Consider the following 221,759-nt stretch of genomic DNA (forward strand, 5'->3'; position numbering starts at 1 on the left):
GGATCGTGCCGCACGCCCGCGCCACCGAACTCGAGCGCACAGTGGCGGGCTTTCGCCTGCGTACAGCGAAGGGCACGATCCGCGCCGGCAAGGTGATCCTTGCCACCAACGGCTACAGCGGCCCCCTCTCGTCGTGGCACCGGCGGCGCGTGATCCCGATCGGTTCCTACATGATCGCGACCGAGGTGCTGCCGCAGGGTCTCATGGACCGCCTGCTGCCGACCGACCGGATCCTGTCGGACACGCGAAGGCTGGTCACCTACTACCGCCCCTCGCCGGACCGGTCCTGCATCCTGTTCGGCGGGCGCGTATCGCTGTCCGAGACCGACCCGGACGTCACCGGCCCACGGCTGCTGGCCGACCTGCGCCGGCTCTTCCCGGAGCTCTCAGACACGCGCATCCGCCGCTCGTGGTGCGGCACCGTGGGCTACACTTTCGACACGCTGATGCACGCGGGCGAGGATCGCGGACTCTATCACGCGATGGGATACTGCGGCTCGGGGACCGGCATGGCCGGCTATCTGGGCATGAAGATCGGTCGCAAGGCGGCAGGGCTCGAAGGCGGCGACACCGCCTTCGACCGCATTCCCTGCCCGACCCGGCCGTTCTATTCCGGCAGCCCCTGGTTTCTGGCGCCTTCGGTTTTGGTCTACCGCATCCGCGACCGCTTCGGATGGTAGCTCAGCTATAACGCACGCCTTGGCGCGCCAGTTCGGTCTGCACCGCCACGATGTCGACCTCCGCCAGATCGCGGTTCGAGCGCACCGCCTGGGCGGCGGCGATCCCGGCCCCCTGCCCCATGACCGCACAGCAGGACATGTTGCGCGTCGCGGCATGTGCGATGCGGTCACCACCGCTGGACCGTCCCGCGACGACGAGGTTGCGGATCTTTTTGGGCAGCAGCGACCGGAACGGGATCTGCATGTAGCGTCCGGTAGTCGGCAGGATAAGGATGCCGTAGCCATCGATGAATTCGGGATAAATCCCGATCGAATCCTCGAACCGGCCCTCTTCGCGCACGTCAGTTTCGGTCATGTCGTAAAGCGCGTCGATCTTGCGCGTGTCCCGGATGCCGATGCTCATGCCGAAGTTGCGCAGCCGCGCGTTTCCGCAGCCCGGCATGTAGCGTTTCAGCGCCTCGATCGCGTGACCGACCTGGCGCCGCCCCTCGATTTCGCCGCGCGTCAGCGAGTCGGGATCGGTGCCGTCCACGCCGTCGAGCTGGATCAGGTTCATGTAGGTCAGCTCGCCGGTGTCATGCATCGCCCCCCAGGTTCCTGCGATGGTCGTCAGGTGCGCCGGGATCAGCCCGTCGCGGATCGCGGCGTCGAAGGGTTTCTTGATGAAGGGCGAGAACATCGCGTCTTCCTTGCCCGAGGTCTCGATCACCCATTCGCCGCCCCCGCCCCAGTCCTTGTAGGTCTGCGGATCGTTCTGGATCCCCGCCATGAAGGTGCGCTTGTCCACCCCGGCGAGGTGGAACATCACCGAGGCCGCCATCATGCCCTCGGGCGGCGTCATCCGGGTCGGCGCGCCGGCGCGGTGCGCGACGTCGGCATCACCCGTGGCGTCGATCACCACCTTGCCGAGGATCGCCTCGCGTCCGGCCTTCGACTCGGTGATGATCCCCGTGATCGCGTCGCCGTCCATCACAGGCGCGACAAACTGCCGGTGCAGCATCGGCTGCACCCCGGCCTCCTCGACCAGCCGGTCGGCGACGATCTTGAATCCCTCGCTGTCGAGTTCGTAGCTGAGCGACTGGCTTTCGGGCACCGCCGCGCCCATGTCCTTGGCGCGATCCTCGAATTCGCGCCCAATGCCGCCGGCCTCGACGGTCTGTTCGTGCCGGTACCAGGCAAAGCCCTCCACGCCGACAACCGTGATGTTGCCGCCCATGCAGCCGAAGCGCTCGACGAGCACCACCTCGACCCCGGCCCGGGCGGCAGCAAGGGCGGCGGCAAGCCCGCCGGGACCCGAGCCCACGACGATCACGTCGGTTTCGCGGATCACGTCGATCTGGCGTTCCGGTTCGGTGATGCGGCGCATGGTGGTCCTTTCGGCTGCGAGTCAGAACGGGTCTGGCGGCCACACAATCCCATCGCACGGCCCGGGGAAAGCGCAAATTCCCCCCGTGACCGATGCGCGGCGCCCGCAAGACGGCCCCTTGCAAGCATCCCCGTGTCGCGCCACAACCCGCAGGAACGCATCTTCCGCGGAGGGACGACGATGACACGCAACGGAGGCCGGCTGCTGGTCGATTGCCTGCTCGGACTGGGCGCCACGAAAAGCTTCGGCGTTCCCGGCGAAAGCTACCTCGCCGTGCTCGACGCGCTGCACGACACCGCCGGACGGCTCGATTTCGTGCTCTGCCGGCAGGAAGGCGGCGCCGCCTTCATGGCCGCCGCCTGGGGCAAGCTGACCGGCAGCCCGGGGATCTGTTTCGTCACCCGCGGGCCGGGGGCCACCAACGCGTCGATCGGCATTCACACCGCGATGCAGGATTCGGCCCCGATGCTGGTTTTCGTGGGCCAGGTCGGCACCGACATGAAAGGCCGCGAGGCGTTTCAGGAACTCGACTATCGCGCGGTCTTCGGCACGATGGCGAAATGGGCGGTCGAGATCGACGACGTCGCGCGCATGCCGGAGATCATCGCGCGCGCCTGGAAGACCGCGACCGCCGGACGGCCGGGACCGGTGGTCATCGCCCTGCCCGAGGACATGCTGGTCGCACAGACAGATGCCGCGCCGGTGTCAGCCCCGTCCGAGGTGTTCGAAGCCGCCCCGTCGCCGGCCGCAATGGCCGGTGTCGCCGAGATGCTGCGCGTATCGGAGAGACCGCTGATCCTGCTCGGCGGCTGCAACTGGAACGAGCCCGGGCGCGCGGCGCTGCAGAGCTTTGCGGAAAGCTCGGGCATTCCCGTTCTCGCCGCCTTCCGCTACCAGGACCAGTTCGACAATGCTTCGCCGGTTTTCTGTGGCGAGGCCGGCGTCGGGATGCCTGCGCATGCCAAGCGCCTGCTGAGGGAGGCCGACACGATCCTCGCCGTCAACGTGCGCTTTGGCGAGATGACGACCGACGGCTACACGCTGCTCTCGGTGCCCGAGCCGCGCCAGAGGCTAATCCATGTCCATGCCTCGGAGGCGGAAATCGGCAAGATCTACCGGCCCGCGCTCGGTATCCAGTCCGGGCCCAACGCCTTTGCACAGGCGTTGCAGCCCGTCGAAGGCGGCTGGTCCGACTGGTGCGCGACGGGTCGACGCGACTTCGAGGCGAGTTTCGACGCTCCGGCCCAGCCCTCGCCCGTGGACATGGTCGCGGTCATGGCGCACCTGCGGGACACCCTGCCCGAGGACGTGATCCTGACCAACGGCGCAGGCAATTTCGCGGTCTGGCCCAACAAGTTCTTCCGCTTCGGGCCGCACAGCCGCCTGCTGGCCCCGCAATCCGGCGCGATGGGCTACGGGCTTCCCGCCGCCATCGCAGCCAAGGTCGCCCATCCCGACCGTACGGTCGTCTGCTTCGCCGGCGACGGGGATTTCCAGATGACCTGCCAGGAGCTTGCCACCGCGGCACAGGCCGGAGCGCAACCGGTCGTGCTCGTGCTCGACAACGGCATCTACGGCACCATCCGCGCGCATCAGGAACGCAGCTACCCCGAGCGCGTCTCTGGCACGACAATGACGCACAACCCGGATTTCGCGGCCCTGGCGCGAGTCTACGGCTTTCACGGCGAGCGCGTCGAGCGGACGGAGGATTTCGCTGCCGCCTTCGATCGCGCCCTGGCCTCGGAAACCGGGGCGGTCCTGTCGCTGGCGATTTCGCCCGAGGCGCTGACCCCGCGCGTGACGCTGTCGAAGATGCGCGCCGACGCGCTGGCCCGGACCGAGCCGGCCTGAGAGGATGGCGCAGGTTCTGGGTAGGCTCGAGGACCTCGACACTCTGCTGTTCGATCAGGTCGTCGACGTGCGCTCGCCATCGGAATTCGCCGAGGATCACGTGCCCGGTGCGATCAACCTGCCGGTCCTCTCGGACGCCGAGCGGGCCAAGGTCGGGACGATCTACGTGCGCCAGGACCGGTTTCTCGCCCGCAAGATCGGCGCCGCGCTGGTCTCGCGCAACGCCGCGACCCATCTCGAGGGACCGCTGGCCGACCGGGACGGCGGCTGGCGCCCGCTGGTCTACTGCTGGCGCGGCGGGCAGCGCTCGGGCTCTTTCACGACAATCCTGAAACAGGTGGGCTGGCGCGCCGACACCATCGAGGGCGGCTACAAGTCCTATCGCCGCTGCGTGGCCGAGTTGCTCTACGATCGGCGCGTGGCACCGCCGGTCGTGGTCATCGACGGCGGCACCGGGACAGCCAAGACGCGGCTCTTGCACCTGATCGCCGACGAGGGCGGCCAGATGCTGGACCTCGAGGCGATGGCCGAGCATCGCGGCTCGGTCTTTGGCCCGACAGGCGAGGCGCAGCCGAGCCAGAAGATGTTCGAAAGCCGTCTTGCGGAAAGCCTGCGCCGGCTTGATCCTGCGCGCACGGTCTTCGTCGAGGCCGAAAGCAGCAAGATCGGCCAGCGGGTGATCCCGCCTATGCTCTGGCAGGCGATGGGCTCGGCGCGACGGATCCGGATCAGCGCGCCGCTTGCAGCGCGCGCGAGGCATCTGGTCGAAAGCTACCCCGACATGGTGGCCGATTCCGACCGGCTCGACGCGGTGTTGGGCAAGCTGGTGACATATCACGGGCATTCGCAGGTTGCCGACTGGCGCAAGCTGGCGGCGCAGGGGGCATACCGGGATCTGGCCGCGACGCTGATCACCACGCATTACGATCCGCGCTACCAGCGCATGACCCCGTCGGACGGCATCGAGACGCTGGAGCTGCGGGATCTGTCCGAGCCGACCCTGCGCGACACCGCGCGACGCTTGCTGTCCACCTGAACCGATTTTTCGAGGACCGGACATCCATACCCGTTTTCTTGCAAGAAAACGGGCCGGAGTTTTGCAAAACTCCGGCGCTCAATCCGAACCGCTGCGGATCGATGGCGGGCCGGTTTCCAAGCGTCCCACGACCGCTGCCGCATGACCGGCGTTGCGCAAGCTGGCGACCAGCGGACGCGCCGCGTCGGGATCGACCGCCGCCAGCAGTCCGCCGCTGGTCTGCGGGTCGTGCAGCAGCGCGCCACGCGCGCCTTCGGCCCCTGCGACGGGGGCCGCCGCCCGGTTCGCCGCCCAGATCGTCGAGCGTATCCCCGCTTCCGCGAGGTCCAGCGCGCCGTCGTAGAGCGGCACGGCATCGAGGTTTATCTTCGCGGCCAGCTTCGAGGCGCGGCAGATCGCCATGAGATGCCCGGCCAGGCCGAAGCCGGTGACGTCCGTCATCGCATGCGCATCCGACAGGATCCGCGCGGCATCGTCCTGCGGCCGGGCCATTGCCGCCAGGACCCACGCCACGTCCCTGCCCCGGGCCTTGCCTTGCATCTCGCCCGCGAGCAGCGTGCCGGTGCCGATCGGGCGCGTCAGGATCAGCGCGTCGCCGGGCCGAGCGCCACCATGGGTGATCGCCGCGCCGTCGAGCAACCCGGTGATCGAGAATCCGATCGTCATCTCGGCGCCCATGGTCGAATGACCGCCGACGATCTCGGCACCCGCAGCTCCCAGAACCGCGCCGGCCGCCTGCATGATTTCGGACATGGTGCGCGCCTGCAGTGCCTCCGACATGCGCGGCAGGATCACCGAGACGAGCGCCGCCTGCGGGGCCGCGCCCATCGCCCAGATATCACCGAGCGCATGCACCGCCGTGATCCGCGCCATCAAGCCGGGGTCGTCGGTAAAGGCGCGCAGGTGGTCCGTCGTCAGCACTTGCCGCACACCCCCCGTGTCGAGCACCGCCGCATCATCGCCCGGACCCGAGAGCACGTCGGCGCGGCCGGGCTGGTCCAATGCGTCCAGCACCGCGCCAAGCGCGCCGGGCGCCACTTTCGACCCGCAGCCGCCACACAGGGGGTCGGACCTCTCGCCCAGGGTTTCGATAACACTTGCCGCGACCTCCGCAGGCAGTGAAGATTGCCGCATTTCCGGAAAGGTCTGGAACTTTTCCATGAACGCCCGGTCGATCCGGTCCTTCCAGCGCCACAGCACGGGATGTGCGACGCTGCGACCCCACTTCTCGGCAATGGCGGATTTGTCCCCAAGAGAGATCAGCTTGAGGTAATGGCGCTGCGGGTGGAACGGACGCGTCTCGCGCCCAGACAGAACCGCGCGCAGGTTGTCGAGAAGCGGTTTCGCCGCCCGGACCGCGAAGACCCCGGCCTTGGGTCGCGGCGCGGCGTCGAGATGCGCGCAGTCGCCCACCGCGAAAAGCGAGTCCTGACCGACCACCCGCAAATCCGCGCCGGCCCGGACGAAGCCGTCCTCGGTGACCGGCAATCCGGTCTGCGCCAGCCACGGATGCGCATAAGCACCGGCCGCGCCCACGGTGAAGCGGCTCGGCACATGCCGGCCGTCCGCGAGGGTCACGCCATCTTGCCGCACACCCGCGACCTCCGCGCCGGTGATCGCCGTGACGCCCAGGCGCTCCATCGCCGCGGCGAGGCCACGCCGGGCCGACGGCGTTGCACTCAGGAGGTCTTGCCCGGCCTCGATCAGCGTGAGCTTCGGGGTCGCACGGGCCACTTCGCGCAGCGCAAAGGCCATCGCGAGTGACAATTCGGCCCCCGCGACCCCGCCGCCAATCACGGCGGCCTCAGCCGGGACATCGCCCGCGGCGACGCTCGCCAAGTACGTCCGCCAGCGATCCGCGAAGATATCGAGAGGCTTGGCGGCCACGGCGTGTTCGTCGAACCCCGCGATGCCCGGGATCCGCCCATGGATGCCGACGTCGATCGAGGCCACGTCCCAGGCAATCTGGCCGCGCCCCGCCACGCTGACCGTCCGCGCCTGCGGATCGATCGCCGTCGCCGCACCCAGGATGAGCCGCGCCCCGGCAAAGCGGGCAAGCCGCACGAGGTCGATGTCGAGTTCCTCGCGCCGGTAGTGGCCAGCGACATGGCCCGGCAACATCCCCGTGTAAGGCGCCGCCGGGTTCGGATCGATCAGCGTCACGCGCACGCCGGGCAGCGGGTTCATGCCCCACATGCGCAGCACCAGCGCATGCGCATGCCCTCCGCCGATCAGCACGAGGTCACGCGTCAGCGGTATCTGGATCTGCATACTGTCGACCTTCGGCTGACCTTTCCGCGCGATGGGCTCGGCGAATTCGCGCGCCTGCTCTTGAAGCTCAAGGCGGGTTCATCCCCGTGCCGGCAGGAGCTTGCCGGTGCATGCGCCGAAGCCCACGCGGTAGCCGTTCCCTTCCGCCGCGCCGCGCAAGGTCAGGGTGTCGCCATCCTCGATGAAGCTACGCGTCGTGCCGCCGTCGAGTTCGATGGGCTCCTTGCCGCCCCAGCTGAGTTCGAGCAGCGAGCCGCGGCTCTCCCTGTCGGGCCCCGAGATCGTGCCGGAGCCCAGCAAGTCGCCCACCCGCATCGGACAACCCGACGCGGTGTGATGACAAAGCTGTTGGGCGGCGGAATAGTACATCTCGCGGTAGTTGGTGCGCGACAGCACCTGTTCCGTGCCGCCCTCGGGCGTGATCGCCACCTCGAGCGCGATGTCATAAAGCGATGGGCCATCTTCCTTGAGATAGTCGAGCAGTTCGATCTCGCGCTCGGGCGTCGGCACGCGGAAAGGTTCCAGTGCGGCCGCGGTCACGATCCACGGACTGATAGAGGTCGCCGTCGCCTTCGACTGGAAGGGTCCGAGCGGCTGGTACTCCCAGGCTTGGATGTCGCGCGCCGACCAGTCGTTGAGCAGCACGTAGCCGAAGATATTGGCCGCGGCCTGGCGGATATCGATCGGCCCCTCAGAGGCGGTCCCGACGACGGCCCCCAATTCGAGTTCGATATCGAAGCGCTGCGAAGGGCCGAACCGGGGCGCATCGTCATCCGGTCCCTTCAGCTGCCCCGTCGGTCGGCGCACGTCCGTCCCGGACACCACGACCGAGGACGCGCGTCCGTTATAACCGATCGGAATGTGCAGCCAGTTCGGCGGCAATGCGTTCTCGGGCCCGCGGAACATCGAGCCGACGTTGAAGGCGTGGTTCCGGCTGGCGTAGAAATCTGTGTATTCCGACACCCGGAACGGCATTTGCATCCGGACCTGCGCCATCGGAACCAGCGCCGCCTCGACCTGCGCGCGGGTTTCCGTCGTCTCGGAAAGCAGCGCGGTCAGTTCGGACCGCAATGCGGACCAGGCTGCGGGGCCGAGCGCCATGAACGCGTTCCAAGTGCCGGTCGTCAGCGTTCGCTGGAACGACAACACGCCCGCCTCTTCCAAGGCCGCCACGTCGAGAATGCTGTCGCCGATGGCAACCCCGCAGCGTCCGGGCGCTCCGCCAAGGGAAAACACGCCGTAGGGAAGATTGTTGAGCGGGAAGTCGGTGTCGGGCGCATTCGCGCTTTCGAGCCAGCTTGTGATCAGGGACATCGGGACGGTCTCATCTTGCGGGTGTTCGAGGGGTGGGCGCGGCCCGGCGACAGGCCACGCCGCGTTTACTTGTCCTTGCGCCGCTGCAACCAGCGAATGCCGAGAAAGAGCGCGATCAGAAGGACGATCCAGAAAATCAGGTCGAATAGAGCTGTCATGCGCGCAGACTACCGGTTTCGGCGGGCGGCGTCGAAGTGTTTCCGCGCGATGTTCGTAGCCCGCGCCTGCACGCGTCGGCCGCGCCATTCGCCCAAGATGTCACCGGTCTCGCCAGCGTTGCGCCGTCGGCACCCGACCGTAGTCGAGGTAAAAATCGTCGAGCTGCGGCGGGGCGACGCCGGCATGCTGCAGCTGGACATGCGCCTGCCCGCGATGATGCACCTGGTGCTGGAAGAGATGCAGAAGCAGATCGTCCACACGTTCCCACCGTGCGCCCGCATCGCGCGGCGTTTCGCGGCTCTGCCCCAGCGTCGTCGCGTCAAGATCGCGGCATAGCGCGACGAACCGCGCATCCTCGACCGCCTGAGCCGCGGCAAGCGTCCCGGCGCCGCGCGTCTCGGGGGTCTCGATCTCGGCGTAGGGCGTCGGTGTCCCTTCGAGTGCGGCAAGGTAGTAGCGATCCACGGTCAGAATGTGGGCCATCGTGACCCGCAGCGAGGGAAAAAAGCCGGGACGCGGACCGCAGAACGCCGTCTCGGGGAGCCGTATCAGCGCATCGTACAGGGTTTCATTCGCCCAAGCGTTGTTGCGCGCCATCATCAGATAGGGATGCGCCGTATCCGTCATCTCGCGTTCACCGGTGTCGGCGGCCCGGCAAGGGCGGCCATCTCGACAGTTATCCGATGCGTCCGGCATGGCCGCAAGCGGGATTGCGACGCCACCACGTCGATAGGTATCGTCCGGAAACGAGCACGCCCGCCATATCCTGGGGAGGAAACGACGGGCGCTCAAGGCCGCGGCAGCGGCCTGGATTTCCGGGACGGCCACCGCACACCGGCGCCCGGACAGTCTATAAAAATTGATCGCCTCCTCCCCCGACGGTGGCCGGGACCCTTGGCGCTCTAGTCACTAGCTACTGAAAATGCATTGAGCTATGCGGCGTCTACTAATTACCGGTGACGATCTCTCGTCCTACTCGTTACCCCGGCCGGACCGCGAAACACGGTCCGACCGGATACCAAACTCAGGCCGTCCGGGTCTGGGCGACGCCGCAGATGTCGTTGACAAAGGTCATGATCCGCAGCTTCAGCCGATCGTCCTTGATCGCGGAAAGCGCGTCGAGGATCTGCGCGTCGGTGTCGCGCGCGGCCTGGGCGTCGTCTTCGGACTTCATCCCTTCGAAGAAATAGGAAGTGGGAACGTTCAGGACCTGTGCGAGATCGAACAGGCGGCTGGCCGCGATGCGGTTGGTTCCCATTTCATATTTCTGAACCTGCTGGAACGAAATGTTCAGCTGTTCGGCGACTTCGGTCTGCGACATCCGGCGATGGCGACGGATCTGCTTCAGCTTCTGGCCGACGTGTATATCTACGTAATGTTTCACTGACTAACTCCTCATTTGCATCTGAAATCGGTTTTCCCGGAATGCGTTGATTCCAGCAATTTGTTAGATTTGTATTTTTTTCGTTTGAAAATGTACTCGTCTTGCGTGAGAGATAACCCCTGAATGGATTATAAATCTACCATCCGCGTTGAAAGATAAGGACGATTCCTAACTTCACTACCTGGAAGCGCGCGAATACAACCGCTCCTTTACCGCAAAAAGGTGGATTCACCGGTCAACAACACTCGAAAAATCGCGCGATTTTTTCGATTTTGGCCACTAAACCGCAGGATGAAATCACCAGACACGGCGCGGAATCGGGAAACACGCTGGCGTTGCACGGCGCTCCGTTGCCGCGATGGTGACAATCACGACTCAGGATCGCGGGCCGTCCGACGCGGCCGGACAAGTGAGTCGCTTAAAGCTCCAGGAAATGACCGAAACGACCGCGTGGCATCTGCCCATCTGCCGCAACGGTCGCAGGCGCCCCGCCATTTGCCTAGGACGGCAGCCGGAGGTTAACGGAGGAAGACGTGCTGCGCTGAAACCGGCTGGCGACAAACTCGCTCCGGAGGCTTGGTGCGGGTGAAGGGACTTGAACCCCCACGCCTTGCGGCGCCAGAACCTAAATCTGGTGCGTCTACCAATTCCGCCACACCCGCACGCGCGCCGGGATCGCCGGCTGGCCGGTTCCTACCAAAGTGGTTTCACGCTGGCGAGGGCAAATCGACGCGACCGGGCATTGTCAGGCTTCGAGGTCGCGCAGAACCCGCGGCAGGATTTCCGGCAGGTCCTCGGCGATGAGACCCGGACCGAAGACGCGCGCGCACTCGACGTGAAGCCAGCTGGCGGTTTCGGCGGCGGACCGAACGTCCCGGCCGCGTGCCAGCAGGCCCGCGATGAACCCGGCCAGCACGTCGCCGGCCCCGGCGGTGGCAAGTCCGGGCGCGGCGCGGTCGTAGCTTGCGGCATGGATCGAGGCCGCCCCGTCCGGTAATGCGATCACCGTGTCAGGGCCTTTCAACAGCACCGGGCAGCCGACGTCGCGCGCCGCCTCGCGTGCCGCATCGAGGCGCGACATCGCCGGTCCCTTTGCCGGGGCGGCCGAAAGCCGCTCCGCGATGCCGGGAAACAGGCGCGTGAACTCGCCGTCATGCGGGGTCAGCAGGCAGTGAGCGTGCAGCGCCGCGCGCAGCGAAGGGGATCGCGACAGCAGTGTCAGCGCATCCGCGTCGAGCACGGTCGGACGCCGCGCGGCGAGGACCTCGGCCAGAAGCCCCTCCTGGATGCCCTCGAGCCCGAGACCCGGGCCAGCGCAGATTGCGGTGATACGCCGATCGTCGAGCAACGCGCGCAGCGCCGAGGCATCCTCGCAGCTACGTAGCATCACGGCAGTGACCTGTGCGGCAACCTCCTGCAAGGCGGCAGGCGGCACTGCCAGCGTCACGAGGCCGGCGCCGATGCGCAGGGCGCCGCGCGCCGCCAGTCGCGCCGCACCGGTTCGTGCCGGCCCACCGCTCAGCACCAGCGGATGCCCGTGACTGAACTTGTGGCCCGCGGCCTTGCGCAGGGTGCCGATGTCGATGGTGTGCCGGGTGACGAGACGAACAGGCATCAGCGCGTCCCACTGTCCGGCAGGCCGATGTCACAGACGGCCAGTGTGCCGCAATGGGCCGGCCCTTCGGACAGATAGTGCCCGAGTTTGGCGCGATGAAACGTCACTGTCAGGTCCGCCGTGACTGCGCTGCCCTCAGCCCCGCCGATTACCCGTCCGCTGTCTGCGCAAAGCCCGGACGGGATGTCGAGGGAAAGGACACGCGGAGCGTTTAAGAAGATGCGGTCCAACGGCAGCGTCACGGGACGGCTCAGCCCGGTGCCGAACAGAGCATCGACGGCCAGGTCCGCGCCCGCGGCCAGCGTCTCGTCGGACGCGGCAGCAAGATCGCCGACCGTTCCCGAATTGACCCAGATGTCGTGGTTTCGCGCCGCATCGGCGGGCAGCGCATCCGGATGGCCCAGCAGCCAGAGAGAGATCGACAAGCCGCGAAGCGCCAGCAGCCGCGCCACGACGAAACCGTCCCCGCCGTTGTTTCCCGGCCCGCAGAAGATGGCGGCATGTCCGCCTGCCGCCAGCGCCGGCCAGTGCTGCAACGCCGTCGCCACGGCGCCTGCCCCGGCGCGCTCCATGAGCTCGAGCCCGGTCACGGCCCCGGACCCGATCGCCCGGTCCTCGGCATTGCGCATCTCGGCGGCGCTCAGCAGGTGCACGTTCATTCCCCTTCGACGGTCACCCTGCCGCAACCCCGAGGTGAGGTCGAGAGGCGGTTCGCACGGGCTGCGCGGGTCAGAGGTCGGCCGGGGCGGACACGCCCGACCGAGCGCCTTCGCCTGACATCGCGCAGAGTCGGAGCGCACGATTCAAAAACGCCCAAACATTAGTCGCTTCGCCCGAAAATTGGTCGCGGACGTGTCAAATCGCTTGCGCCGTCGAGATGCGACCGTGAGGCCGCATGGACCCTGCAGGGACGAGATGATCTGTCGGGCGAGAACGCGGTAGGAGGAATCCGATGAAGAAGATCGAAGCTGTCATCAAGCCGTTCAAGCTTGATGAGGTCAAGGAAGCCTTGCAGGACGTCGGCGTGCAGGGGCTTTCGGTGATCGAGGTTAAGGGCTTCGGTCGCCAGAAGGGACATACAGAGCTCTATCGTGGTGCCGAATACGTCGTCGACTTTTTGCCGAAGGTGAAGATCGAGATCGTCCTCGACGACGACATGGTCGACAGCGCCATCGATGCCATCATCGGCGCGGCCAAGACCGAGAAAATCGGCGACGGCAAGATCTTCGTATCGACCGTCGAACAGGCCATCCGCATCCGCACCGGCGAGACCGGTTCGGACGCGCTCTGACACATCATTCCAAAACGAAAAGGGACCAGCGAGAATGAGCAAAGAGCTTCTTAAGATGATGAAGGACGAGGAGGTCGCCTATGTCGACATCCGCTTCACCGACCCGCGCGGCAAGCTGCAGCACGTCACGGTAATGGCGGACCTCGTCGACGAGGATTTCCTCGAGGAAGGCTTCATGTTCGACGGCTCCTCCATCGCCGGCTGGAAGTCGATCGAAGCCTCAGACATGAAGCTGATGCCGGACCCGGACAGCGCCTACATCGACCCGTTCTACGCCGAGAAGACCGTCTGTCTGCACTGCTCGGTGGTCGAGCCCGACACCGGCGAGGCCTACGAGCGCGACCCGCGCGGCACGGCCGAGAAGGCCGAGGAATACCTCAAGTCGACCGGCATCGGCGACACCGCCTACATGGGGCCCGAGGCCGAGTTCTTCCTGTTCGATAACGTGCGGTATTCCAATACAATCAACAAGGTATCCTACGAAGTTGATGCATCGGACGCGTCCTGGAACACCGACACCGACTACGAGATGGGCAACATGGGCCACCGCCCGGGCATCAAGGGCGGCTACTTCCCGGTCAACCCCACCGACGAAAGCCAAGACCTGCGCTCGGAAATGCTGTCAACGATGAAGCGCATCGGAATGAAGGTCGACAAGCATCACCACGAAGTGGCCTCGTGCCAGCACGAGCTTGGTCTGATCTTCAACACGCTGACCAAGCAGGCCGACGAACTTCAGAAGTACAAGTACGTCATCCACAACGTGGCCCACGCCTACGGCAAGTCGGCGACCTTCATGCCCAAGCCGATCTACGGCGACAACGGCACCGGCATGCACGTCAACATGTCGATCTGGAAGGACGGCAAGCCGCTCTTTGCCGGCGACAAGTATGCAGACCTGAGCCAGGAGGCGCTCTACTACATCGGCGGGCTGCTCAAGCATGCCAAGGCGCTCAACGCCTTCACCAACCCGTCGACCAACTCCTACAAGCGTCTCATCCCGGGTTTCGAAGCTCCCGTGCTGCGCGCCTACTCGGCCCGCAACCGCTCGGGCTGCGTCCGGATTCCGTGGACCGAAAGCCCCAAGGCCAAGCGCGTCGAGGCCCGTTTCCCGGACCCGTCCGCGAACCCCTATCTCGCCTTCGCGGCGCTGATGATGGCCGGGCTCGACGGTATCCAGAACAAGATCGATCCCGGCGAGGCGATGGACAAGAACCTCTACGATCTGCCGGCCGAAGAACTGGCCGACATCCCCACGGTCTGCGGCAGCCTGCGCGAGGCCATCGAAGAGCTCCAGAAGGACATGGACTTCCTGCTCAAGGGCGATGTCTTTACCCGCGATCAGATCGAAGGGTACATTGAGCTCAAGATGGAAGAGATCGAGAAGTACGAGCATACGCCGCACCCGGTCGAGTTCGGCATGTACTACAGCTGCTAAACGCAGCACCTTCCGTCTGAAAACTCAAAGCGCCCCCCAAAATCGGGGGCGCTTTTTCCGTTTTGGCAACATTTCGCTCAGCACACGTGGATTCGCGTCGCTTAAGTGGAAGAATACTCCCGCCGTAGTAGAATTTAGACAGTGACAGCCGACGGTTTGTCGGACCCGTGTGTTTCGGGGGGTATCGGGTATGGTGAAGGTGACGCAGGACTCCGGCAAGACAGTGAAAGAACGGCAGACTCGCGAGGCGATCGTGGAGGACCTGCTAAACGAGACCAACTGGGAGCAGCGGCTCGAGGATGCCCGAGCGCGCCGTGAACGGTGTCTGGCCGACCGCGGGCCTGACCCTCAGACCGCTCGCAAGGCTACGACGGACTCGCCGCCGGCCCCGCCTTTGTCACCTTCGCGCCCCTCTCTGCTGCGAAGATTGACCCGCGACGTGATGACCGTCGTGGTCTGCAGCCTTTTTCTGGGCTTCGGCTTCGCACTCGGCCTGGGTGCGACCAGCGCCATCGGGATGCTCAGCGAAGAAGATGCGTCGGCCGGATCGGACGCGGACGCTGGTCTGTCGCTGTCTGAGGCAGCGCCGCGCGTCAGCGGCGGCGGCCAGACGCCCAGGAGTGCCGCATTGCCTCGACAGGACGCACCGGCCGTCATCGCGGATGCGCCGGTCGAACCGGACGTCGCGGAGGTGTCACGGAATGCCACCTCCGACTTGACAGCTATCGATATCGTCATTGCGCGTCCGCCTCCGCGGGCGGCTGACAACGACACCGCAACCGGAGCGGCGCAGGAAGATACCGGCGAACCCTCGGCTGCACCTGATGGCCAGGACGATGCGGACCCCGTGCTGTCGGCGGACTATGAAGCCGCGGGCGGCGATGTCGATGCCGTCGCCCTGCATCTCTATGCTCCGCGCAGCGTGCCAAAGGCGCGCATGATGGCGAACGTCGAGACCCTCGAACGGACCGGTTTCCCGGTTGCCAGCCCGCAGCGCGTCAACGTGCGGATCTCCGAACCGCACCTGCGCTTCTACGATTCGCGCGATGCCGGGCTTGCCCGGTCTATCGGCGCGGAGATGGGGATAGAAACCCGCGACTTCAGTGCCAGCGGCAATGGACGTCAGGGCCTGATCGAGGTCTGGCTCGACGGCAAGAACCAGCCGCGTCGCAATCGCGCCGTGAAGTCGCGCAACACGGTCGGCTCGGCGCGGGCAGAATTCATGACCGACCTGCGCGACCTGCGCCGGCATCTCGCGGAAAATCTCGGCCGCGCGCCCTAGGTCAGACTGTTCGCCATTCGGTCGTCAGCGCTCACGCGCGGCGCGAAATACCGCAACTTTGACATATTTCGGACGCATCGACTCCGCCTTTGCGCGCCAAATTCGCGGCAAGGCGGTAAACCGCGTGGACAATCGGGGTCGATACGATGAACCAGAACGGCGCATTTCTCGAAGCGGGACTTCTGATCGGAGCAACGGACCGGATCGACCTGGGGCTCGCGGCAGACCTCGTGGACAAGTATCTCTCGCGCTTCGGACACCCTACCGTCGAGCGCATGTCGGTGTCGCGCACCGAAAAGGAAATCATCACCCGGGACTTCGCCTTGCTGCTTTACGTGAAGCTGCCGGAACTGCGCGAGGAAACCGACGAGGACGGTCAGCTTGTCGAGATTGAACCCGACGCGCCCGAGGTTGTCGTAGTCATGGATGTCTTCGCCGCGGACGATAGCGAGGATGCTGAGCTCATCGACCCGGAGCCGCTGATGGCCGGGATCGTCGACGGGCTCGCGCGCCACGTCTCCGCGCACACCGTGCGCTGGCTCGATCCGGCCACTCTTCTGCCCACCGATGTCTTCTGCGCGGCGCTGGGGACTGATGCGGACAGCCAAGCAGAAGATGCGTTCGACTGGGCGGCGATGGGCGACGAGACGCTCGCATCGGTGGCGCGCACGCTCGATCCCACGGCGATGCCGAGCGCCGAGGCGCCGCCGATCCTGCTGCTCGACAAGCCGATCCGCGACGAGGCGGACCTTGCCTTGGGCCGCCCGCACCCCCGCGACCCGGCGGACGCCCATTTCGCCGCCGTACCCGCATTCATGGCCAAGGCCCGCTGGGCACGGGTCCGCTTTCCGCTGGCCCACGGCGCGGGACTGGCCGCAACGGCACTGGGGTTCTTCGCTCTGGTGAATGCACCGCGCATGGCCAGCGCGCTTGACGCGGCCACCGGTATCCTGCCCTGAGACCGCGGCGCGCAATGACAATCGCGTCAGGACGGTAAAAAGGCAGGACCTCGAACCGGCAAGCTGTTCACAAACCTGCCAGTTTGCGCCACGATAGCGGGAAGGCACAGCACGTCCACAGTCAGCGCAAGGGGCTTTCACATGCGATCGACCATTCGAAACGTCCTCGTCGCGGCCGGTTTCGCGGCCATGACCGGGCCGGCCCTCGCGGCGAGTTGCGGCAATACCTCCAGCGGTTTCGAAGGCTGGAAATCGGCTTTCGCAGCCGAAGCGCAGCGCGCAGGTGTCGGTCAGCGCGGATTGCAGGCGCTGGCCTCGGCACGCTACAGCCAGACTACGATCAACGCGGACCGCAATCAGAAGTCCTTCCGCTACTCGCTGCAGAAGTTCATGCAGGTGCGCGGCTCGGCCACGATCGTCGCACAGGGACGCAAGCGCAAGGCGAACAACGCGCGCTTGTTCCAGGTGCTCGAGCAGCAATACGGCGTGCCCTCGGGCGTGCTGATCGCGATCTGGGGTATGGAGACCGCCTTCGGTGGTTTCATGGGTGACACGCCGGTCGTTTCGGCGATCACTACGCTGGCCTACGATTGCCGGCGCTCGGACTTCTTCAAGCCCCATGCCCTAGGTGCGCTGACGCTGGTCGACCGCGGCGCGATCACCGGCGACACCCGCGGCGCCAAGCACGGCGAGCTCGGGCACACCCAGTTCCTGCCTGGCAACGCGCTGCGCTACGGGGTCGACGCCACCGGCGACGGGCGCGTGGATTTCTACAATTCGGTCGACGCGCTGGCCTCGACGGCGAATTTCCTGCGGTCGAAAGGCTGGCGTCCGGGACAGGGCTACCAGGAAGGTCAGCCCAACTTCGCGGTCATCAAGCAATGGAACGCGGCCACGGTCTACCAGCAGGCCATTGCGATCATGGCGGCCCAGATCGACGGCTAGGTCGTGCGCACGACGTAGCTGTGGATGGTGAAGACCACGGGCTGGGTGCGCGGCATACGCAGGATCGACTGGCGTTCCGAGCGGATATAGTTGCCCTGCCCCGTGGTCTTGCGCTCGGGCTGGTGCAGGTCCGGATCGACGTAGGCGAGCCGGTTGAAGCGCCAGAGCGGACGACCCGGCTGCACCCCGTCGAACAGGCGCTGAACGCGGCGCGCGATGCCTGCGTCGTATTCCGGAACCGGATCGTGGATCGCGGTCAGGGGGCGTCCGGCCTTCTCCGACAGTCGCCAGCTTGCCGGAAAGCACAGGCACGCACCGGTCAAAACGTGTTCGGCGCCGCGCTTTTCGAGCAGGCAGATATCCTCCTGCAACGTCCGACCTAGCACTTCGAGAGGCGGCAGATCGCGCGACACGCGCGCGCCGTCGGGACAGGTGATCGTACCGTCATCGATCCTGAACTCGCGTGCAGTCAAAAGCTTCAGTGCTTCGTCAAGGATTTCATCAGCGGCATTGCCGGCGTCCGCATCCTGCCAGAGCACATCCGTGCGGCGGGTGTCGAGCAGCTGGCGCCGGTAGGCCATCTGCGCGGTATAAGCATCGTCGACGCGCAGCCAGCCGTCCGGCGCCAGCGGAGCGACTCCGGGCAGCGGCCGCGGGCCGTCAAGATCGTCCGGAAGTGCGTCATGCAGGATCTCGGTCATGCCCCGCCTCTAGACCGGCTGCCCGGCAATGTCATGGGCCAAAAACGACGCCGGCGGGCGTCGGTTTCACGCGGGCCGCCCTGGCGGGACGCATCGCAGACTTGGCGTCAGTACCGGGAGCCGCGCGATGAACCTTCACTACCGCGATCACCGCAAGATCGATCCGCTGGGTGGCGACACTTTGCGCGACGGATCGCCCAACGACATGGACCGGATCGAGATCGGCCCGACCCAGCTGGCCCTTGCCGAATGGCGCGCCGCCGGGCTCGACCTGCCCGACCTGCCGGCGATGCGCGCCTACCGCCATGCCCGGCTCACCCGCGCGATCCAGGATCGCGGCTATGCCGGACTATTGATGTTCGACCCGCTCAACATCCGCTATGCCACCGACAGCACCAACATGCAGATCTGGAACACCCACAACCCGTTCCGGGCGGTTCTGCTCTGCGCCGACGGCTACATGGTGATCTGGGATTACAAGAACGGCATGTTCCTGTCGCGGTTCAACCCGTTGGTGCGCGAACAGCGCACCGGGGCGGATCTGTTCTACTTCGACCGCGGCGACAAGACGGATGTCGCCGCCGATGTCTTCGCCAACGAAGTGCGCGTCCTGCTTGCGGAACACGCGGGAAAAAACAAGCGCCTCGCCGTGGACAAGGTGATGCTGCACGGGCTGCGCGCGCTTGAGGCGCAGGGCTTTGACGTGCGCGACGGCGAGGAAGTGACCGAAAAGGCGCGCGCGGTGAAGGGCCCCGACGAGATCCGCGCCATGCGCTGCGCGGTCCATGCCTGCGAAGCCTCCGTGCGCGCGATGGAGGATTTCGCGCGGGCCCACATCGGCGACGGCACAACCTGCGAGGACGACGTCTGGGCGGTGCTGCATGCCGAGAACATCCGCCGCGGCGGCGAGTGGCTCGAAACCCGGCTGCTGACCTCAGGCCCGCGCACCAACCCGTGGTTTCAGGAATGCGGGCCGCGGGTCTGCCGGCGCAACGAGATCCTCGCCTTCGACACGGATCTCGTCGGCTGCTACGGTATCTGCGTCGACATCTCGCGCACCTGGTGGATCGGCGAGGCCAAGCCGCGCCCCGACATGATCTACGCCATGCTGCATGGGATCGAGCACATCCGGACCAACATGGAGATGCTGTACCCCGGCGTGGCGATTCCCGAGCTTTCGGCCAACACTCACGTGCTCGACCCGCAGTTCCAGAAGCAGAAATACGGCTGCCTGATGCACGGCGTGGGGCTTTGCGACGAGTGGCCGCTCGTGGCCTATCCCGACCGCGCCGTGGCGGGCGCCTACGACTATGCGCTCGAACCCGGCATGGTGCTTTGCGTCGAGGTGCTGGTCTCGCCCGAGGGTGGCGATTTCTCCATCAAGCTCGAGGATCAGGTGCTGATCACCGAGACGGGCTACGAGAACCTGATCACCTACCCGTTCGATCCCGCGCTTTGCGGCGTCTGAAACGGCAGTCACGTCCCCGGCATCGCGGCTTGTGTCCGGCGGGGCCCGGCGGCACTCTCTGAGCGAGAGGGAGACCTGCCATGCCGACCGAACGCCTGACCTTTGCCGGCCATGACGGCTCGGAGCTTGCCGCGCGGCTCGACCTGCCGGACGGACCGCACCTTGCCACGGCGCTTTTCGCGCACTGCTTCACTTGCGGCAAGGATATCCCGGCGGCGCGGCGGATATCCTCGCGCCTCGCGGCGATGGGAATCGCCGTGCTGCGCTTCGATTTCACCGGGCTGGGGCACTCGGGCGGCGAGTTCGGCAACACCGGCTTCACCTCGAACGTCGACGACCTGAAAGCAGCGGCGACGTTCTTGCGTGACCGCGGCATGGCGCCTGCTCTGCTGATCGGCCATTCGCTGGGCGGAGCGGCCGTACTGAAAGTCGCGCCGGAGATTTCCGGTGTACGCTCCGTGGCCACGATCGGGGCGCCGTTCGATCCCGGTCACGTCACGCATAATTTCGCCGAAGCCCTGCCGGAGATCGCCGATAAGGGCGATGCCGAAGTCAGCCTTGGCGGCCGCCCCTTCCGGATCACCCGCACCTTCGTCGAGGATGTCTCGCAGGCCTCGCTGAGCGACGCTGTCGGTCGGCTCAAGGCTGCGCTGATGGTTCTGCACGCGCCGCGCGATGCCGTCGTGGGGATCGAGAACGCCTCGCAGATCTTTACGAGCGCCCGGCACCCGAAAAGCTTCGTGAGCCTCGACGACGCAGACCACCTCGTCACCCGCACCGAGGATGCCGAATACGCCGCCGAGATCATCGCCGCCTGGGCCGGGCGCTACATCGACCTCGAACCGCCCGCTCCGCCGCCGGGCGCGCCGGAAGGGGTCGTGCGGGTCTCCGAAGTCGACCGCGACGGCTTTCTGCAGGACGTCAACGCCGGTCCGACCCATCACACGCTGGCAGATGAGCCCGTCTCTTTCGGTGGCAGCAATCGCGGCATGACGCCTTACGGGTTCCTGTCGGCGGGACTTGGCGCGTGCACGTCGATGACAATAAGGATGTACGCGCGGCGCAAGGGTTGGCCGCTCGAGCATGTCTCGGTCGACGTCTGCCACGACAAGGTTCACGCCGAGGACGCGGACGCGGACGCGCCGGAAAAGGTCGATACCTGGCGGCGGCGCATCACGCTGACCGGCGATCTCGACCCCGAGCAACGCCAGAAGCTTCTGGAGATCGCCGACAAGTGCCCGGTGCACCGGACTCTGGAACGACGCTCGACCGTGATCACGGAACTTTTTGATTAGAAAAGAAAAAGGCGCGGTTCGAAGACCGCGCCTTTTTCCATTAGTTTTCCTGATCGGTCAGGTACGAGCGTCGCCCACCGCTTTCCAGATCGCAGGGAAGAGCAGCGCCGCCAGCGCCAGTTTCACCGCGTCAAAGGGCAGGAAGTTGACCATGCCCCACTGCATGACCCAGGCTGCGCCCTTGTCGGCGAGGAAAAGGTAGGCCATCCACGGCAGGCCGAAGGCGTAGACGATCGCGTTGCCGATCAGCATCGCGAGGGCCATGCGGCCGACCGAGCGGTCCCAGCCGCGGCGCGCCAAGGCGCCCATGACGCCGGCGGCGACGACGAAGCCCACGAGGTAGCCGCCGGTCGCGCCCAGCATGTAGCTCAGCCCGTAATTCTCGGCGCTCGACGATGTGAAGACGTTGAAGCCCAGGACGCCGATGAGAAGGTAGCCCAGCAGCGTGACCAGACCCAGCCGCATGCCGAAGGAGGCGCCGATGCTCAGCACCACGAAAGTCTGCAGCGTGGCCGGCACTGGCCAGAACGGCACCTTGATCTTGGCGGCGATGGCCAGCATCGCGATGCCCAGTACGACGAGGACCGCCTGCTTGACACGCAGGGCCGTGCCACTGCGGGGGCCGAGCGTTTCGGCCAGGACGGATCGGGAGGCGGTCATTTGCATCGCGTCAGAACTCCTTGACGATGGATTTCCATCTGAATGCCGCAGGTGCGAGCCTCGTTCAAGTCCCGATCACGTCCAGGGTTCGTAAACGCTGTGCATGCGGTAGTCCTTGCGCGGCCCGGTCACCGTCCAATCAACGCTGAAAACCGGCCAGTCGTCGAAGGCGTAGCGCACGGCGTAGCGGTCCGGGTCGCACCAGTGCTCGGTCTCGCCCCCGAAGACCGGGACCTTGTGGAAGAACCGGCCGTCGCTGAACCAGACGCTGAGATCCTGTTTCCATAGGTACTGGCGCTCGGCCCGCATCGGCTTTTGACCGGGAATGCGCAGCACGCCGGTTTCGACATAGGTGAAGTCCGCGCCATCCGGGATCCACACCGCCTCCCCCTCGAACAGGGCATCCGGCCCTTCGGCGTGAAAGATCTGCCGGTCGAGCCGCCAGTGTCCTTCGAATTCGTCCAGATGCCGAGCCGCGCGAAGCAGTGTGCTTTCCTTTCCGGAGAAATGCGTGTCTGAAAAAAACCGACTCATGGGGCCGGTTCAGCGAGAGTGAGCGCCCGAAAGCACCGGGTTGCTCCCGCCGCCTTGCCGGCCCCCGCACGACAGTCTAAGAGCCAGCCAACCCTCAGAACAATACCCAACCGCACGAGGTGCCGATGATCCCCCGCTATTCCCGCCCCGACATGGTCGCGATCTGGTCACCCGAGACCAAGTTCCGAATCTGGTACGAGATCGAGGCCCATGCCTGCGACGCGATGGCCGATCTGGGCGTGATCCCGCGCGAGAATGCCGAAGCCGTCTGGAAAGCGAAGGATGTAGAGTTCGACGTCGCGCGCATCGACGAGATCGAGGCGGTGACCAAGCATGACGTCATCGCCTTCCTGACCCATCTTGCAGAGCATGTCGGCAGCGACGAGGCGCGCTTCGTGCATCAGGGGATGACGTCGTCAGACGTGCTCGACACCTGCTTCAACGTCCAGCTCAGCCGCGCCGCCGACATCCTGATCGCGGACATGGAAGGCCTGCTCGCGGCGCTCAAGCGCCGGGCGCTCGAGCACAAGGACACCGTGCGCATCGGACGCAGCCACGGCATCCATGCCGAACCGACGACCATGGGCCTGACCTTCGCGCGGTTCTACGCCGAGATGGACCGGAACCTGCGCCGCCTGAAAACCGCGCGCGAGGAGATCGCAACCGGGGCCATTTCGGGCGCGGTCGGCACCTTCGCCAACATCGATCCCGCGGTCGAGGAGCATGTCTGCGAGAAGCTGGGGCTGCGGCCCGAGCCGATCTCGACCCAGGTGATCCCGCGCGACCGTCACGCGGCTTTCTTTGCGGCCCTGGGTGTGGTGGCGAGCAGCATCGAGAACATCGCCACCGAAATCCGGCACATGCAGCGCACCGAGGTGCTGGAAGCCGAGGAGTTCTTCTCGGCCGGCCAGAAGGGTTCGTCGGCGATGCCGCACAAGCGCAACCCGGTGCTGACCGAGAACCTGACCGGTCTCGCGCGGCTGGTGCGCATGGCCGTGGTGCCGGCACTGGAGAACGTGGCACTCTGGCACGAGCGCGACATCTCGCACTCGTCGGTCGAGCGCAACATCGGGCCCGACACCACGATCACGCTGGACTTTGCGCTGGCGCGGCTCACGACTGTCGTCGACAAGCTGGTGATCTATCCCGAGAACATGCTGGCCAACATGAACAAGTTCCGCGGCCTCGTGATGTCGCAGCGCGTGCTGCTGGCGCTCACCCAGGCCGGGGTCAGCCGCGAGGACGCCTATCGTCTCGTACAGCGCAACGCGATGAAGGTCTGGGAAGAGGGCAAGGACTTCAAGACCGAGCTTCTGGGCGACGCCGAGGTGACCGCGGCGCTCAGTGCGGAGGAAATCGAGGAAAAGTTCGATCTCGGCTATCACACCAAGCATGTCGACACGATCTTTGCCCGGGTCTTCGGCACCTGATCGCGCTCACGCCATGCGTCCGCGCGAAATCGACCACGGCAGTTGACGCAAGGTCATGCCCTGCTAGGCTTCAGGGTACGAGAACCATGAGAAGGAGACTTGCAATGACCATGAGGACACTCGCCGTGTCGCTTGCGCTCTCCCTGGCACCGCTGGTGGCCCAGGCGGAATGCTTCGGCCATGAACGGCAGGTCATGAACTGCGCGGACGGTACCGTGTACGACGCGAACACCGGAACCTGCGTCGACGTAAACACCTGAGCGCGGGCAATCGGGTCGGGTGAAACAGGCCCGACCCTGATGCCTGACCAAGAACGAGGCGCGCCGTCTGGCGCGCCTTTGTCGTTGCGAAGCTGTACCGTGCGAGAGGATTTGCAGGAAACGCTCGGCGGTCGAGACGGCGGAACGAGGGGGCTGTCTGCCCCCTCGCGCTCCCCCGAGGATATTTGAGAACCAGAGAAATGCAGGATACCGCGCGCATTCGTCGTTCTGTGCGAGAAGATGTTGTACGCGCACCAGCGTGTTGCGCCAATCTTTACCATTGCCTGCGAGAAGGTGCGGGTAGTTTTCGGAAGGTGGGCAAGATGACCGACATGGTCCCCATGGCACCGTTTCCGGCCTTGCCGGGTGCGGAAGAAACCGCTCCTCCCCCGGTCAGCCTCAGCCGCCGGGCCAAGGCGGCCATCGTCGTTCGGCTGCTGATCAACGAAGGCGCCGATATTCCACTCGAGGATCTCCCCGAAGAGCTGCAGGCAGAGCTGACCAAGCAGATGGGGGCGATGCGCCTCGTCGACCGCAACACGCTGGCCAGCGTCATCGGCGAATTTGCCGACGAACTCGAGGCGGTCGGATTGTCATTCCCGGGCGGCATCGCCGGCGCGCTCGATGCGCTCGATGGGCGCATCTCGCACCAGACCGCGGAGCGACTGCGCAAGGAGGCCGGCGTGCGCCGCTATGGCGATCCCTGGGCACGCTTGTGCGAACTTGGGGCGGACAAGCTGCTTCCGGTCCTCGAGACGGAAAGCGTGGAGGTCGCCGCAGTGCTGCTGTCGAAACTGTCCGTGCCCCGCGCCGCCGAGCTTCTGGGCAGGCTGCCCGGCCCGCGGGCACGCCGGATCACCTATGCCGTCAGCCTGACCAGTGCCGTCAGCCCCGATGCGGTGGACCGGATCGGTCTCGCGCTGGCGATGCAGCTTGATGCCGCCCCCAAGGCCGCCTTTGCCGATGGTCCCGTAAAGCGCCTCGGGGCAATCCTGAACTCGACGCGGTCGAATACTCGCGACGAGGTTCTCGAAGGGCTAGACGAAGCCGACCGGGGGTTTGCAGACGAGGTCCGCAAGGCGATCTTCACCTTCGCAAACATCCCGCAGCGCATCGCCGCCCGGGACATTCCGCGTATTGCCCGCGACATCGACCAGGCAGAGCTTGTCACCGCTCTGGCCGGAGCGCCTGCGGCCGGACTCGGCGCCGCCGCCGAGTTCATCCTCGAGAACATGGCCGGCCGGATGGCCGACCAGTTGCGCGAGGAGATTGAAGAGCGCGGCACGGTCAAGCCGTCCGAGTTCGAGGAAGCAACCACAGCCCTGGTCCAGCGGATCCGCGATCTCGAGGCCTCCGGTGACCTTCTGCTGATCGTCGAGGAGGAGGACGCTGACTGACCGGGGGTCGGTTCAAGGTGGCGCGGTGCGGGTCTGGCGATCCGGAGCGGGCCGAAAGTCCGGTGCTGTCGCAAAAAAAATGGCACAGTCACGAGTTATCCAGTTCCTCCTTTCCTGGGCGCGGGCCATGCCAGGCAGCCACCTGCTTTCGTCGCGAGACTGCGCGACCTGCAGGATGGCACCAATCCCGGGCTGACGCGGCCCGTGTTTTGTGTCGACTGCCTGCGCCGTCCGTCCTGTGCCGGTACCCGGCCGTTCCAGCCAGGCAGAACTGGCCGGGTGAGGAATGCAGCTGGTCTATGCAGGCGATCGGCTTGAAACCGCGCTTGTGCGCCGCAGACAATCGGGATTCGGTCGGCGTGAGAAACGATCCGGGCGTCGTCGGCCGGTGAGATAACAGCGCGACCCGAGGTCAGGTGCGCGTTCTAAGGAAATCCGGTCCAATACAACTGGGTAAAGCGGGGTTCGCGCCCTTCGCCGCAGATGGACACCGATTGCCCGCGCAGGAAGGCAGCATTTCGCGCCGAGACCGGTCCGACACCATAGGAGGCAGCTGCACGAAACCGGCCCGGAACCATTCGGCGCGCCGCGCCAGAGTGGCCGGACGACTTGCATGTGCCAATGACGACCTTGGCCGGTCTTGCCCGGCAGCGCCGTGGCCGCTAGGTCTTCGGGGGCGATCGGTGCGGTGCGCCGGGCCACAGTCGCGCGAGGACCAGTCAGCAATCGGGGCGGCCGTGCCGAAAACAGACGAGACCACAGGCAGACGCGCGGGCCATTACCTCAGCAACCTCGTCGTCGTCGGCGTGATCCGGCTGGCACTCGCCCTGCCCTACGCAACCCGGGTCGCCTTCGTCGGGCGCGTCATGCGCCACGTCATCGGGCCGCTGGCCGGGTATCGGCGCCGCGCCCTGATGAATCTCAAGCTGATCTGGCCCGAGAGGCCCGACGCCGAACGCCGGGCCATCGCCGAAAACTGCCTCGACAACATGGGGCGCAGCTTCATCGAGAACTATTCCAGCGCGGAATTTCCGGTCCGCATGGCTGACCTGCCGCTGGAAGGCCCGGGGGTCGCAGCGCTCGAGTCCGCGGCGCGCGAGAAGCGGCCGGTGATCCTGGTGACCGGGCATTACGGGAACTACGAGGCCGTGCGCGCGGCGCTGGTCGGGCGCGGCTTCGATGTGGGCGGGCTCTACCGCAACATGGCGAATCCCTACTTCAACGACCATTACGTCCAGACGATGCAGGCCTTCGGCGGTCCGGTCTTCCCGCAGGGCCGCAGCGGCACCGCGGGGTTCGTCCGGCACCTCAAGAGCGGCGGCCAGCTGGTGCTGCTTTTCGACCAGCATGTGTTTCGCGCGCCGCTGTTCGATTTTCTCGGCCAGCCGGCCAACACCGCCATGTCGGCAGCCGAACTCGCGCTGCGCTATGACGCGCGCCTGATCCCGTTCTACGGCATTCGCCAGCCCGACGGTCTGAGCTTTCGCGGGGTCCTTGAAGCACCGGTGCCGCACAGTGATCCGGTGACGATGACCCAGGCGATGACCGACAGTCTCGCGGCGCGTGTCCGCGCGGATCCCGCGCAATGGTTCTGGGTGCACAGGCGCTGGCGGCCCGCCGGAAAGAAACCGGGCTAGCGCGCCTCGGCCGCGGCCAGGATCGGGCCATTGCCCGCCACCTGGATCAGCACCACCACTGGCAGCTCTCCGGCGGCTTCTGCCTCCATTTCGAGCGGTGCGGCCCCGTCCCACTGCCCGAGCACCGTCCAGCCTTCGGTCACGTTGACGTATTCGATGGACTTGCCCGCGTTCTCGCCCCGCGTGATATGCGCCGCCCGTTTCGGGGCGTAGCGCACCAGATGAACATCCATCGCGTCGGAGAGGTCCGCGACAGGCGTGGCGAGGATCATGACTCGCGCGCCGTCGCGTTCGAGGTCGAGCGAGACCTTCGCCGGTTGCGCCATGTGTTTCTCGATGGCCTTTTCGAGTTTCGCCGCTCTTGCGCCGACGATATCCGTCTCGCCGTTGACGATCATCTGCGGCGTGTAGATCGAATGGCGCCCCGCGAGCATCGCGTATTGCTTCTGGCGCGTGGTATAGCGCGGATCGGCGAACTCGTCTTTCCAGCCGATGTAATCCCAGTAGTCGACATGCAGCGACAGCGCGATCACGTCATTGCGTTCTGCAAGCGCGCCGAGGATCGCATCCGCCGGCGGGCAGCTCGAACAGCCCTGCGAGGTGAAGAGTTCCACCACCACCGGCGCATTCTCTGCCGATACCGGCGCGGACAGCATGCAGAGCGCCGCGCAGGCCTGCAGTAAACGTTTCATTTGATTCCCCGAGACGTATGCAAAAATGCCCTCCTTGCATATTGGCGCGGTCATGAAATGACCAATCAAGGTTTCTTGAAACTGCCAACCGACAGCCTTCCAATATTCGGTACACAATAGTATACCGCGACACGACTCATCCCGGATTTGAGTTGATCCCGCCTGCCCCATCGGGCAATGAACAGGCAAGCGACCAACAGATCTCCAGCCAAAGGAGCCATGAGATGCCCATCACCGTCGGCCACGATTCCTCGAAGACCCGCAAGACCCTGACCGTTGGCGACCAGTCCGTCGCCTACTACTCGATCCCGGCTGCGCAGGAGGCGGGCCTGGGCGATTTCTCGGTGCTGCCGGCGGCACTCAAGGTGGTGCTCGAGAACATGCTGCGCTTCGAGGACGGCAAGACGGTCAGCGTCGACGACATCAAGGCCTTCGCGGAATGGGGCGCGAAGGGGGGCAAGAACCCGCGCGAGATCGCCTATCGCCCGGCCCGCGTCCTGATGCAGGACTTCACCGGCGTGCCGGCAGTAGTCGACCTGGCGGCGATGCGTGACGGTCTGGTGGCGCTCGGTGGCGATGCCGACAAGATCAACCCGCTGAACCCGGTGGACCTGGTGATCGACCACTCGGTGATGATCGACGAGTTCGGCAACCCGCGCGCCTTCCAGATGAACGTGGACCGCGAGTACGAACGCAACATGGAGCGTTACACCTTTCTCAAGTGGGGGCAGAAAGCGTTCAACAACTTCCGCGTGGTGCCGCCCGGTACCGGCATCTGCCACCAGGTGAACCTCGAATACCTCGCCCAGACCGTCTGGACCGACACCGACCAGAACGGCGACACGGTGGCCTATCCCGACACGCTGGTCGGCACCGACAGCCACACGACGATGGTCAACGGGGCCGCCGTGCTGGGCTGGGGCGTCGGCGGCATCGAGGCCGAGGCGGCGATGCTCGGCCAGCCGATCTCTATGCTGATCCCCGAGGTTGTGGGTTTCGAGCTCACCGGCAGCATGATGGAAGGCACCACCGGGACCGACCTCGTCCTCAAGGTCGTCGAGATGCTGCGTGAAAAGGGCGTGGTGGGCAAGTTCGTCGAATTCTACGGCGCCGGTCTCGACAACCTGCCGCTGGCGGACCGTGCGACCATCGCCAACATGGCCCCCGAATACGGCGCGACCTGCGGCTTCTTCCCGATCGACGCCGAGACTCTGCGCTATCTCGAGATGACCGGGCGCGACAAGGATCGCGTGGCGCTGGTCGAAGCCTATGCCAAGGAGAACGGCTTCTGGCGCGGCGACGACTATGCACCGGTCTACACAGACACGCTGCATCTCGACATGGGGACCATTGTGCCGGCAATCTCGGGCCCGAAACGCCCGCAGGACTATATCGCGCTCGACCGCGCCGCGACCGCGTTTCACGCCTACGTCAAGGGCCAACGCTCGGCCAAGGATGCCTCGGAAAAAGCCGAGGTGCGCTGGGAAGGCGAAGGCGGGCAGCCGGAACCCACTGAGATTCCGGGCGACGAGGGCAGCCATCAGCGCGGCTACGTGTCGACGGACGACGGGGCCTACCAGATGCATGACGGCTCGATCGTGATCGCCTCGATCACCTCCTGCACCAACACCTCGAACCCTTACGTGATGATCGGCGCCGGTCTTGTTGCGCGCAAGGCGCACGAGCGCGGCCTGACGCGCAAGCCTTGGGTCAAGACCTCGCTGGCGCCGGGCAGCCAGGTAGTCTCCGCCTATCTCGAGGCGGCGGATCTGCAAAAGGACCTCGACGCCATCGGCTTCAACCTCGTGGGATACGGCTGCACCACCTGCATCGGCAATTCCGGCCCGCTGGCGCCGGAAATCTCCAAGTGCATCAACGACAACGACCTGATCGGGGTCTCGGTGCTGTCGGGCAACCGCAACTTCGAAGGCCGGATCAGCCCGGACGTACGCGCCAACTACCTCGCCTCGCCGCCGCTTGTGGTCGCCTACGCGCTGGTTGGCGACATGAACTTCGACATCTCGAAGGAACCGCTGGGCCGGGACAAGGACGGCAAGGACGTCTACCTCAAGGACATCTGGCCGACCCAGCAGGAGATCGCCGATCTGGTGCAGAAGACCGTCACCCGGGACGCCTTCCTGACCAAGTATGCCGACGTCTTCAAGGGCGACGAGAAGTGGCAGGATGTCGAGACCACCGACAGCAAGACCTACGACTGGCCGGCGGCCTCGACCTACGTGCAGAATCCGCCCTATTTCCAGGGCATGGGCAAGGAGCCCGGCACGATCACCAACATCGAGGGCGCCAGGGTGCTCGCAATCCTCGGCGACATGATCACCACCGACCACATCTCGCCGGCGGGTTCGTTCAAGGACACGACCCCCGCAGGCAAGTACCTGGTCGAGCGCCAGGTCCCGGTCCGCGAATTCAACTCTTACGGCAGCCGGCGCGGCAACCACGAGGTGATGATGCGCGGCACCTTCGCCAACATCCGGATCAAGAACGAGATGCTCGACGGGGTCGAGGGCGGCTACACCAAGGGGCCGGACGGCACGCAGACCTCGATCTACGATGCCGCGATGGCCTATCAGGAGAACGGCACGCCGCTGGTGATCTTCGGTGGCGAACAGTACGGCGCCGGGTCGAGCCGCGACTGGGCGGCCAAGGGCACGGCGCTGCTGGGCGTCAAGGCGGTGATCGCCGAGAGTTTCGAGCGCATCCACCGTTCGAACCTGGTCGGCATGGGCGTCATCCCCTTCGAATTCACCGGCGGTGACACCCGCAAATCGCTGAACCTTCAGGGCGACGAGACGGTATCAATCTCGGGGCTCGACACGATCGAACCGCTTCAGGAAGTGCCCTGCACAATCACCTACGGCGACGGGTCGGTGAAGGAGATCACGATCAAGTGCCGGATCGATACGGCCATCGAGATCGAGTACATCGAACACGGCGGTGTGCTGCACTACGTGCTGCGCAACCTCGCCGCGGCCTGATCTTCCGGCCGTCGACGCACGAAGCCCCGGTGGAAACGCCGGGGCTTTATGCGTTCAGGTGCATCGGTGGATCGCGGAAAAGAGTTTCATGCCTCCGGCGGGGATATTTCCGAACCAGAGAGGTGGGGATCAGTTCCGGAGGGCGTCCTCGAGCGCGGGCAGGAAGCGCTGTTCGTAGTCCGAGCCCACAAGCGGGCCGGCGAAGCGGAAGAGCACGGTGCCCTCGGCGTCGAGAATGAAGGTCTCGGGCGGCGCGGTGACACCCCAGTCGATGGCGGTGCGGCCCCGCGGGTCGAAGGCCACGGCGGCGAAAGGATTGCCGTCGTCCGCGAGGTAGCTCGTCGCCGCGCCTTCCTGATCCTTGAAGTTGACGCCGATCAGCGGGATGCCCTCGGCCTGCATCTCGAGCAGCCTGGGATGTTCGGCGTGACAGGGCGGGCACCAGCTGGCCCAGAAGTTGACCAACGTGACTTCGCCGCGCCGCAAATCCTCCGGCGTAACCGCGGGATAGCCCGGAAGCGCGACCTCGGTCACCGGCGGCGCCGGTTGCCCGACCAGGGTCGAGGGCAGGCCCTCGGGGTCGTCGCGGAACATGCCGACGGCGGCCAGTGCCACGAAGCCCGCGAAGATGAGCGGCGGGGCGATCATCAGCGGCGAGACCTTAGCCATCCTGCCGCCCCCTGCCCTCGATCCGGTCGAGTTCTGCGCGCACCTTGCGCCCACGCCGCAGGGTCAGGCCCACGAGCAGAGCCAGCAGCACAAACGAGGCGCCGTAGGCCGACAGCACGGCAACGGCATATTTGCCGAGGTCGGGGATCATGCGCGGGCCTCGCGTGCGAGCAGCGCACGGGCGCGGCGGACCCGGATCTCGGTGCCGGTGCGGTAGAACACGAGCGCCACGAACAGCAGGACGAAACCCGCGATGCAGACCAGCAGCGGAAACCAGAACACGTCGGCCACGTGTTCTTCCTTGTCGAGCGAAAGCGAGGCGCCCTGGTGCAGGCCCTGGTTCCAGAAATTCACGGCATAGCGCGACAGCACCGCGAAGACCGAGCCCACGAGACAGAGGATCGCGGTGAGATCGGCGGCGGTGTCGGGATCCTCGACCGCCTCCCAGAGCGCGATGTAGCCGAGATAGAACAGGAACAGGATCAGGAACGACGTGAGGCGCGGATCCCAGGCCCACCAGGTGCCCCACATCGGCTGGCCCCAGATGGCCCCGGTGGCCAGAGCGATAAGCGTCATCACCACGCCGACCGGGGCCGCCGCGCGGGCGGCAAGCGCGCTGACATGGTGCCGGCGCACCAGCCAGACCAGCGAGGCGACAAGCATCATGAACCACGCGTTGATCGCCATCAGCGCAGAGGGCACGTGCAGGTAGATGATCTTGACCGTCGAGCCCTGGCGGTAGTCGTCGGGGGTGAAGAAGAAGCCCCAGACCAGCCCGGCGGCGAGACACATCGCCGAGAGCCACCAGAGCGCGGGCAGGATGCGCTCGCTCAGGCGCAGGAACTTCACGGGGTTGGCGTATTCCCAGAGAGACATGCAGCCTACCTAATCGCGGCGCGCGCGGCGCTCAATGGCCAAAGTGCCGCCCTCACCGCAAGTTCACCCGCAGGACGAGCGCGGCGGCGAAGGGCATCAAGGCGATGACGCCGCAGCTGATCCCGGCCAGCAGGGCCAGCGGGGTCGCGAGGTCGAGGCCCGCCGCGCCGCGTCGCGCCACCTCGGCCCCGAAGATCAGGGTCGGGACGTAGAGCGGCAGCACCAGCAGCGACATCAGAAGACCACCGCGCTTGATCCCGACGGTCAGGGCGGCGCCGAAAGTTCCGATCATCGAGAGCGCCGGCGTGCCGAGCAGCAGCGAGAGCACGAGCCAGGCGTAGCCCGGCAAGGGCAGGTTCAAAAGCACCCCGAGGACAGGGGCGGCCAGCACCAGCGGCAGGCCGGTGGTGATCCAGTGTGCCAGCGCCTTGACGCCCAGCACGCCTTCGAGCGGCAGCGGCGCGGTAGCCAGAAGGTCGAGCGATCCGTCATCCCAGTCGAGCGCAAGGATGCGGTCGAGCGACAACAGGCAGGCTAGCAATGCGCCGAGCCAGAGGATGCCGGGCGCGATGCGGCCCAGAAGTTGCGGCTCGGGCCCTACTCCGAAGGGCACCAGGACTGTGACGATGAGAAAGAAGGCCAGTCCCAGCCCGAAGCCGCCACCTGCGCGCAGGGCCAGCGCCAGGTCACGGCGCAGAAGCGCGATCACAGGAACGCCTCGTCGCTGGCGCCGGCGTGGGTTCCCGGCGCCGCGCGAAACCGAGAAAGATCGAGCGCCCGGGCTTCGAGCCCGAGATCGACATGGGTGGCGATCAGAGCGGAGCCACCCTGCCCCAGATGCGCGCGTATCGCCTCGGCGAAGAGCGCAACAGATCTCGCGTCGAGCGACACGGTCGGTTCGTCGAGCACCCAGAGCGGTCGCCCGGTCACCAAGAGCCGCGCGAGCCCGAGGCGGCGTTTCTGACCGGCGGAGAGCGTTCCGGCCAACCGGTCCCCGAGGCCGGCGAGATCGAATGCGGCGAGTGCCGCGTCGATCGTCCTTTGCCCGAAGACGCGGGCCCAGAACGCGAGGTTTTCCTCCACGGTGAGCATCGCCTTCAACCCGTCGGCATGGCCGGCGTAGGCAACCTGGTCTTCGGCGCCGGAAACGCGGCCCGAGAGCGGTGGCTGCAGCCCTGCGACGGTGCGCAGAAGGGTCGTCTTGCCGACACCATTGGGTCCGCGCAGGACCAGAGCCTCGCCTGCACCGAGACGGAAAGACACGCCGGTCAGGACCGGAAAGCCACCGCGCGCGACGCAGAGATCGGAGACGTCGAGGGTCATCTGGGGTTTGCAGTCACCTGAGCTTCGCGATCACACCGGGATCAGGGCCAGCGCCACGCGGCGGCCTTCGCTCAGCAGGATATTGTAGGTCCGGCAGGCGGCGGGCGAGGCCATCACCTCGATGCCGAGACCGGCGTCCTCGAGGCGCGCGCGCAGAGCGGTGGGGATATGTGCCGTCTCGCCGCCCGTACCGACGAAGATCACGTCCGCCGCGTCGGCGACCGCGAGCAGCGTCTCGGCGTCCTCATAGCCGCCCCAGGGGCAGGTCCCGGCCTGGCTGGTCAATACCGGGCCGTCGAAGACCTCGCCGCCGATGCGAAAAAACCCGGGGCCGTAGCCGTCGACGGGCCGCGCGTCGGTGAATGTGATCTCGTTCAGACGCATGGTGCAGTCTCCGTCAGTTCCAGATCGGCAGGCCGACAATAGCCGATGTGGCGATGATGATATAGGCCACCACGCGGTAGGCACGATCGAAATCCGGCCGGAAGATCGCGGCGCCGGCGAGATTGCCCAGAACATTCGGGACCGCAAGCAGAAGACCGATCCAGACCGCCTCGGCGTAGAGGGTTCCGTTCTCGGCGTAAACGCCCATCAGGACGATGTCGTAGAGAAACAGGAAGGCCATCGTGGTGCCGCGCACCACGTCCGCGGGCAGCCGGCTGGCGAGGTAAAGCAGGATGAGCGGCGGGCCTGGAAGACCCGCGACGCCGCCCAGCACGCCGCAAAGACCGCCCGTGACCAGCACCAGCGTCGGGGTCATGGCGCCGCGGTACCGCAGGCCCGAGATCAGCAGGCCCAGCATGACCAGCGCAAGAACGCTTACCGCAGAGCGGAAAAGGTCGGGATCGAGCGTGATCAGAATCGCAACGCCGATCGGAAGGCCGAGAACCATCGCGCCTGCGAGCCGCGCGAGATCCGGCAGATGCACCGTGCGCACGGCGCGGCGCAGGATCGGCAGAGGTCCGAAGAAATCCGCGATGGTCATCGCCGTGATCGCCGCGATCGGCGGCAAGAACACCGCGCTCACGGGAAGCAGAACCAGCCCCGAGCCGAAGCCCGCGAACCCGCGCACCGTGCCCGCTGCGAAAGAGGCAAGGGCCAGCCAGATCAGACCTTCCGTCGCAAGCGCGGCGGAAAGCGCGTCAGGCATCCACGTTCGAGAACTGCGTTCCGGCGTTGGCGTCTGGCTTGGACCAGTCGCGCTTGACCCCGAGGTAGAGCAGGATGGCCGAGGCCACGAAGATCGACGAGTAGGTGCCGACAATCACGCCCCAGATCATCGCGAAGACGAAGCCGCGGATGACGTCGCCGCCGAGCACGTAGAGCGATACCAGCGCCAAGAGCGTGGTCAGCGAGGTCATGATCGTGCGGCTCAGCGTCTCGTTTATCGACAGGTTCAGAACTTCTTTCAGCGGACGCTTCTTGTACTTTCGCAGGTTCTCGCGGACACGGTCGAAGACCACCACGGTATCGTTCAGCGAATAGCCGACGATGGTCAGCAGCGCCGCGATGATCGCGAGATCGAACCGGATCTGGATCTCCGAGAACACCCCGATGGTCAGCACTACGTCATGCACCAGTGCCAGCACGGCCCCGAGCGCGAACTGCCATTCGAAACGCAGCCAGATGTAGACCAGCACAGCCGCGATGGCGAGCGCCACGGCGATGACCGCGGTCTGGATCAACTCGCCCGATACCTTGGGACCGACGGATTCCACCGACACGAACTCGATATCCGGCCGGACCGTGCGCAGCGCCTCCTGGACGGCGGTGATCAATTCGGCCGAGACGGCCTCCTGGTCGTCCTGGGCCTGGATGCGGATCATCGCGACGTTCTCGTCCGGACCGAAGGTCGGGTCGAAGATCTCGGTGATGGTGATGTCGCCAAGCTCGAGCGGGTCGATCGCACCACGGTATTCCCCGATATCGACCGGGCGCGGGCTTTCGGTCCTGATCGTCGTCCCGCCGCGGAAGTCGATCCCGAAGTTCAATCCCTGCACCATGAAGGAGCCGAAGGCGACCACCATCATCACCGCGGAAATGCCGAGCCACAGCTTCCAGCGGCTGAAGAAATCGAAGGACGTTTCGTCTTTGACCAGTCTCAGGCGCATGTCAGACCTCGATCGTCTTGGGGCGGCGGCGTTCGAACCAGATGATCACCAGCAGGCGCGTCACGAAGATCGCGGTGAACACGGAAGTGATGATTCCCAGCCCGAGGGTGATCGCGAAGCCACGGACCGGCCCCGATCCCATCGCGAAGAGGATGATGGCGGTGATCAGCGTGGTGATGTTGGCGTCGACGATGGCCGACATCGCCCGCTCGTAGCCGAGGCTAATCGCGCGCGCAGGTCCCTTGGCAGTTCTCAATTCCTCGCGGATTCGCTCGAAGATCAGTACGTTGGCGTCGACCGCCATGCCGACGGTCAGCACGATCCCGGCGATGCCCGGCAGTGTCAGCGTGGCGCCGATCAGGCTGAGCAGACCGAAGATCAGGCCGATGTTCACGATCAAAGCGACGTTGGCGAAGAACCCGAACAATCCGTAGCTCAGCCCCATGAACACGAGCACCGCGGCAAAAGCGACCATCGTCGCAACCTTGCCGGCGTCGATGCTGTCCTGGCCCAGTTCCGGACCGATGGTGCGTTCCTCGAGGAAGTCGAGCCCCGCGGGCAGCGCGCCGGCGCGCAGCAGGATGGCGAGGTTCGTGGACTCTTCCACGCTGAAATTGCCTGTGATGATGCCCGAGCCGCCGGGGATATGGCTCTGGATCACCGGGGCGCTGATCACCTCGTCGTCGAGCACGATGGCGAAGGGCGCGCCGATATTCTCGGCGGTATAGTCGCCGAACTTGCGCGCGCCCGCGGTGTTGAAGCGGAAGTTGACCGCCGGACGGCTGCTCTGGTCGAAGGCGGGCTGCGCATCGACCAGCTCTTCGCCGGTGACCACAGGTGCGGATTCGATGACATAGAAGGTGCCGGGCTCGTCGAGCGAGGGCACGATCTTGTTGCCGATGCCGGGATTGACGTCGCCGTCGCTGCCCCGCGACACGACCGGGTTGAAGGTCAACTGCGCCGTGGTGCCGATGATTTCCTTGAGCTCGCCGGCAGAACCGATGCCAGGCACCTGTATCAGGATCCGGCTGGCGCCCTGCCGCTGGATCGTCGGCTCACGCGTTCCGACTTCGTCGATCCGCCGGCGAATGATCTCGAGGCTCTGCTGCACGGTCCGCTCGTCGGTGGCGAGCCGTTCGGCCTCGGTCAGGTTCACGATGATCGTGTCGCCCTCGGCACGCGCCTCGATGTCGGTGACTCCGACACCGGTCAGCGACGTGACCGGGTTCGCGAGGCCGCGCACGACCTCCAGCGCCCGGTCCATACCTTCGGGCTGCGAGATCTTGACGCGCAGCTCGTCTTCGGGGCCGGGCTGAAGGCGGATCGTGCCGACGGTGGACCGTTCCGGCCGAAGCGCGTCGCGGACGTCGGGCCAGAGCACTTCCATGCGGCTGGCATAGACGTCCTCGACCTGGACCTCGGCCAGAAGATGCGCGCCGCCGCGCAGGTCGAGACCGAGGTTGACGAGGCCGGAGGGCAGCCAGGATGGCCACTGGCCGGCCTGAGCTTCGAGTTCGGGCGACGACGACCCCAGCTCGATTGCCGCAACGGCGTCATTGTGCTGCTCGACGCGGGTATAAAAGGCATTGGGAAACGCCATCGCGAGACCACCGACGCACAAAAGCACGATCAGGACGCGTTTCCAGGTTTCAAGCTGAATCATAATGGCGCCTTTTCAGCGTCTTGGAGCGTGACGTTACTTTGCGGGCTCGGTCTTGGAGATCACCGTGGCGATGGTGTTCTGGATCACCCGGACCTTGACGCCCTCTGCGATCTCGAGCTCGAGTTCGCCGTCGTCCTTGACCTTCGAGACCTTGCCCACGATGCCGCCCTGGGTCACCACCTGGTCGCCCCGGCGCAACGCCTTCACCATGGCCTGATGTTCCTTCATCTTCTTCTGCTGCGGCCGGATGAGCAGGAAGTACATGATTGCGAAAATCAGGATGAGGGGAACGAACTGGGCGACACCTTCCATGGGGCGATCCTTCTTGTGGCTGGCTGGGGGCGGCTGCCCGAATTTCGGCAGAACCTATGGGCTGCGGCGGTGCAGCGCAAGGTGAAAGCAAGCCGCGTTTCGTCGGGTTTTTCGAGACCGTCGCACGGCGCATTTCGGATTCGGGCTTGGCCTCGTCCCGCCCGCGCGCCATCATGGCACCGTCGCGTGTCCGGCTAAGAAACACCGGTTCCGCGTAACCGCCCGCCCACCCTGTCATGCGGCCCCGGGACCCGATGAAACGTCATTGCCTCGCCTCCCTGCTGTCGCTTGTCTTCGCCCTGCCTCTCGCAGTCGGGGCCGGGGCGCAGGACGCGTCGACGGCGGCCGAGGCACAGGCACCCGTGCAAGTCCTCATGTTGCCGCTTCTCGAACCGGATGAGCGCGCGCGGTGGACGGCCATCGGAGCGGTCAACAGGGCCGGGTTGACGACACGGGCGGGATGCACCGGCACCTTGGTGGCGCCTGACCTCGTGCTGACGGCCGCGCACTGCGTGCCGAACCAATGGGGACCCGACGCGGCCGGCGGCCACAGGGTATTTGTCGCGGGCCTGGATGTCGGCGGGCACGTGACGCACCGGCGCTCGGACGAGATCACCCAGCACCCGGTCTATCTGGCCGCGCGCGGCACCATGCGGTTCGGCTTCGACATCGCCGTCTTCACGCTCGACACGCCGATCCCGAGCGATCTCGTTGCGCCGCTCGAGATCGCACCGCGTGAGGCCGAGCGCGCGGCCGACCGGTTCGGCATTGTCGGCTATGCGCGCAAACGCCCCTACGCGCTCTCCGGTCGTTTCGATTGCCTGCCCGTCCCGTCGCCCTACCCCGGCGCGATCGTCACAGACTGCCCCGTGGTCAGTGGCAACTCGGGCGCGCCGCTACTGGTCGAGGCGGACGGCAAATGGCGTGTCGCCGGGGTCCTCGTGGCGACATTGGGCAAGGTCGGACCGGGGCGGTCGATGGCCATTCCCCTGCCCGACTGGGTGCGCGACCGCATCGACGCCGCGCGCGAAGCGGCGGGCGGCTGACGCGCGGCACGCTGCGACACGATCCCGGTTACGGTCCGCCGCCAGATCGGTCATAAGGGCGCCGGAACGACTCAGACCGGGACCAGAGCAATGCACGACATCCGCGCGATCCGCGAAAACCCTGACGCCTTCGATGCCGCCCTCGCGCGGCGCGGGGATGCGCCGGTGTCGTCCGAGATCCTGGCGCTCGACGAAGCCCGCCGCGCCCGGATCACCGAGGCCGAACAGGCCAGGGCCGACCAGAACCGCGCCTCGAAGGAGGTCGGCGCCGCCAAGGCCAAGGGCGACGAGGCCGAATTCGAGCGACTGCGCGCGCTGGTGGCCGAGAAGAAAGCCGCCGTGGCGGCGCTCCAGGCCGAGGCGGGCGCGTTCGATGCGAAGCTAACGGACATGCTGGCACGTATCGCCAACCTCCCGGCCGAGGACGTGCCCGAGGGGGCCGACGAAGAAGACAACGTCGAGGTAAATCGCTGGGGCACGCCTGCCGAGTTCGACTTCACGCCGAAGGAACATTACGAAATCGCCGGTGTCGCCGCGTCGATGGATTTCGAGACCGCCGCCAAGACCTCCGGCGCGCGCTTCGTGATGCTGAAAGGTGCTGTGGCACGCATTCACCGGGCGCTGGCGCAGTTCATGCTCGACACCCACACTGGCGAGAACGGGCTGACCGAGATCAACGCACCCGTGCTCGTGCGCGACGAGGCGATGTACGGCACCGACAAGCTGCCGAAGTTCGGCGACGACAGCTACCAGACCACCAACGGCTGGTGGCTGGTGCCCACCTCGGAAGTGACGCTGACCTACTCGGTCGCGGGCGACGTGCTGGAGGCCGATGACCTGCCGGTCCGGTTGACGGCGCATACGCTGTGTTTCCGGTCCGAGGCGGGATCGGCGGGCCGCGACACCGCCGGCATGCTGCGCCAGCACCAGTTCGAGAAGGTCGAGATGGTCTCGATCACCCATCCCGACACCTCTGACGACGAACAGAAACGTATGCTGCGCTGCGCCGAGGACATCCTCGAACGGCTCGGCATCCCCTACCGCACGGTGATCCTTTGCACCGGCGACATGGGGTTCGGGGCGCGGCGCACCTTCGACATCGAGGCGTGGCTGCCTGGCCAGAACGCCTATCGCGAGATCTCGTCGGTCTCGACCACGGGCGACTTCCAGGCGCGGCGCATGAACGCCCGGTTCAAGCCCGCCGATGGCGGCAAGCCGCAATTCGTACACACGCTGAACGGCTCCGGGCTCGCCGTCGGGCGCGCCCTGATCGCGGTGCTGGAAAACGGCCAGCGCGAAGACGGCTCGGTTGTCCTGCCCGAGGCGCTGGCGCCTTATCTTGGCGGCAAGACCACGCTCGGCGCGGACGGGACGTTGTCCTAGCGCGCCGGCACCACCTCGTAGCCCGGTTCCTCGGGTTCGTCGTCGATCAGTTCATCAGGAAAACCGGGCGCGGTCACGCTGAGCCCGGTCGCCTCTTCCAGCCGCTCGATGATCCGGTCCGATTGTGCCCGTTCGCCATAACGGCGCTGCCCGTCCGCGATGATCTCGATCAGCAAGGGTGAGATTTCCAGCGGCACGCCGGCATCGTCGGCGAGTTTCTGAAAAAGGCCGATGTCCTTTTGTACGAGGTCCATGGTGAAATTCACGTCGCGGGCGCCCGACAGGATCAGCTTGCTTTCCGTCTCATGCACGAAGGACGTGCCAGAAGATATTGAAATCGCTTCGAAAGCGGTCCCCAGATCCACGCCAGAGGCTTTCATGACGGTCAGCGCCTCGCAGAGTGTCAGCAGGTTGGCCGTGGCAAGGTAGTTGGTCATCACCTTCAGCACCGAAGCCGATCCCAGCGGCCCGGTGTGCAGCACGCGCCGGCCCATCACCGTGAGCAGCGGCAGGATGCGCTCGAAGGTGTCGCGCTCGCACCCGGCGTAGATCGAGATGTTGCCGGTGTCCGCGCGGTGGCATCCGCCCGAGACCGGGCAGTCGACCGCGGCACCCCCGGCCGCGAGGACTTCTTGCCCGATGCGTCGCACCTCGTCGGCGTCGGTCGTGGACATCTCCATCCAGATCTTGCCCGGCCCGACCTCGGGCATCATCTCGCCCAGCACCGCGGCAGAGGCGGCGGGCGACGGCAGGCAGGTGATGACCGCGTCGCAGGCCGCCATCATCGCGGGGGGCTTACCGCCGTCGTGCGCACCCGCGGCGACCTTCGCCGCGACCAGCGCCGGGTCGAGATCGTGTACACGCACCTCCAGCCCGTTGCGGATCAGCGAGCCGCAAAGCTTGCCACCCACGTTGCCGAGCCCGATGAAACCGATCTTCATGTCAGCCGCTCCCCGCTTGCCTGTCTTGTAAGCGTCGGGGGTGGCCGGCGACGGGTCGCGCCTGTTTGCGACGCCGCGCGCTCAGACCTTCCGAAGCGCCAGGACCGCGTTCATGCCGCCGAAGGCAAAGGCGTTGGAGAGCGCCACCGTGACCTTTGCCTCGCGCGCCTCGTTGGGCACCACGTCGAGCGCGCACTCGGGGTCCGGTTCCTCGTAGCCGATCGTGGGCGCGATCACGCCCTCGCGCAGCGCCATGATGCAGGCCAGAAGCTCGACCGCCCCGGTGCCGCCGATCAGATGCCCGTGCATCGACTTGGTTGATGAGATCATCAGCCGGTCGGCGTGCGGCCCGAAAACATCGGCCACCGCGGCGCACTCGGTCTTGTCGTTGGCGGCCGTGCCGGTGCCGTGAGCGTTGATGTAGCCGACCTCGTCCCGGTCGATCTGCGCGTCCGCAAGTGCGCCTGCCATCGCCCGTGCAGCGCCGTTTTTGGATGGCATCACGATATCGGCGGCGTCCGAGGACATCGCGAAGCCCGCGACCTCGCAGAGAATGTCCGCGCCGCGTTTGCGCGCGTGTTCGTATTCCTCGAAGACGAAGATGCCCGCGCCCTCGCCCTGCACCATGCCGTTTCGGTTGGCCGAGAACGGTCGGCAGGCGTCCCGCGACATCACCCGAAGGCCTTCCCACGCCTTGACCCCGCCGAAGCAGAGCATCGACTCAGACCCGCCGGTCACCATCGTGGGCGCCATGCCCGAGCGGACCATGGCAAAGGCCTGCGCCATCGCGTGGTTGGACGAGGCGCATGCGGTCGAGACCGTAAAGGACGGGCCCTTGAGGTTGTGCTCCATCGACACGTGGCTGGCGGCAGCATTGTTCATCAGCTTCGGCACCACGAAGGGATGGACCCGGTTCTTGCCTTCCTCGTAGACCGCCCGGTAATTGTCGTCCCAGGTGCTGACGCCGCCGCCGGCAGTGCCCAGCACCACGCCCGACCGCGCCGAAAGCTCGCCGTGAAACTCCAGCCCCGACTGGCCGATCGCCTCCTGTGCCGCGGCCAGCGTGAATTGGGTGAACCTGTCGTAAAGCGAGATCTGCTGGCGATTGTAGCGCCCCTCGGCCTCGAAGCCGCGCACCTGCCCGCCGATCTGGATCTGCAGGCGTTCCACGTCGCGCATCGCCAACGCGCCGATGCCGCAGACGCCGTTCTTCATCGCCCGGAGCGTATCGGGAACGCTGTGGCCGAGCGCGTTGATGGTTCCCGCCCCGGTAATGACGACACGTTTCATGTAGCGTCAGCTCTGCTCGGCCTTCAGCCTTTCCACGCCGGCCACGATAGTGGCGACCGAAGAAATGTCGAAATCGCTTTCGGCAGGCGCGTTGGCGTTGAACGGCACCGAGATGTCGAACGCCTCCTCGATGGCGAAGATGCTCTCGACGATCCCGAGGCTGTCGATGCCAAGCTCTTCGAGCGTGGTCTCCATCGTCACGTCGGAGGGCTCGAGCACCGCCTGTTCGGCGATGATCTCGATGACGCGATCGCGAACGGAAATGTCTGCGACACTCATGGGGCTCTCCTGCGTTCCTTGGCGGTCGATCTAGTCATTGGACCCGGGTTTGAAAACCGCTTTCCGCAGTTCGGTGACATCCTGCAGCATCTTCGGCAACCGGCGCAGCGCCTTGTAGATCTCGAAATGCGTGTCCATCTTCGTTGCCGGATAACCCATCATCACGCGGCCGGCCGGGACGTTCGACACCACCTTCGATCCGCCGCCGGTGATCACCCGGTCGCCCACGAAGATGTTGTCGTTGATGCCGGTCATGCCGCCCAGCACGACGTTATTGCCAATGCGTGACGATCCCGCGACACCGGCCTGACCGCAGATCAGGCAGTCGTTCCCGACGATCACGTTGTGTCCGATCATCACGATGTTGTCGAGCTTGGTGCCGTTGCCGATCCGGGTGTCGCGAATCGTGCCATTGTCCACCGCCGAGTTCGCGCCGATCTCGACATCGTCGCCGATGCTGACAGCTCCGAGCGAATGGATGCGCGTCCAAGGCTGCGCGGCATTCTCCTGCTGGTCACCCAGCGTGTCGCGCGCCGCCTCGACACCCGAGGCTTCGGCCGTGACGAAGGAAAACCCGTCGCCGCCGATCCGGGCACCGGGATTGGCGATGAACCGCGCGCCGATGGTCGCGCGCGCGCCGATGCTGACCTGTTCGCGCAGAAACGCATCCTCGCCCAGGGTCGCGTTCCATCCGATGAAACACTGCGGTCCGATGACCGAGCGCGCGCCGATCCGGGCGCCGGCAGCGATCACCGTGAAAGCGCCGACGCTGACGTCTTCCCCGAGGTCCGCCTCCGGATCGATGACGGCCGTGGGATGGATGCCGGGGGCGAAACCCTGTCCGGGATCGAGCCGGCGCGACAGAGCGGCGAGCGCAAAGCGCGGGCGTTTCGGGATGATCGCCGCTTCGAGCCCAAGCGCCTGCCAGTCGGCCCCGGGCCAGAGCATCGCCGCGCGCGCCCGGCCTTGCCCCAGCGCCTCGGCGTACTTGGCGTCCGAGGCCATGGCGAGTTCGTCCGGGGCGGCCGATTGCGGCTCGGCCACGGCGCGGATGACGATGCTGCCGTCGCCGTGACAATCGGCGCCGATCCCGGCTGCGATCTCGCTGACGCTGTGGCTCATGTCACCCCCGATCTTCGGGGTGGATTTAACCCTGAACGCCGCGCAGCGCCACCCCCGCCTTCGACAGCGCTTCCCAGATCGCCGCGTCGCGCCCGTAGATGTCGCGCCGGAACTGCGTCTGGCCGCGTACCGTGGTGAAGGCGGTGCGATAGATCAGGTGAACGGGCAGCGGCTTTTCGAGGCTCACGCGCTGTTCGTTGCCCGTGCTCAGGCGTGCGTTGAAGTACCCTTCGGGATCGACCTCCTGCACTGAAAGCAGCGCATGTGCGAAATCCTGCGGATCGGCCAGCCGGATGCACCCGTGGCTGAAGGCGCGCACCTCGCGGTTGAACAGATCCTTCGACGGCGTGTCATGCAGGTAGATGTTGTAAGGGTTGGGGAACATGAACTTGACGAGCCCCAAGGCGTTGCGCTGCCCCGGCGGCTGGCGCATCGCGAAGGGGAAGTTGCGCGCGCTGTACTGGGCGAAATTCACCGCGTTGCGATTGACCACACGGCCGCGCCGGTCGGTCACGTAGATGTGGCCGACCGCGTGACGGTTGGCGCGCAGCTTGGGCAGATATTCCTTGGTCACGATCGAGCGTGGCACGTACCAGCTGGGGTTGATGACCATGAACTCCATGCTGTCGGAGAACTCGGGCGACTGGCGGTCGGGCTTTTCCGAGCCGATCACGGCGCGGGTGGAAAACACCTCGCGTTCGTTCTCGATGATCTTGGCGGTGAAATCGGTCAGGTTGACCAGGACATGCCGCGCGCCGCGGTCGCGGTTCAGCCAGCGCTCACGCTCCATCGCGACGATCACCGACTGCAGGCGCGCGGCCATGCCGACGTTGATCTCGGCCATCGTGTCGGCGCCGGCGACGCCGTCGGGTTCCAGCCCGTGGTCGCGCTGGAAGACCTCCACCGCTTCCCGCATCGCGGCGTCGTATCTGCTGCCGAGACTGCGCGGCAGGTATCCCATCGCTTCGAGCCGGTTGCGCAGTTCGATGACGCCGGGACCGCTGTCACCGGGTTCGAGCTTTCCAGCGGTGACCACCGGACCCCAGCCGCCGCGTTCCAGCTGGCGCTCCATCCCGAGCTTGGCCCGCATCAGGGCGACATATTCCGGGCTTGTCGGCACCAGCGCGCGAAACGCATCCCGGGCCGGCAGCCGCGCGACGTCCGCCAGGATCTCGGACCGCTCGCGGTAGGGCACCTCGCGCTTGACGGCCGAGACCACCCGAGAAGGCACAAGGACCCCGGTCTGCAGATCGCGTGCATAGGCAAGAAAGACCCGCGTCAGCTCGATCTCCAGCAGTCCGAGATCGCGCGGACTGCGCGCTGCCGCGATCCGGGCGGTCAGACCATCGACGTCGTACCGCGCGGCCGGAAGCCCGTGGTGATCGGCCGTGCTCAGCGCGCGCAGCAGCATCGCGCGCCGGTCGCGGTCGTCCTCCTCATCGGTCCAAAGCGCCGCATAATTGTTGTCGCGGTAAAAGGCTGCGACATCCGCATCGCGCACAGCCGCCTCGGCGACGGCCTGCTTGAAGGCGGTGACCTGCGCATGAACCGGCGCAGGGCGCACGACGAGCGATGCTGCAAGACAGACCACGGCGCAGGACACGAGCAAATTTCGACAACTGAAGTTCATGTTTTTCCTGTCAAATTTACGATGTCACGATTTTCTCTCGAGTTAGGCCCGCCACGCCATTCAAGTCCATTCACATTTGCGATGCCGTTAACTGCGGCCGAACTTCTGATGCAAAGGCGCATCTTTCGGGCGAAATGCCCCCGCCGAAAGCCGCCTGTCAGATGCAAAAATGCGCAATAATTTGCCTAAAATTGTTCCGAAACCAGCCCGCCATAATTCAGGGGTTGGTTAACGAATCATCGTATGTAATATCGGCGTTGCATCTGGGGACAAGATGACACTCCCGTGTAACATCACGGGCCGAGCAGGCTACGGGACGGACAGAAAATGAAATTCGACAGCTCTACGGGCATCAGTCGCCGTGCGATTCTTGGTGCCTTCGCGGCGACGGCGCTGGTCGCTGCCCCCAACTACTCCAAGGCAGCCGGTTTTCTGCGCGGCGGCGGTGACATCCGCCGGATCCGCATGTACTCGGGCCGAACCGGCGAACGCATCGACATGATCTACTGGATCGAGGGGCGGTACGTTCCCGACGCGGTCAAGGAGATCAACGCCTTCATGCGCGACTGGCGCAACAACAAGGTCCACAGCATCGACAACCGGACCATCGACATCATGGCGGCGGCCCACAACCTCATGGACGTGAACGAGCCCTACATGCTTCTGTCGGGTTACCGCAGCCCGGAGACCAACGCGATGCTCCGTCGTCGCAGCGGCGGCGTTGCGCGCAACTCGCTTCACCTGAAAGGCCAGGCAGCCGACCTGCGCCTGTCCTCGCGGTCGGTCAACCAGATGGCGCGGGCGGCGCAAGCTTGCCGGGCGGGCGGTGTCGGTAAATATCACGGCTCCAACTTCGTCCACATGGACTGCGGTGCAGTGCGCAGTTGGGGTGGCTGAGCACGCCGCGCGCGCCTTCGGAACCGTCGAAACCATCGAAACTCTTTTGTCACTACCCGGCTTTCTGCCGGGCTTCAGTCGTTCAACCCCTGCATCGATCTTAGAGTTCCCTTGATCTGAAAGTTTTTGTCGCGCCGCGCGGCTTTTGGACCGACGGACCGCGAATTGATCCTGAAACCTGGGTATCGCCTATCAGGAAACCGATGCGACTCGCGCTGCTTTGTGCTATCATCGATTGCAGAAGCCAGTCTGTCGCGCCTCCCTAACAGAGATGCTTTCGATGCAGAGCGCGCAAGTGAGATGCTTCTTGAAACCGCCGCCAAAGTGCGGCGGTTTTCATGTCGGATACCGCTGACCCTTCCGCATCATACCCCTTGCCTTCCGTGTATGCAGTGATATGCGTTGATCTGCGACTTTCTGCGGAGTTCTGCATGACACTGAATGCACCCGGCGGCCGGCAGCGCCACCTTGCGCGGCGCCTGCACGATGGCGACGACCTCTCGATTGCCGAGATCGCGGAGGAGTTCGGTGTTTCGCTCGACACCGCGCGGCGCGACCTCATCGCGCTCGAGGCGGCCGGCGTTGCACGGCGCGTACATGGCGGAGCGGTTCCGCGAAGGTCGCCGGACCGACCGATGCCTGAGAAGATCCGCGACGACCCGGGCACCCTGGCTCCGCTCGCCCGTGCTGCCGCCACCCATCTCGAACAGGCCGACACAATTCTCGTCGATGGCGGGCTGACCGCGTTGAGCGTCGCGCGCATGATCCCGGCCCGTCCCGGCCGGATGATCGCCACACCCTCGCCCTGGGTAGCCATCGCCAGCCTCGAAGCCGGTCATCCCACCCATCTTCTCGGCGGGCAACTCAATGCGTCGGGCGGCATCGCGACCGGCGCCGATTGCAGCGCCCAGCTTGCCGCCTTCGCAGCCGATGTCGCGGTACTCGGTGCCTGCGGCATCGACACGGAGTTCGGTCTCAGTTCGGACGATCTCGCCGAAGCCGCGACCAAGCGCGCGATGGCGGAATGCGCGGCACAGGTAATGGTCGTGACGTCGGCCGCGAAACTCGGCGCACGCGCGCGGTTCCGAACGCTTGCACTGTCCGAAATCGACCTGCTCGTCACCGATGCGACCCCCGAGATCACCGCCCGCTTCGAGAGCGCCGGACTGGAGGTTCACCATGCATAAGCTGCGCTCGCCCTGGGCCGCGGTCAGCGCCGCGTTCTTCTTCAACGGCGCACTTTTCGGCGTCTGGGCCTCGCGCATTCCCGCCTTCGTCGCGCGGCTCGAGCTCGAGCCGGACACGCTGGGTCTGCTCCTGCTGATGCTCGCGGGCGGTGCCATTGCCTCTTTCCCCTTCGCGGGCACCCTCACCGACCGGCTCGGTGCATGGCGCCTGACGCGCTGGCTCGCGGCATGGTATGCGCTGACCCTCGTCCTGCTGGCCTTCGCTCCGTCGGTCTGGGTGCTGGCGTTGCTGCTGTTTCTCTTCGGCATCGGCCACGGCGGCATGGACGTCGCCATGAACGCCTGGGCAGCCGAGGTCGAACGCGCGCTCGCGCGGCCCGTGATGTCGACGTTCCACGCCATGTTCAGCCTCGGGGCTGGGATCGGCGCGTTGAGCGGTTACCTCGCGGCGCTCGGTGACATGAGCGTCGCCATGCATTTCACGCTCGCTTCGGTGGGGCTGGCCGTCGTGACCGCGTGGATGACCGCACGCCCCTGGGCCGGGCGCGCCACGCCCCACTCCGGAGCCGTCTTTGCCCTGCCCCGGAAATCGCTCCTGATCGTCGGGCTCGTCGCCTTCGCCACCTGCGTCGGCGAGGGCGCGATGGCGGACTGGAGCGCGGTCTACCTCGACACCGTGCTCGAAACTACCAAGGCGCAGGCCGCCCTGGGATACGCGGTGTTCTCGGTGGCGATGGTCGCTGTCCGTCTTTCAGGCAGCTTTCTGATCGCTGCCATCGGTCCCGTCCTCGCCGCGCGCCTCTCCGGGGCTTGCGCGCTCGTCGGCGCTCTGGTCGTCGTGGCTGCTAGCGGTCTTGCCGTCGCGCTCGTCGGTTTCGCGCTGCTCGGCGTCGGCTATGCGGTCATCATGCCGCTCGCCTTCTCGCGCGCGGCCGCCGATCCCGAGGTTCCGCCCGGACAGGCAATTGCTAGCGTGGCGACGCTGAGCTATGGAGGCATGCTGCTCGGACCGCCGATGATCGGGTTCCTCGCGCATCTCACCGACCTTCCGACCGCCTTCCTGATGCTGTCTGCGCTGGCGCTGGTCACGATCGTCTTCGGCTCGGTGCTGAGCCTGCGCAACTGAAGGATGAACGGAAATCCGGTAAGGGGGATGGTGGGTCGTGAGAGGCTCGAACTCCCGACATCTTCGGTGTAAACGAAGCGCTCTACCAACTGAGCTAACGACCCGTGCAGCGGGTCTTAGCGCGAACCGGGCGCGGGCTTCAAGCCCCTATCGCAAGGCGTTCCTGGTGCCCGTTTTCGAGCCGGTAGACCACGCCCTGCCCGCCCGTCATCGTATCTATGTCCGAGATGCTGCGGCCTACCACGATCAGGCGCAACATGCGGCTGGTGACGCCGTGTGTGACAAGGATCGCGGGCCCGTCGAGCGCATCGAGAAAGCGCGTGCAGCGGTCATGCAGCGCCACGAAGCCCTCGCCGCCGGGAGCACGGTCGTAGTGCATCAGCGAGCCGTCGCTGTCGCCCAATGTCATGCCGCGGGCCTCGAGTTCGTCGAGGCCCGTGCCGGCCCAGTCGCCGACCCCGATCTCGCGCAGCCGCCCGTCGGTTCGGATCTCGGGCACGAGCCCGATCAGCGCCAGCGCCGCGGTCTGGAACGCCCGGCCCTGCGGGCTGCAGATCGCGCGGTAGCCGACGAGGTCGCATGCCGCAAGGATATCACGCTGTTGCAGCGCCTCGGCACGCCCGCGCTCGGTCAGCGGCGAGTCGAGATGCCCCTGCAGGCGCCGCGCCGCGTTCCACTCGGTCTGGCCGTGCCGCAGCACGTAGAGCGGCGGATAGAGGCTCACCGGTCGTCTCCGGGGCTTTCCGGCGCGTCGTAGTCGCGCGGTTTCACCTCCTCGGATGGAGCGGTTTGGTTAGCGTCCTGCGGCTTACGCGCAAAGTCGCCTTCCGCAGCCGCGATCCGCAGTGCCTGGCTGCTGCCGTCCTTCGCCTCGCCCAGCCAGATCGTGCGTTGCGGGAAGGGTATCTCGATGCCGCGTTCGTCGAAGACCTGTTTCAGCACCGCGTTGTAGGCGCGCCCGACCCCCCATTGCTTGCCCGGTATGGTCTTGATCCGCGCCCGCAGTACCACGGCGTTGTCGCCGAAGCTGTTGAGCCCGAACCATTCCAGCTCGTCGACGATGTCGCGGGCAATCTCGGGATCCTCGCGCAGCTTCGCAAAGGCCGCGTGCATCGCCTCTTTGGCCTCGTCCACGTCCTCGCGGTAGGCGATGCCCATGTCGCAGACGAAATAGCTGAACTCCTTCATGAAGTTCGACACCAGATCGACCGAGGAGAACGGCACGATGTGATAGACCCCATGCACGTCGCGCAGTGACACCGAGCGGATCGACAGGCGTTCGACCACGCCTGTCGTGCCGCTGGCGGTGACCACGTCGCCCACGTTGATCGCGTTCTCGAACTGGATGAAGACGCCGTTGATGATGTCCTGCACCAGTTTCTGCGATCCGAAGCCGATGGCAAGGCCCAGAACGCCGGCCGAAGCCAAGAGCGGCCCGATGTCGAGGCCGATCTCGCTGAGCACGAACATCAGGGTCAGGACCATCAGCGCGATCGTCGCGGCATTGCGCAACAGGGTAAGCAGCGTGGTTTCGCGCGCTGTCGGCACCGTGCCGTACTCGGGGTTGAGCTTGTAATCGACGAAGGAGGTCAGGGCCAGCCAGAGCGCGAAGGCGACCAGCAGGATCGCCGCGACCGTCATCAGCGTCGTGGTCACGCTCAGTCCCGCACCGCCCTTGAGCCAGGCGCCGATGTCCAGCACCCCGATCGTCGCAAGCGCGAAGACGACCACGAGAAAGGCCAGAACCAGCCTTAGCACGGCAAAGACCCGTGGCATCACCCGGTTGAGCCGGTCCTCGAGCAGCGGCAGCTTGTCGGTCATGTCGCCTGGCAGCGAAACACCCCGCGCGACGGCGCGCGCCAGCCAGCCCGACAGCAGGGCCGCGAAGACCACGGCGACGAGGATCTTCCCCGAGGCGATGAGGGCGGCGAAAGTCCGGTCGTCGGATTGCGTCATCACTACCACGAACATGCCGGCGAGATAGGCCAGCGCCGCCCAGTGCCAGTAGCGGCTGATCGCCGCCAGCGTGCGGGTGACCGGACCCGGCGACGGCGCTGGTCGGTCGTCCAGCGCCTCCTGCGCCTCGACGCTTTCCTCCTCGGCGGCGGCATGCAGCGCCCGCTCGGGATCGGCCGCCGCCTCGAGCCAGCGCGCCACCTCGCGGCGCCGGCGCAGGACCACGTAGACGAGATAGACCAGTACGATCACCGACAGGATGGCCGAAACCGCGGCGCCTGCCGCCGGGCTTGCCGAGCGGTTCACGATCGGCACGACCAGCAGGTGCCCGTAGCCGAGGATGCTGACCACGACGCTGGAATAGCGCGTCAGCGCCCCGGCGGCGCGGTCGCTGACCGGAACGATGCGAAACTCCGACACCGCGGGCGAGAGCACCGCACGCAACGCGACCTTGAGCAGTTCGACGAAGAGGAAGGCGTTGAGATAAAGCGCCTGGCGGAACCCGATCTGACCCGGCACGCCAAGCACGAAGAGCGCCACCACGTACCCCAGCGCCCAAGCCAACAGTACGATCAGCACGTCGACAAGCACCGACCCGGCATAAAGGCCGACGCGATGCACGACATTGGTCCCGGCCGCCCGGACGCCCAGGGACCGGTAGAAGCCGCCCGCGAACCAGCGCAACAGAACGAACAGCGCCACGGTGGAGAGGATGATCAGGCCAAGGCCCGGCAGCGCCTCGACCAGAATGTTCAGGCTTTCGGGATCGAGCCCGTCGAAGACCGAGCGCCCGTCGGTGACGCTGTCACGCAGGCTGATCAGGGCGGCCGCGGTATCCTCGACGGCGGTCTGGGTCGCGGTCGCGATGCGGCTGCCGAACGACAGGATATCGGGTCCCGCGGCGGGTTCCTCGTCGGATCCGGCATCGGCGGTGGCCTGTTCGAGTTCGGCGATCAGCGTATCGCGCGCTTCCGGGTCCTTGAGCACCTTGAGCAGCGCATCGAGCGGCGCGCCCTGCTCTGCCGTGTCCCCGTCCTGCGACGCCGCCTCGGACAATCCGGCCTGCGCGACGGCCGAGCCGGGAAGCGCGAGGCAGGCCATGATCACCAGTAATGCCGCGCCAAACGCAACCAATCCCCTTGCCCCAAGCCGCATCATCACTCGCCTCGCATCCCCTGCCCGCAAGGCGGGCGTCTCTCACGTCGTTTTCGGGGTTATGAAGGCTCTGCAGTCGAATGAAAAGCCGTGCGGCCAACGCGGGAAACGCGACGAGTCATGCGGGTTTCCGGAAGGATCGCCATCCCGGCTCGCGACTACCGCACAGGAGGGAATGGTGGGTGATAAGAGATTTGAACTCCTGACATCTTCGATGTGAACGAAGCGCTCTACCACTGAGCTAATCACCCATGCGGCGGGGATTTAGCCAAAGCCGGCGCGTCGTGCAAGAGGCGCAGGCCAAAAACTTGCGGGCACCGTCTTCCAGGGTCGGATCGCGTAAACAAAAAACCCCGCGCCTTGCGGCGCGGGGTCGTAATCCTGGACCGTGCTTCGGATCAGTGCGCCGTGGCGCCGTCGCCCGATCCGCCCTTGGCCGCCAGAGCAGCCGCCGCCGCGGCATCCTCGGCCTCCTGGTCCCATTCGATCGGTTCGGGCGTGCGCACCAGCGCATGCTCGAGCACCTCGGAGACGTGGCTCACCGGAATGATCTCGAGCCCGCTTTTTACGTTGTCGGGGATCTCCGGCAGGTCCTTCTCGTTTTCCTGCGGAATCAGCACCGTCTTGATGCCGCCGCGCAGGGCCGCCAGCAGTTTCTCCTTCAATCCGCCGATGGCCGAGGCATTGCCGCGCAGCGTCACCTCGCCCGTCATCGCGATGTCCTTGCGGACCGGAATCTGGGTCAGCACCGACACGATGGCAGTGACCATCGCGAGACCGGCCGAGGGCCCGTCCTTGGGCGTCGCGCCGTCCGGCACGTGAACGTGGATGTCCAGCGTGTCGAACTTCGGCGGCTTGACCCCGATCTTCGGCGAAATCGAGCGCACGTAGCTCGACGCCGCGTCGATCGATTCCTTCATCACGTCGCCCAGCTTGCCGGTAGTCTTCATCCGGCCCTTGCCCGGCAGGCGCAGCGCCTCGATGCTCAGAAGCTCACCGCCGACCGAAGTGTAGGCCAGCCCGGTCACGACACCGATCTGGTCTTCTTTCTCGGCAAGGCCGTAGCGGTGCTTGGGCACTCCGAGGAAATCGTCGAGATTGTCCTCAGTGACGTTCACCACCTCGGCCTCTTTCTTGACGATCTTCGTCAGCGCCTTGCGCGCCACCTTGGCGATCTCGCGCTCGAGGTTCCGCACGCCCGCCTCGCGGGTGTAGACCCGCACCATCGCGGTCAGCGCGGTATCATCGACCGAGAACTCCTTGGCCTTCAGCCCGTGGTTCTTGATCTGCTTGGGCACCAGATGCTGCTTGGCGATCTCGCGCTTTTCGTCCTCGGTGTAGCCCGCAAGCGGAATGATCTCCATCCGGTCGAGCAACGGCCCCGGCATGTTGTAGCTGTTCGACGTGGTCAGGAACATCACGTTCGAAAGGTCGTATTCCACTTCGAGATAGTGGTCGACGAACGTGTTGTTCTGCTCCGGGTCGAGCACCTCGAGCATGGCCGAGGCCGGGTCTCCACGGAAATCCTGACCCATCTTGTCGATCTCGTCGAGCAGGATGAGCGGGTTCGTGGTCTTTGCCTTCTTCAGCGCCTGGATGATCTTGCCGGGCATCGAGCCGATGTAGGTCCTGCGGTGACCGCGGATTTCGGATTCGTCGCGCACGCCACCAAGGCTGATGCGGATGAACTCGCGTCCCGTGGCCTTGGCGACAGACTTGCCGAGCGAGGTCTTGCCCACGCCCGGGGGGCCGACGAGGCACATGATCGGCCCCTTCAGCTTGGCCGAGCGCTGCTGCACCGCGAGATACTCCACGATGCGCTCCTTGACCTTCTCGAGGCCATAGTGATCGTCGTCGAGCACCTTCTGTGCCCGGCCGAGATCCTTCTTGACCCGGCTTTTGACGCCCCACGGGATCGACAGCATCCAGTCGAGGTAGTTGCGCACCACTGTCGCCTCGGCGCTCATCGGGCTCATCGACTTGAGCTTCTTGAGCTCCGCTTCGGCTTTCTCGCGCGCTTCCTTCGACAGCTTGGTCTCGGCAATCTTGGCCTCGAGCTCGGCGACCTCGTTGCGGCCATCCTCGCCATCTCCCAGCTCCTGCTGGATCGCCTTCATCTGTTCGTTGAGGTAGTACTCGCGCTGCGTCCGCTCCATCTGGCTTTTGACGCGGGTCTTGATCTTCTTCTCGACCTTGAGCACGGACATCTCGCCCTGCATCAGGCCGTAGACCTTCTCGAGCCGCTCGCTGACGATCAGGGTTTCCAGCAGGTCCTGCTTTTGCTGAACATCGATGCCGAGGTGACCCGCCACCAGATCGGCCAGCCGCGCGGGTTCGGTGGTTTCACCGACGGCGGCCAGCGCTTCCTCGGGGATGTTCTTCTTGACTTTGGAATAGCGTTCGAACTCGTCGGCAACGGTACGCTGCAGCGCCTCGGTCGCAGCAAGGTCGCCCGGCATCTCGGTCAGGTACTCGGCCCGCGCCTCGAAGAAGCTGTCGTTGTCGAGATACTCGGTGATGCGCACGCGCGCCTGACCCTCGACCAGCACCTTGACCGTGCCGTCGGGCAGCTTCAGCAGTTGCAACACGTTGGCCAGCACGCCGGCCTTGTAGATGCCGCTGGAATCCGGGTCGTCCACGCTGGGATCGATCTGGCTGGCGAGCAGAATCTGCTTGTCGTCGGCCATGACCTCTTCGAGCGCCCGAACCGACTTGTCCCGGCCGACGAACAGCGGGACGATCATGTGCGGAAACACCACGATGTCGCGCAGCGGCAGAACCGGGTAGGAAGGGTTGAGCTGTCTGGTCATTCTGTTTCCTTTGTTAGCAAGAGAGCTCCAGCCCCGGTTTTCGGCAGCTCCGGCTCTCTCCGTCTCGGCCTCATAACGTGGGCCCTCGACACGGGGTTTTCAAGCGCATCGGTCCCTTCGGCCTTGAGTCAGTCTGCCGCCTGGCCGCAGGCACCACAAGTCCGATCCTGTGGTTTCGCTGCCTGTCGGCACAATATCCTGTTTCACAGCCCGTGCATCGCGGAAACGTGAGGCGAACCGCCCCGGCAAGGACGTCGGGACGGTCTCAACTGGAAACGCGCCAACCGAAGCGCCGGGCAATGCGACGGCTGCCGTTTTGCTCAGTCGACCACTCCAGCGTTAACATTCCCTTTAGATCCGGGGTGTAGAGCGCCGTTTTACAGAGGTTCGATGTCGCCGGCCGCGCGCGTCTCATGAAACTTCGCCTGCCAGGCCTCGAAGCTGCCGCTCGCGATCGCCTGCCGCATGCCGTCCATGATCTCCTGATAGTAATGCAGGTTGTGCCAGGTCAGCAGCATCGAAGAGATGATCTCCTGGCTGCGAAAGACGTGATGCAGGTAGGCGCGGCTGTAGTTCCGGCAGGCCGGACAGGAACAACCCTCGTCCAGCGGGCGCTGATCGTCCTGGTGGCGCGCGTTCTTGATGTTGACCACGCCGCGCCGGGTGAATGCCTGGCCCGTACGACCCGAGCGCGACGGCAGCACGCAGTCCATCATGTCGATGCCGCGCGCCACGGCCCCCACGATATCATCGGGCTTGCCGACGCCCATCAGGTAGCGCGGCTTGTCCTCCGGCAGCATGTCGGGCGCGAAATCGAGACAGCCGAACATCGCCTTCTGCCCTTCGCCCACGGCAAGACCGCCCACGGCATAGCCGTCGAAGCCGATGGCGGTCAGCGCCTCGGCGCTTTCTTCGCGGAAATCACGTTCCAGCCCGCCCTGCTGGATCCCGAAGAGGGCATGCCCGGGCCGGTCGCCGAACGCCTCGCGCGACCGCGCGGCCCACCGCATCGACAGGCGCATGCTTTCGGCGATCCGATCCCGGTCTGCGGGCAGCGCCGGACATTCGTCGAAGCACATCATGATGTCCGATCCCAGAAGGCGCTGGATTTCCATCGAGCGTTCCGGCGTGATTTCGTGCTTCGAGCCGTCGATATGGCTGCGGAACGTCACGCCGCGCTCGGTCAGCTTGCGCAGCTCGGCAAGGCTCATCACCTGGAAGCCGCCCGAGTCGGTCAGGATCGGCTTGTCCCAGTTCATGAACCGGTGCAGGCCGCCAAGCCGGTCGATACGTTCCGCCGTCGGCCGCAGCATCAGGTGATACGTGTTGCCGAGCAGGATGTCGGCGCCGGTGGCCGCGACGCTTTCCGGCATCATCGCCTTGACCGTCGCCGCCGTGCCCACGGGCATGAAGGCCGGCGTACGGATTGCGCCGCGCGGCGTCGAAATCCGGCCACAGCGCGCCTTGCCATCCCGGGCAGCGATGTCGAACTGGAACGTGCTCATTCCGCCCCTCTGCAGCAATTCGAGCGCGCGGCCAAGACCCTATTGCGCCGGTGCCGCCGAAGCTGACCACAGTTTTCAACTATTGATGGAATCAGCAAACGGAAGCTCAACATGCAAATGCAACGTGCAAGTTATTGCATGAACGGTTAACCTTTGCGGGAAGTCCCGTAGTCCCGGAGGTCAAAGAAATGCGCGAAGACAGGCACATTGACGGCGTGACACCGGCGCGGATGCGACAAGACGGAGCGTCATCCGGGGCAGTGGCGGGACTGCCAGGACAGCGTGCCGACTCCGCATGACAGTCGTGCAGGATTTCATCACGCTCGAGCTGCTGGCGAAACGCCTGCGCGACGAACTCGGCTCGATGGCTGTGGTCATCGCCGAACTTGACGGTGCGTCGTTCGACCTGCACGCAATGGTTGGCTTCAAGCTGCCCGAAAGATTTCCACGCGCGAACATCCCGATACCTTACGCGATCAGCACCCATGTCGTGGAGATGAACTATCCGCTGCAGATCGACGACGCGAACAGCCATCCGTTGATCCCCAACCATCCGGCGGTAAGGGAACTCGGGATCGGCGCCTATCTCGGTGCACCCATGCATCGGCCCGATGGAACGGCCTTCGGAACGGTCGCCGCGCTGCACCGGCACCGGCGCAGCTGGCAAAAGGAGGACCTGTTCCTCGTCGAGGGGACGGCACGCAAGGCCGAGGAGATCCTGAATCGGCAGGGTGCCTCGGCCGACGACTGAGCCGCAAGCTTGTCCGCGCGTCCCAGCGTCGCAAGGCGATCGACGGCGTGTCAGGTTACATTGCAGTCACCACTTGCATGCGATAGGGGTCGCAGCCCGACCGCAGCCCAGGAGCGCATCATGCCCGACCCCCTCAACTTCGGCTGGGAGGAGTGGATTTCCCTTCCCGATCTCGGCCTGCCCGCGCTGAAGGCGAAGGTGGACACCGGTGCGCGCACCTCGGCGCTGCACGCGAGCGAGATCGAGGTCTTCGGTCCCGCCGCGAAACCCAAGGTTCGGTTCCTCGTTCACCCTGTTCAGAACCGTGACGACCTGTCGATCGCCTGTTCGGCCCCGATCGTGGATCGGCGCGAGGTCACCTCGTCCAACGGCGAGGCCGAGACGCGCTACGTGATCTCGACCCGGCTCGAGGTCAGCGGCCAAAGCTGGCCGATCGAGGTCACGCTGACAAACCGTTCGGGCATGACCAGCCGCATGCTGCTGGGACGCCAGGCGCTCAACGATCACATCTCGATCTCGGCCACCGAGAAACGCCTGCAACCGGATCTCAGCTACGACGTCTACCACTCGGCCGCCGTGCGCCGCGAAGCGCCCAAGCGCGCCCTGCGCATTGCCGTGCTGAGCCGCGAGGATAACTATTCCACCCGACGGCTTGTCGAAGCCGGCGAAAAGCGCGGCCACGCGGTCGAGGTCATCGACACCGCGCGCTGTTACATGGCGATCAACGCGATGGCGCCCGAGGTGCATTACGACGGCAAGCGCCTGCCGCGCTACGATGCCGTCATCCCGCGCATCGGTGCCTCGGTCACGACCTATGGCTGCGCGGTGATCCGGCAATTCGAGACCATCGGCACCTACTGTGTGAACGGCTCTGCCGGTATCCTGTCGAGCCGGGACAAGCTGCACGCGCATCAGGTGCTGGCCTCGCAGCGCATCGGCATGCCGGTCACTGCCATCGCCGCCTCGCCCAAGGACACGTCAAACCTGATGCAGTTGGTGGGAACTGCGCCGGTGATCGTGAAACTGCTCGAATCGACGCAAGGCAAGGGCGTGGTGCTGGCCGAGACCCGCAAGGCCGCCGAATCCGTCGTCGACGCGTTCCGGGGCCTCAAGGCGAACTTCCTGGTGCAGCAATTCGTGCGCGAAGCCGCCGGAGAAGACATCCGCTGCCTCGTCATCGGCGGCAAGGTCGTGGCCTCGATGAAACGCACCGGGGCCGATGGCGATTTCCGGTCCAACCTGCACCGCGGCGGCACGGCGACAACGGTGCGGATCAGCAAGATCGAGCGCGAGACGGCAGTTCGCGCCGCCCGCGCCTTCGGTCTGGGTCTTGCCGGTGTCGATCTCTTGCGCGCCTCCGACGGGCCGAAGGTGCTCGAAGTCAACTCCTCGCCCGGGTTCGAGGGCATCGAAAAGGCAACGACGCGCGACATTGTCGGCAAGCTCTACGACGAGGTCGAGGCCCGTGCGAAACCGCGGCCGGCGCGGCGACGGCGCGTCGCCTGACGTTCGGCCGGCGGTACTGGACGCTGGTGCGGGTAAATCCTATATAAAAGCTAAGGTAAAAAGGTAGAGGTAAGCATGTCCCAGTCTCCCGAACCGCTCGAAGGCGCGCCGCTGATCGCGCCTTCAACGACGGATCACCCGCTTTACGACGGCGTGGTGGAGGCCTGCCGCACGGTCTACGACCCGGAAATCCCGGTCAATATCTACGAGCTCGGCCTGATCTATACCATCGACATCAGCGACCAGAACGAGGTCCGCGTGGCGATGTCGTTGACCGCGCCGGGCTGTCCGGTCGCCGGCGAAATGCCGGGCTGGGTTGCCGATGCGGTGCTGACCGTCCCGGGCGTCAAGGACGTCGACGTGCAACTCACCTGGGAGCCGCCCTGGGGCATGGAAATGATGTCCGACGAGGCCCGGCTCGAACTCGGGTTCATGTAGACGGAACGCGTCACACGTTAGAGATGTGCCCGTCACAGTAGCTTCATGTATCGCAGGTAGCGTCCGCGGCGCAGGACCAAGGCTTGTCGGCACTTCGTTCCCGGGTTCCGACACCCCCCGTTCTTGGCTTGCAAGGGTCCCGGGCGCTCCCCCAGGCTCCCGCCGCACACCGGACCAGACCTTTGGCCGCCTGCCGCCACCGCCGGCAGGCGGCCATTTTTCCACAGGGCCTTGAGCCGGAGCCGGCCACGACATACCTTCTTACGCAAAGGAGCTGTTCCATGTTTTCCATCCCCGGCAAGCAAGCCGTGACCCTGACCCCGAAGGCCGCCTCGCAGGTGGTCAAGCTGATGACATCTGGCGGCCACGCCGGGTTGCGCATCGGTGTCAAGAAAGGCGGCTGCGCGGGCATGGAGTACACGATGGAATACATTGACGCAGCCGACCCTATGGATGAGGTGGTCGAGCAGGACGGTGCGCGGGTGATGATCGCGCCCATGGCGCAGATGTTCCTCTTTGGAACCGAGATCGACTACGAGACCTCACTGCTCGAATCGGGCTTCAAGTTTCGCAATCCGAACGTCACCGAGGCCTGCGGGTGTGGTGAGTCGATCAAGTTCGACGAAAAGCTGTCGACCGGAACGTGACCGGTGGCGCTGACGCCGGAACAGATCGACCATGCGGTCGAACTCTTCGAAGGCGTCGGCACGATCACCACGCGCCGGATGTTCGGCGGCATGTGTCTTTACATCGACGGCACGGTCTTTGCCCTTCTGCGCAGCGACGGTACGGTCCTGTTGAAAGCGGTCAACACGTTCCGCGACCGCGTCGAGGCGGAGGGCTGGACCCGCTGGGAATACACCCGCGACAACGGAACCCGAAGCGCGATGCCCTACTGGGAACTGCCCGAGGCGGCGCTCGACGATCCCGACGAGGCGCGCGCTCTGGCCCGCGCGTCGCTGGCCGCGATGTAGCGACGCGGGGTTCCAGCCCGCTACATTGCCGCCTCGCGGACGGAATGCTACGACTTCGCACGAACACGCGCGGAGGACGGCATGAGACGCAAGCTGGCGGCAGGCAACTGGAAGATGAATGGCAGCCGGGAGGCGCTGGCCGAGTTGCGCGACCTCGGTGCAACGCATGCCGACACCGCGGTCGAGATCCTTGTCTGCCCGCCCTTCCCCTACCTGCTTGCGGCCCGCGATCTGACCGGTACCGGCCCGGTCGGCATCGGTGCGCAGGATTGTCATGTCGAACCGAAAGGGGCGCATACCGGTGACGTGTCAGCGGCGATGATCGCCGATTGCGGCGCAAGCCACGTGATCGTCGGCCATTCCGAGCGCCGCGAGGCGCATGGCGAAAGCGACGAGACGGTTCTAGCCAAGGCCGAGGCGGCACAGGCGGCGGGCCTCGTGGCCATCGTCTGTCTCGGCGAAAGCCTCGCCCAGCGGGAGGCCGGCGAAACGCTCGACGTGATCCGGACCCAGTTGGCGGGATCGGTTCCGGACGGCAGCACCGGCGAGACCCTGGTCGTTGCCTACGAGCCAATCTGGGCCATTGGAACGGGCAAGGTGCCGACGCTCGACCAGATCGCGGAGGTCCACGCCGACCTGCGTGGGCATCTCTGCGAACGTTTCGGCGACGAGGCCGGCAATAGGTTCCGCCTGCTCTACGGCGGCTCGGTCAAGCCCGGCAACGCCGCCGAGATTTTCGGCGTGGGCGATGTCGACGGCGCGCTGGTCGGCGGTGCCAGCCTCAAGGCGTCGGATTTCTCGCCCATCGTCGCGGCGCTTGAAAACGCCTGAACGCGCGGGTTGGCCCGCGCCCCAGAGCTATTTCACGATGATTTCCGGCCCCATCATAAGGGTCGGCAACCACGTGCTGAGCGTCGGGACGTAGGTCACCAGGATCAGGAAGACGAAGAGCACGGCGAGGAACGGCAGCGCCGCCTTGACCACCGCCATCATCGGCATCTTCGCGACACCCGAGGTGACGAAGAGGTTGAGGCCGACGGGCGGGGTGATCATCCCGATCTCCATGTTCACGACCATGATGATCCCGAGGTGAATGGGATCGATGCCCAGCTCGATGGCGATCGGAAAGACCAGCGGCGCCACGATCACGATCAGCCCCGAAGGCTCCATGAACTGCCCGCCGATCAGAAGGATCACGTTGACGATCACCAGGAACATGATCGGGCCCAGCCCCGCCGCCAGCATCGCGTTGGCGACGTGCTGCGGGATCTGCTCGTCGGTCAGCACGTGCTTGAGGATGAGCGCGTTGGCGATGATGAACATCAGCATCACCGTGAGCTTGCCGGCCTCGAAGAGCGTGTGCCGCGTGTCGCGATGCACGAAGGCGGTAACCAATGCGATCGGCTTGTCCAGAAGCGTCTTGTTGCGCTGGCCCTCGGGTGTGTGCAGCGGCCCCATGTCGCGGTAGATGAACGTCGCCACGAAGAAGGCGTAGACGGATGCCACGGCGGCCGCTTCGGTGGGGGTGAAGATGGCCCCGGTGACACCGGGGATGCCGTAGATGCCGACCATGATGATGACGATCAGCATCAGGCCCCAGAACGCGTCGCGGAAGCTGTCGAAGATCTCGCCCCAACCTTGCCATTCGCCCTTCGGCAGGTCGCGCACCCGTGCCATGATGTAGATCGTCACCATCAGCATAACGCCGGCCAGGATGCCGGGGATGACGCCCGCAAGGAACATCCGGCCTACGGAGACGTCCGTGGCCGAGGCATAGACCACCATGACGATGGAGGGCGGGATCAGAATGCCGAGCGTGCCGGCGTTGCAGATCACCCCGGCGGCGAAATCCTTTGAGTAACCGACCTTGACCATCGCCGCGATGACGATGGATCCGATGGCGACCACGGTTGCCGGCGACGAGCCTGAAAGGGCTGCGAAGATCATGCAGGCCAGAACGCCCGCGATGGCAAGGCCGCCGCGCAGATGCCCGACGCAGGCGATGGAAAAGCGGATGATCCGCGCGGCCACACCGCCCGTGGACATGAAGCTCGACGCGAGGATGAAGAACGGGATCGCGAGTAGCGTGTAATGTCCTGCCATCGCCTGGAAAAAGCTTGCGGCGATGGCCCCGAGCGAGGTGTTCGAGAAGGCCAGCAGGAAGACCATCGAGCTGAGGCCGAGCGAAACCGCGATCGGCACGCCGACGAACAGCAGGCCCACGATCATCACGAAAAGAAGGACGACTTCCATCTGTCAGCGCTCCGGGTGCGTGCCCGAGAGGGCTTCGATGTCTTCTTCGGCCTCGTGGCTCACGATCATGGTGTCCTGACGCCCGGCCAGGACGCGGATGAAGGCTTGCACGAAGCGCAGCAGTATGAGCGCGCAGCCCACGGGCAGCATTACATAGGGCACTACATCGGGCAGCTTGCTGTAGGCGTCGCCGTCATTGATCAGGTCCGGCAGGAAGCCCAGCAGCATTTCGGGGAACGGGATCTGATCGGTTTCCATGAAGGCGCGCGACCGTGTCTCGACAAAGCCGGTCGGGAACCACCGCCCCGAAGTCACATCGAGACCCGCGAACGGCGCCCAGTAGTCCCAGGCGCCTTTCATCAGCAAAAGCGCGTAGATGACGCAGATGCCCGCAGCCAGGATGGCCGCGATGCGGCGCGGACGGTCGGGGAGCACGTTGGTCAGAGCATCGACGCCGAGGTGGGTGGTCTTTTTCACGCCATAGCTGATCCCGAAGATCACGAGCCAGGCGAAAAGCGTCGCTACGACTTCGAGGCTCCAGATAATGCTCGAGTTGAAGACGTAACGCATGACCACGTTGACGAAGCTCAGCGTCACCATGATTCCCAACATGATCGCGATGAGGTTCTCTTCGAGCCGGTCAACGAATGTGCCGAAAAGCCCTGGTTCCTGTCCGTACTTGTCCTGCATGGTCTGCCCCTCCCCACGGCCCCTCCCCGTCGGAGCGGCAGAACACGGGCGGCGCGCCGCCCGTGTCCGGTGTGATCACGCGATCAGTTCTGCGCGTTGAATTCCTGCGCGGCAGCGATGTTCTCGGCGCCCACGTCGCCCTCGAACTGCTCCCAAACCGGCTTCATCGCCTCGACCCACGCGGTGCGTTGCTCTTCGGAAAGTTCACGCACCTCGCCGCCGGCGTCGATGATCGCCTGCTTGGCTTCCTGGTTCACCTTCTCGGATTCCGCATTGCGGGTCACCGTCACCTCTTCGAGGATCGTCAGGAACTGGTCGCGCACGCCCTCGTCGAGACCGTCGAGCCAGTCGACCGAGGCCACGACCATGTAGTCGATGATGCCGTGGTTGGTCTCAGTGATGCCGTCCTGCACTTCAAAGAACTTCTGGCCGTAGATGTTGGACCAGGTGTTCTCCTGCCCGTCGACAACGCCGGTCTGCAGCGCACCGTAGACTTCCGCGAAGGCCATCGGCTGCGGCGAGGCGCTGAGCGCTTCCATCTGCGCCACCAGCACGTCGGACGGCTGCACGCGGAACTTCAGGCCCGAGGCGTCCTCCGGCATCATCAGCGGCTTGTTGGCCGAGATCTGCTTCATGCCGTTGTGCCAGAACTGCAGACCCTGCAGGCCGCGCTTGGCCATCACGCCCTTCATCTGGTCGCCGATCTCGGAGTTCTGGAAGGCGTCGACGGCGGCGATGTTCTTGAACATGAAAGGCAGATCAAACAGGCGATACTGCTTGGTGAAGCTCTCGAACAGCGACAGCGACGGCGCGGCAAGCTGGATGTCGCCGGTCAGCAGCGCCTCGAGCGCCTGCTCGTCAGTGTAGAGCGTGGAGTTCGGAAAAACTTCCATGCAGGCCGAGCCGTTCATTTCCTCGTTCACCCGCTCCTGCAGCAGCGAGGCGGCGATGCCCTTGGGGTGTTTATCGGTATTGGTGACGTGGCTGAACTTGATGACGATCTCGCCGTCCTCGCAGGACGCGGCGACGGCGGTTGCGCTGACGCTGAGCGTCAGGGCCGCCAGGGCGGCTTTAACGATTTTCATGAGTTTCCTCCCAGAAACGTTGTTCGGTTTTGTCTTCCCGGCGCCCTGAACCGGACGCGCTGACAGCCATCAAACACGCATCCGGCGCGCAAAACAAGAAACTTGCCCGACCACCAGGCAAGGCAAAGAATTCATAATAAATACAGTGAAAAAAGAGCATTTTCTAAAGCAAAAATCGACGCCCGCGCCGCACCCCGGTGCGAGAATCCACACAGCCACGCCCCCGCCTGTGCGGAATCTCGCACAACTCAGGTTCGGTAGTCCTCGGCGCGCAGTCCGTGGCGCGACAGCTTGTCATAGAAGGTCTTGCGTGGAAGCTTGAGCGCCTTGGCGGCTGCCACGGCCTGTCCGGAGGCGCGGCGCAGCGCCTGTTCGAGCAGCGACCGCTCGACCTGCGCCATCTGCTCGGCAAGGCCCAGGGACGCATCGGCCCTGCTTTCGTCCCCGAGCCCCAACGCAAACCGCATGGCCTCGGACATCAGCGATCGCGCGTTGCCGGGCCAGTCACGTGCCATCAGACCGGCGATGACCTGCGGCGAGATGTCAGGCGCCTTCAGCCCGGCCTGCTCGCTGGCCTGCGCCACGTAGTGCTGGAACAGCACCGGAATGTCCTCGGGCCGTTCGGATAGTGACGGCACGCGCACCGGCATCACGTCGAGCCGGTAGTAGAGCTCGGCATTAAACTGCCCCGCCTCGACAGCGGCGCCCAGATCTCGGGTCGAGCCGGCGATCAGGCGCGTCGCGACGCCCACCTCAAGATCCTCGAGCAGAGCAAGCTGGGTCGCGGGCGGCAAATGCGCGATCTCGTCGATGAAGAGACTGCCGCCCTGCCCGACCTCAAGCGCCTCGGCAAGTGCCGCCTCGTCGAGCCCGGCGGCGGCGCGCTTGACGAAGGGCGCCTTGGAGCGCGCCGAGCTGAGATGCACCACCTCGGCCACCTTCGAGATGCCCGCCCCCGGCGCGCCGGTGATCAGCACCTCGGCCTCGGTGCGCGCCGCCCGTCGCACCCGGGCGCGCAACCCTTCTGCCAACTGCGAGGTGCCGAAGAGCATCCGCGCCGCCGGGTCTCCGGTCTCGACCATCGCGCGCAGGTGGCGGTTGTCGAGCACAAGCCGCCGGGTCTTGAGCGCGCGCTCCAGCACCGCCAGCAGGTCGTCCGGATCGCAGGGCTTCTCGAGGAAATCGAAGGCCCCTTGTCCCATCGCCTCGACGGCCATCGGGATATCGCCCTCGCCGGTCAGCAGGATCACCGGCAGATCGGGATCCTGTCCGCGCGCGTAGCCGAGCAGATGGAAGCCGTCGCGCCCGGGCATCCGCATATCCGACAGGATTACCCCGTCGAAGGCGGGCGTGATGTGATCCTTGGCCGCGACGAAAGATGCGGTGGCGACCGGCGCCAACCCGCCCAGTTCGAGGGTCTGGACCAGCGCTTCGCGCACCGCGGCATCGTCGTCCACCAAAAGCACGCGACGGCTCATGCCGCGACCTCCTGCGGTTCCATGCGTTCGAGCGTGACCGTGAACTGCGCGCCGCCTGCGACGTTCTCGCCGCGGATGTCGCCGCCGAAGCTTTGCACGATGCCGTAGCTGATCGACAGGCCCAGCCCCATACCGTCGCCGCTGCCGACGGTCTTGGTGGTATAGAACGGATCGAAGACCTTGTCGGGCACGTCGATCCCCGGCCCTGTATCGCGGAAGCTCACGGTGAGCGGATCACCGGTCGAGATCGCGATCGTCAGCACCCGCGTCGCGCGCCCGTCCATCGCGTCGGCGGCATTGGCGATGAGGTTGACGAAGACCTGGCCTAGTCGCACTTCTCCGCCGCGCGCCCAGACCGGCGTGTCGGGTGGGTCGTAGTGCAACGTCACGCCAACGCTCTCGCGTCGCGCCGCGGTCAGGTCCAGCGCCGACTCGAGCACCTTGGCGACGTCTATGCGCCCTTGCGGCACGCTTTCCTGTCGGGCGAAGGCACGCAGGTTGCGGATGATGCGGGCCATGCGGTGCGACAGGTCGGAGATGCGCGCTAGGTTCTCCGCCGCGCGGGCAGGCTCGTCACGTTCGAAGAACTTCACCGCGTTGTCCGCAAACGACCGGATCGCCATCAGCGGCTGGTTGAGCTCGTGGCTGATCCCGGCGCTCATCTGTCCCAGCGCGGAAAGCTTGCCGGCGCGGACTAGATCCTCCTGCGCCAGAGCCAGTGCCGCCTGCGCTGCCTCGCGCTCGCGCGCTTCCTCGATCAGCCGGGCGTTGGTCTCCGACAGCGCACGGGTACGGTCCGCCACGCGCGCCTCGAGCTGCGCGTTGGCGAGCGCGAGGGTGCGCCGGCGTTCTGTGGCGAGAAACAGCAGCGCGCCAAAGGCCAGACAAAGTGCTGCGACCGCCGCCGCCTGCAGCCGCGCAACCCGGGCGGCCGGGGTCACGTCGAGCAACAGCTCGCCGGTCAGCCCGATGATCGGAAGCGGCCGAACGAGATGCAATGCGCGTGCCGGCAGGTAGGGGCCCCAGTCCATCTCCCAGATCTCGTGGCCTCCGAGGACATGCACGTCGACTGGCGCCTCGCGCGCACCGGTTGGCACGATCCCCGACCCGCCTTCGTCGCGCTGCCACGAGGCGAGTTCGCTGCGGTTGCTGACGATGACCCGGCCCCGCGCATCGGTAAAGAACACCGCGCGGTTGTTGCCGCGCCAGCCGTCCTCGATGGCCTCGATGTCGGCAGCGACGACAATGACGCCGTCGACCTTGCCGTCACGGCCGAAGCTCGGGGCGGCATAGGCATAGGCGCGCGCGTCGAGCGGCATGTCGGCGCCATGTCCGCGCCCCAGCGCGCCGTGAAAGGCGCGCCGGATGATCGCGCTTGCGCTCAGATCGGCACCGGGCGCGCCGCGCGCCGCCACCGAGACGCGGCCGCTTCGGTCGACGAACATCACGTCGAGTGCTCCGGTCTTGTCCGCGCCCTCCTGGAACAGCTGCCGCGCGGCGTCCGCGCCCTGCCCGTCGACGAGATCTCGGATCACCGGGTGATCGGCCAATTGCACGGCCAGTACACGGTAGCGCTGCAACGGTCCCATCAGTCGGTCCGCAGCCAGCGCGAGGTCGGCCTCGCCCTGCGCGGCGAGCTGGTCCAGCCCCTGCCGGTAGCCATAGCGGAACACACCCGCGGCGACGAGCGCGACGAGGGCGAGAAAGCCGATGACGAGCATGGCACGGTGCGCAAAGCCGTTCATGGCGCGAACCTACAAAGCGTCCCTTGCCTTTTCCAGTGTGGCGGTGCTTGAAGGGCGCCATGAACAGGTTCCGCCAGTCCCCCCGCGACCCCGGTTTCGTCCAGAACCCGTACCCGCTCTACGCCCGCTTGCGCGCCCAGGCGCCCGTTCAGTTCTGGGAGGATTACGGGATGATGGCCGTTTTCGACGCGGCCACCGTGCAGGCCCTTCTGCGCGACCGAAGGCTGGGCCGTGCTGTGCCCGAGGCGCTGCGCAAACCCGTGCCGGACCATCTGCGGGATTTCTACGCCGTCGATCATTTCTCGATGCTGGACATGGAGCCACCGTCGCACACGCGTCTGCGCGGCCTAGTGCTGCGCGCCTTCACCTCGCGCCGGATCAAGGCGCTGGCCCCCGAGATCGAGGCGGTCTGCGCGGACCTGCTCGAGACCTTCCCCGATCACCCGTTCGACCTGATGCCAGCCTATTGCGCCGAGGTGCCGGTGCGCATCATCGCGCGCCTGCTGGGCGTGCCGGAAACCGCCACGCCCGACCTTCTGCGCTGGTCGAACGCGATGGTCGCGATGTACCAGGCCCGGCGTGGCCGCGCGGTCGAGGAGACGGCGAACGCCGCGGCACGGGATTTCACCGGCTTTCTGCGTGACCACATCGCGCAACGCCGGAAGGATCCGCGCGACGACCTGCTGTCCGAGTTGATCGCGGCCGAGGAAGCCGGAGACCGCCTGTCGCCGGAGGAGATGATCGGCACCTGCGTCCTGCTGCTCAACGCCGGCCACGAAGCCACCGTGCACACGCTCGGCAACGGGGTGAAGGCGCTGCTCGAGAACGCCACGCCGGCGGACGCCTTCGCCGACAACGCGATCGCCGGGACGGTCGAGGAGATCCTGCGCCATGACCCGCCACTGCACATCTTCACGCGCTATGCCTACGAGGACATCGAGGTCGGTGGGCATAGACTGGCAAAAAACGAGGAAGTCGCTCTGGTGCTCGGCGCGGCAGGACGCGACCCGGCGGCTGTCACCGAACCGGACCGCTTCGATCCGTTCCGGCCCGCAAAGCCGCATGCTGCCTTCGGGGGCGGGCTGCACTTCTGCGTCGGCGCACCGCTTGCGCGGCTGGAAATGCAGATCGCGCTTCAGGCGCTGTTCGCGCGCTACCCAGGCCTCGCCCTGACCGAGGCTCCGGAATATGGCGACCTCTATCATTTCCACGGCCTGAAACGCTTGATGGTGCAGGTCTGATCCGTGCTCAGAGCGGCAGCGCGGTCGTCGACTTGATCTCTTCCATGGACAAAAGCGCCGTGACGTTGAACACCCGCACCTCCGAGATCAGCGCCTGGTAAAAGGCGTCATAGGCGCGGGCGTTCTTGACCCGGACCTTCAGGATATAGTCGATGTCGCCGGCAAGGCGGTGCGCCTCCTGGACTTCCGGGCGCTCCTTCAGCGCCTTGAGAAAGGCGGCCTGCCACTCGGCCTCGTGCTCGGAGGTGCGGATCAGCACGAAGAAACAGGCCTCGAATCCCAGCGCATCAGCGTCGAGCACGACGGTCTGCTGGCCGACGATCCCCGCTTCGCGCATCTTGCGAATGCGATTCCACACCGGGGTCTTCGAACTGCCCACGCGAGCGGCGATATCGTCGAGCGACTGGCTGGCATCGCGCTGCAGCTCCGCGAGAATTTTCCGGTCGGTCTCGTCTATCCGGACACTCATTCGTCTTTCCTCGCGCCTTTGGACCGCTGGTCACGCATGTCGTTAAGTTTGGAACATATGTTCTTATTCACGGCGTGATCTGGCGCCTTGGCGGGAATATTTCCTATATTGCAGGTCAAGTCAAACGACACCGGGCCTTGGGACCATGGATCACTTTCCGATATTCATCCGCACGAAGGGAACGCGTGTCGTGCTGTCCGGAGGCGGCCCGGCGGCGCTGGCCAAGCTGCGGTTGCTGCTCAAGACAGAAGCGGCGATCACCGTTCACGCATTGGATCCCGCGCCGGAGATCCGCGGCTGGCACGAGTCGGGCGGTCTCGCGCTGGTCGAACGCCCGCTTGAGCCGGGTGACGTCCGCGGTGCGGCGCTGTTCTATGCCGCCGACGAGGACGAAGGCGAGGATGCGCGCACAGCGGCGATCGCCGAGGCCGAGGGCGCGCTGGTCAACATCGTGGACAACCTCCACGACAGCGCCTTCATCACCCCGGCCATCGTCGACCGCGATCCGGTCACCGTGGCCATAGGTACCGAAGGCGCGGCACCGGTTCTGGCGCGTGCGATCAAGGCCGACCTCGAGGAACGTCTGCCCGCAACGCTGGGCACGCTCGCGCGCATCGGCAAGGAATTTCGCAAGGTGGCCGAAGCCCTGCCCTTCGGCCGCGCGAGGCGCGACTTCTGGCGCGACTACTATTTCCGCGCCGGACCCGAGGCGATGCAGCGCGGAGAGGCGGCGGTCGAAACCGCACTCGACACCCTGCTTGGCGACCATCTGGAGCGCAAGGCGCGCCCCGGACATGTCGCCTTCGTCGGGGCGGGTCCGGGTGATCCGGAATTGCTGACCCTGAAGGCGCGCAAGGCACTGGACGAGGCCGACGTGGTGATCCACGACCGGCTGGTGCCCGGCGCGATCCTAGAACTCGCGCGCCGCGAAGCGGTGCTGATCGACGCCGGAAAGGAAGGCTTTGGCCTCTCGACGCCGCAGGAGCAGATCAACGACCTGATCGTCGAACATGGACGCGACGGCGCGCAGGTGGTCCGGCTCAAGGGCGGCGACGCCACGATCTTCGGGCGGCTTGACGAGGAGATCGATGCGGTCGATGCCGCCGGGATCGACTGGTCGATCGTGCCGGGCATCACCTCGGCCTCCGCCGCCGTGGCAGCTATCGGCCAGAGCCTGACACGGCGCGGGCGCAATTCTTCGGTTCGTTTCCTCACCGGGCACGACACGAAGGGTTTTGCCGATCACGACTGGAAGGCGCTGGCGCGACCCGGCGAGGTCGCCGCGATCTACATGGGCAAGAAGTCCGCGCGCTTCATCCAGGGCCGGCTGATCATGCACGGGGCCGATCGACAGACGCCGGTCACGCTGGTCGAGAATGCCTCGCGCCCTGAGCAGAGCGTGCTGGAAACCACCCTCGATGCCTTGCCGGCCGCGCTCGCCGCCGCCGAGATGAACGGGCCCGCGCTGACCTTCATCGGCCTTGCCCCGCGCGCGGCGCTGGCGTCGTCGAACCGTCACGCGACTGGCTTAGGCAGCGCGCATGACCCCGAATTTTCAGCCCAGGAGGCTTTGTGATGCCGAAACCCTTCACCCCCAAGGTCGTGACCGCCAACGCGCTCATCGAGGGCGACGTGATCTACCAGACCGCCGACGGCTGGACGCGCGATCTCGCGCAGGCCGAGGTGTTGACCGACGAGGCCGATGCCGACCTGCGCCTGATCGAGGCGAGCCAGCAGAAGGCGGATGTCGTCGGCGCCTACCTTGCCGACGTCAAGATCGAGGGCGGACGCCCCGTGCCAACCCATTTCCGCGAGGCGTTCCGGGCCAAGGGCCCGTCGAACTACGCCCACGGCAAACAGGAAGCGAAAGAGACGAGGACCAATGTATAACTACTCCGATTTCGACGCAGCCTTCGTCGCCGAACGCAATCGCCAGTTCCGCGCCCAGGTCGAACGCCGGGTGGACGGTTCGCTGACCGAGGACGAGTTCAAGCCGCTGCGGCTGATGAACGGGCTCTACCTGCAGCTGCACGCCTACATGCTGCGCGTGGCGATTCCCTACGGCACGCTCTCGAGCCGGCAGATGCACAAGCTCGCTGACATCGCCGATCGTTGGGACAAGGGCTACGGCCATTTCACCACGCGCCAGAACATCCAGTTCAACTGGCCCGAACTGCGCGACGTGCCCGACATGCTCGACGCGCTGGCCGAGGTGCAGATGCACGCGATCCAGACCTCGGGGAACACCATCCGCAACGTGACCGCGGACCATTTCGCCGGGGCTGCATCCGACGAGATCGCCGATCCGCGCCCGGTGGCCGAGCTGATCCGGCAGTGGTCGACCGATCACCCGGAATTCCAGTTCCTGCCGCGCAAGTTCAAGGTCGCCGTGACCGGCTCGCCCAACGACCGGGCCGTGACCAAGGCGCATGACATTGGGCTGCGCATGGTCGAGCGCGACGGCGAAGCCGGGTTCGAGGTGATCGTCGGCGGCGGGCTGGGCCGGACCCCGATGATCGGCAAGGTGCTGCGGGACTTCCTGCGGCGCGAGGACCTGCTGCCCTATCTCGAGGCCATCGTGTCGGTCTACAACGTGCTCGGACGGCGCGACAACAAGTACAAGGCGCGCATCAAGATCACCGTGCACGAAAACGGGCTCGACGACATCCGTGCGCGCGTCGAGGAGCGCTTCGCGCTGCTGAAACCGCAGTTCTCGGGCGTCGACCAGCAGATGCTGGCGGCCATCGAGGCGGATTTCGCGGCTCCCGAGTTCGTCGAGAAGTCTCTCGCCGGATTCGAGGCCGCCTACACCAACGATCCGGTGTTCCGCTCGTGGGTCGACACCAACGTGACCGAGCATCGCGCGCACGGCCATGCCATCGTGTCGATCAGCCTCAAGGCCCACGGCAAGACCCCGGGCGACGCGACCTCGGACCAGATGCGCGCAATGGCGGATCTGGCAAAGGCACACGGCTACGACGAGTTGCGCATCAGCCATGAGCAGAACGTGATCCTGCCGCACGTACACAAGGCGGACCTGCCAGCGATCCATGCGGCGCTGAAGGCGCACGGACTTGCCACGGCCAACATCGGACTGATCTCGGACATCATTGCCTGCCCGGGCATGGACTATTGCGCGCTGGCCACGGCCCGCTCGATCCCGATCGCCCAGGAAATCGCGACGCGCTTCGACGAATTGAAGCTCGAACACGATATCGGACCGCTCAAGATCAAGATCTCGGGATGCATCAACGCCTGCGGCCATCACCACGTCGGCCATATCGGCATTCTCGGGCTCGACCGCGCCGGGGTCGAGAACTACCAGGTTTCTCTGGGCGGAGACGGGACCGAGGACGCGGCCATCGGCGAACGCGCCGGACCGGGTTTCTCGGCCGACGAGATCGTGCCGGCCATCGAGCGGATCGTGGAAGCCTACCTCGACGCGCGGACGGAGCCTGCGGAAACCTTTCTGCAGACCTATCGCCGGGTCGGCATGGCGCCGTTCAAGGCCGCGCTCTACCCGGAGGCCCGGGCCGATGCCGCTTGACCATTCGGACCCGGCACCAGCGGAGGATGCCGAGCGCGTGGCAGGCCTGCGCGCTATGGCCGCGCGTCTGAACGCCGAGTTGCGCCACCACGGTGCTGTCGACGTTCTGCGCGCGGCGGTGCGCGAGATCCCCGATCTCGCCCTCGTCTCGAGCTTCGGGGCCGAGTCGGTCGCCCTGCTGCACCTCGCCTCGATGGTGAAAAAGGACCTGCCGGTGATCTTCATCGACACCGAGATGCTGTTCGCGGAAACCCTGGTCTACCAGCAGGACCTGTCCGAGCGCCTCGGCCTGCGCGACGTGCGCATCATTCGCGCCGAAGACATCGCCGAAAAGGATCCTGACGGCACGCTTCACCAGCGCGACACGGATGCCTGCTGCTTTCTGCGCAAGACCGTTCCGCTGAACCACGCGCTCGAAGCCTTCGGTGGCTGGATCACCGGGCGCAAGCGGTTCCAGTCCGGATCGCGTGCGCAGCTCGACTTCTTCGAGGTCGAGACCCCCGCCGACGCGCCCGCCCGGCTCAAGGTCAATCCGCTGGCCTTCTGGGAAGCCTGGGACGTCGCCGACTACATCACCGAGAACCGCCTGCCCCGGCATCCGCTGGTCGCCAAGGGCTATCCGTCGATCGGCTGTGCGCCCTGCACCACGCCTGTCGCCGAAGGCGAGGATCCGCGCGCCGGACGCTGGCGCGAAACCGACAAGGACGAATGCGGCATACACTTCGTGGATGGCAAGCTGGTCCGAACAGGAGCATCGACATGAGCATCATCGTGACCGACGCGGGCTTTGCCCCCGACGACTGGACCACCGGCTACGCGCAGCTTGGCGCGGCCAACGACACCGACGCGCTCGACGTCGCCTCGGATGCCGACGCGCAGGCGATCCCGCTCTGCGGCGGTCTGAAGATGATCCGGGTCGACTTCCCCTCGTCCGCCGACGGGCGCGGCTTCAGCATCGCGCGGACGCTGCGGCTGCGCGGCTACACCGGCCGCCTGCGCGCACGCGGGCACGTTCTGGCCGACCAATACGCGATGGCGCGGCGCTCGGGCTTCGACGAGGTCGAGATCTCGGACGAGCTTGCCGCACGTCAGCCCGAGGATCAGTGGCAGTTCCGGGCCGACTGGCGCGCCCATGACTACCAGGCGCGCCTGCGCGGCTGATTGCCCCCTTCCAAACCGAGCTAGCAACTTCTAAAGAGGGCGCGGCGCCGAGCCGCGCAATGACACATGACCGAGCAGACACCCGTGACCCAGGCGACCGCCAGCAAAGTTCCGGCCCTACCCGACGCGCAGACCGTGACCCAGGTCCAGCACTGGACCGACCGGCTGTTCTCGTTCCGGGTGACCCGGCCCGCTTCTCTGCGCTTCCGTTCGGGCGAATTCGTCATGATCGGGCTGATGGGCGACCCGGACCCCAAGACCGGGCGCCAGAAGCCGCTGCTGCGCGCCTATTCCATCGCCTCCCCGGCCTGGGACGACGAGTTGGAATTCTACTCGATCAAGGTGCAGGACGGCCCGCTGACCTCGAAGCTGCAGCACATCCGTCCCGGCGACCAGATCATCCTGCGCCCCAAGCCGGTCGGCACGCTGGTGCATGACGCCCTACTGCCGGGCCGGCGCATCTGGTTCTTCGCCACCGGCACGGGCTTTGCCCCCTTCGCCTCATTGCTGCGTGAACCCGAGACCTACGAGAAGTTCGAGGATGTCGTCATCACACATACCGTGCGCGACGTGGCCGAGCTTGAATACGGGCGGCGCCTGATCGAAAACCTCAAGGCCGACGAGATGATGCAGGAACTCATCGGCACCGAGAACCTCGCCAAGATCCGCTACTACCCGACGACGACGCGCGAGGAGAGCCCCAAGATGGGCCGGATCACCACCCTGCTCGAAGATGGCACCGTGTTCCGCGACCTCGGCATCGATGGCATCTCGCCCGAGACGGACCGGGCGATGATCTGCGGCTCGCTCCCCTTCAACCTCGACATCAAGGCGATCCTAGAAGGTTACGGCCTCGAGGAAGGGGCGAATTCCGATCCCAAGCATTTCGTGGTCGAAAAGGCCTTCGTCGGCTAACGCCGGCAGGGCAGAGGCAGGGTTTCGTCCCGGTCCCGTCTGTACCATAGGCTTGCCTGCCCTGCGCCGGCGTTTCGCTTTGTCATGAAAGAAAACCCCGGGCTTTGGCGGTTTGGCTGCAGTTACGCCAGTTCGCTCCGGAAAACTTCCGCGCATAATGGGAAACGGCGGCCCAAATGGACCGCCGCTCCGTTCCGACCTCGAAGTCGTCCATCAGTATCCAAGCGCGTCCTTGACGCGGTCGAGCGCGGCTTCGAGCAGTTCGGGACTGGCCTGCGCGGCCTCCAGAGCCGACGTCAGCGTCTGCTTCTGCACATCGTCGAGCGTCGAGCCTTCGATGATCTCGCGCGCGCGGTCCATGTCGAAATTGTCGACGGTCAGAGCCTCGGGGGCCTCCGCCGCGTCGGGATCGGTCGTTTCGGCCACTTCCGGCGCTTCGGCGTCCGAACCGGCGGTCACGCCGTCGGCCTCGGCGTCGGTGTCGGGCGCGAGACGTTCGGAATCGACCGCTTCCTCGGCGGCTTCGCCCGGCGTCGCCTCGAGGTTCTCTGCCGCATCCTGCAGGTCATCCGCAGCGCCTTCCAGCGCCTCCTGCGTTTCCTCGGCAGCGTCGGTCACCGCTTCACCGGCAGCAGTCGCAGCCTCGCTTGCAGCCTCTGCTGCGTCTCCGGCCGCCTCTTCGGTTGCTGCCGCCGCGTCTTCCGCGGCCTCTTCGGTCGCAGTGCCCGCATCCTCGGCAGCTTCTTCGGTTGCGGCAGCCGCGTCCTCCGCGGCCTGCTCGGTCTCGGCGGCCGCCTCTTCGGCGGCTTCCTCGGTGGCCGCCGCGGCGTCCTCGGCAGCCTCTTCGGTCTCGGCGGCGGTTTCCTCTGCCGCGGTTTCGCTGTCGGTCGCCGCGTCCGAGGCTTCGTCGACCGCTTCCTGTGGCGTCTGCCCGGTGAAGAGCAGGTAGGCGCCGAAAGCGACTACGACCGCGACAATGATCCAGATGACGTTTTTCATGATCCTGTTCCCGAATTAGGCACACGCATCGCGCGTATCGAACCTCTGTATGTCATGACAGATGGTCCGCAACCCGGGAAGTGGCAAGGCAAAAATTGTGCCGTATCGGCCTCGAATCGCCTAAGTTGCTGCTTGAAGTGACCCCCTGCCCGGTTTAGCTTGGCGCCTCAGATTTGTTCACAGAAAAAGGACGACCACCATCGCTCGCAGACCCCACAACGCGCCGCCGACCCGTGACACCGGCCCGCGCGTGAACGACAAGATCCGCAGCCCGGAAATCCGTCTTATCGGTGCAAATGGCGAAAACGTCGGGGTCGTGTCCCCGGAGCGCGCACTGGAAATGGCCGAGGACGCCGGGCTCGATCTGGTCGAGATCTCTCCGAACGCGAAGCCGCCCGTCTGCAAGATCATGGATTTCGGAAAATACAAGTACGAGACCCAGAAACGCGAAGCCGAAGCGCGCAAGAAGCAGAAGACGATCGAGATCAAGGAAATCAAGTTCCGCCCGAACACGGATACCAACGATTACGACGTCAAGATGCGCAACGTCTTCAAGTTCCTCGAGAACGGCGACAAGGTGAAGATCACCCTGCGGTTCCGCGGCCGTGAGATGGCCCACCAGAACCTCGGACGAGAACTGCTCGAGCGCGTCGCCGCCGACACCAAGGAGATCGGGCGCGTCGAGAATTTTCCCAAGATGGAAGGCCGCCAGATGGTCATGCTGATTGGCCCGCTGCCCAAGTAAGCGGGCAGGTCTGGTCAAACGCGAACGCCTCCGAATTCCGGAGGCGTTTTTCTTTGGCGAGAAGGAAAGGGCCGGCGGTGGAAGCCGGCCCGGCTCGTTCTGCCGCCCTCAGGCGTCGGTCTGGCGCAGCAGACCGGTGATGTTGCGCACCACGGCGCGCCGGTTGCGCACTTCGGCATCCTCGGTCCGCACTTTCAGATCGCTCTCGCCGTAGCCCTGCACGATCATGTTCTCGGCCGGCACGTCGAAATACTCGGTCAGGGCCAGCGCCATCGACTCCGCGCGCCGGTCCGACAGCGCGAGGTTGTAGGCCGCATCGCCCACCGCGTCCGTGTGCCCCTCGACCAGCACGACCGTCCGCGGGTTCGCCGCGATCAGCTCGCGCAGCGCCTCGCCGATCCGCGCAAGGCTTTCTGCCTGCCGCGGCTCGATGGCGGCCGAACCGGTCGCAAACCGCACAGAGTCGAGCTCGATCTCGGGCGCCAGATCGCGCACCGCCGAAATCTGCCGCACCTGCCGCAGCGAAAAGCTGCGCCCGGTCTCCTGGATGCGTGCGGCTTCCAGGGCGCGTCGCAGCGCGTCTTCGTCCGTGGCACTGACGCTGCCTTGCGGCCGCGCCTGCGGCAGTTCCGAAGTCACCACGTCGACCTCACCTTGGGTATCGTCGAACAGCACGACGGCCTCGCCCTCGGGCGTGATCAGCGTCCGACTAAGCAACGAACCGTCATAGTCGCGGATGGTGATCACCTGCGAGCCGTCCGGCTGGTTGACGATGGTCCGCGTCGAGCCGTCCGAGAAGGTTTCGGTCCGCATCTCGTTGCCCGGACGGCGCAGCAGCGCATCGTCGTTCTTGAGCACGTATAGCTCACCGTCACGGTCCACGACGACGCGGTCGTCGGCGGCACTGACCACCTCGTCGCCGTTGTTGAGAATGCTGCCGACGGCATAGGCGCCAAGCCCGGCGATCAGCGCCTGCTCGAGATAGCTCAGACCGTCATCGTCGTCGCCGCCGTCATCACTGTCGCGGTTGGCTTCGGCGCGCCGGTCCTTGCGCAGATCGCTCTTGAAATCCTCGCTGCTCTTGCGGGTGTTCTTCTCGGTCAGCTTCTCGGTCTTGACCTTGGCGTCCTTGCTGTCGCCCTCCGCCGCGGCGGCAGCCGCAGCCTTGCGCTTGCGCTTCTTGGCCTCGGCGCGGCGCTCCTTCTTGAGCTTTGCCTTCTCCTCGGCCGACATCTTGCTGCCGTCTGTCGCCTTAGGTTCGGCATCGCGTGCCTGCGCCTGCTTCTGCTCCTTCGACTCTCCGCTAGTGTTCTCCGATTTGGCCGCGGTCGACGTGGTCTCGGATGACTTGGCATCGGAAGACTCCGCCTGGAGCGATTTCTTGTCGTCCTGAGACGCTTGGGCCGCCTGCGCGTCGTCGCCTTGGGCACTCTCCGCGGGTTTGTCCTGCGCGGCAGCCTGTTGCTCCTCGGCTTTCTTCTCAGCCCGGGCCTCCTGCTTTTCTGCCTTCTTCTCGGCGCGGGCCTCTTTTTTCTCCGCCTTTTTCTCGGCGCGGGACTGCTTCTCTTCGGCCTTGTCCTCGGCGGTCTCCGACGCGCCCGTCGCGGCCTCGACCGCGTCGCCCAACTCGTCCGTCGCTTCGGTCGCTGCGGCCTCGAGCCGCTTGCTGACCTTCTTGTACTGCTTCTCCCCCTTCACGACGCGGCCGTTTTCGAGCGCGCAGGGGAAGACCCGCTTGTCGGCGTCCGCCAGGCAGGCCGCGGCTTCCGCTTGTGCCGATGCGATACCCGCGGGAAGGCTCAGCATCAGGCCAAGCGTCAGCGACGTGGTGGATTTCAGAATGCGTTTCATGGCGATGTCCTCGCGATACTTTCTACTCTGCTCGGCGCGGCTGCACCGAAGCGTCGAAAGGACATCTGCGCGCGTGGCGCCTGTTATGCGATATCAGCCAGACACCCCGCGCACTGGCATCCGATAACCAACGGGGCCGCGCATGACAGAACGCCATGCGCGGCCCGATGTTCCGTTGGCGGAAGCGCCGGCTGACCTACTTGGCTGCCGCCACGGCGCGTTTCGTCAGCACGCCGACCAGATGCGCACGGTAGGCGCCGCTGCCGTGCAGGTCCGATATCATGTTGTCGCCCGACACGCTCAGCCCGTCCACGGCCTCGGGCGCGAAACTGCCCGAAAGCTTCTCCTCCGCCTCGCTCCAGCGGAACACGCCGTCGTTCGAGGCCCCGGTCACGGCCACGCGCACGCCCTCGGCGAAGCGCGCGACGAAGACACCCACCAGCGGAAAGCGCGAGGCGGGCTGCGCGAACTTCTGGTAGTTCGCCGCCTGCGGGATCGGCAGCTTGACGGCGGTGACGATCTCGCCTTCCTCGAGCGCGGTCGTGAACATGCCCTGGAAAAAGTCGTCGGCCGCGATTTCGCGCCGGTCGGTTACCACCGTCCCGCCCGAGGCCAGCGTCGCCGCCGGATAGCAGGCCGACGGATCGTTGTTGGCAAGGCTGCCGCCGATGGTGCCGCGGTTGCGCACCGCCGGGTCACCGATCCGCGCGGCCAGCGCCGACAGCGCCGGATAGCTGCCGGCGGTCTCGGCCACGATCGCGGCATGCGTCGTCCCGCCGCCGATCTTCAGGGCATCGCCCTCCCGGCTGATCCCCTTGATCTCGTCGATGCCGGTAAGCGACACCAGCACCTCGGGGCTCGCCAGGCGCTGTTTCAGCGTCGGAATCAGCGTCTGCCCGCCGCCCAGGGCCTGCGCCTCTTCACGTCCCAGCGCCTCCACCGCCTCGGCGACGCTCGAAGGCTTGACCAGTTCGAAATTGTACATCTGTAGATCCTTTCCCGAAGGCCCGCGATCCGTCGCGACTGCTGCCTTCTCTGGTTCCTAAATATCCCGGGGGTCCGGGGGCAGCGCCCCCGGGTCCCGCCGTCTCAGCCCTGCATCGCCGCCCAGACCCGCGCCGGCGACAGCGGCATGTCGATGTGGGTGACGTTCTTGCCGCCAGACTGCAGCGCGTCCACCACCGCGTTGACCACGGAAGGCGGAGAGCCGATGGCTCCGGCCTCGCCGCAGCCCTTCACGCCCAGCGGGTTGTGTGTGCAGGGGGTCTGGCACGAGTGATCGACCTGGTAATAGGGCAGATCGTCGGCACGTGGCATGGCGTAGTCCATGTAGCTGGCGCTCACCAGCTGGCCGCTCTCGTCGTAGGCGCAGTTCTCCAGCAGCGCCTGCCCGATGCCCTGGGCAAGCCCGCCATGCACCTGCCCGGTCACGATCATCGGGTTGATCACGTTGCCGAAGTCGTCCACGGCCGTAAATGCCTCTATCGTCACCTTGCCGGTCTCGGGGTCGACTTCGACCTCGCAGGCATAGGCGCCCGACGGATAGGTGAAGTTCGACGGGTCGTAGAACGCCGTCTCCTCCAGCCCCGGCTCGATATCCTCGAGGGGATAGTTGTGCGGCACGTAGGCCGCGAGCGTCACGTCGCCCCAGGCCACCGACTTGTCGGTCCCCGCCACGCTGAACGTGCCGTCCTTGAGCTCGATGTCGCCTTCCGAGGCTTCCATCAGGTGCGCCGCGATCTTCTTGCACTTGTTGATGATCTTCTCGGTCGCCCGCACCATCGCCGACCCGCCGACCGCGATCGAGCGCGAGCCGTAGGTGCCCATGCCCATCGGGGTGTTGGCGGTGTCGCCATGCACGATCTCGACCATCTCCGCGTCGATCCCGATCATCTCGGCGATCACCTGCGGGAAGGCCGTCTCGTGCCCCTGCCCGTGGCTGTGGCTGCCGGTCATCACCACAAGGCCCCCGGTTGCGTTGACCCGCACCGTTGCACTTTCGTAAAGCCCCGCCCGCGCACCGAGCTGCCCCACGAGGTTCGAGGGCGCGATGCCGCAGGCCTCGATGTAGCAGTTGACGCCGAGCCCGCGCAGCTTGCCGTCAGCTTCCGACTTCTTGCGCCGCGCCTCGAAACCGGCGAGGTCGGCCATCTCCTCGAGCTTGTCCATCGTCGCCACGTAGTCGCCGGTGTCGTATTCCACCGCGACCGGTGTGGCATAGGGGAACTCGGTGATGAAGTTCTGCCGGCGCAGGGCGATCGGGTCGAGCCCCAGCTCGCGCGCCGCCTTGTCGATCACCCGTTCCAGCTGGAAGGTCGCCTCGGGCCGCCCTGCGCCGCGGTAGGCGTCGACCGGCACCGTGTTCGTGAAGACCGCCTTCACGTTCACGTAGATCAGCGGGGTCTTGTAGTTGCCCGCCATCAGCGTCCCGTGCAGCCAAGTCGGCACCGAGGGCGCGAAGGTCGACAGGTACGCCCCCATGTTCGCATAGGTCTCGGTGCGGAGCGCGGTGAAGTTGTTGTCACCGTCGAGCGCCAGCTCGATCTTCGTCACGTGGTCGCGCCCGTGCGCATCCGACATGAAGGCCTCGGACCGGCTCGACGTCCACTTGACGGGACGATTGCAGGCCTTGGCCGCGAAGGTGCAGAAGGCTTCCTCGGCATAGTGGAAGATCTTGGTGCCAAAGCCGCCTCCCACGTCCGGGGCCACGACGCGAAGCTTGTGCTCGGGAATACCCAGCACGAAGGCGCCCATCAGCAGCCGGATCACGTGCGGGTTCTGCGAGGTCGTATAGAGCGTGTGATCGCCGGTGGCGCGGCTGTACTCGCCCACCGCCACGCGCGGCTCCATCGGGTTCGCCACCAGCCGGTTGTTCTTCAGCTCCAGCGTGGTGACATGCGCGGCCTTCTCGAAGGCCTCGTTTACTGCTTCGCGGTTTTCCTCAACGAACCCCCAGTCGTAGCAGAGGTTGCTCGAAAGATCGTCGTGCACCTTGGTCGCGCCATCTGCGAGCGCGGCCTTCATGTCGACCACCGCCGGCAGCTCGGAGATATCGACCGAGATCGCCTCGGCCGCGTCGCGGGCCTGTTCCAGCGTGTCGGCGACCACCGCCGCCACGATCTCGCCGACGTGGCGCACCTTGCCTTGCGCGATTACCGGGTGCGGCGGCTCCTGCATCGGATCCCCGTGCCGGTCGGTGACCTGCCAGCCGCAGGGCAGCCCGCCCACGCCTTCGAAATCGGCGCCGGTGAAGATCTTGACCACCCCCGGCATGCCCTCGGCGGCGCTGGTGTCGAGCCCGTCGATGGTGCCATGGGCCACGTCGGAGCGCAGGAAGAAGACATGCGCCTGGCCGTGAATGTTGATGTCGTCGGTGTAACGCCCGGCTCCGGTCAGGAACCGCACATCCTCGCGCCGCTTTGTGCTGGCGCCGATGCCTCCGTCTTTCGGCATGTCTTTCCTCCCTGATGTCCTTTTGCCGCGAGCTGCGGCCTGCCGCTCTTACTCGGCGGCGATAGCGCCCACGTCCTGGCCGGATGCGGCCATGATCGCCTTGACGATGTTGTGATACCCGGTACAGCGGCAGAGGTTGCCCTCGAGGTAGTGCCGCACTTCCGCCTCGGTGGGCTTGGGGTTGTCCTTTAGCAGCGCCGCCGCCGACATCACCATCCCCGGCGTGCAAAAACCGCATTGCAGCCCGTGGTGGTCCTGGAACGCCTGCTGGATCGTGTTGAGCGAGCCATCGGAATTCGCCTGGCCTTCGATGGTGGCCACCTCGGCGCCCTCGGCCTCGGCGGCGAACATCGTGCAGGCCTTGACCGCCGCACCGTTGACATGCACCACGCAGGCTCCGCACTGGCTCGTGTCGCAGCCGACATGGGTGCCCGTCAGACCCAGTTGATCGCGCAGGAAATGCACCAGCAGCGTCCGGCCTTCCACCTCGCCCGACCGCTCGGTCCCGTTCACGGTCATTGTGACCTTCGACATCCGATCCTCCCTTGAAACTCTTGTCGTTCTTCGCGCGATGTTAACCACGCGGCAGGAAGGATGAGAACCAAAATCTGGCGCGCGACGGGGAATTGCCACCAAAGTCCAGTCCCGCCGCCCCGGCGCGGGTCAACCCTTTCCGCGCCCTGCGCGCGGTTGCGGGCGCGTCGGGATTTCCTTGAGCAATCCGCCCACACCCATGCCGGAGATGTCCGCGTCGCTGACCGGGATGCCGCACAGCACTCGCGCCAGCACCCAGTCCGCCCCGTTGAGCGCCGGAGACCGCGCGCACCCCGGCAGACCGATCACCGGTCGCCCGTCGAGATCCCCGAGAAACAATAGGTTGCCGGGGTCGACAGGCATTCCGAACCGCTCGATCCGCCCGCCGGCCAGACGCAGCGCCGCCGGCGCCACGTCGTCGATGTCGGAGGTGGCCGAGCCGGTCAGGATCAGCGTGAGCCCCGCCTGCCCTTCCTTCAGGCACTCGGCCAGAGCGGCGGTGTCGTGCGGCACCGTTCGCACATCGCCGAGTGCAAGCCCGAGAGCCTCGACGCGCCCGGAGATCGCCGCGCGCCCCTTGTCGCCCGCGCCGCCGGGGATTTCCGTGACGATCAGGTCCACGTCCCCGATCACCGGTGCGGCCAGCCGGATGCCCTGCCCCGCAGCGGCGCAGCTCGCGTCGAGATCGGTTTCCGGCACGGCGTAGGAGATGATCTTGATCGTCGCCACCATCCCGCCCGCGCCCATCTGCTGGAACGGCGGCACCGTGGCCAGCGTGATCATCGGATGCACCCGGTTGACCGCTTCCAGCGCCGGAACGTCGAGCACGGCCACCCCCGGCCCCTCCGCCAGCAGGTTCACCCGTCCGGTGAAGGGCTCGGTGAGGCGGAGACCGGCCGCCGCCGGATCGGGAACAAGGGCTTCGGCCAAACGCCGGGCCGCCGCGTTCTCGTCGACGTCGCTTTCGGCCAGGCGCGCGACGATGACCTCGGCGACTCCCGCCGTCTTCAGCGCCACGAGATCCTCAGCGCCGAGCACCCGGCCCTTGCGCAGGCGCTTTCCCTCGACGGCAACGGAATGGGCCAGCACGGCACCTTCCGCATCCGCAGTCGCGACGGGTCCGAACCTCATGCGCCGCGCCGAAGTACACGGGTCATCTCGGCCAGGATCGACACGGCGATCTCCTGCGGGCTCGCCGCCCCGATATCGAGGCCGATGGGCCCGTGGATGCGCCCGATCTCGGCCTCCGAGAACCCTGCCGCCGTCAGCCGCTCGACGCGCTTGGCATGGGTGCGCGTCGACCCGAGCGCCCCGATGTAAAAGCAACCCGAGCGCAACGCAATCTCGAGCGCCGGGTCGTCGAGCTTGGGGTCATGGGTCAGCAGGACCACCGCCGTCCGGCTGTCCACGCCAACCGCTTCCAGCGCCTCGTCGGGCCAGTCGGGCAGGATCGTCTCGCCCGGAAAACGCGCCTCGGACCCGAAAGCGCCGCGCGGGTCGATGACAACCGGATCGTAGCCGGCGATGCGCGCCATCGGCACCAGCGCCTGCGCGATGTGCACCGCGCCGACGATGGCCAGCCGCAGCGGCGGGTTATGGATCGCCACGAACGTCTTTTGGTCCTCTTCGAAGCCCGAGCGGTCCATCGCGAAACGCTCAGGGTAGCCGTCTTCGAGCAGCTTGCGCCCGCCGCCGCCAAGCCCGACCTCATAGGCCACTGGGCGCCGAGCGCCGCGGCGGTCGACCAGATCGCGCAGCAGGTCCGCCGGCAGGACGTCGCCCACCGGTTCGACCAGCACCCTGATCGTGCCGCCACAGGCAAGCCCCACGGCAAAAGCGTCGTCGTCGCTGACGCCGTATTCCAGCAGCCGCTCCTCACCTTTCTCGAGCGCGTCCTGCGCCTCCATCACCACAGCGCCCTCGACGCAGCCGCCCGAGACCGAGCCCTGCATCTCGCCGTCGCCCGCGATCACCAGCTGCGCGCCGACCCGGCGCGGGGCCGAGCCCCAGGTCTGCACAACGGTGGCGAGCGCCGCACCGCGCCCCGCCTCGTGCCAGGCCAGCGCCTGTTCCGGGGCGTTGTCGATCGCTTCCATATCCTCTCTCCTCCGCCCGCACTATGAAACAGGTGCGCGTCGCTGTCTTGCGCAAAACATGCCGTCTTGGCCCCGCGGCCCGTCAGGCGGGATCGCCCGGCACGGGACGGGTCAACGCGTCGGACCGCAGCCGCCCGTCGCGCAACAGGTGCTGCAGCGTGAAGGCCACCGATTTTGCGTCATCAAGCGCATCGTGACCGCGCAGCGGCGTATGCGCGATGTCGAAATGATCGGCGAGCCGGTCACTGCGCAGCTGCACGATCTCGTCATGCGGCACCCCCGCGGCGAGCAGCAGGCGCGCGGCATTGCCGAACCGGGTCGCCGGGATCGGCGGCGTGATGCCTGCGACATAGCAGCTGATCGCCAGCATGTTGAACTCGTCCTTGCCCCAGGACCAGAACGGCGCACCGCCGGCGAACGTATCGAGTTGCCCAAGTGCCTCGGCGAGCGGCAGGCCTTCGGCGTCGAGCACCGCTTCGGTGATGCCGGTCAGGCGCACGAAGAGCGGGTCGAGCGGCAGCCGCGCGCCATCCCGGCCCCGTGGCAATACGTGCCAGCGCGCCGCCTCGAGGATCGGGAAATCCTTGGACAACCCCAGCCTGACCGCACCGATCTGGGCAATCACCGGGTCGGGATCGCACGGGCCGCACCAGAAGCGCTGCGGCGCACCCGGCGCGGTCAGAAATTCGCAGTCATAGAAGATGGCGCTGTCCATTCCGCCCTCCGCGCGGTCCATCCGGTGCGACGGTAGGCGCAGGCTTCGCAGTTTGCAATCGGCACCCCGCAGAGCCGGGAGACCGCGCCATTTCGGACCTTGTTCCCGCCGCCCATGCCCCTTACATCTAAGGGGAAAAGAAAGCGGAGCCGCCCTACATGCCCATGCAAGCCAACGACATCGAGGACCTGATCCGCGCCTCCTTTCCGGACGCCCGCATCACGATCACCGACCTGGCGGGCGACGGCAATCACTACGCGGCCGAGGTGATCGACGCCTCGTTCAAGGGCATGAACCGGGTCCAGCAGCAGCGCGCCGTCTATGCTGCGCTGAAAGGCAAGATGGACGGCTCGCAAGGCGAGTTGCACGCGCTGGCCCTGACCACGAAGGCGCCCGAATGACGCTCGGCATCGTCATCCTCAGCGGGCTTGTCCTGCTGCTGGCGGTGTTGCGCGGGCTTCAGGCGCTGCGACACACCGAAGGCACCGAGCGCGGCAGCGAGCCGGGCAAGGGCTACCACGTGATCGAGGCGGAATACTTCTCGGGCGGCGGCGGTGGCGGTCATTCGACCAGCTACAAGATCCCGCGCGACCCGCAGGAATACGCCAGAACATTCATACCGAAGGACGCACCGAAATGACCCAGACCACCGACGCGCAGACCGCGATCAAGGACACGATCGAAGCCAACCCGGTTGTGCTTTTCATGAAGGGCACCAAGTCGATGCCGCAATGCGGGTTCTCCAGCCGGGTCGCCGGCGTGCTCAACTACATGGGCGTGGAGTTCCAGGACGTGAACGTGCTTGCCGACGAGGCGCTCCGCCAGGGCATCAAGGACTTCTCGGACTGGCCGACGATCCCGCAGCTCTACGTCAAGGGCGAGTTCGTCGGCGGCTGCGACATCATTACCGAGATGACCCTTTCGGGCGAGCTCGACACGCTCTTCGAACAGCAGGGCGTTTCGTTCGACAAGGATGCCGCTGACAAGATCCGCGAAGCGAACGGCTGAGCGGTAGCTCTTCGAAACTTTGAAACGGCGGCGCACCCGTGCCGCCTTTTCACGTTTCGGGCAAAGGCCTGCGTTAGCCATCGGTCTCGATTACGTCGCCGTCCCAGCCTTGCGCGGCCTCCCCGCAGATCGACAGGCTGGGAGCATAGATCGACGGATCGTCGAGCGAGGCCGCGTGGACGTAGATGCGATCTTTCCTTCTTTCGCTGCGCCGCGTCAGCGGGGCACCGCAGGTCGGGCAAAACCCGCTGTAGGTGGCCAGCCCGGACCCGCCCTGCATACGGTAGATCGTGCAGTCCGCGCCGATCTCGAACGTTTCCAGCAGGAGTGGCACCATCTCGGAATGCCCCGTCCCGGTCAGCTGCTGGCAATCGCGGCAGTGGCAGCGGAACATCGGCGCGTCGAGCCGCTCGCCGCTGTAGCGGACAAGTCCGCACTTGCAGCCGCCGGTAATGCTGTCGCTCATGTCCCCTCCGTTGTCTCAGGATAGACCGTCACGGCGGCGCTTGTCAGCCACACACACGGTACCGCAGTGCCCGGGACCCGGCGATCCATGTAGCACGAACTGATCTTCTGTCAGGCTCTCGCCGCTCGGAAACGCCGCCGGTCGCCACAGTTTCGACCGAATCCCCCCACACAACCCAAAGTTAGGAAAGTGTCGTGGGAGCAATCATGCCGAGAACAACCGTCGCCGCCCTCATCGGGCTCATCCTCCAATCCACGGCCGTCTTCTCGGACACGACGGGCGTGGTCACTCAAGACGACCTGCGCACGGCGATCTACGCTGGCGATATCGACGCGGTCGAGGCCGAACTCGGGAAGGCCCGTTCGGCCTTCGAAGCCGGAGACCTCGACGAGGATGGCATGCGCCATCTCTTCGAGGTGTTCGCGGTGACCCACCCGGACGTGTCCGCCTTTACCCGAGACTGGCTTGACGCCGAACCGTCATCGCCGCTTGCGATGGCCGCGCGCGCCTGGGTTCTGCATACCGCCGGTTGGATCGTGCGCGGTGACAAATACCTTCAAGACACGCATCCCGAGGCAATGGAGAACCACTCGCGCCTGCATCACGAGGCCATGCAGCTCGCGCGCATGGCGTATGAGGCGGACCCCGATCTGATCCCGGCCTCGGATGCCGTCGTCATGCTGGCCAACACCGGGGGCGACAAGAACTTCGCATTCGAAGTCTTCCAGCAAACGATGGAGCGGATGCCGAATTGGGGAACCGTCACGCGTGCCTTCGGCTTCGCGCACCCCGGATACGGTGGCAGCTACGAGATCGGCGAGGCTCTGTGCGATCACTACGCGACGAAAGTCGATATCGGCGACAGGGATGCCGCCGCCTATTGCAGGATCCAGTGGCTCGTCGACAAGAGACAGTATCAGAACTGGCCGGCAATGGCGCTGGCGATGATCGAAGAGTTGGACGACGATCCGTGGCTCGAACCCTATCGGTTCATTGCGCAGCTGAACAACCATCCGATGAGCCGCGCGGATGCCGAACGGGTTCGAGACCAAGTCGAAGCCGAAGGGTTCGAGTCGCTTCACTGGGCGAAATACTACGATTACAACGTCGGCCATCGGTGGGGCTTCGAACTCCAGACCGACAGGACGCTCGAACACGCGAAAGTTCGGGCGCTCGCCGCGCTCGAACACGATCCCTACAATCCCGTGCTGCTCGATACTGTGATACAGCAATCATACCGGGTGAAACGCACCGAGGTCAGAAACGGCGACCAGCTTGTCGAGGTCGAGCTCATCAAGACGCCGATCCGTGATTTACCAAGCCGGGACGAGAAGATCGCCTTCATGAAGCGCAAGCTCGTCGTGGCGCCTTATGACCCGGAAAACTGGAAAGAGCTTGCACGGGAACTGAAGCACCAGAGCGTTGAGGCTGGCCGCGAGGGGACCGACCTTGTCCGCTGGGACAGATACAGACAGAACGCTGTCTACTATGGCATGCATCGGATCGACCATCTGGAGTCCTTTGCAGAAGAGAAGATCTGGCAACTGGCGCAGTTCACCGAGGTGCCGGCCATCGTAGCGGGGGCGAACGGCTGGGACAGTGCAGTGCGCGAGATCGACCGAAATTCAAAGCTCGTCTGTCCGATCGTGCGGCTTGGTATCCTGATGACAGCGGTGCGGGAATACCAGGGTCTGCAATCCCGGTTCGATCCGGCGATGCAGGCCGTCGTCGACGGTCTGACGACGGAAGTCGAAGAGAACGGCGCGTGCCATGCCCTGTTCGACGCGGCGCTTGAAGACCTTGCCTATGAGGCGGTTCCGCTGGATGTTCTGGACCTCGAAAATCCGTTTTCCGACAAGGGTTTCTAGCGCAGCGTTCCCTGTAAGACAGCCGACAGCGGCGTGCCGGATGGCCGGCAGCTGTCGCATTAAATCCCTGGAAGGCCTTCGGTCTGAACATTGCCCCGCTGACGAGCGACCGAAGGACCGAGACCTACCGGCAAGCCTTTCTGTCGAAGAGCAGTCAGCCCGGCGGCGAATACCAGATCGGCGAGGTATAGGCGCGCTCCTGCTGGGATGTCGGCGCGCCTTCGGGGATCTCGATCCCGTAACGGTAGGCGTCGTAAACGTACCAGGGCGGCGTCGGGATCTCGAGCACGCGCACATAGTAGAACGCCGGGCGGTCGGGATCGAAGTCCGGGTCGGTCCAGATCGTCGCCAGCTCCGAGGCGCCGATGGTGTTGGTCCAGCTTGCCGAGGCCACGTCCACGGTATCGCCCACGGCGGGCACCTTGCCGTCCTTACCCGCCGCGCGGCCGTCCGACCAGGCCACGTCGTAGACCTTCTCGTCGGTCGTGCCGTCCGCGTTGAGCCAGCCCTTCACGATCTGGATACGGTCGAGATTGGCGCCGACCGGGTCGCGCAGTGCCGCGACCATGAAGTTGGGCGCCGCGGCCCCATCCGGTGCGCCCATCAGATCGGCCCCCATCGGAACGCCTTTCTCGTAGCCCGCCGTCGCCGGGATCCGGGAATTCAGGTCCGCGTCCTCGTACGCCCAGCCTCCGAAGAAGCGCACGACCATTCGCGGCCCCGTTGTGGCGTAGATTTCCTTCCGCGCCATGGCGTCGAAAATGCTTTCGCGTGTGTTCTCTTCGGCCCAGACGGCGGTTAGGCCCGACGCGAGCATCTGCCAGGCGAAGAGTTCGCCGTTCTCGGTCTTCATGAACGGGTGCTGCAGGCGCTCGGCGGAGGGTTCGTACCCGGTGTGCTTGCCGAAGAAGTTCTCTTCCTCGGCGGTGACGAGGCCGGTGTGGCTGTCGGTGGCCCCGCTGAGCCCGAACTTGTAGGGGTTGGTCCCGAACTGCGCCTCGAGCGCCAGCCCGCTTTTCAGGGCTTCGCGGGCGTACTCGCGCGCCAGCATGTCCTCGGTCTTGGCCTCCGTGAGATCGAGGTTGCCGACGTCCCAGTTGTAGTAATCCGCAAACTCGTCGTTGGGGCTGAGGAACGGATGCGCCTCGCCGTCGCCCTTGATCTGCGTGATCTCGTAGAGCGGCTCCCAGCGCGCGCGGGCCTCGACATAGTCCTGCGTTACCTCCGAGCCATCGAAGCGGGTATCGACGGGAAACATCACCCCGTTCGACAGGTTGCCGTTATGCGCGAGGGCCAGGGCCGCGCCGTTGGTCTTTTCCTCGTAGGCCTCGAGATAGGCGTAAAGGTCCATCGGATCCGGGCTGCCCCAGGGCGGCGTCATCACCATCGGTACGATCTGCCCGACCCGCGCCGGGCCGTCGCGGAAGATCACGTTGCGATGCATGTTGTTTCCGGCGACAAGCGAGGTCCACTCGAACCCCAGCATCGGTGTGAAGACACCGGGATCGTAGAAGCGTTCGGCGGTGCGCAGGTTGTCCGACCAGATTGTGGCATAGCGCCGGGCTCCGGGCATGTAGCCGTTGAAGAGATCGACGTCGATCTTTCCCTGCGACACGGTCCCGATCAGGTTGAGCGCGGTATCCACCGCTTCCTGTCCACCGGCGCGGAACCCTTCGGACCACCGGCGCCCCTGCTCGTAGCGGGTGACCGACGGGTTCGCCGCGAGGGCATCGAAGATCATGCCCATGCCGTCCGAATGATCGGTGATTGCCAACCAGTCGAGGGGGCGCGACAGCCGGACCGGCTGGCCGGACGAGGCCATGACCTCTTCGCCCCGTGCAAGGCGGTAGGCGTCCTCGTGGGTCAGGCGCGCGCCGAAGCCGCCGGCGTCCATGGATTGACCGGTGTGCAGGTGGGTATCGCCCCAAAGGGGCCATTCCGGAAAGGTCCGCCCGGCATAAGGCGAGTAGGCGGGCGCCGGATAGGTATCGGCAAGCTGCTCTTCGGTCGGCATCCACTCCTGCGCGGCGGAGGGCAACGCGGGCAAAAGTGCGGCCTGTGAAATCAGGGCCAGGGCCAGCGCCCTGCCAGTGAACCGAGTCTGTGCCATGTCTTTCCCCGTCCGGATACAGTCGCGCCCGACACTAATGGAAGCGGGGTCTCCCGACTTGACCTGGATCAAGGACAGCGCGGGCCAGACCTGCCTGCCGCACGACTCGACTGGAGCCGGGGAACCCGGGGCCGCCCTTGGCATGGCGCGACGACGGGGTCGGTTTGCGAAAACCTAGACGGCGCGGCAGCGATGCCGACGGCGCGACAAGCGCGCGCCGTCGGGAAGAACTTCAGAGCAGCGACTTGACCTTCTCGGCCACCGCGTCCGCGGTAATCCCGAACTTTTCGAACAGCTCGCCGGCCGGGGCCGAGGCACCGAAGCCCGTCATGCCGACAAAGCCCGCCTTGCCGCGCTTGCCGCGCTCGCCCAGCAGCCACTTGTCCCAGCCCATGTCCACGGCCGCCTCGACGGCGACACGCACCGGACCTGCGGGCAGGACGCGCTTGCGGTAGCTTTCGTCCTGCTCCTCGAACAGCTCCCAGCAGGGCATCGAGACGACGCGCGTGCCGATGCCCTCGGCCTGCAGCTTCTCGCGCGCTTCGAGCGCCACGGAAACTTCCGAGCCGGTGGCGAGGATGATCGCCTGCCGCTTTCCGTCCGCGTCGGCCAGAACGTATGCGCCCTTGGCGGTCAGGTTGTTGGTCTTGTGCTCGGTCCGCACGGTCGGCAGGCCCTGGCGGGTCAGCGACAGCACCGAAGGCGTCGCCTGCGAGCTGAGCGCAAGTTCCCAGGCCTCGGCGGTCTCGATCGTGTCGGCCGGCCGGAAGACGTAGGTGTTGGGCGTCGCGCGGCTGATGGCGAGATGCTCGACCGGCTGGTGGGTCGGGCCGTCCTCGCCCAAGCCGATGCTGTCATGGGTCATCACGAAGACGGTCGGCACCTGCATCAGCGCGGCCAGACGCATCGCCGGGCGCGCGTAGTCGGTGAAGCACATGAAGGTACCGCCGTAGGGCCGGATGCCGCCGTGCAGGACCATGCCGTTCATCGCCGCCGCCATGCCATGCTCGCGGATGCCCCAGTAGACGTAGCGCCCGCCGCGGTTGTCGATGTCGAAGACGCCGAGATCCCCGGTCTTGGTGTTGTTCGATCCGGTCAGGTCCGCCGAGCCGCCGACGGTCTCGGGCAGGATCGGGTTCAGCACTTCGAGCGCCTTTTCCGAACTTGACCGTGTCGCGATCTTCGGCGCGGATTCAGACATCTGCTTCTTGAACGCCTTCACCGTGGCGCCGAGCTTTTTCGGAACCTCGAGCGCGAAGGACCGCTCGAAGGTCTCGCGCTTGGACTTCGGCAGCACCGCGAGGCGGCCTTCCCACGCTTCACGCGCATCGCGTCCGCGCGTGCCGATGGCCTCCCAGCCCGATTTGACCTCAGACGGCACTTCGAACGGCCCCGCGGTCCAGCCATAAGCGTCCTTGGCCGCCTGTGCCTGGTCGAGGTCGGTCAGCGCGCCGTGGCCCTTGGACGTGTCCTGCGCGGCGTGGCCGAGCGCGATATGCGTCTTGCAGGCGATCATCGTGGGCAGATCGGATTTCTTGGCCGCGACGATGGCCTTGTCGATGGCCTCGGGATCGTGTCCGTCTATCTCGATGACTTCCCAACCTGCGGCCCGGAAGCGGCCCGGCTGGTCGGTGGTGTCGGCCAGCGTCACGGGGCCGTCGATGGTGATGTTGTTGTTGTCCCAGAACACGATCAGCTTGGACAGCTTGTGCCGCCCGGCGAGCGTGATCGCCTCCTGGCTCACGCCCTCCATCAGACAGCCGTCTCCTGCGAAGACATAGGTATGGTGGTCGACGATTTTCTTGCCGTAATGCGCGCGCAGGATCTCTTCGGCCATTGCGAAGCCGACCGAATTCGCAAGCCCCTGCCCCAGCGGCCCGGTCGTGGTCTCGATGCCCTTGGCGTGTCCGTATTCCGGGTGTCCCGCAGTGCGCGACCCCCACTGCCGGAAGTTGCGGATCTCTTCCAGCGTCATGTCCTCGTAGCCGGTAAGGTAGAGCAGCGCGTAAAGCAGCATCGAGCCGTGGCCGTTGGACAGGATAAAGCGGTCGCGGTCCGGCCAGTCCGGCGCCTTGGCATCGAACTTCAGGTGCTTTTCGAACAGCACCGTGGCGATGTCTGCCATGCCCATCGGGGCGCCAGAATGCCCGGAGTTGGCGGCGGCGACGGCGTCGAGTGTCAGGGCGCGGATGGCGGTCGCCTTCGACCAGTGGTCCGGGTTTGCGGCTGCAAGTGCTTTGAGATCCACGGCGGGCTTATCCTTTGTCTGTGGCGGCATTTGCCGGGGCGGAATGGGACCCGCGCTGCATATCAGCCGATCCGCAAAGTGCAAGCCGAACCGAGCGATGCTCTGGTCCCGACATCAACTCCGCCGACCAAGGTGTTGTTTGCAATGGGGGGGCGCATTTGCCGGATGGGTTGGATATTCTCGGCTTCAAGGGCCAGGCCGCGCGATTCGCCCGATGGTGGCAGCAGCGGTCGGTCCACCGGAAACACGCTACGAGGTGGGCATGAGCGAGTTGGAACTGGAAGAGCTGCAGCGGCGCATCACAGGCGCGCTGGACCGCGTCGCGGGCGGGATCGAACGGCTCGGCGGCCCCGACGATGGGCGCATCGCCGAGCTCGAACAGGCGCTGGCCGACGAACAGACCGCCAATGCCCAGCTCGAGGAAAGGCTCAAGGTCATCGGCGAGCGTCAGCAGACGGCGCTGGCGGAAATGGAAGAGCGCGCCACCGCCGCCGAAGCGCGGATCGGCACGCTCGATCTCGATATCCAGCGCCTGCGGCAGGCCAATGCGGAACTGGCCGAGGCCTGCGAGACCCTGCGCGTGGCAAATGCCGAGGGCGTCGGCGATCCGGACCTGATCAATCGCACGGTGATCGCCGAACTCGATGCGATGCGTGCCGCGCGCGCCGTCGATTTGGCCGAAGTGCAGCAGATCATCGCCGCCATGACGCCGCTGCTCGATGATGCCGAGTTCGAGGAGGAGACCGCCTGATGCCCGAGGTGAAGATTTCCATCGGCGGCCGCCAGTTCGAAGTCGCCTGCCAGGACGGCGAGGAGCACTTCCTGCAGACCGCCGCCAAGATGCTCGACGACGAGGCGCAGGTGCTGTCCGACCAGGTCGGGCGGATGCCGGAATCGCGGATGCTGCTGATGGCCGGTCTGATGTTGGCCGACAAGACTGCGTCGGTCGAGGATCGCGTGGCCGAGGTGCAGGCCAAGCTCAACGAGGCCGAGGCCGAACTCGAACGGCTGCGCAACACCGAAGTTCCGCCCGAGCGGGTCGAGGTTCCCGTCGTCCCGCAAGGTGTCTCCGAAACCCTGGCCGAACTTGCCGCCCGCGCCGAGGCGCTGGCCGAGGCGGTCGAGGAAAGGACACGGTGAACGCACGCATCCTCGTCGCACTCGGGGTGTGGCTGACGGCCGCCACCGCTTATGCGGACGTACAACAGGTCGTTTACAGCTGCGAACGCGGCATCGAAATCCCCGTGGTCTACATCAACGGCGAGGACGCCGGCGCGCGACTTGCCTTGGCGGTTCTCGTCGTGGAAGGGCGTCTCGTCTCCCTCGAGGCGACGGAAACCGGATCGGGCGCGCGCTACGGCACGGGCGACGATCAGCCGGGGTATGTCTGGTGGACGAAGGGCGACAGTGCGAGCCTGAGCTGGCTGGAGTCCGAAAGTGGCGCCGAGACGATGCTCTTCACCGACTGCGCACAACGCTGATCCGCGCGCGATCGCGCAAACGCCAGAATTGTTCCCTGTTGCGCGCCGGAAACGCCCGCGATGGGCGAATTTTTGCCACCCCGACACGAGATCGTTGATTTTCAGAGCGCATTAACCAAGCTGCGGCACAGCTTCGAATGATAACGAAGCGTTTGGCAACAGGTGTTCAGAGGGACAATCATCTTGGGTGTCTCAAGACCGTCTTACAGCGGCCGCAATGTCGTGTGCGGCCTGCTTTTTCTCGCGACCGCGGCCTGCGGGTCGTCGATTCAGAAAGTGTCCGAAACCCCGGGCCTCGACCCCGAACGGATGTCGATGGCCTTGGCCGAGGTTCAATCGAAACATGCGCGCGGTCAGCGCGTCTGGTGCGTGCCCTTCGCCCGCGATGCCAGCGGCATCGAGATCCGCGGCAATGCCGAGACCTGGTGGGGCAAGGCCCGCGATCTCTACCATCGTGGCGATGACCCGGTCGTGGGGTCGGTGATGGCCTTCGCCTCCACGCGCGGCATGCCGATGGGCCATGTCGCCGTTGTATCGGACATTGTGTCGGATCGGCATATCCGGATCGACCACGCCAACTGGCACCGCAACCGCGTGTCGCTCAAGATGTCGGTCATGGATGTCTCGAAGGGCAACGACTGGTCGCGCGTCCGGGTCGAGACCCACCCCGGCAGCTTCGGAAAGGTCTACCCGATCAACGGCTTCATCTACCCGGTCGGCCCGGACGCCTGAGCGGCGCGCCCGCGCTCAGCGCACGAAGACCGCGCGCCAGGCCGGGGTGATGATCTTTTCGCCGATCGGGATGAGGACCAGCCCAAGCAGCAGCCCGAAGACCCCGTCGAGGGCTGCTTTCACAATCCATTCGGCAGCGCCGACATAGCTTTCAGGCAGGCTGTGTCCGACGGCCACCGCGATGTCGTGGATCCAGTGGCCAAGGGTGCCGAAGCCCAGTTCCTCCATCCCGTGTATGACGATGCTGCCACCGACCCAGAGCATCGCGGCCGTGCCGATGACGGTCAGCGCCTTCATGAAGCCCGGCATCGCCTTGACGATCCCGCGCCCCAAGGCGCGGGTCAGGCCAAGCCGGCCCTTCTCGCTCATGTAGAGCCCGACGTCGTCGGCCTTCACGATCAGCGCCACCGATCCGTAGACCGCGACCGTGATCATGATCGCCACCGCCGCCAAGGTCGCCGCCTCCATCCAGATGTTGGACTCCGGGATCGCCGACAGGGCGATGGTCATGATTTCGGCCGACAAGATGAAGTCGGTCTTGATCGCCCCCTTGGCCTTTTCCTCCTCGAGATGGGCCGGGTCCTCGACCACCTCTTCCTTCTTCGGAAAGTCCTCGTGCCCGTGCCCGCCGACCCCGAGCGCATGCGCGACCTTCTCGGCGCCTTCGAAGCACAGGTAGCAGCCGCCGACCATCAAAAGCGGCGCGATGCTCCAGGGCGCGAAATTGGCCAGCACCAGCCCCGCGGGCAGCAGGAACAGAAGCTTGTTCTTCAGCGATCCCTTGGTGATGCGCCAGATGATCGGCAATTCGCGGTCGGCGGAAAACCCGGCGACGTACTTCGGCGACACCGCGGCATCGTCGATCACCGCCCCGGCCGCCTTCGACCCGGCCTTGGCCGCCTGCCCGATCACGTCGTCTACCGAGGCCGCCGCCACCTTGGCGATCGAGGCCACGTCGTCCAGCAACGCCAGAAGTCCACTCATTCATCCGCTCCCAACCTGCTGTCGTCTGCGCCCCGACGTCACCTTTCCGGTCACTGTCTCGCGGACGCACCGAAAATTCAACCGCAGGCGTAAAACCCGTCAGGCGCCTGCATCGACTGTCACACGCTAACATCGCATTTATCGCTAACATACGGAAAAAGCGTTGTTTTATTCATTCCGCATTCCAGCCACGATGGATATAGAACCCCGGATTCGATAGACCAGAGGAAGACCGCATGACCGTCAAAGTCGGCATCAACGGGTTCGGGCGCATCGGCCGCTGCACCCTGTCGCATATCGCCAGTTCCGGCCGCAACGACATCGAGGTCGTCGCCGTCAATGCCACCGGGCCGGTCGAGACCGCGGCGCATCTGCTCAAGTACGATTCCATCCACGGGCGTTTTCCCGGCGCGGTCACGACCGGTTCCGACTGGATGGACATCGGGCGGGGGCCGATGCGGATGATGTCCTCCTACAGTCTCGACGATCTCGATTGGACGGGCGTCGACGTGGTTCTCGAATGCACCGGCAAGTTCAACGACGGTGGGACGGCCCGCACGCATCTCGACCGCGGCGCCCGGCGCGTCCTCATTTCGGCCCCGGCGAAGAACGTGGACCGCACCGTGGTCTTTGGCGTCAATCACCGCGATCTCGTTGACGCGGACGTCACGGTCTCGAACGGGTCTTGCACCACCAATTGCCTCGCCCCGCTGGCCAAGGCGCTCGACGAGGCAATCGGGATCGAGCGTGGCATCATGACCACGATCCACTCGTATACCGGCGACCAGCCGACGCTCGACCGGCGCCATGACGATCTCTACCGCGCACGCGCCGCCGCGATGGCGATGATCCCGACCTCCACCGGTGCCGCGAAGGCGCTGGGCGAGGTGCTGCCGAACCTGAAGGGCAAGCTCGACGGCACCGCCATCCGCGTGCCCACGCCCAACGTCTCGGCGGTGGACCTGACCTTCGAGGCGACCCGTGAGGTGACCGTCGACGAGGTGAACGCCGCGCTCGAGGCGGCAGCCTTGGGCCCGCTCGGCCGCGTTCTGGCCTACGATCCCGAGCCCAAGGTTTCGATCGACTTCAACCACACCGAACACAGCTGTATCGTGGCGCCCGAACAGACCAAGGTCGTCGGAGGGCGGAGCGTGCGCGTGCTGGCCTGGTACGATAACGAATGGGGGTTCTCCGCCCGCATGGCGGATGTCGCGGTCACCATGGGCCTGATGGGCTGAGATCCCCGCGCTTGCGGGGCGGTCCGCGCGCTGGCACAAGGGGCGCGGGTTCCGCGCCCCCGAAAGCGCGCGCTGACACCTGGGAACGGGCGCGTGATCCGACAGCCATGACCAACCGCATCGCCTTTCTGCTCGGCCTCGTGATCGCGTCCGGCATCGCCATCGACATCTGGGTTTTCGAAGCCGCGAACCTGCTGTTTCTCGCCCGCAAGTTCTCCGATCTTCTCGATTGGATGGCATTCTGGCGCTGAGCCCTCGCTGTCAGCCGAACCGCTCCATCAGCTTGTCATGCACCGCCGGCGTCACGAACTTGGTCACGTCGCCGCCCAGCCGCGCGATCTCCTTGACCAGCTTGCTGGCGATCGCTTGGTGCTCGGCCTCGGCCATCAGGAACACCGTTTCGATGGAATCGTCCAGTTGCCGGTTCATCCCGACCATCTGGTACTCGTATTCGAAATCCGCAACGGCGCGCAGGCCGCGCACGATGATCCCCGCCCCGACGTCTCGGGCGCAGTCGATCAGCAGGTTCTCGAACGGGTGCACGACCACCTCGGTCCCGGTCAGTTTGGACAGCCGCGCGCCTTCGGTCTCGACCATCTTCACGCGCTCTTCCAGCGAGAACAAAGGTCCCTTGTCGCGGTTGATCGCGACGCCGATGACCAGCCGGTCCACCAGCGCCGCGGCGCGCCGCATGATGTCGATATGCCCAAGCGTGATCGGATCGAACGTGCCGGGATAGAGACCTACGCGCATGCGGTTTTCCTGTCTTGGACGGTTTTGCGCAAACGATCACTTCGGCGGTGAAAACGCAACCGCAGCCCCGGCGCGCGATGGGGTCAGTGCCCCATGATCATCCCTTCGAGCGCATCTTTCTCCATCGCCAGTTCGGTCAGACGGGCCTTCACCACGTCGCCGAGCGAGATCAGACCCACGAGCTTGCCGTCCTCGACCACCGGCATGTGACGAAAGCGCCCGTCCGTCATCTTCTGCAGGATGTCCTGAGCCTGGTCGCCGTGGTGGCAGGTCACCAGTTTTGAGGTCATGTACTTTTCGACAGTGTCGCCCAGACAACCGACGCCCCGCGCGCCCAGCTCCCGGACGATGTCGCGTTCCGACAGGATGCCCTCGGCGACCGTGCCGTCGGACGAGATCACGACGGTCCCGATCCGGTTCTTCGACAGGATGCCCGCCGCCTCCGAGACCAGTGTCGACGGCGGCACCGTATAGACCGAATCGTCCGACTTGGATTTGAGGATTTGAGAGACCAGCATCCGAACCTCCGGGCATCGCTTAAATCTGACCCAGCGTCACCGCTATGTCCTTTCAAGTCAAGAGACTGGGACCCCGACCTATGGCGCAGTCGGCACCGCGCGCGCGGGTCCGATCTCAGTCTGGCGACAGGCTTTCCTCGAGCCGGGCCACCTCCTGTTTCAGCCCTGCGCCAAGCGCCTCGGCGAACCGCCCGAGCCGTCGGTCTCGGCGGTCGTCGGCATGGCGGATCAGATAGAAGCTGCGCTTGAGGCTCAGCTGATCCATGAGAATGCGTCGGACGCCCGGTGCCGCCGGAAGGGCGAAATCGTGAACCACCCCGATACCACCGCCCTGCCGCAGCCAGTTGAGCTGCACCGAGACCGAGTTCGAGGCCAGCGGGACGCGGGTCACGCCAAGCTCGCCGAGATAATCCAGTTCGCGGTCGAAGATCATGTCCGGGATATAGCCGACCATGCGGTGCCCCTTGAGGTCCGATAGCCCGGCGATCTTGCCTGCCGCTGCGAGGTAGCTCTCCGACGCGGCCAAATGCAGCCGGTAGTCGGCCACCTTCTGCACGACAAGCCGCCCCGCCGTGGGCGCGCTGACGCCGATGGCAAGGTCGGCCTCTCGGCGGGACAAGTTGAAGACGCGCGGCAGGGCGACGATCTGGATGTCGAGATCGGGGTTGCCCTCGGCGATCGCAGCGCAGACCTGCGGCAGCAGGAAGTTCGCAGCGCCGTCGGGCGCCCCGATCCGCACCTGTCCCCGCAGCCTGTCGCCGTCGTCGGGCAGCCCCGCCGTGGCCGAGCGCAGCACCTGTTCGGCGGCCTCGGCGCGCGCCAGCAGGTCGCGCCCGGCCTCTGTCAGCGCATAGCCCTGCGGCGATTTGGCAAAGAGCGTGGCCTGCAGGCTGTCCTCGAGCCGCGCCATGCGTCGCCCCAGCGTTGCTGGATCGAGCCGCAGGATCTTGCCCGCCCCTGACAGGCTCTGCTCGCGCGCGACGGCGAGAAACAGGCGCAGGTCATCCCAGTTTGTCTGCATATCGCCTCTCCCCGTGACTTCATGATATTGCAATTTTGCAAAACGATTTTGACGACTTCACCCTTTATGCTGCCTTTTTGCAAGGATAGGGTCACGCCCGAACCGGCCACCTTCACAAGAGGCCGATCCCATCCCGGCACCGCGCCGTGCGGCGCCGCAGCACAGGAGAGACCCCGGACATGCAGGAACTCACGCATTATCTCGACGGCGCGCACGTCAAGGGCGGCTCGGGCCGCTTTTCGGACGTCTACAATCCGGCAACCGGCGAAGTGCAGGCGAAATGCCCCCTGGCCAGCACCGACGAGGTCAACGAGGCCGTGCGCCTTGCCGCCGAGGCGCAGCCGGCCTGGGCCGCGGTCAACCCGCAGCGCCGGGCGCGCGTGCTGATGAAGTTCGTCGATCTGCTGAACCGCGACATGGACAAGCTGGCCGAAGCGCTGTCGCGCGAGCATGGCAAGACCCTTCCGGACGCCGCCGGCGACGTGCAGCGCGGGCTCGAGGTGGTCGAGTACTGCATCGGCGCGCCGCAGATGCTGAAGGGCGAATACACCGACAGCGCCGGCCCCGGCATCGACATGTACTCGATGCGCCAGCCGCTCGGCGTCACCGCCGGCATCACGCCTTTCAACTTCCCGGCGATGATCCCGATGTGGATGTTCGCCCCGGCCATCGCCTGCGGCAACGCCTTCATCCTCAAGCCGTCCGAGCGCGATCCGTCGGTGCCGTTGATGCTGGCCGAACTGATGGAGGAAGCCGGGCTGCCAAAGGGCATCCTGCAGGTCGTGAACGGCGACAAGGAAGCGGTGGACGCCCTGCTCCACCACCCGGTCGTGCAGTCGATCGGCTTCGTCGGCTCGACCCCGATCGCCGAATACATCTACGCCACCGGCTGTGCGAACGGCAAACGGGTGCAATGCTTCGGCGGCGCCAAGAACCACATGATCGTCATGCCCGACGCCGACATGGATCAGGCTGCCGACGCGCTGGTCGGTGCCGGTTACGGGGCCGCCGGCGAACGCTGCATGGCGATCTCGGTGGCCGTGCCCGTGGGCGACGAGACCGCGGACCGGCTGATCGAGAAGCTGGTGCCGCGGATCGAAAAGCTGAAGGTCGGCCCCTTCAGCGCCGGCAAGGACGTGGACTACGGCCCGGTCGTGACCGCCGCCGCCAAGGCCAACATCGAACGCCTCGTGCAGTCGGGCATCGATCAGGGCGCCAAGCTGGTCGTCGACGGCCGCGACTTCAGCCTGCAGGGCTATGAAGACGGCTTTTTCGTCGGCCCCCACCTCTTCGACAATGTCACCAGCGACATGGACATATACAAGACCGAGATCTTCGGACCGGTCCTGTCGACGATGCGGGCCAAGTCCTACGAAGAGGCGCTCGGCCTTGCCATGGATCACGAATATGGCAACGGCACCGCGATATTTACCCGCGACGGCGACGCTGCGCGCGACTTCGCCAACCGGATCAACATCGGCATGGTCGGCATCAACGTCCCGATCCCGGTGCCGCTGGCCTATCACACCTTCGGCGGCTGGAAGAAATCGGTCTTCGGAGACCTGAACCAGCACGGCCCGGACGCGTTCAAGTTCTATACCCGGACCAAGACCGTAACGGCGCGCTGGCCCAGCGGGATCAAGGAAGGTGGCGAGTTCAACTTCCGCCCGATGGAGTGACCGCGCGCCACCCCCGAACACGCCGATCCTCCTGTCCTGGATGACGGCGCAGGCGGGCCTTCGGGCCCGTCTTTTTCGCCCTGTGTCGGCGTCCCTTTCACATTTCTGCCACGATTGGAGACAGCGGGGCAGAAGCTTATTTCGACACGTTTTTCACGGTATCGAATCGGGGCTTCGAGTGCCGCGTTGCCGCGGCCCGGAAGACGGGATCGGCCAGCACAGCAAGGCCAGACGCCCCATTCTTCAACCAAAACTAGAGCATTGATCGACGGCGCAACATCAGCGGTCTTACCGCTACCACCATGCCGTGAATATTGACGCCCGGTTAACATAAGTGTTGGTGCCGTGGTGGAATTGTGGCAAACATACGGCGATGAACGCGACGGGCGTATATTGGGCGTTCAACCATTCGGGCCTCGGCCCATTTAAGGAAACAGAGAGGTGTTCTTTATGATCAACCTGAAGATAAAAACACTGGTGGGAGCAGCGGCCTTCGCGGCAACCGCCTTCATAGGGGGGACGGCATCCGCCGCCGTATTCACCTATGGTTTCGACGGCGTGACAAACAATTCGGTCTTGGATACGTCGATCGCCGAGTCGCAGGCCAGTGTCGAAGTCGAAGATCAAGGCGGCACTGCCGTTAGCTTCAAGTTCCTCAACACGGCCGTCCTGCCGATGTCGATCGTACAGATCTACTTCGCTGACGGTAGCCTCCTGGACTTCGCAAGCGCGGTCATCACCAACAGCGGCACGGCTTTCTCGCCGGGTTCCAGCCCGCCAAACCTGCCGGGCGGCACCTTCAGCGCGGACTACGCCACTGATGCGGACAGCAATCCGGGCGGCAAAGTCAACAACGGTGTCAAGGATGCCGGAGACAGCGTCACCGTGACCTTCAACTATGCTGGTTCCAGCATGATCGCGGACGTGATCAAGGGCCTGAACGACGGCACAATTGACGTCGGCATCCACGTGCAGGGCTTCGCAAGTGGCGGTTCCGAATCGCTCGAAATCACCGGTCGTTGCGACCCGATCACGGAAATCTGCGGACCCGGCGTGAACGTCATTCCAGTGCCGGCGGGCTTCCCGCTGCTGCTGACGGCGCTTGCGGGTGTGGGCATCCTGTCGCGCAGGAAGCTCCGCAAGACGGCATAACACCGCTCAAAACTGTGAAAAATCTGAGGCGCTCCTTGATGGGGGCGCCTTTTTCTTGCCCTGTTCCCCTCGCATAAGAGAGCCTGCGGGGGCTCCGAATCACACGAGCGAGAGACAGACTTCCAATGAAAAAAAGTGAGGCCGAAACGGGCGCATCCGCGCACGCGATACCTGATGCTGTGCCTCCCGCATTTGATGCCGGGATGGTCAACGCGTTCTTCAACGGCGGCGAAAAGGCCGTCGCACAGCTTGCCAAAAACTTCGACGACTTCGAATTCCCGGGCAGCGACACGGCCAGTTCCGTGCTGGCCGCACTCGAGCATCCCCTGCATGGCGATGCGGTCATCGACGATCCGGTGGACGATTTCGCACCGGAGGATGGTGCCTATGCCAAGCCGGCCCATGCCGGCGGCAACAAGGACGACGATGGCGCCGGCGTAAAGGGTGGCGGTCGCGGCAAGAACAAGGATACCGGAGGAGACACCGGCGGAACGGACAGCGGAGGCACTGACACCGGAGGCACCGACACCGGCAGTACGGACCCGGAACCGACGCCGGAGCCGACACCTGATCCGGAACCCGGCTATACCGCCGGAAATTACGTGAGCGGACTCGATACGCCGAACGGCTACAACATCGAAGTCGAGCTGATGGGCAACTGGACGAACGCCTATAAGCAGGCGCTCTACGACGTACTCGAAGAGATCAGCAATTTCGTCACGGGCGACCTGCCCTCACACAACGGCATTGACGACTTCAAGCTGCTCGCCGTCATCAACGCTATCGACGGCACCGGCGGCTACATGGGTGTCGGAGGCACGCTGGCCGAGCGTCCGGGCAGCTACTTGCCCAGCGAGGGCTACTTCCGGTTCGACGAGGCGGACATTCAGGCCAAGTACGACAGCGGCCTGTTCAAGGACATCGTCATGCATGAAGTTCTGCACGCGATGGGCTTCGGCACCATCGGCGAACAGCAGGGGCTGGTGAAAAGCATCGACGGGCAGATGCGCTTTGTCGGAGAGAACGCGATCGAAGCCTATCACAACGAGTTCCCGGAGATCGCCGCGAACGATCCGAACTCGCACCTGGGCGTGCGCATGACAAACGACGGTCACCACTGGCACCACAAGACCTTCACCAAGGAGATGATGACCTCGTCGCTTTACAACTCCGGCAACTACCTGTCCGAGATGTCCATCGCGGCCCTTGAGGACATGGGGTACGAAACCACATACGGTGACAACCTGATCATGGCCTGATCGCCAGACAGGCCCGGAAAAATGCGAAAGGCGGTCCTTGGGGGCCGCCTTTTCTGCTGATGCCAGCGACCGGCGGCGAGGCTTGATTTCCAGGCCGCTTTCCAGCAGGAATAAAACGGACGTTCAATTCCGACGCGGGAGGCTTGGCGACATGGACTTTGCACTGACCGAGGAACAGACGGCGATCTTCGACATGGCCCACGCCTTCGGGCAGGAGCACATCGCGCCGCACGCCCGGTCCTGGGAGGCCGAGGGCACCATCCCCAAGGAGATCTGGCCGCAACTCGCCGAGCTTGGATTCGGCGGGCTCTATGTCTCGGAAGAGTCGGGCGGCTCCGGCCTCACGAGGCTCGACGCCACACTGGTCTTCGAAGCACTGTCGATGGCCTGCCCTTCGGTTGCCGCTTTCCTTTCGATCCACAACATGTGCGCCAAGATGATCGACGCCTTCGGCAGCGACGAAATGAAGGCGCGCGTGCTGCCGGACGTGCTGACCATGAAGACCGTGCTCAGCTACTGTCTGACCGAACCGGGCTCGGGCTCGGATGCCGCAGCACTCAAGACCCGCGCCGAACGGACCAATGACGGCTACACGCTCAATGGCACCAAGGCGTTCATCTCGGGCGGCGGCTACTCGGACGCCTACGTCTGCATGGTGCGCACCTCCGACGACGGCGCGAACGGCGTCTCGACCGTCTACGTCGAGGACGGCACGCCGGGCCTCAGCTTCGGCGGGCTCGAGGACAAGATGGGCTGGCGCAGCCAGCCGACGGCGCAGGTACAGTTCGACGATTGCAGGATCCCGGCGGAGAACCTCGTCGGAGAGGAAGGCCGCGGATTCCGCTACGCGATGATGGGGCTCGACGGCGGGCGGCTCAACATCTCGGCCTGCTCGCTTGGCGCGGCTCAAACCGCGCTTTCGGCGACGCTCGACTACATGGGCGAGCGTAAGGCGTTCGGGCAAAGCATCGACCAGTTCCAGGGCCTCCAGTTCCGCCTCGCCGACATGGAGATCCAGCTTCAGGCGGCGCGCACCTTCCTGCGGCAGGCGGCCTGGAAGCTCGACCAGGGCGCACCGGACGCCACCAAGTTCTGCGCGATGGCCAAGAAGTTCGTGACCGAGGCGGGCAGCCGCGTCGTCGACCAGTGCCTGCAGCTGCACGGCGGCTACGGGTATCTCGCCGACTACGGGATCGAGAAGCTGGTGCGCGACCTGCGGGTCCACCAGATCCTCGAAGGCACGAACGAGATCATGCGGGTCATCGTGGCACGCGACATGCTGAAGAACCGATGAGTGACATCGACATCCGCAAGAGCGGGCGCGCCGGGCGGATCACCCTGACCCGTCCCAAGGCGCTGAACGCGCTCAGCTACGAGATGTGCCTGGACATCGAGCGGGCGCTGGACGCCTGGCGCGCGGATAACGAAGTGGCGCTGGTCATACTGGACGCCGAAGGTGACAGGGCGTTCTGCGCGGGCGGCGACATCGCCGAGATGTACCGCACCGGCACGCAGGGCGACTATGCCTACGGGCGGCGGTTCTGGGCCGACGAGTACCGGATGAACGCCAAGATCGAAGCCTACCCGAAACCGGTAGTGTCCCTCATGTATGGCTTCGTCATGGGTGGCGGTGTCGGAATCGGCTGCCACGGATCGCATCGCATCGTGGGCGAGACCAGCCGGATCGCGATGCCCGAATGCGGGATCGGCCTGGTGCCGGATGTCGGCGGCTCCTACCTGTTGGCGCGGGCGCCCGGTTTCGTCGGCACCTACCTCGGGACCACCGGGGCGCGAATGGATGCCGCCGATGCCCTCCGTGTCGGGTTCGCCGATTTTTTCGTGCCACAGGAAGCCTGGCCCGGACTGATCGCGGCGCTGGAAGAGCATGGCGACGCGCAGGTCATTCCTGCCGCGGCGCGGGCCACCGGTCCGGGTGCGCTCGCAGAAATCGCCTCTGAGATCGACGCGCACTTCGACGCGACCGACCTCGCCGCCATTCTGGAGAGTTTGCAAACGAGTGAGAGCGAGTTTGCAAAGAAGGCCGCAACGGCCCTGCGCGCCGCAAGCCCACTGTCCGTAGCGTGCACGATCGAGATCCTGCGACGCCTGCGTGCTGACGGGCCCAGCATGGCAGCAGCCCTCGATCTCGAGTATCGCTTCACGGCCCGCGCGATGGAGCACGGCGATTTCCTGGAAGGCATCCGCGCCGCGATCATCGACAAGGACCGTGCGCCGCACTGGCGACACGAGACCGCTGATGTCCCGACTGACGACGTCAGGCGGATGCTCGAACCGCTCGAGGATGGAGCGCTCGACCTGGCCGGGCGCGCAGGAACGGCCTGAAACCGCTGCATTTCACGGGCGAACGACCGCCGGCGCGCGTCCCGTCATGCAACCTTTCGCTGAGCGGACGGTTTTTTCCGCAAGACAAGAAGGAGTTCGACCATGCGTACCCGTTTCACCACTGTGACCTGTCTCGCCGCGGCGCTTGCGGCGTTCAGCCTCGCCCCGACCGCCGAGGCGGCCCCCAAGGGTTGCCCGCCGGGCTTGGCGAAAAAGGCCGTGCCCTGTGTTCCGCCCGGCCAGGCGAAGAAGGCGCAGCCGCGGGTGGATTACGACGGTTACCGGTACGGTCGCGGGGACGTGATCGATCGGGACTACGTGATCCTGGCGAACCCGGACCGCTACGGGCTGAACCCGCGCGATACCTACTATCGCAGCGGCGGCTACATCTATCGCGTCGACGAGGACACGCGGAAGGTTCTCGACCTCATCGGTGCCGTCAACGCGATCCTGAACTGAGAGTGAACGGCTGCCGCCGACTCGCGGCAGCCTATTCCGCCGCGACCTTGCCGCGCGACTTCAGCATCGGCTTGAGATAGTGGCCGGTGTGGCTGTCGACGATCTCGGCGACCTCTTCGGGCGTGCCTGTGGCCACGATCTGGCCGCCTCCGTCGCCGCCTTCCGGGCCGATGTCGATGAGATGATCCGCCGTCTTGATGACATCGAGATTGTGCTCGATCACCACCACCGAATTGCCCTGCTCGACCAGTTCATGCAGCACCTCGAGCAGCTTGCGCACGTCCTCGAAATGCAGCCCAGTCGTCGGCTCGTCGAGAATATAAAGCGTGCGGCCCGTCGAGCGTTTCGACAGTTCCTTGGACAGCTTGACGCGTTGCGCCTCGCCGCCTGACAGCGTCGTCGCCTGCTGTCCGACCTTGATATAGCCGAGGCCCACGCGCATCAGGGCGTCCATCTTCTCCCGGATCGACGGGACCGCCTGAAAGAAGGCCTGCGCGTCCTCGACGGTCATGTCGAGCACGTCAGCGATGCTCTTGCCCTTGAACTTCACCTCCAGCGTCTCGCGGTTGTAGCGCTTGCCCTTGCAGGTCTCGCATTCCACGTAGACGTCCGGCAGGAAATGCATCTCGATCTTGATGACCCCGTCACCCTGGCAGGCCTCGCAGCGCCCGCCCTTGACGTTGAACGAGAAGCGACCGGGTTTGTAGCCGCGTGCCTTGGCCTCGGGCAGGCCGGCGAACCAGTCGCGGATCGGCGTGAAGGCCCCGGTGTAAGTCGCCGGGTTCGACCGCGGCGTGCGCCCGATCGGGCGCTGGTCGATGTCGATCACCTTGTCGAGATGCTCGAGCCCCTTGATCGTGTCGCAGGGCGCGGGTGTCTGGCGCGCCCCGTTAAGCCGCATCGAGGCGGTCTTGAACAGGGTTTCGATGGTCAGGGTCGACTTGCCGCCGCCCGATACACCGGTCACGCAGACGAACTGGCCAAGCGGATAATCGACGCTGACGTTGCGCAGGTTGTTGCCGGTGGCGTTCTCGATCCGCACCCGCTTGCCGTTGCCTTTGCGGCGCGAGGCCGGCACCGGGATTTCGCGCGCGCCCGTCAGGTACTGGCCGGTGATGCTTTGGGTGTTCGCGGCGATATCGGCGGGTGTGCCGTGGGCCACCACCTCGCCGCCGTGCACCCCTGCCCCGGGCCCGATGTCGAAGACGTAATCGGCCTCGCGGATCGCCTCTTCGTCATGTTCCACGACGATCACCGTGTTGCCCTGATCGCGCAGGTTCTTCAGCGTCAGCAGCAGCCGGTCGTTGTCGCGCTGGTGCAACCCTATAGACGGCTCGTCGAGCACGTAAAGCACGCCGGTCAGGCCCGAGCCGATCTGGCTGGCGAGGCGGATGCGCTGGCTTTCGCCGCCACTGAGCGTGCCGCTGGAGCGGCTGAGCGTGAGATACTCCAGCCCGACATTGTTTAGAAAGCCGAGCCGCTCGCGGATTTCCTTGAGGATCGCGCGCGCAATCTCGTTCTTCTGCGCCGAGAGATACTCCGGCACCTCGCGGCACCAGTCATAGGCCTCGCGGATCGACATCTGCACGACCTGCCCGACGTGCAGCAGCCGGTCGGGCGCATCTGCGGGCCCGATCTTGACCGCCAGCGCCTCTTCGCGCAGCCGGTAGCCGCCGCAGGTGCCGCAGGGGCGGTTGTTCTGGTAGCGTTCGAACTCTTCGCGAATCCAGCTCGAGTCGGTCTCGCGATAGCGCCGCTCCATGTTCGGAATGACACCCTCGAAAACCCGGGTGACCTGGTAGACCCGGCCGCCCTCGTCATAGCGGAACGCGATCTCCTCGTCGCCCGACCCGTAGAGGAAGACCTGCTTGACGTTCTCCGGCAGGTCCTTCCACTTGGTCGACTGTTTGAACCCGTAATGCTTGGCGATGGCCTCGATGGTCTGCAGGAAATAGGGCGACTTGCCCTTGCGCCAAGGCGCCAGTGCGCCGTCGGCGATCTTCAGGTTCTGGTCCGGCACCACGAGCCGTTCGTCGAAAAAGAGCTCGACCCCAAGCCCGTCGCAGGACGGGCAGGCCCCGAACGGTGCGTTGAACGAGAACAGGCGCGGCTCGATCTCGGGGATGGTGAAGCCGCTCACCGGGCAGGCGAATTTCTCGGAGAAGGTGAAGCGCTCCGGCTCGCCTTCGCTCGGCGCGGTTTCGAGAATGGCGATCCCGTCGGCAAGATCCAGCGCCGTACGCAGGCTGTCGGCCAGCCGCGTCTCCAGCCCCTCGCGGATCACGATCCGGTCCACCACGACGTCGATGTCGTGGCGGAACTTCTTGTCGAGCGTCGGCGGGTCGTCGAGGTCGTGGAAAGTGCCGTCGACCTTCACGCGCTGAAAGCCCTGCTTGCGCAGCTCCAGGAATTCCTTGCGGTACTCGCCCTTGCGGTCGCGGATGATCGGCGCCAGCAGGTAGGCACGGGTGCCCTCCTCCATCGCCATGATCCGGTCGACCATGTCCTGAACCTGCTGCGCCTCGATCGGCTTGCCGGTGGCCGGACTGTAGGGCGTGCCGGCGCGAGCGTAGAGCAGCCGCATGTAGTCGTAGATCTCGGTCACCGTGCCGACTGTCGAGCGCGGGTTCTTCGAGGTCGTTTTCTGCTCGATCGAGATCGCCGGGCTGAGCCCCGAGATGTGGTCGACGTCCGGCTTCTGCATCATGTCGAGGAACTGCCGGGCATAGGCCGACAGCGACTCCACGTAGCGGCGCTGCCCCTCGGCATAGATCGTGTCGAAGGCCAGGGACGACTTGCCGGACCCCGACAGGCCCGTGATCACCACCAGTTGGTCGCGGGGAATGTCGACGTCGATGCTCTTGAGGTTGTGCTCGCGCGCGCCGCGCACTTCGATGTTCTTCAGTTCGGCCATCCGGGGCTCCCGTTAACACTTCCGTACATAAGATGGCGCGACGGATTCTCCAATCCGAAAATGAGAACGTTAGGCGAACAAAAAGGCCCGCCGCCCAAGCAGGCGACGGACCCTGTCAACTATTGGCAGCGATCAGGCCTTGCGGCGACGCAGCCATCCGAAAGCAAGCAGTCCGGTGGCAATCAGCGGAAGACCGGCGGGCAGTGGAATGGGGGCCAGTTCGGGCGCGGTGTTGGCCACGCCGAAGACTGCACCGGTCAGGTCGGGCGCCCCGAAGACCCCGGTCAGCGCACCGGCAAGATCGTTCGAGATCAGCAAATCGATGCCGTCAGAATCGATGTCGCCGAAAGTGAAGAACGTCACGCCGGATGCTCCGCCGATGATGTTGCCGGAGACCGTGGCCGCCATCGTGTCGATGAAGAAATCGCCGATCGAGGCCGAGACCGACGGATCGGCAATAGCCGACAGGGTCACACCACTGCCGTCATGCTCGATCATCGCGCCGGCGCCGGTCACGCTACCGCCGGTGATCGGGAAGCCGAAGACACCGCCCGAAAAGGTGGCGGTGCCGAGCGGCGCGGCGCTGAGCCCGAGACCCGTCACATCGGCGGTGACCTCTACTGTGGTCAGCCCGCCGGTGATCGTGCGGGCCTCCGCAGGCATGGATAACAGGCCGATCCCAGCGGCGACGGCGATCATGAAACTTTTCATCACTTACTCCCGTGTTGGAACATGACCGCGGTCTGCGGTCACGAACGGTACGGATGGTGTCGGGCGCCGGTTTCATGTTGTCACGCGTCCGTGAGTAAACGTTAACTGATGGCACGGCGGCGACGGCGCGATAGAAGGGCGTGGACCGCCACACCGAGCAGAAGCGCCATCGACGTCACCACCATAAGGGCGGCGTACCCACCGGCCGCAATCATCGCAGCCATGACAGGTGTGCCGAGCGTGTTGCCGATGTTACCCGCCTGCGCCATCGCGCCGTTGGCCTGCGCCTGCTCGGCCGGTCTGCCGTTGAGCTGCGGCACGGCCGCAAAGCTTGCACCCTGCACAAGTCCCATTGCGCCGGCCAGAAGCAGGCAGAGCAACGGGTCGCCGCGGTCGAACACCAGCCAGACCGAGAAGATCGCCGAAAGGGCGAACCCGGTCACGACAACAGTGACTGCCGAGACATGGCGCAGCAGGATGACGCCCAGCGTCATGGAGACCGCGATTCCGGCGAGCGGCATGGCGCCGAGGACGAAGGCGCGCTGCGACGGGTCAATGAAAGGTGGCAAGACGGTCAGCAGGGCAACAAAGCAAAAGGTGTAGAACACCCACCCCGCCGCAGGTGCCGCGATCGCGGCCGAGCGGTAGATGGTCAGGTTGTCACGCACGACTCCGGCCAGCGACAACGGCGCAAAGCGCGTGGTCACTGGCAGCGGCTCGAGCATTGCCGCCAGAAGCAGCGCAAAGGCCGCCATGTAAAGCGCATGCGCCGCAAACAGCGCGGGCACGCCCATCGCAGAGACCAGCGGCAGCCCGGCCCAGGCCAGCACCGCGAAGGCGACGCCGAAGAACGTGCCCCAGAGGGTCAGCGCAAACCCGCGATGACGCGGTGCCGCGACCTGCGCGATCAGCGTCGGCGCGGCCACGACGATGGCCAGGTGCGACATGCCCTCGACGACGCGGGATACCAGCAGCCAGCTCAGCGGCAGCCCGGTGGCCTGCAACGCCGACACACCCGCCCCGATCCAGAGCGCCCAGAGCAGCGCGCGGCGATAGCGGATGCGCGCGACGAGCAGACCCGCCATCGCGCCGAAGACGATGCCCACAAGCCCGACAAGCGACACCGCGAAGCCGATCGCGCTGCCGGCATCGGGGTAGAGCGTCGGCAACTGGTCGAAGATGACGCTGACCTTGCCGTATTGGGCGGCCGCGCCCAGACCCGCGCCCCAGAGCGCGAAGATGATCGGGAAAGAGGTGCGGGTCGCGTCAGTCATGCGGCCGCTATGTCAGACGCCGTCGCCGGAGGCAATCGTGCTGCACGCGGCAAGACGGCCCTGCGGCGCACGTGATGGCGGCGGCGGGATTGCTAAAGGTGCGTCGCCCATATTCATTGATTTTGGAAACAATGGGACGGCGGGAGACCGCGCTGCTCGGAACAAGAAAACACGGTTCTCGAGCCCCGAAGGCTTCACCCTGAGCGAGAAATAAAGTTTTTGATAAACAGTTACTTAGCTCCACCATTGTCAGGGTCGCATGAATTGCGCGACCATTCCGCAGGGAGTTTAAAGATGCATTTACGTTTGACCATCGCAGCGTTTCTCGCTGTTTCCGCAACCCAGACAATGGCGGCCACCGTGGCCGGGACGCAAGGCTACGGCCTTGCCGCAGGTGGAACCAAGCTTGTGCGTTTCGACAGCCTTGCGGACCTCGGGACGTCCCAGACGATCGACCTGTCAGGGCAGGTATCGGCAATCGCCTACCGCCCCGTCACCGGCGAGCTTTATGGATATGTGAACGGAAAAGGGAGCAACCCTGACGACATCGTCCTGATCGACCGCGACACCGGAATGCTGACGTCGACCGGCGTGAGCTTCACGTCAGGTACCGGGATCGGCAACACGGCCGAGATCGGGTTCGACTTCAACAACCAGATCGACGCCGAACGGGCGGTGTCGACCGATGATGACAACCTCGTGTTCTTTCCGTCCGACTTCTCCGACCCGGCACGTCAGAACACTGTCGACGCCTTTGCCGACCTCTTCTACGCCGCCGGAGACATCAATGACGGTCGGGACCCGATGGTCTTCGCCAACGCCTACACGAACGCGATCGACGGCGAAAAGGCGTCGAGCACGCTGCAATACGCCATCGACGCGGAAACCGATTCACTGATCAACCTCGACAACAACAACGGCACGCTGATCACCGTCGGTCTGCTTGGGCTCAACGTGTCGAGCCTCGGCGGGTTCGAAATCGTGTCAACGAAAAAGGGCGGTGACCTCGCGCTTGCGCTGCTGCGTGTCCAGGGCGGCGGTGCGGGACTTTACGAGATCAACCTCGGGACCGGAACGGCCTCGCTGCTTGGCGATCCGGGCCGCAGCGATTTCATCGGGTTCGCGGCACAGAACGCGCCGACCCCGGTGCCGCTGCCGGCAAGCGTGCTGCTGCTCGGCGCGGGCGTTGCGGGTCTGGGCCTGATGCGTCGCCGCCGGAAATCGGCCTGAGGGTTCGACAAGACGGGCGGGCGCCCTGGCGGCGCCCGTCCCACTCGTCAGAAGTGGATCGCCCGGCCGTAGGCGTCCAGGACGGATTCGTGCATCATCTCGCTCAGCGTCGGGTGCGGGAAAACCGTGGCCATCAGGTCTTCCTCAGTTGTCTCGAGCTGGCGGCCGACGACATAGCCCTGGATCAGCTCGGTCACCTCGGCCCCCACCATGTGCGCGCCCAGAAGCTCGCCGGTCTTGGCATCGAACACGGTCTTGATCAGCCCTTCAGGTTCGCCGAGCGCGATGGCCTTGCCGTTGCCGATGAACGGGAACTTGCCGACCTTCACCTCATAGCCCTGCTCTTTCGCCTTGGCCTCGCTCAGCCCGACCGAGGCGACCTGCGGATGGCAGTAGGTGCATCCCGCGATGCTCTCGGGCTTGACCGGATGCGGATGTCCACCGGCGATCATCTCGGCGACCATCACGCCCTCGTGGCTGGCCTTGTGCGCCAGCCAGGGTCCGGCCACGAGATCGCCGATGGCGTAGATCCCCTCGACGCCGGTGCGGCAGAATTCGTCGGTGACGACATGGGTGCGGTCGACCTTGATGCCCAGATCCTCCAGCCCGAGGTCCTCGACGTTGCCGACGATCCCGACGGCCGAGATCACCGTGTCGAAGTCGAGCGGCTCGGTCTTGCCACCGGTCTCGACATGCGCCGTGACCTTGCCCTTGGCGCGGTCGAGTTGCTTGACCGTCGCCTTCTGCATGATCTTCATGCCCTGCTTCTCGAACGCCTTCTTGGCGAAGGCCGAGATATCGGCATCCTCGACCGGCAGGATCCGATCCATGACCTCGACCACGGTGGTATCCGTCCCGAGCGTGTTGAAGAAGCTCGCGAACTCGATCCCGATGGCGCCGGAGCCGATGACCAGCAGCTTCTTTGGCATCCGTGGCGGCTTGAGCGCATGCTTGTAGGTCCAGACCAGATCGCCGTCGGCCTCGAGCCCGGGCAACTGACGCGCGCGCGCCCCGGTGGCCAGCACGATGTTCTTGGCTTCCAGATCCTCGCTGCCCTTCTCGGTCTTGACCGACACCTTGCCCTTCCCGGCAAGCTTTGCGTCGCCCATGACGACCGTCACCTTGTTCTTCTTCAGAAGGTGACCGACCCCGCCCGAGAGCTGCCCCGCCACCTTGCGCGAGCGCTGGACGACGGCGTCGAGATCGTAGTCGATCTTTTCCGCCTTGAGCCCGAATTCCTTGGCGCGGTGCATCAGGTGGAACACCTCGGACGAGCGCAGCATCGCCTTGGTCGGGATGCAGCCCCAGTTTAGGCAGATGCCGCCGAGGTGCTCGCGTTCGACCACCGCCACCTTCAGGCCCAGCTGCGCCGCCCGGATCGCCGCGACATAGCCGCCCGGCCCTGCGCCGATCACGATGAGGTCGAAGGATTTGGCCGCCATGTCAGGTCCTCGCAGGTTCAAGCTTCGCCGATATAGTTTACCGTTAAACTATATGCCGTCATGCAGCAACACGCCGATCGAGCGACCGGCGCATGGCTGCGATGCGGGAGGCGGCGCGCTCAGGCGGCCTGCGATTGAAGCTTCTGCAAGGTCGTGCGGTAACCGCCTTCGGCTTCGAAGCTCTTCTCCTGCTCGGACGTGCCGCGCGACAAGGCTTCGTTGCGATGCGGGAAACGCCCGAAGCGCCGGATCACCTCGCGGTGGGCACGGGCATGCACGAGGTTCGGCGCGCCTTTCGGCATCCGCTCGGCCATCAGCCGCACGCAGCGGTCCTGGTCGCAGAGGTTCTCCGAATGCATCAGCGGCGTGTAGAAGAAATGCCTCGCGGGCGGGTCGATCTTCAGATCCCAGCCGCGTTCGATCGCCGACTTCGCCGCGGCAAGAGCCGCGCGGTCGCTGGCGAACGCCTTTGCGGTGCCGCGGAACATGTTGCGCGAGAACTGGTCTGTCAGGATGATGTAGGCCAGCGCGCCGGTCGGATAGGTCAGCCAGAGCGAGTAGCGACCCTCGCAGGCGCCCTGCCACGCCTCCTCGAAGCGGTCGCGGATGGTCGCGTCGAGCGTGTCGCTCGCCTTGTACCAGCCGTCAGGCCCGACCTCGTCGAGCCAGAATTCCAGAATCTCCTGCGGACCGATCATTTTGCTGCTCCCATCGATCATCTCCACCTGCCCCATCTAGGCGTGCCTTGCGGCGGAACCCCAGTCACGATTTGCGACAATTGCGACAGGGGCGTGTTCATTCCGCGGCATTCTGCTGCTCGGCCTGCTGTTCGGCCTCTTCCGACCACACCTCGGCGACCGCGCCCAGCGTGACGGCGGTGGCGCTGGGGCTGACCGCAACATAGGCGCCGGCCTCCTGGGCGGGCACCGACCGGCGACGGGTCGCGCGCCAGGCGCCGTAGGCCACGAGCCAGGCAAACAGCAACCCGGTGAACAGGTAGAACCCGCCGGGGCCGACCATGTCCATCAGGTAGCCGGTGATGATCGGCCCCGAGATTGCGCCGAGCCCGTTGATGAAAAGCATGCCGCCCGAGGCCGCGGCCATGTCCTCGAGGTCGAGGAAGTCGTTGGTGTGGGCGATCAGCAGCGAATAGAGCGGGTTCGACATGCCGCCCACCACGAAGGCCGAGACCAGCAGCAGCCCGTAGTAATGGCCCAGCATCATGCCCAGGACCGAGCCCGCCGCACCAATGGCGGACACGATGATGATCAGCTGCCGGCGGTCCATGCGGTCCGAGATCCAGCCAATGGGATACTGCAGGATCACGGACCCGATGAAGAAGGAGGCCACGAAGGTCGAGATCTGCGGCACCGTCAGCCCGACCTTGCCGCCGTAGACCGCCGCCATGCCGAACTGCGCCGAGAACACGCCGCCGAGCAGGAACATGCCCATGCAGCCCAGCGGCGACACCCGCTGGAGGCGCCGCAGGCTCATCGCCTTGGTGGTGGCGAAGGCGGGCGTCGGGCTGATCGACAACAGGATCGGGGTCACCGCCACCGAGACCAGCACCGAAGGAATGACGAAGAGAATGAACCCGCTCGGGTCGGCGGCCAGCAGCAGGTACTGCGCCAGAACGATGCCGGCGGTCTGCACGATCATGTAGAGCGACAGCGCCTGGCCGCGGTTCTCGTTCGTGGCGGCGTTGTTCAGCCAGCTTTCGGCGGTGACGTAGACCGCCGAGAAGCAGAAACCGATCAACACCCGGCCCAACGTCCAGACCCAGACCTCGGTGAAGGTCGGGTAGAGGATCAGCACCGCCGAGATCAGCGAGGCGAGCGCCGCAAAGACGCGGACATGCCCGACGCGCCGGATCATGCCGGGGGCAAGTTGCGAGCCGCCCAGAAACCCCGCGAAATAGGCCGACATGACGATCGACATCTGCAGGGTCGAGAAGCCCTCGATCTCGCCGCGGATACCCAGAAGCGTGCCCTGCATGCCGTTCCCGACCATGAGCAGCGCCATGCCGAGAAGCAGCGCCCAGGCGCTGGTCAGAACTTGCAGCATCTCGTCCCTCCTTGCCCGTCGGGGTCGTCACGAACACGTTCAAACTGCCGCCGGAGGATCGGGAATTCTGTCCCGTGGGCGACTCGCCGAAGTCTATCCGCGCTTCTCACAGCCCGCTGGAAAGAGCAAGGAGGCATCGCCGTAGGAAAAGAACCGGTAGCGCTCACGGATCGCGTGGGCATAAATCTGCCGCACACGCTCCTGTCCCATCAGCGCCGAAACCAGCATCATCAGCGTCGATTTCGGCAGGTGGAAGTTGGTCATCAGCGCGTCGGTGACGCGGAACTCGAAGCCCGGGTAGATGAAGATATCCGTATCGCCTTCCCAGGGTTCGATCGCGCCGTTCCGCGCCGCCGTCTCGATCAGGCGCAGCGCGGTGGTCCCCACCGGAATCACCCGGCCGCCGGCGGCCTTTGTCGCGGCGATCTCGGCCGCGGCCCTTGCGCTGACCTCGCCCCATTCGGCATGCATCCGGTGGCGCGTGACATCCTCGACCTTGACCGGCAGGAACGTGCCGGCGCCGACGTGCAGGGTGACATGGCTGAAGGCGATGCCCTGCGCCGAAAGCCGCTCCAGCAGAGCTTCGTCGAAATGCAGCGAGGCGGTCGGGGCCGCCACGGCCCCGGCACGGCGGGCAAAGACGGTCTGGTAGTCGGTCCGGTCGCGGTCGTCGGCGGCGCGGCGTGCGGCGATGTAGGGCGGCAGCGGCATCGCCCCGGCGTCGGCGAGCGCGTCGTCGAAATCCGCGCCGGTCAGGTTGAAGCGAAAGACACCCTGCCCGTCCTCGACCGCTTCCAGCACCGCCGACAGGTCGTCGGAGAACACCAGCTCTTCGCCGACCCGGATCTTCTTGAGCGGTTTGACCAGCGCCGCCCAGCCGCCCGACGCGCGCGGTTCGAGCAGCGTCACCTCGATCCGAGCGGCGGTGTCGCCCTGCGCGCCGCTGCGATGGCGCAGCCCCGACAGGCGCGCCGGGATCACCCTTGTGTCGTTCAGCACCAGCCGGTCGCCGGGCCGCAGCCAGTCCGGCAGGTCGGTCACGCGCGCGTCGGCAAGGCTGTCGGGCCCCGCCACCAGCAGCCGCGCCGAGGAACGCGGCGCAGCCGGCCTGGTCGCGATCAGCGTATCGGGCAGGTCGAAATCGAAGTCGCTCAGTTGCATCCGCGCGCTCTAGCGGTCCTCACCGGGACGGACAAGCCTTTGTGGCGCTGGGTCCTCTGCCGCTTCGGCGCGCGGCGCTTCGAGCGGCGGCACGATCTCGCCTTCGACCCGCGGCACCTCGGGCGGCGGCGCGCGAAAGATCTCCCGGAAGATGCCCGGCGCCAGCGCCGACAGCGGGTTGACCGACACGGCCGGCGCCTTGGCCTGCCCGCTGAGCGCATAGTTGAAACCGATCACGCCCTCGCCCTTGCGGGTAAAAAGACTGCCGATGCCGTTGATCAGGTAGACCGGCGAGATCACGCCCTGCATCTGCAACTGGCCCGAGCCGGGATAGAACACCCCGTCCATCGACAGGCCCATCGACGGGCCGACGGCGCTGGCCTGGGTCAGGGTGATCTGGGCCGGCGACAGCCGGAAGCGGGCATCGACCTCGGAAAAGGAGATGCCGGTGCCGCTCAACTCGTCGAGCAACCCGACGATAGAGATGGCGTTGAGCAATGCGGCCATCGCTGGCGCGTCCTGCACCGCCGTGTCGCGCACAGCGAGCGTGCCGTCGAAGGCGCCGCTGGTGCCGACCGGCACGAGGCTGAGATCCAGCGCGCCGCCCCGCGCCTGCTTGAGCAACCCCGCCGAGGCAAAGACCCCGCCCGCATCCTCGGATGTCAGGCGCACGGCGCTACGACCGTTTTGCGGCACGACCCGGCCGGCGATTGCCGTGCCGCCGTTGACGCTGCCCGAAAAGCTGCCGTCGAGCCCGCCGCGGCTGATGAACGCGCCACGCAGGTTCTGGATCGCGATGGTGTCGGTGATCTGCAGCCGGTCGAGCGTGACGTCGAGCGGCACCGAAGCGCCGCCACCGCCGCCCGGTCCGAACTCGGCCCGTCGCATGTCGAGCGTGCCGCCGTTGATGTTGATCCCGACCGGCGCGCCGGGGCCGCGCCCGCGGATGTCGAGCGGCGCATCGAGCCAGCCGCCGACGCTCACCCGGTCGAACCGGACCCTGTCGAGCCCGCCGCCCTCGCGCAGCCGGACCGACCCCTCCGCCGAGAGCCCCGGCCCCTCGATCAGAAGCTTGTCGACCTGCGGCACCGGACCCAGCGCGCCCGCGGCCATCAAGGTGCCGGGACGCGCGGCGGGTTTCGACCACGCGAGCGGCGGCACCGAAAGTGTCACCCCCACGAGGTCGGATTCGAGGCTGAAGGCCGGTGGCGTGTCCTTTTCGAGGTCGATGGTAATGGTCGCCGCGCCCGTGCCGCGCACCGTCCCGGGCGGCAGCGCGATCCTGAAAGTCTCAAGCGCCGTCTCCGACAGTTCCAGCGTGCCTTCGACCCGGCTGCCCACGCCGGGCTGCCCGAGTGGCTGCCGCCAGGTCGCGTCGAAGGCGACGCCGTCGAGCGACCCGGGACCGCCGATTTCGACCCCGTCGTTGCTGGCCCGCACCGCAAGTTCCGGTGCCGCAAGGGTCCGCCCCGGCACCAGCGCGTCCGTGGACACGTCCTGAAGCGTGCCCGCGAAGTCCCAGCGCACGTCTTCGGGTGGCACGCCCTTCATCAGGGGCAGCGCGATTGTGCCTTCCAGCACCGCCGTACCGTCGGCCAGGGTCACGGGCCGGTTCGCCTTCTGCATCACCCGCATCGGCGGCCGGTCGAGCAGCGCCAGAGTCGCGGTGACCGAGGCCCGGGTGCGCAGGCGGATCACGGCCGGTGCGCCCGGGCGGGCGCGCGTGTCCGGCACGATGAAGCTCGACCCCGCGATGTCGACCCGTCCGCCCTCGGGCGCCTCCACGCCGCCTTCGTCAACCGAGAGTACGAAGCGATTGCGCAGAAGCGAGGCATGCCCGCGTGCCTCGCGGATTGGCGGCATCGTCTTCATGAAACCGATATCGGCCTCCTCGAAGTTGAAGCCGAGGTAGAGGTCGGGCGGCTCGCCCTGCCGCGCCCGCACCGCCAGTTCGGCGTCGCGCAGACTCCCGGCCTGCAGGTTGGCGTCGAGCCAGGCTCGGGTCTTTTGCACCGCGCGTTCGGGCCAGAGCTCCAGCAGCCGGTCGCGCGAGATTTCGTTCACCGAGGCATCCGCCGAGATCACCCAGCCCTCGCGCCCGGCTCCGAAACTGCCCTGCGCGCTCAGGCTGCGCCCGGCGTCGCTGATCTGTAGCCGACCGATGCGGAGTTCGAAGGGCGCAAGCGTCAGCTTGAAGTCCATCTCGGCCGCCGCCACGCTCACCGGCTCGGGATAGAGATCGTTGGGGTTCAGGCTCAGATCGCTCAGCCGCACCTGCCCGACGAGATCGCGCTGCAGCCCGTCCGGATCCCCTTCCAGATAGGCCTGGCCTTCGAGGCGGCCGCTGACCCACTGGCTGCGCAGCGACAACTCGTCAAACCGCAGCGCATCGGCGCCCGGAATATAGCTGAAATAGCTGCGTGCGCCCTCGATCGGGATCGGCTTGGCATTCGGGTCGGGCTGGATCGCTCCGGCGCCGATCTGCAGCGTGGCGTTGATCGGCGCAAGGCTGCCGTCCTCCTCGACGCCGCCGCGCACCGACCCCGAGATTGGTGCCCGCAGCGCTTCGAGCCAGGCAAAGGCCGGACCGGCGGTGGCGATGTCGCCGGCGTCGAGGTCGCTCAGCGTCACCCCGAACTCGGACGCCTGCCGGTCGATGCGCCCCGAGTAGTTCGCCGCCAGGGTCGCCGCCCGCGCACCGCCGCTCAGCAGTGCGAAATCCGCCGACAGGCTCAGATCGACCCCGTCGCGTTCCAGGCTGATCCGCCCGCCATCCACGGTCCATCCCCGGCCCGAGATCCTGTCCTCGTAGCGCAGGGTCAGCGCGCGTATACCGACATGCTCGAGCGTCGACAGCCCCGGCCGCAGCAGCAGGTCATCGAACTCGGCGAGCATCTGCGGCAGGCTGTCAGCCTGCCGCGCCGGGGCTTCGAACCCGGTGCCCGCCGACAAGCGCACGCGCCCTTCGGCATCGCGCTCGAGCCGCGCGAAGATGCCGGTCAGGTCGATCGAACTCAGCTCGAGCCTGCCGTCGAGCAGCGGTTGCGGTGCGAGGCTGGCGCGCATCTCCGAAAAGGCAGCGATCTCCGTGCCCTGCGCGTTCAAAAGTCGCACGTCGCGGACCCGCGCCCGCGGACGCCACTCCTCGTCGATGACCAGGACGATATCGCCGAGTTCGATCCGCGTGTCGGGGATCAGCGTGCCGAGCCGCGTTTCGAGCTCTTCGCGCAGCCAGAGCGGCGCGAAGAGATCGCGTTCCTTGATCCAGACCAGCCCCAGGGCCAGCCCGCCCGCGAGCAGCACCAGCAGGCCGACCGTCCAGAGCCCCGCGCGCCGCGCGCGGTCACGCTTGCGCCGGGGCGCCGGTCTGCCTCGGGGGGCGTCCTGGGGATCGTCCTGCACGGTGCTCGCAGCCTTTGGCGGCCAAGGTTATCCGGTGGCTCCACGCCGAACGCGCTTCGCCCTTCCCTCTGACGGGGCCTGCCCTAATATGTCAGGCCGCACACCCGCTTTAAAGACGAGAGAGAGCCATGCCCGAAGTTTCCCAGCCCGCCCCGAATTTTACCCTGCCCGGCACCGAGGGCGAGATCACGCTCTCGGACCTCAAGGGACAGCCGGTGGTCCTGTTCTTCTATCCCAAGGACGACACGCCCGGCTGCACCAAGGAAAGCATCGGCTTTTCCGAGACCCGCGCCGATTTCGAAGCCGCCGGCGCGCGGGTCTTCGGGATCTCGAAGGACAGCCTGGCAAAGCACGAGAAGTTCATCGCCAAGCACGGGCTGCAGGTGCCGCTTCTGTCCGACGAGAACGGATCGGTCTGCGAGGACTACGGCGTCTGGAAGGAAAAGAGCATGTACGGCAAAAAGTTCATGGGCATCGAACGCACCACGGTGCTCGTCGACGCGCAAGGCACTGTCGCGCGGGTCTGGAACAAGGTGAAGGTGCCGGGCCATGTCGACGAGGTGCTCGAGGCGGTCCGCGCCCTGTGATCGCCTTGGCGCAAATGGCCGAGGCGGTTCTGCGGACCGCTGACGGCCGCGAGAAGACGGCCCTGTCGCGGCGCTTTGCCGCCGAGTGGCAGGCCGCGCGGGCGCAAGGGGCGCTGCCCGAGATCGGCCGCGCCGATCCGCCGCCGCATCCCGCGCGCCCCGACCGGCCCGAACTGCTGTCGCCCCGCGACGTGCCGCGCCGGCGGCCCGGCAGTCCGGAGGGACGCATCGCGCTGCTGCACGCGGTTGCGCATATCGAGCTCAATGCCGTCGACCTCCACTGGGACGTGATCGCGCGCTTCGCCGACACCGCCATGCCGCCCGGATTCTACGACGACTGGGTCCGGGCCGCAGACGAGGAATCGAAGCATTTCAACCTGATGTGCGACTGTCTTGAAGCGATGGGCAGTTTCTATGGCGCCCTGCCTGCCCATGCCGGGATGTGGCGCGCGGCCGAGGATACTGCGGACGACCTGATGGGCCGGCTCGCCGTGGTGCCGATGGTGCTCGAGGCGCGCGGGCTCGACGTGACACCGGGCATGATCGAGATCTTCCGAAAGGCCGGTGCCGAGGACGCGGTGAAGGCCCTTGAGACGATCTACGCCGAAGAGGTCGCCCACGTCGCCTATGGGTCGAAGTGGTTCCACTTCCTCTGCGGGCGCCACGACCTCGATCCCAAGGACGCATTTCACGTCCTGGTGCGCCAATATTTCCACGGCGCGTTGAAGCCGCCGTTCAACGAGGAGAAGCGCGCCGAGGCTGGCCTGCCGCCGGATTTCTACTGGCCGCTGGCCGAACAGGCCCGCTGACGCTACGCCAACCCGTTGAGATCGGCGGATTTTTGCCAGTATCGCGAAATCGAGCGCATGGATGGAACCCGAAGCGTCAACAGGGTTGCCGCATTGCCGCAGGCTCTCTAATCAGTTGCGGGAACCGTTTCCGGGTGGGGGACCCGGAGAAGGCGACGGGAAACGGTAGAGGGGCAGAATACGTGCGTACACGGCTGGCGATCAGGATCGACTCGGTGCTTGAACACTGGTTCCCGGAACGACGGGTCTTTCTCAAATCCGACAGCGACACGCGCTTCATCCGCCTTCGACCCGCCACCCAGCTTGTCACCGTCGCAGGATGCTCGGTCGTCGTCGGCTGGGCCATCTTCGCCACCGCGATCATCCTCATGGACAGCATCGGCGCCGGCAACTTCCGCGAGCAGGCGATCCGTGACCAGCGCAGCTACCAGGCGCGGCTGAACGAACTCTCCGCGCAACGCGACGGGCGCGCCGCCGAGGCGCTTGCGGCGCAGGAACGCTTCAACGCGGCCCTCGACCAGATTTCGCGGATGCAGTCCGACCTGCTGACCTCCGAGACTCGGCGGCGCGAGCTCGAGACCGGGATCGAGGTGATCCAGGCGACGCTGCGCGACACCATGCGCGACCGCGACACCGCCCGCACCGCCTTGGCCCAGCTCGAGGGCACCGCAGAAGACGACGCCGGCAACATCGTGCTGGCGATGGCCGAGCCGCCGGTGCCGGTCGATTTCCTGTCCGAGGCGCTGGCCCGCACCGCCGCCGAGCGCGACGAGATCCGCGCCAATGCCGAGGACGCGATCGAGGCGGCCGACGAGCTTGCCTTCGAGATCGCACTCATGAAGGAACAGAACGACACCATCTTCCGCCAGCTCGAAGAGGCGATGACGGTCTCGGTCACCCCGCTCGACAAGATGTTCAAGGCCGCCGGGATGAACCCCGACCGGGTGCTCGACCAGGTACGTCGCGGCTATTCGGGTACCGGCGGGCCGCTGACGCCGATCTCGTTCTCGACCCGCGGCGAGGAGCCCACGCCGGACGCGATGCGCGCCAACCGGCTGCTGGGCCAGATGGACCGGCTGAACCTCTATCGGCTTGCCGCCGAAAAGGCGCCCTTCGCGAACCCGCTGAAAGGCGGCTACCGCTTCACGAGCGGGTTCGGATCGCGCCGCGACCCGATCACCGGCGGCCGGCGCATGCACAATGGACTGGATTTCGCGGGCGCGCACGGCACTCCGTTGCATGCGACCGCCGACGGCACGGTGGTCAAGGCCGGCTGGCAATCCGGGTTCGGACGCGTGGTGCAGATCCGGCATGACTTCGGCATCGAAACGCTCTATGCGCACTTGGCGAAGGTTCGCGTGAAAGTTGGGCAAAAGGTCTCGCGCGGGGATCGCATCGGTGATATGGGATCTTCCGGACGTTCGACCGGGACGCACCTGCACTACGAGGTGCACGTCAATGGGCGGCCGGTTAACCCCATGACCTACATCAAGGCAGCGAGAGATGTTTTCTAAGAGCAAGATCAACGAACCCGGCCCGAAGCCGTCCGACGCGGACAAGCCCTCCACGAGCAGCGCGACCGCGTCCTCGCCGTCCTCTTCGGGCAGCGACTACAAGCCGAGCGCGCCGAAGCCCAAACCGCCCGCATCCGTGCTGTCGTCCGACCTGCATGTCACGGGGAACATGAAGACGACCGGAGACATCCAAGTCGAAGGAACCGTCGAGGGCGACATTCGCGCTCACCTGCTCACCATCGGCGAGACGGCGACGATCAAGGGCGAGGTAATCGCCGACGACATCGTCGTGAACGGCCGTGTGGTGGGCCGCGTGCGGGGTCTCAAGGTGCGTCTGACCTCGACAGCGCGGGTCGAGGGCGACATCATCCACAAGACCATCGCGATCGAATCCGGCGCGCATTTCGAAGGCTCCGTGCAGCGCCAGGACGACCCGCTGAACCCGGGTGCGAAAACCGCGCCGGTGGCCAAGCCGAATCCGGCCTCCTGACCCACGTTCGGATCTGATGATCGAAGGCGTCGGCCCGGCCGGCGCCTTTTTTCGTGCCCGACGCGCCGCGGTCGACGGAGCAAGGGGGCGCTGCCCCCGTCGCGCATGGCGCGAGTCCCCCGGGATATTTGTCGAACCAGAGAGGATAGCACCGAAAGCCCGGATCGCCTTGATCTCGGACAAGGACCGCGCGGCGGTGGCGGTCCAGACTGAGGCCAGCAGCAAGCGCCGGGACCGTCCGGCGACCGGAGGGGTCATGACCGTACTGATCGTCTTTGCCACCGTGGAAGGGCAGACCGGGAAAATCGCGGACGCCGTCGCGCGGACCGTGCGCGACACCGGGCGACAGGCCGTTCTTTTCGACACCGCGAAGCGCACGGCGCCGGTCTCGTTCGAGGGGGTACGGCAGGTGATTCTGGCGGCCCCGGTGCACGAGCGGCGCCATCCCGAGACCTTCGAGGTGTTTCTGGCGGCGCATCGCGCGTCTCTTGCAATGTGCGAGACGCTGATGCTGTCGGTGAGCCTCAGTGCCTCTTTCGAGGAGGGGCTTGAGGAAGCGGAGGAGTACGTGACCGAGATGGCGATGCGCACTGGTCTGACGCCGGACGAGACCATGCTGGTGGCCGGGGCGATCCGGTCCGATCGCTACGACTATTTCTCGCAACAGGTGCTGCGCCACGTGGTTCTGCGTGATCGCGACGTCGACCCGGGCGGGCCACACGAGTTCACCGACTGGGCGGCGCTCGCGAGTGCGGTTACGCGGTTCGTCGGCGCCGAGGATGCTGTCACCCCCGGCGCCTGATGCCGCCAGGCCGAAGGTGGCAGGCTTCAGTCGGTGACGGTGACCGTCTGCATCACGTCCGGCGCGCCGATCACCGCGCCGTTGGCCCCCTCGCCGCGTTTGATCGCATCGAGCACATCGAGCCCCTCGGTCACACGACCGACGACCGTGTACTGGCCGTTGAGGAAATACCCTTCGTCGAACATGATGAAGAACTGGCTGTTGGCCGAATTCGGGTCCTGCGCGCGGGCCATGCCGACCACGCCGCGGTCGAAGGGAATGTCGGAGAACTCGGCGCCGAGATCGGGGCCGTCCGAGCCGCCCATGCCGGCGCGCGACATGTCGCCGCCCTGCTTGCCGAAGGCGACATCTCCGGTCTGGGCCATGAAGCCGTCGATCACGCGGTGAAAGACCACCCCGTCATAGGCCCCCGCCTGCGCCAGTTCGGAAATGCGCGCGACATGGTTCGGCGCCACCTCCTCGAGCAGATCGATGGTGATGGTGCCGTTGGCTGCACCCGCGACTTCGATCTGCATCTCGCTGGCAAGAGCGGGCGTCGCCAGCGACAGCGCGGCGATCGCGACGGAAAGACTACGCATCTGCGGCCACCTTGACCGAGATCATCCGGTCCGGTTTCGCAGGCGGCTCGCCCCGGGCGATGGCGTCGACATGCTCCATGCCGGCGATGACCTGCCCATAGACCGTGTACTGGCCGTTGAGGAAATCATTATCCTTGAAGTTGATGAAGAACTGGCTGTTGGCCGAGTCGGGATTGGCCGAGCGCGCCGCACCAAGCGATCCGCGGGCATGCGGGATCTTGGAGAACTCCGCCGGGATGTTGGGCAGGTCCGACCCGCCGGTGCCGGCCATGCGGATGTTGAACCCGTCTTCCATGTTGCCGTGCTGCACGTCGCCGGTCTGAGCCATGAACCCGTCGATCACGCGGTGAAAGCAGACGTTGTCATAGGCCCCGGCGCGCGCCAGTTCCTTCATCCGGGCAACATGCCCGGGGGCCACGTCGGGCAACAGCTCGATCGTCACCGTGCCGTCCTTGAGCTCCATCAGGATCGTGTTCTCGGGGTCTTTGATCTCGGCCATCTGCGGCGCTCCTCATGCTTTGTCCTGCGACTACCTAATCTTCGCACCCGCGAATGCCAAGCCGCGCATTGACCCGCGCACGGATTGCGCCGAAACACGAGGGCAAGCGGCAAGCCGAAAGGATGGACGATGGCCTGGAAGACACTCGACGACATGGACCTCGACGGCAAGCGCGTGCTGGTGCGCGTGGACATCAACGTGCCGGTGGAGGACGGGCGCGTGACCGACACCACGCGGATCGACCGCATCGTGCCGACGATCGAGGACATCCTGTCGAAGGGCGGCACCCCGATCCTGCTGGCGCATTTCGGCCGGCCCAAGGGCAAGGTGGTGCCCGAGATGTCGCTGCGGGTCACCCTGCCCGCGCTGGAAAACGCACTGGGGCACAAGATGACATTCGTCGAGCGTCCCGACCCCGCCGCGCTGAAGGATCTCGACCACGGATCCGTGGTTCTGATCGAGAACACGCGCTTTGCCCCGCAGGAAGAGGCGAACGATCCCGGGATGGCGAAGTTTCTCGCCAGCCTCGGCGACGTCTATTGCAACGATGCCTTCTCGGCCGCGCACCGCGCCCACGCCAGCACGGAAGGCGTGGCGCACTTGCTGCCGAACTGCGCGGGTCGCCTGATGCAAGCCGAACTCTCGGCGCTGGAACAGGCACTGTCACAACCGAAGCGGCCCGTGGCGGCCATCGTCGGCGGGGCCAAGGTCTCGACCAAGATCGAGTTGCTGGAGAACCTCGTCGGCAAGCTCGACGTGCTGATCATCGGTGGCGGCATGGCCAACACCTTCCTGGCCGCAAAGGGCGCGCAGCTCGGCGCCTCGCTGCTGGAGCCGGACCTGATCGAGACCGCCAACGGCATCATGGCGAAAGCGGACAGCACCGGCTGCACGATCCAGCTGCCGGTCGACGGGCTGGTGGCGCGCGAATTCAAGCAAGGCGCCGGATACGAGACGCTCAAGCTCGGCCCCGACACGGTGCTGGAGGACGACCAGATGGTGCTGGACGCAGGTCCCGAAAGCGTGGCGGCCATCGCCGGTGCTTTCGAGAACCTTCAGACGCTGATCTGGAACGGCCCGCTGGGTGCCTTCGAGATCCCGCCGTTCGACACGGCCACCGTCGCGGCGGCAAAGCGGGCGGCAGAGCTGACGCGCGCGGGCCAGCTCGTGTCGGTCGCCGGCGGCGGCGACACGGTGGCCGCGCTCAACGCCGCCGGCGTTGCCGACGACTTCAGCTATGTCTCGACCGCGGGCGGTGCGTTCCTGGAGTGGATGGAAGGCAAGACCCTGCCGGGTGTCGCGGCCCTGAGCGGCTGAAAGCCGCGCAGGCCACGACACCGCCGTCAGAGCGGTGCCGATTTGCACCGGTTTCGCACGGCGTTGAATCCGTGTGCATCGGCGGGGATTCACACGGCGAATCGGCTGTGCAATAGTCGCTCCACGTCCACCAAGAGACGCCCGAGGCAGAGCATTCATGAACCGCACCGCACGTCCCGCGCTTGGAAGTTTCTTCTTCTTTTCCATCGCCTTCTCGGTCGCGACCTATTTCACCTTCGCCGCCGTGCAGGGAGATTACGGTCTGTTTCGCCGCGCCGAGATCGACGCGGAGTCGCGCACGCTTCAGATGCAGCTCGACGAGCTCAACGCCTCGGTCGCGCGCATGGAAAACCTCACGCAGCGGCTGTCGGACGACTACCTCGACCTCGACCTGCTCGACGAGCAGGCCCGCTCGGTGCTTGGCATGATCCGCTCGGACGAGATCGTCATCCGCTGACGCACGCGCCGCCGTTCTGACGCGGCGGCATTTGGCCCTCGCAATGCCCGCGCGAATCCGCTAATCAATAGTTTAATGCTAAACTATTTGCCCGGCGCGCCGGGCCAAATGAGGGAGGAGCCCCATGGCGACCCGCAAAGCCGCCGCGAAGACCCCCAATGTCTCCGCGGACGAGTTGAAGGCATATTACCGCGACATGCTGCTGATCCGACGCTTCGAGGAGAAGGCCGGCCAGCTTTACGGGATGGGCCTGATCGGGGGCTTCTGCCACCTCTACATCGGACAAGAGGCGGTGGTCGTCGGGCTCGAGTCGGCGGCCGAGGAAGGCGACAAGCGCGTCACCTCCTACCGGGACCACGGGCACATGCTGGCCTGCGGGATGGACCCCGGCGGCGTGATGGCCGAGCTCACCGGCCGCGAGGGCGGCTATTCGAAGGGCAAGGGCGGCTCGATGCACATGTTCTCGAAAGAGAAGCATTTCTACGGCGGCCACGGCATCGTTGCGGCCCAGGTGCCGATTGGCGCGGGCCTCGCCTTTGCCGACAAGTATCTCGGCAACGACCGCGTGACCTTTGCCTATTTCGGCGATGGCGCGGCCAACCAGGGCCAGGTCTACGAGACCTACAACATGGCCGAGCTGTGGGACCTGCCGGTGGTCTTCGTGATCGAGAACAACCAGTACGCCATGGGCACCTCCGTCAAGCGCTCGACCAAGTCGCCGTCGCTGTGGGAACGCGGGGCCGCCTACGGGATCGAGGGCGAGGAGGTCGACGGCATGGACGTGCTGGCGGTGAAGGCCGCCGGCGAGAAGGCCGTGGCCCACTGCCGGGCCGGCAACGGCCCCTATATCCTCGAGGTAAAGACCTACCGCTACCGCGGCCACTCGATGTCGGACCCGGCCAAGTACCGGACCCGCGAGGAGGTTCAGAAGATGCGCGACGAGCGCGATCCGATCGAGCACGTGCGCACCATGCTGCTCGACGGCAAGCACGCAAGCGAGGACGACCTCAAGGGCATCGACAAGGAGATCAAGCAGATCGTCAACGACGCCGCCGAATTCTCCAAGACCAGCCCGGAACCCGATCTCGACGAGCTCTGGACCGACATCTACGCCAAGGAAGTCCCGCAGGGAGAAGCCGTCTGATGCCGCATTTCGAGATTCACGTCGCCGACGTGGAAGCGGCGAAATCCTTCTACGCGGGCCTTTTCGGCTGGTCCTTTTCGGCGATGCCGGGCGGCGAGGACGTCGGCTATCACCTCATCGAGGCAAGCGACATCGGCGGCGACAAAGGCCTGACCGCCGGCCTCATGCGGCGCACGGATGCGATGCCCGCGCCCGGGTCGCCGATCCGCGGTGGCACGATGACCTTCGAGGTCGATGACTGCGACGACCGCTACGACTGGGCGCTGAAGAACGGGGGCGCCGAAGCCCTGCCCCTGCAGGACTACGAGGGCATCGGCCGCTGCGCCTATGTCGAGGACGGCCAGGGAAATGTCGTCGGAATGATTACACCCGAGGGGGACGCGTAACATGGCAACCGAAATCCTCATGCCGGCCCTGAGCCCGACGATGGAAGAAGGCACACTGGCCAAATGGCTGGTCAAGGAAGGCGATACCGTCTCCTCGGGCGACATCCTCGCCGAGATCGAGACCGACAAGGCGACGATGGAGTTCGAAGCCGTCGACGAAGGCACCGTCGGCAAGCTTCTGGTCGAGGAAGGCACCGAAGGCGTCAAGGTCAACACGCCGATCGCCGTGCTTCTGGAAGAGGGCGAAAGCGCCGACGACATCGACACGAGCGCGTCCTCGGGCGCCGCCAAACAGACCTCGGACGGGGACGACGCGGCGGACGAAAAAGACAGCAAGGACGACACCGACGCGGCCCCCACCACAGCCTCGGCCCCGCCGGACCCGGAGCCCGACGTCGAGCCCGACTGGCCCGAGGGCACCACGCTCAAGCAGCAGACCGTGCGCGAGGCGCTGCGCGACGCCATGGCCGAGGAGATGCGGCGCGACGAGAACGTGTTCCTGATGGGCGAGGAAGTCGCCGAATACCAGGGCGCCTACAAGATCAGCCAGGGGCTTCTCGACGAATTCGGCGCCAAGCGCGTCATCGACACGCCGATCACCGAACACGGTTTTGCCGGCATCGGCGTCGGCGCGGCTTTCGGTGGCCTGCGCCCGATCGTCGAATTCATGACCTTCAACTTCGCCATGCAGGCGATGGACCAGATCATCAACTCGGCGGCCAAGACGCTTTACATGTCGGGCGGCCAGATGGGCGCGCCGATGGTGTTCCGCGGCCCCAACGGGGCGGCCGCACGCGTGGCGGCCCAGCACAGCCAGGACTATGCCGCGTGGTTCATGCAGGTGCCCGGGCTGAAAGTGGCGATGCCCTACGCCGCCTCGGACTACAAGGGACTGATGAAATCCGCGATCCGCGACCCCAACCCGGTGATCTTCCTGGAAAACGAGATCCTCTACGGGCGCAGCTTCGATGTCCCGGACCTCGACGACTACACGGTGCCGTTCGGCAAGGCGCGGATCTGGCGTGAAGGCTCGGACGTGACCATCGTGAGCTTCGGCATCGGGATGAGCTACGCGCTGGAAGCCGCTGAAAAGCTTGCCGAAGACGGCGTTTCGGCCGAGGTGATCGATCTGCGGACCCTGCGCCCGATGGACACCGGCGCGATCCTGAAATCGGTCAAGAAGACCAACCGCTGCGTCACCGTCGAGGAAGGCTGGCCGCAGGGATCGGTGGGCAACTACATCTCCTCGGTGATCATGCAGGAGGCCTTCGACTACCTCGATGCGCCGGTCATCAACTGCACCGGCAAGGACGTGCCGATGCCCTATGCCGCCAACCTCGAGAAACACGCGCTGGTGACCACCGACGAGGTCATCGAGGCCGTGAAACAGGTCACCTACCGCTAAGGAGCGCGCCATGCCCATTGAAATCCTCATGCCCGCCCTCAGCCCCACGATGGAGGAAGGCACCCTGGCCAAGTGGCTGGTGAAGGAAGGCGATACCGTCGCGTCGGGGGACATCCTCGCCGAGATCGAGACCGACAAGGCGACGATGGAGTTCGAGGCCGTTGACGAAGGCACCGTCGGCAAGATCCTCGTGGACGAAGGCAGCGAGGGCGTGAAGGTGAACACGCCCATCGCCGTGCTGCTGGAAGAGGGCGAGAGCGCCGACGATATCGACACCGGCGGATCGGGTGCCGAGAAGGACGCCAAGGGCGACGCACCCGACCAGGCCCCGAAAGAGGCCGAGGACAAAGCCGAACGGCCTACGCAGAAGACCGAAAGCGAAGCGGCCAAGGCCGCCCCGCCCGCCCCGAAATCCGGGGACGGAGAGCGCATCTTCGCTTCCCCCCTCGCCCGGCGCATCGCCGCCGAAAAGGGGCTCGATCTCGCGTCGGTCAAGGGTTCCGGCCCGCGCGGTCGGATCGTCAAGGCGGACGTCGAGAACGCCAAACCCGAGGCGAAGAAACCCGCCGAAAAGAAGGCCGATGCGGCACCTGCTGCCGCAGCCGCGCCCGCCGGCCCCTCCGCCGACGCGGTGGCCAAGATGTACGAGGGGCGCGACTACGAGGAGGTCAAGCTCGACGGGATGCGCAAGACCATCGCCGCGCGCCTTACCGAGGCCAAGCAGCAGATCCCGCATTTCTACCTGCGCCGGGACATCGAACTCGACGCGCTGCTCAAGTTCCGCGGCGATCTCAACAAGCAGCTCGAAGGGCGCGGCGTGAAGCTGTCGGTCAACGACTTCATCATCAAGGCCTGCGCGCTGGCGCTGCAGTCCGTGCCCGATGCCAACGCCGTCTGGGCCGGGGACCGCATCCTGAAACTCGCCCCCTCCGACGTCGCCGTGGCCGTGGCGATCGAGGGCGGGCTCTTCACGCCGGTCCTGAAGGACGCCGAGATGAAGTCGCTCTCGGCGCTTTCGGCCGAGATGAAGGATCTCGCCAGCCGCGCCCGTGACCGCAAGCTCGCGCCCCATGAATATCAGGGCGGCAGTTTCGCGATCTCGAACCTCGGCATGTTCGGCATCGACAACTTCGACGCCGTCATCAACCCGCCGCACGGCGCGATCCTCGCGGTCGGCGCGGGCGTGCAGAAGCCGGTGGTCTCGGAGGGCAAGGTCAAGGTGGCGACAGTGATGTCGGTCACGCTCTCGGTCGATCACCGGGTTATCGACGGGGCGCTCGGCGCGCAGCTTCTGCAGGCGATCAAGGAAAACCTCGAGAACCCGATGGTGATGCTGGCCTGATCCCGTGACCTGGGACCGGGCCCTCCTGACGGCGGCGGTCACGGTCGGGCTGTGGCTGCTGACCCGCTGGTTCGAACTGATCGCCGCCTGGTACCGCAAGCGCGAGGAACAGAAGAATCTGATCCGCGCGCTTTACGCCGAGATCGACTTCAACACCCGGGACCTCGAGTTCTTCCTCGAGGTCTCGGCGGATATCGACGTGATCCGCAGGCACATGGACGAAAATCCGGACAGCCTGCCGCACATCACCGACGCGCATCATACGATTATCTACACGACCAACACCAACCGGCTGCATCATCTGAGCAATTCGCTGACCGCGCGGATCGTGCTGTTCTACGGATTGCTCGACAAGATCAAGGCGCAGATCGACGGGGTGAACCTGCCGAGCTTCTCGAAGATTTCAGTGGAGGGAAAAGTCATCACGATCACCCGCATCCAGTCGAACGTCGGCGAATGCCGGGACGCCGGGTTGCAGATCATCGGGGAATTCGAGGAAACCTATCCGCGCCTGAAACTGGCACGGCACGCCCGCCGCCTGGTCGAAACCAAGCAGGAGTAAGTCATACGACGATGGGATCGGGTCCGCAGATCATGGTCATTTCCTCTTTTCTGCCCACAATATAAGGGTTCTGGGGCAGATTTCCAAGCATATTGCGCGGGTGGGGTGAACGCCACGTAAGCGGCGCGCACCCGTGAGACATCATTTTTCCGGCGCGTTCGGCACCAGCATATGGTTCATCGAGATCGCCGGCTGGTCGCAGCCCGCCTCGCCCACGATCCGCGCCGGGATACCGGCTACGGTCTTGCAGGGCGGAACCTCTTCCAGCACCACCGATCCGGCCGCGATCCGGCTGCAGTTGCCGACCCGGATGTTGCCCAGAACCTTGGCCCCTGCCCCGATCAGCACGCCGTTGCCGATCTTGGGATGGCGGTCCTCTTCCTCCTTGCCGGTCCCGCCCAGCGTGACGGAGTGCAGCATCGAGACGTTGTCACCCACCACCGCCGTCTCGCCAATGACAATCGAATGGGCGTGGTCGATCATGATGCCCTTGCCGATCACCGCCGCCGGATGGATGTCGACGCCAAAAATCTCGGATACGCGCATCTGGATGAAATAGGCCAGGTCGTAATGGCCCTGCGTCCAGAGATGATGCCCGACGCGATAGGCCTGCACTGCTTGGTAACCCTTGAAATAGAGGATCGGCTGCAGCAGCCGGTGGCAGGCCGGGTCGCGTTCATAGACCGCAACGAGATCGGCACGCGCCGCCGCAACGAGACTCGGGTCGGCCGCGTAGCTTTCCTCGACGATATCGCGCACCACCGCCATCGACATCTCGTTCGAGGCCAGTTTGGCCGCGATCCGGTAGGACAGCGCCTTGTCGATGCTCTTGTGATGCAGGATGCAGGCATGGATGAAGCCGCCGATCAGCGGCTCGTCATGCACGGCCTTGCGCGCCTCTTCGGAAATCTGGTCCCAGACCGGGTCGATCGCCGTGACCTTGGAGCGTTTTTCAAGCATGGGACTGATCCTTTCGGCACCGCTTCTATCCCATGTAGGCATAAATTGCCAAACGCAAAGCCTTGATGCCGGCCATTCGCGTCCGCGATGCCTCGGGGCCGCTACCGCACCCGCCCCGACATCCTTGCGCGCTCCAGCCGGTGCGCGCGCAGCGCGTCTGCACCCAGCGACAGGCAGGCCAGAAAGTCGTAGTCGCCGGCGGCGGGTCTCGGACCGGCCCCGGTGGGTCCAACCGCCGATGCCAGGGTTCCGATGCCCCACAGGGGATGGCGCCGCCCGGTCCGCTTGCGAAAGCGGTCGGCGATCTCGGCGCGCTCCAGGATGTCCTGCGCGCAGGCCGCGCGCCGATCCGCGGGCACGCCGCAAAGCGCTTCCGCGACCGCCAGCAGGTCGGTCACGAGAACCGGTCGCATCAGCCCTGAACGACGACGACCGCGCGCGGCCCGGCGCCGAAGCTGGCCGACACCTGCGCGACTTCGACCGAAAACGGGGGCACGGCGCCGTCCGAGACCTGATCTGCCGCCGAATAGGTCCAACCTGCAGAGCTGCGCGTCACTTCGCGCAGGACCGACCCGTTGCGCAGCACCCGCACCGCGTAGCGCTCGTTTTCCTCGCCCAACGGAACCTCGGGCGTGTCCCAGCCGTCACCGTCGATCCGCGTGCGCCTGATCCAGCCCAGCGCCAGGTCGCCGTTGCCCTCGCGCAGCGCCGAAAGATGGGCCGGGCGATAGGGACGTAGCCCGTTGCCGGCGAAGGCCAGCACCTGTTCGACATAGCTCGGATCATTGAGGGGCCGCCGCGCCGGGCCGATCCGCCAGTGCTGTTCCACACCGCGCAGGTTGCGCCGGAAATCGATCTGCTCGGGGACGCCGTCCAGCAGCACGACATACGATCCCGCAGGCCAACTCACCGGCATGACACCGTCGCTGCCGCATTGGCCCCGCAGGCGGTCCCGCAACAGGTAGGTCCGCTTGGAGATCAGCTCCGCGCTCTGGAACTGGAACAACTCCCAGCCGTCCGGGCTGCCATCGCCAATCGCGGCGAGGTTGGCGCCGCTCAGTATCTCCTGCGTATCCACCGAACTGAGACTGCCCGAGATCAGCTGGACCTGCAGCGGCGCACCGCGGTCGTAGATGCCCGCGGGCGCCGCCTGAAGCACCGATTGCGTCACCCCGATGGTCGAACGCCTGCCGATCTTGTCCTGAAGCCTGAAGTTCGTGCCACCGCGTGACCGATAGAGCGCGATCCGGCACTGCCACGGGCGCGAGGTGACGGCGACATGCGGCGCATGCGTCTTCTCGTCGCCGCTCATCAGCGGCAGGTCCATGAAGAGCGGCAGCACCGGCGCCGGCGCCACAAAACGTCGCATCCGCGCCGGTTCGTCCACGAAGTCGGCGGGGTTGTAGACATCCGGCTCGATCCGGACCGCCTCGACGATCTGGTGCGCACCCATTTCCACCCGGTCGATCCGGTAGAGCGCCGGCCCCTCCTCGCCGTCCGCATCCAGCCGGACGACGTCGCCCGCGCCCAGCGAGGTCATCGACAGCGGCATGGCAAAGCGCAGCGTCTCGCGCGCGACGCGGGCTTCAGCCAGCCAGCGTTCGACCGTCTGGCGACCTTCCGCCCGCGTCAAGACCAACGGAAATTCCGACACCGCCACCGCATGCGTCGCCTCGTCGGGCAGGATCGACTCTTCCGAGGTGGTCTCGAACTCCGCATCCGCCTGCACGAAGCGCAACCGCACCCGACCGGTCATCTCGGAGTCCGAACTGCGGGTCTGCTCGAGCACCCCGTCAAGCTCCGGGCTCAGCGCAAGGCGGTCCCTGTCGAGCGTCACGGCACCGCGACCGTTGCGCATCCGGAACGACAGCATCCCGTCGCGTTCGACGGCGTCGAAGCCATAGCGCAGCATCAGCGGCTGCAACGCCGACCGGGCATCTCCAACGTCGGTCACCGCGTAGCCCCGCACCGTCCCGAAAAGCCGGCTGGTGTCGAAATGCACCAGCCCCGCGTCCCGGCAGACTTCCGCCACGACCGAGGCGAGGCTGCGCGCGGTCGTGCGCCCGTTCAGCCAATGCCCGCGATAGTAATTCGCCCCGTCGCCCCAGAGCTCGTCGTTGATCGGGAAATAGGGATAGGGCCGCGCATCCCAGGCCCAAATAAAGGCCCTGCTCATGTTCAGCATCCGCGCCCCGTAGACCGACGACACCGGGTTGTTCTGCCCGTCGGTCCAGTAGGAATACATCGCCCGCAGGTACTGCATCTGGATCAGGTCGTCGCGCAACCCGTTCGAGTGATATGGCAGGCTGCTTTCCGAGGATTTCGGATCGAGAAACTTGTTGGGCTGGTTCGTCCCTCTGTTGACTGCCGCACAGCCCAGCTCGGTGAACCAGACCGGCTTCGATTCCGGCACCCAGCCCGTCGGGTTCGCCTTTCGGATCCCGCCAACCCGTTCGTGGTGCAGGTTGGTCCACCAGTTGCGGATGTCCTTGTACCGATAGACCCAAGGTTCGCCAGCCAAGTCGTCGACGATCGGCGTCCGGACCTGCGCCTCCCGGGCCTCTGCCGAATGGTAATACCAGTCGTACCCCTCGCCGCCCTCGATGTTTCCGCGCAAGTAGTCGAGGTCGTAGACATACTCGGCATCGGCATCGAGATGCGCGTCCCCGTCGCGCCAGTCCGACAGCGGCATGTAGTTGTCGATGCCGATGAAATCGATGTTCGGATCCGACCAGAGCGGATCGAGATGGAAGAAACGGTCGCCGCTGCCGTCCTGCGGCTGGTAGCCGAAGTATTCGCTCCAGTCCGCCGCGTAGCTCAGCTTGGTCTCGGGCCCCAGAAGGCTGCGCACCTCGGCGGCAAGCGCAATCAGCCGCTCGACCGCGACAAAGCGATCCTGAGGCCCACGGATCTGGGTGAGGCCGCGCATCTCCGAGCCGATGCAGAAGGCCTCGACCCCGCCCGCCGCCCTGCAGAGTGCCGCGTTATGCAGGATGAAGCGGGTGAACGTCCATTCGTCCGGCCCGGTGTAGGCGATGTATTCGCCCGAAACCGTGAAATCCGCCGCCGTGACAGTGCCGAAGAAGGCGTCGACCTCGTCGATCGCGTCGGAGGTGCCGTCGGGGCTGCCCGCCACGCCCGGCGCGCGCGACGTCGTGATCCGTCCACGCCACGGCAGCTCCGGCTGGGTGCCACTTGGATCGTAAGGGTCGGTCAGACCGTTCCCCGCCAGCTGATCCATCAGGATGAACGGGTAATAGAGAACCTTGTGGCCCGCCGCGTCGATCGCCCGGATCGCCTCTATCACCGATTGGTCGGTCGGCGTTCCGCCATAGACGGGGCGTCCGCCCACCTGAGAGATCAGCGCGGCCCCTGCACGGTCGAGCCCGGCCACGCGCCACGGCATGTTCTGGCCGTCGTAGTCCGTCTTCTCGACCTTGGGCGCGATACGGCAATTCCCGCAGCGCAGGTCGTCACCGAACCACGACACCACCAGCGACACCGCGCGCATCTGGGGCAGATCGTCGCCAAGCGCATCGAGCGACAGCGCGAAATCCGCCCGCCCGGTCGGAGAGTTGACGTTGGCGCTCCATGCTGCCCCCGGCTCGCCCGAGTAATGCACCGGCGTAGTGGCAAGCGCGTACTCCCCAGTTCCGGGGATCATCGCCACGCCCTTCACCGACCACGTCGGATCGGCCTCGGCCCCCGGCGCGTCCGGCTGCTCGGGCCGCGACACCTCGAAGGTGAACTGCGGCACCCGGTTGCCGAAACGTTCCAGCGGCAGGTTCTCGAAGACGACATAGGCCGTCCCGCGATAGGCCGGCACCGTCCCCGCGCCCTCGACAGCCTCCATCGCCGGGTCCGGCAACTGGTCCTGCGTGCCCTTGTAGACCCGCAAGTTGAGCCCGTCCGGAGACACCTCCTCGCCGTCCGCCCAGATACGTCCCACCCGTGTGATCTCGCCTTCGCAGAGCGCCACGGCAAGGCTCACGAAGTAACTGTAGCTGCGCGTCTCCGGCTCGGACGGACCGCCCTTGCCGCCGCCGCTGGTCTCTGAGGTTTCCAGGAAGTCCGAGGCCCAGATGACCTGACCGCCGATACGGGTGCGGCCGTAGATCCGCGCGATCGCCGCGCCCTCGCCCGCGCCCGTCAGCCGAAAGCGGTCGACCCGGCCGGTCTCGACGACCTCGGACCCGTTGCCCAGCAGCCTCTGGTCGATCACCTGCCCGATGGTCGCCCCGATGGCACGTCCGATGACGACCGAGGACAGCCCCGCCACCGAGCCGCCGAGAGAGCCACCGATCGCGGCGCCGGCGGCGGAAAGTACGATCGTGGTCATTGCTCAAATCCCCCGGGAAACGCGAAACGCGCGACGATCCGGCGCCGCCAGGGCGCGCTCAGCGGGCTTTCGACCACGCCGTGCCCGGAATAGGCATGCACGAAGCTCGGAGTTTCGCCGGTCTCCGCAACGATGCCGAGATGCTTGGCGACAGATCCCGCGCGCATCCGGAACAGCAGCACGTCGCCCGCCGCAGCGTCGCCGATTTCCTTGCGCTGCAGATGACGCCGCGCCGCCGCCCACAGCTGTTCCTCGCCGCGCGGTTCCGACCAGTCGCGCGAATAGGGCGGCACCGGCTCGGGCTCCGCCCCCAGCAGGGCGCGCCAGACACCGCGCAACAAACCGAGGCAATCGGCCCCGGCCCCGTTCAGCGAACACTGGTGCACGTAAGGCGTGCCGATCCAGCGCCGCGCCTCGGCAACCACGTCCTCCCGCGCTTCGGTCATCGCCGGCTCCCGCCTTCGTTGAGCCCACCGGACCGTGGCACCGCCATCAGCCAGTCCTCGCCCGGGATGTCCGGAAAGCCCCGGAAATTGAGGAGGTTGTCGAACTTCAGCCGGCAGGTCTCCAACCGCTTGTCGCACCCGGCGATCAGCCTGACCTGCGTGCCCACACCCACTTCGCCCCGGATCGGCTCCCACAGCTCGATCACCCGACGCCCGTTCTCGATCCGGTCGTTCTTGATCGTGCCCCAAAGGCCATTGGCGGCCCCCGCCCGGACCTCGAGCCGGCCACGTGTGAACCAACCCTCGTCGAACCCCAGGCTGCTGTCCCAGCCAAAGACCCGCATGTCTTCGATGACTTCAGCCGGCAGCGTGTAGAAAAATCCCGGTGCGGTCACATCGAAGCCGCAGGCGGCGTCGCCCAGCACCGCCGTGCAGGGCCTTTGGTAGACCCGCCCCAAGGGTCGGTTCAGCGCCTCGGTCAGCCCGCGCAACTCGGCGCGAAAGGTGCCGTCGGTCCGAGTGATCTCGCCGATGGTGCCACGGAACTGCAACCAGCGCTCGGACACGTCGGCCCAATTGACCAGCCAGGCCCGCACCTCGGCCTCGTCGAAGCGTCCCTGCTCGATCTCGTCCTCGCGCACGGCGGCGGCGCTCAGCGCGCCCAACGCCTCGGTATTGTCGACCGAAAGGCCCGTGCTCTGGCTGAGGGCGTGCGCGGTCAGACCGGTCTCCGCGCGGAAGGAGATCCCCTCGAAGGTCAGGTCCGCATCGTGATCGGTAAACCCGAAGGTCACGCCATCCCGGCGCGTGATCGCCCAGCAATGCGCAACCGTCGTCAGGCCGCTCTCCACATGCGCCTTCAGCGCGTCAGAGCCAGCCATCAGACCCGCACCTCGGCAATGGGGACGTTGGGCACCTCGCCGGCCTGGAAGCTGGCCACGCTGGTCTGGATGCCATCCGTGTCAAACCGCACGGGCACGTCGAATTCGTAGCCCGCCCAAACCAGCATCCCGCTGTCCGGCGGTGCGGAAAAGCTCACAATGCCCTTGGCGAAGTCGACGCTGTAGTCGACGCCTTCCTGAAGTTCGTCCTGCTCGACGGCGACGCGCACCGTACCCTCGACGGGTTTCGCGATCGGGCGCACGTATTCATGCGACCCCGACCGGTAGGTCTTGGTCAGCTGAAAAGCCGACTGCTGGCCGTCGCCGACCCCGATGCGCTGATCGAAAGCCCCGATCTGCTGCGAGGGCAGACAGGAGCGGAAGTCCGACCAGTCCTTCCAGCGAAACCCGTAAAGCTGACCGTAGCGCGCCTCGAAAAACGCGATCAGTTCGGCCACGTCGTCCAGCGACTTCATGCCCACGCCCGCGTCGTAGCGCCGGCGCGAATGCTGCCAGGGCGCATTGCGCTCTTCGAAGCCGTTGCTGATCGTGACGACATCCGTGCGCCGCTGCGGCCCACCGACCGAGCCAAAGCTCAGCCGTGCCGGAAACCTGACCTCGTGAAAGTTCATGGCCCGTCCCTCTCCTGCCTTACCGGTTGCGCTGGCCGCGGTTCAGCGCACGGCTCATCTGCGCCGCGATCTGTCCCTGGCTGCGTCGGAACCCCTGCACGTCCGGTGTCGTGACGTTCATCACGATCGTCGGTCCCGCGCCGCCGGATCCGCGCACCCCGAGCTTGCCGTCGGGCCCGCGGGCAAGCGGCATGATCGCCTCGGGCCCGGCTTCACCCATCAGCCCAGTGCTGCCGCGCATTCCGAAATAGGTCGCCGAACTCACGACCCCGCCCGATGCGAACGGCATCACCCGGCCCTGGCTGAACGGCGCGCCGTCCGCGAAAGGCAGAATGCCCTCCATCAGCCCGCCGACGCCCTTGCTCAGCATGCCACCGAAATGGTCCGCGACCGGCCGCATCGCGGCGTTGTAGGTGGTGCTGATCATGCTCTCGGCCATGTTCGTCAGCGCGTCCGACAGGCGCAGTCCGTCGAAGATCACCCCGTCGAAGGCCTTGCGCAGCCCGCGGCTCAACCCGCGGTCCAGCGTTGTCACGTCATGGCTCGTCGCCTCGAGCGACGAGCGCATCCGGCGCAGCTCGCTGTCGAAGCCCGACACCAGGATGCTGGTCTGGCCCAGCGTCTCGTTCAGCCCCTCGCTGCGGGCCTCGAGATCCTCGAAACGTCCGTCATCGCTCATCGTCTGTTCCCTCCCCGTCATCAGGGTAAAGCGCCATCAGGGCCACCAGCCCCGTGCTCAGCAGCGGACCGCTCCGGCTCGGCGAGCCCAGCATCAGCTGCAACTCCGCCGGTGTCAGCGCCCAGAAGTCTTCCGGGCTCAGCCGCAGCCGCTGCAGGCCGATGCGCAGCAGATCCGCCCAGGCCAGCCGGCTCATGTCTCGGGCAGCGTGAAGGCCCGCGCCAAAAGCTCGGCCGCAGCCCGCGCGGCCGCCATCGGGCCCCCGGCAATCTCTGCCTGCGCCAGCCCGCCCTCGGGCAATTCGCCGCCGCCGCCGCGCAGTCCGGCCTCGAGCAGCGCGATGATGTCGCGGCTCGAAAAACGCTGGCTCTCGAAACGTCCCGCGAGGCCGACAAGCGTGTCCTCGCCGAGCGTGGACTCGAGTTCCGCCAGTGCGCCCAGCGTCAGCTTGAGCACCTGCTCATGTCCATCGATCACCAGCGCCACCTCGCCCCGCCACGGATTGGCCATGGTCCCGTCCTCAGACCGCGACGAAGCTCAGCGCGCCCGCGCTGGCAAGGCTCAGCTCGTAGGTCGCCTCGCCGTTGTGGCTGCCCGCGTATTCGATCGCCGTGACCTGGAACGGTCCCTGTACGATGCCGAAATCCGGGATCACGACCTGGAAATCCGGCGCTTCTCCATCAAAGAACAGTTGCCGCGCGCGTTCATCCGTCGCCGCGTCCCGGAACACGCCGGACCCCGAGATCGAGACCGAGCGCACGCCAGCGCCCGACAGAAGCTCGCGCCAGCCGCCCTGGCTTTCCAGGCTGGTCACGTCGATGGTCTCGGCGTTGAAGCTGACCCGCGTGGCGCGCAGGCCCGCGAGCGTCGTGAACTGGCCGTTGGCGGCCATGTCGACCTTCACGAGCAGGTCTTTTCCGTTCTGGGCTCCCATGAGGGCTTCTCCTGTGATGATGTATCAGTCGTCTTCGACGCGGGCGCGAAAGATCATCCGGATCTCGCGCCCCGCACCGGCATCGATGCGCCGCGCCTCGGCACGCTCGAAGCGCAGAAAGACCAGCCGTCCTCGGCTCAGCAACAGATCGGCATCGTGCAGCACGTCCGACACCGCGCCCGCCACCGACTTGGCCGTGGAGAACCCCGGCTGCGTCGTGACGACGGAAACGAAGATGCGGTGCAGCGCCCCCGATCCAGTCGCGTCCGAGGCATCCCGCACGCGCTCCGCGCCAAGGCTCACATAGGTCGCCGGCAGGATGCCCGACGGGACGGCGTCATAGATCGCACCCGCGACAAGCCCCGTCAGCGTCGCGTCTGCATTCAGCGCGGCATAGACGGCGGCCTGCAACGCGCCGGAAAGCGCATAGGTCATACCGCGACCTCCTCGGTGGCAAAGCAGGTCAGGTAACGCGTGTCCGCATCCTCTTCGGCCACGGCCTCGATCAGGAAGATCCGCTGACCCTCGCGGAACCTCTGTTGCGGCTGCGGCCGATCCGGAGACCCGAAAGGCGCGGCGCGCACCACGATCCGGAAGCTCATGCGCGATATCGCCGCCTCCGCCTGTGCCAGCTCACGCCCCGTCCGCGCCGTCACCTCGCCCCAGATCGTCCCCAGGGCCACCCAGACGCTGTCGAACCCGCCAGCCCCGTCCGGAATGGTCTCGGGCGTTTCCAGCACGAGCCTGCGGTTCAGCCGCGGCGTCATCGCGCCGCCCCCGCCCCGATGCGCAGCGCCCGGTATCGCTCGATCAAACTCGCCACGCCAAAGGGCATGTGGCCGTCAACGAACGCCGTTTCGTTGCGGTACTCGTAGTAATGCGCGGCCAGCAGCAACACCGCCTGCCGCAGGTCGGCCGGCAGGGCGGACCACTCCGCGGCATACCCGGCCGAAAACTCGATCTGCACCGATCCGCCGAAGGGGATCGTCGGCAGGCCCGCACCCGTCGCCCGAAGACGCGGTCGCTGTCCATCCCGTTCCAGCCGGTAGCTCTGGTCCGGGATGTCGGTCTCGCTCCCGTCGCGCGCCACCAGCGCCACGCGCGACACGACCGACACCGGCGCGACCGGCAGGACCTGCGCATCGCCGTCGCGCCAGAAGGTCAGCGTCCAGTCGAAATCGCGCTGCAGAAGAACCTTGCCCGTGCGTGCCTCCACCGCCGCCATCGCCGCGCGCAGAAAGCCCGCCAGCACGCTGTCCTGCAGCCCGTCCGTGCCGAAGCCGGTTCCAAGCCGCAGGTGTGTCTTGAAGTCCTCGACCGGCATCGCCGCATCCGGGAGCGTCGTTTTCTCGATCAACATCATGGGTTTCTCTCCACTTGTCTCCCTGCGCCGGCAAATGCCGGACGCGCGCGGACCCCGCGTTGCTCGGTCGGAGGGGAGCAGCTAGACAACGCGAACGCCTCGCGCGCGCCGGCCCGGGCCGGAACCCCGGCCCGGTCTCGGCGCACGCGCTTAGGCGAGGCCGAACTTCAGCAGCTTGATCGCGGCGAAATCGCTCACGTCGCCGCCCACGCGCTTCGTGGCATAGAACAGCACGTGCGGCTTGGCGCTGAACGGATCGCGCAGTACGCGCAGGTCGGGACGCTCGGCGACCGTGTAGCCGGCCGCGAAATCGCCCAGAGCGATCGCGAAGGAGCCGCTGGCAATCTCGGGCATGTCCTCTGCGATCAGCACCGGGTAGCCCATCAGGCGTGCCGGCTCGGCCGCGGCCATGCCGTCGCTCCACAGGAACCGCCCGTCGGCATCCTTGAGCTTGCGGATGCGCCCGGCGGTCTTGGAATTCATCACGAAGCTGGCGTTGGCCCGGTACTGCGCCCCCAGCGCATAGACCAGGTCGACGATGGCATCGGCAGTCAGGTCACCATCCACGCCCGTCGGCACATAGCCGAGGTTCCCCCAGGCCCAGACGTCGTTGTCGACCGCCGTGTGCGCAAGAAACCCCTTCGGCTTGTCGATGCCGTCACCGGCGACGAAGGCCGCGGCCTCGGCGCGGGCGAACTTGTCGGCGATCCGGCCCGCCAGCCAGCTTTCGATGTCGAAGGCGCTGTCGTCGAGCAGGCGCTGCGAGGCTTTCGGCAGGGCGCTCAGTTCATGCAGCGGGATCGTGATCCGGTCGATCTTCGGCGTATCGGTCTCGACGCTCGCGCCGCCCTCCGTGGCCCAGCCCGCCCCGGCATCGCCGTGGTCGATCAGCACGTCATAGCTTGTCGCCTCGACATTCACCACCGAGGCGATCGACCGGATCGAGGCGGTGGCGTTCAGTACCGACTTCACCGTCTCCGAGGTCTGCGGATCGACAAGATAGCCGCCGTCCGAGTTGACCGCCGTCGACAGCGACTTCGCCTCCATCTCGAGCCCGCGCAGCCCGTCGTCGTCGCCCGAGCGGAGATAGGCGTTGAACGCCTTGATGTGCGGTGCGCCCGCGTCGATGGCCCCGCCCAGAGGCGTGCGTTGCAGATGTGTCTTGCGGTCCAGCATGGTCAGTCGCTCTTCGTTGTGTTGAATCCTGGTTTCGATGTCGTCCTGGAAGCTCTTGAAATCCCGGACAAAGCCGGTGACGGCCTGCCGAACTTCCTCGGCTGGAGACGGTGCGCCCCCGGCCGCAGCTTTCGCTTCGGTCTTGCTCATAGGCATTTCCCTTTGGTCTGGGTGGTTCGCGCTCTGGTGAGCCCTGCAGCGCGTCAGCGTCGCGCCAGATCGGCGCGCGCACCCTCGAAGGTCGCGGCCATGTCGCGCAGGATGCGGTCGATAAGGTCCTCTCCGGACTTGCCCGCGACCCGCGCACTGGGAAGCATCGGAAAGGTCACAAGCGACACCTCCCAAAGATCCAGTTCGGTAAGGAGCCTTCGCCCCGCGTCGTTCTTGGCCGCCCGCCGCGTCCGGTAGCCGATCGACAACCCGTCGATCGCGCCCGCGGCGACCAGCGCTGCGGCCTCGCGCCCGCGTTCCACGGTCTCGAGCAGACGGCCCTTGACCCACAGGCCCTTCGCGTCCTCGCGGATCTCGTCCCAGACCCCGATCGGTTGCGCCGGGTCGTGCTGCCACAGCATCTTCACCCGGCGTCCGTTCCGCGCCAGCTCTTCGAGAGATGCCGCATAGGCGCCCGGTTGCACAATGTCGCCGCCCTGGTCCGGCGCACCAAAGAGGCTCGCATAGCCGCAGATCAGCGTTCCGTCGCGCACTTCCAGGGCGTCCCCGAACCGCGCGAACTTCCGTTCCAACCCGTTGTCTTCCGTCATCGTCCCACTCCTCGTCCCGCCCTCGCGGATTTTTGTTGCAGCGCGGCGCTCAGCCGCCGAACGGTCCGCCTTCCATCAGGAAGGACACCATTCCGCCGATCAGGCCCGCGAAGATCAGCCAGACCAACCGCGCGACATGCCCGTCGATCCGGTCGAGCCGCGAATCCACCTGGTTGAAGCGCTGCTCGATCAGCTTGCGCTTCTCCTCCGCCACGGCGAGTTCGGTCTCGAGCCGGTTCGCGGCCTTCTCGATGGCCGAGATCCGCGCGTCGATCCGCCGGAACACCGTCTCGAGATCGTCGAACGGGTAGACATGGTGCGTGAACCGATCGGGTGAGGCCTGCGTCATTCCCCGTCCTCCAGCGCCGGAAGCCCGAGCAACCTGCGTTTCTCATCGCGCGTCAGGAAATCGGCCTGCGCCACCCGCGCCCATTGCGCATCGCGCTCCGCGGCCAGCGCCGAGACCTGGTCAAGGTCCGGCTTCAACTCGACCGGCGCGCCGCCGAAGGCCGACAGCCAATGCGCCAGCGCGGCGGTGACCCGCGTGGCCAGCGGCAGCACGGTCAGGCGGTAGAAGGCGCGGTGCGCCTCCTGGTAGTTCGCGTAGGTCGCGTCGCCCTGGATGCCCAGCAGCATCGGCGGCACGCCGAAGGCCAGCGCGATCTCGCGCGCCGCGGCCTCCTTGGTCTTCTGGAATTCCATGTCCGAGGGCGAAAAGCCCATCGGCTTCCAGTCGAGCCCACCCTCCAGCAGCATCGGCCGCCCGGCGTTGCGCGCGCCCTGGTGGTGGCTCTCCATCTCACTGACCAGGCGTTCGTACTGGCCGGTGCTCATCGAGCCCTGCCCCTCGGCGCCGCGGTAGACGATCGCCCCGCTCGGCCGCGCGGCATTGTCCAGCAGCGCCTTCGACCAGCGGCTCGCCGCGTTGTGCACATCGAGCGCCATCGCCGCCGATTGTAGCGGGCTGAACCCGTAATGATCGTCCTGCGGGTGAAAGTTGCGGATGTGACAGATCGGCAATACCGCGCCGCTGGCGTCGAAGCGGTGCTTGCGCCCGCCGACGGCGTATTCGTAGGCGATGGGCCAGCCGTCCACCCCCGGAACCACCGACATCCGGTCCGACCGCAGCACATGAAGTTCCACCGGAAAAGCCTCGCCGTCGGTCACCGCCTCCACATAGCCGTTGCCCGACAGCAGAAGCTGCGCGTATAGCGCCTCGAGCAGCTCCGCCCGGCCCTGCATGGGGTTCGGGCGCGTCACCAGGTCGAGCATCGGGTGCTGCTCGTAGCGCTGTGTCGCGTCCTGCAGGATCAGCGGCAGGGCCGATGCGGCTTCCGCGATCAGCTTGACCGAGCGGAACCCGACAGGGTTGCCGGTAAAACCGGACCGCGTCAGCGACACCGTGTCCCGCGGACTCCAGGCGACGCGGCCCGTGCTCTGGTAGGCCACGATCGGCCCGGCGGCACTCGCCTTCTGCTCCGGTGCCTCTGCACGGTTTCCGCGTCTGAGGAAATCTAGAACCATCGCGTTGCTCCTTCCGGCCATGCGCCGGCTCGGCGGTCACGGCACCCTGTCGGTGCCGCCGCCCTGTCTGGGGATCGTCTCGGGTCGAACCGCGGGACGCCTGATGCGTCGCCGCCTGAATAGGCTTGCGAGAACCCTAGTCTAACCGCGTTAAGCGCCGTTAAAGCGACCGTACGCGGGGCGCGCGCCACTTGGCCGCCGGTTCGATCATCAGCTCGTGCAACGCCCAGACCAGCGCATCGACCCGGTCGGGCGACCCATCGCCTTCGTAGCCGGTGGTCGTCATCCGGCACATCTGGTCTTCCAGCGTTCCGAGCCCGCGCAGATGGCTGACCCGCCCCTGCTCGTAGAGCGCCGCCACCGGTTCCGCTCGCGCCACCTTGCCCCGGCTTGCATGAACCGCCTTGAACGGCACCAGCGGATCGACCTGCCGCACCACCTCGCCCACCATCTGGCCGCCCTGGTTCACTTCCGCCACCAGCCTGTCAGCCCCGTATTGTTCCATCGCCCGGATCGCAGCCCGCGCCCATTCCGCTGGCGACGCGCCGCGCACCGTGCAGTCGGCCAGCACCCAGGCCCGCCAGTCCTGAACCGGGCCGCGCATCCGGCATCCCGCCACCACGATCCCGCATTCGTCCGCCCGGCCACCCCCGGTCGTCGCCGGATCGAGCCCCACAACGATGCGGTCAAGCTCGGGCGCCGCCTCCGCCGTAATCGCCTCCAGCCCGGCAGAGGTCCAAAGCGCGCCCTCCGCGTCCTCCAGCAGCACCCCGTCCAGTTCCTGCCGACCGAGGCGCGTGCCCGCATAGCGCGCCCGCACTTCCGCAAGGAAAGATGCCGCGAGGTTGGCCGCGTTGGCTTCTGTCGGCGCGTGCGTGACCACCGTCGACGGTGCCTTCAGAACCTGTTTCAGGACGCCCACGTTGCGCGGTGTCGTCGTGACGCAAACCTGTGGCGCCTCACCCAGCCGCAATGCGAACTGCAGCATGTCCCAAGCCTCCTGCGCCTTCTTCCATTTCGCCATCTCGTCGACCCAGGCGGCGTCGAACTGCGGCCCGCGCAGACCTTCGGGGTCATGCGCCGAATGCACCGTCGCCACGGCGCCGTTTGGCCAGACCAGCCGCTTGCGCCCGGCCTCCCAGGCCGGCCTGCGATCAGGCGGCGAACAGGCCAGGATCCCGCTGTCTCCGAAGATCATCACCTCGCGCACCTGGTCGATCGTCTCGCCGACCAGCGCCACACGCCTGGCCCGCCCGGCATCGAGCGGTTTGGCTCCCTCGACCTGCGCACGCACCCATTCCGCGCCGGCCCGTGTCTTGCCCGCACCGCGACCGCCCATGATCAGCCAGCTCCGCCAGTCGCCCTCGGGCGGCAGCTGATGCGGCATCGCCCAGAACTCGAAAAGAAAAGGGAGAGCCAGAAGCTCTCCCTCGTCGAGTTCATCCAGGAACTTGTCCTGGATCGCTTGCGGCGCGGATGCGATCCAGCTTGCCTGCGATGTCAGCCCGCGCCTTGTCGAGATCGAGGGCGTAGTCGCCCTGGACGATCCCACGCGATTTGTTGCGGCATTCTGCAAGTCGGTTCTCCACTTTCTGGCAGGTCTCGAGCAGTCCGATGGCCGAAGCCAGCGTCTTGCCGTCGCCCGTCTTGTCGAGGTCTTTCCCCGTGCGAACCCGTTGCTTCAGGTCCTGCAATTCTCGTCTGAGGTCGCGAACGGAGTCGAACACCGAGTTCAGCAGGTCTTCGGTGTCCGCCGCCGCCACGTCCGGGGTAATGATGGTCATTCAGGTCACCTCTCATGCGCGATGCCCCCCCCGCACAAGAGAAAAGAAAAAGCGGCCTCCGGGTCACCCCGGGGCCGCTCGCCCACTTCCTCTAGCATGTCACAACTTATACGCGACACCGTACGCAATGTCAAGAAAATCCGGATGAACTCTTCCCGACAACCGTACGGTATCGTTAACCTTTTACGATCCCGAACCTTTCAAAATCTGAGCCGTCACGCCGTTTTCTCGGCGGTCAAACCTCAGTTGCTCGAGGTTTGCTCGGCCTGTTCCGCCTCGATCTTGCGCCATTCGGCCACGTTCGCATTGTGCTCTTCGAGCGTCTTTGCAAACGCGTGCCCGCCTGTGCCATCGGCCACGAAGAACAAGAAATCGGTGTCCTGCGGCTGGGCCGCCGCGGCGAGGCTCTCGCGCCCCGGATTGGCGATCGGCGTCGGTGGCAGACCCTGGATCACATATGTGTTCCACGGCGTCGCCTTGCGCAGCTCGCTCTGGCGCAAACCCCGTCCCAGCACGCCCTGTCCCTTCGTCACCCCGTAGATCACCGTTGGGTCGGTCTGCAGCCGCATCCCTTCGCGCAGGCGGTTGACGAAGACCGACGCCACCTGCCCGCGTTCTTCCGGCACCCCGGTTTCCTTCTCGATGATCGAGGCCAGGATCACCAGTTCCTCCGGCGACCCGACCGGCAGATCATCCCCGCGGTTCTGCCAGGCCTCGGCCACCAGCACCTCCTGCGCCGATTGCATCTTCGCGATCAGCTCGGCCCGATCGTCGCCCGGGCTCACCTCGTAGCTGTTGGGTGCCAGCGAGCCCTCGGGCGGCAACTCGGCGACGTCTCCTTCGAGCGCATCGATTGCCTTGAGGCTTTCCACCACCTGCCAGCTCGTCACCCCCTCGGCGAGCGCGATCCGGTACCGCGTGTCGGGCAGTTCACGCTTCTCGGAGTAAACCGCCGGGGTTTCTTCCTCGGCCGGCACGAAATCCGCGCGCTCCTCGAAACGGTTCGTCGTCGGGTCAAGCTCGCGCACTTCGACGTTCATACGGTTGATGCCGACCCGGTAGACCACTTCGGTCCCGCAGGTGCTCGCGCCGCCGCGCGTCACCACGTCGACGATCTTCTGCATCGAGGCCTGCGGCTCGACAAGGTAGCTGCCGGCCTTCAGCTCGTCGGACTTCTCGGCGTAATCCGCCCCCATCCGCATGATCGCCGCGGACGAGATCGCGCCCTCATCCGCCAGCTGCGCGCTGAGGCGTCGGAAGTTGGAGCCGCGCTCGACCTGAACGCACATCGCGTCGGCCAGGGGACCGGGGCCGGTGTATTGCGCGCGCCCCCACAGGATCACGCCGCCGAAAAGGAACAGCCCCACGATCAGGAAAGTGACCGCGTTCGAGGCGATGTTGCGCCACATCAGCTTGCCTTTCCGAAGATCACGCTCGCGTTGGTGCCGCCGAAGCCGAACGAGTTCGACAGCGCCACGTCCACCTTGCGCGCGCGCTTGGCGTTGGGTGCGAGGTCGATGGCGGTCTCGACCGCGGGGGTATCGAGGTTGATCGTCGGCGGTGCGACCTGGTCGCGGATCGCGAGGATCGAAAAGATCGCCTCGATTGCCCCCGCTGCCCCCAGCAGATGCCCGGTGGCCGACTTCGTCGAGGACATGGTGACATTGCTCGCGTGTTCGCCCATCAGCCGTTCTACTGCGGCCAGTTCGATCACGTCCGCCATGGTCGATGTGCCGTGCGCGTTGATGTAGTCGACCGCCAACGGCTCGAGCCCGGCACTCTTCAGCGCGTTCTTCATCACGCGTTCCATGCCGTCGCCGTCCTCGGCGGGCGCCGTGATGTGATAGGCATCGCCCGACAGCCCGTAGCCCAGCACCTCGCAATAGATCTTCGCGCCCCGCGCTTTGGCGTGTTCGTATTCCTCGAGCACCACGATGCCCGCGCCCTCACCCATGACGAAACCGTCGCGGTCGATGTCATAGGGGCGCGACGCCTTTTCCGGCTCGTTGCCGCGTTTGGTCGACAGCGCCTTGCAGGCATTGAACCCGGCAATCCCGATCTCGCAGATCGCCGCCTCGGCGCCGCCTGCGACCATCACGTCCGCATCACCGTACTTGATCAGCCGCATCGCGTCCCCGATCGCATGCGCCCCCGTTGAACAGGCCGTGACAACGGAATGGTTCGGCCCGCGGAACCCGTAGCGGATCGACACCTGACCCGAGATCAGGTTGATCAGGGCGCCCGGCACGAAGAACGGCGACACGCGGCGCGGTCCCTTCTCCTTCATCATCACCGCGGTATTGGCAATCGAGTTCAGACCACCGATGCCTGAGCCGATCAGCACACCCGTCCGCTCCTGGTCCTCGCGCTCGGTCGGCATCCAGCCGGCATCCTCGACCGCCTGCTGCGCCGCCGCCATGCCGAACAGGATAAAGGTGTCGACCTTGCGCTGTTCCTTCGGCTCCATATACGCATCCGCATGGAAGCTGCCGTCGGACCCGTCTCCCATCGGCACCTCGCAGGCGTATTGCGTGGCCAGTTGGCTCGCATCGAAGCGCGTGATCATGCCCGCGCCCGATTTGCCCTCGAGGATCCGCGACCAGCTGTCGTCGACCCCGTCCGCCAGCGGCGTGACCAGACCAAGGCCCGTTACAACTACTCTGCGCATCGCCATGCCCCTTCGAATTCCGTTTCCTGCTCATACAGCGCCGCGGGTCTTTTGTTCAAGACCGCGCGCCGCCTGCCGTCGGAACCCTGCCTACTGCGGCGGACTCCTGCGCTCGAAGAGGCGGACGGACGTGCCGTCGTACTCGGCATCGCGCAGATGGATGTAGCCCAGCCGCTCGGCAAGATTCAGCGAGGTGCCGTTGTCCGGCGCCACCATGCAGACAAGCCGCCCCGTCACCACCCGGTCGAACCAGTCATGCGCGGCCTTGGCGGCCTCGAACCCCAGACCCAGCCCCTGCGCGTCGGGCACCAGCACCCAGCCCGCCTCCGGAAAGTCGTCGAAGTCCTCGCCGAGATCGCGCTTGCCGTAAAAGAACCCGACCTGACCGGACATCTGGCTCGTGCGATGCTCCTGCACCGCCCACTGACCGAATCCGGTAATCTGCCAGTGACCTGCGTTGCGCAGGAACGCGGCCCAGGCCTTGCTGCGCGGCCAGGGCGATTTATCAATAAAATGAACGACTTCCGGCATGGACCAGATCTCGGCGTAGCGCCCGAAATCCTCTGGCCGCATCCCGCGCAGCGTCAGGCGGGACGTATTGATCGTGGGAATCACACGCGACATGAAACTGCCTCTCGAACCGACGGGGCTTTTCGCCCTCTGGCACGGAGGATTGCGCAGGCCGCGCGGCGTTTTCAAGCCCCGGCTTCAACTTCGAGTTGGGGCGTGGCAGAAAAAACGGCGCCCTTCCGAACAGGAAGGACGCCGCTGCATTCGTGTGCGCCGGCCGTGCCGACGCGCGAGCCGGCTCAACTGGCTTCGGAGATGAACTTGACCGCGTCGCCGAAGGTCTGGATCGTCTCGGCCGCGTCGTCCGGAATCTCGATGCCGAATTCCTCTTCGAACGCCATCACTAGCTCGACCGTGTCGAGGCTGTCCGCGCCCAGGTCATCGATGAACGACGCGTTTTCGGTCACCTTGTCTTCTTCCACGCCGAGGTGTTCCACAACGATCTTCTTCACGCGGTCTGCGATGTCGCTCATAATCAGTCCTCATTCCTTGGGCCGCACCGGACCCCTTTCGGTTTTCCCCCGCGCCCCGGTTCGTTCGGGGTCGCCTGGTGTTTGCCCCAAAGGGGGCGGCTCTGTCCCTGACGTCGCGCGGCCCTGCCACGCCTCCCCCCGGGGTTTCGGACGCCGATTGCTCAACGCCGGTTGAAATCTCCGCTCCCTTTAGCACAAGCGAAACGGATGGCAAACGCTTTGAGGGCGCCGCTCACAACATGGCCATGCCGCCGTTCACGTGCAAGGTCGTGCCAGTCACGTAGGCGGCTTCCTGGCTGGCGAGATAGAGCACCGCGGCGGCGATTTCGGTCGGCTCGCCCATGCGCCCGGCTGGAATTTGTTCCATGATTCCAGTCTTCTGGTCGTCGGTCAGCTTGTCAGTCATCGCCGTTGCGATGAACCCCGGCGCAACCGCGTTCACCGTGATGCCGCGGCTCGCGACCTCGTAGGCAAGGCTCTTGGTCATGCCGACCATCCCGGCCTTCGAGGCGGCGTAGTTGGCCTGCCCCGGGTTGCCGGTCGCACCTACCACGGACGAGATGTTCACGATCCGGCCCCAACGGTTCTTCATCATCGTCCGCATCACGCCTTTGCAGAGCTTGAAGGTCGCGGTCAGGTTCACCGCCAGCACCGCACTCCACTCGTCGTCCGACATCCGCATGAACACGTTGTCGCGGGTGATGCCGGCGTTGTTGACCAGGATGTCGACCGCACCCATCGCCTCGATCGCCTGCTTGGGCAGGGCATCGACCGCCTCGGGGTCCGAGAGGTTGCACGGCAGCACATGCGCCCGGTCTCCCAGTTCTCCGGCCAGCGCCTCGAGCGGCTCTGTCCGCGTTCCCGAAAGCCCGACCGTGGCCCCGGCTTCGTGCAGGGCCCGCGCGATGTCCGCGCCGATGCCACCCGACGCCCCGGTTATCAGGGCCGTCTTTCCCGTCAGATCAAACATGTCCCGTGTCTCCTCAGCCCGCCTTGATTGCGGCAATGTCGTCCGGTGTGCCGATATTGCGCACCGTCACCTCTTTCTCGATGCGCCGGATCATGCCCGACAGGGCCTTGCCGGCCCCGATCTCCCAGGTCTCGGTCACGCCCTGGGCCGCCATCCACTGCACGCTGGTGCGCCAGCGCACCCGGCCCGTCACCTGGTCCACCAGCAGCGAGCGGATCAGACCCGGATCGCTGACGCCCGCGGCCAGTACGTTCGACACCAGCGGCACCTTCGGCGCCTTGATCTCGACGGCATCAAGCGCAGCGGCCATCTTCGCCGCCGCAGGCACCATCAGCGTGCAGTGAAACGGGGCCGAGACCGGCAGCATCAACGCCCGCTTGGCCCCGGCCTCCTTGGCCAGATCCACCGCCCGCTCGACCGCGGCCTTGCTGCCCGAGACCACCATCTGCGATGGATCGTTCTCGTTGGCGAGCTGGCAGATCTGCCCCTGTGCCGCGTTCTGCGCGACCGCAGCCACCTGCTCGAACGCCAGCCCCAAGATCGCGGCCATGGCGCCTTCGCCAACCGGCACCGCCGTCTGCATCGCCTTGCCGCGGATCCGCAGCAGCCGCGCCGTGTCCGCGATGCTGAGACTTTCCGCAGCCGCCAACGCCGAGTATTCGCCCAGGCTGTGACCGGCGACGAAGGATGCGCCCTCTATGCCGAAGCCTTCGGCCTCAAGCGCCTTCAGCGCCGCAAGCGATGTCGCCATCAGCGCCGGCTGCGCGTTCTCGGTCAGCGTCAGCGTTTCGATGTCCCCGTCCCAGACCAGCTTGCTCAGCTTCTCTCCCAACGCGTCATCGACCTCGTCGAAGATCGCTTTGGCTGCCGGATAGGCCTCGGCCAGCGCCTGCCCCATACCGATGGTCTGCGCCCCTTGTCCCGGGAAGACATAGGCAATGCTCATGGTGAGCTCCCTCGTTTCGTTCCGTTGAACCGGCTTATCCAAAGCCGTCGCGTGGCGCAACGGCCGCTGCCTGGACGCCGGCGCAAAGGTCATACCGGGCCGTGGCCGCGCAGCAGCTGTGCAACAGTGAAGATTGCCCCCGGGGCCGGCGCGGTTACCTTCCGCGCGAACAGGTCATTCAGGATGCAGCTCATGCCGCTCACCAACAGCTCCGCCCGCTACGGGTCCGTCGCCCGCACCTTTCACTGGCTCACCGCGCTGCTGATCCTCGCGCAGATCCCGCTCGGGTTTTACGCCGACTACCTGCCCTACGACACCTCCGACGCGCTGGCCTTCAAGGCGACGATGTTCTCGCTGCACAAGACGCTCGGCGTCGCGATCTTTTTTGTCGCTGTGGCGCGCATCCTCTGGGCCGTGGCGCAGCCCAAGCCCGCGCCGCTGCACCCGGACCGCCGCGCCGAGACCTGGGCGGCCGAGACCGTGCATTGGCTGCTTTACGGATCGCTGGTGCTGGTGCCGCTGTCGGGCTGGGTCCATCACGCCGCCACCAGCGGTTTCGCCCCGATCCTGTGGCCCTTCGGGCAATCCCTGCCGCTGGTGCCGCAGTCCGAAACGCTCGCTGCGATCACCGCCGGGCTGCACGGTCTCGCCGCCTGGGTGCTGGTAGCAGCGATCGGCCTGCACGTGGCCGGTGCGCTCAAGCATGCGATCATCGACCGCGACGCTACCTTGCGCCGCATGACCTCAGGTGCCGCTGCCGGCCCCGCGGGCGACACGCGCCACGCCGTGGCAGGCCCGCTCGCCACGGCGCTTGCGGCCTGGCTCGCCGTGCTGGGCGCGGGATATGCCGCCGGGTTTTATGGAACAGAACACACCGCCGGACCTGCGCAGGCCCTGGCCGAGGTGCAGTCCGAGTGGCAGGTCGAAGAGGGTAGCGTCACCATCACCGTCAACCAGTTTGGGTCCGACGTCAGCGGCAGCTTCGCCGACTGGACTGCCGACATCTCCTTCGACCCCGACAGCACCGAAGAGCGCATGGGCGGCGTTCTGGCAACGATATCGGTCGGGTCGCTCACGCTGGGCTCGGTGACGCAACAGGCGCTCGGGGCCGACTATCTCGACGCGTCCGGCTACCCGACCGCGACTTTCGATGCCGACATCTTCCGTGCCGACGACGGCTTCGAGGCGCGCGGCGATCTCACCATAAAGGATGTCGCCGCTCCGGCGGTGCTGGCCTTCTCGCTGGAGATCATCGACGACGTGGCCGAGATGCAGGGCAACCTTACGCTCGACCGGCGCGACTACGGCGTCGGCGACAGCCTGCCGGACGAGAAATCGCTCAAGTTTCCGGTCGCGGTATCGGTCGCCCTCACGGCGCGGCGCGGCGGGCAATGAATAACCCCGCCGGCAGCCTCTGCCGGCGAGGGTCTCGCAGTTGCCGTGAAGGCGATCAGCCGTCCTGGGCCACCGCCTCGATGGAAATCTCGACAGAAAGCTCGTCTCCGACGAAAGGCGCAAAAAGACCGAGGTTGTATTCGCTGCGCACCACCGTCGTGGACGCGTCGATACCCATCGCCTTCTTGCCCTCGTTCGGCGGGAAGGGATAGGCGTCGGTGGTGCTGTTGAGCACGGCATCGAGCACCACGGGCTTGGTCACGCCGTTCAGCGTCAGGTCGCCGGTGATCTGCGCGGTATTCTCGCCGGTCACCTCGATCCCGGTCGAGGTGAAGGACACGGTAGGGTTCGCCTCGAGATCAAAGAAGTCGCCCGATTGCAGGAAATGCTCGTCGCGCGCCTGCCAGCCGGTGTAAAGCCGCTCGGCCGGGATCGTTGCGGTCACGCTCGAATTTTCGGGCGCTTCAGCATCGAAGGAAATCTCGCCTTCCCAGCCCGACAGCAGCGCCTGCGTGGTGGAAAAGCCGGCGTGGTTGTACGAGATCACCGCCTGACTGTGTCCGGGGTCGATCAGGTAGGTTTCCGCCTCGGCGAAGGCCGCGGTCGCGGTCGAGCCCATCAGGGCGGCAAGCAGGAAGGCTTTCATGGTCCGGTCTCCGGTTGGTTGCACTGAGAGATGAATTGGCGGAAACGTGTGCCGGCTCAATTCCGCGCGTCCCAACACCACTTGCGCGACAGCGCACAGGGCGGGCCTTGCGCCGGGCTGCGTCCCTGCCCTTGCGCCGACGCCGAAACCGTGTATATGGGCGCTTCCTTCTGCACATCACCTTACCGCGCAGTCTCTCGTGGCGGGACCGCAGAAGGCGACGGTCCCACCTATGAAATGCGCCCTGACAGAAATGAGGAGTACGCATGCCACTCTATGAGCATGTCATGATCGCGCGCCAGGACCTGTCCAGCACGCAAGCCGAAGGGCTGATCGAACATTTTGGCACCGTGCTGTCCGACAACGGCGGCAATCTCGTGGATCACGAGTACTGGGGCGTCAAGACGATGGCCTACAAGATCAACAAGAACCGCAAGGGCCATTATGCCTTCCTGCGCTCGGACGCTCCGGCGCCAGCCGTGCAGGAGATGGAGCGCCTGATGCGCCTGCACGACGACGTGATGCGTGTGCTGACCATCAAGGTCGATGCGCATGAAGAGCTGCCGTCGGTTCAGATGCAAAAGCGCGACGAGCGTGGCGACCGCCGCGACCGCCGTTGATCGAAAGCTTGAGAAAGAGGACATAACCCATGGCCGCAAAACCGTTTTTCCGCCGCCGCAAGGTCTGCCCGTTCTCCGGCGACAACGCGCCGAAGATAGACTACAAGGACACCCGCCTGCTGCAGCGCTACATTTCCGAGCGCGGCAAGATCGTGCCGTCGCGCATCACCGCCGTCTCGGCCAAGAAGCAGCGTGAACTGGCCCGCGCCATCAAGCGCGCGCGCTTCCTCGCCCTGCTGCCCTACGCCGTGAAGTAAGGAGTAGACCCATGCAAGTCATTCTTCTCGAACGCGTGGCCAAGCTCGGCCAGATGGGCGACGTCGTCAGCGTCAAGCCCGGCTATGCCCGCAACTTCCTGCTGCCGCAGGGCAAGGCGCTGTCGGCCTCCGACGCCAACATCGCCCAGTTCGAAGCCCAGAAGGCGCAGCTCGAAGCGCGCAACCTGGAAACCCGGAAAGAGGCGCAGTCGCTGGCCGATCGTCTCGACGGGCAGCAGTTCATCGTGATTCGCTCGGCCTCCGACGCTGGCTCGCTCTATGGCTCCGTCACCACGCGCGACGCCGCCGACGCGGCGACCGAAGCGGGCTTTTCGATCGACCGCAAGCAGGTGATGCTCGAGCCGATCAAGGAACTCGGCCTGCACACGGTGACCGTGGTTCTGCACCCCGAGGTCGACGCGACGATCACGCTGAACGTCGCGCGCTCGTCCGAAGAGGCCGAACTCCAGGCCGCGGGCAAGTCGATCCAGGAACTGGCCGCCGAGGAAGAGGCCGCCGCCGAGTTCGAGATCTCCGAATTGTTCGACGACATCGGCGCCGCGACCTCCGAGGATTCGGATCTGGTCGAGACCGTCGAAGGATCGGGCGACAGCTCCGAAGGCGATCAGCCCGAGCAGGGCGAAGACGCCCGGTCCTGAACCGACCTGCGACTCACGACAGAAGAGCGCCGCGCCCCCTGCGCGGCGCTCTTTTTCTTTGTCCGCACCGGACCTTCCGCTCCATACCGGACGGGCAGCAGATTCCCGCCGAAACCCGGCCGATTCGCGCCCCGCTTGGGCAGGAGCTTGCCGACGCCCAACGAGGCCAAGCGACCTCTGGGTTGTAACATAACCCCGCATTGCTAGGGTGCGCGCGTCATCAACAGCATCCGTGAAAACCCATGCGTGCTCACCTTCGTCCCGTGGCCATTGCGCTGGCCGTCATCACTGTGATCGGGGCTTGCACCCCTGCCCCGAAAGAAAAGGTGCGGGTCGAACCGCCGCTCTATCCCAATGAGACACCGGAGCTTCGGGCGCTCATCAACGAGTATGCCGAGGTCTACGAATTGCCCCCGTCGCTGGTGCACCGCCTGGCCATCCGGGAAAGCACCCACAACCCTGCCGCGCGCAACGGACCCTATTACGGGTTGTTGCAGATCCTGCCGGCCACCGCGCGCTCGATGGGGTTCCAGGGCCAGCCGCGCGACCTACTCGATGCGGAAACCAACCTCAAATACGCGCTGAAGTACCTCAAGGGCGCATGGATGCTGTCGGACGGCAACCACGCCACGGCGATCCAGTGGTACGCCCGCGGCTACTATTACGAGGCGAAACGGCGCGGGATGCTGGTCGAAACCGGTCTGAGGGCCGCGAAGGCCTCCTGACACGCCCGGTTCGGGTCGTCGCCGGGTGGCCGAACCGCCGGGCCGCTGCAGCCTCGGCCACGACCGGGACAGCGTGAGAATTGACGGTGCGGCGCCATCCCGCCGCACCGTTGCGGCGCAGCCGTCGATTCGAATGTCGAAAACATCTCAGGGTTGCATGGCGCGCTCGCAAGCAACTCGAGACTGTGCAGAGGCTTTGGAATCCGCAATATACGTGTGTTTATGTTCCAATTCCGTCATAAAATTTGACACAATCTTGCCGCAATCTTAACCTTACGGCAGTTGGGGCGATTTTCCCAATTGATTGACAAAGAGTGAGGCTTTGGCCTCGACGACATTTGGAGGTAATTTGATGCGTTTATTTGCAATCGCGGCTTCGGCTGCGCTGCTTCTCGCGGGGGCAGCGGATGCCAGCCACAATCGCGGGTCGGTGTTGATACCATCCGTCGATTCGTCCGGAAACCTTACCATCGAAGCGACGTCCTTCTGGCGCACCACCTTCGTGGACGCGGTCAACAGCGTGTCGATCACGGTGCCCGGCGGGGCGACATTCGGCCTGAACATGGGGCCAGACACGGTGAACACGGCCGACAGCCGCTTTACCCGGGTCGACGAGACGGCCTCGACCGACGTGTCGAACTTCGGCGCGGGTCTCTATACGATCTCTTGGTCGAGCTGCTGCCGCGCCGGCGGAATTTCGAATGCCGCCAACGCCAACATGGGCACCACCTCGACGATCTTCTGGGACGGCTCGAGCGCCACGAAGCCGGTGCAGTTCGACATCCAGAACATCCAGCCCAACGTGGTCCGCGGCTCCGCCTACTCGGACAATCTCGACGCAACCTCGCCCGACGGCGCGACGCTGAGCTACAACGACAGCTACACGCCGGTCGGCATCTCGAGCCAGGCTCCGGGGTTCTCGATCAGCAACACCGGCCAGATCACGATCCCGGCCACCGATACCGCGGGATATCCCGAGAACCCAACGGCTGGGAACCCGGGTGCGGACGTGGCCTTCTACGGACAGATCATCGCGACCGATGGTGGCAGACAGACGGCTTCGGTCCAGTTCGACTGGCTGTTCGATGCCGTGGCCGCCGGAAGCAACCAGGTGCCCGACGTAGCCGACGTGGTCGTCAACGCGACGGTCGGCGACATGATCAACGAGAACATCCTCGGGACCGATCCGAACGGTGATCCGGTGACGCTGACCTTCCTCAGCTTCAACGGTCCGGGCGGTGCGATCCCGGGATCGAGCTTCAACCCCGGCACCCCCGCAGCGAACATGGCCACCACCGGCAATTTCATGTGGGATTCGACCGGCTTTGCGGCCGGCACGTACATCGCCACGATCCAGGGTTCGGACGGCGCCCTGACCGACCAGGGTACGATCACGATCAACCTGACGAAAGGTGGGACACCACCGCCGGGTGTGATTCCGCTTCCGGCCGGGTTCGTCCTGATGACGACCGCGCTCGGCGGACTGGGTCTCCTGCGGCGGCGCCGTCGCTCCTGACCGGCCAGGAACCTGCGCCTCTCATGACCGGGCGGGCCGTTTTCGGCCCGCCCTTGTTCTTTGATACGACACGATTGCATTTTACTCTCAGGATATTTCGAGAAACGGAGTTCCCATGCGTACCAGTATGACCCGCAAGTTCACCATGCCGGTTCTGTTGCTGACGGCACTGGCCGGCCTGCCGCAGACCGTCGGCGCCCGCTCGGTCAGCAACGATATCGGCGAAGGCTATTTCGAGAACGATTACGGCTGGATGATCCTGCCCGGCCTACTGGCCCCGGCGGACGGCGACACTGCCGCCCTGGCCGAGGTGGCGCGACTGATGAGCGCCGACGACGAGCGCGCCGGACTTGCCTTGCAGAACTACATCGACCGGTTCCCGCGCGACCCGGCAGCCTTCGATCTTGCAGGCGTCGAATTGCTGCGAAAGGACGACCCCGGACGCGCCGTGGTCGCCTTCCGCAAGGGCCTTGCGCTTGATCCCGCAAACGCGTGGATGCGCGCGAAGCTCGGCGCCGCGCTTGCCATCGACGGACGCCAGGACCTCGCACGCAAGGAGTTCGAGGCGGTGCTGCAGCTTGATCCGGACAACCCGCTTGCGCTGAGGCACATGGCCCAGATCGCGGTGGCGGAGAACGACCTGCCGCAGGCTTTGCGCCATTCCCAACGCGCTTTGCGGGCCTTCGGGATGCCCTCGGGCACGGTCAATCAGGCGCATTTCGATCTCGCGGAACTCTACCTGCGCCTGCATCGCCACCGGGATGCGCTGGAGCTGCTGCGTCCGGCGGTCGACAACCCTGACCTCGCCCTGGCGCCGACCGCCAAGGTCGAGTTGTTCGGACGCTATCTCGATGCCGCGATGGTCGCCGAGGACAGCGCGGCGGCCCGGAACGCTTTCCAGAAGCTCCAGGGGATGGTCGACCCGAACGACCCCCGCGTCGCCCTCACCCACGCCCGGCTCCTGCGGCTCGAAGGGAACGTCGCCGCGTCGCTGGCTCTGCTCGACGAGACCAGCGCCAAACATCCCGAGCTTGCGGCGCAGCTTTTGCCGGACCGCGCCCTGACCCTTGCCGCAGCCGGCCGGCACAAGGAGGCGGCGATCGTCTGGTCCGGGCTCGCCGCGCAGGCGCCGGAGGGTCACGAGATCGACTACCTGCGCGAGTCGCTGCTGCAGGACATCGCCGCCGGCGATCCGGCCGGCGCCGCCGCGCGCGCAGGCGAGATCGCCGATCGGTCCCCGGATCGTTTCGAGACCCGGATGCTGGCGGTCGAAATCCTCGGCAAGACCGCTCAGACCGAAGCGGCGCTCGACGAGGCCCGGCGCATCGCGTCGGATTTTCCCGACAATGCCGAGGCCCATCGCATGCACGGGATCATCGCCGCGGCTTCCGGCGACAAGGCGGAAGGCCAGAGCGCGCTGGAACGATCGCTCGAACTCGACCCGCAGCAGCCGAAAACCTGGCTCACCCTGGCCGGCGTGGTCCACGGACACGGCACCTATGTCGGATCGACCGGACACGGCGATGGCGGTCATGACGAGGTCGAGGCTCTGCTCGAACGGGCGATCGCCGCCAACCCGACGGATCCCGACCTAAAGACGGAACTGGGCCTGATGTACCTGTCAGACGGCAGGCCAGAGGATGCGATCCCGCGGTTCGACGCGGCGCTCGTCGACAACCCTTCGCACATGGCCGGTCTGTCGCTCGGTGCGCTCGCGCGGGCCGATATCGACGAGGATCTCGCGACGGCGCGGAAGCTGATCGAAAGCGCACATGCGATGGCACCGGACGAGGCGATCAACCAGGACATCCTTGGCTGGACCATGGTGCGGCAGGGTGAAATGGACGCGGGGATGGACCTGCTGACCCGCGCGGCGGCGGCGGAACCCGACGACGTGACGATCCACTACCATCTGGGCGTCGCCCACCAGGCGCAGGGCGACACGGATGCCGCGCGGGAGCACCTGCTGCGCGCGCTTGGTGGGCCGAACTACGACCACAACGTCGCGAACGCCCGCAGCCGCTATATCGAGGTCGCGCCCGCGGCATCGGTGGAGGTCGTGCTGCAGCGCATCGACACTGGCCACGCGGGCACGCCCGCAGGTTCGATCCACGTCGCGCACGGGTCGGAGGGTGTCAGCTTCACGGCCGCGATCTCCGGCCTGCCGGAAGGGCCATATGCCGCGCATGTGCATGAATATGCCAACTGCAACCCCGCCGCAGATGGCACGCCGGGTGGCCTGGCCGGTGCACATTACGGTCACGAGATGGGTGAAGGACACCACGCAGGTCACGTGATGCCGGCGCAGGACACCGCGGTCGAGGCAGACGACGCCTCGGACACCGAAGCGGCCACCATGGCCGACAACATGGACCAGACCGACGCGGATCCGCATGCCGGCCACAAGATGGTCGCGGCGACGATGGAGATGCCCGACCCGGATGCATCCGCCCTGCCGGTAGGAGATCTGCAGGCGTTCCATGTCGGAGCGGACGAAACCTCCGACACCAGCTTCGTGCACGACCGGTTCACGCTCGAAGAGATCCGCGGACGCTCTCTGATGCTTCACGTCGGCGAGGACGTGGACGGCAAGAGCGGCCCCAAGATCGCCTGCGGCATCATCCGCTGACAGGCGACCCTCGAGTCCAAGCGTGGGTCAGGTCACGAAAAAGCCTGCCGGATTGTCTCCGGCAGGCTTCTAATTCTTGAGGCGCGGCCTCCTGCCAGGCGGTCGCACCGCCGACGACAGACGTTTCGGGCTCAGCCCTCTTCGTCGAGCGCGTCGACGGCCTTTTGCAGCTCGTCCTTGGTCACGGTCTTTTCCGACACCTTCGCCTGTTCGACGATGTGGTCGATGACCTTGTCCTCGTAGAGCGGCGCGCGCAACTGCTGCTGCATCTGCTGGTTGTTCTGCACGAACTCGAAGAACTGGCGCTCCTGCCCCGGATACTGGCGCGCCTGGCTCATGATCGCCTGTGTCATTTCGGCGTCTGACACCGAAACCTCGGCCTTCTGGCCAAGCTCGGCGAGCAGCAGGCCCAGCCGCACACGGCGCTCGGCAAGCTTGTTGTGCTCGTCACTCGGTTCGATCTCGGGATGATCGTGGCCCTGGTGCTCGGGGTTGTCCTCGTGCCAGAGCTGGTGCGCGATCTGCTTGGCCTCGGCCTCGACCAGCGACGGCGGCAGGTCGAAGCTGACCAGCTCGTCGAGCTTGTCTAGCAGGCCGCGCTTCATCACCGCGCGCGCCGCACCCGCGTATTCGGATTCGAGCCGCTCGGCGATCTGGGTCTTGAGCGCGGCGAGGTCGTCTGCGCCGAACTTCTTGGCCAGCTCGTCGTCGATCTCGGCCGCGACCGGCTCTTTCACGTCCTTGACGGTGCAGTCGAAGGTCGCTTCCTTGCCCTTGAGGTTCTCGGCCTGGTAGTTCTCGGGGAAGGTGACCGTCACGGACTTCTCTTCGCCTGCCTTGACGCCGACAAGCTGCTCTTCGAAGCCCGGGATGAACGAGTTCGAACCCAGCACCAGCGGGTAGTCCTCGGCGGCACCACCTTCGAAGGCCTCGCCGTCGACCTTGCCGACGAAATCGATCACGACCTGGTCGCCGTCCTTGGCCTTGGAGCCCTTCTTGCGCGACTTGAAGCCCTGCGCGGTCTCGGCAAGGTTGCCCAGCGCCTCGTCGATCGCGGCATCCTCGGCCTTGACCACCAGCTTCTCGATCTCGATGCCGCCAAGCTCGACCTCGGGGATGTCGGGCAGCGCCTCGTAGGACATCTCGACCTCGACGTCGTCGCCTTCCTTCCAGTCATCGTTGGTCATCTTGACCTGCGGCTGCATGGCCGGGCGGTCGCCGCTCTGCTCGAAGTGATCCGACATCGCGCCGTCGATGGTCTCCTGCATCGCTTCGCCCATCACGCGCTGGCCGACCTGCTTTTTCAGCAGCGCCATCGGCACCTTGCCCTTACGAAAGCCCTTCATCTGGATCTCGGGCTGCGCTTCGGCGAGCTTCTCGTTGACCTTGGCGTCCAGCTCCGCTGCCGACAGCGTGATCAGATAGCCGCGTTTCAGACCTTCGTTCAGCGTCTCGGTGACCTGCATAAGTGCTCCATAGCATCAAGGGTGCCCCGGACGGCCGGGACACGGGTATCGAAAATTTCCGCCCTTCTATGTGCAGGGACCGGCCTGCGCAAGGGGTCCCAGCGGGCGCGCGCGGCCTTTTGCGGCCGCGTTCCGCGCGGTCCGGCCACTAGGCGCGGCACACCGCGACTCCGCGTGCCGCCGAGGCGTCATTTCGACTTCCGCTGCATCGGACCTGCCGCTAGCCTCGGTGGGATCGCGGGGTGGATGCCGGAGAGATATGAAACTGATACTGCACGCCGGCGCGCATTTCACCGAGGAAGACCGCCTCATGAAATGCCTGCTGCGCAACAAGGAGGATTTCGCCCGGCGCGGCACCGCCGTGCCGGGGCCCGGGCGCTACCGACAACTGCTGCGCGACGCGATGTTCGCGCTGCGCGACGCGCCGGCAGCCACAGAGGCACACGACATCCTGCTCGACGCGATTCTCGACGACGAAAGCGCCGAGCGGCTGATCTTGTCGCATCCGCACCTTTTCGGCGCGCCGCGCGCCGCCTTGCGCAACGGGCTGCTGTATGTGACCGCGCCGGAGCGGCTGGTGCATGTCTCGGACCTCTTCCGTGGCGAGGAGGTTCACCTCTACATGGCGCTGCGCAACCCGGCGAGCTTTCTGCCGGCCTGTTTCGGCCAGTCGCCGCGCGAGGAACTGGCCGATTTCATGGACGGGGTCGACCCGCGCAAGGTGCGCTGGTCCGACATGCTGAACCGTGTCCGCGAGGCCCTGCCGGAACTGCCGATGACCGTCTGGTGCAACGAGGATGCGCCGTTGCTCTGGGCCGAGATCATCCGCGACATGGCCGGGCTTGAACCGGGCGAGAAGATCGTGGGCGCGTTCGATCTTCTGTCTTCGATCATGTCACCGGAGGGGATGGCGCGGTTCCGGGCCTACCTCAAGACCCACGACGCGCTGTCGGACGGCCGCAAGCGGCGCGTGATGCGGGCCTTTCTAGACCGCTTCGCCATCGCCGAGACGCTCGAAGAGGAAGTCGACATGCCGGGCTGGAGCCAGGACCTCGTGTCCGAGATGTCCGACCTCTACGACGCCGACATGGAGCGGGTCGAAGAGATTCCGGGCCTGCGCCTGCTGCTGCCCTGACGGATCAGCCGCGCCCGCGCCGCACCAGCGACCAGATCACCACGCCGACATAGCCCAGAGTCCCGACGACAAGGGTGATCCAGGGATAGGTCAGAACCGCGGCCCCGGCGAAGGCGAAGGCCACGAGAATGTAGCGCACGCGGTCCTGCGGGATGTGCAGCCGCTTGAACGACCAGGTCGGCACCTTGCTGATCAGCAGCGCGCCGATGATCGCCATGTAAAGCGACAGCAGGTGGCCGTGAAACGGTGCGCTGTCGAAGGCGAAGGACACGAACATCGGCAGCAGGACCAGCATCGCGCCCGCAGGGCTGGGCACGCCGACGAAATACGCATCCTCGCCGGCCTCGCCGGATTTCGCGCTCACATTGAAGCGCGCAAGGCGCAGCACGCAGCAGACCGCGTAGATCAGCACTGCGATCCAGCCCAGGCGCGGGGTTTCGGAGAGCGCCCAGAAGTAAAGCAGCAGCCCGGGTGCCACGCCGAAGTTGAGAAAGTCGGCGAGCGAATCGAGCTCGGCGCCCACCGCGCTGTCGCTGTCGAGCAGCCGCGCGAGACGCCCGTCGAGACCGTCGAGGATCGCCGCCAGCAGGATCAGCAGCACCGCGAACTCGAAGTTGCCCTGCAACCCGTAGCGGATCGCCGTCAACCCGGCGCAGATCGCCGTCACCGTCATCAGGTTCGGCAGGATGTTGGTCAGCGGAATGTCGCGCCGGGCCATCGCCTCAGCCCTCGTCGAGCCGCGCGATCACCGTCTCGCCGGCGACCATGGTCTGGCCGATGCGCACCCGGGGCTCGACCCCTTCCGGCAGGTAGACGTCGAGCCGCGATCCGAAGCGGATCAGCCCGAACCGCTCGCCGGCCTCGAGGAAATGCCCCTCTTCCACCCAGCAGACGATACGCCGCGCCACCAGCCCGGCGATCTGGACCACGGCGATCTGGCGCCCGTCGGCGATCTCGATGGCGACGGAATTGCGTTCGTTGTCTTCGCTGGCCTTGTCGAGCGAGGCGTTGAAGAACTTGCCCGGGCGATAGGCGACCGCACTGACCGTACCCTGCACCGGAGCGCGGTTCACGTGACAGTTGAAGACGTTCATGAAGACGCTGACCCGCGTCAGAGGTTTATCGGGCAGGCCAAGCTCGGCCGGCGGCACCGCAGGCTCGATCAGCGACACGACGCCGTCGGCGGGGCTGATCACGAGGTCATCGCCGATCGGGCTGATCCGCTCGGGGTCACGGAAGAAGTAGTAGCACCAGACCGTGAGGCCGACGCCGATCCAGCCCAGCGGTTCCCAGATCAGGAACAGAACCAGCGTGATGGCGGCGAAGACGCCCACGAAGACGCGGCCTTCAGGGTGCATCGGCTTGAGGAAGGTGTCGCGCATGCGCATCGGATGTGCCTTTCTGACGCCTGTTGGTGCCCCGCGCGCGCGTCACGCTCGCCCGGTACGGCCGGACCTACATGCCCAGTGCCTGCTTGTACATCTCGAGAACCGCCTCTTCTTCGGCGATGTCGTCCGGCTCACGCTTGCGCAGCGCGATGACCTTGCGCAGGACCTTGGTATCGTAGCCGCGCGCCTTGGCTTCGGCCATGACTTCCTTCTGCTGCTCGGCGATGTCCTTCTTCTCGGCATCGAGCCGTTCGATCCGCTCGACGAACTGGCGCAACTCGTTGGAGGTGACTCGATAGGTCGCATCCTGCTGCGATTCGAGAACGTCGTCGGTGGCACTGTCGCTCATGTCGGCTCCTTCATGCGGTCTGCTCACGGGGGATCGCGCCTGACTACAGCCACCACCCTTCCCCTGCAAGCGCCTTCGCCGGCCCGAGGCGGCGCACCGCCTTGCCAGCGGCGGGCGCTTTCGGTAGCCCGGGGTCATGGAATCCGAAGCGCCCTCCCCGATCCTCGATCTGCTCCTCTGGGGCGGTGCCGCCGTGTCGCTGCTGGGCCTCGCCGGCATCGTCTGGTGCATTCTGCGCGTCGCCCGCGCCAAGCGTGCCGGGCTTGAGGACGCCGAGATGAAGGCGCTCCTGCAACGCGTGCTGCCGGTCAACCTCGGCGCGCTCCTTTTGTCGGTGATCGGCCTGATGCTCGTCATCCTCGGCATCTCGCTCGGCTGACCCGGCATCCGGGGCTTGAAACATATTCAATAATTGATATGTAATAAGCGGATGGCGCGATGCGCCCGCAAGTAGATGTTATCGAAAGGGACAGGACGATGCCGACCGACTGGATCTGGGGATTGATCGGCGGCGGGCTGATCGGGCTGGCCGGAGCGGTCTACCTGCTCGGCAACGGCCGCATCATGGGCGCAAGCGGCATCGTCGGCGGGCTGGTCGACGGCAGCGCCCGCGACACGGCACTCGAACGCCTCGCCTTTCTTGCCGCCCTCGTCGCCGTACCTGCCGCGCTGCAACTCGCCGGACCCACCGGCGCCGATACCAACATCACCGGCAACTGGGCGGTCATCATTCTCGCCGGTCTTCTCGTCGGCATCGGCACCCGTATCGGCAACGGCTGCACTTCGGGCCACGGGGTCTGCGGTATCTCGCGCCTGTCGCCACGCGGCATCATCGCCACGCTGATCTACATGGGCGCCGGCGTGCTTGCCGTCACATTCGGTCGTACCGTTCTGGGGGTCTGAGCCATGCGCCTTCTTTTCGCACTCGTTGCCGGCGGCCTTTTCGGGGCCGGGCTGCACCTTTCGGGCATGACAAACACCGAGAAGACCCGCGGCTTTCTCGACGTCTTCGGCGCCTGGGATCCGACGCTGGCCTTCGTGATGGGCGGTGCTCTGATCCCGATGGCCGTGGCCTGGATGCTGTCGCGCACCCGGCAACCGCTCGCCGGTGGCCGTTTCCCCGGGCCTGCGGGGCGCGAGATCGACCGCGCGCTGATCGTCGGGGCCGTGCTTTTTGGCGTCGGCTGGGGGCTTGTCGGCCTCTGCCCCGGACCGGCCATCGCCTCGCTGAGCTACGGCGGCACGGGCGGGCTTGTGTTCCTGGTCTCGATGCTGGCCGGCATGTGTACCGCGCCGCCGGTCCGCAACCGTCTGGACAGAAACCCGGCGCTGACGTAACGGTTCGCGCCATGGACATTCGCCAGATCACGCCCCGCTTCTTCGCCGCCCCGCAGATCTCCGCCGAGGACATGCCCGAGATCGCCGCCGCCGGTATCACGATGATCCTGTGCAACCGGCCCGATGCCGAGGTGCCGCCCAGCCACCAGGCCGGGTCCATCGGCGCGGCGGCGGAGGCCGCCGGGCTGGGTTTCGCGCAGCAGCCACTGACCCATCAGACCATGACGCCCGACGTGATCGCGCGGAACAAGGCGTTGGCGGCGCAGTCCGAAGGACCCGTGCTGGCCTATTGCGCCTCCGGCACGCGTTCGACCATCGCCTGGGCGCTGGGGTCGGCGGGCGAGATGCCGGTCGACGACATCATCGCGGCGGCCCGCGGCGGAGGCTACGACCTCGAGAACCTGCGGCCCGCGCTCGAGGATCTGGCGCGGCGCTGAGCGCCGAGCAACACGACATCGAGGGGGAGAGACACCATGAAGATCGGCTTCATCGGCTTGGGCAACATGGGCGCGCCGATGGCGCGCAACCTGGTCGCGGCGGGTCACGCGGTGACCGGTTTCGACCTGGCGGCGCCCATGCCCGAGGGCGTGGCGAAAGCCGACAGTGCACTTGCGGCGGCGGACGGGGCAGAGGTCGTTATCACGATGCTGCCGAACGGAGGCATCCTGCGCAATGTCGCGGCCGACATCCTGCCCGCAATGTCCGAAGGCGCGCTGCTTGTCGACTGCTCGACGGTGGACGTGGAGAGCGCAAGGGCGGTCGCTGAGGATGCTGCCCGACGCGGGATCGAGGTGGTGGACGCACCGGTCTCGGGGGGCATCGGCGGGGCGGCCGCAGGCACGCTGACCTTCATGGCCGGCGGCTCGGAGGCGGCCTTCGCCCGGGCGGAACCGCTTTTTGACATCATGGGCCAGAAGGCGGTGCATTGCGGTGCCGCCGGAGCCGGCCAGTCGGCCAAGATCTGCAACAACATGATCCTCGGTGTCACCATGATCGCCACCTGCGAGGCCTTCGCGCTGGCCGACAAGCTCGGTCTCGACCGTCAGAAGATGTTCGACGTGGTCTCGACCTCTTCGGGGTCTTCCTGGTCGATGAATACCTATTGCCCGGCGCCCGGCGTCGGACCGACCTCGCCCTCCGACAACGATTACACGCCGGGATTCGCCGCGGAACTGATGCTCAAGGACCTCGGGCTCAGCCAGCAGGCGGCCGAGGCGTCGAATGCCGACACGCCGATGGGGGCGCTCGCGCACGACCTCTACCGGCGCTTCGTCGAGGACGAGGACGGCCGCGGCCGGGATTTCTCGGCCATGCTGCCACGCTTCGAGACCCGCGGACGCGGCTGACGCGCCCCGACAGGATCGGCCAGCGCCTTGCACGGCGCGTGCCGGTCACCCGGACGCGACGCCTAGCTGTTGGCGTCGAGGTCGGGCAGCGCGTCGAGTTCGGGCAGATCAGACAGATCCGGCAGATCGGGCAAATCGGGGAGGTCTGGCAGATCGGCCAGCGTATCCGGATCCGGCAAGTCCCCAAGCCCCGACAGCGCCCCGGGATCCGACGCTTCATCGGATGCCGTGGCAGTCTCGAGGTCGGGCAGATCGCCAAGCTCTGGCAACGTGTCGATGTCGGGCATCTCCGGCAGCCCTTCGGAGCCCGGACCGTCGAGGCTTGCAAGCTCTCCGTCGAGGGTCATGCCGTCCGCGTCGCCCGCAAAATCCGCCGCCTCATTCGCGGTCAGAGTGTGACTTGCCGGTCCGGACAGCGCGGACAGGCGCAGCGCGCGCCGTCCCTTGGCCTGCCCCAGCGTTCCACGGGTCAGCACGCGCCCGCCCGGCACGCAAAGCTCGACCTCCGGGAACGCGTCGTGTGGCAGCGGGACGCAATCGCCCGGCGACAGTGCGGAAAGCCGCGAGAACGGCATGCGGAAGCGGTGCAGCACCACCGACAGGTCGGCGTTGAGGGACAGCACGACCTGGTGCATCGGCGAGAGTTCGGTCGGCGCCTCCGCCTGCGGCGCGCGTTTGATGCGCGGTCTGGCGCGCTGGCGCCGCTCGGGCCTCGGCAGGTAGAGGGTCAAGGCGCCCTGGTGCAGGCCCCCGGCAATATCGATCGTGGTGCGCACGATCGCATAGACCGGGGCTTCGAGCGCCAGTTCGAGGAGCCGCTGGTTGTCGACGCGCGCGCCATAGGCAAACCCATCTAGCACCTCACGATCCTCGGCAGTTTCGAGCAGCGCCGTGGCGCCGGCGAGCACGTCATCGACCAGCGGCGCGCAGAGCGCCGCGTCGGTCGCGGTGAACGCCCGCTCGGGCGGCGTGTCGGGCAGCACCTTGCCGGTGGTCTGCTGCTGGATCAGCGCGGTGACGAGGTTCGCGTCGAGCACCGCAGCGCCCACCGTCCGGTCCGGTCCGTCGAGCAGCAGCATCAGACCACTCCCATCGAGACCTTCCATGGCGTCCACCGCCTCGGCAAGCTCCTTGGTGGCGCCGATCACCGCGAGGGCGAGGTTGAGCATCCGGTCCGCCGAGCGCGCCACAGCAAGACGCATCGCCTTGGGCACGGACATGGCCCGCGCCTGATGTTCCTCCCGGCCCGAGCGGGCCATGCGCTGCAATGCTGACATCGGCGGCTCACCGTCCCGTTTCGCAAGTCACCCGGAGGCGAAAGACTGTCCGGAAACCGGCATAGCGGGCATTGGTTACCATTGCCTTTCACCGAAACGGGCGCCGTCGCCTATTGCGCGGCAAGTGCCCGCGGGCGCGGCAGGATGACCCGGAAGGCCGTGCCCCCGGTGCCGTCCCGGTAGATCACGTCGCCGCCGAGCCGGCCCATGATCTCGCGGCATATCGCAAGGCCGAGGCCCGCGCCGTTGCTGTCGGTGGCGCCGATACGCGAGAACTTCTCGAACATCATTTCGCGGGCGTCCTCGGGGATGCCCGCGCCATTGTCGATGAAGTCGACCTCGACGCTGTCGTCGCCGGCCCGCACCTCGATACGCAGTTCGGGCACGTCGGCGGCGCAATACTTCTGGGCGTTGGTGATGAGGTTGATGAAGACCTGCGCAAGCCGGTCGAGATCGGTGTCGAGCGCGATCCGCTCGGCGGCGCGGTCGCGGACGATCGTCAGCGGGCGCGTCTCGCTGGCCTGCGCGGTGGTGATCGCGTGGTCGAGCACAGCGTCGAGCGTTCCGGACTGCCGGTTCAGCACCACCTGCCCGTTCTCCAGCACCGACAGGTCGAGCAGATCGTCCAGCAGGCGCGTCAGGCGGATCGCCTCGGTGTGGATGATGCCGGCGTATTTCGCCTTTTCCGCGGACTGCAACCCGTCGTGATCGCGCAGAATCTCGGAAAACGCGCGGATCGAGGTCATCGGCGTGCGCAGCTCGTGACTGATCTGGCTGAGAAAGGCGTCCTTTTGCAGCGACAGCTGGGTCAACTTGGCGTTGGCGTCGCGCAGCTGGGCCGCCGTCTGGCTGAGCTCGCGCGACTTGGCTTCGAGCTGGCTGGAATACTCCAGCATCTGCGCGGATTCGTCGGCCACCGCCAGCAGGTCGCGCACCGATACCGAGGTGCCGCCGACGATCTGGCCGATCATGGCGTGCGCCGTGGCCGCCCCCACCGAGCCGGCGAGCGTGCGCTCGAGGCGCTCGACGAACTCGGGCGTCGGTTCCGGCAAGTGCCCGTCAAGCCCCTGCGCGCGCGCGGCGTCCTGGAAGAACGTCCGCGCCTCGTCCGCGCCGAGGATCCGCTGGGCCATGATCATCAAGTCTTCACTCTCGGCCACCGAGGCGTTCCAGCCGCGCGTCGGGCCGGAATGGTCGAAGACGTTGACGAATTGCGCGCCCTGCAACCGTTCGATGGGCTGCGGAAAGGTCAGCATCGACACGAAGGCGAAGACCACGACGTTGAGCGACAGGCTCCAGAACACGGCATGCACCGTGGGATCGAGCCCGGGACTCCAGAACAGCTGTTGCGGGCGCAGCCAGCCGATGCCCCAGGGACCCTGTGACAGCAGCGCCTCGCCCATGAGCGCGCCGGGACCGAAGCTGGGCAGCAGCATCGCGTAGACCCAGACCGCGAAGCCCGTGACGAGGCCGGCCAGCGCCCCGGCGCGCGTGGCGCCGCGCCAGAAGATGCCGCCCACTGCGGCGGGAAGGAACTGGGCGACACCGGCGAAGGAGATGAGCCCGATGGCCGCCAGCGCCCCCGAGCCGCCCGAGGCGCGGTAGTAGACGTATCCCAGCGCGATGATCACGAGGATCGACAGGCGCCGCGCCATGATGACCACGTGACGCACGTCACCGGATTGCGTCGCACCGCCCTGCCCGATCGCGAGGAAGATCGGCATGACCACGTGGTTCGATACCATCGTCGAGAGCGCCAGCGTGGCAACGATCACCATCGAGGTGGCCGAGGAGAAGCCGCCGAGAAAACTCAGCATGGCCAGCTGCTCGCGGCCCTGGCTGAGTGGGACGGAGAGCACGAAAAGGTCCGGGTTCGATCCCGGCGGCAGCAGGTCGAGCCCGACCACGGCGATCGGCACGACGAAGAGGCTCATCAGCATCAGGTAAAGCGGGAAAGCCCAGCTTGCGATCTTGAGGTGGTTCTCGTCGTCGTTCTCGACCACCATGACCTGGAACATGCGCGGCAGGCAGAGGAAGGCGGCGGCGGAAAGAATGGTCAGTGTCGCCCAGCGGCTACCCTCGGTCTGCCAGACACCGATGGGCGAGGCGTCGATGCGGGCCAGCGTGTCCTTGAGCCCGCCGGCGACGCCCCAGACCACGAAAATGCCGACGGCAAGAAGCGCGATCAGCTTGACCACCGCCTCGACGGCCACGGCGATGACCACGCCGTGGTGGCGTTCGTTGGCGTTGAGGTTGCGGGTGCCGAAAAGCACGGTGAAAAGCGCCAGCCCCACCGCGACCCAGAAGGCGGCGGCAGCGGTGTCGATGGCGGCGGCGCTTTCCGATCCCGCGAAAATGCCCAGCGACAGTGTCACCGACTGAAGTTGAAGGGCGATGTAAGGCGTGACGCCGATCACGGCCATGAGTGTCACCACGATGGCGAGCGTGTTGGACTTGCCGTAGCGCGAGGAAATCAGGTCGGCGATCGAGGTGACGCGGTGACTGCGCCCGATCCGCACCAGACGCCGCAGCACCCACCACCAGCCGACCATCACCAGGCTGGGCCCGAGGTAGATCGTGACGTATTCCAGCCCCGAGCGCGCGGCATAACCGACGGCGCCGTAGAAGGTCCAGGCGGTGCAGTAGATCGACAGCGACAGCGTGTAGACCAACGGCGAGCGCAACAGCCACCCCGCGCGCCCCCGCACCCCGGCGCGTTCGGTGGCGAAGGCGACGCCGAACAGGAAGGCCACATAGGCCAGGCAGACGACTATCAGCGTATTGAGAGAGGCCATCAGCCGCGATCCTGCCGGGGCGGGTCAGGCTCGGTCTGCTGCGGCGCGCGGCGCAGCAGCACCCAGGCCAGCAGCGAGCCTGCGATCAGCACGATCCAGACCCCGAAGAGGTAGATCAGCGCCTCGGACATGGGCATCGGGTCCGGCGCATCCGCGCGCGGCCAGAGCAAGGGCAACATCCAGAGCACGAGGCCGATGACCGGCCAGAACCGCACTGCGTCCATCAGCCGGCGCACACGGTAGCCACGGCGCTCGAGAAACAGGGGCGAGCGTCCGCGCGCCACGGGCTCAGGCCCGCTGCTGCTGTAGGCTCACCAGGTCCCGCACCGCCTTGAGCACCTCGGCATTCGAGAAGGGCTTGGTCATGAAACGGCTCACGCCGGCTTTCTCGGCGAGGTCCCGGTCCCGGCTCTGGCCGCGGGCCGTCAGCATCAGCACCGGCAGTTCGGCCGTCTCGGGGTCGGCGCGCAAATCGGTCAGGATGTCGAAGCCGCTGCGTCCGGGCAGCATGACGTCGAGCACCACCAGATCGGGGGCCATGTCGCGGATTACCTCGACGGCATCGGCGCCGTTTGCGTGGGTGTCGACCTGCCAGCCGTCGCGGCTCAGCAGGAAGCGGATCGCCTCGATGATGTTGGCCTCGTCCTCCACCAGCAGAACGTGCTTGCCCATATGCCCTCCCGTCTGTCGCGCCGCCGACCCGGTCGGGCCGTCTCCCTCGGCGCGGTTGCGCCAAGTATCCTCCCATTCCTCAGGCGAGTCAAAACGTTGAGCCAGCCTGCGCGCCTGACGCGAAGGCACCGCCACGCGCCCGTTTCCGAGCCTGCAGCCCGGTCCATAGCTGCATCGGCTTGACAGCCTCGGGCGGCGGTTCCATGCCTGCCGCCATGCGCTGGCTGACCCTCGCCCTGCTCGTTCTTTATCCCGTCGCCTGGACTGCCCCGCTGCTGCGCGCGGGATTGCTTCCGTTCTTCTCGCTGTCGGAGATCTCGGTGGTGACGGGATTTCGCGCGCTGTGGGACAGCGATGTCTTCCTCGCCCTCGTTGTCGGTCTCTTCGGTTTCATAGCGCCCTACGCCAAGACCATTGGACTGGCTCTCGTGCAGTTTGGCCGTGCCCCGGCATGGCTGGCGCGGCCGCTCGCGCTCGTCGGGCGGCTCGCGATGGCCGACATCTTCCTCATCGCGCTTTACGTGGTGATCGCGAAGGGCGTCGGCGTGGGCCGCGTCGAGGTCGCCTGGGGGCTCTATCTCTTCACCGCGCTGATCCTGGCGTCGCTCTGGATCGGCTGGCGCACCGAGCGCGGGCAACGGTGACATTGGCGTTGCCCACCCGCCGCCTCTGAGGCATCTAGGGGCGCATGGCGAAATCTCCCTCCTACTCCTGCACGGCCTGCGGCGCAGTCCATTCCAAGTGGTCCGGGCGCTGCGAGGCTTGCGGCGCTTGGAATACCATCCAGCAGGACGCAGGCATCTCGACCGGGCCCGCGAAATCGCTCGGGGCCAAGCGCGGCAGCACGGTGACCCTGACCGACCTCGCGACGGAAGAGGCGCCGCCGCCGCGCGCACGGTCCGGGATTGAGGAACTCGACCGCGTGCTGGGCGGTGGCCTGGTCCCCGCCTCGGCGATCCTCGTCGGCGGCGATCCGGGCATCGGCAAGTCGACCCTTCTGCTGCAGGCCGCGGCGCAGTTCGCGCGTGCCGGGCTCAAGACGATCTACGTCTCGGGCGAAGAGGCCAGCGCGCAGGTGCGGATGCGCGCCAAACGTCTTGGGCTGGCGGACGCGCCTGTGCAACTGGCCGCCGAGACCAACCTGCGCGACATCCTGACCACGCTCGAGGCAGAGAAGCCCGGGCTCGCCATCATCGACTCGATCCAGACCATGTGGGCCGACAACGTCGAAAGCGCGCCGGGCTCGGTCAGCCAGGTGCGGGCCGCCGCGCACGAACTGACAAGTTTCGCCAAGCGCAAGGGCATTTCGGTGATCCTCGTGGGTCACGTCACCAAGGAAGGCCAGATCGCAGGGCCCCGCGTGGTCGAGCACATGGTCGACACGGTCCTTTATTTCGAAGGCGAGCGCGGCCACCAGTTCCGCATCCTGCGCGCGGTAAAGAACCGCTTCGGACCGGCGGACGAAATCGGTGTCTTCGAGATGACCGGCGCGGGGCTCGCCGAGGTCCAGAACCCCTCGGCGCTGTTCCTGTCGGAACGCGGCCAGCCGGCGGCGGGATCGGTGGTCTTCGCCGGGATCGAGGGCACGCGGCCCGTGCTGGTCGAGTTCCAGGCGCTGGTCGCGCCGACCCCGCATTCGCAGCCGCGCCGCACGGTCGTCGGATGGGATGGCGGGCGGCTTGCGATGATCCTCGCCGTGCTCGAGGCGCGCTGTGGCATCCCCTTCGCCGGGCTCGACGTCTATCTCAATGTCGCCGGCGGGCTGAAGGTCGGCGAGCCTGCGGCCGATCTGGCGGTGGCGGCCGCACTGCTTTCGGCGCGCGAAGACTCGGCCCTGCCTGCGGACACGGTGGTTTTCGGCGAGATTTCTCTTTCCGGTGCGTTGCGTCCCGCCGCCCAGACCGAATTGCGGTTGAAAGAAGCGCAAAAACTTGGTTTCACCTCCGCCATCGCCCCGGCAGGCGGCAAGGCGAGCGGCGTGCGGGGCATCAACCTCGCCACCATGTCCGACCTGACCGGCTTTGTCGGCGAGATCTTTGGCGCCGGGTGAGCGTCACAAGCGAAAGGCAAGAAGCGTATGGAAGGTTTCACCATCATCGACGGCGTGGTCGCGCTGGTCATCGTGCTGTCGGCCCTGCTGGCCTACGGGCGCGGGATCGTGCGCGAGATCATGGCGATCGTCGGCTGGGTCGCCGCGGCGGTCCTCGGGTTCCTTTTCGCCCCGCAGGTCGAACCCATCGTGCGCGAATTGCCCGTCGTCGGTGAATTCCTGTCTGACAGCTGCGAACTGTCGATCATTGCCGCCTTCACGCTGGTCTTTGCCGTCGCGCTGATTATCGTCTCGCTCTTCACGCCGCTGTTCTCGACCGTCGTGCAGCGCTCGGCGCTCGGCGGCGTCGACCAGGGGCTCGGCTTTCTCTTCGGCGTCGTGCGTGGCGTCCTGCTCGTGGCCATCGCCTTCTTCGTCTACGAAACCGTGATCACCAGCCAGTCCTACACGATCGTCGACGAGAGCCGGTCGTCCGCCGTGTTCAGCCGCTTCACCCAGCAGATCGAGGAAACCAACCCCGAAGAAGCCCTGGGCTGGCTGACCACGCGCTACGAGACGCTGGTCGCCTCCTGCAGCGCCTGACGGCGAACGAGGCGTCTGTGGAAACCTGAGATCTTCGCGACAACCCGCTGACATGACAGGCAAAATCGCGCCGACCGGTCGCGAAGGTTGGAAATCCTGTTGACCGGCTCGTGAAGTGGTCGAGTTCATTTTCGACAAAACGCAACCCGTCTATGCGGAAACCGGGGCCCTGATCCATGTATCGTCCGTACCCGATGCCGAGAGATGGCACTTCGAGCACCTCGGCGACGACCGGACCCACGGGCCCCCGACGTTGATGAAAAGGGCCCACGGCGCCCCTCTGCGTGCGTCACCACCCGAGACCGCGCGGTACCTGCCGCCCCGCTCCGTGGTCCCCTGACCGGCATCACCGACGCGCGCCCGCGCAGGCTGCGCCGTGCCACAGCGCCGCGTTCCCGACCCGTCGCGACTGATCCCGCGGCAGGCGTGTCTCCGGCGTCCGCATTTGCGCTGGCAATCGGCTTCGACTCGTGACAGTGGACACACCAATCCCTACATAGTGGACCAAGCCCACCGGATTCGGAGCGCGCCCTTGTCCAAGATCATGCCCCCCGCCAACCCGTTCGACACGTCCTACCTGCGCGACGCGGGCGATGGGGACAAGCTCAGCGAGGAATGCGGGGTCTTCGGTGTGCTGGGCGTCGCCGACGCGGCCAGTTTCGTGGCCCTCGGCCTGCACGCCCTGCAGCACCGCGGACAGGAGGCCGGCGGCATCGTCAGCTACGATGCCGCGGCCGGGTTCCAGTCCGCGCGGCGTTTCGGCTACGTGCGCGACACCTTCACCTCGCAGTCGGTGATGGAGACCCTGCCCGGATCGCTCGCCATCGGACACGTGCGCTATTCCACAGCCGGCAACAAGGGCCAGACCGCGATCCGCGACGTGCAGCCCTTCTTCGGCGAGTTCGCCATGGGCGGCGCCGCGATCGCGCACAACGGCAACATCACCAACGCCAACGCGCTGCGCCGGGAACTGATCGAGCGCGGCTCGATCTTCCAGAGCTCGTCGGACAGCGAATGCATCATCCACCTGATGGCCCGCTCGCTGCAACGCAATATCCCCGAACGCATGGAGGATGCGCTGCGACGGGTCGAGGGCGCCTTCTCGATCGTTGCCATGACCCGCACCAAGCTGATCGGCGTACGTGATCCGCTGGGCGTGCGCCCGCTTGTGCTGGGCCGCGTCGGCGCGGCGGGCGCCGGCGCCTGGGTGCTCGCCTCGGAAACCTGCGCGCTCGACATCATCGGCGCCGAGTTCGTGCGCGAGATCGAACCCGGCGAAATGGTGGTGATCACCGCCGAGGGCGTGGAAAGCGCCTTTCCCTTCCGTCCGCGCAAGCCGCGCTTCTGCATCTTCGAACACGTCTATTTCTCGCGCCCCGACTCGATCCTCGGCGGGCGTTCGGTCTACGAGACCCGCGAGGCGATCGGTCGCGAACTGGCCAAGGAGACCCCCGTCGACGCCGATATCGTCTGCCCGGTGCCCGACAGCGGCACGCCGGCGGCGATCGGCTACAGCCTCGAGTCCGGCATTCCCTACGCGATGGGCATCATCCGCAACCAGTACATGGGCCGCACCTTCATCGAGCCCACCGAGCAGATCCGCAACATGGGCGTCCGGCTCAAGCTCAACGTCAATCGCGCGCTGATCCAGGGCAAGCGGGTGATCCTCGTCGACGACTCGGTGGTGCGCGGCACCACCAGCCGCAAGATCAAGGAGATGATCCTCGACGCCGGCGCCAAGGAGGTGCATTTCCGCATCGCCTCGCCGCCGACGGCCTGGCCCTGCTTTTACGGCGTCGACACCCCCCAGCGCGAAAAACTGCTGGCCGCGACCATGTCCGAGGACGAGATGCGCGAACATCTGCAGGTCGACAGCCTGCGCTTCATCTCGCTCGACGGTCTTTATCGCGCCGTCGGCGAGACGCGCGGTCGCGACGCGGCGCAGCCGCAGTATTGCGACGCCTGTTTCTCCGGCGAATACCCCGTCACCCCGGCCGACCAGATCGATCAGGGCTTCCGGATGAAGGAAGCCGCCGAATAGGCAGCAGTTGACCCAAGGTCATCGGCAAAGCCTCGCGCAGCGCCTGCGAATCGACTTTCGCCGTCCCGGCCACGCGTGATAGCGCCCGGCGTCACCCCTCCAACCCCTCCCGAACCGGGGCTCCGCCGCAGGCGGTGGCCCGAAGGCATTCAAATGGCATCACAGACCAATTCCACCGTGGCGAAACACGCCACGACCAGCGTACGTTTCGAAAACACCACCCTGATCGGCGTCTTCGGGCGCCCCGGCGCGATGGGCGCGCTGCTGCGCCTGTCGAACGGGCGCATCGCCCGGGTCGAGACCGGCGACACGGTCGGCGGCGCCCGCGTCGTCGCCATCGCCGAGGACAAGATCGCGCTCCGCCGCGGCAGCCGCAACACCGTCCTGCACCTGCCCGACAGCTGAGCCGCGGGCCGGGCATTGACGCCGCCGCCATTCGCGCGCATCACCCGAACATGAACACGCAGACCGCTCTGATCACCGGCGCTTCGCGCGGCCTCGGCGCCGCGCTCGCCGAGGCGCTTGCCGCCAGCCACCACGTCATCGCCGTCGCCCGCACCACCGGCGCGCTGGAAGAGCTCGACGACCGCATCCAGGCGCGCGGCGGCAGCGCCACCCTGGCGCCGATGGACGTGACCGACGAGGGCGCCATGGCGACGCTCTGTCGCAGCATCCACGACCGCTGGGGCAGGCTCCACCTCTGGCTGCACTGCGCGGTGCACGCTGCCCCGCTGGCCCCGGCCGACCACCTCGACGGCAAGGATTTCGCCAATTCCGTCGACTGCAACGTCACCGCTGCCGCACGCCTGATCCGTTTCGTGGCCCCCTTGCTTGGCGCAGAGGGCACTGCGGTCTTCTTCGAGGACCCGCGCGCGGGGGAGAAGTTCTTCGGCAGCTACGGTGCGACCAAGGTCGCGCAGATCGCCCTGGCTCGCAGCTGGGCCGCCGAAACCGCCCGCACCGGACCCCGGGTCGTCATCGGCGCCCCGCAGGCCATGCCCACCGCCACCCGCGCCCGTTTCTTTCCCGGCGAGGACCGCGCCGCGCTCTCGGCCTGCGCCGACGAGGCTGCCGCGATCCTCGCCGCGCTCTAGACACGACCCACCCTCTCTGGTTCGAAAGAATCCCCGCCGGAGGCTCCCGCAGGCGCAAACCGGCGCTCCGGACGGTCGTTCCGCTCGCGATGCCACACCAGACCGGTTGAATTCGTCCCTGCCGCACAGCCCCGGCTTGCCGCCCGTTGCCCCCTCGCCTATCAAGGCCAAAAGGGGCGACGGATGCGCATTCTCATCACCAATGACGACGGGATAAACGCGCCCGGACTGAAGGTCCTGGCGGATATCGCGACCGATCTCGCCGGACCCGGCGGCGAGGTCTGGACCGTGGCCCCCGCCTTCGAGCAGTCCGGCGTCGGCCATTGCATCAGCTACACCCACCCGATGATGATCATCGAGATGGAGACGCGCCGCTACGCCGCCGAAGGCTCGCCGGCCGATTGCGTGCTCGCCGGCCTGCACGAGGTGATGGCCGACGCGCCGCCCGACCTGGTGCTCTCCGGCGTGAACCGCGGCAACAACGCGGCCGAGAACACGCTGTATTCCGGCACCATCGGCGGCGCGATGGAAGCCGCCCTGCAAGGCATTCCCGCGGTGGCGCTGTCGCAATACTACGGGCCGGCCAATGCCGGGCTCGACAACCCTTTCGAGGCCGCCGCGGCGCATGGCGCCGAGACCGTGCGCCGCATCCTCGCCCACGACCCCGACGAGGGCGCCGATTACCGGCTGTTCTACAACGTCAACTTCCCGCCCGTCCCGGCCGAAGCGGTCAAGGGCACCCGGCTGGCCGTGCAGGGCTACCGGCGCGGCACCCGCTTCTCGACCGAGCCGCACCTGTCGCCCTCGGGGCGGCGCTTCTTGTGGATCCGCGGCGGCGACCAGCAGATCGCGACCGACCCCGGCAGTGATGCCGCGGCCAACCTCGACGGCTACATCTCGGTCACCCCGATGCGCGCCGATCTCACCGCGCACGAGACGATGGACGCTCTGGCAGGCATTGCGACATGACGGACGACGCCGAACGCAAGATGCAGTTCCTCTACGCGCTGCGCTCGAAGGGCGTCACCGACCGTAGGGTGCTCTCGGCGATGGAGGCGATCGACCGCGGGCCATTCATCCGCGGCATCTTCTCGGAACGCGCCTACGAGGACATGCCGCTGCCGATCGCCTGCGGCCAGACCATCTCGCAGCCGTCGGTCGTCGGGCTGATGACCCAGGCGCTGCATGTCAGCCCGCGCGACAAGGTGCTCGAGATCGGCACCGGCTCGGGCTACCAGGCGGCGATCCTCAGCAAGCTGGCGCGCCGCGTCTACACCATCGACCGTCACCGCCGCCTCGTGCGCGAGGCCCGCGACGTCTTCGACCACCTGGGCCTTGCCAACATCACCACGATCACCGGCGACGGCAGCCACGGGCTGCCCGACCAGGCTCCCTTCGACCGTATCCTGGTGACGGCCGCCGCCGAGGACCCGCCGGGCCCGCTGATGGAGCAGCTCAAGGTCGGCGGCATCATGGTCCTGCCGGTAGGCCAGTCCGACGCCGTCCAGCACCTGATCGTGGTGCGCAAGCAGGACAGCGGTTTCGACTACGAGGAACTGCGCCCGGTACGCTTCGTGCCGCTGCTCGAAGGCTTGGGCAAGGACGGATAAGCTGCTATAAAGAGGCAAAACCACGCCCCGGAGGATCACGAGGGCGACAGATGAGGAACAGCAGATGACAGGGTTCTCCATTCAGCCCCGCCGACGCCTTGCGCCTCTTGGCGTTGTCGCGCTGGCAGCACTCACGGCCTGCAACGAACCGCTCGACTACGATCTGCGCGGCCTCGGCGGCGGCTTCTCGACGGCCGAGGCGGCACAGGTCCAGACCACCGCGCGCCCTGAACCGGATGCACGAGGCGTGATCTCCTATCCCAACTACCAGGTCGCCGTCGCCAACCAGGGCGACACGGTCCAGAGCATCGCCACGCGGCTCGGCCTTTCCTCCGCCGAACTCGCGCGGTTCAACGGCATCGAACCGACCGCCCCCCTGCGCCGCGGCGAAGTCGTGGCCCTGCCGACCCGCGTGGCCGAACCGCCCGCAGGCTCGCCGGGCTCGGTCGACATCACCACGGTGGCCGGCAACGCCATCAACCGCGCGCCCGCGACGTCGCCCGGCGTGCAGACCGCAGCCCTGCCCCCGGCGCAGGCGGCCCCCGCCCCGCGCGGCGCCGAGCCTGCAAGGCACCGGGTGGAGCGCGGCGAGACGGCCTATTCCATCGCGCGTCTTTACGGGGTCCCGGTCAAGTCGCTGGCCGAGTGGAACGGGCTCGGTGCGAACCTCGCGGTGCGCGAGGGCCAGTTCCTGCTGATCCCGGTGGCGCAACAGAACCCGCCGTCGGCACCGACCGCGGATGCCGTCGTCACGGCCCCGGGAACCGGATCGCCGACGCCCACGCCGCCCAGTGCCGCCACGCCGCTGCCGCCCGCCGACGAGGCGCCGCTGAAGACGGCCGAGCCCGCGCAACCTGCAAAACCCGTCGCCGATGTCGGGCAGCAGAGCGCCGGAAACAACGCGCGCATGGTATTCCCGGTCTCGGGCTCGATCATCCGCGAGTACAGCAAGGGCCGCAACGAAGGCATCGACATCAAGGGCAACGCCGGCGCGCCGGTGAAGGCCGCCGAGGGCGGCACGGTCGCGGCCATCACCGAAAGCGCGGACGGCGTGCCGATCATCGTGGTGCGCCACGATGCGAACCTGCTGACGGTCTATGCCAATGTCGACGGCGTCTCGGTCAAGAAGGGCGACAGCGTCTCGCGCGGGCAGAACATCGCCAAGCTGCGTCCGGGCGGCGACGCCTATGTGCATTTCGAGGTGCGCAAGGGCTTCGATTCCGTCGACCCGCTGCCCTATCTCCAGTAGCGCTCAGCCGGCCGGGATCGCATCACGCGGCGCATCGAGCGCAACGCCGCGCCGCCCGGCGAGGTCGGTGAAATACTGCCAGGCCACGCGCCCCGAACGCGCGCCGCGCGTCGCCTGCCACTCGACGGCTTCGGCGCGCAGCGTCTCGTCGTCGATGCTGACCCCGTAGGCATCGCAATAGCCGCGGATCATCGCCAGGTACTGGTCCTGGTCGCAGGGATGGAAGCCCAGCCAGAGCCCGAACCGGTCGGAGAGCGAGACCTTTTCTTCGACCGCCTCGCTGGGGTTGATCGCCGACCCACGCTCGTTCTCGATCATGTCGCGCGGCATCAGGTGACGCCGGTTCGAGGTGGCATAAAGCACCACGTTGTCCGGCCGGCCTTCGATGCCGCCGTCGAGCACCGCCTTGAGACTCTTGTAATGGGCGTCGTCGTGCCCAAAGCTCAGGTCATCGCAGAACAGGATGAACCGCTGCGGGCGGTCGCGCAGCAGGTTGAGCAGGCGCCCGACCGAGGGCAGGTCTTCGCGCTGCAATTCGACCAGCTTCAGGTCTTCATGCTTTACGTTCAGAGCGCCATGGATCGACTTGACCAGGCTCGATTTTCCCATGCCACGGGCACCCCACAAAAGGGCGTTGTTGGCCGGCAGGCCGCGGGCGAACTGGGCGGTGTTGGCGAGCAGCGTATCGCGCGACCGGTCGACGCCGACCAGAAGCCCGATGTCGATCCGCGACACCCGCGCCACAGGCTCCAGCCGGTCGGGCGCGACGTGCCAGACGAAGGCCGCGGCCCGGGCGAAGTCCGGTGCGGGCTGCGGCGCCGGAGCCATGCGCTCCAGCGCCGCGGCGATACGTTCCATCGGGTCCGAACTCACCGGGCCCTGCCCTCGTCACCCGCCTCGATGTCCCCGAAATCCTCGGCGGCTTCGGGATCGTCATCGTCCTCGAACCAGACGCCTTCGGCGCGCAGCTTGGCCTCGCGCGTCTTTTCCACGCGCCGGACCAGGAAGATCGAGACCTCGTAAAGCCCGTAGACGACCACGAAGAGGATCACCTGCGTGATCACGTCCGGCGGCGTCACAAGTGCGGCCAGAACGAGGATCGCGACCACGGCATACTTGCGCACGTTGCCAAGCCCCTCGGCGCTGACGAGGCCCGCCTTGCCCATCAGGGTCAGCAGGACCGGCAGCTGGAAGCACATGCCGAAAGCCACGATGAACTTCACCGTGAGGTTCAGATACTCCTGCGCCGAGCCCTGAAAGACCACGCTGAGACCCGGCTGGTTCATCGGATCGCCCACGGCGATCGCCTCGCCGTCCTCGCCGAACTGCTGAAAGCCGAGGAAGAAGTCGTAGGCCAGCGGCGTTACCACGTAAAAGGCAAACGCCGCGCCGAGCAGGAACATCACCGGCGACGAGATCAGGAACGGCAGGAAGGCACCCTTCTCGCTCTTGTAGAGACCGGGGGCCACGAAGCGCCACATCTGGTGGGCGATGACCGGGAAAGCCAGCATGAAGCCGCCCAGCAGCGACACCTTGATCGCCACGAAGAAGCCTTCCTGCGGGCTGATGAAGATCAGGTCGCAGTCCTGTCCGCGCTGGGACAGCACCTCGCAGAGCGGCGCGGTCAGGAAATTGAAGATCGGCGTGGCGACGGTAAAGCACAGCACCATGCCCACGATGAAGGCGATAACCGAGCGGATCAGCCGGGTCCGCAGTTCCGCAAGGTGCTCGATCAGCGGTGCCGCGCTGTCGTCGATGTCGTCGGGGCTGCTCATCAGGTGCTCTTCTCCGCCGGAGCGTCCGCCTTGGCGGCTTCGAGCGCCGCCTCGGCCTCGTCAGCCTTCTTCATCGCCTCTTCGGCCTCGCGCGCCTTGCGTTCGGCGGCCTTGCGCGCCGTCGCCGCCTGCACCTTCTTGACGTCCTCGGCCCGCTTTTGCGCCAGCTTGCCGGTCTCGCTTTGGGGGTCCAGATCGGTGAGGCTCTTGGCCGCCGACTTCACCCCGTCCATCGCCGAACCCATCGGGTTGGTGGCCGCCTTCAGTGACTTGTTGAGCGACTTGTGCACGTCGCGCACGCCGGATTCATCCGCCGCATCGTTCATGGCCCGGCTGAATTCGCGCGCCATGCCCTTGGCCTTGCCGACGAACTGCCCGAGCGAACGGAACAGGACCGGCAGGTCTTTCGGTCCGACCACGATCAGGGCGACGATGCCGATGACCAGCATCTCGGTCCAGCCGATGTCGAACATGGATCAGACCTTGTCCTTCTCGGCCTCCGGGGTCACGTCCTTGGCCTCCTCGGATTTCGAGATCTCGTCCTGGCCCTCGGAAATGCCCTTCTTGAACGAAGTGATGCCCTTGCCCACCTCGCCCATCAGGCTCGAAATCTTGCCGCGGCCGAAAAGCACCAGCACCACGACGGCGATGAGCAGAAGGCCCGGCAGGCCGATATTGTTCAGCATCGCATTCTCTCCCGTTTCGTTGTCATGACGCCCCGCAACCCGGCACGCCTGTCGTGATCGTCTTTAGGCGAGGACGCCTGCCGGACGGAAGAGCCAATTCGCCGCATCCGCCGCACTTCCGGGCGGTTTCCGTCACGCGCGGTCGCGCGCCGCAGACAACTGACAGGTTTATGTCAGTTGTAATGTGCGAGGTAAAGCCACGCAACTGCATTCGAGAAGGACATACCAATGCAAGACAGCGCACCGGCCAACGTGGCCGAGATCGTCACTTTTTCCCTGTCCGAAGGCCAGGACGAGACAGCCTTCGTCCTCGCGGCCCGGGCGCTCGAGACTTACCTGCGCGACACCGGCGCGATGGTCGCGCGCACGCTCAGCCGCGACGCCGAGGGGCGCTGGACCGATCACATCCTCTGGACGTCGCGAGAGGCGGCAGAAGCGGCAGCGCGCGACATGCCGCGGCGTCCGGAGGCGGCCGACTTTCTCGCCGCGATTGCGGGTGACAGTGTCGAGATACGCCATGCCGAGGTGATCCTGCAGATGGACTAGCGGAATGCACGCGGGCTAAGACAGGGCCATGCGCCGCACGGACCGCCTGTTCGACATCATCCAGATCCTGCGCGACGGCAAGCTGCACCGCGCGCAGGACATCGCCGCGCGGCTCGAGGTCTCGACGCGCACGATCTACCGCGACATGGACACGCTGGCCGCCTCAGGCGTGCCTGTCGAAGGCGAACGTGGCGTCGGCTACATGGTGCGCGAGGCCATCACCCTGCCGCCGCTGACCCTCACGGTGGCCGAGCTCGAGGCGCTGAACCTCGGGGTCGCCATCGTTTCGGAGGCCGCCGACGAGGAGTTGAAAGCCGCCGCGCTCAGCCTTGCCGACAAGATCGACGCGGTGCTGCCGACACAGGTGGTGGCCGAGGCCGACGCGTGGAAATTCGCGGTCTACCCTTTCGCCGACGCGGCGCGCGGCTTTGCCCAGATGCCCACCCTGCGGGCGGCGATCCGGGCGCGCCAGAAATTGCGTCTCTGCTACCTCGCCAAGGACGGGTCGCGCACCGACCGCATCGTGCGTCCGCTGCACATGGAATACTGGGGACGGGTCTGGACGCTGACCGCCTGGTGCGAGCTGCGCGCGGCGTTCCGCGTCTTCCGCGTCGATTTGATCGAAAGCGCCGAGGCGCTGCCGGAGCTTTTCGTCGACGAGCCGGGCAAGCGGCTGTCGGACTACGTGCCCTGACCCGGGGTCAGCCCTTGGCCGGGAAGACGAAACAGCGGTCGCGCCGGACCGTCAGCCACATCACCGTGCCGGGCTTGGGCAGGAAGACGTTGGGCACCGTCGCCTTCAGCACAGAGGCATCGTGGTCCATCGCGAACTCGACAAGGCTTTCGTTGCCCATGAATCGCGACCGCACCACGATGCCGCGCGCCGCCGTGCCGTCACTGGCCGTGGGCAACGGCCCCTGCCCGCCGCGATCGAAATCGATGCGGACGTGCTGGGGCCGAAAGACGATGTCGACCAGCGTGCCGTCGGCCACGCCCGGCGCGAGGAACTGCCCGAAGGGGGTCTGGGCCAGCGCGCCCTCGACCCGGGCCTGCAAGAGGTTGGTATCGCTGAAGAATGACACCGCGGCCCGGTCGACGGGCCGGGTATAGACGTTGTAGGGCGCGCCCTGCTGAACGATGCGCCCGTCGCGCATCAGTGCGATCTCGTCGGCCATGCGCATCGCCTCCTCGGGCTCGTGCGTGACCAGCAGCACCGCAGTGTCCTGCTCTTTCAGAAGGTCGAGCGTATCGTCGCGGATGCCGTCGCGCAGGCGGTTGTCGAGACCCGAGAAAGGCTCGTCCATCAGCATGATGCGCGGCTTCGGAGCCAGCGCCCGGGCCAGCGCGACGCGCTGCTGTTCGCCGCCCGAAAGCTCGTGCGGATAGCCGTCGATGAAACGCAGCAGGTCGACCCGCTCGAGCAGTTCGGCCACCCGCGCGCGCTTTTCCACCTTGCTGCCGGCCCGCAGGCCGAAGGCCACGTTGTCGGCGACGCTGAGGTGCGGGAACAGCGCGAAATCCTGGAACATCAACCCGATCTCGCGCCGCTCGGGCGGCACGCGGAAAACGGTGTCGCAGACAAGGTTCCCGTCGACCCAGATCTCGCCCGCATCCTGCATTTCGACGCCGGCGATCATCCGCAGCGTCGTCGACTTGCCACAGCCGGAGGGACCCAGAAGACAAGTCACCTGCCCGGGCTGGATCTGGAGCGAGACGTCGTTGACCACCGCGCGCCCCTCGATGACGCGTCGCAGCTTCCTGATCTCGAGGCGTGGGGCTTTGCTGTCCAAGCCGGTCTCCGGGGGCTTTCCGATGAAATCGCTCGGGCATGGGGCTACCAGCCCGCGCCGGAGCCCGCAAGCGTCCGGAACGCGCCGTTCAGCGCAGCTCGAACGTGGCCGTGGCACGGTCGACGCCATTGACCTGAAGGGTGAGGTCATGGCGTCCGGGATGCAGCGTGAAGGTCGTCGCGTCGCCCTTCAGCCGGTGCTTCTTCGAGATCGAGAGCGGTTCGCCGGGCGCAAGCTCTGCCTGTTTCAGCTTGAAGACCTTCTCGGCCCGCTTGCCGCCGGGTCGGGCGAAGGAAATGCGATAGTCGACCAGCACAGGCAGCCGGTCCGGTGCGCTCAGATGACAGGTGAAGGCGAGTACGTCTCCGATGTTTGGCGACGGCGTTGCGATTTCCAGCCGCGCCTCGACCGGCGCCTCGGTCGAATAGCCAAGATGCGCCAATGCCGCGGCATCGCCCTGCTTGACCAGCGTGCGCAAGGCGTGCCGCGCCATCCATGCCAGTTCGCGCCCATCCTGCCGGCCCGCTTTTCGCCAGTCTGCGAGCCGGTCCAGCACGGTCGCGGGCTCTTTCTTGGCGATGTCGTTGAGATGGTTGGCGACCGAGCGGGTGACATAGCGTGTCATATCGCCGTGCAACCTGTCGAGCAGCGGCAGTGTCAGCGATGGGGTCAGCGTCACCGCCTTCGCCCAGGGAAGGCGCGGCCGCGTGCCTTCGCTGACGAGGCGACGCACATGGTAGTTCCTGTCCTCCGCCCAGACCGCGAGGCGGGCCAGCGTCTCTTCGGGCCAGCGGTTCAGGAACGGGCGGACGTAGAACTCCATCGAGAAACGTTGCGTAGCCGCATGGATCAGGTCGAGCGCGCGCTCGCGGTGATCCTCCAGTCCGTGCCGGACCGCGAGGATGCCGGGCACGGCGTGAATGAACTGGCCGAAATCGTCGTCGCTGCGCGCAGGGTCGAGCGGCGCGGGCATCGCCGCCTCGAGCGCCTCGGCCATCTCCGGGAAGTCCCGCGGTAACTGGCGTTCGGCGCAATCGGCCAGCCAGTCAAGCCGTTGCAGAAGCTCGCGGTCGGCAAACCCGGCCAGCGCCTCCTCGCGAAAGCAGTCCGCGTCGAAGCCCGGCAGCGCCGCGGCGTATTCGCCGGCGAGCTGGCCGACCGTTTCGGCGTTGAAGAGATGATCCTTCAGCGAGAAACGGTCGGCCATGCGCTCAGATCGTCGCGTTGGTGGCGCCGCCATCGAGCAGGATGTTCTGCCCGACGATGAAGCCCGCGTGTTGCGAACAGAGGAAGGCGCACATCGCCCCGAATTCCTCGGCCGTCCCGTAGCGCCCGGCGGGGATGGTCGCCGCCCGCGCCGCGCGGGCCTCGTCGAGCGAGATGCCCTTGGACTTCGCCACCGGTCCGTCGAGCGCCTCTGCCCGGTCGGTGTCGTGGATGCCGGGCAGCAGGTTGTTGATGTTCACACCCTTGCCCGCGACCTGCCGCGACGTGCCCGCGACATAGCCGGTGAGCCCAGTGCGCGCCGCGTTCGACAGCCCCAGCTGCGGGATGGGCGCCTTGACCGATTGCGAGGTGATGTTGACCACCCGGCCCCAGCCGCGGTCGATCATGCCCGGCACCAGCGCCTTGATGAGCGCGATCGGCGTCAGCATGTTGGCGTCGAGCGCCTTGATGAAATCCTCGCGGTCCCAGTCGGACCAGAGGCCCGGCGGCGGGCCGCCGGCATTGTTGACGAGGATGTCGATATCGCCGGCCTGCGCCAAAACCTCGGCGCGCCCCTCATCGGTCGTGATGTCGGCGGCGACCTCTGTGATCTCGGCGCCGGTCAGATCACGCAGCGTTTTGGCCGCCTCGGCCAGCACGTCGGGACGGCGCGCGTTCATCACCACGTCCACACCGGCTTCGGCCAGCGCCTTGGCGCAGCCGTAGCCCAGCCCGCGCGACGACGCGCAGACCAGCGCGCGTTTTCCCTTGATCCCCAGATCCATGTCTCACCTCTTCAATTTGTTCGACACCGCTCTAGCACCCGCAGCCGCCCCGGCGCCAGCCCCGGGCGGCCACGGTGTGTCAGGCGGGACAGCCCGCCCGACAGGAGCAAGGCTCAGACCGTGTAGAAGAATTCCTCGCGCACGATCTTGCCGTCCTTGACGTGGTAGACGCCGACCTCCTTCATGTCGATCTCGCGTCCCGACTCCTTCTCGCGGCCCTTGAAGGCGAAGGTCACGGCAAACCGGTCATCGCCATGAAGCATCGGGTCGCTTGTCTCGGCGCTGTCGACCTCCATCGCGTTTTCCCACCACTCGTGCTTGGCGCGGATCGCGTCACGGCCACGGGCCTCGCGGTCGTTTCCGCCTTCCATCGCGAACGCCTCGACCGACACGGCGTCCTCGGCATAGAGCTTGTCGAGGTTTTCGGTGGTGCGATCCTCGCGGCAGCCTTTCACCAGTTCGGTTGCAATTTCCTTCAGGTCCATAGTTTGATCCTCCAAAATGTTCTTGCAATGTTCTGATACCGCATCGAGGCGAGTCGGGGAAGCATACGAACCCTTGCCTGCTGACGGAAACCGGCAGCACACCGCTGCGGCGCTGCCGCTTGCGCCGCCTGCCGCGCTTCAATATATGCCCGCCATGCGCGACGAGACCTCAAACCGCCCCGACCTGCCACCGGAGATCGCCCGGCGCCGCACCTTTGCGATCATCTCGCACCCGGACGCGGGCAAGACCACGCTGACCGAGAAATTCCTGCTTTTCGGCGGCGCGATCCAGATGGCCGGACAGGTCCGTGCCAAGGGCGAGGCGCGGCGCACGCGGTCGGACTTCATGCAGATGGAGAAGGATCGCGGCATCTCGGTCTCGGCCTCGGCCATGTCCTTCGATTTCCGCGACTTCCGCTTCAACCTCGTCGACACGCCCGGCCACTCGGACTTTTCCGAAGACACCTACCGCACGCTGACGGCGGTCGATGCAGCCGTCATGGTCATCGACGGGGCCAAGGGCGTCGAGAGCCAGACCCAGAAGCTTTTCGAGGTCTGCCGGATGCGCGACCTGCCGATCCTGACCTTCTGCAACAAGATGGACCGCGAAAGCCGCGACGTCTTCGAGATCATCGACGAGATCCAGGAAAACCTCGCCATCGACGTGACCCCGGCCAGCTGGCCGATCGGGCAGGGCCGCGATTTTCTCGGCTGCTACGACATCCTGCGCGACAGGCTGGAACTGATGGACCGCGCCGACCGCAACCGGGTGGCCGAAAGCATCGCCATCGAGGGGCTCGACGATCCGAAGCTGGCCGAGCATGTGCCGGCGGCCCTGCTCGAGACGCTGCGCGAGGAACTCGAGATGGCGCGCGAATTGCTGCCCGCGCTGGATCTCAAGTCGATGCACGAGGGCACCCTGACGCCAATCTGGTTCGGCTCCGCGATCAACAGCTTCGGCGTCAAGGAACTGATGGACGGGATCGCGAACTACGGACCCGAGCCGCAGATCCAGAGCGCCGAGCCGCGCCAGATCCTGCCCGAGGAAAAGAACGTCTCGGGCTTCGTCTTCAAGGTGCAGGCCAACATGGACCCCAAGCACCGCGATCGGGTGGCCTTCGTCCGTCTCGCCTCGGGGCATTTCTTGCGTGGTATGAAGCTGACGCATGTTCGCACTAAAAAGCCGATGGCGGTCTCGAACCCGGTGCTGTTTCTCGCTGCCGACCGCGAACTGGCCGAGGAAGCCTGGGCCGGCGACATCATCGGCATTCCGAACCACGGACAGCTGCGCATCGGCGATACGCTGACCGAGGGCGAGGCGATCCGGGTGACGGGTATCCCGTCCTTCGCGCCGGAGCTACTGCAGGGCGTACGCGCGGGCGATCCGATGAAGGCCAAGCACCTCGAAAAGGCGCTGATGCAGTTCGCCGAGGAAGGCGCGGCAAAGGTCTTCAAGCCGGCCATCGGCTCGGGGTTCATTGTCGGCGTCGTCGGCCAGTTGCAGTTTGACGTGCTGGCCGCCCGGATCGAGCAGGAATACGGGCTTCCGGTGCGCTTCGAGCCGTCGCAATTCACCTCGGCGCGCTGGGTCAGCGGCGCACGTGCCGCGGTCGACAAATTCGCCGAAGCCAACAAGCAGCACATCAGCCACGACCATGACGGCGACATCGTTTACCTGACACGCCTGCAGTGGGACATCGACCGGATCGAGCGCGACTACCCGGACGTGACCCTGTCGGCGACCAAGGAAATGATGGTGTGAGGCGCCGGGCCGCAGAGCAGGCCAGGTGACCACCTGGGGCATCGTCGCCACGATCAAAGCCGACGCGCGGGCGATCCTCGACTTCGTCGCTTACCATCTCGATATCGGCGCGCACCGCGTCTGGGTGATGCTCGACGCGCCCTGCCCCGAGGTCCGGCCCGCGCTTCGCGCACACCCGAAATGCCGCCTGACCTTCTGCAACGCGCAGCACTGGCAGGAGCTGACCGGCCCCCGCCCGCGCAAGCATCAGGTCCGGCAGGCGTTGAACGCGACCCACACCTACCGGCAGGCGTCGGATGTTGATTGGCTGGCGCATCTCGACCACGACGAGTTCCTGGTACCCGACCGACCGGTCGCCGAGATCCTCGGTGCGCTTCCGGGCGCGACACGGGTCGTGAGGGCGCGCCCGATGGAGCAACTGGCGGGCTCGGCCGATCTCTTCAAGGCGCATGTGCCGGGCGGGGCGGAACGCCAGCGCGTGGCGCGCGCGCTCTACCCGACCTTTGGGCCGCATGTGCGCGGCGGTTTCCTGAGCCATGTTGCGGGCAAGATCCTCGTGCGGACCGGCCAGCCCGATCTGCAATTGCGCATCCACCACGCCTTCCGCGACGATGCGCAGGTTCGAGATGATGCGGAACCCGAAGACCTCGCGCTTGCGCACTGCCACGCACCGTCCTGGGAGGCCTGGCGCGCAAGCTACGTGTACCGCCGGGACCACGGCGCCTACGGTGCGGACCTGATCCCGCCCGGCGCGCAGGAGCCCGGCGGCCTGACCCTGCACCAACTTTTTTGCAGATTGGAACGCGAACAGGGCGAGGCGGGGCTGCGCGCCTTCTTCGACGAGGTCTGCGCCGACAGCCCCGGCCTTCGGGCACGCCTCGACGCGCGCGGATTGCTACGCCGGGTTGAACTTGACCTAGCGGCAAGACGGGCGCGCCATTTTCCCAGCATAACCCTCTGACATGACAACTGTTTGACCGCCCGCGCACTTGTTGCTATGGGACGCCATGCATGTCGCGGCCCGGTGCCGCCCAAGGGCCGTTCGGGCCGGCATGTCCCAGACGCAGCGGGCCAAGTCAGTGTCCGCAACCATCGGACACATATGACAAAGTTTTCTGACCTGAACCTGAACCCCAAGGTCCTGCGCGCCATCGACGAAGCAGGCTACGAAACCCCCACACCGATCCAGGCCGGCGCGATTCCCCCCGCGCTCGAAGGGCGCGACGTCCTCGGCATCGCGCAGACCGGCACCGGCAAGACCGCCAGCTTCACGCTGCCGATGATCACCGCGCTGGCCCGCGGACGGGCGCGGGCGCGGATGCCGCGCAGCCTCGTGCTCTGCCCGACCCGCGAACTTGCCGCGCAGGTGGCCGAGAATTTCGACACCTATGCCAAGCACGTGAAGCTGACCAAGGCGCTGCTGATCGGCGGCGTTTCGTTCAAGGAACAGGACAAGCTGATCGACAAGGGCGTCGACGTTCTGATCGCGACACCGGGGCGGCTGCTCGACCATTTCGAACGTGGCAAGCTGTTGCTGACCGGCGTGCAGATCATGGTGGTGGACGAGGCCGACCGGATGCTCGACATGGGCTTCATCCCGGATATCGAGCGCATCTTCTCGCTGACTCCCTTCACGCGCCAGACGCTCTTCTTCTCGGCCACCATGGCGCCCGAGATCGAACGCATCACCAACACCTTCCTGTCGGCCCCCGAACGCATCGAAGTGGCGCGCCAAGCCACAACCGGCGAGAACATTGAACAGGGCGTGGTCATGTTCAAAGGCTCGCGCCGCGACCGCGAGGCCAGCGAGAAACGCGCCCTGCTGCGGGCCGTGATCGACGCCGAGGGCGAACGCTGCACCAACGCGATCATCTTCTGCAACCGAAAGGTCGACGTCGACATCGTCGCCAAGTCGCTGAAGAAGTACGGCTACGACGCGGCCCCGATCCACGGCGATCTCGACCAGAGCCAGCGCACGCGGACCCTCGACGGGTTCCGCGACGGGAGCCTGCGTTTCCTGATCGCCTCGGACGTCGCCGCGCGGGGGCTCGACGTGCCCTCGGTCAGCCATGTCTTCAACTTCGACGTTCCGAGCCATGCCGAGGATTATGTGCACCGGATCGGGCGCACGGGACGGGCGGGCCGCGACGGCAAGGCGATCATGATCTGCGTGCCGCGCGACGAGAAGAACCTCGAGGACATCGAACGGCTGGTGCAGCGCGAGATCCCGCGCATCGACAACCCGTTGAAATCCGGCGCGACGCCCGAGGCGGACGCGGAAACCGAGACGCCGAGTGACGAAAAGCCCAAGCGCAGTCGGTCTCGGAGCCGCAAGAAGGCCCCGAAACCGCAGGAGGCCGAAGTCTTGGAAGCGACAGCCGCCGAGACGCCCGAGGCACCCGAGGCTTCTGAGGCGCCCGAGGCCAAGGAAGAGGCGAAGCCACGCAAGTCGCGTGGCCGCCGGTCACGCTCGGACCGCTCGGATGACGGCAAGGCCGTGGTGGGCCTGGGCGATCACACGCCGGCCTTCATCGAGATGTCCTTCAAGGACCGGCGCGAGGCCTGAACGGCCTTCGGGCTCTGGACAGGTCCGGCTATGCACGGGACACTTCCGCTATTGCAGCAGGAGTGTCAGCAATGCCTTTGATCGACATCCAGGTGATGCAGGGCGTGTTCAGCCCGGACGAGAAATCGGACATCATTGCCCGCGTGACGCAAGCCTTCGGCAGCGTCGCCGGCCAGGCACTGGCCGAGGCGACCTCGATCCGCATTCACGAGATCGACAGCGGAAGCTGGGGCTACGCGGGCCACGCGATGACAACCGAAGACGCCAGAGCGATGCGCGCCCGCGGCTGAGCGTCTAGCTCAGCCGCGAGACCACAACCGTCACCTCGGGTTTCTTGCCGATCTCGTCGAGGGCCGACTGCCGCACGATGCCCCGCAGCCCTTCGTTGAGCGCATCGTCGTCGCGCAGGGTCTTGGCCCCGGCACGTTTGACGTACTGGTCGGCATCGGCCTCGAGCACGTCGACCAGCGGCGCGTTCGAGCGCCCGGTTTCGGGCAGACCCATCAGCTCGCACCACGGCTCGCCCAGCGGCTCGTCCTCTTCGTCGAGGATCACAGTGACAACCACATGACCGTTCAGCGCCAGGCGGATGCGGTCGCGCACCACGCCGTCGAGCGCGCCGATCTGAACCGTACCGTCGAGATAGGTGCGGCCACTCTCGACGTATTCCGCAACCGTCGGGGCGTTGCCGGTCAGGTCGATCATCATGCCATTGACCGCAAGAACCCCGGTCGTGCCAAGGGCTTCGGCGAGGCGCACATGCTCGCGCAGGTGACGATGCTCACCGTGCATCGGCACGAGGATCTGCGGCTGCACGATCTCGCGGAAGGCGTCGAGGTCGGGCCGGTTGGCATGGCCCGAGACGTGGTAGAGGCCGCTCGAATCGTCGACGACGTCCACGCCCATCTCGGAAAAGGCGTTCATGATGCGGATCACGCCCTTCTCGTTGCCGGGAATGGTCTTGGAGGAGAACAGGAACAGGTCGCCCTCCTTCATCTCGAGCCCGTTGTACTTGCCACGCGACAGCTGCGCGCTGGCCGCGCGCCGCTCGCCCTGGCTGCCGGTCACCAGCAGCATCAGGTTCTCACGCGGAATGGATTGCGCGTCCTCCGGGCTGATCACCGACGGGAAGTCGGTCAGCACGCCGGTCTCGACCGAGGCCTCGATCATGCGCCGCATCGCCCGGCCCAAGAGCACGATCGAGCGCCCTGCCCGCTTGCCCGCCTCGGCCAGCGTCTTCACCCGCGCCACGTTCGACGCGAAGGTCGTCGCGACGACCATTCCTGACGCGTTCTGCACCAGCTTGGTGATCTCGGGCCCGACGCTCGCCTCGGAGCGGCCGGGATGCTGCGAGAAGACGTTGGTGGAATCGCAGACCAGCGCCTTGACCCCGGTCTTGCCGATTTCCGCCCAGAGGTCGGGATCGAAGGCCTCGCCCACCACCGGGGTGTGATCGAGCTTGAAGTCGCCCGAATGCACGATGCGCCCCGCGGGCGTGTCGATGACCAAAGCCGAGCTTTCCGGGATCGAATGCGAGATCGGCACGAAGCCGACGCGGAACGGTCCCGCCGTCACCTGCTCGGGCCAGGCCGATGCCGTGGTCACGCTGTCCTCGGGGTAGCCGCTCTCGCCCAGCTTGCGGCGGGCGATGTTGGCCGTGAAGACCCGCGCGTGGACCGGCGCGCGAAGGCGGTCATAGCAATGCGCGACGGCGCCGATATGGTCTTCGTGCGCGTGGGTGATGAAGATCGCATCGATCCGGTCGCGGCGTTCGGCGAGCCAGGCGATATCGGCGAAGATCAGGTCGACGCCGGGGGTGGTGTCCATGTCCGGGAAGGCGACGCCGAGATCGACCACGATCAGGCGCTCTTCGCCGGGCTTGCCGTAGCCGTAGACATAGGCGTTCATGCCGATTTCGCCCGCGCCGCCCAGGGGCAGGTAGATCAGTCGTTCACTCATGGGTTCAGGCGTTGTCCTTGTTGTAGCGGTGGATCACGGTCAGGCCGTGCATCGTCAGGTCGTCGTGGTAGTCGTCGAAAAGCGCCTCGGTCTGCTGCAGAAGCGGTGCGAGGCCGCCGGTCGAGATCACGCGCATGTCGCGGTCGCGCTCCGCCTTGATCCGGGCACATATCTCACGCACGAGCCCGACGTAACCCCAGAACACGCCGGATTGCATGCAGGCGACGGTGTTGGTACCGACCACGGCTTGCGGTTTGGCGATATCGACATGCGGCAGGGCCGCGGCGGCGTGGTGCAGCGCCTCGAGGCTGAGGTTCACACCCGGCGCGATCACCCCGCCGACATAAGCCCCGTCGCTTGCCACCACGTCGAAGGTGGTGGCGGTGCCGAAATCGACCACGATCAGGTCGCCGCCGTAGAGGTCGAAGCCTGCGACGGTGTTGACCAGCCGGTCGGGTCCGACCTGCGTGCCCTGATCCACGCGTACGTCCACCGGGAGCAGACAGCCGGGTTTGCCGACGACCAGCGGGCGGGTGTTGAAGTAACGATCTGCGAGGACACGGAGGTTGAAGACCACGCGCGGCACGGTGGAGGAGATGATGACCTCGGTGATCTCGCCGTCGATGTCCTTGAGCTTCATGAGTGTCGACAGCCAGACGTAATACTGGTCCGCCGTGCGCTGCCACTCTGTCGAGGTGCGCCAGGTCGCGAGGAACCGCTCGCCGTCCCAGAGCGCGAAGACGGTGTTGGTGTTGCCGCAGTCGATGGCGAGAAGCATGGCAGCCCTCCTCAGAAATACACGTCGGCAGCGGCAATGGCGCGCGGGCCCTGCGGGGTCTGCAGGATCAGGTTACCATCGCCGTCCACGTCCTCAAAGCGACCCACTGTCTCAGCGGTTCCGGTGCGCGCGGTGATCGTCTCGCCCAGCCGCGCGGCACGGGCCAGCCAGGCGCGGCGGATCGGGGCGAAGCCTTGGCTGCGGAACTGGTCCTCGAGACGGGCATAGGCCGGGGCGAGCATGTCGAGGAAAGCCTCCGGGTCGACCCTAGCGCCGGTCTCGCCGCGCAGAGAGACCGGGCGCAGCGCCTGCGGTTCGACCTCATCCGGGGCCGGGGCGGCCGCAAGATTGACACCGACGCCGATGGCGAGGTGCTGCACGCCGCGCGAGGTTCCCGCACTTTCCAGCAGGATGCCCGCCACCTTGCCGCCGTTCAGCAACACGTCGTTGGGCCACTTGAGCGTGAACGCCGCCTCGCGCCCGGTGGCGGCGACGAAGGCCTCGAAGAGCGCCAGCGACATCACGAAACTGCGCAACGCCGCCTGCCCCGGCCCGCCTTCGGGGCGCAGCACCAGCGTGGCGGCGAAATTGCCGTGTGGCATAGCCCAGGGCCGCCCCCGCCGCCCCCGGGCCGCGGTCTGAGTTTTTGCCAGGATCCACTCCGAGCCGGCCAGCGTCGGGGCGATGCGCGTTGCCTCGCTGAGCGTACTGTCGACCTTCGGCAAAACCCGCCGCCCGTAGCCTTCCGGCCAGTCGGTCACGGCTGGAACCGGATCAGTTGACCAGCGTCGCGGCCGCGGCCGCCGCCGCAGCGTCAACGCCGAACATGTTCACGATGCCCAGAACCATCGCCGTGGCCGAAGCCATCAGGAAGCCCCAGAGCACGGTCGACTTGCCGCCATCCAGCCCGTCGACCGTCTCGTCGCCGAAGTACATGTAGTAGACGATGCGCAGGTAGTAGAAGGCGCCGATAACGCTCGCGATCACGCCGGCGACGGCAAGCCAGGCATAACCACCCTCGTAGGCCGCGCGCAGGACGTAGAGCTTGCCGAAGAAGCCCAGCATCGGCGGCACGCCGGCAAGGCTGAACAGCAGAACCAGCATGGCCAGCGCCTTGCCCGGTTCGCGGCGCGAATACATGTTCAAGGCCTGGATGTCGGTGACCGGCTGGCCGTCTTTCTCCATCATCAGGATGAAGGCGAAGGTGCCGACGTTCATGGTCACGTAGATCGCCATGTAGACCAGCATCGCATGCACGCCAAGCACGGTACCGGCGGTCAGGCCCATCAGGGCATAGCCCATGTGCGCGATCGAAGAGTAGGCCATCAGGCGCTTGATGTTGCGCTGGCCGATCGCGGCCACCGAGCCGAGGAACATCGAGGCGACCGAGAGGAAGGCGAGGATCTGGCCCCAGTCGGACGCGGCATCGCCGAAGGCGCCATGCAGCACCCGCGCGAACAGCGCCATCGCGGCCATCTTGGGGGCCGTCGCGAAAAAGGCGGTGACCGGCGTCGGCGAGCCCTCGTAGACGTCCGGCGTCCACATGTGGAACGGCACGGCGGAGACCTTGAAGGCGAGGCCCGCGACGATGAACACGATGCCGAACAGAAGGCCTATGGAGAGCTCGCCCTCCTGCGCCGTCTGGACGATCCCGGTGAACAGCGTTGTCCCGGTGTAGCCGTAGACCAGCGAGGCGCCGTAGAGCAGCAAGCCCGAGCTGAGCGAGCCGAGCACGAAGTACTTCAGCCCCGCCTCGGTCGACTTGACCGAGTCTCGGCGCAGGGCCGCGACGACATAGAGCGCCAGTGATTGCAGCTCGAGGCCGAGGTAGAGCGCGATCAGGTCGCCCGCCGAGACCATGACCATCATTCCGACGGCGGCCAATGCGACCAGCACCGGGTACTCAAAGCGCAGCAGCCCGCGCTGGCGCATGTAGTTTTCCGACATCACCAGCACCGCCGCGCCCGACAGCAGGATCGCAGTCTTGGCGAACCGCGCGAAGCCGTCGACGATGAACATGCCGCTGAAGGCGATGCGCGTGTCGCCGCCCGACGAGGCGATCCAGAGGCCCAGCAGCGTCATCAGCCCTGCGGTCAGCCAGAGCAGCAGGCTCGCCGTGCGGTCCTTGCCGGTGTAGACCGCGCCCATCAGCATGAGCATGGCAAAAACCGTCAGCAGGATTTCCGGCAGGATGATGTTGAGATCGGTCGAGATCATGGCTGCCGCCCCCTCAGTTCGCCGCCACTTGCGTCGCGGCCTCGGCCGCGGCGAGTGCCGTGTCGTAATTGTCGACCAGCGCCGCCACCGACGGGCCGATGATGTCCAGCACCAGCGCCGGGTAGACGCCGAGCAGCAGCGTCATGGCGACAAGCGGCGCGAAGATCCAGCGCTCGCGGCGGTCCATGTCGGTGATCGCGCGCAGGCTTTCCTTTATCAGGTCGCCGAAGACCACGCGCCGGTAAAGCCAGAGTGCGTAGGCCGCCGAGAAGATCACGCCGGTCGTCGCCACTGCCGCGACCCAGGTGTTGACCTGGAAGGTCGCCATCAGCGTCAGGAATTCGCCGACGAAACCCGAGGTCCCCGGCAGGCCGACATTGGCCATGGTGAAGAGCATGAAGATCAGCGCATAGGCCGGCATCCGGTTCACGAGACCGCCATAAGCGTCGATGTCGCGCGTGTGCATGCGGTCGTAGATCACGCCGACGCAGAGAAAGAGCGCGCCGGAGATAAATCCGTGGCTGAGCATCTGGAAGATCGCACCGTCGACGCCCTGCTGGTTGGCCGCGAAGATACCCATGGTCACGAAGCCCATGTGGGCGACGGACGAGTAGGCGATGAGTTTCTTCATGTCCTCCTGCACCAGCGCGACCAGCGAAGTGTAGACGATGGCGATGGCGCTCATCCACAGCACCAGCGGCGTCATCACCTCGGAGCCCACCGGGAACATCGGCAGCGAGAAGCGCAGGAAGCCGTAGCCGCCCATCTTGAGCAGGATCGCCGCCAGCACCACCGACCCTGCGGTGGGGGCCTGGACGTGCGCGTCCGGCAGCCAGGTGTGCACCGGCCACATCGGCATCTTGACCGCGAAAGAGGCGAAGAAGGCAATGAAGAGCAGCGTCTGCAACCCGCCGACGATCTGGATGCCCATCAGGCTGAAGGTCTCGAAGTCGAATTGGTGAACCAGCAGCTGCTCGATGTCCGTGGTGCCCGCTTCGGCATACATGCCCACCATCGCCACCAGCATCAGCACCGAGCCGAGGAAGGTGTAGAGGAAGAACTTGAACGAGGCGTAGATCCGCTCCTTGCCGCCCCAGATGCCGATGATCAGGAACATCGGGATCAGCCCGGCCTCGAAGAACAGGTAGAAGAGCACGAGGTCCAGCGCCACGAAGACACCGATCATCAGCGTCTCGAGCAGCAGGAAGGCGATCATGTACTCCTTGACCCGGGTGGTCACGTTCCAACTGGCCGCGATGGTCAGCGGCATGATGAAGGTCGTGAGCATCACGAAGAGCACCGAGATGCCGTCGACACCGAGCTTGTACTTGAGCCCGAGCAGCCACTCGGCCTCCTCGACGAACTGGAAACCGGTGTCGTTCGGATCGAAGCCCGCGAGGATGAAAAGCGAGACGATGAAGGTGGCCGTGGTGGCAATCAACGCCAGACGCTTGGCGTTGAGCTGCGCCGCCTCGTCCTCGCCACGCAGGAAGATCGCGAGGATCAGCGCCGCCAGCGCGGGGATGAACGTGACGATGGAAAGAAGCGAGTTGTCCATCACTGCGCTCCTCCGCTGAGCGTCATCCAGGTGACGAAGATCGCGATCCCGATCACCATGGCGAAGGCATAGGTAAAGATGTAGCCGGACTGCGCGCGGCCCGCGAGGCGGGTGAAGAAGGGCACCACGCCCATCGCCACGCCGTTGAGGAACCCGTCGATGACGCTGCCATCGCCGCGCTTCCACAGCGCGCGCCCGATGCCCTTGGCCGGCTGGACGAAGATCACGTCGTAGATCTCGTCGAAGTACCACTTGTTCTTGAGGAAGAGGTACAGCGGGCGCTGGTTCTCGGCCAGTCGGCCGGGCAGCGTCGGGTTCCAGATGTAGAACCACAGCGCCATCAGCAGGCCGGTCAGCATCGCTACGAAGGGCGAGACCTTGACCCAGGCCGGGGCGGCATGCGCGTCCTCGAGCACGTGGTTGTCGGGTGCGATGTAAAGCGCGCCCTCGCCCGGTGCGCCGATGAAGGTGCCGTGATGATCGTCGCCATGACCTTCGCCATGATCCTCGGCCGCGTCGCCGTGGCCTTCGTCGGCTGCGGTGGCGACGGCATCGCCGTCTGCCGGAGTTTCGCCAGCGTCGGACTCCGTGGCCGCCGCGGTCTCTTCCGCGCCCTGTTCCGCATCGTCCTCGGCATGCACTTCGGCCTCGCCATAGGGAATGCCGTAGAAGCGCGCGACCTGATCGGCGTGACCGAAGAAGCTGTTGTACCACAGCATCCCTGCAAAGACCGAGCCGACCGCAAGCACACCCAGTGGGATGAGCATGGTCTTGGGGCTTTCATGGGCATGCTCGTGCGTGTGCTTGTCGCCACGCGGCTTGCCGAAGAAGGTCAGGAAGATCAGGCGCCAGCTGTAGAAGCTGGTGAAGGCGGCCGCCACGACCAGCAGGATGAAGCCATAGGACGATCCGCCCGCCCAGGCGCTTTCAATGATCGCATCCTTGCTGAGGAACCCGGCAAAGCCGATGTGGGTCAGCGGGATGCCGACGCCGGTGATCGCCAGCGTGCCGATCATCATCGCCCAGAAGGTGTAGGGGATCTTCTTGCGCAGGCCGCCGTAGTTCATCATGTCCTGCTCGTGGTGCATCGCGTGGATGACCGAGCCGGCCCCGAGGAAGAGCATCGCCTTGAAGAACGCGTGGGTGAAGAGGTGGAACATCGCCGCCGAGTACATGCCGACGCCCGCCGCAACGAACATGTAGCCGAGCTGCGAGCAGGTCGAATAGGCGATCACGCGCTTGATGTCGGTCTGCACCAGACCCACGGTGGCCGCGAAGAACGCGGTGGTCGCACCGACGACGGTCACGAAAGCCGTGGCCTCGGGCGCGAATTCCATGATCGGCGACATCCGGCAGACGAGGAAGACGCCCGCCGTCACCATCGTCGCGGCGTGGATCAGGGCGGAGACCGGCGTCGGGCCTTCCATCGCGTCCGGCAGCCAGGTGTGCAGGAAGAGCTGCGCCGACTTGCCCATCGCGCCGATGAAAAGCAGCACCGCGACGAGGTTGGCCGCGTTCCATTCACCCCAGAGGAAGGTCAGCTGCGTCTCTGCCAGATCGGGTGCTGCCGCGAAGACGTCGTCGAAGCGGATGCTGTCGGTCAGGAAGAACAGCGCGAAGATACCAAGCGCGAAGCCGAAGTCGCCGACCCGGTTGACCACGAAAGCCTTGATGGCCGCGGCATTGGCCGAGGGCTTGCGGTAGTAGAAGCCGATCAGCAGGTAGGAGGCCACGCCGACGCCTTCCCAGCCGAAGAACATCTGCACGAGGTTGTCAGCGGTCACAAGCGCCAGCATCGCGAAGGTGAAGAAGCTCAGGTAGGCGAAGAAGCGCGGCTTGTAGACCTCGCCGTCCCGCCACTGCGGATCGTGATCCATGTAGCCGAAGGAGTAGAGATGCACGAGCGAGGACACCGTGGTGACCACGATGAGCATGATCGCGGTCAGCCGGTCGAGCCGGATCGACCAGTCGGTCGACAGCGTGCCGCTTTCGATGAAGCGCAGGATCTGGATGTGCTCGGTCGTGCCGTCGAAGCTGAAGAACACGATCCAGCTCAGCAGCGCCGAGAGGAACAGAAGGCCCGTGGCGATCCACATGGCGACCTTCTCGCCCAGGAACTTCCAGCCGAAACCGCAGAGCAGGCTGCCGATCAGGGGCGCGAAGAGGATGATCTTTTCCATGCCCCTTACCCTTTCATCACGTTGACGTCTTCCACGGCGATGGTGCCGCGGTTTCGGAAGAAGCACACGAGGATCGCAAGGCCAATGGCGGCCTCGGCCGCGGCCACGGTCAGCACGAACAGGGTGAAGACCTGCCCGGCGAGGTCGCCGAGGTGGCTCGAAAAGGCCACGAAGTTGATGTTCACCGACAGCAGGATCAGCTCGATGCTCATCAGCAGGATGATCACGTTCTTGCGGTTCAGGAACAGCCCGAAGATGCCTATGACAAAGAGCGTCGCCGCCACTGTCAGGTAATGTTCAAGTCCGATCATGTTGTCCCTCGGTGCCTATTCTCCCGGCTTCGCCGGTGAGCCTTGTTCTTCAGTTCCGCGCCTGTCGCGTCAGAGGATCGAATATCCGCCGAGTACGACGATCAGTACGACGACGAGAACGATGATCGTGGTGCGAGACATGTCTTGATCCTTTTTGATGGACGGTCCCGCGCGGGACCGGATGGTGCGGGAGAGGTGTCAGAGCCCCTGCCCCGGTTTCACGTCCTTGAGTTCCATTGCCAGCTTCGGATCGCGCATCATCTGCGCGACGACGTCCTGGCGCTTGACGTCCTGGCGGTGGCGCAGGGTCAGCACGATGGCCCCGATCATCGCGACCAGCAGGATCAGTCCGGCAAGCTGGAACAGCAGGAAATAACGGTCATAAAGCAGCAGCCCCAGAGCCTCGGTATTGTGCCGGTCGGCGGGGGTCACGTCGAGGCGCAGCCCTTCCGCCGCGGCGCTGGCGTCCCAGGCGCCGAAAGCCATGACGAACTGCATCAGGATCACCAGCCCGATCAGCAACGCCAGCGGCATGTACCGGGCCATCTCGGCCTTGAGCTCGGCGAAGTCGACGTCGAGCATCATCACGACGAAGAGGAACAACACCGCCACCGCGCCGACATAGACGATGATCAGCAGCATCGCCACGAACTCCGCGCCCAGAAGCACGAAGAGGCCCGCGGAGCTGAGAAAGGCGAGGATCAGCCAAAGCACCGAATGCACCGGGTTGCGGCTTATGACGGTGAACAGCCCGCCGGTGATCACGCAGATCGCGAAGAGGTAGAATGCGAAAACGCTCATGCCACGTCGTCCTCTTTCTCGTCCATGACCTGCTGGGCCAGTTCCAGAGCCCTTGTCATGGCAGGCAGGCCGGCAAAGACCGACATCTGCCCGATGGTCTCGATGATGTGCTGCTTGGTGGCCCCGGCCTCAAGCGCGTGGCGCACCGTCTGGCGCACGCCGACATCGTTCTGTGCGCCCTGCATGGTCAGCCCCGCAAGCGTCAGCAGCAGCCGGGTGCGCGCGTCGAGCCCACCCTCGTTGATGGTGTTGCCGAACATCATCTCCATCATGTCCTTCGGCATCGTGCCCCAGAGTTTTTCGAACCCCTTGGGCGTGAAGGCTTCCATCGCGGGAAAGGCCTTCGCCATCTCCTGCGCTTGCTCCATCATCGTCACGAAGGGGTTCTTCTGCTCGGTCATCTGTAGGGCGCGTCCATCTCGAGGTTGCGCGCGATCTCGGCTTCCCAGCGTTCGCCGTTCTCGAGCAACTTTTCCTTGTCGTAGAACAGCTCCTCGCGGGTTTCGGTGGAGAACTCGAAGTTCGGCCCCTCGACGATGGCATCCACCGGGCAGGCCTCCTGGCAGAAGCCGCAGTAGATACACTTGGTCATGTCGATGTCGTAACGCGTCGTGCGGCGCGAGCCGTCGGCGCGCGGCTCGGCATCGATCGTGATCGCCTGAGCGGGACAGATCGCCTCGCAGAGCTTGCAGGCGATGCAGCGTTCCTCGCCGTTGGGATAGCGTCGCAGCGCATGCTCGCCACGGAACCGCGGCGAGAGCGGACCCTTTTCGTGCGGGTAGTTGACCGTGGCCTTGGGTCCGAAGAAATACTTCAGGCCCAGCTTCATGCCGACCCAGAAATCCTGCAGGAGGAAGTACTTCGCGGCGCGGGTATAGTCGGTGTTTGCCATGTCAGTCCTCGTCCTCGATCTTGCTGCCGCCGTGCAGCGCCGCCCAGTCGCTGAGCGCGGTCACGATGCCGCCGTCCTCGACCTCGGTGAGATCGCCGGACTGCGGGTCGGCCAGTTTCACGACGAATTTCGTGCCGATGAAGGCGGCCAGGTCCAGCAGCTCCTTGTTCGGCGCCTTCGCGATGGCTTCGGCCAGTGTCTGCATCTCAGGCCCCGACCCAGCGCGCGTAGGCGCCCCAGAACCAGTCGAACTTGGCCGCGAAGGCCACGAAAACCACCCAGGCGAGGCTGAACGGCAGGAACACTTTCCAGCCCAGGCGCATCAGCTGGTCGTAGCGGTAGCGCGGCGTGATCGCCTTCACCATCGCGAAGAGGAAGAAGAAGAACGCCATTTTCGCGACCATCCAGATCACGCCGTCGGGCAGGCCCGGGATCGGCGACAGCCAGCCGCCGAAGAACAGCAGCGAGGTCAGCGCACACATCAGGAAGATGGCGATGTACTCGCCAGCCATGAAGAGCAGGAAGGGCGTCGAGGAATACTCGACCTGGTAGCCCGCGACGAGTTCGGATTCCGCTTCCGGAAGGTCGAAGGGCGGACGGTTGGTCTCGGCGAGGCACGAGATGAAGAACAGGAAGACCATCGGCAGGTGCGGCAGCCAGTACCAGCTGAAAAACCCGTAGTCGCCGTCCTGTGCCGCAACGATGCCCGAGAAGTTCAGCGAACCCGACGAGATGATGACGCCGATGATGATCAGGCCCAGCGACACCTCGTAGGAGATCATCTGCGCCGCGGATCGCAGGCTGCCGAGGAAAGGATACTTCGAATTCGACGCCCAGCCACCCATGATCACGCCATAGACCTCGAGCGAGGAGACCGCGAAGACGAAAAGGATGGCCACGTTGATGTCCGACAGCACCCAGCCGTCGTTGAACGGGATGACCGCCCAGGCCAGCATGGCCAGCACGAAGGACGTCATCGGCGCCAGCATGAACACGGTCTTGTCCGCACCGGCCGGCACGACGACTTCCTTGACCACGTATTTCAGCGCGTCCGCGACGGTCTGCAGCAGGCCGAAGACGCCGACCACGTTCGGCCCGCGCCGCATCTGCACGGCGGCCCAGATCTTGCGGTCCCCGTAGACCAGAAACAGCAGCGAGATCATCACGAAAGCCACGACCGCGAGGCACTGCGCGAGGATCAGGATGAAGATGCCGAAGGGAGAGCTGAAGAAGTCGGCCATGGGTCCTCACACACTCGGAATTCTGTTTTCGGCGCAGTCGGCGGCCACGACTTCGGCGTCGATGGCGCCCAGCCCGCGCGGCAGGGATGGCGAGATCGTGTAAACAGCATCTGCCGTCCACACGCCAGCCTCTTCGGAGACATTTGTGCGCAAATGACGTGCGAATCCGTAGCCTTGCGCCAGCGTGTAGCGCGCCGCCGCGCAGTCGGCGTAGCGCGTCACGTCGCCGGGTTCCAGTGCCTTTGTCATCGAGGCCACGACCTGCACCAACTCGCGGTCGAGCGGAGTCGCCCGCACGCCGAGATAGTCCGGCACGAGATCCTCGGCCGTGGGTGCCGCCGAGGCGCAGCCGGCGAGGGCCAGCAGGGATATGCAGGCGCAGCGGATCATTCCGCCGCCATCGGCTCCTGCCGGCGCGCCTTGGCGTTGGCCGAAAGTTCCGCCATCAGCTGGCTCGCGCGCGCAATCGGGTTGCTGAGGTAGAAGTCCCGCACCGGGCTCTTGAAATCGCCCGCGCCAAGCTTGCCCTTTTCCAGCAGCACGGCGGGATTCTCGGCGACCTCGTCGATCCGGCCGAGATGCTTGAACGCCTTGACCAGCGCCTGGCGCAGCTGCGCGATGCTGTCGAACGGCAGTTTTTCACCCGTTTCTGCCGAGAGTGCGCGCAGGATCGCCCAGTTCTCCTTGGCCTCTCCCGGTGCGAAGCCCGAGCGCAGGGCCAGTTGCGGACGCCCCTCGGTGTTGACGAACAGCCCGGTCTCTTCGGTGTAGGCCGCGCCCGGCAGGATCACGTCGGCACGATGCGCGCCGCGGTCGCCGTGGCTGCCCTGGTAGATCACGAAGGGACCGTCCGCGATTTCGATCTCGTCAGCGCCGAGGTTGTAGATCACCTCGGCCCCGTCGAGGGCCGCGTCGATGCCGCCCTCGGTCACCGCGCCGATATCCATGGCACCGACCCGGCTGGCGGCGGTGTGCAGCACCATCAGCTTCGCGCCCACGGCTTCGGCATGGGTGACGGCCTGCGCCAGAACCGCGGCGCCGTCGTCACCGGTCAGAGCGCCCTGCCCGACGATGATGACCTTGGCGCTGTCCTTGTCCGCGCCGCGGGTGTTGCCGGTTTCCTTTTCCAGCGCCGCGCGGTCGGTGCCGACGTGCACGTAATCGTAGGTCAGGTCGACCGCCTCGCCGATCAGTCCGATGGTCGCCCCGCGCATCCAAGCCTTGCGGATGCGCGCGTTGAGCACAGGCGCTTCGACGCGCGGATCGGTGCCGACCAGAAGCACCGCGCTGGCGGTATCGACATCCTCGATCGTCGCGTTGCCGACGTATCCGAACCGGTTGCCCGCCGGCAGCTTGGCGCCGTCGGTCCGACATTCGACCTTGCCGCCCAGGCCCTCGACCAGCGCCTTGAGCGCAAAGGCCGCCTCGACCGGGGCGAGGTCACCAACAAGGCCCGCGACCTTTTTGCCCTTCATCGCCTTGGCCGCCGTCGACAACGCCTCGCCCCAGCTTGCCGGGCGCAGCTTGCCGTTCTCGCGCACGTAGGGCTTGTCGAGCCGCTGGCGGCGCAGACCGTCCCAGACAAAGCGGGTCTTGTCCGAGATCCATTCTTCGTTAACGCCGTCGTGGTTGCGCGGCAGGATCCGCATGACTTCGCGACCCTTGATGTCGACCCGGATGTTCGAGCCGAGCGCGTCCATCACGTCGATGCTCTCGGTCTTGCTCAACTCCCAGGGCCGCGCGGTGAAGGCATAGGGTTTCGAGACCAGCGCACCCACCGGGCAGAGGTCGATGATGTTGCCCTGCAGGTTCGAATCGAGCGTCTCGTTCAGATACGAGGTGATTTCGGCATCTTCGCCGCGCCCGGTCTGACCCATCTGGTGGATGCCCGCAACCTCGGTGGTGAAGCGCACGCAGCGCGTGCAGGAGATGCAGCGCGTCATGTGGGTCTCGACCAGCGGCCCGAGGTCGAGATCGGTTACCGCGCGCTTGGGTTCGCGATAGCGGCTGAAATCGACCCCGTAGGCCATCGCCTGGTCCTGCAGGTCGCATTCACCGCCCTGGTCGCAGATCGGACAATCGAGCGGGTGGTTGATGAGCAGGAACTCCATCACCCCTTCGCGGGCCTTCTTGACCATCGGCGAGTTGGTCTTGACCACCGGCGGCTGGCCCTCGGGTCCGGGGCGCAGGTCGCGCACCTGCATCGCGCAGGAGGCGGCGGGTTTCGGCGGGCCGCCCACGACCTCGACAAGGCACATCCGGCAATTGCCGGCGATGGTCAGGCGCTCGTGGTAGCAAAAGCGCGGGATCTCGATCCCGGCCTGTTCGCAGGCCTGGATCAGGGTCATCGCCCCGTCGACCTCGATTTCCTGTCCGTCGATGATGATCTTGCGCAGGTCAGACACGTCTCACCCTTTCAACTGTTTCCAAGCGGCGAAAAGGTCCGTGACCTTCACACCTTCGATTTCCATATCCGAAAGGTTCGCATCCGTGATGCGAACCCCGGTCATGTTCACGTTGCGGAACGTCGCCCCGGAAAGGTTTGCGTCGTCCACTGCCAGATCGCGCATGTCGACGTTCGAAAGTCGCGATGCGGTCAAGGCGGCGTTGCGCGCCTCGATCCGGTCGCTTGTGTCGATCAGCGTCACGGCCATCTCAGTTTGCCCTCAGGAGTGAGCCGATGGACGAATTGCGGTCGATCTCAGCCTTTCCGAGGGCGCAATAGCCCTGCACATCTCCCACGGCAACCCCCTTGCTCTTCAGCCAGCTGTAACCGCGTTTTTTCATCCGTTCCTTCTCGGCGTCCGAGCGCACGTAGGCTTGGATTTCGCCTTCGGTGTACCCCAGTTGCAGCGCCCGGCTCTCGAGCCCCTTGATCCGGCTGTAGGCGCGGACCATCCGGGCCGAAATGTCCGGGCAGGTCTTTCGGATCTCGTTCGCGATCCCGATCCAGAGCAGCCCGTCGTCGATTTCCGCCACATCCCGCAGGTGCGGTTTCGCCGCCAGCGGCGTCGCCGCAAGGGACAGGGCAACCATCGTCATCATCAGTGCACGCATTCCAGTTCTCCCATTGCCAGTTTCACTGGCATAGAGGTGGGGCGGCAGGTCGCGGCTATCCAATAACACGCCAAGCGATGCGATGCACCGGGGCGATATGCCGCCGCGTCCCTCACTGCGGGCAGGCGCCCTGCAGGGTCAGCGTGTCGTCAGAGATCGGCAGGCTGGCGCTGTCGGGTCCGACGGTCCAGCGGATATCCGACGAGCCGTAATCCGCGACGCAGTAGACGATCGCCTGGTACTCGGCGGCGCGCCGGGCGCCCGTCAGCGAGGCCGAGACCGGTTTCGCGGTCACGGTGAACATGTGGCGCTCGTCGCCCCGGGCGAGTTTCGTGCGGAACGGCTGGCCGTCGAAAAAGACCTGCTTGCGGTTGTTGGCAGAGCAGCCCGCCACGATCACAAGCGCAAGCGCAAGGGTCAGAACCGGTTTCATGCAATCTCCTTCATCAGCCCACCCGCGAATGCACCGGCCTGTGAACCGGTTCCTTGTCGATCACCGCGATCGAGTCGTGAACGTGAAGGCCGGACACCCGCTCGGACAACCCGGGATGGTGCAGGCCCTCCTTGTGGTACCAGCGATGCATGTCATCCGCCAGTTCCGCCATGAACGCAAAGAAGTTCGTCCGCGTCCCGTGTCCGCCACCAAAACGCGGCAGATAGGCCGTGTGCAGGTCTTCGACCATGTAAAGCCCGCCCTGATCGAGCAGCGGGAACAGATGCCGGAAGGTTGCCCGGACGTGCGCCATGCGGTGGCTGCCGTCGTCGAGCACGACATCGAGCCCGCCCATCTCCGCGACCACCTCGGACAGGAACTGCGTATCCGTCTGGCTGCCGATGCGCACCGCGCCCGCCGCGCCGTCATAGGTCGCGCAGTCCGGGTCCGTGTCGATTCCGAAAAGCGTTGCCTGCTCTCCTAAGTAGCGGCGCCACATCTGCAGCGAGCCGCCCTTGTGGACGCCAATTTCGAGAAACCGGACCGGACGATCGCGAAAACGCGCGAGGTAGCGGTCGTAGAGGGGGATGTAGTGATGCCATTTGTGCACCACGGCCCCGGTGTTGCCCGCGAAGATCTCGAGCAATTCCCCGTCGAAGCCGTACTTGCCACGGATGTCGGCGGCAACGTCGGCTTCCTCGTCGAAACGAAAGCGTCTCATGCGGTGGTTTCCGCCGCGCGACCCATCGGCCTCACCCCGCCGCCGGTGCGCAGCGGTTGCCGCGCCACGCGCTGGCGTCCTTGGCGTGGGCCCAGCCGAAGGCGTGATCGCTGTCGCCATGCGCGCGCAGGTGGTCGAGTCGTTCGAGCGCCTCGGCCAGCGTCGGACGGTGGCCTTCGGGCACCCACCACATGACGAAATGCATGTCCTGCAGCGTCTCGAACCACTCGGCGCGTCGATTGTAGAACTGCTTGTGCACGGTGCCCCAGACGAAGGTCTCGAGCGACGCGACGTCCTCCCAGACCGTCAGGTTCGCAACACTTCGGGGATCGTCGCCAACCGGGTTTTCCAGGTTGCCCGTGTTGGGCTCGCCAGAGCCCTGCATCATCCACACGAACCCCGGCATGCGCCTGCCAAGCCCATTGATCCGGTCGAGCGCCATCACGAAGTCGCGCACGCGCCGGTCGTCCGGGTCGTGGCGCAATTGCCCGACGTTGAGTTGGGCGAGGTTATGGCCGGCGCGACGCATCAGGCGAACCCCGCGAAGACCGCCATGATCGCGATCAGCAGCATCATCAGCCAGCCGAAGACATAGGCGAAGCTGCGCGGCCCCATGTTGGCGGACCCGATGCCCTGGACATGTACCCAGACCATGACGACGCGGGCCAGAACCGCGAGCGAGGCGAAGAGGTTGACCCAGAATGGCGCGGCACCAGTCAGAACCGCCGCCGCGATCACCGCCGCGAAGATGCCGGCGTTCTCGGCCGCGTTGGCGTGGGCGCGCGATATCCGGTAGCCCTTGCGCGCATAATCCGCCGGCGGGCGCTGACCCGGCGTCACGCCCGCCCTGTCGCGTGCGATGCCCGCCAGCGGCGCAAGCAGCAGCGCGATGAGCGCGTAAAGCGCCAGCGAGACGGCGGCGTGCGAGTAAGGCGCGAGGATTTCCATAGGCCTACTCCGCCGCGATCGTCGATGGGTGCGGACCGCGCTTGTGGCGGATGCGATCCTCGATCTCGTCCCGGAAATGCCGGATCAGGCCCTGGATCGGCCAGGCCGCGGCGTCGCCGAGCGCGCAGATCGTGTGGCCCTCGACCTGCTTGGTCACGTCGAAGAGCATGTCGATCTCTTCCGGCTGGGCATCGCCCGTGACCAGCCGGTCCATAACCCGCATCATCCAGCCGGTGCCTTCGCGGCATGGCGTGCACTGGCCGCAGCTTTCATGCTTGTAGAACTTCGACAGCCGCCAGATGGCCTTGATGACGTCGGTCGACTTGTCCATCACGATCACCGCCGCGGTGCCCAGCCCCGACTTCTGCTCGCGCAGGTAGTCGAAGTCCATGATCGCGTCCTTCATCTGCGCCCCCGGGATCAGCGGCACGGACGATCCGCCGGGGATCACCGCCTTGAGGTTGTCCCATCCGCCGCGGATGCCGCCGCAATGGCGCTCGATAAGTTCCTCGAAGCTGATCGACATCGCCTCTTCGACGACGCAGGGGTTGTTGACGTGGCCCGAGATCGCAAAGAGCTTGGTGCCGGCGTTGTTGGGCCGGCCGAAGGACGAGAACCATTCCGGCCCGCGCCGCAGGATGGTCGGCACCACCGCAATGGATTCGACGTTGTTGACCGTCGTCGGGCAACCGTAGAGGCCCGCCCCCGCCGGGAACGGTGGTTTCATGCGCGGCATGCCCTTTTTGCCCTCGAGGCTTTCCAGAAGCGCTGTTTCTTCGCCGCAGATGTAGGCGCCGGCGCCGTGGTGCAGGTAGAGGTCGAAGTCGTATCCCGATCCGCAGGCATCGCGGCCGATCATCCCGGCCTCGTAGGCCTCGTCGATGGCCGCCTGCAGCGCCTCTTTCTCGCGGATATATTCGCCGCGGATGTAGATGTAGCAGGCATTGGCCTTCATCGCGAAGGAGGCGATCAGGCAGCCCTCGATCAGCGTGTGAGGATCGTGCCGCATGATCTCGCGGTCCTTGCAGGTGCCGGGCTCGGATTCGTCGGCGTTGACCACGAGATAGGCTGGGCGGCCATCGCTTTCCTTGGGCATGAACGACCACTTGAGGCCGGTCGGGAAACCGGCGCCGCCGCGCCCGCGCAACCCGCTGGCCTTCATCTGGTCGATGATCCAGGCGGGACCCTTTTCGAGAATGCCCTTGGTGCCGTCCCAGTGGCCGCGCGCCTGCGCCCCCTTCAGGGAACGGTCGTGCATCCCGTAAAGGTTCGTGAAGATCCGGTCCTTGTCCTCGAGCATTGTGTGTCCTTCATGCGGCCGCCCTTTGGCGGTCTAGCTGTTGTCGTCCGTCCGCGACGCCTTGCGCGCGCGCCAAATCTGAGCCGTCACCACCAGCGCCCAGAAGAGCGCGGCAAGCGCCGCGAAATCGAAGAGCAGCGCATAGCGACCCGGTAGCCCGGTTGCTGGCCCGAGGAACTGGGCGCAGAGCCAGAGCAGGATCGCGCCGGCGATCACCAGGCTCACCGTCCGGCTCTTGCGGGCCAGCGCCTTGTCCAGCTCTGCGTCCATCGCCCCGGTCTCAGCCCTTCTTCTTGCGCGAGAACTCGGTCTCGCCGCCTGCGGCAAGCGTCTTTGCCTGGTCGATCCAGTTGTCGCGTTCGATCCGGCCCTTGAAGCGCAGGCGGTTATCGACCCAGGCGATCTCTTCCGGTCCCCAGGCGGCCACCTGGTCGAAATGCCAGATACCGAGTTCGTTGAGCGTCTGCTCGAGCTTGGGTCCGACGCCACCGATCAGTTTCAGGTTGTCGCCGCTGCCGTCGCGCGGGCTCTGCATCAGCGCGGGTTCGCTTTCATCGGCCGACGTCGAGGCGGCGGGTGTCTTGGCCGGTGCCTCGCCGTCGCCTTCCCCGTACTTCCAGCTTCCCTTTCGCGAGGCGAGCTCGTCCTGCCCTGCCAGCGCCGCGCTCGGCTTGACCTTCGCATCGGAGTTGGCGGCTGGCGTTTCCGACACCAGAGTCGCCGGCGCTTCGGGTGCAGGCGCGGGGTCCGGGGCTTTGGCGCTTGCCATCTCGGGATCGGCGGCAGGCGCGGTTGTCGCTGGCGCGGTCACCGGGTTCGAGGTCGAACGCGGCGAGGCCGTGTCGCCACAGCGGAACGAGACCAGAACCATTCCCAGAACGCCGGTGAACAGCAGCCCGGAAATGAGCGCGGTCAGGAAATCGAACCCCGACAGGAGCAGAACGAGGATGAACATCACGACGCCGCCACCGGCCGCCATCATCCAGCTTTTCTTTCTGCACTCGTCCATGTTGTCTGTCAGGTCGGTCAGTTTGTCACTCATCGGTCGAATCCCCCCTGCGCGTCATTGCGCCAATCGTTGCTGTTCAGTCTTCGTAAGTGCCTTCCTTCTTCGCCCGCGCCGAAAACTCGGTTTCCGCACCGCCGGCCAATTCCTTCGCCTGTGTCACCCAGTTGTCGCGGCTGACCCGCCCCTTGAAGCCTTCGAGGTTCTGGTCGACCCAGGCAATCTCCTTGGGCCCCCAGTTCGCGATCTGGTCGAAATGGTAGAACCCCATGGACTGCAGGAGCGACTCGAGCTTCGGTCCGACCCCCTTGATCATCTTCAAATCGTCGGCAGCGCCGTCGCGCGGAGCGTCGAGCGTGGCGGGTTTGGTGCCTGCGCCCGTGTCCGTATCCGCGTTGTCTGCCGGTTTCGGGTCCGCAACCGAATCCTCGTCCGCTGCCATGCCCTCGGGGTCTTCCTTGGAGGGTGGCTTTGCGCGCGAACCGGCCTGCGCTTCCTGCTCAGTTACCCCGGTGTCGTCGGCAGGCTCGCCATCCGCAGGACGCGGCTCTTCGATATCTTCGGACGGCCGTGCGTCTGCGTTGGCCGCGTTGCGCTGCCACGGTGTGACAAGCGGCACCTCGGTGCCGTCGATGCGCTTGACCGTATCACCGATGTCCACCGCCAATTGGACCGAGGCGTTGTACTGCGTGCGACCGCTTTCGTGATCCCGCAGCGAGGTCAGGCCGTGCAGCGGTTCGGAGGCATAGCGTCCGTTCTGCGGGCCCGGCACCGGAACCTTTCCGGCCGCCAGTCCATCGATGATCTCGCCCATGCGCTCGGCGGTCAGATCCTCGTAGTAGTCCTTGCCGATCTGCGCCATCGGCGCATTCGAGCAGGATCCGAGGCATTCCACCTCTTCCCAGGAGAACTTTCCGTCCGCCGATACCTCATGCGCCCGCGCGGCGATCTTGTCCTTGCAGACGCCGATCAGGTCCTCGGCACCGCAGATCATGCAGGAGGTGGTGCCGCAGATTTGGATATGTGCAACGGATCCAACGGGTTGCAGCTGGAACATGAAGTAGAACGTGGCGACTTCGAGCGCCCGGATGTAAGACAGTCCCAGCATCGAGGCGACGTGTTCGATCGCCGGGCGGCTCAGCCAGCCTTCCTGTTCCTGCGCGCGCCACAAAAGCGGGATGATGGCGCTGGCCTGCCGGCCTTCGGGGTACTTGGTGATCTGCCCTTCCGCCCAGGCCTGGTTGTCCGGCGTGAAGGCGAAGCTTTCGGGCTGTTCGGGGTGCAGGCGACGCAGCATCAGATGGTTTCCCTAAATGTCTCGAACCGCTCGAGAAAGAGCAGCAGTTTTTCCGTCAGCAGCGGCAGTTCGGTCTCGACGAAGGTCACGAAGAGGCTGCGCGCCCAGAGCGCCAGCGCCACGAGGTACCCGCCCATCAGCACGACGAAGGACAGAATCCCCATCAACAGCCCCGCCATACCCGACCCGCTCGAGGCACCGACCCGCCCGGCCAGCCAGAAAGCCAGCAGGAAGACGGCGAGAAACCCGAGGCCGATCCAGGTGATCAACGGTCGATCTCCCCGAAGACCACGTCCATCGTGCCGATGATCGCCGCCACGTCGGCCAGCTGGTGGCCGGTCGAGATGTAGTCCATCGCCTGCAGGTGCAGGAAACCGGGCGCGCGCAGCTTGGCGCGATAGGGCCGGTTGGTGCCATCGGCGACGAGGTAGACTCCGAACTCGCCTTTGGGCGCCTCGACCGCGCAATAGACTTCGCCCTCGGGCACGTGGAAGCCCTCGGTGTAGAGCTTGAAGTGATGGATCAGCGCTTCCATCGAGGTTTTCATGTTCGACCGGCTCGGCGGCGTGATCTTGCCGCGCGCGAGGATCTCGCCCGGCTCGGTGCGCAGCTTCTCGATGCATTGCTCGATGATGTGCACCGACTGGCGCATCTCTTCCATGCGCACCAGGTAGCGGTCGTAACAATCGCCGTTCTTGCCGACCGGGATCTTGAAGTCGAACTCGTCGTAGCATTCGTAGGGCTGCGCGCGCCGCAGGTCCCAGGCCAGCCCCGAGCCGCGCACCATCACGCCCGAGAAGCCCCATTCCTGGATGTCCTCTTCGGTCACGATGCCGATGTCGGCGTTGCGCTGCTTGAAGATGCGATTCTCGCTCAGCAGCCCGTCGATGTCGTCGATGACCTTCGGGAATTCCTTGGCCCAGGCCTCGATGTCGTCAATAAGGTCGGGCGGCAGGTCCTGGTGGACCCCGCCGGGCCGGAAATAGGCGGCGTGCAGACGCGCCCCGCAGGCGCGTTCGTAGAAGATCATCAGCTTTTCGCGTTCCTCGAAGCCCCAGAGCGGCGGCGTCAGCGCGCCGACGTCCATGGCCTGCGTGGTCACGTTGAGCAGGTGATTGAGCACCCGCCCGATCTCGGAATAGAGCACCCGGATCAACGAGGCGCGGCGTGGCACCTCGACGCCCGTCAGCTTCTCGATAGCCAGGCACCAGGCGTGTTCCTGGTTCATCGGCGCCACGTAGTCGAGCCTGTCGAAATACGGCAGGTTCTGCAGGTAGGTCCGGCTTTCCATCAGCTTCTCGGTGCCGCGGTGCAGCAGGCCGATATGCGGATCGCAGCGCTCGACGATCTCGCCGTCGAGTTCCAGGACAAGGCGCAGCACGCCGTGCGCCGCCGGGTGCTGGGGCCCGAAGTTGATGTTGAAGTTGCGGATCTTCTGCTCGCCCGTGAGCGCGTCGTCGAAACCCTTGGAGCCGTCCATCATCTCAGCGTTTCTCCAATTCCTGAAGTTTCATTCCCATCCACCACAGCAGAGCGATGGTACCGATGGGCACGATGCAGGCCACGGCCCAGTAGCGGTTGATCCCGAAGAAGGGCAGCAGCTTGACCATCGGAATGATGGTCAGCGCCGAGATCAGGATCCAGAAAAACGTCTCCATCAGATCACTCCGTGCGGCATTGCCTGAACGGGCCGTCGCAGCCGACCCAGATCGCCGGCGATGTCGCGGGTGCGGCGACCGGTCACTTCGGCGCCTCCTTCTCGTCGCCCGGAAGGATGTACTCGGCCCCTTCCCAGGGCGACATGAAGTCGAACTGACGGTATTCCTGCACCAGGCTCACCGGTTCGTAGACGACGCGCTTCTGCGCCTCGTCATAGCGCACCTCGGTATAGCCCGTGGTCGGGAAATCCTTGCGCAGCGGATAGCCGCGGAAGCCATAGTCGGTCAGGATCCGCCGCAGGTCGGGGTGGCCCGAGAAAAGGATGCCGAACATGTCGAAGACCTCGCGCTCGAACCAGTTCGCCGACGGGTGGATCGCGGTGATCGAGGGCACCATCTCTTCCTCGCGCACCGAGACGCGCAGACGGATGCGGTGGTTCTGGTACATCGACAGGAAGTGATAGACCACGTCGAACCGCTTGTCGCGCCCGGGGTGGTCAACGGCGGTGATGTCGACCAGCGAGGAGAAGCGGCAGGTCGCGTCGGCCTTGAGAAACTCGACCAGCCCGGTGATGGAGGCCGGTGCTACGTCGACGTTGAGCTCGCCGTGGCGCACCTCCCAGGACAGCACGCAATCCGGGCGCTTGAGTTCGACATAGGCGCCAAGCTCGTTCATTGCATCTGACATATTGCCCCCTCAGGCAGGTGTTCGTCGGTCTGGGTGCGCCGCACCGGGCGCGGAAAACGGTCGCGATCCGCCTAGCGTACGATGGTGCCGGTCCGGCGGATCTTGCGCTGCAACTGCATGATTCCGTACAGCAGTGCCTCGGCGGTCGGAGGACAGCCCGGCACGTAGATGTCGACCGGCACGATGCGGTCGCAGCCGCGCACGACGGAATAGCTGTAGTGGTAGTAGCCGCCGCCATTGGCGCAGGAGCCCATCGAGATCACGTAGCGCGGTTCCGGCATCTGGTCGTAGACCTTGCGCAGGGCCGGCGCCATCTTGTTGGTCAGCGTACCGGCCACGATCATCAGGTCGGACTGACGCGGGCTGGCGCGCGGCGCGGTGCCGAAACGCTCGAGATCGTAGCGCGGCATCGAGGTGTGCATCATCTCGACCGCGCAGCAGGCCAACCCGAAGGTCATCCAGTGCAGCGATCCGGTGCGCGCCCAGTTCACGATGTCCTCGGTCGAAGTGACGAGGAACCCTTTGTCCTGCAGTTCGCGGTTCAGGGTCTGCGTCGCAACCTCGCGGTCGGCACCGGCAGTGTCCTGGCCATAGGCCGCGACCGATGATGGGCCGGACTTCACACGGGCACCCTGAAGTCCGTCGCCCTTCACGTCCGTCACAAGCGGCTTTTCCGAGCTCACTGCCATTCCAGCGCTCCCTTCTTCCATTCGTAGGCGAAGCCGATGGTCAGCACGGCGAGAAAGACCATCATGGACCAGAAACCCACCATGCTGATGTCCTTGAAGGCCACGGCCCAGGGGAACAGGAAGGCGATCTCGAGGTCAAAGATGATGAAGAGGATCGAGACGAGGTAGAAGCGCACGTCGAACTTCATCCGCGCGTCATCGAAGGCGTTGAAGCCGCATTCGTAGGCCGAGACCTTTTCGGGATCGGGATTGCGCACCGCGACGATCACGGCGGCGAGGATCAGCACGAGGCCCAAGCCTATGGCAACGGCCAGAAAAACGAGGATCGGCAGATATTCCCTGAGCATCTCGTCCACGATGTCGGCCCCTTGTTCCGGCGGGTCTGCACCCGATGCTGCCCCGCGGCGTGGGGGCTCTACCCGGTTTACGCCTGTGACTTGACAGGGTCAACCGGAGGACGGGTGTTTCCGGGGCCTCCGGAGGGCATCCCGTGCAGCGGCAAATCGTCCCTCCGCGCCGGTTTCCGACCTGCGATGACGGCCGTCGGGAACGACATCTAGCTGCATCATGCGGGGTGTCCAAGCGGCGGCGCCGCCGATTTGTTCACGGCAGGCTTTGTCGCCGGGTCTCGTTCGTTTCAAGTCGCGACGCGACCGTGCGACTCGCCTAAACGCGGGCGCGCGCCGGGCCGGATACCTTCAGGCCGACCAGCGCGGCTTGCGCTTGTCGAAGAAGGCCGAGATGCCTTCGTCGGCCTCCTCGGTCTGCCAGCGCTCCGACAGTGCCGCGATGGTCCGGTCGACGACCTGCTGATCGATCCGCGGCCCGAGGTCGCGTGCCAGCTTTTTCGCGGCGGCCACCGCACCCGGAGCACAGGAGAGATAGGGAATGACTTCGGCCTCGACAGCCTCGTCCAGCGCCTCCGGGGCGACGCAGCGCGACAGGATGCCAAGGTCCACGGCTTCGCGCGCTTCGAATAGGCGCGCCGACATGAAGACGCGGCGCGCACGCCCCTCGCCCATGCGCGCCAACACGTAGGGCCCGATCGTCGCCGGGATCAGGCCGAGCCGGGTTTCGGTCAGGCCCATTTTCAGGCCGTCGATCCCGATGGCGACGTCGCAGACACAGGCCATGCCGACACCGCCACCGAAAGCATTGCCCTGAATCCGCCCGATCAGCGGTTGCGGCAGGGTGTTGAGCGCGCCCAGCATGGCCGCGAGCTTGCCCGCCTCGGAGGCGCGGGTCGGGGCATCCATGTCGCGTTGCGACCGCATCCAGCCCAGATCGCCGCCGGCACAGAACGACGTGCCGGCTCCGGTCAACACGACCACGCGGACCGACTTGTCTTCGGCCAGCGCCGCGGCCGCGGCCGTGAGTTCGCCGATCATTTCACCCGACATCGCGTTGTGCTTGTCGGGCCGATTCAGCGTCAGTGTCGCGACGCCGCGGGCGTCGGTCGTCAAGGCAATCGTGTCGTACATCTCCATCCTTTCCCCGGAATTTTGCAAAATTCCGGACCGGAAAATTCGAATTTTCCGGTTCAGCCGCGCATCGCCCGCGCCATCTCCGCAGCCTGCGCCAGCACCGCCCCGTCGAGCCCGGTCTCATAGCCCAGCGCCGCAAGATGCGCGGCCACCGCTTCGGTCGCGACATTTCCCGAGGCACCGGGCGCATAGGGGCATCCGCCGAGACCGCCCACCGCCGCATCGAAGACCCGGACTCCCATCGAGAGCGAAGCGTCGATATTGGCCAGCGCCCTGCCCCCGGTGTCGTGATAATGTCCGGCGAGACGCCCCACCGGCACCGCATCGCGAACGGCCAGCAACATGCGCACGATGCTGTCGGGCGTCCCGGCGCCGATGGTGTCACCGAGGCTGATCTCGTAACACCCCATCGCGAACAGCCGGTCGGCGACCTCCGCCACCTTTGCCGGGGGCACCTTGCCGTCATAGGGGCATTCGACCACGCAAGAGACATAGCCACGCACCGGCAGGTCTATGTGGCGCGCGGCTGCGAGGATCGGCTCGAACCGCGCGATGCTTTCCTCGATCCCTGCGTTCACGTTCGCCTTCGAGAAACCTTCCGAAGCCGAAGCGAAGACCGCGATCTCGTCCGCCCCGGCGGCCCGTGCATCGTCGTACCCGCGCATGTTCGGCGTGAGCGCCGCGTAGCGGATGCCCGGGCTGCGCGCGATCCCCGCCAGCACCTCGGTGGATCCGGCCATCTGCGGCACCCATTTCTGGCTCACGAACGAGGCGACCTCGATCCGCGAAAACCCGGCCCGGCTCAGGCAGTCGACCAGTGCCACCTTTTCGGCCACCGGGATCTCGCGTTTTTCGTTCTGCAGCCCGTCGCGCGGCCCGACCTCGAAGATCTCGCATGTCCCCAGGCTCATCGCACCGTCCCTCCCTGTGCGGTCGGCGCCCGGCTCTCGGGCCAAGGCGCGTAGAAATCCTTGTCGTAGAGCCCCGCCTCGTCCGGCAAGGCCGCGCGAAAGCCCGGCCGGTCGGTGATCCGGGCGTACCAGTCCGCAAGGGCGGGAAAGGGTTCGATGGGCGCGAAATGCCGCCCCATGTAGACCGCCTGGCCGACAGAGACGTCAGCGGCGGAGAACCCGCTGGTCAGCAGGTAGTCGCGCCGCTCCACCGGCGGGCTCAGCCGTGCCTCGAGGGCCGCATAACACTTCTCGAGCCGCATCTTCTCGAGCTTCATCACCGTCGGCGAGCGCATCGCGTCCTCGCGAAGCATGATATGCTGCTGGGTCAGGGCCGCGACGTGCTGGCTCAGCGTTTCGGCGAAATGCACCCAGACCAGCCAGGCCATGCGGTCTGGGCTGCCGGGCATCCGGCCAAGGCGCTCGGGGCTGAAGCGTTCGCACAGGTATTCGGTGATCGCGCCGGTCTCGAACATGCGCTCGCCCTCGATCTCGAGCGCCGGCACCCGGCCGGCCGGCGACAGGATCAGGAACTCGGCGCTGCGCAGGGTCCCGTCGAAGGGATAGCTGCGCAACTGGAACTCAATCTCCATCTCTTGCAGCAGCCAAAGCGTGCGCATGGAGCGGGTTTGCGGGCTGTGGTGCAGAACGATCATAGCCGGGGTCTGTCCTTTCTGGTGTGCCGGTCCGTTCCTCCCCGCGCCGCAGACTGACGGCCCGCGCCACCCTCCGCAAGTCCGGGATGCAGCCTGCGCGTCACTCCGCTTCCAGCCGGATCAGCGCCGCCCCGGCTTCGACCTGCGCGCCCACTTCCGCCAGCACCTCGGCAACCACACCGTCGCGCGCGGCAAGCAGCGCATGCTCCATCTTCATCGCCTCGAGCACCGCAAGCCGGTCGCCTTGCGTGACCTGCTGGCCGACCTCGGCGCCCAGCCATTTCACCAGACCCGGCATCGGCGCCTCGATCACGTTGCCATCGCCCGCGGCCCCCGCCGCGCGCTCCAGCGGATCGATCACCTCGAAGGCGAGCCCATAGCGGTCGAAGACGGTCAGGGTCGATCCCGACACCGCCACCGGTGGCAGCGCCATCCCGTCGATCTCCCAGGTATCACCAAGTCGCTGCGCCACCGCCTCGGTCTCGCCGACCTGCCAGCGCTGCCTGTCCGGGGCCTCGATGCGCACCGAGACGGGACAGCTCTCGCCCTGCCAGACAAGCTCGACCCTGTGCCGCAGCGGGCGCCACAACACGAAGCCGGTGTCCTCACCCGTGTCAACAAGGTCGAGCGCCGTCATCGCCGCGGCAACCGCGTGACGCGTCTCGATCACCGGCGACGCGGTCAGCTGCTCGATCTCGCGTCCGATGAGCCCGGTATCGACCTCGCCGCGCCCATAGCCCGCATGGCCCGCCAGCGCGCCGAGGAACGCGAGGTTCGTCACCGTACCGGCCACCTCGGTGTCTTTCAGCGCCGAGCGCAGCCGGGCCAGCGCGATCTCGCGCGTGGGCCCGTGCAAGATGACCTTGGCGATCATCGGATCGTACCAGGGGCTGATCGTGTCGCCCGCCCGCACACCGCTGTCGGCGCGCGCACCCGGTGCGAACACGAGGTGCGTCAGCGTACCGGTCGCGGGAAGAAATCCCTTCGGGACATCCTCGGCATAAAGCCGCGCCTCGAAGGCATGTCCGGTGATGGCCAGATCTTCCTGCGCCGCGGGCAGCCCCTCGCCCGCTGCCACGCGCAACTGCCATTCGACAAGGTCCACGCCGGTGATCGCCTCAGTGACCGGGTGCTCGACCTGCAGGCGCGTGTTCATCTCCATGAACCAGAACCCGTCCGGCCGCAGCCCGTCCGAGCCGTCGACGATGAACTCGACCGTGCCCGCGCCGGCGTAACCGATGGCCTCGGCCGCCCGCACCGCCGCCGCCCCCATCGCCGCGCGCATCTCCTCGGTCATGCCCGGCGCCGGGGCTTCCTCGATGACCTTCTGATGACGCCGCTGCAACGAGCAGTCGCGCTCGAAAAGATGCACCGCGCGGGTCCCGTCCCCGA

227 protein-coding genes, 3 tRNA genes and 1 pseudogene (1 of these 231 cut by a window edge) are annotated in these 221,759 nt (G+C 66.1%); 91 read left to right on the forward strand and 140 right to left on the reverse strand.

Features of this window, described 5'->3' with window-relative positions:
* A partial coding sequence (locus R5H30_RS01705) for an NAD(P)/FAD-dependent oxidoreductase (protein ID WP_318326255.1) occupies positions 1-680 on the forward strand: 680 nt, incomplete at its 5' end.
* 1 nt (position 681) lies between these two features.
* Here R5H30_RS01705 and R5H30_RS01710 read toward each other — a convergent pair.
* Positions 682-2,046 carry an FAD-dependent oxidoreductase gene (locus R5H30_RS01710; RefSeq protein WP_318326256.1) on the reverse strand — a complete coding sequence of 455 codons (1,365 nt, stop codon included), beginning with the start codon at positions 2,044-2,046 and terminating at the stop codon, positions 682-684.
* A gap of 180 nt (positions 2,047-2,226) precedes the next feature.
* Here R5H30_RS01710 and R5H30_RS01715 point away from each other — a divergent pair, with 180 nt between their 5' ends.
* Both R5H30_RS01715 and mnmH read left to right on the forward strand, forming a co-directional pair.
* Positions 2,227-3,897, forward strand: coding sequence for a thiamine pyrophosphate-binding protein (locus R5H30_RS01715; protein WP_318326257.1), 1,671 nt, complete (start codon positions 2,227-2,229; stop codon positions 3,895-3,897).
* A gap of 4 nt (positions 3,898-3,901) precedes the next feature.
* Complete coding sequence (gene mnmH, locus R5H30_RS01720) at positions 3,902-4,933, forward strand: tRNA 2-selenouridine(34) synthase MnmH (RefSeq protein WP_318326258.1); 1,032 nt, start codon at positions 3,902-3,904, stop codon at positions 4,931-4,933.
* Between the two features lie 78 nt (positions 4,934-5,011).
* On the opposite strand, the gene R5H30_RS01725 is transcribed toward mnmH, so the two are convergent.
* From R5H30_RS01725 to R5H30_RS01755, 7 genes are all read right to left on the reverse strand, one after another.
* Positions 5,012-7,204, reverse strand: a complete 2,193-nt coding sequence (locus R5H30_RS01725; protein ID WP_318326259.1) for a slr1591 family oxidoreductase — start codon at positions 7,202-7,204, stop codon at positions 5,012-5,014.
* Positions 7,205-7,282: 78 nt separating this feature from the next.
* Positions 7,283-8,518 (reverse strand): fumarylacetoacetase, encoded by a 1,236-nt coding sequence (fahA, locus tag R5H30_RS01730; RefSeq protein WP_318326260.1) that lies wholly within the window; start codon positions 8,516-8,518, stop codon positions 7,283-7,285.
* A gap of 258 nt (positions 8,519-8,776) precedes the next feature.
* Entirely contained in the window at positions 8,777-9,304 is a 528-nt protein-coding gene (locus tag R5H30_RS01735) for a DinB family protein (RefSeq protein WP_318326261.1), read from the reverse strand.
* Between the two features lie 397 nt (positions 9,305-9,701).
* A complete protein-coding gene (locus tag R5H30_RS01740) occupies positions 9,702-10,061 on the reverse strand; it encodes a helix-turn-helix domain-containing protein (RefSeq protein ID WP_318326262.1) in 360 nt (119 codons plus the stop codon).
* A 577-nt stretch (positions 10,062-10,638) separates the two neighbouring features.
* Positions 10,639-10,723, reverse strand: a tRNA-Leu gene (locus R5H30_RS01745).
* An 83-nt stretch (positions 10,724-10,806) separates the two neighbouring features.
* A complete protein-coding gene (locus R5H30_RS01750) occupies positions 10,807-11,676 on the reverse strand; it encodes an NAD(P)H-hydrate dehydratase (RefSeq protein ID WP_318326263.1) in 870 nt (289 codons plus the stop codon).
* Positions 11,676-12,329, reverse strand: a complete 654-nt coding sequence (locus tag R5H30_RS01755) for an NAD(P)H-hydrate epimerase (RefSeq protein ID WP_318326264.1) — start codon at positions 12,327-12,329, stop codon at positions 11,676-11,678. Before R5H30_RS01755 ends, R5H30_RS01750 begins: the two co-directional genes overlap by 1 nt.
* A gap of 299 nt (positions 12,330-12,628) precedes the next feature.
* Between R5H30_RS01755 and R5H30_RS01760 the strand changes: the two genes are divergently transcribed.
* From R5H30_RS01760 to R5H30_RS01780, 5 genes are all read left to right on the forward strand, one after another.
* On the forward strand, positions 12,629-12,967 hold the full coding sequence (locus tag R5H30_RS01760; protein ID WP_318326265.1) for a P-II family nitrogen regulator: 339 nt from the start codon (positions 12,629-12,631) through the stop codon (positions 12,965-12,967).
* Between the two features lie 34 nt (positions 12,968-13,001).
* Complete coding sequence (glnA, locus tag R5H30_RS01765; protein ID WP_318326266.1) at positions 13,002-14,405, forward strand: type I glutamate--ammonia ligase; 1,404 nt, start codon at positions 13,002-13,004, stop codon at positions 14,403-14,405.
* Between the two features lie 442 nt (positions 14,406-14,847).
* The gene (locus R5H30_RS01770) at positions 14,848-15,687 is read left to right on the forward strand and encodes a hypothetical protein (RefSeq protein WP_318326267.1); all 840 of its coding nucleotides are present in this window, start codon (positions 14,848-14,850) and stop codon (positions 15,685-15,687) included.
* A 146-nt stretch (positions 15,688-15,833) separates the two neighbouring features.
* A complete protein-coding gene (locus tag R5H30_RS01775; protein WP_318326268.1) occupies positions 15,834-16,646 on the forward strand; it encodes a hypothetical protein in 813 nt (270 codons plus the stop codon).
* 141 nt (positions 16,647-16,787) lie between these two features.
* Positions 16,788-17,591 carry a lytic murein transglycosylase gene (locus tag R5H30_RS01780; RefSeq protein ID WP_318326269.1) on the forward strand — a complete coding sequence of 268 codons (804 nt, stop codon included), beginning with the start codon at positions 16,788-16,790 and terminating at the stop codon, positions 17,589-17,591.
* Here the strand turns inward: R5H30_RS01780 and R5H30_RS01785 are convergent.
* Entirely contained in the window at positions 17,588-18,292 is a 705-nt protein-coding gene (locus R5H30_RS01785; RefSeq protein ID WP_318326270.1) for a heme-dependent oxidative N-demethylase family protein, read from the reverse strand. The two genes, R5H30_RS01780 and R5H30_RS01785, sit on opposite strands and share 4 nt — an antisense overlap.
* A gap of 127 nt (positions 18,293-18,419) precedes the next feature.
* Between R5H30_RS01785 and dddP the strand changes: the two genes are divergently transcribed.
* Both dddP and R5H30_RS01795 read left to right on the forward strand, forming a co-directional pair.
* Positions 18,420-19,760 carry a dimethylsulfonioproprionate lyase DddP gene (dddP, locus tag R5H30_RS01790; protein WP_318326271.1) on the forward strand — a complete coding sequence of 447 codons (1,341 nt, stop codon included), beginning with the start codon at positions 18,420-18,422 and terminating at the stop codon, positions 19,758-19,760.
* Between the two features lie 80 nt (positions 19,761-19,840).
* A complete protein-coding gene (locus R5H30_RS01795; RefSeq protein ID WP_318326272.1) occupies positions 19,841-21,055 on the forward strand; it encodes a bifunctional alpha/beta hydrolase/OsmC family protein in 1,215 nt (404 codons plus the stop codon).
* 57 nt (positions 21,056-21,112) lie between these two features.
* Here the strand turns inward: R5H30_RS01795 and R5H30_RS01800 are convergent, their stop codons facing one another.
* Both R5H30_RS01800 and R5H30_RS01805 read right to left on the reverse strand, forming a co-directional pair.
* Positions 21,113-21,715, reverse strand: coding sequence for a biotin transporter BioY (locus tag R5H30_RS01800; RefSeq protein WP_318326273.1), 603 nt, complete (start codon positions 21,713-21,715; stop codon positions 21,113-21,115).
* Between the two features lie 75 nt (positions 21,716-21,790).
* Complete coding sequence (locus R5H30_RS01805) at positions 21,791-22,249, reverse strand: DUF6314 family protein (RefSeq protein ID WP_318326274.1); 459 nt, start codon at positions 22,247-22,249, stop codon at positions 21,791-21,793.
* Between the two features lie 125 nt (positions 22,250-22,374).
* Between R5H30_RS01805 and purB the strand changes: the two genes are divergently transcribed.
* The 4 genes from purB to R5H30_RS01825 all read left to right on the forward strand — a co-directional run bounded on the left by purB (position 22,375) and on the right by R5H30_RS01825 (position 26,973).
* On the forward strand, positions 22,375-23,679 hold the full coding sequence (purB, locus tag R5H30_RS01810; RefSeq protein ID WP_318326275.1) for an adenylosuccinate lyase: 1,305 nt from the start codon (positions 22,375-22,377) through the stop codon (positions 23,677-23,679).
* 104 nt (positions 23,680-23,783) lie between these two features.
* Positions 23,784-23,939 carry a carbohydrate-binding module family 14 protein gene (locus R5H30_RS01815; RefSeq protein WP_318326276.1) on the forward strand — a complete coding sequence of 52 codons (156 nt, stop codon included), beginning with the start codon at positions 23,784-23,786 and terminating at the stop codon, positions 23,937-23,939.
* A 332-nt stretch (positions 23,940-24,271) separates the two neighbouring features.
* Entirely contained in the window at positions 24,272-25,336 is a 1,065-nt protein-coding gene (locus tag R5H30_RS01820; protein ID WP_318326764.1) for a flagellar motor switch protein FliG, read from the forward strand.
* A 737-nt stretch (positions 25,337-26,073) separates the two neighbouring features.
* Complete coding sequence (locus tag R5H30_RS01825) at positions 26,074-26,973, forward strand: lysophospholipid acyltransferase family protein (protein WP_318326277.1); 900 nt, start codon at positions 26,074-26,076, stop codon at positions 26,971-26,973.
* Here the strand turns inward: R5H30_RS01825 and R5H30_RS01830 are convergent.
* Positions 26,970-27,665, reverse strand: coding sequence for a DUF1223 domain-containing protein (locus R5H30_RS01830; RefSeq protein WP_318326278.1), 696 nt, complete (start codon positions 27,663-27,665; stop codon positions 26,970-26,972). The genes R5H30_RS01825 and R5H30_RS01830 overlap by 4 nt on opposite strands.
* A gap of 224 nt (positions 27,666-27,889) precedes the next feature.
* On the opposite strand from R5H30_RS01830, the gene acnA reads away from it, so the two are divergent.
* A complete protein-coding gene (acnA, locus tag R5H30_RS01835) occupies positions 27,890-30,661 on the forward strand; it encodes an aconitate hydratase AcnA (RefSeq protein ID WP_318326279.1) in 2,772 nt (923 codons plus the stop codon).
* Between the two features lie 129 nt (positions 30,662-30,790).
* On the opposite strand, the gene R5H30_RS01840 is transcribed toward acnA, so the two are convergent.
* Genes R5H30_RS01840 through yajC form a run of 10 tightly spaced genes read right to left on the reverse strand, consistent with a single transcriptional unit; the run spans position 30,791 to position 37,615 of the window.
* Positions 30,791-31,330, reverse strand: coding sequence for a DsbE family thiol:disulfide interchange protein (locus tag R5H30_RS01840; protein ID WP_318326280.1), 540 nt, complete (start codon positions 31,328-31,330; stop codon positions 30,791-30,793).
* The gene (gene ccmD, locus R5H30_RS01845) at positions 31,323-31,481 is read right to left on the reverse strand and encodes a heme exporter protein CcmD (RefSeq protein WP_318326281.1); all 159 of its coding nucleotides are present in this window, start codon (positions 31,479-31,481) and stop codon (positions 31,323-31,325) included. Before ccmD ends, R5H30_RS01840 begins: the two co-directional genes overlap by 8 nt.
* On the reverse strand, positions 31,478-32,206 hold the full coding sequence (locus tag R5H30_RS01850; protein WP_318326282.1) for a heme ABC transporter permease: 729 nt from the start codon (positions 32,204-32,206) through the stop codon (positions 31,478-31,480). Before R5H30_RS01850 ends, ccmD begins: the two co-directional genes overlap by 4 nt.
* A gap of 52 nt (positions 32,207-32,258) precedes the next feature.
* Positions 32,259-32,915, reverse strand: coding sequence for a heme exporter protein CcmB (gene ccmB, locus R5H30_RS01855; RefSeq protein WP_318326283.1), 657 nt, complete (start codon positions 32,913-32,915; stop codon positions 32,259-32,261).
* A complete protein-coding gene (gene ccmA / locus R5H30_RS01860) occupies positions 32,912-33,529 on the reverse strand; it encodes a heme ABC exporter ATP-binding protein CcmA (protein ID WP_318326284.1) in 618 nt (205 codons plus the stop codon). The genes ccmB and ccmA overlap by 4 nt, the downstream gene beginning before the upstream one ends.
* Positions 33,530-33,559: 30 nt before the next feature.
* Positions 33,560-33,913: an Mth938-like domain-containing protein gene (locus R5H30_RS01865; RefSeq protein ID WP_318326285.1), complete on the reverse strand. Its 354-nt coding sequence runs from the start codon at positions 33,911-33,913 to the stop codon at positions 33,560-33,562.
* A 13-nt stretch (positions 33,914-33,926) separates the two neighbouring features.
* On the reverse strand, positions 33,927-34,679 hold the full coding sequence (locus R5H30_RS01870) for a TSUP family transporter (protein WP_318326286.1): 753 nt from the start codon (positions 34,677-34,679) through the stop codon (positions 33,927-33,929).
* Complete coding sequence (secF, locus tag R5H30_RS01875) at positions 34,672-35,640, reverse strand: protein translocase subunit SecF (protein ID WP_318326287.1); 969 nt, start codon at positions 35,638-35,640, stop codon at positions 34,672-34,674. The genes R5H30_RS01870 and secF overlap by 8 nt, the downstream gene beginning before the upstream one ends.
* Before the next feature lies 1 nt (position 35,641).
* A complete protein-coding gene (secD, locus tag R5H30_RS01880; protein ID WP_318326288.1) occupies positions 35,642-37,303 on the reverse strand; it encodes a protein translocase subunit SecD in 1,662 nt (553 codons plus the stop codon).
* Positions 37,304-37,336: 33 nt separating this feature from the next.
* Positions 37,337-37,615 (reverse strand): preprotein translocase subunit YajC, encoded by a 279-nt coding sequence (yajC, locus tag R5H30_RS01885; RefSeq protein ID WP_318326289.1) that lies wholly within the window; start codon positions 37,613-37,615, stop codon positions 37,337-37,339.
* A gap of 254 nt (positions 37,616-37,869) precedes the next feature.
* On the opposite strand from yajC, the gene R5H30_RS01890 reads away from it, so the two are divergent.
* Positions 37,870-38,661 carry a trypsin-like serine peptidase gene (locus tag R5H30_RS01890; RefSeq protein WP_318326290.1) on the forward strand — a complete coding sequence of 264 codons (792 nt, stop codon included), beginning with the start codon at positions 37,870-37,872 and terminating at the stop codon, positions 38,659-38,661.
* Between the two features lie 90 nt (positions 38,662-38,751).
* Positions 38,752-40,044 carry a serine--tRNA ligase gene (gene serS, locus R5H30_RS01895; RefSeq protein WP_318326291.1) on the forward strand — a complete coding sequence of 431 codons (1,293 nt, stop codon included), beginning with the start codon at positions 38,752-38,754 and terminating at the stop codon, positions 40,042-40,044.
* Here serS and R5H30_RS01900 read toward each other — a convergent pair.
* The 5 genes from R5H30_RS01900 to R5H30_RS01920 form a co-directional block, all read right to left on the reverse strand.
* Complete coding sequence (locus R5H30_RS01900; protein WP_318326292.1) at positions 40,041-40,985, reverse strand: NAD(P)-dependent oxidoreductase; 945 nt, start codon at positions 40,983-40,985, stop codon at positions 40,041-40,043. The genes serS and R5H30_RS01900 overlap by 4 nt on opposite strands.
* An 81-nt stretch (positions 40,986-41,066) precedes the next feature.
* Positions 41,067-42,275 (reverse strand): beta-ketoacyl-[acyl-carrier-protein] synthase family protein, encoded by a 1,209-nt coding sequence (locus R5H30_RS01905; RefSeq protein WP_318326293.1) that lies wholly within the window; start codon positions 42,273-42,275, stop codon positions 41,067-41,069.
* A gap of 6 nt (positions 42,276-42,281) precedes the next feature.
* Positions 42,282-42,539 (reverse strand): acyl carrier protein, encoded by a 258-nt coding sequence (locus tag R5H30_RS01910; protein WP_318326765.1) that lies wholly within the window; start codon positions 42,537-42,539, stop codon positions 42,282-42,284.
* A 45-nt stretch (positions 42,540-42,584) separates the two neighbouring features.
* A complete protein-coding gene (lpxD, locus tag R5H30_RS01915; protein WP_318326294.1) occupies positions 42,585-43,676 on the reverse strand; it encodes a UDP-3-O-(3-hydroxymyristoyl)glucosamine N-acyltransferase in 1,092 nt (363 codons plus the stop codon).
* Between the two features lie 25 nt (positions 43,677-43,701).
* A complete protein-coding gene (locus tag R5H30_RS01920; RefSeq protein ID WP_412105091.1) occupies positions 43,702-45,306 on the reverse strand; it encodes a L,D-transpeptidase family protein in 1,605 nt (534 codons plus the stop codon).
* Positions 45,307-45,633: 327 nt separating this feature from the next.
* On the opposite strand from R5H30_RS01920, the gene mepK reads away from it, so the two are divergent.
* From mepK to R5H30_RS01935, 3 genes are all read left to right on the forward strand, one after another.
* The gene (gene mepK / locus R5H30_RS01925) at positions 45,634-46,203 is read left to right on the forward strand and encodes a peptidoglycan L,D-endopeptidase MepK (RefSeq protein WP_318326295.1); all 570 of its coding nucleotides are present in this window, start codon (positions 45,634-45,636) and stop codon (positions 46,201-46,203) included.
* A gap of 431 nt (positions 46,204-46,634) precedes the next feature.
* Positions 46,635-47,390, forward strand: a complete 756-nt coding sequence (locus tag R5H30_RS01930; protein ID WP_318326296.1) for a DeoR/GlpR family DNA-binding transcription regulator — start codon at positions 46,635-46,637, stop codon at positions 47,388-47,390.
* A complete protein-coding gene (locus tag R5H30_RS01935) occupies positions 47,383-48,516 on the forward strand; it encodes an MFS transporter (protein ID WP_318326297.1) in 1,134 nt (377 codons plus the stop codon). Before R5H30_RS01930 ends, R5H30_RS01935 begins: the two co-directional genes overlap by 8 nt.
* Positions 48,517-48,544: 28 nt before the next feature.
* Here R5H30_RS01935 and R5H30_RS01940 read toward each other — a convergent pair.
* From R5H30_RS01940 to tgt, 6 genes are all read right to left on the reverse strand, one after another.
* Positions 48,545-48,620: transfer RNA gene (locus R5H30_RS01940), tRNA-Val, on the reverse strand.
* A 35-nt stretch (positions 48,621-48,655) separates the two neighbouring features.
* Positions 48,656-49,240 carry a histidine phosphatase family protein gene (locus tag R5H30_RS01945; protein ID WP_318326298.1) on the reverse strand — a complete coding sequence of 195 codons (585 nt, stop codon included), beginning with the start codon at positions 49,238-49,240 and terminating at the stop codon, positions 48,656-48,658.
* Positions 49,237-51,573, reverse strand: a complete 2,337-nt coding sequence (locus tag R5H30_RS01950) for a mechanosensitive ion channel domain-containing protein (protein WP_318326767.1) — start codon at positions 51,571-51,573, stop codon at positions 49,237-49,239. The genes R5H30_RS01945 and R5H30_RS01950 overlap by 4 nt, the downstream gene beginning before the upstream one ends.
* A gap of 230 nt (positions 51,574-51,803) precedes the next feature.
* Positions 51,804-51,878, reverse strand: a tRNA-Val gene (locus R5H30_RS01955).
* 147 nt (positions 51,879-52,025) lie between these two features.
* Entirely contained in the window at positions 52,026-54,437 is a 2,412-nt protein-coding gene (gene lon, locus R5H30_RS01960; RefSeq protein WP_318326299.1) for an endopeptidase La, read from the reverse strand.
* Between the two features lie 377 nt (positions 54,438-54,814).
* The gene (gene tgt, locus R5H30_RS01965; protein WP_318326300.1) at positions 54,815-55,942 is read right to left on the reverse strand and encodes a tRNA guanosine(34) transglycosylase Tgt; all 1,128 of its coding nucleotides are present in this window, start codon (positions 55,940-55,942) and stop codon (positions 54,815-54,817) included.
* 295 nt (positions 55,943-56,237) lie between these two features.
* On the opposite strand from tgt, the gene R5H30_RS01970 reads away from it, so the two are divergent.
* From R5H30_RS01970 to tpiA, 6 genes are all read left to right on the forward strand, one after another.
* The gene (locus R5H30_RS01970; protein WP_318326301.1) at positions 56,238-56,693 is read left to right on the forward strand and encodes a GAF domain-containing protein; all 456 of its coding nucleotides are present in this window, start codon (positions 56,238-56,240) and stop codon (positions 56,691-56,693) included.
* A 120-nt stretch (positions 56,694-56,813) separates the two neighbouring features.
* Positions 56,814-58,199 carry a 30S ribosomal protein S6--L-glutamate ligase gene (rimK, locus tag R5H30_RS01975; RefSeq protein ID WP_318326302.1) on the forward strand — a complete coding sequence of 462 codons (1,386 nt, stop codon included), beginning with the start codon at positions 56,814-56,816 and terminating at the stop codon, positions 58,197-58,199.
* A gap of 75 nt (positions 58,200-58,274) precedes the next feature.
* Positions 58,275-58,637 (forward strand): SUF system Fe-S cluster assembly protein, encoded by a 363-nt coding sequence (locus R5H30_RS01980; protein ID WP_318326303.1) that lies wholly within the window; start codon positions 58,275-58,277, stop codon positions 58,635-58,637.
* A 281-nt stretch (positions 58,638-58,918) separates the two neighbouring features.
* Positions 58,919-59,284, forward strand: coding sequence for a HesB/IscA family protein (locus R5H30_RS01985; RefSeq protein ID WP_318326304.1), 366 nt, complete (start codon positions 58,919-58,921; stop codon positions 59,282-59,284).
* Positions 59,285-59,287: 3 nt separating this feature from the next.
* A complete protein-coding gene (locus R5H30_RS01990; RefSeq protein ID WP_318326305.1) occupies positions 59,288-59,611 on the forward strand; it encodes a TfoX/Sxy family protein in 324 nt (107 codons plus the stop codon).
* Between the two features lie 81 nt (positions 59,612-59,692).
* Positions 59,693-60,442 (forward strand): triose-phosphate isomerase, encoded by a 750-nt coding sequence (gene tpiA, locus R5H30_RS01995; protein ID WP_318326306.1) that lies wholly within the window; start codon positions 59,693-59,695, stop codon positions 60,440-60,442.
* A gap of 27 nt (positions 60,443-60,469) precedes the next feature.
* Here the strand turns inward: tpiA and R5H30_RS02000 are convergent, their stop codons facing one another.
* From R5H30_RS02000 to R5H30_RS02020, 5 genes are all read right to left on the reverse strand, one after another.
* Positions 60,470-61,864 carry a TRAP transporter large permease gene (locus R5H30_RS02000; RefSeq protein WP_318326307.1) on the reverse strand — a complete coding sequence of 465 codons (1,395 nt, stop codon included), beginning with the start codon at positions 61,862-61,864 and terminating at the stop codon, positions 60,470-60,472.
* A gap of 3 nt (positions 61,865-61,867) precedes the next feature.
* Positions 61,868-62,554, reverse strand: coding sequence for a TRAP transporter small permease (locus tag R5H30_RS02005; protein ID WP_318326308.1), 687 nt, complete (start codon positions 62,552-62,554; stop codon positions 61,868-61,870).
* 83 nt (positions 62,555-62,637) lie between these two features.
* Positions 62,638-63,639 carry a DctP family TRAP transporter solute-binding subunit gene (locus R5H30_RS02010; protein ID WP_318326309.1) on the reverse strand — a complete coding sequence of 334 codons (1,002 nt, stop codon included), beginning with the start codon at positions 63,637-63,639 and terminating at the stop codon, positions 62,638-62,640.
* Between the two features lie 248 nt (positions 63,640-63,887).
* Entirely contained in the window at positions 63,888-65,117 is a 1,230-nt protein-coding gene (locus R5H30_RS02015) for a sigma-54-dependent transcriptional regulator (RefSeq protein ID WP_318326310.1), read from the reverse strand.
* Positions 65,114-66,862, reverse strand: a complete 1,749-nt coding sequence (locus tag R5H30_RS02020) for a sensor histidine kinase (protein ID WP_318326311.1) — start codon at positions 66,860-66,862, stop codon at positions 65,114-65,116. The genes R5H30_RS02015 and R5H30_RS02020 overlap by 4 nt, the downstream gene beginning before the upstream one ends.
* A gap of 59 nt (positions 66,863-66,921) precedes the next feature.
* Between R5H30_RS02020 and R5H30_RS02025 the strand changes: the two genes are divergently transcribed.
* Positions 66,922-68,103: a cytochrome P450 gene (locus tag R5H30_RS02025; RefSeq protein ID WP_318326312.1), complete on the forward strand. Its 1,182-nt coding sequence runs from the start codon at positions 66,922-66,924 to the stop codon at positions 68,101-68,103.
* A 7-nt stretch (positions 68,104-68,110) separates the two neighbouring features.
* Here the strand turns inward: R5H30_RS02025 and R5H30_RS02030 are convergent, their stop codons facing one another.
* Positions 68,111-68,572: an Lrp/AsnC family transcriptional regulator gene (locus R5H30_RS02030; protein ID WP_318326313.1), complete on the reverse strand. Its 462-nt coding sequence runs from the start codon at positions 68,570-68,572 to the stop codon at positions 68,111-68,113.
* A gap of 145 nt (positions 68,573-68,717) precedes the next feature.
* On the opposite strand from R5H30_RS02030, the gene cysG reads away from it, so the two are divergent.
* From cysG to R5H30_RS02060, 6 genes are all read left to right on the forward strand, one after another.
* On the forward strand, positions 68,718-70,148 hold the full coding sequence (gene cysG, locus R5H30_RS02035; protein WP_318326314.1) for a siroheme synthase CysG: 1,431 nt from the start codon (positions 68,718-68,720) through the stop codon (positions 70,146-70,148).
* Positions 70,148-70,462 (forward strand): DUF2849 domain-containing protein, encoded by a 315-nt coding sequence (locus R5H30_RS02040; RefSeq protein ID WP_318326315.1) that lies wholly within the window; start codon positions 70,148-70,150, stop codon positions 70,460-70,462. Before cysG ends, R5H30_RS02040 begins: the two co-directional genes overlap by 1 nt.
* A complete protein-coding gene (locus R5H30_RS02045; RefSeq protein WP_318326316.1) occupies positions 70,455-72,119 on the forward strand; it encodes a nitrite/sulfite reductase in 1,665 nt (554 codons plus the stop codon). The genes R5H30_RS02040 and R5H30_RS02045 overlap by 8 nt, the downstream gene beginning before the upstream one ends.
* On the forward strand, positions 72,109-72,882 hold the full coding sequence (locus tag R5H30_RS02050) for a phosphoadenylyl-sulfate reductase (RefSeq protein ID WP_412105092.1): 774 nt from the start codon (positions 72,109-72,111) through the stop codon (positions 72,880-72,882). The genes R5H30_RS02045 and R5H30_RS02050 overlap by 11 nt, the downstream gene beginning before the upstream one ends.
* Positions 72,879-73,280, forward strand: coding sequence for a DUF934 domain-containing protein (locus R5H30_RS02055; protein WP_318326317.1), 402 nt, complete (start codon positions 72,879-72,881; stop codon positions 73,278-73,280). Before R5H30_RS02050 ends, R5H30_RS02055 begins: the two co-directional genes overlap by 4 nt.
* A gap of 66 nt (positions 73,281-73,346) precedes the next feature.
* Entirely contained in the window at positions 73,347-74,195 is an 849-nt protein-coding gene (locus R5H30_RS02060; RefSeq protein WP_318326318.1) for a ferredoxin--NADP reductase, read from the forward strand.
* Positions 74,196-74,408: 213 nt separating this feature from the next.
* Here R5H30_RS02060 and R5H30_RS02065 read toward each other — a convergent pair whose 3' ends face one another.
* Complete coding sequence (locus R5H30_RS02065; protein ID WP_318326319.1) at positions 74,409-75,194, reverse strand: prolipoprotein diacylglyceryl transferase; 786 nt, start codon at positions 75,192-75,194, stop codon at positions 74,409-74,411.
* A gap of 250 nt (positions 75,195-75,444) precedes the next feature.
* Here R5H30_RS02065 and infC point away from each other — a divergent pair, with 250 nt between their 5' ends.
* Positions 75,445-75,939, forward strand: coding sequence for a translation initiation factor IF-3 (gene infC, locus R5H30_RS02070; protein WP_318326320.1), 495 nt, complete (start codon positions 75,445-75,447; stop codon positions 75,937-75,939).
* 108 nt (positions 75,940-76,047) lie between these two features.
* On the opposite strand, the gene R5H30_RS02075 is transcribed toward infC, so the two are convergent.
* The 7 genes from R5H30_RS02075 to R5H30_RS02105 form a co-directional block, all read right to left on the reverse strand.
* Entirely contained in the window at positions 76,048-77,790 is a 1,743-nt protein-coding gene (locus R5H30_RS02075; protein WP_318326321.1) for an OmpA family protein, read from the reverse strand.
* 196 nt (positions 77,791-77,986) lie between these two features.
* Positions 77,987-78,775, reverse strand: coding sequence for an FAD binding domain-containing protein (locus R5H30_RS02080; protein WP_318326322.1), 789 nt, complete (start codon positions 78,773-78,775; stop codon positions 77,987-77,989).
* A gap of 104 nt (positions 78,776-78,879) precedes the next feature.
* Entirely contained in the window at positions 78,880-81,243 is a 2,364-nt protein-coding gene (locus R5H30_RS02085; protein ID WP_318326323.1) for a xanthine dehydrogenase family protein molybdopterin-binding subunit, read from the reverse strand.
* 48 nt (positions 81,244-81,291) lie between these two features.
* Positions 81,292-81,777: a (2Fe-2S)-binding protein gene (locus tag R5H30_RS02090; RefSeq protein ID WP_318326324.1), complete on the reverse strand. Its 486-nt coding sequence runs from the start codon at positions 81,775-81,777 to the stop codon at positions 81,292-81,294.
* Between the two features lie 129 nt (positions 81,778-81,906).
* On the reverse strand, positions 81,907-82,908 hold the full coding sequence (locus tag R5H30_RS02095; RefSeq protein ID WP_318326325.1) for a molybdopterin-binding protein: 1,002 nt from the start codon (positions 82,906-82,908) through the stop codon (positions 81,907-81,909).
* Positions 82,905-83,873: an XdhC family protein gene (locus R5H30_RS02100; protein WP_318326326.1), complete on the reverse strand. Its 969-nt coding sequence runs from the start codon at positions 83,871-83,873 to the stop codon at positions 82,905-82,907. Before R5H30_RS02100 ends, R5H30_RS02095 begins: the two co-directional genes overlap by 4 nt.
* 82 nt (positions 83,874-83,955) lie before the next feature.
* Positions 83,956-84,588 (reverse strand): 3'-5' exonuclease family protein, encoded by a 633-nt coding sequence (locus R5H30_RS02105; RefSeq protein ID WP_318326327.1) that lies wholly within the window; start codon positions 84,586-84,588, stop codon positions 83,956-83,958.
* A 158-nt stretch (positions 84,589-84,746) separates the two neighbouring features.
* Here R5H30_RS02105 and R5H30_RS02110 point away from each other — a divergent pair, with 158 nt between their 5' ends.
* The 3 genes from R5H30_RS02110 to grxD are packed head-to-tail and all read left to right on the forward strand — an operon-like array spanning position 84,747 to position 85,596.
* Positions 84,747-84,989, forward strand: coding sequence for a BolA/IbaG family iron-sulfur metabolism protein (locus R5H30_RS02110; RefSeq protein ID WP_318326328.1), 243 nt, complete (start codon positions 84,747-84,749; stop codon positions 84,987-84,989).
* The gene (locus R5H30_RS02115) at positions 84,986-85,228 is read left to right on the forward strand and encodes a hypothetical protein (protein ID WP_318326329.1); all 243 of its coding nucleotides are present in this window, start codon (positions 84,986-84,988) and stop codon (positions 85,226-85,228) included. Before R5H30_RS02110 ends, R5H30_RS02115 begins: the two co-directional genes overlap by 4 nt.
* Positions 85,225-85,596, forward strand: a complete 372-nt coding sequence (gene grxD, locus R5H30_RS02120; protein WP_318326330.1) for a Grx4 family monothiol glutaredoxin — start codon at positions 85,225-85,227, stop codon at positions 85,594-85,596. Before R5H30_RS02115 ends, grxD begins: the two co-directional genes overlap by 4 nt.
* 73 nt (positions 85,597-85,669) lie before the next feature.
* Here the strand turns inward: grxD and R5H30_RS02125 are convergent, their stop codons facing one another.
* Positions 85,670-86,062, reverse strand: a complete 393-nt coding sequence (locus tag R5H30_RS02125; RefSeq protein WP_318326331.1) for a GFA family protein — start codon at positions 86,060-86,062, stop codon at positions 85,670-85,672.
* Positions 86,063-86,268: 206 nt separating this feature from the next.
* Here R5H30_RS02125 and R5H30_RS02130 point away from each other — a divergent pair, with 206 nt between their 5' ends.
* The gene (locus R5H30_RS02130) at positions 86,269-87,930 is read left to right on the forward strand and encodes a hypothetical protein (RefSeq protein WP_318326332.1); all 1,662 of its coding nucleotides are present in this window, start codon (positions 86,269-86,271) and stop codon (positions 87,928-87,930) included.
* Between the two features lie 154 nt (positions 87,931-88,084).
* Here R5H30_RS02130 and R5H30_RS02135 read toward each other — a convergent pair whose 3' ends face one another.
* Both R5H30_RS02135 and tkt read right to left on the reverse strand, forming a co-directional pair.
* Entirely contained in the window at positions 88,085-90,040 is a 1,956-nt protein-coding gene (locus tag R5H30_RS02135; protein WP_318326333.1) for a DUF3604 domain-containing protein, read from the reverse strand.
* Between the two features lie 232 nt (positions 90,041-90,272).
* Positions 90,273-92,288, reverse strand: a complete 2,016-nt coding sequence (gene tkt, locus R5H30_RS02140; RefSeq protein ID WP_318326334.1) for a transketolase — start codon at positions 92,286-92,288, stop codon at positions 90,273-90,275.
* Between the two features lie 262 nt (positions 92,289-92,550).
* On the opposite strand from tkt, the gene R5H30_RS02145 reads away from it, so the two are divergent.
* From R5H30_RS02145 to R5H30_RS02160, 4 genes are all read left to right on the forward strand, one after another.
* Entirely contained in the window at positions 92,551-93,039 is a 489-nt protein-coding gene (locus R5H30_RS02145) for a hypothetical protein (protein WP_318326335.1), read from the forward strand.
* Positions 93,039-93,428 carry a cell division protein ZapA gene (locus R5H30_RS02150; RefSeq protein ID WP_318326336.1) on the forward strand — a complete coding sequence of 130 codons (390 nt, stop codon included), beginning with the start codon at positions 93,039-93,041 and terminating at the stop codon, positions 93,426-93,428. Before R5H30_RS02145 ends, R5H30_RS02150 begins: the two co-directional genes overlap by 1 nt.
* Positions 93,425-93,769 carry an MliC family protein gene (locus tag R5H30_RS02155; protein WP_318326337.1) on the forward strand — a complete coding sequence of 115 codons (345 nt, stop codon included), beginning with the start codon at positions 93,425-93,427 and terminating at the stop codon, positions 93,767-93,769. The genes R5H30_RS02150 and R5H30_RS02155 overlap by 4 nt, the downstream gene beginning before the upstream one ends.
* 276 nt (positions 93,770-94,045) lie before the next feature.
* Positions 94,046-94,501 (forward strand): CHAP domain-containing protein, encoded by a 456-nt coding sequence (locus tag R5H30_RS02160; protein WP_318326338.1) that lies wholly within the window; start codon positions 94,046-94,048, stop codon positions 94,499-94,501.
* A gap of 15 nt (positions 94,502-94,516) precedes the next feature.
* Here R5H30_RS02160 and R5H30_RS02165 read toward each other — a convergent pair whose 3' ends face one another.
* Positions 94,517-95,485, reverse strand: a complete 969-nt coding sequence (locus tag R5H30_RS02165; RefSeq protein WP_318326339.1) for a DUF808 domain-containing protein — start codon at positions 95,483-95,485, stop codon at positions 94,517-94,519.
* Between the two features lie 236 nt (positions 95,486-95,721).
* Between R5H30_RS02165 and gap the strand changes: the two genes are divergently transcribed.
* A complete protein-coding gene (gene gap, locus R5H30_RS02170) occupies positions 95,722-96,723 on the forward strand; it encodes a type I glyceraldehyde-3-phosphate dehydrogenase (RefSeq protein WP_318326340.1) in 1,002 nt (333 codons plus the stop codon).
* A 107-nt stretch (positions 96,724-96,830) separates the two neighbouring features.
* The gene (locus R5H30_RS02175; RefSeq protein ID WP_318326341.1) at positions 96,831-96,974 is read left to right on the forward strand and encodes a hypothetical protein; all 144 of its coding nucleotides are present in this window, start codon (positions 96,831-96,833) and stop codon (positions 96,972-96,974) included.
* Positions 96,975-96,984: 10 nt separating this feature from the next.
* On the opposite strand, the gene coaD is transcribed toward R5H30_RS02175, so the two are convergent.
* The 3 genes from coaD to R5H30_RS02190 all read right to left on the reverse strand — a co-directional run bounded on the left by coaD (position 96,985) and on the right by R5H30_RS02190 (position 99,015).
* Positions 96,985-97,476, reverse strand: a complete 492-nt coding sequence (coaD, locus tag R5H30_RS02180) for a pantetheine-phosphate adenylyltransferase (RefSeq protein ID WP_318326342.1) — start codon at positions 97,474-97,476, stop codon at positions 96,985-96,987.
* Between the two features lie 83 nt (positions 97,477-97,559).
* Positions 97,560-97,994: a CBS domain-containing protein gene (locus R5H30_RS02185; protein ID WP_318326343.1), complete on the reverse strand. Its 435-nt coding sequence runs from the start codon at positions 97,992-97,994 to the stop codon at positions 97,560-97,562.
* 115 nt (positions 97,995-98,109) lie between these two features.
* The gene (locus tag R5H30_RS02190; protein ID WP_318326344.1) at positions 98,110-99,015 is read right to left on the reverse strand and encodes a LysR family transcriptional regulator; all 906 of its coding nucleotides are present in this window, start codon (positions 99,013-99,015) and stop codon (positions 98,110-98,112) included.
* Positions 99,016-99,194: 179 nt separating this feature from the next.
* Here R5H30_RS02190 and R5H30_RS02195 point away from each other — a divergent pair, with 179 nt between their 5' ends.
* From R5H30_RS02195 to R5H30_RS02220, 6 genes are all read left to right on the forward strand, one after another.
* Complete coding sequence (locus R5H30_RS02195; RefSeq protein WP_318326345.1) at positions 99,195-100,694, forward strand: CoA-acylating methylmalonate-semialdehyde dehydrogenase; 1,500 nt, start codon at positions 99,195-99,197, stop codon at positions 100,692-100,694.
* Positions 100,695-101,144: 450 nt separating this feature from the next.
* On the forward strand, positions 101,145-101,846 hold the full coding sequence (locus tag R5H30_RS02200; protein WP_318326346.1) for a VPLPA-CTERM sorting domain-containing protein: 702 nt from the start codon (positions 101,145-101,147) through the stop codon (positions 101,844-101,846).
* Positions 101,847-102,049: 203 nt separating this feature from the next.
* Positions 102,050-103,105: a hypothetical protein gene (locus R5H30_RS02205; RefSeq protein ID WP_318326347.1), complete on the forward strand. Its 1,056-nt coding sequence runs from the start codon at positions 102,050-102,052 to the stop codon at positions 103,103-103,105.
* Between the two features lie 151 nt (positions 103,106-103,256).
* Complete coding sequence (locus tag R5H30_RS02210; protein WP_318326348.1) at positions 103,257-104,399, forward strand: acyl-CoA dehydrogenase family protein; 1,143 nt, start codon at positions 103,257-103,259, stop codon at positions 104,397-104,399.
* The gene (locus R5H30_RS02215; RefSeq protein WP_318326349.1) at positions 104,396-105,448 is read left to right on the forward strand and encodes an enoyl-CoA hydratase/isomerase family protein; all 1,053 of its coding nucleotides are present in this window, start codon (positions 104,396-104,398) and stop codon (positions 105,446-105,448) included. The genes R5H30_RS02210 and R5H30_RS02215 overlap by 4 nt, the downstream gene beginning before the upstream one ends.
* A gap of 102 nt (positions 105,449-105,550) precedes the next feature.
* The gene (locus tag R5H30_RS02220; RefSeq protein ID WP_318326350.1) at positions 105,551-105,907 is read left to right on the forward strand and encodes an excinuclease ABC subunit A; all 357 of its coding nucleotides are present in this window, start codon (positions 105,551-105,553) and stop codon (positions 105,905-105,907) included.
* 31 nt (positions 105,908-105,938) lie between these two features.
* Here R5H30_RS02220 and uvrA read toward each other — a convergent pair whose 3' ends face one another.
* From uvrA to R5H30_RS02235, 3 genes are all read right to left on the reverse strand, one after another.
* Entirely contained in the window at positions 105,939-108,821 is a 2,883-nt protein-coding gene (gene uvrA / locus R5H30_RS02225; RefSeq protein WP_318326351.1) for an excinuclease ABC subunit UvrA, read from the reverse strand.
* A gap of 132 nt (positions 108,822-108,953) precedes the next feature.
* A complete protein-coding gene (locus tag R5H30_RS02230) occupies positions 108,954-109,532 on the reverse strand; it encodes a VPLPA-CTERM sorting domain-containing protein (RefSeq protein WP_318326352.1) in 579 nt (192 codons plus the stop codon).
* A 101-nt stretch (positions 109,533-109,633) separates the two neighbouring features.
* Positions 109,634-110,806, reverse strand: a complete 1,173-nt coding sequence (locus tag R5H30_RS02235; protein WP_318326353.1) for an MFS transporter — start codon at positions 110,804-110,806, stop codon at positions 109,634-109,636.
* Between the two features lie 294 nt (positions 110,807-111,100).
* Here R5H30_RS02235 and R5H30_RS02240 point away from each other — a divergent pair, with 294 nt between their 5' ends.
* Positions 111,101-112,036 (forward strand): DUF4394 domain-containing protein, encoded by a 936-nt coding sequence (locus R5H30_RS02240; protein WP_318326354.1) that lies wholly within the window; start codon positions 111,101-111,103, stop codon positions 112,034-112,036.
* 47 nt (positions 112,037-112,083) lie between these two features.
* Here R5H30_RS02240 and lpdA read toward each other — a convergent pair whose 3' ends face one another.
* From lpdA to R5H30_RS02265, 5 genes are all read right to left on the reverse strand, one after another.
* Positions 112,084-113,478: a dihydrolipoyl dehydrogenase gene (gene lpdA / locus R5H30_RS02245; RefSeq protein ID WP_318326355.1), complete on the reverse strand. Its 1,395-nt coding sequence runs from the start codon at positions 113,476-113,478 to the stop codon at positions 112,084-112,086.
* Positions 113,479-113,597: 119 nt separating this feature from the next.
* Positions 113,598-114,176 carry a DUF924 family protein gene (locus R5H30_RS02250; protein WP_318326356.1) on the reverse strand — a complete coding sequence of 193 codons (579 nt, stop codon included), beginning with the start codon at positions 114,174-114,176 and terminating at the stop codon, positions 113,598-113,600.
* A gap of 97 nt (positions 114,177-114,273) precedes the next feature.
* Positions 114,274-115,542 (reverse strand): MFS transporter, encoded by a 1,269-nt coding sequence (locus R5H30_RS02255; protein ID WP_318326357.1) that lies wholly within the window; start codon positions 115,540-115,542, stop codon positions 114,274-114,276.
* 93 nt (positions 115,543-115,635) lie between these two features.
* Positions 115,636-116,703 carry a tRNA preQ1(34) S-adenosylmethionine ribosyltransferase-isomerase QueA gene (queA, locus tag R5H30_RS02260; protein ID WP_318326358.1) on the reverse strand — a complete coding sequence of 356 codons (1,068 nt, stop codon included), beginning with the start codon at positions 116,701-116,703 and terminating at the stop codon, positions 115,636-115,638.
* Positions 116,704-116,712: 9 nt separating this feature from the next.
* Positions 116,713-120,105, reverse strand: coding sequence for a YhdP family protein (locus R5H30_RS02265; RefSeq protein WP_318326359.1), 3,393 nt, complete (start codon positions 120,103-120,105; stop codon positions 116,713-116,715).
* Positions 120,106-120,233: 128 nt separating this feature from the next.
* Between R5H30_RS02265 and R5H30_RS02270 the strand changes: the two genes are divergently transcribed.
* The 5 genes from R5H30_RS02270 (at position 120,234) to R5H30_RS02290 (ending at position 124,307) form a co-directional block, all read left to right on the forward strand.
* On the forward strand, positions 120,234-120,692 hold the full coding sequence (locus tag R5H30_RS02270) for a peroxiredoxin (protein WP_318326360.1): 459 nt from the start codon (positions 120,234-120,236) through the stop codon (positions 120,690-120,692).
* Entirely contained in the window at positions 120,689-121,501 is an 813-nt protein-coding gene (locus R5H30_RS02275) for a ferritin-like domain-containing protein (RefSeq protein WP_318326361.1), read from the forward strand. The genes R5H30_RS02270 and R5H30_RS02275 overlap by 4 nt, the downstream gene beginning before the upstream one ends.
* A gap of 182 nt (positions 121,502-121,683) precedes the next feature.
* Positions 121,684-123,015: a DUF5930 domain-containing protein gene (locus tag R5H30_RS02280; RefSeq protein ID WP_318326362.1), complete on the forward strand. Its 1,332-nt coding sequence runs from the start codon at positions 121,684-121,686 to the stop codon at positions 123,013-123,015.
* The gene (locus R5H30_RS02285; protein WP_318326363.1) at positions 123,005-123,505 is read left to right on the forward strand and encodes a bactofilin family protein; all 501 of its coding nucleotides are present in this window, start codon (positions 123,005-123,007) and stop codon (positions 123,503-123,505) included. Before R5H30_RS02280 ends, R5H30_RS02285 begins: the two co-directional genes overlap by 11 nt.
* Before the next feature lie 256 nt (positions 123,506-123,761).
* Positions 123,762-124,307: a flavodoxin domain-containing protein gene (locus R5H30_RS02290; protein WP_318326364.1), complete on the forward strand. Its 546-nt coding sequence runs from the start codon at positions 123,762-123,764 to the stop codon at positions 124,305-124,307.
* Between the two features lie 26 nt (positions 124,308-124,333).
* On the opposite strand, the gene R5H30_RS02295 is transcribed toward R5H30_RS02290, so the two are convergent.
* Complete coding sequence (locus tag R5H30_RS02295) at positions 124,334-124,885, reverse strand: peptidylprolyl isomerase (protein WP_318326365.1); 552 nt, start codon at positions 124,883-124,885, stop codon at positions 124,334-124,336.
* On the reverse strand, positions 124,878-125,384 hold the full coding sequence (locus R5H30_RS02300) for a peptidylprolyl isomerase (protein ID WP_318326366.1): 507 nt from the start codon (positions 125,382-125,384) through the stop codon (positions 124,878-124,880). The genes R5H30_RS02295 and R5H30_RS02300 overlap by 8 nt, the downstream gene beginning before the upstream one ends.
* A gap of 129 nt (positions 125,385-125,513) precedes the next feature.
* On the opposite strand from R5H30_RS02300, the gene R5H30_RS02305 reads away from it, so the two are divergent.
* The 7 genes from R5H30_RS02305 to R5H30_RS02335 all read left to right on the forward strand — a co-directional run bounded on the left by R5H30_RS02305 (position 125,514) and on the right by R5H30_RS02335 (position 131,997).
* Positions 125,514-126,701: a phosphoglycerate kinase gene (locus R5H30_RS02305; RefSeq protein ID WP_318326367.1), complete on the forward strand. Its 1,188-nt coding sequence runs from the start codon at positions 125,514-125,516 to the stop codon at positions 126,699-126,701.
* 157 nt (positions 126,702-126,858) lie between these two features.
* Positions 126,859-127,158 carry an FtsB family cell division protein gene (locus R5H30_RS02310; RefSeq protein ID WP_318326368.1) on the forward strand — a complete coding sequence of 100 codons (300 nt, stop codon included), beginning with the start codon at positions 126,859-126,861 and terminating at the stop codon, positions 127,156-127,158.
* 124 nt (positions 127,159-127,282) lie between these two features.
* Positions 127,283-128,302, forward strand: a complete 1,020-nt coding sequence (pdhA, locus tag R5H30_RS02315; RefSeq protein ID WP_318326369.1) for a pyruvate dehydrogenase (acetyl-transferring) E1 component subunit alpha — start codon at positions 127,283-127,285, stop codon at positions 128,300-128,302.
* The gene (locus R5H30_RS02320) at positions 128,302-128,688 is read left to right on the forward strand and encodes a VOC family protein (RefSeq protein ID WP_318326370.1); all 387 of its coding nucleotides are present in this window, start codon (positions 128,302-128,304) and stop codon (positions 128,686-128,688) included. The genes pdhA and R5H30_RS02320 overlap by 1 nt, the downstream gene beginning before the upstream one ends.
* 1 nt (position 128,689) lies before the next feature.
* A complete protein-coding gene (locus R5H30_RS02325; protein WP_318326371.1) occupies positions 128,690-130,093 on the forward strand; it encodes a pyruvate dehydrogenase complex E1 component subunit beta in 1,404 nt (467 codons plus the stop codon).
* Between the two features lie 10 nt (positions 130,094-130,103).
* The gene (locus R5H30_RS02330) at positions 130,104-131,435 is read left to right on the forward strand and encodes a pyruvate dehydrogenase complex dihydrolipoamide acetyltransferase (RefSeq protein ID WP_318326372.1); all 1,332 of its coding nucleotides are present in this window, start codon (positions 130,104-130,106) and stop codon (positions 131,433-131,435) included.
* 4 nt (positions 131,436-131,439) lie between these two features.
* Positions 131,440-131,997 (forward strand): hypothetical protein, encoded by a 558-nt coding sequence (locus R5H30_RS02335; protein WP_318326373.1) that lies wholly within the window; start codon positions 131,440-131,442, stop codon positions 131,995-131,997.
* 141 nt (positions 131,998-132,138) lie between these two features.
* On the opposite strand, the gene cysE is transcribed toward R5H30_RS02335, so the two are convergent.
* The 25 genes from cysE to fabD all read right to left on the reverse strand — a co-directional run bounded on the left by cysE (position 132,139) and on the right by fabD (position 153,103).
* Positions 132,139-132,957 carry a serine O-acetyltransferase gene (gene cysE, locus R5H30_RS02340; protein ID WP_318326374.1) on the reverse strand — a complete coding sequence of 273 codons (819 nt, stop codon included), beginning with the start codon at positions 132,955-132,957 and terminating at the stop codon, positions 132,139-132,141.
* 101 nt (positions 132,958-133,058) lie between these two features.
* Positions 133,059-133,370: a DUF7742 family protein gene (locus R5H30_RS02345; RefSeq protein WP_318326375.1), complete on the reverse strand. Its 312-nt coding sequence runs from the start codon at positions 133,368-133,370 to the stop codon at positions 133,059-133,061.
* Positions 133,370-137,296: a baseplate multidomain protein megatron gene (locus R5H30_RS02350; RefSeq protein ID WP_318326376.1), complete on the reverse strand. Its 3,927-nt coding sequence runs from the start codon at positions 137,294-137,296 to the stop codon at positions 133,370-133,372. The genes R5H30_RS02345 and R5H30_RS02350 overlap by 1 nt, the downstream gene beginning before the upstream one ends.
* A complete protein-coding gene (locus R5H30_RS02355; protein WP_318326377.1) occupies positions 137,293-137,742 on the reverse strand; it encodes a C40 family peptidase in 450 nt (149 codons plus the stop codon). The genes R5H30_RS02350 and R5H30_RS02355 overlap by 4 nt, the downstream gene beginning before the upstream one ends.
* On the reverse strand, positions 137,739-138,623 hold the full coding sequence (locus R5H30_RS02360) for a phage/gene transfer agent baseplate hub protein (protein WP_318326378.1): 885 nt from the start codon (positions 138,621-138,623) through the stop codon (positions 137,739-137,741). The genes R5H30_RS02355 and R5H30_RS02360 overlap by 4 nt, the downstream gene beginning before the upstream one ends.
* The gene (locus R5H30_RS02365; RefSeq protein ID WP_318326379.1) at positions 138,623-139,255 is read right to left on the reverse strand and encodes a phage distal tail protein, Rcc01695 family; all 633 of its coding nucleotides are present in this window, start codon (positions 139,253-139,255) and stop codon (positions 138,623-138,625) included. Before R5H30_RS02365 ends, R5H30_RS02360 begins: the two co-directional genes overlap by 1 nt.
* A gap of 19 nt (positions 139,256-139,274) precedes the next feature.
* Positions 139,275-139,934 (reverse strand): RcGTA-type gene transfer agent tail tape measure protein, encoded by a 660-nt coding sequence (locus R5H30_RS02370; RefSeq protein WP_318326380.1) that lies wholly within the window; start codon positions 139,932-139,934, stop codon positions 139,275-139,277.
* A complete protein-coding gene (locus tag R5H30_RS02375; RefSeq protein WP_318326381.1) occupies positions 139,924-140,130 on the reverse strand; it encodes a rcc01693 family protein in 207 nt (68 codons plus the stop codon). The genes R5H30_RS02370 and R5H30_RS02375 overlap by 11 nt, the downstream gene beginning before the upstream one ends.
* Complete coding sequence (locus tag R5H30_RS02380) at positions 140,127-140,444, reverse strand: gene transfer agent family protein (RefSeq protein ID WP_318326382.1); 318 nt, start codon at positions 140,442-140,444, stop codon at positions 140,127-140,129. Before R5H30_RS02380 ends, R5H30_RS02375 begins: the two co-directional genes overlap by 4 nt.
* A gap of 10 nt (positions 140,445-140,454) precedes the next feature.
* Positions 140,455-140,868, reverse strand: coding sequence for a phage major tail protein, TP901-1 family (locus R5H30_RS02385; RefSeq protein WP_318326383.1), 414 nt, complete (start codon positions 140,866-140,868; stop codon positions 140,455-140,457).
* Positions 140,869-140,892: 24 nt separating this feature from the next.
* Positions 140,893-141,303, reverse strand: coding sequence for a DUF3168 domain-containing protein (locus tag R5H30_RS02390; protein ID WP_318326384.1), 411 nt, complete (start codon positions 141,301-141,303; stop codon positions 140,893-140,895).
* Positions 141,300-141,635 carry a head-tail adaptor protein gene (locus R5H30_RS02395; RefSeq protein WP_318326385.1) on the reverse strand — a complete coding sequence of 112 codons (336 nt, stop codon included), beginning with the start codon at positions 141,633-141,635 and terminating at the stop codon, positions 141,300-141,302. The genes R5H30_RS02390 and R5H30_RS02395 overlap by 4 nt, the downstream gene beginning before the upstream one ends.
* Positions 141,632-142,231 carry a head-tail connector protein gene (locus R5H30_RS02400; RefSeq protein ID WP_318326386.1) on the reverse strand — a complete coding sequence of 200 codons (600 nt, stop codon included), beginning with the start codon at positions 142,229-142,231 and terminating at the stop codon, positions 141,632-141,634. The genes R5H30_RS02395 and R5H30_RS02400 overlap by 4 nt, the downstream gene beginning before the upstream one ends.
* Before the next feature lie 150 nt (positions 142,232-142,381).
* Entirely contained in the window at positions 142,382-143,557 is a 1,176-nt protein-coding gene (locus tag R5H30_RS02405; RefSeq protein ID WP_318326387.1) for a phage major capsid protein, read from the reverse strand.
* A 53-nt stretch (positions 143,558-143,610) separates the two neighbouring features.
* Positions 143,611-144,168, reverse strand: a complete 558-nt coding sequence (locus R5H30_RS02410) for an HK97 family phage prohead protease (protein WP_318326388.1) — start codon at positions 144,166-144,168, stop codon at positions 143,611-143,613.
* A 49-nt stretch (positions 144,169-144,217) separates the two neighbouring features.
* Positions 144,218-144,517, reverse strand: a complete 300-nt coding sequence (locus R5H30_RS02415) for a hypothetical protein (RefSeq protein WP_318326389.1) — start codon at positions 144,515-144,517, stop codon at positions 144,218-144,220.
* Positions 144,514-145,692 (reverse strand): phage portal protein, encoded by a 1,179-nt coding sequence (locus tag R5H30_RS02420; RefSeq protein WP_318326390.1) that lies wholly within the window; start codon positions 145,690-145,692, stop codon positions 144,514-144,516. Before R5H30_RS02420 ends, R5H30_RS02415 begins: the two co-directional genes overlap by 4 nt.
* 160 nt (positions 145,693-145,852) lie before the next feature.
* Positions 145,853-147,196 (reverse strand): terminase large subunit domain-containing protein, encoded by a 1,344-nt coding sequence (locus tag R5H30_RS02425; RefSeq protein WP_507028648.1) that lies wholly within the window; start codon positions 147,194-147,196, stop codon positions 145,853-145,855.
* Complete coding sequence (locus tag R5H30_RS02430; protein ID WP_318326393.1) at positions 147,132-147,476, reverse strand: hypothetical protein; 345 nt, start codon at positions 147,474-147,476, stop codon at positions 147,132-147,134. The genes R5H30_RS02425 and R5H30_RS02430 overlap by 65 nt, the downstream gene beginning before the upstream one ends.
* Positions 147,477-147,718: 242 nt before the next feature.
* Positions 147,719-148,885, reverse strand: a complete 1,167-nt coding sequence (mltG, locus tag R5H30_RS02435; protein WP_318326394.1) for an endolytic transglycosylase MltG — start codon at positions 148,883-148,885, stop codon at positions 147,719-147,721.
* Complete coding sequence (fabF, locus tag R5H30_RS02440; protein WP_318326395.1) at positions 148,885-150,144, reverse strand: beta-ketoacyl-ACP synthase II; 1,260 nt, start codon at positions 150,142-150,144, stop codon at positions 148,885-148,887. The genes mltG and fabF overlap by 1 nt, the downstream gene beginning before the upstream one ends.
* 90 nt (positions 150,145-150,234) lie before the next feature.
* Complete coding sequence (locus R5H30_RS02445; protein ID WP_318326396.1) at positions 150,235-150,768, reverse strand: GNAT family N-acetyltransferase; 534 nt, start codon at positions 150,766-150,768, stop codon at positions 150,235-150,237.
* Between the two features lie 185 nt (positions 150,769-150,953).
* On the reverse strand, positions 150,954-151,187 hold the full coding sequence (locus tag R5H30_RS02450) for an acyl carrier protein (RefSeq protein ID WP_135505123.1): 234 nt from the start codon (positions 151,185-151,187) through the stop codon (positions 150,954-150,956).
* Positions 151,188-151,419: 232 nt separating this feature from the next.
* A complete protein-coding gene (gene fabG / locus R5H30_RS02455) occupies positions 151,420-152,157 on the reverse strand; it encodes a 3-oxoacyl-[acyl-carrier-protein] reductase (protein ID WP_318326397.1) in 738 nt (245 codons plus the stop codon).
* Between the two features lie 13 nt (positions 152,158-152,170).
* Positions 152,171-153,103, reverse strand: a complete 933-nt coding sequence (gene fabD / locus R5H30_RS02460; protein ID WP_318326399.1) for an ACP S-malonyltransferase — start codon at positions 153,101-153,103, stop codon at positions 152,171-152,173.
* A 192-nt stretch (positions 153,104-153,295) separates the two neighbouring features.
* On the opposite strand from fabD, the gene R5H30_RS02465 reads away from it, so the two are divergent.
* Positions 153,296-154,498, forward strand: a complete 1,203-nt coding sequence (locus R5H30_RS02465) for a cytochrome b/b6 domain-containing protein (RefSeq protein WP_318326400.1) — start codon at positions 153,296-153,298, stop codon at positions 154,496-154,498.
* Positions 154,499-154,553: 55 nt separating this feature from the next.
* Here R5H30_RS02465 and R5H30_RS02470 read toward each other — a convergent pair whose 3' ends face one another.
* Positions 154,554-155,144: a YceI family protein gene (locus R5H30_RS02470; protein ID WP_318326401.1), complete on the reverse strand. Its 591-nt coding sequence runs from the start codon at positions 155,142-155,144 to the stop codon at positions 154,554-154,556.
* A 266-nt stretch (positions 155,145-155,410) separates the two neighbouring features.
* On the opposite strand from R5H30_RS02470, the gene rpsF reads away from it, so the two are divergent.
* The 6 genes from rpsF (at position 155,411) to R5H30_RS02500 (ending at position 161,550) form a co-directional block, all read left to right on the forward strand.
* Positions 155,411-155,764, forward strand: coding sequence for a 30S ribosomal protein S6 (gene rpsF / locus R5H30_RS02475; protein WP_318326402.1), 354 nt, complete (start codon positions 155,411-155,413; stop codon positions 155,762-155,764).
* A 29-nt stretch (positions 155,765-155,793) separates the two neighbouring features.
* Positions 155,794-156,021, forward strand: a complete 228-nt coding sequence (gene rpsR, locus R5H30_RS02480; RefSeq protein ID WP_005982441.1) for a 30S ribosomal protein S18 — start codon at positions 155,794-155,796, stop codon at positions 156,019-156,021.
* A gap of 11 nt (positions 156,022-156,032) precedes the next feature.
* A complete protein-coding gene (rplI, locus tag R5H30_RS02485) occupies positions 156,033-156,680 on the forward strand; it encodes a 50S ribosomal protein L9 (RefSeq protein WP_318326404.1) in 648 nt (215 codons plus the stop codon).
* Between the two features lie 242 nt (positions 156,681-156,922).
* A complete protein-coding gene (locus R5H30_RS02490; protein ID WP_318326406.1) occupies positions 156,923-157,405 on the forward strand; it encodes a transglycosylase SLT domain-containing protein in 483 nt (160 codons plus the stop codon).
* A gap of 352 nt (positions 157,406-157,757) precedes the next feature.
* Complete coding sequence (locus tag R5H30_RS02495; RefSeq protein WP_318326407.1) at positions 157,758-158,921, forward strand: VPLPA-CTERM sorting domain-containing protein; 1,164 nt, start codon at positions 157,758-157,760, stop codon at positions 158,919-158,921.
* 115 nt (positions 158,922-159,036) lie between these two features.
* Positions 159,037-161,550, forward strand: coding sequence for a tetratricopeptide repeat protein (locus tag R5H30_RS02500; protein WP_318326408.1), 2,514 nt, complete (start codon positions 159,037-159,039; stop codon positions 161,548-161,550).
* Positions 161,551-161,681: 131 nt separating this feature from the next.
* Here R5H30_RS02500 and tig read toward each other — a convergent pair whose 3' ends face one another.
* Positions 161,682-163,016, reverse strand: coding sequence for a trigger factor (gene tig, locus R5H30_RS02505; protein WP_318326409.1), 1,335 nt, complete (start codon positions 163,014-163,016; stop codon positions 161,682-161,684).
* A gap of 259 nt (positions 163,017-163,275) precedes the next feature.
* On the opposite strand from tig, the gene R5H30_RS02510 reads away from it, so the two are divergent.
* A complete protein-coding gene (locus R5H30_RS02510; protein WP_318326410.1) occupies positions 163,276-164,151 on the forward strand; it encodes a hypothetical protein in 876 nt (291 codons plus the stop codon).
* Positions 164,152-164,155: 4 nt separating this feature from the next.
* Here R5H30_RS02510 and pssA read toward each other — a convergent pair whose 3' ends face one another.
* The 3 genes and pseudogenes from pssA to R5H30_RS02525 form a co-directional block, all read right to left on the reverse strand.
* Positions 164,156-164,869, reverse strand: coding sequence for a CDP-diacylglycerol--serine O-phosphatidyltransferase (gene pssA, locus R5H30_RS02515; protein WP_318326412.1), 714 nt, complete (start codon positions 164,867-164,869; stop codon positions 164,156-164,158).
* Between the two features lie 4 nt (positions 164,870-164,873).
* Positions 164,874-165,542 (reverse strand): annotated as a pseudogene (locus R5H30_RS02520) (phosphatidylserine decarboxylase); the annotation flags it as partial.
* A 64-nt stretch (positions 165,543-165,606) separates the two neighbouring features.
* A complete protein-coding gene (locus tag R5H30_RS02525; protein ID WP_318326413.1) occupies positions 165,607-165,888 on the reverse strand; it encodes a DUF2312 domain-containing protein in 282 nt (93 codons plus the stop codon).
* A 136-nt stretch (positions 165,889-166,024) separates the two neighbouring features.
* Between R5H30_RS02525 and R5H30_RS02530 the strand changes: the two genes are divergently transcribed.
* The 5 genes from R5H30_RS02530 (at position 166,025) to mmsB (ending at position 168,572) form a co-directional block, all read left to right on the forward strand.
* The gene (locus R5H30_RS02530) at positions 166,025-166,267 is read left to right on the forward strand and encodes a hypothetical protein (RefSeq protein ID WP_318326414.1); all 243 of its coding nucleotides are present in this window, start codon (positions 166,025-166,027) and stop codon (positions 166,265-166,267) included.
* Between the two features lie 98 nt (positions 166,268-166,365).
* A complete protein-coding gene (locus tag R5H30_RS02535) occupies positions 166,366-166,791 on the forward strand; it encodes a YeeE/YedE family protein (protein WP_318326415.1) in 426 nt (141 codons plus the stop codon).
* Between the two features lie 3 nt (positions 166,792-166,794).
* The gene (locus R5H30_RS02540; RefSeq protein ID WP_318326416.1) at positions 166,795-167,226 is read left to right on the forward strand and encodes a DUF6691 family protein; all 432 of its coding nucleotides are present in this window, start codon (positions 166,795-166,797) and stop codon (positions 167,224-167,226) included.
* Positions 167,227-167,237: 11 nt separating this feature from the next.
* The gene (locus tag R5H30_RS02545) at positions 167,238-167,663 is read left to right on the forward strand and encodes a protein tyrosine phosphatase family protein (RefSeq protein WP_318326417.1); all 426 of its coding nucleotides are present in this window, start codon (positions 167,238-167,240) and stop codon (positions 167,661-167,663) included.
* A gap of 36 nt (positions 167,664-167,699) precedes the next feature.
* A complete protein-coding gene (gene mmsB / locus R5H30_RS02550) occupies positions 167,700-168,572 on the forward strand; it encodes a 3-hydroxyisobutyrate dehydrogenase (protein ID WP_318326419.1) in 873 nt (290 codons plus the stop codon).
* Between the two features lie 62 nt (positions 168,573-168,634).
* Here the strand turns inward: mmsB and R5H30_RS02555 are convergent, their stop codons facing one another.
* The 4 genes from R5H30_RS02555 to R5H30_RS02570 all read right to left on the reverse strand — a co-directional run bounded on the left by R5H30_RS02555 (position 168,635) and on the right by R5H30_RS02570 (position 173,316).
* On the reverse strand, positions 168,635-169,849 hold the full coding sequence (locus tag R5H30_RS02555; RefSeq protein ID WP_318326420.1) for a FliM/FliN family flagellar motor switch protein: 1,215 nt from the start codon (positions 169,847-169,849) through the stop codon (positions 168,635-168,637).
* Between the two features lie 110 nt (positions 169,850-169,959).
* Positions 169,960-172,644, reverse strand: a complete 2,685-nt coding sequence (locus tag R5H30_RS02560; RefSeq protein WP_318326421.1) for an ATP-binding protein — start codon at positions 172,642-172,644, stop codon at positions 169,960-169,962.
* Entirely contained in the window at positions 172,644-172,928 is a 285-nt protein-coding gene (locus tag R5H30_RS02565; protein WP_318326422.1) for a hypothetical protein, read from the reverse strand. Before R5H30_RS02565 ends, R5H30_RS02560 begins: the two co-directional genes overlap by 1 nt.
* Before the next feature lie 4 nt (positions 172,929-172,932).
* Entirely contained in the window at positions 172,933-173,316 is a 384-nt protein-coding gene (locus R5H30_RS02570; RefSeq protein WP_318326423.1) for a response regulator transcription factor, read from the reverse strand.
* 215 nt (positions 173,317-173,531) lie between these two features.
* Here R5H30_RS02570 and R5H30_RS02575 point away from each other — a divergent pair, with 215 nt between their 5' ends.
* From R5H30_RS02575 to R5H30_RS02615, 9 genes are all read left to right on the forward strand, one after another.
* Positions 173,532-173,960 carry a paraquat-inducible protein A gene (locus tag R5H30_RS02575; RefSeq protein ID WP_318326424.1) on the forward strand — a complete coding sequence of 143 codons (429 nt, stop codon included), beginning with the start codon at positions 173,532-173,534 and terminating at the stop codon, positions 173,958-173,960.
* A 44-nt stretch (positions 173,961-174,004) separates the two neighbouring features.
* On the forward strand, positions 174,005-175,366 hold the full coding sequence (gene radA, locus R5H30_RS02580; RefSeq protein ID WP_318326425.1) for a DNA repair protein RadA: 1,362 nt from the start codon (positions 174,005-174,007) through the stop codon (positions 175,364-175,366).
* A 27-nt stretch (positions 175,367-175,393) separates the two neighbouring features.
* Positions 175,394-175,948, forward strand: a complete 555-nt coding sequence (locus R5H30_RS02585) for a CvpA family protein (protein WP_318326426.1) — start codon at positions 175,394-175,396, stop codon at positions 175,946-175,948.
* 544 nt (positions 175,949-176,492) lie between these two features.
* The gene (gene purF / locus R5H30_RS02590) at positions 176,493-177,989 is read left to right on the forward strand and encodes an amidophosphoribosyltransferase (RefSeq protein WP_318326770.1); all 1,497 of its coding nucleotides are present in this window, start codon (positions 176,493-176,495) and stop codon (positions 177,987-177,989) included.
* 153 nt (positions 177,990-178,142) lie between these two features.
* Positions 178,143-178,394, forward strand: coding sequence for an amidophosphoribosyltransferase (locus R5H30_RS02595; protein ID WP_318326427.1), 252 nt, complete (start codon positions 178,143-178,145; stop codon positions 178,392-178,394).
* A gap of 50 nt (positions 178,395-178,444) precedes the next feature.
* Positions 178,445-179,083 carry an SDR family NAD(P)-dependent oxidoreductase gene (locus tag R5H30_RS02600; RefSeq protein ID WP_318326428.1) on the forward strand — a complete coding sequence of 213 codons (639 nt, stop codon included), beginning with the start codon at positions 178,445-178,447 and terminating at the stop codon, positions 179,081-179,083.
* A gap of 183 nt (positions 179,084-179,266) precedes the next feature.
* Entirely contained in the window at positions 179,267-180,052 is a 786-nt protein-coding gene (surE, locus tag R5H30_RS02605; protein WP_318326430.1) for a 5'/3'-nucleotidase SurE, read from the forward strand.
* Positions 180,049-180,693, forward strand: a complete 645-nt coding sequence (locus R5H30_RS02610; protein ID WP_318326431.1) for a protein-L-isoaspartate(D-aspartate) O-methyltransferase — start codon at positions 180,049-180,051, stop codon at positions 180,691-180,693. Before surE ends, R5H30_RS02610 begins: the two co-directional genes overlap by 4 nt.
* A 64-nt stretch (positions 180,694-180,757) precedes the next feature.
* Positions 180,758-181,942 (forward strand): peptidoglycan DD-metalloendopeptidase family protein, encoded by a 1,185-nt coding sequence (locus R5H30_RS02615; protein WP_318326432.1) that lies wholly within the window; start codon positions 180,758-180,760, stop codon positions 181,940-181,942.
* A 3-nt stretch (positions 181,943-181,945) separates the two neighbouring features.
* On the opposite strand, the gene R5H30_RS02620 is transcribed toward R5H30_RS02615, so the two are convergent.
* The 4 genes from R5H30_RS02620 to tatA are packed head-to-tail and all read right to left on the reverse strand — an operon-like array spanning position 181,946 to position 184,403.
* The gene (locus tag R5H30_RS02620) at positions 181,946-182,815 is read right to left on the reverse strand and encodes an ATP-binding protein (RefSeq protein ID WP_318326433.1); all 870 of its coding nucleotides are present in this window, start codon (positions 182,813-182,815) and stop codon (positions 181,946-181,948) included.
* Positions 182,812-183,717 (reverse strand): twin-arginine translocase subunit TatC, encoded by a 906-nt coding sequence (gene tatC / locus R5H30_RS02625; RefSeq protein WP_318326434.1) that lies wholly within the window; start codon positions 183,715-183,717, stop codon positions 182,812-182,814. Before tatC ends, R5H30_RS02620 begins: the two co-directional genes overlap by 4 nt.
* Positions 183,717-184,190 (reverse strand): Sec-independent protein translocase protein TatB, encoded by a 474-nt coding sequence (tatB, locus tag R5H30_RS02630; RefSeq protein WP_318326435.1) that lies wholly within the window; start codon positions 184,188-184,190, stop codon positions 183,717-183,719. The genes tatC and tatB overlap by 1 nt, the downstream gene beginning before the upstream one ends.
* A 3-nt stretch (positions 184,191-184,193) precedes the next feature.
* A complete protein-coding gene (tatA, locus tag R5H30_RS02635; RefSeq protein ID WP_318326436.1) occupies positions 184,194-184,403 on the reverse strand; it encodes a twin-arginine translocase TatA/TatE family subunit in 210 nt (69 codons plus the stop codon).
* Between the two features lie 228 nt (positions 184,404-184,631).
* On the opposite strand from tatA, the gene R5H30_RS02640 reads away from it, so the two are divergent.
* Positions 184,632-184,949 carry a hypothetical protein gene (locus R5H30_RS02640; RefSeq protein WP_318326437.1) on the forward strand — a complete coding sequence of 106 codons (318 nt, stop codon included), beginning with the start codon at positions 184,632-184,634 and terminating at the stop codon, positions 184,947-184,949.
* Positions 184,950-184,977: 28 nt separating this feature from the next.
* Positions 184,978-185,643 (forward strand): helix-turn-helix transcriptional regulator, encoded by a 666-nt coding sequence (locus R5H30_RS02645; protein ID WP_318326438.1) that lies wholly within the window; start codon positions 184,978-184,980, stop codon positions 185,641-185,643.
* A 7-nt stretch (positions 185,644-185,650) separates the two neighbouring features.
* Here R5H30_RS02645 and R5H30_RS02650 read toward each other — a convergent pair whose 3' ends face one another.
* From R5H30_RS02650 to R5H30_RS02665, 4 genes are all read right to left on the reverse strand, one after another.
* Positions 185,651-186,739 (reverse strand): ABC transporter ATP-binding protein, encoded by a 1,089-nt coding sequence (locus tag R5H30_RS02650; RefSeq protein ID WP_318326439.1) that lies wholly within the window; start codon positions 186,737-186,739, stop codon positions 185,651-185,653.
* An 88-nt stretch (positions 186,740-186,827) separates the two neighbouring features.
* Positions 186,828-187,946 carry a YhaZ family DNA alkylation repair protein gene (locus R5H30_RS02655; protein ID WP_318326440.1) on the reverse strand — a complete coding sequence of 373 codons (1,119 nt, stop codon included), beginning with the start codon at positions 187,944-187,946 and terminating at the stop codon, positions 186,828-186,830.
* A gap of 4 nt (positions 187,947-187,950) precedes the next feature.
* A complete protein-coding gene (locus tag R5H30_RS02660) occupies positions 187,951-188,730 on the reverse strand; it encodes an SDR family oxidoreductase (protein WP_318326441.1) in 780 nt (259 codons plus the stop codon).
* 113 nt (positions 188,731-188,843) lie between these two features.
* Positions 188,844-189,215 carry a SnoaL-like domain-containing protein gene (locus R5H30_RS02665; protein ID WP_318326442.1) on the reverse strand — a complete coding sequence of 124 codons (372 nt, stop codon included), beginning with the start codon at positions 189,213-189,215 and terminating at the stop codon, positions 188,844-188,846.
* 154 nt (positions 189,216-189,369) lie between these two features.
* Between R5H30_RS02665 and R5H30_RS02670 the strand changes: the two genes are divergently transcribed.
* From R5H30_RS02670 to R5H30_RS02685, 4 genes are all read left to right on the forward strand, one after another.
* Complete coding sequence (locus R5H30_RS02670; RefSeq protein ID WP_318326443.1) at positions 189,370-190,977, forward strand: peptide chain release factor 3; 1,608 nt, start codon at positions 189,370-189,372, stop codon at positions 190,975-190,977.
* Positions 190,978-191,002: 25 nt separating this feature from the next.
* Entirely contained in the window at positions 191,003-191,938 is a 936-nt protein-coding gene (locus R5H30_RS02675; protein ID WP_318326444.1) for a glycosyltransferase family 2 protein, read from the forward strand.
* Positions 191,939-192,079: 141 nt separating this feature from the next.
* Positions 192,080-193,543 carry a DEAD/DEAH box helicase gene (locus tag R5H30_RS02680; RefSeq protein ID WP_318326445.1) on the forward strand — a complete coding sequence of 488 codons (1,464 nt, stop codon included), beginning with the start codon at positions 192,080-192,082 and terminating at the stop codon, positions 193,541-193,543.
* 71 nt (positions 193,544-193,614) lie between these two features.
* On the forward strand, positions 193,615-193,833 hold the full coding sequence (locus tag R5H30_RS02685; RefSeq protein ID WP_318326446.1) for a tautomerase family protein: 219 nt from the start codon (positions 193,615-193,617) through the stop codon (positions 193,831-193,833).
* Between the two features lie 4 nt (positions 193,834-193,837).
* Here the strand turns inward: R5H30_RS02685 and R5H30_RS02690 are convergent, their stop codons facing one another.
* From R5H30_RS02690 to R5H30_RS02855, 34 genes are all read right to left on the reverse strand, one after another.
* A complete protein-coding gene (locus R5H30_RS02690; protein ID WP_318326447.1) occupies positions 193,838-195,502 on the reverse strand; it encodes a ribonuclease J in 1,665 nt (554 codons plus the stop codon).
* Between the two features lie 4 nt (positions 195,503-195,506).
* On the reverse strand, positions 195,507-196,280 hold the full coding sequence (locus R5H30_RS02695) for a type III pantothenate kinase (RefSeq protein WP_318326448.1): 774 nt from the start codon (positions 196,278-196,280) through the stop codon (positions 195,507-195,509).
* An 11-nt stretch (positions 196,281-196,291) separates the two neighbouring features.
* Positions 196,292-197,041, reverse strand: a complete 750-nt coding sequence (locus tag R5H30_RS02700; RefSeq protein ID WP_318326449.1) for a biotin--[acetyl-CoA-carboxylase] ligase — start codon at positions 197,039-197,041, stop codon at positions 196,292-196,294.
* Positions 197,042-197,054: 13 nt separating this feature from the next.
* Positions 197,055-198,497 carry an NADH-quinone oxidoreductase subunit NuoN gene (gene nuoN / locus R5H30_RS02705; protein ID WP_318326450.1) on the reverse strand — a complete coding sequence of 481 codons (1,443 nt, stop codon included), beginning with the start codon at positions 198,495-198,497 and terminating at the stop codon, positions 197,055-197,057.
* Positions 198,498-198,510: 13 nt separating this feature from the next.
* Positions 198,511-200,055 (reverse strand): NADH-quinone oxidoreductase subunit M, encoded by a 1,545-nt coding sequence (locus R5H30_RS02710; RefSeq protein ID WP_318326451.1) that lies wholly within the window; start codon positions 200,053-200,055, stop codon positions 198,511-198,513.
* Positions 200,055-202,235, reverse strand: a complete 2,181-nt coding sequence (gene nuoL, locus R5H30_RS02715) for an NADH-quinone oxidoreductase subunit L (protein ID WP_318326452.1) — start codon at positions 202,233-202,235, stop codon at positions 200,055-200,057. Before nuoL ends, R5H30_RS02710 begins: the two co-directional genes overlap by 1 nt.
* 5 nt (positions 202,236-202,240) lie before the next feature.
* Positions 202,241-202,546, reverse strand: coding sequence for an NADH-quinone oxidoreductase subunit NuoK (gene nuoK, locus R5H30_RS02720; RefSeq protein ID WP_318326453.1), 306 nt, complete (start codon positions 202,544-202,546; stop codon positions 202,241-202,243).
* Between the two features lie 198 nt (positions 202,547-202,744).
* Positions 202,745-203,347: an NADH-quinone oxidoreductase subunit J gene (locus R5H30_RS02725; RefSeq protein ID WP_318326455.1), complete on the reverse strand. Its 603-nt coding sequence runs from the start codon at positions 203,345-203,347 to the stop codon at positions 202,745-202,747.
* Positions 203,344-203,748: a carboxymuconolactone decarboxylase family protein gene (locus R5H30_RS02730; protein WP_318326456.1), complete on the reverse strand. Its 405-nt coding sequence runs from the start codon at positions 203,746-203,748 to the stop codon at positions 203,344-203,346. The genes R5H30_RS02725 and R5H30_RS02730 overlap by 4 nt, the downstream gene beginning before the upstream one ends.
* Positions 203,745-204,239 (reverse strand): NADH-quinone oxidoreductase subunit NuoI, encoded by a 495-nt coding sequence (gene nuoI / locus R5H30_RS02735; protein WP_318326457.1) that lies wholly within the window; start codon positions 204,237-204,239, stop codon positions 203,745-203,747. Before nuoI ends, R5H30_RS02730 begins: the two co-directional genes overlap by 4 nt.
* Position 204,240: 1 nt before the next feature.
* On the reverse strand, positions 204,241-204,444 hold the full coding sequence (locus tag R5H30_RS02740; RefSeq protein WP_318326458.1) for a hypothetical protein: 204 nt from the start codon (positions 204,442-204,444) through the stop codon (positions 204,241-204,243).
* A gap of 1 nt (position 204,445) precedes the next feature.
* The gene (nuoH, locus tag R5H30_RS02745) at positions 204,446-205,480 is read right to left on the reverse strand and encodes an NADH-quinone oxidoreductase subunit NuoH (RefSeq protein ID WP_318326459.1); all 1,035 of its coding nucleotides are present in this window, start codon (positions 205,478-205,480) and stop codon (positions 204,446-204,448) included.
* A 6-nt stretch (positions 205,481-205,486) separates the two neighbouring features.
* A complete protein-coding gene (locus R5H30_RS02750; protein WP_318326460.1) occupies positions 205,487-205,870 on the reverse strand; it encodes a YNQ4 family lipoprotein in 384 nt (127 codons plus the stop codon).
* Complete coding sequence (nuoG, locus tag R5H30_RS02755; RefSeq protein WP_318326461.1) at positions 205,867-207,885, reverse strand: NADH-quinone oxidoreductase subunit NuoG; 2,019 nt, start codon at positions 207,883-207,885, stop codon at positions 205,867-205,869. The genes R5H30_RS02750 and nuoG overlap by 4 nt, the downstream gene beginning before the upstream one ends.
* A 3-nt stretch (positions 207,886-207,888) precedes the next feature.
* Positions 207,889-208,134: a pentapeptide repeat-containing protein gene (locus R5H30_RS02760; protein ID WP_318326462.1), complete on the reverse strand. Its 246-nt coding sequence runs from the start codon at positions 208,132-208,134 to the stop codon at positions 207,889-207,891.
* Position 208,135: 1 nt separating this feature from the next.
* Complete coding sequence (locus tag R5H30_RS02765) at positions 208,136-208,537, reverse strand: DUF5333 domain-containing protein (protein WP_318326463.1); 402 nt, start codon at positions 208,535-208,537, stop codon at positions 208,136-208,138.
* A gap of 112 nt (positions 208,538-208,649) precedes the next feature.
* A complete protein-coding gene (locus R5H30_RS02770; protein ID WP_318326464.1) occupies positions 208,650-208,970 on the reverse strand; it encodes a hypothetical protein in 321 nt (106 codons plus the stop codon).
* Positions 208,971-208,983: 13 nt separating this feature from the next.
* Positions 208,984-209,691: a class I SAM-dependent methyltransferase gene (locus R5H30_RS02775; protein WP_318326465.1), complete on the reverse strand. Its 708-nt coding sequence runs from the start codon at positions 209,689-209,691 to the stop codon at positions 208,984-208,986.
* 31 nt (positions 209,692-209,722) lie between these two features.
* Positions 209,723-210,220: a DUF3291 domain-containing protein gene (locus R5H30_RS02780; RefSeq protein WP_318326466.1), complete on the reverse strand. Its 498-nt coding sequence runs from the start codon at positions 210,218-210,220 to the stop codon at positions 209,723-209,725.
* On the reverse strand, positions 210,220-210,639 hold the full coding sequence (locus R5H30_RS02785) for an MAPEG family protein (RefSeq protein ID WP_318326468.1): 420 nt from the start codon (positions 210,637-210,639) through the stop codon (positions 210,220-210,222). The genes R5H30_RS02780 and R5H30_RS02785 overlap by 1 nt, the downstream gene beginning before the upstream one ends.
* Positions 210,640-210,643: 4 nt before the next feature.
* Positions 210,644-211,939: an NADH-quinone oxidoreductase subunit NuoF gene (gene nuoF / locus R5H30_RS02790; RefSeq protein WP_318326469.1), complete on the reverse strand. Its 1,296-nt coding sequence runs from the start codon at positions 211,937-211,939 to the stop codon at positions 210,644-210,646.
* A 33-nt stretch (positions 211,940-211,972) separates the two neighbouring features.
* Positions 211,973-212,209 (reverse strand): DUF5337 domain-containing protein, encoded by a 237-nt coding sequence (locus R5H30_RS02795; RefSeq protein WP_318326470.1) that lies wholly within the window; start codon positions 212,207-212,209, stop codon positions 211,973-211,975.
* Positions 212,210-212,219: 10 nt separating this feature from the next.
* Positions 212,220-212,981: a helix-hairpin-helix domain-containing protein gene (locus R5H30_RS02800; protein WP_318326471.1), complete on the reverse strand. Its 762-nt coding sequence runs from the start codon at positions 212,979-212,981 to the stop codon at positions 212,220-212,222.
* A gap of 43 nt (positions 212,982-213,024) precedes the next feature.
* A complete protein-coding gene (locus R5H30_RS02805) occupies positions 213,025-214,242 on the reverse strand; it encodes an NADH-quinone oxidoreductase subunit E (protein WP_318326472.1) in 1,218 nt (405 codons plus the stop codon).
* Positions 214,242-214,511 carry a hypothetical protein gene (locus tag R5H30_RS02810; protein ID WP_318326473.1) on the reverse strand — a complete coding sequence of 90 codons (270 nt, stop codon included), beginning with the start codon at positions 214,509-214,511 and terminating at the stop codon, positions 214,242-214,244. The genes R5H30_RS02805 and R5H30_RS02810 overlap by 1 nt, the downstream gene beginning before the upstream one ends.
* Positions 214,508-215,722 (reverse strand): NADH-quinone oxidoreductase subunit D, encoded by a 1,215-nt coding sequence (locus tag R5H30_RS02815; RefSeq protein ID WP_318326474.1) that lies wholly within the window; start codon positions 215,720-215,722, stop codon positions 214,508-214,510. The genes R5H30_RS02810 and R5H30_RS02815 overlap by 4 nt, the downstream gene beginning before the upstream one ends.
* A gap of 4 nt (positions 215,723-215,726) precedes the next feature.
* Positions 215,727-215,900, reverse strand: coding sequence for a hypothetical protein (locus R5H30_RS02820; protein ID WP_318326475.1), 174 nt, complete (start codon positions 215,898-215,900; stop codon positions 215,727-215,729).
* A gap of 82 nt (positions 215,901-215,982) precedes the next feature.
* A complete protein-coding gene (locus tag R5H30_RS02825) occupies positions 215,983-216,588 on the reverse strand; it encodes an NADH-quinone oxidoreductase subunit C (RefSeq protein ID WP_318326476.1) in 606 nt (201 codons plus the stop codon).
* 71 nt (positions 216,589-216,659) lie between these two features.
* Positions 216,660-217,277 (reverse strand): NuoB/complex I 20 kDa subunit family protein, encoded by a 618-nt coding sequence (locus tag R5H30_RS02830; RefSeq protein ID WP_318326478.1) that lies wholly within the window; start codon positions 217,275-217,277, stop codon positions 216,660-216,662.
* Positions 217,268-217,633 (reverse strand): NADH-quinone oxidoreductase subunit A, encoded by a 366-nt coding sequence (locus tag R5H30_RS02835; RefSeq protein ID WP_318326479.1) that lies wholly within the window; start codon positions 217,631-217,633, stop codon positions 217,268-217,270. The genes R5H30_RS02830 and R5H30_RS02835 overlap by 10 nt, the downstream gene beginning before the upstream one ends.
* Positions 217,634-217,975: 342 nt before the next feature.
* Positions 217,976-218,758: a crotonase/enoyl-CoA hydratase family protein gene (locus R5H30_RS02840; RefSeq protein ID WP_318326480.1), complete on the reverse strand. Its 783-nt coding sequence runs from the start codon at positions 218,756-218,758 to the stop codon at positions 217,976-217,978.
* A gap of 59 nt (positions 218,759-218,817) precedes the next feature.
* Positions 218,818-219,672, reverse strand: a complete 855-nt coding sequence (locus R5H30_RS02845; protein WP_318326481.1) for a hydroxymethylglutaryl-CoA lyase — start codon at positions 219,670-219,672, stop codon at positions 218,818-218,820.
* The gene (locus R5H30_RS02850) at positions 219,669-220,367 is read right to left on the reverse strand and encodes a glutathione S-transferase family protein (protein WP_318326482.1); all 699 of its coding nucleotides are present in this window, start codon (positions 220,365-220,367) and stop codon (positions 219,669-219,671) included. Before R5H30_RS02850 ends, R5H30_RS02845 begins: the two co-directional genes overlap by 4 nt.
* Positions 220,368-220,467: 100 nt before the next feature.
* Positions 220,468-221,759: the 3' portion of an acetyl/propionyl/methylcrotonyl-CoA carboxylase subunit alpha gene (locus R5H30_RS02855; RefSeq protein WP_318326484.1), read on the reverse strand. It continues 640 nt past the right edge of the window; the window shows 1,292 of its 1,932 coding nt (coding positions 641-1,932); its start codon lies beyond the right edge, outside the window — the gene reads right to left on this strand; it ends in the stop codon at positions 220,468-220,470.

The sequence above is a fragment of the Roseobacter sp. FCG-D35 genome (assembly GCF_033436665.1).
GTDB lineage: Bacteria > Pseudomonadota > Alphaproteobacteria > Rhodobacterales > Rhodobacteraceae > JAWQFO01.

Bases quoted from the DNA above. Each gene is read 5' to 3' on its own strand.
- R5H30_RS01710 (WP_318326256.1), bottom strand. From the start codon at position 2,046: ATGCGCCGCATCACCGAACCGGAACGCCAGATCGACGTGATCCGCGAA.
- R5H30_RS01715 (WP_318326257.1), top strand. From the start codon at position 2,227: ATGACACGCAACGGAGGCCGGCTGCTGGTCGATTGCCTGCTCGGACTG.
- mnmH (WP_318326258.1), top strand. From the start codon at position 3,902: ATGGCGCAGGTTCTGGGTAGGCTCGAGGACCTCGACACTCTGCTGTTC.
- R5H30_RS01725 (WP_318326259.1), bottom strand. From the start codon at position 7,204: ATGCAGATCCAGATACCGCTGACGCGTGACCTCGTGCTGATCGGCGGA.
- fahA (WP_318326260.1), bottom strand. From the start codon at position 8,518: ATGTCCCTGATCACAAGCTGGCTCGAAAGCGCGAATGCGCCCGACACC.
- R5H30_RS01735 (WP_318326261.1), bottom strand. From the start codon at position 9,304: ATGACGGATACGGCGCATCCCTATCTGATGATGGCGCGCAACAACGCT.
- R5H30_RS01750 (WP_318326263.1), bottom strand. From the start codon at position 11,676: ATGCCTGTTCGTCTCGTCACCCGGCACACCATCGACATCGGCACCCTG.
- R5H30_RS01760 (WP_318326265.1), top strand. From the start codon at position 12,629: ATGAAGAAGATCGAAGCTGTCATCAAGCCGTTCAAGCTTGATGAGGTC.
- glnA (WP_318326266.1), top strand. From the start codon at position 13,002: ATGAGCAAAGAGCTTCTTAAGATGATGAAGGACGAGGAGGTCGCCTAT.
- R5H30_RS01770 (WP_318326267.1), top strand. From the start codon at position 14,848: ATGACCGTCGTGGTCTGCAGCCTTTTTCTGGGCTTCGGCTTCGCACTC.
- R5H30_RS01775 (WP_318326268.1), top strand. From the start codon at position 15,834: ATGAACCAGAACGGCGCATTTCTCGAAGCGGGACTTCTGATCGGAGCA.
- R5H30_RS01780 (WP_318326269.1), top strand. From the start codon at position 16,788: ATGCGATCGACCATTCGAAACGTCCTCGTCGCGGCCGGTTTCGCGGCC.
- R5H30_RS01785 (WP_318326270.1), bottom strand. From the start codon at position 18,292: ATGACCGAGATCCTGCATGACGCACTTCCGGACGATCTTGACGGCCCG.
- dddP (WP_318326271.1), top strand. From the start codon at position 18,420: ATGAACCTTCACTACCGCGATCACCGCAAGATCGATCCGCTGGGTGGC.
- R5H30_RS01795 (WP_318326272.1), top strand. From the start codon at position 19,841: ATGCCGACCGAACGCCTGACCTTTGCCGGCCATGACGGCTCGGAGCTT.
- R5H30_RS01800 (WP_318326273.1), bottom strand. From the start codon at position 21,715: ATGACCGCCTCCCGATCCGTCCTGGCCGAAACGCTCGGCCCCCGCAGT.
- R5H30_RS01805 (WP_318326274.1), bottom strand. From the start codon at position 22,249: ATGAGTCGGTTTTTTTCAGACACGCATTTCTCCGGAAAGGAAAGCACA.
- purB (WP_318326275.1), top strand. From the start codon at position 22,375: ATGATCCCCCGCTATTCCCGCCCCGACATGGTCGCGATCTGGTCACCC.
- R5H30_RS01815 (WP_318326276.1), top strand. From the start codon at position 23,784: ATGACCATGAGGACACTCGCCGTGTCGCTTGCGCTCTCCCTGGCACCG.
- R5H30_RS01820 (WP_318326764.1), top strand. From the start codon at position 24,272: ATGGTCCCCATGGCACCGTTTCCGGCCTTGCCGGGTGCGGAAGAAACC.
- R5H30_RS01830 (WP_318326278.1), bottom strand. From the start codon at position 27,665: ATGAAACGTTTACTGCAGGCCTGCGCGGCGCTCTGCATGCTGTCCGCG.
- acnA (WP_318326279.1), top strand. From the start codon at position 27,890: ATGCCCATCACCGTCGGCCACGATTCCTCGAAGACCCGCAAGACCCTG.
- R5H30_RS01840 (WP_318326280.1), bottom strand. From the start codon at position 31,330: ATGGCTAAGGTCTCGCCGCTGATGATCGCCCCGCCGCTCATCTTCGCG.
- ccmD (WP_318326281.1), bottom strand. From the start codon at position 31,481: ATGATCCCCGACCTCGGCAAATATGCCGTTGCCGTGCTGTCGGCCTAC.
- R5H30_RS01850 (WP_318326282.1), bottom strand. From the start codon at position 32,206: ATGTCTCTCTGGGAATACGCCAACCCCGTGAAGTTCCTGCGCCTGAGC.
- ccmA (WP_318326284.1), bottom strand. From the start codon at position 33,529: ATGACCCTCGACGTCTCCGATCTCTGCGTCGCGCGCGGTGGCTTTCCG.
- R5H30_RS01865 (WP_318326285.1), bottom strand. From the start codon at position 33,913: ATGCGTCTGAACGAGATCACATTCACCGACGCGCGGCCCGTCGACGGC.
- R5H30_RS01870 (WP_318326286.1), bottom strand. From the start codon at position 34,679: ATGCCTGACGCGCTTTCCGCCGCGCTTGCGACGGAAGGTCTGATCTGG.
- secF (WP_318326287.1), bottom strand. From the start codon at position 35,640: ATGCGCCTGAGACTGGTCAAAGACGAAACGTCCTTCGATTTCTTCAGC.
- secD (WP_318326288.1), bottom strand. From the start codon at position 37,303: ATGATTCAGCTTGAAACCTGGAAACGCGTCCTGATCGTGCTTTTGTGC.
- yajC (WP_318326289.1), bottom strand. From the start codon at position 37,615: ATGGAAGGTGTCGCCCAGTTCGTTCCCCTCATCCTGATTTTCGCAATC.
- R5H30_RS01890 (WP_318326290.1), top strand. From the start codon at position 37,870: ATGAAACGTCATTGCCTCGCCTCCCTGCTGTCGCTTGTCTTCGCCCTG.
- serS (WP_318326291.1), top strand. From the start codon at position 38,752: ATGCACGACATCCGCGCGATCCGCGAAAACCCTGACGCCTTCGATGCC.
- R5H30_RS01900 (WP_318326292.1), bottom strand. From the start codon at position 40,985: ATGAAGATCGGTTTCATCGGGCTCGGCAACGTGGGTGGCAAGCTTTGC.
- R5H30_RS01905 (WP_318326293.1), bottom strand. From the start codon at position 42,275: ATGAAACGTGTCGTCATTACCGGGGCGGGAACCATCAACGCGCTCGGC.
- lpxD (WP_318326294.1), bottom strand. From the start codon at position 43,676: ATGAGCCACAGCGTCAGCGAGATCGCAGCCGGGATCGGCGCCGATTGT.
- R5H30_RS01920 (WP_412105091.1), bottom strand. From the start codon at position 45,306: ATGAACTTCAGTTGTCGAAATTTGCTCGTGTCCTGCGCCGTGGTCTGT.
- mepK (WP_318326295.1), top strand. From the start codon at position 45,634: ATGAAATTCGACAGCTCTACGGGCATCAGTCGCCGTGCGATTCTTGGT.
- R5H30_RS01930 (WP_318326296.1), top strand. From the start codon at position 46,635: ATGACACTGAATGCACCCGGCGGCCGGCAGCGCCACCTTGCGCGGCGC.
- R5H30_RS01935 (WP_318326297.1), top strand. From the start codon at position 47,383: ATGCATAAGCTGCGCTCGCCCTGGGCCGCGGTCAGCGCCGCGTTCTTC.
- R5H30_RS01950 (WP_318326767.1), bottom strand. From the start codon at position 51,573: ATGGCCTGCCTCGCGCTTCCCGGCTCGGCCGTCGCGCAGGCCGGATTG.
- lon (WP_318326299.1), bottom strand. From the start codon at position 54,437: ATGACCAGACAGCTCAACCCTTCCTACCCGGTTCTGCCGCTGCGCGAC.
- tgt (WP_318326300.1), bottom strand. From the start codon at position 55,942: ATGAGCACGTTCCAGTTCGACATCGCTGCCCGGGATGGCAAGGCGCGC.
- R5H30_RS01970 (WP_318326301.1), top strand. From the start codon at position 56,238: ATGACAGTCGTGCAGGATTTCATCACGCTCGAGCTGCTGGCGAAACGC.
- rimK (WP_318326302.1), top strand. From the start codon at position 56,814: ATGCCCGACCCCCTCAACTTCGGCTGGGAGGAGTGGATTTCCCTTCCC.
- R5H30_RS01980 (WP_318326303.1), top strand. From the start codon at position 58,275: ATGTCCCAGTCTCCCGAACCGCTCGAAGGCGCGCCGCTGATCGCGCCT.
- R5H30_RS01985 (WP_318326304.1), top strand. From the start codon at position 58,919: ATGTTTTCCATCCCCGGCAAGCAAGCCGTGACCCTGACCCCGAAGGCC.
- tpiA (WP_318326306.1), top strand. From the start codon at position 59,693: ATGAGACGCAAGCTGGCGGCAGGCAACTGGAAGATGAATGGCAGCCGG.
- R5H30_RS02000 (WP_318326307.1), bottom strand. From the start codon at position 61,864: ATGGAAGTCGTCCTTCTTTTCGTGATGATCGTGGGCCTGCTGTTCGTC.
- R5H30_RS02005 (WP_318326308.1), bottom strand. From the start codon at position 62,554: ATGCAGGACAAGTACGGACAGGAACCAGGGCTTTTCGGCACATTCGTT.
- R5H30_RS02010 (WP_318326309.1), bottom strand. From the start codon at position 63,639: ATGAAAATCGTTAAAGCCGCCCTGGCGGCCCTGACGCTCAGCGTCAGC.
- R5H30_RS02015 (WP_318326310.1), bottom strand. From the start codon at position 65,117: ATGAGCCGTCGCGTGCTTTTGGTGGACGACGATGCCGCGGTGCGCGAA.
- R5H30_RS02020 (WP_318326311.1), bottom strand. From the start codon at position 66,862: ATGAACGGCTTTGCGCACCGTGCCATGCTCGTCATCGGCTTTCTCGCC.
- R5H30_RS02025 (WP_318326312.1), top strand. From the start codon at position 66,922: ATGAACAGGTTCCGCCAGTCCCCCCGCGACCCCGGTTTCGTCCAGAAC.
- R5H30_RS02030 (WP_318326313.1), bottom strand. From the start codon at position 68,572: ATGAGTGTCCGGATAGACGAGACCGACCGGAAAATTCTCGCGGAGCTG.
- cysG (WP_318326314.1), top strand. From the start codon at position 68,718: ATGGATCACTTTCCGATATTCATCCGCACGAAGGGAACGCGTGTCGTG.
- R5H30_RS02040 (WP_318326315.1), top strand. From the start codon at position 70,148: ATGCCGAAACCCTTCACCCCCAAGGTCGTGACCGCCAACGCGCTCATC.
- R5H30_RS02045 (WP_318326316.1), top strand. From the start codon at position 70,455: ATGTATAACTACTCCGATTTCGACGCAGCCTTCGTCGCCGAACGCAAT.
- R5H30_RS02050 (WP_412105092.1), top strand. From the start codon at position 72,109: ATGCCGCTTGACCATTCGGACCCGGCACCAGCGGAGGATGCCGAGCGC.
- R5H30_RS02055 (WP_318326317.1), top strand. From the start codon at position 72,879: ATGAGCATCATCGTGACCGACGCGGGCTTTGCCCCCGACGACTGGACC.
- R5H30_RS02060 (WP_318326318.1), top strand. From the start codon at position 73,347: ATGACCGAGCAGACACCCGTGACCCAGGCGACCGCCAGCAAAGTTCCG.
- R5H30_RS02065 (WP_318326319.1), bottom strand. From the start codon at position 75,194: ATGAAAAACGTCATCTGGATCATTGTCGCGGTCGTAGTCGCTTTCGGC.
- R5H30_RS02075 (WP_318326321.1), bottom strand. From the start codon at position 77,790: ATGAAACGCATTCTGAAATCCACCACGTCGCTGACGCTTGGCCTGATG.
- R5H30_RS02080 (WP_318326322.1), bottom strand. From the start codon at position 78,775: ATGTACAATTTCGAACTGGTCAAGCCTTCGAGCGTCGCCGAGGCGGTG.
- R5H30_RS02085 (WP_318326323.1), bottom strand. From the start codon at position 81,243: ATGCCGAAAGACGGAGGCATCGGCGCCAGCACAAAGCGGCGCGAGGAT.
- R5H30_RS02090 (WP_318326324.1), bottom strand. From the start codon at position 81,777: ATGTCGAAGGTCACAATGACCGTGAACGGGACCGAGCGGTCGGGCGAG.
- R5H30_RS02095 (WP_318326325.1), bottom strand. From the start codon at position 82,908: ATGAGGTTCGGACCCGTCGCGACTGCGGATGCGGAAGGTGCCGTGCTG.
- R5H30_RS02100 (WP_318326326.1), bottom strand. From the start codon at position 83,873: ATGGAAGCGATCGACAACGCCCCGGAACAGGCGCTGGCCTGGCACGAG.
- R5H30_RS02105 (WP_318326327.1), bottom strand. From the start codon at position 84,588: ATGGACAGCGCCATCTTCTATGACTGCGAATTTCTGACCGCGCCGGGT.
- R5H30_RS02110 (WP_318326328.1), top strand. From the start codon at position 84,747: ATGCCCATGCAAGCCAACGACATCGAGGACCTGATCCGCGCCTCCTTT.
- R5H30_RS02115 (WP_318326329.1), top strand. From the start codon at position 84,986: ATGACGCTCGGCATCGTCATCCTCAGCGGGCTTGTCCTGCTGCTGGCG.
- grxD (WP_318326330.1), top strand. From the start codon at position 85,225: ATGACCCAGACCACCGACGCGCAGACCGCGATCAAGGACACGATCGAA.
- R5H30_RS02125 (WP_318326331.1), bottom strand. From the start codon at position 86,062: ATGAGCGACAGCATTACCGGCGGCTGCAAGTGCGGACTTGTCCGCTAC.
- R5H30_RS02130 (WP_318326332.1), top strand. From the start codon at position 86,269: ATGCCGAGAACAACCGTCGCCGCCCTCATCGGGCTCATCCTCCAATCC.
- R5H30_RS02135 (WP_318326333.1), bottom strand. From the start codon at position 90,040: ATGGCACAGACTCGGTTCACTGGCAGGGCGCTGGCCCTGGCCCTGATT.
- R5H30_RS02145 (WP_318326335.1), top strand. From the start codon at position 92,551: ATGAGCGAGTTGGAACTGGAAGAGCTGCAGCGGCGCATCACAGGCGCG.
- R5H30_RS02150 (WP_318326336.1), top strand. From the start codon at position 93,039: ATGCCCGAGGTGAAGATTTCCATCGGCGGCCGCCAGTTCGAAGTCGCC.
- R5H30_RS02165 (WP_318326339.1), bottom strand. From the start codon at position 95,485: ATGAGTGGACTTCTGGCGTTGCTGGACGACGTGGCCTCGATCGCCAAG.
- gap (WP_318326340.1), top strand. From the start codon at position 95,722: ATGACCGTCAAAGTCGGCATCAACGGGTTCGGGCGCATCGGCCGCTGC.
- R5H30_RS02175 (WP_318326341.1), top strand. From the start codon at position 96,831: ATGACCAACCGCATCGCCTTTCTGCTCGGCCTCGTGATCGCGTCCGGC.
- coaD (WP_318326342.1), bottom strand. From the start codon at position 97,476: ATGCGCGTAGGTCTCTATCCCGGCACGTTCGATCCGATCACGCTTGGG.
- R5H30_RS02185 (WP_318326343.1), bottom strand. From the start codon at position 97,994: ATGCTGGTCTCTCAAATCCTCAAATCCAAGTCGGACGATTCGGTCTAT.
- R5H30_RS02190 (WP_318326344.1), bottom strand. From the start codon at position 99,015: ATGCAGACAAACTGGGATGACCTGCGCCTGTTTCTCGCCGTCGCGCGC.
- R5H30_RS02195 (WP_318326345.1), top strand. From the start codon at position 99,195: ATGCAGGAACTCACGCATTATCTCGACGGCGCGCACGTCAAGGGCGGC.
- R5H30_RS02200 (WP_318326346.1), top strand. From the start codon at position 101,145: ATGATCAACCTGAAGATAAAAACACTGGTGGGAGCAGCGGCCTTCGCG.
- R5H30_RS02205 (WP_318326347.1), top strand. From the start codon at position 102,050: ATGGTCAACGCGTTCTTCAACGGCGGCGAAAAGGCCGTCGCACAGCTT.
- R5H30_RS02210 (WP_318326348.1), top strand. From the start codon at position 103,257: ATGGACTTTGCACTGACCGAGGAACAGACGGCGATCTTCGACATGGCC.
- R5H30_RS02215 (WP_318326349.1), top strand. From the start codon at position 104,396: ATGAGTGACATCGACATCCGCAAGAGCGGGCGCGCCGGGCGGATCACC.
- R5H30_RS02220 (WP_318326350.1), top strand. From the start codon at position 105,551: ATGCGTACCCGTTTCACCACTGTGACCTGTCTCGCCGCGGCGCTTGCG.
- uvrA (WP_318326351.1), bottom strand. From the start codon at position 108,821: ATGGCCGAACTGAAGAACATCGAAGTGCGCGGCGCGCGCGAGCACAAC.
- R5H30_RS02230 (WP_318326352.1), bottom strand. From the start codon at position 109,532: ATGAAAAGTTTCATGATCGCCGTCGCCGCTGGGATCGGCCTGTTATCC.
- R5H30_RS02235 (WP_318326353.1), bottom strand. From the start codon at position 110,806: ATGACTGACGCGACCCGCACCTCTTTCCCGATCATCTTCGCGCTCTGG.
- R5H30_RS02240 (WP_318326354.1), top strand. From the start codon at position 111,101: ATGCATTTACGTTTGACCATCGCAGCGTTTCTCGCTGTTTCCGCAACC.
- lpdA (WP_318326355.1), bottom strand. From the start codon at position 113,478: ATGGCGGCCAAATCCTTCGACCTCATCGTGATCGGCGCAGGGCCGGGC.
- R5H30_RS02250 (WP_318326356.1), bottom strand. From the start codon at position 114,176: ATGATCGGTCCGCAGGAGATTCTGGAATTCTGGCTCGACGAGGTCGGG.
- R5H30_RS02255 (WP_318326357.1), bottom strand. From the start codon at position 115,542: ATGCTGCAAGTTCTGACCAGCGCCTGGGCGCTGCTTCTCGGCATGGCG.
- queA (WP_318326358.1), bottom strand. From the start codon at position 116,703: ATGCAACTGAGCGACTTCGATTTCGACCTGCCCGATACGCTGATCGCG.
- R5H30_RS02270 (WP_318326360.1), top strand. From the start codon at position 120,234: ATGCCCGAAGTTTCCCAGCCCGCCCCGAATTTTACCCTGCCCGGCACC.
- R5H30_RS02285 (WP_318326363.1), top strand. From the start codon at position 123,005: ATGTTTTCTAAGAGCAAGATCAACGAACCCGGCCCGAAGCCGTCCGAC.
- R5H30_RS02290 (WP_318326364.1), top strand. From the start codon at position 123,762: ATGACCGTACTGATCGTCTTTGCCACCGTGGAAGGGCAGACCGGGAAA.
- R5H30_RS02295 (WP_318326365.1), bottom strand. From the start codon at position 124,885: ATGCGTAGTCTTTCCGTCGCGATCGCCGCGCTGTCGCTGGCGACGCCC.
- R5H30_RS02300 (WP_318326366.1), bottom strand. From the start codon at position 125,384: ATGGCCGAGATCAAAGACCCCGAGAACACGATCCTGATGGAGCTCAAG.
- R5H30_RS02305 (WP_318326367.1), top strand. From the start codon at position 125,514: ATGGCCTGGAAGACACTCGACGACATGGACCTCGACGGCAAGCGCGTG.
- R5H30_RS02310 (WP_318326368.1), top strand. From the start codon at position 126,859: ATGAACCGCACCGCACGTCCCGCGCTTGGAAGTTTCTTCTTCTTTTCC.
- pdhA (WP_318326369.1), top strand. From the start codon at position 127,283: ATGGCGACCCGCAAAGCCGCCGCGAAGACCCCCAATGTCTCCGCGGAC.
- R5H30_RS02320 (WP_318326370.1), top strand. From the start codon at position 128,302: ATGCCGCATTTCGAGATTCACGTCGCCGACGTGGAAGCGGCGAAATCC.
- R5H30_RS02325 (WP_318326371.1), top strand. From the start codon at position 128,690: ATGGCAACCGAAATCCTCATGCCGGCCCTGAGCCCGACGATGGAAGAA.
- R5H30_RS02330 (WP_318326372.1), top strand. From the start codon at position 130,104: ATGCCCATTGAAATCCTCATGCCCGCCCTCAGCCCCACGATGGAGGAA.
- cysE (WP_318326374.1), bottom strand. From the start codon at position 132,957: ATGCTTGAAAAACGCTCCAAGGTCACGGCGATCGACCCGGTCTGGGAC.
- R5H30_RS02345 (WP_318326375.1), bottom strand. From the start codon at position 133,370: ATGCGACCGGTTCTCGTGACCGACCTGCTGGCGGTCGCGGAAGCGCTT.
- R5H30_RS02350 (WP_318326376.1), bottom strand. From the start codon at position 137,296: ATGACCACGATCGTACTTTCCGCCGCCGGCGCCGCGATCGGTGGCTCT.
- R5H30_RS02355 (WP_318326377.1), bottom strand. From the start codon at position 137,742: ATGACCGAAGCGCGGGAGGACGTGGTTGCCGAGGCGCGGCGCTGGATC.
- R5H30_RS02360 (WP_318326378.1), bottom strand. From the start codon at position 138,623: ATGGCTGGCTCTGACGCGCTGAAGGCGCATGTGGAGAGCGGCCTGACG.
- R5H30_RS02365 (WP_318326379.1), bottom strand. From the start codon at position 139,255: ATGAACTTTCACGAGGTCAGGTTTCCGGCACGGCTGAGCTTTGGCTCG.
- R5H30_RS02370 (WP_318326380.1), bottom strand. From the start codon at position 139,934: ATGAGCGATGACGGACGTTTCGAGGATCTCGAGGCCCGCAGCGAGGGG.
- R5H30_RS02375 (WP_318326381.1), bottom strand. From the start codon at position 140,130: ATGAGCCGGCTGGCCTGGGCGGATCTGCTGCGCATCGGCCTGCAGCGG.
- R5H30_RS02380 (WP_318326382.1), bottom strand. From the start codon at position 140,444: ATGGCCAATCCGTGGCGGGGCGAGGTGGCGCTGGTGATCGATGGACAT.
- R5H30_RS02385 (WP_318326383.1), bottom strand. From the start codon at position 140,868: ATGGGAGCCCAGAACGGAAAAGACCTGCTCGTGAAGGTCGACATGGCC.
- R5H30_RS02390 (WP_318326384.1), bottom strand. From the start codon at position 141,303: ATGACCTATGCGCTTTCCGGCGCGTTGCAGGCCGCCGTCTATGCCGCG.
- R5H30_RS02395 (WP_318326385.1), bottom strand. From the start codon at position 141,635: ATGACGCCGCGGCTGAACCGCAGGCTCGTGCTGGAAACGCCCGAGACC.
- R5H30_RS02400 (WP_318326386.1), bottom strand. From the start codon at position 142,231: ATGATGTTGATCGAGAAAACGACGCTCCCGGATGCGGCGATGCCGGTC.
- R5H30_RS02405 (WP_318326387.1), bottom strand. From the start codon at position 143,557: ATGAGCAAGACCGAAGCGAAAGCTGCGGCCGGGGGCGCACCGTCTCCA.
- R5H30_RS02410 (WP_318326388.1), bottom strand. From the start codon at position 144,168: ATGACGGAAGACAACGGGTTGGAACGGAAGTTCGCGCGGTTCGGGGAC.
- R5H30_RS02415 (WP_318326389.1), bottom strand. From the start codon at position 144,517: ATGACGCAGGCCTCACCCGATCGGTTCACGCACCATGTCTACCCGTTC.
- R5H30_RS02420 (WP_318326390.1), bottom strand. From the start codon at position 145,692: ATGGTTCTAGATTTCCTCAGACGCGGAAACCGTGCAGAGGCACCGGAG.
- R5H30_RS02430 (WP_318326393.1), bottom strand. From the start codon at position 147,476: ATGACCATCATTACCCCGGACGTGGCGGCGGCGGACACCGAAGACCTG.
- mltG (WP_318326394.1), bottom strand. From the start codon at position 148,885: ATGTGGCGCAACATCGCCTCGAACGCGGTCACTTTCCTGATCGTGGGG.
- fabF (WP_318326395.1), bottom strand. From the start codon at position 150,144: ATGCGCAGAGTAGTTGTAACGGGCCTTGGTCTGGTCACGCCGCTGGCG.
- R5H30_RS02445 (WP_318326396.1), bottom strand. From the start codon at position 150,768: ATGTCGCGTGTGATTCCCACGATCAATACGTCCCGCCTGACGCTGCGC.
- R5H30_RS02450 (WP_135505123.1), bottom strand. From the start codon at position 151,187: ATGAGCGACATCGCAGACCGCGTGAAGAAGATCGTTGTGGAACACCTC.
- fabG (WP_318326397.1), bottom strand. From the start codon at position 152,157: ATGTTTGATCTGACGGGAAAGACGGCCCTGATAACCGGGGCGTCGGGT.
- fabD (WP_318326399.1), bottom strand. From the start codon at position 153,103: ATGAGCATTGCCTATGTCTTCCCGGGACAAGGGGCGCAGACCATCGGT.
- R5H30_RS02465 (WP_318326400.1), top strand. From the start codon at position 153,296: ATGCCGCTCACCAACAGCTCCGCCCGCTACGGGTCCGTCGCCCGCACC.
- R5H30_RS02470 (WP_318326401.1), bottom strand. From the start codon at position 155,144: ATGAAAGCCTTCCTGCTTGCCGCCCTGATGGGCTCGACCGCGACCGCG.
- rpsF (WP_318326402.1), top strand. From the start codon at position 155,411: ATGCCACTCTATGAGCATGTCATGATCGCGCGCCAGGACCTGTCCAGC.
- rpsR (WP_005982441.1), top strand. From the start codon at position 155,794: ATGGCCGCAAAACCGTTTTTCCGCCGCCGCAAGGTCTGCCCGTTCTCC.
- rplI (WP_318326404.1), top strand. From the start codon at position 156,033: ATGCAAGTCATTCTTCTCGAACGCGTGGCCAAGCTCGGCCAGATGGGC.
- R5H30_RS02490 (WP_318326406.1), top strand. From the start codon at position 156,923: ATGCGTGCTCACCTTCGTCCCGTGGCCATTGCGCTGGCCGTCATCACT.
- R5H30_RS02495 (WP_318326407.1), top strand. From the start codon at position 157,758: ATGCGTTTATTTGCAATCGCGGCTTCGGCTGCGCTGCTTCTCGCGGGG.
- R5H30_RS02500 (WP_318326408.1), top strand. From the start codon at position 159,037: ATGCGTACCAGTATGACCCGCAAGTTCACCATGCCGGTTCTGTTGCTG.
- tig (WP_318326409.1), bottom strand. From the start codon at position 163,016: ATGCAGGTCACCGAGACGCTGAACGAAGGTCTGAAACGCGGCTATCTG.
- R5H30_RS02510 (WP_318326410.1), top strand. From the start codon at position 163,276: ATGAAACTGATACTGCACGCCGGCGCGCATTTCACCGAGGAAGACCGC.
- pssA (WP_318326412.1), bottom strand. From the start codon at position 164,869: ATGGCCCGGCGCGACATTCCGCTGACCAACATCCTGCCGAACCTGATG.
- R5H30_RS02525 (WP_318326413.1), bottom strand. From the start codon at position 165,888: ATGAGCGACAGTGCCACCGACGACGTTCTCGAATCGCAGCAGGATGCG.
- R5H30_RS02530 (WP_318326414.1), top strand. From the start codon at position 166,025: ATGGAATCCGAAGCGCCCTCCCCGATCCTCGATCTGCTCCTCTGGGGC.
- R5H30_RS02535 (WP_318326415.1), top strand. From the start codon at position 166,366: ATGCCGACCGACTGGATCTGGGGATTGATCGGCGGCGGGCTGATCGGG.
- R5H30_RS02540 (WP_318326416.1), top strand. From the start codon at position 166,795: ATGCGCCTTCTTTTCGCACTCGTTGCCGGCGGCCTTTTCGGGGCCGGG.
- R5H30_RS02545 (WP_318326417.1), top strand. From the start codon at position 167,238: ATGGACATTCGCCAGATCACGCCCCGCTTCTTCGCCGCCCCGCAGATC.
- mmsB (WP_318326419.1), top strand. From the start codon at position 167,700: ATGAAGATCGGCTTCATCGGCTTGGGCAACATGGGCGCGCCGATGGCG.
- R5H30_RS02555 (WP_318326420.1), bottom strand. From the start codon at position 169,849: ATGTCAGCATTGCAGCGCATGGCCCGCTCGGGCCGGGAGGAACATCAG.
- R5H30_RS02560 (WP_318326421.1), bottom strand. From the start codon at position 172,644: ATGGCCTCTCTCAATACGCTGATAGTCGTCTGCCTGGCCTATGTGGCC.
- R5H30_RS02570 (WP_318326423.1), bottom strand. From the start codon at position 173,316: ATGGGCAAGCACGTTCTGCTGGTGGAGGACGAGGCCAACATCATCGAG.
- R5H30_RS02575 (WP_318326424.1), top strand. From the start codon at position 173,532: ATGCGCTGGCTGACCCTCGCCCTGCTCGTTCTTTATCCCGTCGCCTGG.
- radA (WP_318326425.1), top strand. From the start codon at position 174,005: ATGGCGAAATCTCCCTCCTACTCCTGCACGGCCTGCGGCGCAGTCCAT.
- R5H30_RS02585 (WP_318326426.1), top strand. From the start codon at position 175,394: ATGGAAGGTTTCACCATCATCGACGGCGTGGTCGCGCTGGTCATCGTG.
- purF (WP_318326770.1), top strand. From the start codon at position 176,493: ATGCCCCCCGCCAACCCGTTCGACACGTCCTACCTGCGCGACGCGGGC.
- R5H30_RS02595 (WP_318326427.1), top strand. From the start codon at position 178,143: ATGGCATCACAGACCAATTCCACCGTGGCGAAACACGCCACGACCAGC.
- R5H30_RS02600 (WP_318326428.1), top strand. From the start codon at position 178,445: ATGAACACGCAGACCGCTCTGATCACCGGCGCTTCGCGCGGCCTCGGC.
- surE (WP_318326430.1), top strand. From the start codon at position 179,267: ATGCGCATTCTCATCACCAATGACGACGGGATAAACGCGCCCGGACTG.
- R5H30_RS02610 (WP_318326431.1), top strand. From the start codon at position 180,049: ATGACGGACGACGCCGAACGCAAGATGCAGTTCCTCTACGCGCTGCGC.
- R5H30_RS02615 (WP_318326432.1), top strand. From the start codon at position 180,758: ATGACAGGGTTCTCCATTCAGCCCCGCCGACGCCTTGCGCCTCTTGGC.
- tatC (WP_318326434.1), bottom strand. From the start codon at position 183,717: ATGAGCAGCCCCGACGACATCGACGACAGCGCGGCACCGCTGATCGAG.
- tatB (WP_318326435.1), bottom strand. From the start codon at position 184,190: ATGTTCGACATCGGCTGGACCGAGATGCTGGTCATCGGCATCGTCGCC.
- tatA (WP_318326436.1), bottom strand. From the start codon at position 184,403: ATGCTGAACAATATCGGCCTGCCGGGCCTTCTGCTCATCGCCGTCGTG.
- R5H30_RS02640 (WP_318326437.1), top strand. From the start codon at position 184,632: ATGCAAGACAGCGCACCGGCCAACGTGGCCGAGATCGTCACTTTTTCC.
- R5H30_RS02645 (WP_318326438.1), top strand. From the start codon at position 184,978: ATGCGCCGCACGGACCGCCTGTTCGACATCATCCAGATCCTGCGCGAC.
- R5H30_RS02655 (WP_318326440.1), bottom strand. From the start codon at position 187,946: ATGGCCGACCGTTTCTCGCTGAAGGATCATCTCTTCAACGCCGAAACG.
- R5H30_RS02660 (WP_318326441.1), bottom strand. From the start codon at position 188,730: ATGGATCTGGGGATCAAGGGAAAACGCGCGCTGGTCTGCGCGTCGTCG.
- R5H30_RS02665 (WP_318326442.1), bottom strand. From the start codon at position 189,215: ATGGACCTGAAGGAAATTGCAACCGAACTGGTGAAAGGCTGCCGCGAG.
- R5H30_RS02670 (WP_318326443.1), top strand. From the start codon at position 189,370: ATGCGCGACGAGACCTCAAACCGCCCCGACCTGCCACCGGAGATCGCC.
- R5H30_RS02680 (WP_318326445.1), top strand. From the start codon at position 192,080: ATGACAAAGTTTTCTGACCTGAACCTGAACCCCAAGGTCCTGCGCGCC.
- R5H30_RS02685 (WP_318326446.1), top strand. From the start codon at position 193,615: ATGCCTTTGATCGACATCCAGGTGATGCAGGGCGTGTTCAGCCCGGAC.
- R5H30_RS02690 (WP_318326447.1), bottom strand. From the start codon at position 195,502: ATGAGTGAACGACTGATCTACCTGCCCCTGGGCGGCGCGGGCGAAATC.
- R5H30_RS02695 (WP_318326448.1), bottom strand. From the start codon at position 196,280: ATGCTTCTCGCCATCGACTGCGGCAACACCAACACCGTCTTCGCGCTC.
- nuoN (WP_318326450.1), bottom strand. From the start codon at position 198,497: ATGATCTCGACCGATCTCAACATCATCCTGCCGGAAATCCTGCTGACG.
- R5H30_RS02710 (WP_318326451.1), bottom strand. From the start codon at position 200,055: ATGGACAACTCGCTTCTTTCCATCGTCACGTTCATCCCCGCGCTGGCG.
- nuoL (WP_318326452.1), bottom strand. From the start codon at position 202,235: ATGGAAAAGATCATCCTCTTCGCGCCCCTGATCGGCAGCCTGCTCTGC.
- nuoK (WP_318326453.1), bottom strand. From the start codon at position 202,546: ATGATCGGACTTGAACATTACCTGACAGTGGCGGCGACGCTCTTTGTC.
- R5H30_RS02725 (WP_318326455.1), bottom strand. From the start codon at position 203,347: ATGAGCGTTTTCGCATTCTACCTCTTCGCGATCTGCGTGATCACCGGC.
- R5H30_RS02730 (WP_318326456.1), bottom strand. From the start codon at position 203,748: ATGACCGAGCAGAAGAACCCCTTCGTGACGATGATGGAGCAAGCGCAG.
- nuoI (WP_318326457.1), bottom strand. From the start codon at position 204,239: ATGGCAAACACCGACTATACCCGCGCCGCGAAGTACTTCCTCCTGCAG.
- R5H30_RS02740 (WP_318326458.1), bottom strand. From the start codon at position 204,444: ATGCAGACACTGGCCGAAGCCATCGCGAAGGCGCCGAACAAGGAGCTG.
- nuoH (WP_318326459.1), bottom strand. From the start codon at position 205,480: ATGGCCGACTTCTTCAGCTCTCCCTTCGGCATCTTCATCCTGATCCTC.
- R5H30_RS02750 (WP_318326460.1), bottom strand. From the start codon at position 205,870: ATGATCCGCTGCGCCTGCATATCCCTGCTGGCCCTCGCCGGCTGCGCC.
- R5H30_RS02760 (WP_318326462.1), bottom strand. From the start codon at position 208,134: ATGGCCGTGACGCTGATCGACACAAGCGACCGGATCGAGGCGCGCAAC.
- R5H30_RS02765 (WP_318326463.1), bottom strand. From the start codon at position 208,537: ATGCGTGCACTGATGATGACGATGGTTGCCCTGTCCCTTGCGGCGACG.
- R5H30_RS02770 (WP_318326464.1), bottom strand. From the start codon at position 208,970: ATGAAACCGGTTCTGACCCTTGCGCTTGCGCTTGTGATCGTGGCGGGC.
- R5H30_RS02775 (WP_318326465.1), bottom strand. From the start codon at position 209,691: ATGAGACGCTTTCGTTTCGACGAGGAAGCCGACGTTGCCGCCGACATC.
- R5H30_RS02780 (WP_318326466.1), bottom strand. From the start codon at position 210,220: ATGCGTCGCGCCGGCCATAACCTCGCCCAACTCAACGTCGGGCAATTG.
- R5H30_RS02785 (WP_318326468.1), bottom strand. From the start codon at position 210,639: ATGGAAATCCTCGCGCCTTACTCGCACGCCGCCGTCTCGCTGGCGCTT.
- nuoF (WP_318326469.1), bottom strand. From the start codon at position 211,939: ATGCTCGAGGACAAGGACCGGATCTTCACGAACCTTTACGGGATGCAC.
- R5H30_RS02795 (WP_318326470.1), bottom strand. From the start codon at position 212,209: ATGGACGCAGAGCTGGACAAGGCGCTGGCCCGCAAGAGCCGGACGGTG.
- R5H30_RS02800 (WP_318326471.1), bottom strand. From the start codon at position 212,981: ATGAGTGACAAACTGACCGACCTGACAGACAACATGGACGAGTGCAGA.
- R5H30_RS02805 (WP_318326472.1), bottom strand. From the start codon at position 214,242: ATGCTGCGTCGCCTGCACCCCGAACAGCCCGAAAGCTTCGCCTTCACG.
- R5H30_RS02815 (WP_318326474.1), bottom strand. From the start codon at position 215,722: ATGGACGGCTCCAAGGGTTTCGACGACGCGCTCACGGGCGAGCAGAAG.
- R5H30_RS02820 (WP_318326475.1), bottom strand. From the start codon at position 215,900: ATGGAGACGTTTTTCTGGATCCTGATCTCGGCGCTGACCATCATTCCG.
- R5H30_RS02825 (WP_318326476.1), bottom strand. From the start codon at position 216,588: ATGTCAGATGCAATGAACGAGCTTGGCGCCTATGTCGAACTCAAGCGC.
- R5H30_RS02830 (WP_318326478.1), bottom strand. From the start codon at position 217,277: ATGGCAGTGAGCTCGGAAAAGCCGCTTGTGACGGACGTGAAGGGCGAC.
- R5H30_RS02840 (WP_318326480.1), bottom strand. From the start codon at position 218,758: ATGTACGACACGATTGCCTTGACGACCGACGCCCGCGGCGTCGCGACA.
- R5H30_RS02845 (WP_318326481.1), bottom strand. From the start codon at position 219,672: ATGAGCCTGGGGACATGCGAGATCTTCGAGGTCGGGCCGCGCGACGGG.
- R5H30_RS02850 (WP_318326482.1), bottom strand. From the start codon at position 220,367: ATGATCGTTCTGCACCACAGCCCGCAAACCCGCTCCATGCGCACGCTT.